This is a genomic window from Pseudomonas sp. JL23, assembly GCF_056933585.1.
This window is the reverse complement of the sequence record NZ_CM167795.1, coordinates 1,650,846-1,881,531: the sequence shown is the minus strand read 5'-3', so window position 1 is coordinate 1,881,531 and position 230,686 is coordinate 1,650,846. Positions and strand designations below refer to the sequence as shown.

General features: G+C 60.6%; 204 protein-coding genes, 10 tRNA genes, 3 pseudogenes and 1 riboswitch (1 of these 218 running past the window's edge). Of the genes and pseudogenes, 69 read left to right on the top strand and 148 right to left on the bottom strand.

Annotation, left to right across the window (positions count from 1 at the left end; genetic code table 11):
- From AC1Z24_RS08805 to ltaE, 7 genes are all read right to left on the bottom strand, one after another.
- Positions 1-77 (bottom strand) — tRNA-Arg (locus AC1Z24_RS08805).
- A gap of 73 nt (positions 78-150) precedes the next feature.
- Positions 151-227: transfer RNA gene (locus tag AC1Z24_RS08800), tRNA-Arg, on the bottom strand.
- Positions 228-334: 107 nt separating this feature from the next.
- A tRNA-Ser gene (locus AC1Z24_RS08795) sits at positions 335-425 on the bottom strand.
- Between the two features lie 62 nt (positions 426-487).
- Positions 488-676, bottom strand: a complete 189-nt coding sequence (gene csrA, locus AC1Z24_RS08790) for a carbon storage regulator CsrA (protein WP_002554426.1) — start codon at positions 674-676, stop codon at positions 488-490.
- Positions 677-870: 194 nt separating this feature from the next.
- Positions 871-2,103 carry an aspartate kinase gene (locus AC1Z24_RS08785; protein ID WP_259105652.1) on the bottom strand — a complete coding sequence of 411 codons (1,233 nt, stop codon included), beginning with the start codon at positions 2,101-2,103 and terminating at the stop codon, positions 871-873.
- Positions 2,104-2,195: 92 nt separating this feature from the next.
- Positions 2,196-4,820 (bottom strand): alanine--tRNA ligase, encoded by a 2,625-nt coding sequence (gene alaS / locus AC1Z24_RS08780; protein ID WP_483745313.1) that lies wholly within the window; start codon positions 4,818-4,820, stop codon positions 2,196-2,198.
- Positions 4,821-4,946: 126 nt separating this feature from the next.
- Entirely contained in the window at positions 4,947-5,951 is a 1,005-nt protein-coding gene (gene ltaE / locus AC1Z24_RS08775; protein ID WP_483745312.1) for a low-specificity L-threonine aldolase, read from the bottom strand.
- Between the two features lie 216 nt (positions 5,952-6,167).
- A riboswitch (FMN riboswitch) is annotated at positions 6,168-6,329 on the top strand.
- A 117-nt stretch (positions 6,330-6,446) separates the two neighbouring features.
- Here ltaE and AC1Z24_RS08770 point away from each other — a divergent pair.
- Entirely contained in the window at positions 6,447-6,956 is a 510-nt protein-coding gene (locus tag AC1Z24_RS08770; RefSeq protein ID WP_483745311.1) for a 6,7-dimethyl-8-ribityllumazine synthase, read from the top strand.
- Between the two features lie 75 nt (positions 6,957-7,031).
- Here the strand turns inward: AC1Z24_RS08770 and astE are convergent, their stop codons facing one another.
- The 14 genes from astE to acs all read right to left on the bottom strand — a co-directional run bounded on the left by astE (position 7,032) and on the right by acs (position 23,883).
- On the bottom strand, positions 7,032-8,039 hold the full coding sequence (gene astE, locus AC1Z24_RS08765; RefSeq protein ID WP_483745310.1) for a succinylglutamate desuccinylase: 1,008 nt from the start codon (positions 8,037-8,039) through the stop codon (positions 7,032-7,034).
- 13 nt (positions 8,040-8,052) lie between these two features.
- Positions 8,053-8,343: a topoisomerase II gene (locus AC1Z24_RS08760; RefSeq protein ID WP_413309982.1), complete on the bottom strand. Its 291-nt coding sequence runs from the start codon at positions 8,341-8,343 to the stop codon at positions 8,053-8,055.
- 32 nt (positions 8,344-8,375) lie between these two features.
- On the bottom strand, positions 8,376-9,722 hold the full coding sequence (gene astB, locus AC1Z24_RS08755) for an N-succinylarginine dihydrolase (RefSeq protein ID WP_483745309.1): 1,347 nt from the start codon (positions 9,720-9,722) through the stop codon (positions 8,376-8,378).
- Positions 9,723-9,782: 60 nt separating this feature from the next.
- The gene (gene astD / locus AC1Z24_RS08750; protein WP_483746575.1) at positions 9,783-11,252 is read right to left on the bottom strand and encodes a succinylglutamate-semialdehyde dehydrogenase; all 1,470 of its coding nucleotides are present in this window, start codon (positions 11,250-11,252) and stop codon (positions 9,783-9,785) included.
- Positions 11,249-12,274 (bottom strand): arginine N-succinyltransferase, encoded by a 1,026-nt coding sequence (astA, locus tag AC1Z24_RS08745; RefSeq protein ID WP_483745308.1) that lies wholly within the window; start codon positions 12,272-12,274, stop codon positions 11,249-11,251. Before astA ends, astD begins: the two co-directional genes overlap by 4 nt.
- 199 nt (positions 12,275-12,473) lie before the next feature.
- Positions 12,474-13,490 (bottom strand): arginine/ornithine succinyltransferase subunit alpha, encoded by a 1,017-nt coding sequence (gene aruF, locus AC1Z24_RS08740; protein ID WP_483745307.1) that lies wholly within the window; start codon positions 13,488-13,490, stop codon positions 12,474-12,476.
- A 139-nt stretch (positions 13,491-13,629) separates the two neighbouring features.
- Entirely contained in the window at positions 13,630-14,850 is a 1,221-nt protein-coding gene (locus AC1Z24_RS08735; protein ID WP_483745306.1) for an aspartate aminotransferase family protein, read from the bottom strand.
- Positions 14,851-15,940: 1,090 nt separating this feature from the next.
- Positions 15,941-16,924 carry a transcriptional regulator ArgR gene (argR, locus tag AC1Z24_RS08730; RefSeq protein ID WP_483745305.1) on the bottom strand — a complete coding sequence of 328 codons (984 nt, stop codon included), beginning with the start codon at positions 16,922-16,924 and terminating at the stop codon, positions 15,941-15,943.
- Positions 16,925-17,057: 133 nt separating this feature from the next.
- Positions 17,058-17,822: an ABC transporter ATP-binding protein gene (locus AC1Z24_RS08725; RefSeq protein ID WP_483745304.1), complete on the bottom strand. Its 765-nt coding sequence runs from the start codon at positions 17,820-17,822 to the stop codon at positions 17,058-17,060.
- Positions 17,823-17,838: 16 nt separating this feature from the next.
- Positions 17,839-18,951 carry a succinylglutamate desuccinylase/aspartoacylase family protein gene (locus AC1Z24_RS08720; protein WP_483745303.1) on the bottom strand — a complete coding sequence of 371 codons (1,113 nt, stop codon included), beginning with the start codon at positions 18,949-18,951 and terminating at the stop codon, positions 17,839-17,841.
- A gap of 3 nt (positions 18,952-18,954) precedes the next feature.
- Positions 18,955-19,653, bottom strand: coding sequence for an ABC transporter permease (locus AC1Z24_RS08715; RefSeq protein WP_483745302.1), 699 nt, complete (start codon positions 19,651-19,653; stop codon positions 18,955-18,957).
- Positions 19,650-20,339: an ABC transporter permease gene (locus AC1Z24_RS08710; protein ID WP_259105682.1), complete on the bottom strand. Its 690-nt coding sequence runs from the start codon at positions 20,337-20,339 to the stop codon at positions 19,650-19,652. The genes AC1Z24_RS08715 and AC1Z24_RS08710 overlap by 4 nt, the downstream gene beginning before the upstream one ends.
- A gap of 92 nt (positions 20,340-20,431) precedes the next feature.
- Positions 20,432-21,208 (bottom strand): ABC transporter substrate-binding protein, encoded by a 777-nt coding sequence (locus AC1Z24_RS08705; RefSeq protein ID WP_259105684.1) that lies wholly within the window; start codon positions 21,206-21,208, stop codon positions 20,432-20,434.
- Between the two features lie 719 nt (positions 21,209-21,927).
- Positions 21,928-23,883, bottom strand: coding sequence for an acetate--CoA ligase (gene acs, locus AC1Z24_RS08700; RefSeq protein ID WP_259105687.1), 1,956 nt, complete (start codon positions 23,881-23,883; stop codon positions 21,928-21,930).
- A 530-nt stretch (positions 23,884-24,413) separates the two neighbouring features.
- On the opposite strand from acs, the gene AC1Z24_RS08695 reads away from it, so the two are divergent.
- Entirely contained in the window at positions 24,414-24,680 is a 267-nt protein-coding gene (locus tag AC1Z24_RS08695) for a DUF2790 domain-containing protein (protein WP_259105689.1), read from the top strand.
- Between the two features lie 84 nt (positions 24,681-24,764).
- Here the strand turns inward: AC1Z24_RS08695 and AC1Z24_RS08690 are convergent, their stop codons facing one another.
- A complete protein-coding gene (locus tag AC1Z24_RS08690) occupies positions 24,765-26,348 on the bottom strand; it encodes a sigma-54-dependent transcriptional regulator (RefSeq protein ID WP_483745301.1) in 1,584 nt (527 codons plus the stop codon).
- 245 nt (positions 26,349-26,593) lie between these two features.
- Here AC1Z24_RS08690 and phhA point away from each other — a divergent pair, with 245 nt between their 5' ends.
- The 6 genes from phhA to AC1Z24_RS08660 all read left to right on the top strand — a co-directional run bounded on the left by phhA (position 26,594) and on the right by AC1Z24_RS08660 (position 30,978).
- Complete coding sequence (gene phhA / locus AC1Z24_RS08685) at positions 26,594-27,394, top strand: phenylalanine 4-monooxygenase (protein ID WP_483745300.1); 801 nt, start codon at positions 26,594-26,596, stop codon at positions 27,392-27,394.
- Between the two features lie 13 nt (positions 27,395-27,407).
- Entirely contained in the window at positions 27,408-27,764 is a 357-nt protein-coding gene (locus AC1Z24_RS08680; protein ID WP_483745299.1) for a 4a-hydroxytetrahydrobiopterin dehydratase, read from the top strand.
- Complete coding sequence (locus AC1Z24_RS08675; RefSeq protein ID WP_483745298.1) at positions 27,765-28,955, top strand: amino acid aminotransferase; 1,191 nt, start codon at positions 27,765-27,767, stop codon at positions 28,953-28,955.
- Positions 28,956-29,146: 191 nt separating this feature from the next.
- Complete coding sequence (locus AC1Z24_RS08670) at positions 29,147-29,290, top strand: hypothetical protein (protein WP_259105697.1); 144 nt, start codon at positions 29,147-29,149, stop codon at positions 29,288-29,290.
- A 71-nt stretch (positions 29,291-29,361) separates the two neighbouring features.
- The gene (locus tag AC1Z24_RS08665; RefSeq protein ID WP_483745297.1) at positions 29,362-29,544 is read left to right on the top strand and encodes a hypothetical protein; all 183 of its coding nucleotides are present in this window, start codon (positions 29,362-29,364) and stop codon (positions 29,542-29,544) included.
- 222 nt (positions 29,545-29,766) lie between these two features.
- Positions 29,767-30,978, top strand: coding sequence for an MFS transporter (locus AC1Z24_RS08660; RefSeq protein WP_483745296.1), 1,212 nt, complete (start codon positions 29,767-29,769; stop codon positions 30,976-30,978).
- On the opposite strand, the gene arfB is transcribed toward AC1Z24_RS08660, so the two are convergent.
- From arfB to AC1Z24_RS08620, 8 genes are all read right to left on the bottom strand, one after another.
- Entirely contained in the window at positions 30,975-31,388 is a 414-nt protein-coding gene (arfB, locus tag AC1Z24_RS08655; RefSeq protein WP_483745295.1) for an alternative ribosome rescue aminoacyl-tRNA hydrolase ArfB, read from the bottom strand. The two genes, AC1Z24_RS08660 and arfB, sit on opposite strands and share 4 nt — an antisense overlap.
- A 10-nt stretch (positions 31,389-31,398) precedes the next feature.
- On the bottom strand, positions 31,399-32,802 hold the full coding sequence (locus tag AC1Z24_RS08650) for an amino acid permease (protein WP_483745294.1): 1,404 nt from the start codon (positions 32,800-32,802) through the stop codon (positions 31,399-31,401).
- A 374-nt stretch (positions 32,803-33,176) separates the two neighbouring features.
- Positions 33,177-34,382, bottom strand: a complete 1,206-nt coding sequence (gene rluB / locus AC1Z24_RS08645) for a 23S rRNA pseudouridine(2605) synthase RluB (RefSeq protein WP_483745293.1) — start codon at positions 34,380-34,382, stop codon at positions 33,177-33,179.
- Between the two features lie 185 nt (positions 34,383-34,567).
- Entirely contained in the window at positions 34,568-34,759 is a 192-nt protein-coding gene (locus AC1Z24_RS08640; protein WP_483745292.1) for a DUF1289 domain-containing protein, read from the bottom strand.
- Between the two features lie 97 nt (positions 34,760-34,856).
- Positions 34,857-35,624, bottom strand: coding sequence for an SMC-Scp complex subunit ScpB (gene scpB / locus AC1Z24_RS08635; protein WP_413308512.1), 768 nt, complete (start codon positions 35,622-35,624; stop codon positions 34,857-34,859).
- 93 nt (positions 35,625-35,717) lie between these two features.
- Positions 35,718-36,416, bottom strand: a complete 699-nt coding sequence (locus tag AC1Z24_RS08630; protein WP_483746574.1) for a segregation and condensation protein A — start codon at positions 36,414-36,416, stop codon at positions 35,718-35,720.
- A gap of 119 nt (positions 36,417-36,535) precedes the next feature.
- Entirely contained in the window at positions 36,536-37,165 is a 630-nt protein-coding gene (locus AC1Z24_RS08625; protein ID WP_483745291.1) for an L-threonylcarbamoyladenylate synthase, read from the bottom strand.
- Positions 37,166-37,178: 13 nt separating this feature from the next.
- A complete protein-coding gene (locus AC1Z24_RS08620; protein ID WP_483745290.1) occupies positions 37,179-38,042 on the bottom strand; it encodes a PHP domain-containing protein in 864 nt (287 codons plus the stop codon).
- Positions 38,043-38,107: 65 nt separating this feature from the next.
- On the opposite strand from AC1Z24_RS08620, the gene AC1Z24_RS08615 reads away from it, so the two are divergent.
- The 6 genes from AC1Z24_RS08615 (at position 38,108) to AC1Z24_RS08590 (ending at position 42,235) form a co-directional block, all read left to right on the top strand.
- Positions 38,108-38,716, top strand: a complete 609-nt coding sequence (locus tag AC1Z24_RS08615; protein WP_483745289.1) for a septation protein A — start codon at positions 38,108-38,110, stop codon at positions 38,714-38,716.
- A gap of 1 nt (position 38,717) precedes the next feature.
- Entirely contained in the window at positions 38,718-39,017 is a 300-nt protein-coding gene (locus AC1Z24_RS08610) for a YciI family protein (protein ID WP_483745288.1), read from the top strand.
- A gap of 132 nt (positions 39,018-39,149) precedes the next feature.
- Positions 39,150-39,557, top strand: a complete 408-nt coding sequence (locus AC1Z24_RS08605; protein ID WP_483745287.1) for an SH3 domain-containing protein — start codon at positions 39,150-39,152, stop codon at positions 39,555-39,557.
- A 7-nt stretch (positions 39,558-39,564) separates the two neighbouring features.
- Positions 39,565-40,242: a response regulator transcription factor gene (locus AC1Z24_RS08600; RefSeq protein WP_259105714.1), complete on the top strand. Its 678-nt coding sequence runs from the start codon at positions 39,565-39,567 to the stop codon at positions 40,240-40,242.
- Between the two features lie 140 nt (positions 40,243-40,382).
- Positions 40,383-40,826, top strand: a complete 444-nt coding sequence (locus AC1Z24_RS08595) for a Spy/CpxP family protein refolding chaperone (RefSeq protein WP_483746573.1) — start codon at positions 40,383-40,385, stop codon at positions 40,824-40,826.
- A gap of 68 nt (positions 40,827-40,894) precedes the next feature.
- Positions 40,895-42,235 (top strand): sensor histidine kinase, encoded by a 1,341-nt coding sequence (locus tag AC1Z24_RS08590; protein WP_483745286.1) that lies wholly within the window; start codon positions 40,895-40,897, stop codon positions 42,233-42,235.
- 2 nt (positions 42,236-42,237) lie between these two features.
- Here the strand turns inward: AC1Z24_RS08590 and AC1Z24_RS08585 are convergent, their stop codons facing one another.
- Positions 42,238-42,798 carry a nitroreductase family protein gene (locus AC1Z24_RS08585; protein ID WP_483745285.1) on the bottom strand — a complete coding sequence of 187 codons (561 nt, stop codon included), beginning with the start codon at positions 42,796-42,798 and terminating at the stop codon, positions 42,238-42,240.
- Between the two features lie 369 nt (positions 42,799-43,167).
- Here AC1Z24_RS08585 and AC1Z24_RS08580 point away from each other — a divergent pair, with 369 nt between their 5' ends.
- Positions 43,168-44,622: a TrkH family potassium uptake protein gene (locus AC1Z24_RS08580; RefSeq protein WP_259105770.1), complete on the top strand. Its 1,455-nt coding sequence runs from the start codon at positions 43,168-43,170 to the stop codon at positions 44,620-44,622.
- Positions 44,623-44,708: 86 nt separating this feature from the next.
- Entirely contained in the window at positions 44,709-45,020 is a 312-nt protein-coding gene (locus tag AC1Z24_RS08575) for an Mpo1-like protein (protein ID WP_483745284.1), read from the top strand.
- Positions 45,021-45,026: 6 nt separating this feature from the next.
- Here the strand turns inward: AC1Z24_RS08575 and AC1Z24_RS08570 are convergent, their stop codons facing one another.
- From AC1Z24_RS08570 to recQ, 5 genes are all read right to left on the bottom strand, one after another.
- Complete coding sequence (locus AC1Z24_RS08570; RefSeq protein ID WP_483745283.1) at positions 45,027-45,854, bottom strand: UDP-2,3-diacylglucosamine diphosphatase; 828 nt, start codon at positions 45,852-45,854, stop codon at positions 45,027-45,029.
- A gap of 232 nt (positions 45,855-46,086) precedes the next feature.
- Positions 46,087-46,377: an Rdx family protein gene (locus AC1Z24_RS08565; protein ID WP_483745282.1), complete on the bottom strand. Its 291-nt coding sequence runs from the start codon at positions 46,375-46,377 to the stop codon at positions 46,087-46,089.
- Position 46,378: 1 nt separating this feature from the next.
- Positions 46,379-48,577, bottom strand: a complete 2,199-nt coding sequence (locus tag AC1Z24_RS08560; protein WP_483745281.1) for a motility hub landmark protein FimV — start codon at positions 48,575-48,577, stop codon at positions 46,379-46,381.
- Between the two features lie 162 nt (positions 48,578-48,739).
- Complete coding sequence (locus tag AC1Z24_RS08555; RefSeq protein WP_483745280.1) at positions 48,740-49,174, bottom strand: MarR family transcriptional regulator; 435 nt, start codon at positions 49,172-49,174, stop codon at positions 48,740-48,742.
- Between the two features lie 68 nt (positions 49,175-49,242).
- Positions 49,243-51,372: a DNA helicase RecQ gene (recQ, locus tag AC1Z24_RS08550; RefSeq protein ID WP_259105729.1), complete on the bottom strand. Its 2,130-nt coding sequence runs from the start codon at positions 51,370-51,372 to the stop codon at positions 49,243-49,245.
- Between the two features lie 188 nt (positions 51,373-51,560).
- Here recQ and AC1Z24_RS08545 point away from each other — a divergent pair, with 188 nt between their 5' ends.
- Complete coding sequence (locus AC1Z24_RS08545) at positions 51,561-52,148, top strand: YecA family protein (RefSeq protein WP_259105731.1); 588 nt, start codon at positions 51,561-51,563, stop codon at positions 52,146-52,148.
- Positions 52,149-52,169: 21 nt separating this feature from the next.
- The gene (locus AC1Z24_RS08540) at positions 52,170-52,532 is read left to right on the top strand and encodes a YbaN family protein (protein ID WP_483745279.1); all 363 of its coding nucleotides are present in this window, start codon (positions 52,170-52,172) and stop codon (positions 52,530-52,532) included.
- A gap of 72 nt (positions 52,533-52,604) precedes the next feature.
- Here the strand turns inward: AC1Z24_RS08540 and AC1Z24_RS08535 are convergent, their stop codons facing one another.
- From AC1Z24_RS08535 to AC1Z24_RS08495, 9 genes are all read right to left on the bottom strand, one after another.
- Positions 52,605-54,998 (bottom strand): efflux RND transporter permease subunit, encoded by a 2,394-nt coding sequence (locus AC1Z24_RS08535; protein ID WP_483745278.1) that lies wholly within the window; start codon positions 54,996-54,998, stop codon positions 52,605-52,607.
- A 28-nt stretch (positions 54,999-55,026) separates the two neighbouring features.
- On the bottom strand, positions 55,027-56,097 hold the full coding sequence (locus AC1Z24_RS08530; RefSeq protein ID WP_483745277.1) for a WD40/YVTN/BNR-like repeat-containing protein: 1,071 nt from the start codon (positions 56,095-56,097) through the stop codon (positions 55,027-55,029).
- A 418-nt stretch (positions 56,098-56,515) separates the two neighbouring features.
- Complete coding sequence (locus tag AC1Z24_RS08525; RefSeq protein WP_483745276.1) at positions 56,516-57,475, bottom strand: omptin family outer membrane protease; 960 nt, start codon at positions 57,473-57,475, stop codon at positions 56,516-56,518.
- 225 nt (positions 57,476-57,700) lie between these two features.
- Positions 57,701-60,364, bottom strand: coding sequence for an aminopeptidase N (gene pepN / locus AC1Z24_RS08520; RefSeq protein WP_483745275.1), 2,664 nt, complete (start codon positions 60,362-60,364; stop codon positions 57,701-57,703).
- Between the two features lie 12 nt (positions 60,365-60,376).
- Positions 60,377-61,207: a DUF2797 domain-containing protein gene (locus AC1Z24_RS08515; protein WP_483745274.1), complete on the bottom strand. Its 831-nt coding sequence runs from the start codon at positions 61,205-61,207 to the stop codon at positions 60,377-60,379.
- Positions 61,204-61,464 carry a YeaC family protein gene (locus AC1Z24_RS08510; RefSeq protein ID WP_259105742.1) on the bottom strand — a complete coding sequence of 87 codons (261 nt, stop codon included), beginning with the start codon at positions 61,462-61,464 and terminating at the stop codon, positions 61,204-61,206. The genes AC1Z24_RS08515 and AC1Z24_RS08510 overlap by 4 nt, the downstream gene beginning before the upstream one ends.
- Positions 61,465-61,493: 29 nt before the next feature.
- The gene (locus AC1Z24_RS08505) at positions 61,494-62,369 is read right to left on the bottom strand and encodes a rhomboid family intramembrane serine protease (RefSeq protein WP_483745273.1); all 876 of its coding nucleotides are present in this window, start codon (positions 62,367-62,369) and stop codon (positions 61,494-61,496) included.
- Positions 62,369-63,337 carry a metallophosphoesterase gene (locus AC1Z24_RS08500; RefSeq protein ID WP_483745272.1) on the bottom strand — a complete coding sequence of 323 codons (969 nt, stop codon included), beginning with the start codon at positions 63,335-63,337 and terminating at the stop codon, positions 62,369-62,371. The genes AC1Z24_RS08505 and AC1Z24_RS08500 overlap by 1 nt, the downstream gene beginning before the upstream one ends.
- Positions 63,337-64,227, bottom strand: coding sequence for an NAD(+) kinase (locus tag AC1Z24_RS08495; protein WP_259105746.1), 891 nt, complete (start codon positions 64,225-64,227; stop codon positions 63,337-63,339). Before AC1Z24_RS08495 ends, AC1Z24_RS08500 begins: the two co-directional genes overlap by 1 nt.
- Positions 64,228-64,738: 511 nt before the next feature.
- Here AC1Z24_RS08495 and AC1Z24_RS08490 point away from each other — a divergent pair.
- The 6 genes and pseudogenes from AC1Z24_RS08490 to AC1Z24_RS08465 all read left to right on the top strand — a co-directional run.
- Positions 64,739-67,080: pseudogene (locus AC1Z24_RS08490) on the top strand (type VI secretion system Vgr family protein); the annotation flags it as partial.
- A 536-nt stretch (positions 67,081-67,616) separates the two neighbouring features.
- Positions 67,617-68,063, top strand: a complete 447-nt coding sequence (locus AC1Z24_RS08485) for a hypothetical protein (RefSeq protein WP_483745271.1) — start codon at positions 67,617-67,619, stop codon at positions 68,061-68,063.
- A 30-nt stretch (positions 68,064-68,093) separates the two neighbouring features.
- Positions 68,094-70,142 (top strand): lipase family protein, encoded by a 2,049-nt coding sequence (locus AC1Z24_RS08480; RefSeq protein WP_483745270.1) that lies wholly within the window; start codon positions 68,094-68,096, stop codon positions 70,140-70,142.
- Positions 70,143-70,169: 27 nt separating this feature from the next.
- A complete protein-coding gene (locus AC1Z24_RS08475; protein ID WP_483745269.1) occupies positions 70,170-70,946 on the top strand; it encodes a hypothetical protein in 777 nt (258 codons plus the stop codon).
- Positions 70,947-70,986: 40 nt separating this feature from the next.
- Positions 70,987-73,063 (top strand): annotated as a pseudogene (locus AC1Z24_RS08470) (ImcF-related family protein); the annotation flags it as partial.
- 77 nt (positions 73,064-73,140) lie between these two features.
- Positions 73,141-74,124 (top strand): DUF1853 family protein, encoded by a 984-nt coding sequence (locus tag AC1Z24_RS08465; protein ID WP_483746572.1) that lies wholly within the window; start codon positions 73,141-73,143, stop codon positions 74,122-74,124.
- Here the strand turns inward: AC1Z24_RS08465 and AC1Z24_RS08460 are convergent.
- From AC1Z24_RS08460 to AC1Z24_RS08435, 6 genes and pseudogenes are all read right to left on the bottom strand, one after another.
- Complete coding sequence (locus tag AC1Z24_RS08460) at positions 74,087-75,370, bottom strand: arsenic transporter (RefSeq protein ID WP_483746571.1); 1,284 nt, start codon at positions 75,368-75,370, stop codon at positions 74,087-74,089. The two genes, AC1Z24_RS08465 and AC1Z24_RS08460, sit on opposite strands and share 38 nt — an antisense overlap.
- Positions 75,370-76,584 (bottom strand): MFS transporter, encoded by a 1,215-nt coding sequence (locus AC1Z24_RS08455; RefSeq protein WP_483745268.1) that lies wholly within the window; start codon positions 76,582-76,584, stop codon positions 75,370-75,372. Before AC1Z24_RS08455 ends, AC1Z24_RS08460 begins: the two co-directional genes overlap by 1 nt.
- A gap of 260 nt (positions 76,585-76,844) precedes the next feature.
- Complete coding sequence (locus AC1Z24_RS08450) at positions 76,845-78,182, bottom strand: MFS transporter (RefSeq protein ID WP_483745267.1); 1,338 nt, start codon at positions 78,180-78,182, stop codon at positions 76,845-76,847.
- A gap of 141 nt (positions 78,183-78,323) precedes the next feature.
- Positions 78,324-79,229, bottom strand: a complete 906-nt coding sequence (locus AC1Z24_RS08445) for a 1-aminocyclopropane-1-carboxylate deaminase/D-cysteine desulfhydrase (protein WP_483745266.1) — start codon at positions 79,227-79,229, stop codon at positions 78,324-78,326.
- A 165-nt stretch (positions 79,230-79,394) separates the two neighbouring features.
- Positions 79,395-81,434: an oxidoreductase gene (locus AC1Z24_RS08440; protein ID WP_483745265.1), complete on the bottom strand. Its 2,040-nt coding sequence runs from the start codon at positions 81,432-81,434 to the stop codon at positions 79,395-79,397.
- A 437-nt stretch (positions 81,435-81,871) separates the two neighbouring features.
- Positions 81,872-81,955 (bottom strand): annotated as a pseudogene (locus AC1Z24_RS08435) (superoxide dismutase [Cu-Zn] SodC2); the annotation flags it as partial.
- 572 nt (positions 81,956-82,527) lie between these two features.
- Here AC1Z24_RS08435 and AC1Z24_RS08430 point away from each other — a divergent pair.
- A complete protein-coding gene (locus AC1Z24_RS08430; protein WP_483745264.1) occupies positions 82,528-85,527 on the top strand; it encodes a type III effector HrpK domain-containing protein in 3,000 nt (999 codons plus the stop codon).
- 53 nt (positions 85,528-85,580) lie between these two features.
- On the opposite strand, the gene AC1Z24_RS08425 is transcribed toward AC1Z24_RS08430, so the two are convergent.
- Positions 85,581-86,282 carry a TerC family protein gene (locus AC1Z24_RS08425; RefSeq protein ID WP_483745263.1) on the bottom strand — a complete coding sequence of 234 codons (702 nt, stop codon included), beginning with the start codon at positions 86,280-86,282 and terminating at the stop codon, positions 85,581-85,583.
- A gap of 293 nt (positions 86,283-86,575) precedes the next feature.
- Between AC1Z24_RS08425 and AC1Z24_RS08420 the strand changes: the two genes are divergently transcribed.
- The 3 genes from AC1Z24_RS08420 (at position 86,576) to ilvA (ending at position 91,098) form a co-directional block, all read left to right on the top strand.
- A complete protein-coding gene (locus tag AC1Z24_RS08420; RefSeq protein WP_483745262.1) occupies positions 86,576-87,721 on the top strand; it encodes a carbon-nitrogen hydrolase family protein in 1,146 nt (381 codons plus the stop codon).
- 124 nt (positions 87,722-87,845) lie between these two features.
- Complete coding sequence (locus AC1Z24_RS08415) at positions 87,846-88,886, top strand: AraC family transcriptional regulator (protein WP_483745261.1); 1,041 nt, start codon at positions 87,846-87,848, stop codon at positions 88,884-88,886.
- A 697-nt stretch (positions 88,887-89,583) separates the two neighbouring features.
- On the top strand, positions 89,584-91,098 hold the full coding sequence (gene ilvA, locus AC1Z24_RS08410; RefSeq protein WP_483746570.1) for a threonine ammonia-lyase, biosynthetic: 1,515 nt from the start codon (positions 89,584-89,586) through the stop codon (positions 91,096-91,098).
- 131 nt (positions 91,099-91,229) lie between these two features.
- Here ilvA and AC1Z24_RS08405 read toward each other — a convergent pair whose 3' ends face one another.
- The 33 genes from AC1Z24_RS08405 to AC1Z24_RS08245 all read right to left on the bottom strand — a co-directional run bounded on the left by AC1Z24_RS08405 (position 91,230) and on the right by AC1Z24_RS08245 (position 119,774).
- A complete protein-coding gene (locus AC1Z24_RS08405) occupies positions 91,230-92,066 on the bottom strand; it encodes a DUF2242 domain-containing protein (RefSeq protein ID WP_483745260.1) in 837 nt (278 codons plus the stop codon).
- A 338-nt stretch (positions 92,067-92,404) separates the two neighbouring features.
- Positions 92,405-92,481, bottom strand: a tRNA-Asp gene (locus AC1Z24_RS08400).
- A gap of 130 nt (positions 92,482-92,611) precedes the next feature.
- A tRNA-Asp gene (locus AC1Z24_RS08395) sits at positions 92,612-92,688 on the bottom strand.
- Between the two features lie 45 nt (positions 92,689-92,733).
- Positions 92,734-92,809, bottom strand: a tRNA-Val gene (locus AC1Z24_RS08390).
- 181 nt (positions 92,810-92,990) lie between these two features.
- Positions 92,991-93,755: an SDR family oxidoreductase gene (locus AC1Z24_RS08385; RefSeq protein WP_483746569.1), complete on the bottom strand. Its 765-nt coding sequence runs from the start codon at positions 93,753-93,755 to the stop codon at positions 92,991-92,993.
- Positions 93,756-93,766: 11 nt separating this feature from the next.
- Positions 93,767-94,978, bottom strand: coding sequence for an O-succinylhomoserine sulfhydrylase (locus AC1Z24_RS08380; protein ID WP_259099765.1), 1,212 nt, complete (start codon positions 94,976-94,978; stop codon positions 93,767-93,769).
- 19 nt (positions 94,979-94,997) lie between these two features.
- Positions 94,998-96,506 carry an amidophosphoribosyltransferase gene (purF, locus tag AC1Z24_RS08375; protein WP_483745259.1) on the bottom strand — a complete coding sequence of 503 codons (1,509 nt, stop codon included), beginning with the start codon at positions 96,504-96,506 and terminating at the stop codon, positions 94,998-95,000.
- A gap of 12 nt (positions 96,507-96,518) precedes the next feature.
- Positions 96,519-97,112 carry a CvpA family protein gene (locus tag AC1Z24_RS08370; protein ID WP_483745258.1) on the bottom strand — a complete coding sequence of 198 codons (594 nt, stop codon included), beginning with the start codon at positions 97,110-97,112 and terminating at the stop codon, positions 96,519-96,521.
- A gap of 100 nt (positions 97,113-97,212) precedes the next feature.
- Complete coding sequence (locus tag AC1Z24_RS08365; protein ID WP_483745257.1) at positions 97,213-97,869, bottom strand: SPOR domain-containing protein; 657 nt, start codon at positions 97,867-97,869, stop codon at positions 97,213-97,215.
- Positions 97,853-99,160: a bifunctional tetrahydrofolate synthase/dihydrofolate synthase gene (gene folC / locus AC1Z24_RS08360; protein WP_483745256.1), complete on the bottom strand. Its 1,308-nt coding sequence runs from the start codon at positions 99,158-99,160 to the stop codon at positions 97,853-97,855. The genes AC1Z24_RS08365 and folC overlap by 17 nt, the downstream gene beginning before the upstream one ends.
- On the bottom strand, positions 99,157-100,077 hold the full coding sequence (gene accD, locus AC1Z24_RS08355) for an acetyl-CoA carboxylase, carboxyltransferase subunit beta (RefSeq protein WP_259099752.1): 921 nt from the start codon (positions 100,075-100,077) through the stop codon (positions 99,157-99,159). The genes folC and accD overlap by 4 nt, the downstream gene beginning before the upstream one ends.
- 176 nt (positions 100,078-100,253) lie before the next feature.
- Positions 100,254-100,874, bottom strand: coding sequence for a phosphoribosylanthranilate isomerase (locus AC1Z24_RS08350; protein ID WP_483745255.1), 621 nt, complete (start codon positions 100,872-100,874; stop codon positions 100,254-100,256).
- Positions 100,875-100,932: 58 nt separating this feature from the next.
- Entirely contained in the window at positions 100,933-101,757 is an 825-nt protein-coding gene (gene truA / locus AC1Z24_RS08345) for a tRNA pseudouridine(38-40) synthase TruA (protein ID WP_483746568.1), read from the bottom strand.
- 34 nt (positions 101,758-101,791) lie between these two features.
- Positions 101,792-101,995, bottom strand: coding sequence for a hypothetical protein (locus AC1Z24_RS08340; protein WP_483745254.1), 204 nt, complete (start codon positions 101,993-101,995; stop codon positions 101,792-101,794).
- Positions 101,996-102,054: 59 nt separating this feature from the next.
- Entirely contained in the window at positions 102,055-104,787 is a 2,733-nt protein-coding gene (locus AC1Z24_RS08335; protein WP_483745253.1) for a motility hub landmark protein FimV, read from the bottom strand.
- Positions 104,788-104,887: 100 nt separating this feature from the next.
- Positions 104,888-105,898: an aspartate-semialdehyde dehydrogenase gene (locus tag AC1Z24_RS08330; protein WP_483745252.1), complete on the bottom strand. Its 1,011-nt coding sequence runs from the start codon at positions 105,896-105,898 to the stop codon at positions 104,888-104,890.
- 94 nt (positions 105,899-105,992) lie between these two features.
- A complete protein-coding gene (locus AC1Z24_RS08325) occupies positions 105,993-106,553 on the bottom strand; it encodes a DUF1285 domain-containing protein (protein ID WP_483745251.1) in 561 nt (186 codons plus the stop codon).
- A gap of 113 nt (positions 106,554-106,666) precedes the next feature.
- Positions 106,667-107,269, bottom strand: coding sequence for a DUF4823 domain-containing protein (locus AC1Z24_RS08320; RefSeq protein ID WP_259099743.1), 603 nt, complete (start codon positions 107,267-107,269; stop codon positions 106,667-106,669).
- 106 nt (positions 107,270-107,375) lie between these two features.
- Complete coding sequence (locus AC1Z24_RS08315; protein ID WP_483745250.1) at positions 107,376-108,344, bottom strand: GTP 3',8-cyclase MoaA; 969 nt, start codon at positions 108,342-108,344, stop codon at positions 107,376-107,378.
- A gap of 89 nt (positions 108,345-108,433) precedes the next feature.
- Entirely contained in the window at positions 108,434-109,096 is a 663-nt protein-coding gene (locus AC1Z24_RS08310) for a TetR/AcrR family transcriptional regulator (protein WP_483745249.1), read from the bottom strand.
- A gap of 513 nt (positions 109,097-109,609) precedes the next feature.
- Positions 109,610-110,401, bottom strand: coding sequence for a TatD family hydrolase (locus tag AC1Z24_RS08305; RefSeq protein ID WP_483745248.1), 792 nt, complete (start codon positions 110,399-110,401; stop codon positions 109,610-109,612).
- 14 nt (positions 110,402-110,415) lie between these two features.
- Positions 110,416-110,772: a PilZ domain-containing protein gene (locus tag AC1Z24_RS08300; RefSeq protein WP_259099735.1), complete on the bottom strand. Its 357-nt coding sequence runs from the start codon at positions 110,770-110,772 to the stop codon at positions 110,416-110,418.
- Between the two features lie 35 nt (positions 110,773-110,807).
- Complete coding sequence (locus AC1Z24_RS08295) at positions 110,808-111,797, bottom strand: DNA polymerase III subunit delta' (protein ID WP_483745247.1); 990 nt, start codon at positions 111,795-111,797, stop codon at positions 110,808-110,810.
- Positions 111,790-112,422: a dTMP kinase gene (gene tmk / locus AC1Z24_RS08290; RefSeq protein ID WP_483745246.1), complete on the bottom strand. Its 633-nt coding sequence runs from the start codon at positions 112,420-112,422 to the stop codon at positions 111,790-111,792. Before tmk ends, AC1Z24_RS08295 begins: the two co-directional genes overlap by 8 nt.
- A 19-nt stretch (positions 112,423-112,441) precedes the next feature.
- On the bottom strand, positions 112,442-113,593 hold the full coding sequence (mltG, locus tag AC1Z24_RS08285; RefSeq protein WP_483745245.1) for an endolytic transglycosylase MltG: 1,152 nt from the start codon (positions 113,591-113,593) through the stop codon (positions 112,442-112,444).
- 3 nt (positions 113,594-113,596) lie between these two features.
- Positions 113,597-114,412 (bottom strand): aminodeoxychorismate lyase, encoded by an 816-nt coding sequence (gene pabC / locus AC1Z24_RS08280; protein ID WP_483745244.1) that lies wholly within the window; start codon positions 114,410-114,412, stop codon positions 113,597-113,599.
- Positions 114,412-115,656: a beta-ketoacyl-ACP synthase II gene (fabF, locus tag AC1Z24_RS08275; RefSeq protein WP_483745243.1), complete on the bottom strand. Its 1,245-nt coding sequence runs from the start codon at positions 115,654-115,656 to the stop codon at positions 114,412-114,414. The genes pabC and fabF (AC1Z24_RS08275) overlap by 1 nt, the downstream gene beginning before the upstream one ends.
- Positions 115,657-115,769: 113 nt before the next feature.
- Positions 115,770-116,006 (bottom strand): acyl carrier protein, encoded by a 237-nt coding sequence (gene acpP / locus AC1Z24_RS08270; protein WP_081567453.1) that lies wholly within the window; start codon positions 116,004-116,006, stop codon positions 115,770-115,772.
- Between the two features lie 193 nt (positions 116,007-116,199).
- Entirely contained in the window at positions 116,200-116,943 is a 744-nt protein-coding gene (gene fabG / locus AC1Z24_RS08265; protein WP_259099721.1) for a 3-oxoacyl-ACP reductase FabG, read from the bottom strand.
- A gap of 15 nt (positions 116,944-116,958) precedes the next feature.
- Positions 116,959-117,897: an ACP S-malonyltransferase gene (fabD, locus tag AC1Z24_RS08260; protein ID WP_483745242.1), complete on the bottom strand. Its 939-nt coding sequence runs from the start codon at positions 117,895-117,897 to the stop codon at positions 116,959-116,961.
- A 141-nt stretch (positions 117,898-118,038) separates the two neighbouring features.
- Positions 118,039-119,046 carry a phosphate acyltransferase PlsX gene (gene plsX / locus AC1Z24_RS08255; protein ID WP_483745241.1) on the bottom strand — a complete coding sequence of 336 codons (1,008 nt, stop codon included), beginning with the start codon at positions 119,044-119,046 and terminating at the stop codon, positions 118,039-118,041.
- Between the two features lie 4 nt (positions 119,047-119,050).
- On the bottom strand, positions 119,051-119,233 hold the full coding sequence (gene rpmF, locus AC1Z24_RS08250; protein WP_003179396.1) for a 50S ribosomal protein L32: 183 nt from the start codon (positions 119,231-119,233) through the stop codon (positions 119,051-119,053).
- Between the two features lie 13 nt (positions 119,234-119,246).
- A complete protein-coding gene (locus AC1Z24_RS08245) occupies positions 119,247-119,774 on the bottom strand; it encodes a YceD family protein (RefSeq protein WP_259099592.1) in 528 nt (175 codons plus the stop codon).
- A gap of 106 nt (positions 119,775-119,880) precedes the next feature.
- On the opposite strand from AC1Z24_RS08245, the gene AC1Z24_RS08240 reads away from it, so the two are divergent.
- Positions 119,881-120,459 (top strand): Maf family protein, encoded by a 579-nt coding sequence (locus AC1Z24_RS08240; protein ID WP_483745240.1) that lies wholly within the window; start codon positions 119,881-119,883, stop codon positions 120,457-120,459.
- A gap of 177 nt (positions 120,460-120,636) precedes the next feature.
- Here AC1Z24_RS08240 and AC1Z24_RS08235 read toward each other — a convergent pair whose 3' ends face one another.
- From AC1Z24_RS08235 to rluC, 3 genes are read right to left on the bottom strand one after another with little or no spacing between them, the layout of a single operon-like run.
- Positions 120,637-121,635: a S49 family peptidase gene (locus AC1Z24_RS08235; RefSeq protein WP_483745239.1), complete on the bottom strand. Its 999-nt coding sequence runs from the start codon at positions 121,633-121,635 to the stop codon at positions 120,637-120,639.
- A 23-nt stretch (positions 121,636-121,658) separates the two neighbouring features.
- Positions 121,659-122,321, bottom strand: a complete 663-nt coding sequence (locus tag AC1Z24_RS08230; RefSeq protein WP_483745238.1) for an HAD-IA family hydrolase — start codon at positions 122,319-122,321, stop codon at positions 121,659-121,661.
- Complete coding sequence (gene rluC / locus AC1Z24_RS08225; protein ID WP_259099582.1) at positions 122,311-123,270, bottom strand: 23S rRNA pseudouridine(955/2504/2580) synthase RluC; 960 nt, start codon at positions 123,268-123,270, stop codon at positions 122,311-122,313. Before rluC ends, AC1Z24_RS08230 begins: the two co-directional genes overlap by 11 nt.
- A gap of 719 nt (positions 123,271-123,989) precedes the next feature.
- Here rluC and rne point away from each other — a divergent pair.
- Positions 123,990-127,262, top strand: a complete 3,273-nt coding sequence (gene rne / locus AC1Z24_RS08220) for a ribonuclease E (protein WP_483745237.1) — start codon at positions 123,990-123,992, stop codon at positions 127,260-127,262.
- Positions 127,263-127,435: 173 nt separating this feature from the next.
- Here rne and AC1Z24_RS08215 read toward each other — a convergent pair whose 3' ends face one another.
- The 11 genes from AC1Z24_RS08215 to AC1Z24_RS08165 form a co-directional block, all read right to left on the bottom strand.
- On the bottom strand, positions 127,436-128,029 hold the full coding sequence (locus AC1Z24_RS08215; protein WP_483745236.1) for a nucleotidyltransferase family protein: 594 nt from the start codon (positions 128,027-128,029) through the stop codon (positions 127,436-127,438).
- A gap of 22 nt (positions 128,030-128,051) precedes the next feature.
- Positions 128,052-129,071, bottom strand: a complete 1,020-nt coding sequence (gene murB, locus AC1Z24_RS08210; protein WP_483745235.1) for a UDP-N-acetylmuramate dehydrogenase — start codon at positions 129,069-129,071, stop codon at positions 128,052-128,054.
- Complete coding sequence (gene kdsB / locus AC1Z24_RS08205; RefSeq protein WP_483745234.1) at positions 129,068-129,832, bottom strand: 3-deoxy-manno-octulosonate cytidylyltransferase; 765 nt, start codon at positions 129,830-129,832, stop codon at positions 129,068-129,070. The genes murB and kdsB overlap by 4 nt, the downstream gene beginning before the upstream one ends.
- Complete coding sequence (locus AC1Z24_RS08200; protein WP_017736029.1) at positions 129,829-130,014, bottom strand: Trm112 family protein; 186 nt, start codon at positions 130,012-130,014, stop codon at positions 129,829-129,831. The genes kdsB and AC1Z24_RS08200 overlap by 4 nt, the downstream gene beginning before the upstream one ends.
- 17 nt (positions 130,015-130,031) lie before the next feature.
- Positions 130,032-131,027: a tetraacyldisaccharide 4'-kinase gene (gene lpxK / locus AC1Z24_RS08195; RefSeq protein WP_483745233.1), complete on the bottom strand. Its 996-nt coding sequence runs from the start codon at positions 131,025-131,027 to the stop codon at positions 130,032-130,034.
- Positions 131,027-131,458: an ExbD/TolR family protein gene (locus AC1Z24_RS08190; RefSeq protein WP_483745232.1), complete on the bottom strand. Its 432-nt coding sequence runs from the start codon at positions 131,456-131,458 to the stop codon at positions 131,027-131,029. The genes lpxK and AC1Z24_RS08190 overlap by 1 nt, the downstream gene beginning before the upstream one ends.
- The gene (locus AC1Z24_RS08185; protein ID WP_483746567.1) at positions 131,455-132,093 is read right to left on the bottom strand and encodes a MotA/TolQ/ExbB proton channel family protein; all 639 of its coding nucleotides are present in this window, start codon (positions 132,091-132,093) and stop codon (positions 131,455-131,457) included. Before AC1Z24_RS08185 ends, AC1Z24_RS08190 begins: the two co-directional genes overlap by 4 nt.
- An 82-nt stretch (positions 132,094-132,175) precedes the next feature.
- Entirely contained in the window at positions 132,176-134,398 is a 2,223-nt protein-coding gene (locus tag AC1Z24_RS08180) for a DNA internalization-related competence protein ComEC/Rec2 (RefSeq protein ID WP_483745231.1), read from the bottom strand.
- Positions 134,399-134,648: 250 nt separating this feature from the next.
- Positions 134,649-135,428, bottom strand: coding sequence for an ABC transporter permease (locus AC1Z24_RS08175; RefSeq protein ID WP_483745230.1), 780 nt, complete (start codon positions 135,426-135,428; stop codon positions 134,649-134,651).
- The gene (locus tag AC1Z24_RS08170) at positions 135,425-136,357 is read right to left on the bottom strand and encodes an ABC transporter ATP-binding protein (protein ID WP_483745229.1); all 933 of its coding nucleotides are present in this window, start codon (positions 136,355-136,357) and stop codon (positions 135,425-135,427) included. The genes AC1Z24_RS08175 and AC1Z24_RS08170 overlap by 4 nt, the downstream gene beginning before the upstream one ends.
- A 144-nt stretch (positions 136,358-136,501) precedes the next feature.
- On the bottom strand, positions 136,502-137,125 hold the full coding sequence (locus AC1Z24_RS08165; protein ID WP_483745228.1) for a glutathione S-transferase: 624 nt from the start codon (positions 137,123-137,125) through the stop codon (positions 136,502-136,504).
- A gap of 273 nt (positions 137,126-137,398) precedes the next feature.
- On the opposite strand from AC1Z24_RS08165, the gene AC1Z24_RS08160 reads away from it, so the two are divergent.
- From AC1Z24_RS08160 to AC1Z24_RS08140, 5 genes are all read left to right on the top strand, one after another.
- Positions 137,399-139,846, top strand: coding sequence for an acyl-CoA dehydrogenase (locus AC1Z24_RS08160; RefSeq protein WP_483746566.1), 2,448 nt, complete (start codon positions 137,399-137,401; stop codon positions 139,844-139,846).
- A gap of 209 nt (positions 139,847-140,055) precedes the next feature.
- A complete protein-coding gene (locus tag AC1Z24_RS08155) occupies positions 140,056-140,469 on the top strand; it encodes a PA2817 family protein (protein WP_259099556.1) in 414 nt (137 codons plus the stop codon).
- A gap of 776 nt (positions 140,470-141,245) precedes the next feature.
- Entirely contained in the window at positions 141,246-144,074 is a 2,829-nt protein-coding gene (locus tag AC1Z24_RS08150; RefSeq protein WP_483745227.1) for an ATP-binding protein, read from the top strand.
- Between the two features lie 476 nt (positions 144,075-144,550).
- Positions 144,551-144,769, top strand: a complete 219-nt coding sequence (locus AC1Z24_RS08145; RefSeq protein WP_483745226.1) for a DUF6124 family protein — start codon at positions 144,551-144,553, stop codon at positions 144,767-144,769.
- A gap of 245 nt (positions 144,770-145,014) precedes the next feature.
- Positions 145,015-148,569, top strand: a complete 3,555-nt coding sequence (locus tag AC1Z24_RS08140; protein WP_483745225.1) for a hypothetical protein — start codon at positions 145,015-145,017, stop codon at positions 148,567-148,569.
- A 341-nt stretch (positions 148,570-148,910) separates the two neighbouring features.
- Here the strand turns inward: AC1Z24_RS08140 and AC1Z24_RS08135 are convergent, their stop codons facing one another.
- From AC1Z24_RS08135 to AC1Z24_RS08075, 13 genes are read right to left on the bottom strand one after another with little or no spacing between them, the layout of a single operon-like run.
- The gene (locus AC1Z24_RS08135; RefSeq protein ID WP_483745224.1) at positions 148,911-149,957 is read right to left on the bottom strand and encodes an EscU/YscU/HrcU family type III secretion system export apparatus switch protein; all 1,047 of its coding nucleotides are present in this window, start codon (positions 149,955-149,957) and stop codon (positions 148,911-148,913) included.
- Positions 149,950-150,768: a type III secretion system export apparatus subunit SctT gene (gene sctT, locus AC1Z24_RS08130; protein WP_259099543.1), complete on the bottom strand. Its 819-nt coding sequence runs from the start codon at positions 150,766-150,768 to the stop codon at positions 149,950-149,952. The genes AC1Z24_RS08135 and sctT overlap by 8 nt, the downstream gene beginning before the upstream one ends.
- Before the next feature lie 6 nt (positions 150,769-150,774).
- Entirely contained in the window at positions 150,775-151,044 is a 270-nt protein-coding gene (locus tag AC1Z24_RS08125) for an EscS/YscS/HrcS family type III secretion system export apparatus protein (RefSeq protein WP_259099540.1), read from the bottom strand.
- Between the two features lie 4 nt (positions 151,045-151,048).
- On the bottom strand, positions 151,049-151,702 hold the full coding sequence (gene sctR / locus AC1Z24_RS08120) for a type III secretion system export apparatus subunit SctR (RefSeq protein WP_483745223.1): 654 nt from the start codon (positions 151,700-151,702) through the stop codon (positions 151,049-151,051).
- Positions 151,699-152,712: a type III secretion system cytoplasmic ring protein SctQ gene (sctQ, locus tag AC1Z24_RS08115; RefSeq protein ID WP_483745222.1), complete on the bottom strand. Its 1,014-nt coding sequence runs from the start codon at positions 152,710-152,712 to the stop codon at positions 151,699-151,701. The genes sctR and sctQ overlap by 4 nt, the downstream gene beginning before the upstream one ends.
- Positions 152,709-153,194 (bottom strand): hypothetical protein, encoded by a 486-nt coding sequence (locus AC1Z24_RS08110; RefSeq protein WP_483745221.1) that lies wholly within the window; start codon positions 153,192-153,194, stop codon positions 152,709-152,711. The genes sctQ and AC1Z24_RS08110 overlap by 4 nt, the downstream gene beginning before the upstream one ends.
- A gap of 16 nt (positions 153,195-153,210) precedes the next feature.
- Positions 153,211-154,470, bottom strand: coding sequence for a FliI/YscN family ATPase (locus AC1Z24_RS08105; RefSeq protein WP_483746565.1), 1,260 nt, complete (start codon positions 154,468-154,470; stop codon positions 153,211-153,213).
- Positions 154,471-154,529: 59 nt separating this feature from the next.
- Positions 154,530-155,120 carry a FliH/SctL family protein gene (locus AC1Z24_RS08100; protein ID WP_483745220.1) on the bottom strand — a complete coding sequence of 197 codons (591 nt, stop codon included), beginning with the start codon at positions 155,118-155,120 and terminating at the stop codon, positions 154,530-154,532.
- Entirely contained in the window at positions 155,113-155,751 is a 639-nt protein-coding gene (locus AC1Z24_RS08095) for a type III secretion protein (RefSeq protein ID WP_483745219.1), read from the bottom strand. Before AC1Z24_RS08095 ends, AC1Z24_RS08100 begins: the two co-directional genes overlap by 8 nt.
- Entirely contained in the window at positions 155,748-156,521 is a 774-nt protein-coding gene (gene sctJ, locus AC1Z24_RS08090; protein WP_259099524.1) for a type III secretion system inner membrane ring lipoprotein SctJ, read from the bottom strand. Before sctJ ends, AC1Z24_RS08095 begins: the two co-directional genes overlap by 4 nt.
- Before the next feature lie 3 nt (positions 156,522-156,524).
- The gene (locus AC1Z24_RS08085; protein ID WP_483745218.1) at positions 156,525-156,968 is read right to left on the bottom strand and encodes a hypothetical protein; all 444 of its coding nucleotides are present in this window, start codon (positions 156,966-156,968) and stop codon (positions 156,525-156,527) included.
- Positions 156,969-156,978: 10 nt separating this feature from the next.
- Entirely contained in the window at positions 156,979-157,200 is a 222-nt protein-coding gene (locus AC1Z24_RS08080; RefSeq protein WP_259099520.1) for a hypothetical protein, read from the bottom strand.
- Positions 157,201-157,228: 28 nt separating this feature from the next.
- Positions 157,229-157,792: a type III secretion protein gene (locus AC1Z24_RS08075; protein WP_483746564.1), complete on the bottom strand. Its 564-nt coding sequence runs from the start codon at positions 157,790-157,792 to the stop codon at positions 157,229-157,231.
- Between the two features lie 192 nt (positions 157,793-157,984).
- On the opposite strand from AC1Z24_RS08075, the gene AC1Z24_RS08070 reads away from it, so the two are divergent.
- The gene (locus AC1Z24_RS08070; RefSeq protein ID WP_483745217.1) at positions 157,985-158,758 is read left to right on the top strand and encodes a tetratricopeptide repeat protein; all 774 of its coding nucleotides are present in this window, start codon (positions 157,985-157,987) and stop codon (positions 158,756-158,758) included.
- A gap of 5 nt (positions 158,759-158,763) precedes the next feature.
- On the opposite strand, the gene AC1Z24_RS08065 is transcribed toward AC1Z24_RS08070, so the two are convergent.
- The 7 genes from AC1Z24_RS08065 to AC1Z24_RS08035 all read right to left on the bottom strand — a co-directional run bounded on the left by AC1Z24_RS08065 (position 158,764) and on the right by AC1Z24_RS08035 (position 164,803).
- A complete protein-coding gene (locus AC1Z24_RS08065; RefSeq protein ID WP_483745216.1) occupies positions 158,764-159,162 on the bottom strand; it encodes a hypothetical protein in 399 nt (132 codons plus the stop codon).
- Positions 159,163-159,175: 13 nt separating this feature from the next.
- A complete protein-coding gene (locus AC1Z24_RS08060; protein WP_483745215.1) occupies positions 159,176-160,498 on the bottom strand; it encodes a type II and III secretion system protein family protein in 1,323 nt (440 codons plus the stop codon).
- Positions 160,495-162,630 (bottom strand): type III secretion system export apparatus subunit SctV, encoded by a 2,136-nt coding sequence (gene sctV, locus AC1Z24_RS08055; protein WP_483745214.1) that lies wholly within the window; start codon positions 162,628-162,630, stop codon positions 160,495-160,497. Before sctV ends, AC1Z24_RS08060 begins: the two co-directional genes overlap by 4 nt.
- A complete protein-coding gene (gene sctY, locus AC1Z24_RS08050) occupies positions 162,627-162,965 on the bottom strand; it encodes a type III secretion apparatus assembly chaperone SctY (RefSeq protein ID WP_483745213.1) in 339 nt (112 codons plus the stop codon). The genes sctV and sctY overlap by 4 nt, the downstream gene beginning before the upstream one ends.
- Positions 162,966-163,151: 186 nt before the next feature.
- Complete coding sequence (locus tag AC1Z24_RS08045; protein WP_483745212.1) at positions 163,152-163,511, bottom strand: hypothetical protein; 360 nt, start codon at positions 163,509-163,511, stop codon at positions 163,152-163,154.
- Between the two features lie 110 nt (positions 163,512-163,621).
- The gene (locus AC1Z24_RS08040; protein ID WP_483745211.1) at positions 163,622-164,491 is read right to left on the bottom strand and encodes a SctD/MshK family protein; all 870 of its coding nucleotides are present in this window, start codon (positions 164,489-164,491) and stop codon (positions 163,622-163,624) included.
- A gap of 150 nt (positions 164,492-164,641) precedes the next feature.
- Entirely contained in the window at positions 164,642-164,803 is a 162-nt protein-coding gene (locus AC1Z24_RS08035; protein WP_259099503.1) for a hypothetical protein, read from the bottom strand.
- Positions 164,804-165,398: 595 nt separating this feature from the next.
- Here AC1Z24_RS08035 and AC1Z24_RS08030 point away from each other — a divergent pair.
- Positions 165,399-168,836 carry a hypothetical protein gene (locus AC1Z24_RS08030; RefSeq protein WP_483745210.1) on the top strand — a complete coding sequence of 1,146 codons (3,438 nt, stop codon included), beginning with the start codon at positions 165,399-165,401 and terminating at the stop codon, positions 168,834-168,836.
- A gap of 1,056 nt (positions 168,837-169,892) precedes the next feature.
- Here the strand turns inward: AC1Z24_RS08030 and AC1Z24_RS08025 are convergent.
- Genes AC1Z24_RS08025 through AC1Z24_RS08015 form a run of 3 tightly spaced genes read right to left on the bottom strand, consistent with a single transcriptional unit; the run spans position 169,893 to position 172,587 of the window.
- Positions 169,893-170,873 (bottom strand): ABC transporter substrate-binding protein, encoded by a 981-nt coding sequence (locus tag AC1Z24_RS08025; protein ID WP_483745209.1) that lies wholly within the window; start codon positions 170,871-170,873, stop codon positions 169,893-169,895.
- 26 nt (positions 170,874-170,899) lie between these two features.
- Positions 170,900-171,724, bottom strand: a complete 825-nt coding sequence (locus AC1Z24_RS08020) for an ABC transporter ATP-binding protein (protein WP_483745208.1) — start codon at positions 171,722-171,724, stop codon at positions 170,900-170,902.
- 2 nt (positions 171,725-171,726) lie between these two features.
- Entirely contained in the window at positions 171,727-172,587 is an 861-nt protein-coding gene (locus tag AC1Z24_RS08015) for an ABC transporter permease (protein WP_483745207.1), read from the bottom strand.
- Positions 172,588-172,833: 246 nt separating this feature from the next.
- Between AC1Z24_RS08015 and AC1Z24_RS08010 the strand changes: the two genes are divergently transcribed.
- Positions 172,834-173,916, top strand: coding sequence for an LLM class flavin-dependent oxidoreductase (locus tag AC1Z24_RS08010; protein ID WP_483745206.1), 1,083 nt, complete (start codon positions 172,834-172,836; stop codon positions 173,914-173,916).
- A gap of 138 nt (positions 173,917-174,054) precedes the next feature.
- Here the strand turns inward: AC1Z24_RS08010 and AC1Z24_RS08005 are convergent, their stop codons facing one another.
- On the bottom strand, positions 174,055-174,960 hold the full coding sequence (locus AC1Z24_RS08005; protein ID WP_259099484.1) for a LysR family transcriptional regulator: 906 nt from the start codon (positions 174,958-174,960) through the stop codon (positions 174,055-174,057).
- Positions 174,961-175,193: 233 nt separating this feature from the next.
- On the opposite strand from AC1Z24_RS08005, the gene AC1Z24_RS08000 reads away from it, so the two are divergent.
- The 10 genes from AC1Z24_RS08000 to AC1Z24_RS07955 all read left to right on the top strand — a co-directional run bounded on the left by AC1Z24_RS08000 (position 175,194) and on the right by AC1Z24_RS07955 (position 187,611).
- Positions 175,194-175,802 carry a cysteine dioxygenase family protein gene (locus tag AC1Z24_RS08000; RefSeq protein ID WP_259099482.1) on the top strand — a complete coding sequence of 203 codons (609 nt, stop codon included), beginning with the start codon at positions 175,194-175,196 and terminating at the stop codon, positions 175,800-175,802.
- Positions 175,799-177,382 (top strand): rhodanese-related sulfurtransferase, encoded by a 1,584-nt coding sequence (locus AC1Z24_RS07995; protein WP_483745205.1) that lies wholly within the window; start codon positions 175,799-175,801, stop codon positions 177,380-177,382. The genes AC1Z24_RS08000 and AC1Z24_RS07995 overlap by 4 nt, the downstream gene beginning before the upstream one ends.
- 111 nt (positions 177,383-177,493) lie before the next feature.
- Positions 177,494-178,375: a TauD/TfdA dioxygenase family protein gene (locus AC1Z24_RS07990; protein ID WP_483745204.1), complete on the top strand. Its 882-nt coding sequence runs from the start codon at positions 177,494-177,496 to the stop codon at positions 178,373-178,375.
- A 141-nt stretch (positions 178,376-178,516) separates the two neighbouring features.
- On the top strand, positions 178,517-180,988 hold the full coding sequence (locus tag AC1Z24_RS07985; protein WP_483745203.1) for a TonB-dependent receptor plug domain-containing protein: 2,472 nt from the start codon (positions 178,517-178,519) through the stop codon (positions 180,986-180,988).
- A gap of 302 nt (positions 180,989-181,290) precedes the next feature.
- Complete coding sequence (locus AC1Z24_RS07980; RefSeq protein ID WP_483745202.1) at positions 181,291-182,268, top strand: ABC transporter substrate-binding protein; 978 nt, start codon at positions 181,291-181,293, stop codon at positions 182,266-182,268.
- A 43-nt stretch (positions 182,269-182,311) separates the two neighbouring features.
- Positions 182,312-183,664 carry an LLM class flavin-dependent oxidoreductase gene (locus AC1Z24_RS07975; RefSeq protein WP_483745201.1) on the top strand — a complete coding sequence of 451 codons (1,353 nt, stop codon included), beginning with the start codon at positions 182,312-182,314 and terminating at the stop codon, positions 183,662-183,664.
- Positions 183,661-184,347 carry a peroxiredoxin-like family protein gene (locus AC1Z24_RS07970; RefSeq protein WP_483745200.1) on the top strand — a complete coding sequence of 229 codons (687 nt, stop codon included), beginning with the start codon at positions 183,661-183,663 and terminating at the stop codon, positions 184,345-184,347. The genes AC1Z24_RS07975 and AC1Z24_RS07970 overlap by 4 nt, the downstream gene beginning before the upstream one ends.
- A gap of 139 nt (positions 184,348-184,486) precedes the next feature.
- Entirely contained in the window at positions 184,487-185,653 is a 1,167-nt protein-coding gene (locus AC1Z24_RS07965) for an acyl-CoA dehydrogenase family protein (RefSeq protein ID WP_483745199.1), read from the top strand.
- Between the two features lie 294 nt (positions 185,654-185,947).
- Positions 185,948-186,763 carry a CheR family methyltransferase gene (locus tag AC1Z24_RS07960; protein WP_483745198.1) on the top strand — a complete coding sequence of 272 codons (816 nt, stop codon included), beginning with the start codon at positions 185,948-185,950 and terminating at the stop codon, positions 186,761-186,763.
- A 185-nt stretch (positions 186,764-186,948) separates the two neighbouring features.
- Positions 186,949-187,611, top strand: coding sequence for a response regulator (locus AC1Z24_RS07955; protein WP_483745197.1), 663 nt, complete (start codon positions 186,949-186,951; stop codon positions 187,609-187,611).
- A 33-nt stretch (positions 187,612-187,644) separates the two neighbouring features.
- Here AC1Z24_RS07955 and AC1Z24_RS07950 read toward each other — a convergent pair whose 3' ends face one another.
- The 6 genes from AC1Z24_RS07950 to AC1Z24_RS07925 form a co-directional block, all read right to left on the bottom strand.
- Positions 187,645-189,921: a molybdopterin guanine dinucleotide-containing S/N-oxide reductase gene (locus AC1Z24_RS07950; protein ID WP_483745196.1), complete on the bottom strand. Its 2,277-nt coding sequence runs from the start codon at positions 189,919-189,921 to the stop codon at positions 187,645-187,647.
- A gap of 25 nt (positions 189,922-189,946) precedes the next feature.
- Positions 189,947-190,918 carry an ABC transporter substrate-binding protein gene (locus AC1Z24_RS07945; protein ID WP_483745195.1) on the bottom strand — a complete coding sequence of 324 codons (972 nt, stop codon included), beginning with the start codon at positions 190,916-190,918 and terminating at the stop codon, positions 189,947-189,949.
- Between the two features lie 258 nt (positions 190,919-191,176).
- Positions 191,177-191,252: transfer RNA gene (locus AC1Z24_RS07940), tRNA-Gly, on the bottom strand.
- A gap of 3 nt (positions 191,253-191,255) precedes the next feature.
- Positions 191,256-191,331, bottom strand: a tRNA-Glu gene (locus AC1Z24_RS07935).
- Positions 191,332-191,431: 100 nt separating this feature from the next.
- Positions 191,432-191,507 (bottom strand) — tRNA-Gly (locus AC1Z24_RS07930).
- 4 nt (positions 191,508-191,511) lie between these two features.
- Positions 191,512-191,587 (bottom strand) — tRNA-Glu (locus AC1Z24_RS07925).
- Positions 191,588-191,885: 298 nt separating this feature from the next.
- Between AC1Z24_RS07925 and AC1Z24_RS07920 the strand changes: the two genes are divergently transcribed.
- Positions 191,886-192,644 carry a hypothetical protein gene (locus AC1Z24_RS07920; protein ID WP_483745194.1) on the top strand — a complete coding sequence of 253 codons (759 nt, stop codon included), beginning with the start codon at positions 191,886-191,888 and terminating at the stop codon, positions 192,642-192,644.
- Between the two features lie 52 nt (positions 192,645-192,696).
- Here AC1Z24_RS07920 and AC1Z24_RS07915 read toward each other — a convergent pair whose 3' ends face one another.
- Positions 192,697-193,179 (bottom strand): GAF domain-containing protein, encoded by a 483-nt coding sequence (locus tag AC1Z24_RS07915; RefSeq protein WP_483745193.1) that lies wholly within the window; start codon positions 193,177-193,179, stop codon positions 192,697-192,699.
- Positions 193,176-194,066 (bottom strand): ATP-binding protein, encoded by an 891-nt coding sequence (locus AC1Z24_RS07910; RefSeq protein ID WP_483745192.1) that lies wholly within the window; start codon positions 194,064-194,066, stop codon positions 193,176-193,178. The genes AC1Z24_RS07915 and AC1Z24_RS07910 overlap by 4 nt, the downstream gene beginning before the upstream one ends.
- An 84-nt stretch (positions 194,067-194,150) precedes the next feature.
- On the opposite strand from AC1Z24_RS07910, the gene AC1Z24_RS07905 reads away from it, so the two are divergent.
- Positions 194,151-196,487, top strand: coding sequence for an ATP-binding protein (locus AC1Z24_RS07905; protein ID WP_483745191.1), 2,337 nt, complete (start codon positions 194,151-194,153; stop codon positions 196,485-196,487).
- 102 nt (positions 196,488-196,589) lie between these two features.
- Here the strand turns inward: AC1Z24_RS07905 and AC1Z24_RS07900 are convergent, their stop codons facing one another.
- Positions 196,590-197,072, bottom strand: coding sequence for a glutathione peroxidase (locus AC1Z24_RS07900; protein WP_483745190.1), 483 nt, complete (start codon positions 197,070-197,072; stop codon positions 196,590-196,592).
- 114 nt (positions 197,073-197,186) lie between these two features.
- Positions 197,187-197,582, bottom strand: coding sequence for a peptide-methionine (R)-S-oxide reductase MsrB (gene msrB / locus AC1Z24_RS07895; protein ID WP_483745189.1), 396 nt, complete (start codon positions 197,580-197,582; stop codon positions 197,187-197,189).
- Between the two features lie 192 nt (positions 197,583-197,774).
- Here msrB and AC1Z24_RS07890 point away from each other — a divergent pair, with 192 nt between their 5' ends.
- Both AC1Z24_RS07890 and htpX read left to right on the top strand, forming a co-directional pair.
- Positions 197,775-198,986, top strand: coding sequence for a pyridoxal phosphate-dependent aminotransferase (locus AC1Z24_RS07890; RefSeq protein WP_259099449.1), 1,212 nt, complete (start codon positions 197,775-197,777; stop codon positions 198,984-198,986).
- Positions 198,987-199,223: 237 nt separating this feature from the next.
- Complete coding sequence (gene htpX / locus AC1Z24_RS07885; RefSeq protein ID WP_413303459.1) at positions 199,224-200,111, top strand: protease HtpX; 888 nt, start codon at positions 199,224-199,226, stop codon at positions 200,109-200,111.
- A 101-nt stretch (positions 200,112-200,212) separates the two neighbouring features.
- Here the strand turns inward: htpX and AC1Z24_RS07880 are convergent, their stop codons facing one another.
- A complete protein-coding gene (locus AC1Z24_RS07880) occupies positions 200,213-200,878 on the bottom strand; it encodes a thiopurine S-methyltransferase (protein ID WP_483745188.1) in 666 nt (221 codons plus the stop codon).
- Positions 200,879-200,981: 103 nt separating this feature from the next.
- Between AC1Z24_RS07880 and AC1Z24_RS07875 the strand changes: the two genes are divergently transcribed.
- Positions 200,982-201,749 carry a DODA-type extradiol aromatic ring-opening family dioxygenase gene (locus AC1Z24_RS07875; protein WP_483745187.1) on the top strand — a complete coding sequence of 256 codons (768 nt, stop codon included), beginning with the start codon at positions 200,982-200,984 and terminating at the stop codon, positions 201,747-201,749.
- A gap of 89 nt (positions 201,750-201,838) precedes the next feature.
- On the opposite strand, the gene AC1Z24_RS07870 is transcribed toward AC1Z24_RS07875, so the two are convergent.
- Positions 201,839-203,518, bottom strand: coding sequence for a DEAD/DEAH box helicase (locus tag AC1Z24_RS07870; protein WP_483745186.1), 1,680 nt, complete (start codon positions 203,516-203,518; stop codon positions 201,839-201,841).
- A gap of 414 nt (positions 203,519-203,932) precedes the next feature.
- Between AC1Z24_RS07870 and AC1Z24_RS07865 the strand changes: the two genes are divergently transcribed.
- Positions 203,933-204,724 (top strand): crotonase/enoyl-CoA hydratase family protein, encoded by a 792-nt coding sequence (locus AC1Z24_RS07865; RefSeq protein WP_483745185.1) that lies wholly within the window; start codon positions 203,933-203,935, stop codon positions 204,722-204,724.
- Here the strand turns inward: AC1Z24_RS07865 and AC1Z24_RS07860 are convergent.
- The gene (locus AC1Z24_RS07860) at positions 204,721-205,476 is read right to left on the bottom strand and encodes a spermidine synthase (protein WP_483745184.1); all 756 of its coding nucleotides are present in this window, start codon (positions 205,474-205,476) and stop codon (positions 204,721-204,723) included. The genes AC1Z24_RS07865 and AC1Z24_RS07860 overlap by 4 nt on opposite strands.
- 236 nt (positions 205,477-205,712) lie before the next feature.
- On the opposite strand from AC1Z24_RS07860, the gene AC1Z24_RS07855 reads away from it, so the two are divergent.
- Positions 205,713-207,059 (top strand): class II 3-deoxy-7-phosphoheptulonate synthase, encoded by a 1,347-nt coding sequence (locus AC1Z24_RS07855; RefSeq protein ID WP_483745183.1) that lies wholly within the window; start codon positions 205,713-205,715, stop codon positions 207,057-207,059.
- 71 nt (positions 207,060-207,130) lie between these two features.
- Here AC1Z24_RS07855 and AC1Z24_RS07850 read toward each other — a convergent pair whose 3' ends face one another.
- Positions 207,131-208,336 carry a winged helix-turn-helix domain-containing protein gene (locus AC1Z24_RS07850; protein ID WP_483745182.1) on the bottom strand — a complete coding sequence of 402 codons (1,206 nt, stop codon included), beginning with the start codon at positions 208,334-208,336 and terminating at the stop codon, positions 207,131-207,133.
- Positions 208,337-208,384: 48 nt separating this feature from the next.
- Positions 208,385-208,618: a DUF1127 domain-containing protein gene (locus AC1Z24_RS07845; protein ID WP_483746563.1), complete on the bottom strand. Its 234-nt coding sequence runs from the start codon at positions 208,616-208,618 to the stop codon at positions 208,385-208,387.
- 97 nt (positions 208,619-208,715) lie between these two features.
- On the opposite strand from AC1Z24_RS07845, the gene AC1Z24_RS07840 reads away from it, so the two are divergent.
- Positions 208,716-209,570 carry a LysR substrate-binding domain-containing protein gene (locus AC1Z24_RS07840; RefSeq protein ID WP_259099433.1) on the top strand — a complete coding sequence of 285 codons (855 nt, stop codon included), beginning with the start codon at positions 208,716-208,718 and terminating at the stop codon, positions 209,568-209,570.
- Between the two features lie 4 nt (positions 209,571-209,574).
- On the opposite strand, the gene AC1Z24_RS07835 is transcribed toward AC1Z24_RS07840, so the two are convergent.
- Positions 209,575-210,321, bottom strand: coding sequence for a sulfite exporter TauE/SafE family protein (locus AC1Z24_RS07835; RefSeq protein ID WP_483745181.1), 747 nt, complete (start codon positions 210,319-210,321; stop codon positions 209,575-209,577).
- A gap of 213 nt (positions 210,322-210,534) precedes the next feature.
- Between AC1Z24_RS07835 and AC1Z24_RS07830 the strand changes: the two genes are divergently transcribed.
- From AC1Z24_RS07830 to AC1Z24_RS07820, 3 genes are all read left to right on the top strand, one after another.
- Positions 210,535-211,008, top strand: coding sequence for a MarR family winged helix-turn-helix transcriptional regulator (locus AC1Z24_RS07830; RefSeq protein ID WP_483745180.1), 474 nt, complete (start codon positions 210,535-210,537; stop codon positions 211,006-211,008).
- Positions 211,009-211,381: 373 nt separating this feature from the next.
- Positions 211,382-211,801 (top strand): organic hydroperoxide resistance protein, encoded by a 420-nt coding sequence (locus AC1Z24_RS07825; protein WP_259099428.1) that lies wholly within the window; start codon positions 211,382-211,384, stop codon positions 211,799-211,801.
- Positions 211,802-211,825: 24 nt separating this feature from the next.
- Positions 211,826-212,845: an alpha/beta hydrolase gene (locus tag AC1Z24_RS07820; protein ID WP_483745179.1), complete on the top strand. Its 1,020-nt coding sequence runs from the start codon at positions 211,826-211,828 to the stop codon at positions 212,843-212,845.
- A 263-nt stretch (positions 212,846-213,108) separates the two neighbouring features.
- Here AC1Z24_RS07820 and efp read toward each other — a convergent pair whose 3' ends face one another.
- Positions 213,109-213,678 carry an elongation factor P gene (efp, locus tag AC1Z24_RS07815; RefSeq protein ID WP_413303498.1) on the bottom strand — a complete coding sequence of 190 codons (570 nt, stop codon included), beginning with the start codon at positions 213,676-213,678 and terminating at the stop codon, positions 213,109-213,111.
- Between the two features lie 88 nt (positions 213,679-213,766).
- Positions 213,767-214,900, bottom strand: coding sequence for an elongation factor P maturation arginine rhamnosyltransferase EarP (gene earP / locus AC1Z24_RS07810; RefSeq protein ID WP_483745178.1), 1,134 nt, complete (start codon positions 214,898-214,900; stop codon positions 213,767-213,769).
- Positions 214,901-215,008: 108 nt separating this feature from the next.
- On the opposite strand from earP, the gene AC1Z24_RS07805 reads away from it, so the two are divergent.
- The 6 genes from AC1Z24_RS07805 (at position 215,009) to AC1Z24_RS07780 (ending at position 218,901) form a co-directional block, all read left to right on the top strand.
- Positions 215,009-215,401 (top strand): hypothetical protein, encoded by a 393-nt coding sequence (locus tag AC1Z24_RS07805; RefSeq protein WP_483745177.1) that lies wholly within the window; start codon positions 215,009-215,011, stop codon positions 215,399-215,401.
- 3 nt (positions 215,402-215,404) lie between these two features.
- Positions 215,405-215,887: a GreA/GreB family elongation factor gene (locus tag AC1Z24_RS07800; RefSeq protein WP_483745176.1), complete on the top strand. Its 483-nt coding sequence runs from the start codon at positions 215,405-215,407 to the stop codon at positions 215,885-215,887.
- Between the two features lie 125 nt (positions 215,888-216,012).
- The gene (locus AC1Z24_RS07795) at positions 216,013-216,216 is read left to right on the top strand and encodes a hypothetical protein (RefSeq protein ID WP_259099418.1); all 204 of its coding nucleotides are present in this window, start codon (positions 216,013-216,015) and stop codon (positions 216,214-216,216) included.
- Positions 216,217-216,376: 160 nt separating this feature from the next.
- Entirely contained in the window at positions 216,377-216,928 is a 552-nt protein-coding gene (locus AC1Z24_RS07790; protein ID WP_483745175.1) for a DUF1003 domain-containing protein, read from the top strand.
- Between the two features lie 275 nt (positions 216,929-217,203).
- Positions 217,204-217,743, top strand: coding sequence for a PaaI family thioesterase (locus tag AC1Z24_RS07785; protein WP_483745174.1), 540 nt, complete (start codon positions 217,204-217,206; stop codon positions 217,741-217,743).
- Positions 217,744-217,770: 27 nt separating this feature from the next.
- The gene (locus tag AC1Z24_RS07780) at positions 217,771-218,901 is read left to right on the top strand and encodes a thiolase family protein (RefSeq protein WP_483745173.1); all 1,131 of its coding nucleotides are present in this window, start codon (positions 217,771-217,773) and stop codon (positions 218,899-218,901) included.
- A gap of 109 nt (positions 218,902-219,010) precedes the next feature.
- On the opposite strand, the gene AC1Z24_RS07775 is transcribed toward AC1Z24_RS07780, so the two are convergent.
- The gene (locus tag AC1Z24_RS07775) at positions 219,011-220,333 is read right to left on the bottom strand and encodes an ATP-binding protein (RefSeq protein WP_483745172.1); all 1,323 of its coding nucleotides are present in this window, start codon (positions 220,331-220,333) and stop codon (positions 219,011-219,013) included.
- Positions 220,330-221,028, bottom strand: a complete 699-nt coding sequence (locus AC1Z24_RS07770) for a response regulator (RefSeq protein ID WP_259099410.1) — start codon at positions 221,026-221,028, stop codon at positions 220,330-220,332. Before AC1Z24_RS07770 ends, AC1Z24_RS07775 begins: the two co-directional genes overlap by 4 nt.
- Positions 221,029-221,188: 160 nt before the next feature.
- Here AC1Z24_RS07770 and dsbD point away from each other — a divergent pair, with 160 nt between their 5' ends.
- The 4 genes from dsbD to AC1Z24_RS07750 all read left to right on the top strand — a co-directional run bounded on the left by dsbD (position 221,189) and on the right by AC1Z24_RS07750 (position 225,259).
- Positions 221,189-222,943 (top strand): protein-disulfide reductase DsbD, encoded by a 1,755-nt coding sequence (gene dsbD, locus AC1Z24_RS07765; protein WP_483745171.1) that lies wholly within the window; start codon positions 221,189-221,191, stop codon positions 222,941-222,943.
- Entirely contained in the window at positions 222,943-223,785 is an 843-nt protein-coding gene (locus AC1Z24_RS07760) for a TlpA family protein disulfide reductase (protein ID WP_483745170.1), read from the top strand. Before dsbD ends, AC1Z24_RS07760 begins: the two co-directional genes overlap by 1 nt.
- Positions 223,782-224,555 carry a thiol:disulfide interchange protein DsbG gene (gene dsbG, locus AC1Z24_RS07755; RefSeq protein ID WP_483745169.1) on the top strand — a complete coding sequence of 258 codons (774 nt, stop codon included), beginning with the start codon at positions 223,782-223,784 and terminating at the stop codon, positions 224,553-224,555. The genes AC1Z24_RS07760 and dsbG overlap by 4 nt, the downstream gene beginning before the upstream one ends.
- A gap of 137 nt (positions 224,556-224,692) precedes the next feature.
- Positions 224,693-225,259 (top strand): TetR/AcrR family transcriptional regulator, encoded by a 567-nt coding sequence (locus AC1Z24_RS07750; RefSeq protein WP_483745168.1) that lies wholly within the window; start codon positions 224,693-224,695, stop codon positions 225,257-225,259.
- A 24-nt stretch (positions 225,260-225,283) separates the two neighbouring features.
- Here AC1Z24_RS07750 and fabF (AC1Z24_RS07745) read toward each other — a convergent pair whose 3' ends face one another.
- The 5 genes from fabF (AC1Z24_RS07745) to AC1Z24_RS07725 form a co-directional block, all read right to left on the bottom strand.
- The gene (fabF, locus tag AC1Z24_RS07745; RefSeq protein ID WP_483746562.1) at positions 225,284-226,528 is read right to left on the bottom strand and encodes a beta-ketoacyl-ACP synthase II; all 1,245 of its coding nucleotides are present in this window, start codon (positions 226,526-226,528) and stop codon (positions 225,284-225,286) included.
- 243 nt (positions 226,529-226,771) lie between these two features.
- A complete protein-coding gene (locus AC1Z24_RS07740; protein ID WP_483745167.1) occupies positions 226,772-227,104 on the bottom strand; it encodes a ComEA family DNA-binding protein in 333 nt (110 codons plus the stop codon).
- Between the two features lie 158 nt (positions 227,105-227,262).
- On the bottom strand, positions 227,263-229,257 hold the full coding sequence (locus AC1Z24_RS07735) for a polysaccharide biosynthesis protein (RefSeq protein ID WP_483745166.1): 1,995 nt from the start codon (positions 229,255-229,257) through the stop codon (positions 227,263-227,265).
- Positions 229,258-229,378: 121 nt separating this feature from the next.
- Positions 229,379-230,395 carry an MraY family glycosyltransferase gene (locus AC1Z24_RS07730; RefSeq protein WP_483745165.1) on the bottom strand — a complete coding sequence of 339 codons (1,017 nt, stop codon included), beginning with the start codon at positions 230,393-230,395 and terminating at the stop codon, positions 229,379-229,381.
- Positions 230,388-230,686 carry the final stretch of a UDP-glucose 4-epimerase family protein gene (locus AC1Z24_RS07725; protein ID WP_483746561.1) on the bottom strand. 682 nt of this gene lie beyond the right edge of the window, so only the last 299 of its 981 coding nucleotides appear in the window; its start codon lies off the right edge, out of view — the gene reads right to left on this strand; it ends in the stop codon at positions 230,388-230,390. The genes AC1Z24_RS07730 and AC1Z24_RS07725 overlap by 8 nt, the downstream gene beginning before the upstream one ends.

Genomic DNA, 230,686 nt, shown 5'->3' with positions numbered 1-230,686 from the left:
TGGTGCACTCGACAGGATTCGAACCTGTGACCGCTCGGTTCGTAGCCGAGTACTCTATCCAGCTGAGCTACGAGTGCATGTGGTACTTGATAAACCAGATTACCCCTGGTTGAAGCCAGTTATCTACATTACTGTAAACAACCTTGTAAATGGTGCACTCGACAGGATTCGAACCTGTGACCGCTCGGTTCGTAGCCGAGTACTCTATCCAGCTGAGCTACGAGTGCATTTGTTGCCGCGCATTATAGGTCGTTAAATCTCTTTGTAAAGCGCTTTTTGCTAGTAAATTCAATCACTTACAGCTCAAGCCAGATTCAACGCACTAAGTAAATAATGGCGGAGAACGGGGGATTCGAACCCCCGACACCCTTTTGAGGTGTACTCCCTTAGCAGGGGAGCGCCTTCGGCCACTCGGCCAGCTCTCCGCAACACGGGGCGTATAATAACCACCCTTTTCCCCGTTTGCAAACCAAAAATTCAATAAAAATTAATGGCTTGGTTCCTCGTCCTTCTCTTTCTTGATTCGCAGGTAAATCTCTTCGCGGTGAACAGCCACTTCCTTGGGCGCATTGACACCAATACGCACCTGATTGCCCTTGACGCCAAGCACTGTAACCGTGATTTCACCGTCACCGATGATCAGGCTTTCCGCGCACCGACGAGTCAGAATCAGCATACCTTTCTCCTCACTCAATACATTCAGGGACTACTGTCTGCACAACCCCCAGGCACAGCCCCACGCGCAAACATATGGTGTGCCAAGCCTGAGTATTGACCAGTGCGGGCAAAACAGCAGACTTTATGTGCAGAACCGGTAAAAGCGCAAAGGCGCGGCCTGCCTGACGGAAGACCGCGCCTCTGGATCCAGCCTTACTCGCCCTGGCGGGGAGCGTCGAGCTCGAAAGCGGTGTGCAGTGCACGCACAGCCAGCTCCAGGTACTTCTCTTCGATGACCACGGAAACCTTGATTTCCGACGTAGAGATCATCTGGATATTGATGCTCTCCTTGGCCAGGGCTTCGAACATGCGGCTGGCAACACCTGCGTGGGAACGCATGCCGACACCGACGATGGAAACCTTGGCGATCTTGGTATCACCCTTGACTTCACGGGCCCCGATTTCGCGAGCGGTGTTTTCCAGCACCTGCAGCGCCGCGAGGTAGTCGTTGCGGTGCACGGTGAAGGTGAAGTCGGTGGTGTTATCGTGCGCTACGTTCTGCACGATCATGTCGACTTCGATATTGGCGGCGCTGATCGGGCCGAGGATCTTGAAGGCCACGCCCGGGGTGTCTGGCACGCCACGGATGGTCAGCTTGGCTTCATCGCGGTTGAAGGCGATGCCGGAAATGATCGGCTGTTCCATGGATTCCTCTTCATCAATAGTAATGAGGGTGCCCGGCCCCTCCTTGAAGCTGTGCAGGACGCGCAGCGGGACGTTGTACTTGCCGGCGAATTCCACCGCACGGATTTGCAGGACCTTGGAACCGAGGCTGGCCATTTCCAGCATCTCTTCGAAGGTGATCTTGTCCAGGCGCTGGGCCTGGGACACCACACGTGGATCCGTGGTGTAGACACCATCGACGTCGGTGTAGATCTGGCACTCATCAGCCTTCAGGGCGGCAGCCAGTGCCACACCCGTGGTATCCGAACCGCCACGACCCAGGGTGGTGATATTGCCGTTCTCGTCGACACCCTGGAAACCGGCTACCACTACCACGCGACCGGCCTTGAGGTCGGAGCGGATTTTCTGGTCGTCGATCTGCAGGATACGCGCCTTGTTGTGCGCGCTGTCGGTAAGAATGCGCACCTGATTACCGGTGTACGACACCGCTGGCACGCCGCGTTTGATCAGCGCCATGGCCAGCAGGGCAATCGTCACCTGCTCGCCGGTGGACACAATCACATCCAGCTCGCGCGGAACCGGCTGATCGCTGATCTGTTTGGCCAGATCGATCAGACGGTTGGTTTCACCGCTCATGGCGGACAGCACGACCACCAGGTCGTCGCCCGACTCACGGAATTTTTTGACTTTGTCGGCTACCTGCTCGATGCGCTCGACAGAGCCCACGGAGGTGCCTCCAAATTTCTGTACGATCAAAGCCATCTCAAAGCCGCCTCAGAGCCCACGAAGGGCGCCATTAAAACGTTCGAACCCAACAACACGGCCCGCCGCGAACAGCGGGCCGGGAGGTCGACTTAAATACCCTGCTCGACGAAAGGAACCGTCAGTGCCAGCGCTGCGTCCAGAGCCGCTGCATCGACACCGCCACCTTGCGCCATGTCAGGACGACCGCCACCTTTACCACCCACGGCAGCCGCCGCTTGCTTCATCAAATCACCGGCTTTGAGTTGGCCAGTCAGGTCCTTGGTCACACCGGCGACCAAGACAACCTTGTCCTCATGGACCCCGCCGAGCAGGATCACTGCGCGGCCGAGCTTGTTCTTCAACTGGTCGACCAGCGCCAGCAGCGCCTTGCCATCCTGACCATCCAGGCGTGCAGCGAGCACCTTGGCGCCCTTGACGTCCACGGCCGAGGACGACAGGTCGTCGCCCGCAGCGCTGGCGGCCTTGGCTTGCAGTTGTTCCAGTTGTTTTTCCAGCTGGCGGTTGCGTTCGAGCACCGCGCTCAGCTTGTCCAACAGGTTGTCGCGATTGCCCTTGACCAGGGTCGCGGCTTCCTTGAGTTGTTCTTCGGCACCGTTGAGGTAGGCCAGGGCTGCTGCGCCGGTCACCGCTTCGATACGCCGCACGCCTGCCGCCACACCGCCTTCGCTGGTGATCTTGAACAGGGCGATGTCGCCGGTACGGTTGGCGTGGATACCGCCGCACAGCTCGACGGAGAAATCACCACCCATGCTCAGTACGCGCACGCTGTCGCCGTACTTCTCGCCGAACAGCGCCATGGCGCCCTTCTTCTTGGCGGTCTCGATATCGGTTTCTTCGGTCTCGACCGGGGTGTTCTTGCGCACTTCGGCGTTGACGATTTCTTCCAGGGCCTTGATCTGCTCCGGCTTGATCGCTTCGAAGTGGCTGAAGTCGAAACGCAGGCGTTGGCTGTCGACCAACGAACCTTTCTGCTGAACGTGATCACCCAGCACCTGGCGCAGGGCTGCGTGCAGCAAGTGAGTGGCCGAGTGGTTCAGGGACGTGGCCTGACGGACGTCAGCCTCGGCCTCTGCTTCTACCTGGGCGCCAACCTTGAGGCTGCCGCTCGCGACCACACCGTGGTGCAGGAAAGCGCCGCCGGTTTTGGTGGTATCGCGCACGTCGAAACGTACGGCACCGGCTTGAAGGAAGCCGCAATCACCGATCTGACCGCCGGATTCAGCGTAGAACGGCGTGGTATCGAGGATCACAACGCCCTCGTCACCTTCGTTCAACTGCTCGACCGACTGGCCTTCTTTATAGAGGGCAACGATTTTGGCGCTGCCACGAGTGGCCTTGTAGCCGGTGAACTCGGTGGCCACGTCAACCTTGACCAGGCTGTTGTAGTCCATGCCGAACGAGCTGGCCGAACGGGCACGCACGCGCTGGGCTTCCATCTCGCGCTCGAAACCTTCCTCGTCGAGGGTCAGGTTGCGCTCACGGGCGATGTCGCCGGTCAGGTCCATCGGGAAACCGTAGGTGTCATACAGCTTGAACACCACGTCGCCCGGAATCACTGTGCCCTTGAGGTCGGACAGATCCTGCTCGAGGATCTTCAGGCCCTGCTCCAGGGTCTTGGCGAACTGCTCTTCTTCGGCTTTCAGGACGCGCTCGATGTGCGCCTGCTGGGATTTCAGTTCCGGGAAGGCATTGCCCATCTCGGTGACCAGCGCAGCGACGATCTGATAGAAGAAGCTGCCCTTGGCGCCCAGCTTGTTGCCGTGACGGCAGGCGCGACGAATGATGCGGCGCAATACATAACCGCGACCTTCGTTGGACGGCAGCACGCCGTCGGCAATCAGGAAACCGCAGGAACGGATGTGGTCGGCCACGACTTTCAACGACGGCTGGTTGTCATTGCTGCAACCGATGGCGACAGCCGAAGCGCTCAGCAGGCTCTGGAACAGGTCGATCTCGTAGTTCGAGTGCACGTGCTGCAGTACGGCGCTGACCCGCTCCAGGCCCATGCCGGTATCCACCGACGGCGCAGGCAGCGGGTGCAGCACGCCATCGGCGGTGCGGTTGAACTGCATGAAGACGTTGTTCCAGATCTCGATGTAGCGGTCGCCGTCCTCTTCCGGCGAGCCCGGTGGGCCGCCCCAGATGTCGGCGCCGTGGTCGTAGAAGATCTCGGTGCAAGGACCGCAAGGGCCGGTATCGCCCATGGTCCAGAAGTTATCGGAAGCGTACGGCGCGCCCTTGTTGTCACCAATGCGCACCATGCGCTCGGCCGGCACACCGATTTCCTTGGTCCAGATGTCGTAGGCTTCGTCATCGCTGGCGTAGACCGTGACCCAGAGCTTTTCCTTGGGCAGGTTCAGCCATTTGTCCGAGGTCAGGAAGGTCCAGGCGTAGGTGATCGCATCGCGCTTGAAGTAATCACCGAAGCTGAAGTTGCCGAGCATTTCGAAGAAAGTGTGGTGACGTGCGGTGTAACCGACGTTTTCCAGGTCATTGTGCTTGCCGCCTGCGCGCACGCACTTCTGGCTGCTGACCGCACGGGTGTAGGCGCGCTTTTCCTGGCCCAGGAAGCAATCCTTGAACTGGTTCATGCCCGCGTTGGTGAACAGCAGGGTGGGGTCGTTGCCCGGGATCAGGGAGCTGGAGGCGACACGGGTGTGGCCTTGCTCTTCGAAGAAGCTCAGGAAGGCTTCACGGATTTCTGCGCTTTTCATTAGGTTCTTCCACGGCGATTGCGGGCAAAGGCAAGTACGACTTGCAAAGGGCCGCATTATATAGGCGTTGCGCTGTCGGTACAGTCTGTTTGTACGATAGAAACAAGCAACTGGATTATCGGTCGATTATTGCGCTCTAAATCGGGCGAATGCGGCGACCACCTGCTCAATCCCGGCAGGGGACACATCCAGGTGGGTGACCATACGCAAGCGCGGCGCGGCACTGAGCACGATGCCCTGTTCGGCACAGAAGTTTTTCAGCGCCTGGGCCTGATCGCCAATCTGCACATAGACCATATTGGTCTGCACCGGCTCAACCTCATAGCCCAGCTCGCTCAACCCTTTGGCCAGGAGAGCGGCGTTGGCGTGGTCATCGGCCAGGCGTTCGACCTGATGTTCCAGGGCATACAGGCCCGCGGCCGCCAGCAGACCAGCCTGGCGCATCCCGCCGCCGACCATTTTGCGCAGGCGCCGGGCTTTGCCGATCAGCGCTTCAGAGCCACACAGGACCGAGCCGACCGGCGCGCCGAGGCCCTTGGACAGACACACCGAGACCGAATCGAAATGCCGGGTAATCTCCCGGGCATCGACGCCCAGCTTGACCGCTGCGTTATACAGGCGCGCGCCATCCAGATGCAGGGCCAGGCCTTGCTCGATAGTGACTTTGCGCGCCGCAGCGAGATACTCCAGCGGCAGGACCTTGCCCTGCATGGTGTTCTCCAGCGCCAGCAGGCGGGTACGGGCAAAGTGGAAATCATCCGCCTTGATCGCGCCGACCACCTGTTCAAGATCAAGCGAACCGTCAGCCTGCACTTCCAGCGGCTGCGGCTGGATCGAACCCAGCACTGCCGCGCCACCGCCTTCGTATTTGTAGGTGTGAGCCTGCTGACCGACGATGTACTCGTCGCCGCGCTCGCAATGGGCCATCAGCCCCAACAGGTTGCTCATGGTGCCCGTGGGCACGAACAGCGCCGCAGCAAAACCCAGGCGTTCGGCCAGGAATGCCTCGAGACGGTTGACCGTCGGGTCCTCACCATAGACATCATCACCCAGTGGCGCCTGGGCCATGGCTTCGCGCATGCCGGCGGTGGGCTGGGTCACGGTGTCACTGCGCAAATCGATAACGGTCACGGTCAAAGCTCCCTGAAAAAAATCGAACCTCAATACTGAACGTATTCATGAGGCGTAAACAAGGCATTACTGAGGCTCAAAGGCCGGATAATCAAGGCCTGCAATCGCTAATAAAGAGCCTTTATATAAGAAAAGCGCAGGTCTACTGCACGAAAGTGTCGATGCACTTCTCGAAAATCTATGTTAAAAACTGCGCGCCGACACCGATTGTGTCAGCAACGTTCTCAGGGCGGGGCGTAATTCCCCACCGGCGGTAATGACGTGCAAAGCGTCTAGCCCGCGAGCGCTTGTCCACTTGCTTCGGCAACGGCCAAGGTCTAGCAGACCCGGTGTGATTCCGGGGCCGACGGTCATAGTCCGGATGAAGAGAGAACGGGATTGGCAACAGGGCTGCTACTTTCTGCGCACGACGACGTGCGCGCAAGGCTGGCGGCTGCCGGAAATCCCATTCGATCCAAAATGCCCTGTTTTTTTCATAAACAGGAGTCAGAACAGATGCAACCCACCGCAATCGACAGCAAAAGCAAAAACCATTCGAACGAACGTATCGCGTTCATTCAGGCTTGCTGGCACAAAGATATCGTCGATCAGAGCCGTAAAGGCTTCGTCACCGAAATGGCTGCCCACGGCTATACCGAACAGGACATCGACCTCTTCGAAGTCGGCGGCGCCTTTGAAATTCCGCTGCACGCCAAACTGCTGGCCAACTCCGGCCGTTATGCCGGCATCGTGGCTGCGGGTCTGGTCGTGGACGGCGGCATTTATCGCCACGAATTCGTTGCCCAATCGGTGATCAGCGGGCTGATGCAGGTCCAGCTGGAAACTGAAGTGCCAGTGTTCTCCGTGGTCCTGACCCCGCACCACTTCCATGGCGGCGAAGAGCACCACAACTATTTCTTCCAGCACTTCGTGCACAAGGGCCAGGAAGCCGCAAAAACCTGCGCCGACACCCTGAGCAAGCTGCGCGCGATTCGTAACCATGAGTTGCACAAGCGCGCAGTTTGATTGAAACACAATCCGTAGGAGCGGCTTCAGCCGCGAGGCCGCCCTCCCGGCTAAAGCCGCTCCTACAGGACTGCTTCAGATCAGGACGTCTTCACCCGCCGGCACAATCAGAATCCCTGCCCGCAGGCCATTCTTGACCTTGGGGTTGGGAAAGATGATGCGAGCGCCCTCTTCCTCGATCACCCACGATGGGTGGCCAGGGTCCTGAGCCAGCAGGTAGCCTTTTTCCAACAACGAAAAATTCTCCACATCCGCCGCCAGGTTGAGGGTGAAGGCATCGCTGCGCTTGATGATTTCCCGGGCAACGCTGAACAGCTGCAAACCGTCCAGGGACTCCTCGGCTTCGGGCTCGTTGCCCTCGATCATCAATTGCAGGCGCTGGCGCAGCAAGGTCAGGTTGACGTCCTGGTTCTGCCCGAATGGCCGCGCCTTGCCCAGTTCCAGAGTGAAAGCTTCGGCGCCCAACTGGTCATAGGTGTAGGCACTGAAGACAATCGACGCCTTGTTCTGCAGCAGCGCCGCCGTCATGCCCGCAGCGCGCAGGCGAGCCAGCTCACGGCGCGAATGCCTGCGCCCGTCCTTCCAGGGGTAGAGGGCGAACTGTTCGATCTTAGAGCCACGAATCGCCGTATGCAGGTCGTAATGCACACGCTGGCGGCCTTCGAGACTGAAGAAGCTGGCAGCCAGGCGTTCCAGTTCCGCAGCGCGCATGGCCTCACTGCCGATAGCGAATTCATGGCGGCCGTTGAACAATCGATTGACGTCCTGCTCGATGTAACGCTCGCCGCGGCGCATGGCCTCGGGGTTACCGAACAGGAACAGAATGCGTGCCCGCGGCTTCAACCGGCCACGGGCGATGCCTTGGATCAGCTCATCCAACAGCTCGATCGGGGCGGTTTCATTGCCGTGGATGCCGGCGGACAGCAACAGGTCCGTGGCGTTATCCCGATCCTGTGGCGGGCGCACTTCCAGCGCGCCCTCACCGAGCCAGCGCAGACGCGTGCCGTCGGCAGTCAGTTGAGTCTTTTCCGCAGGCTCGCGCCCGGCCAGGGTCAGTTCAAGCAGTTTGCCGAGGGCGAGCATCCGCTACTCCTTATCAGTGATCGTGATTGCAGTCAGGGCCGTGAACGTGGTCTTCGTCGTCGCCCATGTCCGCCGGTTCCATTTCCAGTTGCAGGCTGACCAGGTTGGTGGCCAGCGGACGCAGCAGCAGGTTGGCGTATTCGGCATCACCTTCCTCGACATCGACGCCGATCAGCAGCTGGCCACGGCCGTCCTGCTGAATCCACAGCTCTTTGCCCTGCCAGATAACGGCAACGCGGGTGCAGGAAGTTTCCAGCTGGGTGCCATCGGTGTCTTCAAGGATCAACTGCAGGGAATCGCTCATGGTCTGGCTTCTCGTAAAGATGAAAAAAGGTTTCAGCCCAGCTGAAACGGATAAACGGCGCCCAGTTTAAGGATTTGCGTCAGTTCATCCAGTGCCGTACGGCATTCAAGGAGCAATTGTGGATCAGCCAGGTCGTTTTCGCCCATGCGGTCGCGGTAATGACGATCGACCCACTGGGTCAGGCTGTCGTACAGCGGCGCGGTCATGATCACGCCGGGGTTGACCGCCGCCAGCTCAGTCTCCTTGAGCGCCACGCGCAGGCGTAGACACGCCGGGCCGCCGCCGTTCTGCATGCTTTGCTTGAGATCGAAGACCTTGACCTCGGCGATCGGGCTCTCGTCGGCGATCAAGCGTTGCAGGTAGTTCCAGACCCGCTCGTTGGCCCGGCATTCTTCCGGCACGATCAGCAGCATCGAGCCATCGCCACGGGCCAGCAACTGGCTGTTGAACAGGTAGGAACGCACCGCGTCCTCCACCGCTACTTCAGCGCGGGGTACACAAATGGCTTGCAAACGCCCGCCGCGACGGCTGAGCTTGTCGTGCAATTCGGCCACCAGAGCCTCGGTATTGAGGAAGGCGTCCTCGTGATAGAACAGCACTTCGCCATTGCCGACCGCGATTACGTCGTTATGGAACACGCCCTGATCGATCACCGCCGGGTTCTGTTGGCCATAGACCACGCCCTCGGCACTCAGGCCATGCAGCCGGGCCACCGCCTGGGAAGCTTCCAGAGTCTGGCGCGCAGGGTATTTCTGCGGCACCGGGTAACGGGTGTCGAAGGCACTGCGACCGAACACAAAGAACTCGACCCCGGCATCGCCATAGTCACGGCAGAAACGCGTGTGGTTGGCCGCGCCCTCGTCGCCGAACTGGGCAACGGCAGGCAAGGCGGCGTGATGGGCAAAATGCTGCTGATCGGCAAACATCGCCTGCAACACGCGGCTGGTGGTCGGGTGCTCGATGCTGCGGTGGTATTTGCAGTTGAGGTTGGCGGCGGTGAAATGCACGCGGCCGTCAGCCGTATCGGCGCTCGGGCTGACGGTGGCGGCGTTGGCCACCCACATGCTCGACGCCGAGCAACTGGCCACCAGCAGCGGCATATCCTGTTTCGCCACCTTGGCGATCACTTCGGCGTCAGTGCCGCTGAAGCCCAGCTTGCGCAGGCCGGCGACATCGGGGCGTTCCTGGGGTGCCAGCACGCCCTGGGTGAAGCCCATGTCCATCAACGCTTTCATCTTGGCCAGGCCCTGCAACGCCGCCTCACGCGGGTTGGACGTCTGCTGACTGTTGCTCTGGGACGCGACGTTGCCGTAGGACAGCCCGCCGTAGTTGTGGGTGGGCCCCACTAAACCGTCAAAGTTGACTTCACAGGATTTCATCGGCTTGGCTCCATGGATCTATTTTTATACAACTACGGCACATCACAAGGCGGTCGCGAATCAGGACAAGCTGATGCCCGGCGTCAGGGTGGCAGGCAAGGTCAGGGTCGCAGCCTCAAGCGACGCCACCGGGTACGCGCAGTAGTCCGCCGCGTAGTAGGCGCTGGCGCGGTGATTGCCCGAAGCGCCGACGCCACCGAAAGGCGCCGTACTGGCGGCACCGGTCAGCTGCTTGTTCCAGTTGACGATACCGGCCCGGCTTTGCAGCCAGAACTGCTGGTAGCGCGCCTCGGAATCGGACAGCAGACCGGCTGCCAGGCCGTATTGGGTGTCGTTGGCTTCGGCCATCGCCTCGTCGAAATCGCTATAGCGCACCACTTGCAGCAAGGGCCCAAACAGTTCCTCGTCGAGACGATCGCTGACCTCGCTGACATCCACAATCCCCGGCGTCAGCAGAGCGGCAGTGGCCAGCGGCTGGGTCATCGGCAGCAGACTGACGGCACCATTGGCCAGCAGTTGCTCTTGGGCGGCGAGCAAGGCTTGCGCCGCATGCAGGGAAATCACCGCGCCCATGAACGGCGCAGGCTGTTGGTCGAAAGCACCCACCTGGATGGTTTCTGTCACTGCTACCAATCGCTCGAGGAAGGCATCGCCCCACACCCCTCGCGGTACCAGCAGGCGGCGCGCACAGGTGCAGCGCTGCCCGGCGGAAATGAACGCCGACTGAATCACCGTGTACACCGCCGCATCGACGTCTTGCACCTGATCCACTACCAGCGGGTTATTACCGCCCATTTCCAGGGCCAGGATCTTGTCCGGGCGCCCGGCGAACTGTTGGTGCAGGGCGTTGCCGGTACGACTGGAACCGGTGAAGAACAGGCCGTCGATGCCGTTGTTGGCGGCCAGGGCGATGCCGGTTTCCCGGGCGCCCTGCAACAGGTTCAGGACACCGGCAGGCAAGCCGGCTTCGATCCAGCACTTGACCGTCAGCTCGGCGACTTTCGGCGTCAGCTCGCTCGGCTTGAACAGCACCGCGTTACCGGCCAGCAACGCCGGGACGATATGGCCGTTGGGCAGGTGGCCGGGGAAATTGTAAGGGCCAAATACCGCGACCACGCCGTGGGGCTTGTGCCGCAGCACCGCCGAAGCATCGCCCAGCGGGCCGCTTTTCTCGCCGGTACGCTCACGGTAGCTCTGCACCGAGATCGCCACCTTGTTGATCATGCTGGTGACTTCCGTCGCCGATTCCCACAGCGGCTTGCCGGTTTCCTCACCGATGCAGTGGGCCAGTTCATCAGCATGGCTTTTCAGGCTGGCAGCAAAGGCTTCCAGCACGGCAATGCGCTCATCAAGAGAACGCGTCGCCCAGGCCGGAAAAGCCTGGCGCGCTGCTTTCACTGCGGCATCGACCTGAGCCTGGGAAGCACCCTGCCCAGCCCAGACCACTTGCTGAGTCACAGGATTCAAGGATTCAAACGCATCACCCTGCCCGGCCTGCCAGGCCCCGGCGATATACAAGGTGCTCATCAGACCGACTCCTTGTTCGCCGACAGAGGCACGGCACGCACCTGATCACCGGCACTCAGGCGCAGGCGGCGCGCAGTCAGCGGGTCTACAACCAAAGTGCCAGCGGCGAAACGGCCAGGGCCGACGGTAATGCGGCACTCTTCGCGCTTGCGGTTATGAATCAGGAACGGCGTAGCGTCGTCGCCCGGGGTGCCGATGGCCAGGACCAGTGCCTGACTGTCGTGGACCGCGCGGATCTTGCGGGTCTCGCATTCCACTGCCGGACCGGCGTCGAAGATATCGACATAGCCCTGATAGCTGAAACCTTCGCTCTTGAGCATCGTCAAGGCAGGCTCGGTATCGGCATGAACTCGGCCGATGACCGCACGGGCAGACTCCGATAGAAAGCAGCTGTACAGCGGGAACTTGGGCATCAGTTCAGCAATGAACGCCTTGTTGCCGACACCGGTCAGGTAGTCGGCCTGGCTGAATTCCATCTTGAAGAAGTGCCGGCCCAGGCTTTCCCAGAACGGCGAACGGCCGTTCTCGTCGGACATGCCACGCATCTCGGCGATGATCTTGGGGCCGAATAATTGCGGGAACTCGGCGATGAACAGCATCCGCGACTTGGCCAGCAGGCGGCCATTAAGGCCGTTGCGGAAGTCACTGTGCAGGAACAGCGAGCACAGCTCGGAGTTGCCGGTCAGGTCGTTGGCCAGGAACAGTGTAGGGATCTCCCGGTAGATGTTCAGCTCCTGGGAGGCGCTGACCGTCAGGCCGACCCGGTAGTTGTACCAGGGCTCACGCAGGCCGACCGCACCGGCAATGGCGGAAATGCCGACGACCCGTTCCTGATCGTCCTCAAGTACGAACAGATAGTCCGCGTCGCCACGCTCGGCTTCGCCCCCAAAGGTTTTCTCGGCCCAGCCGACCCGGTGCGCCAGGCGCTTTTCATTGGCAGGCAAGGTGGTCAAACCGGCGCCGGTGTTGCGCGCCAGCTCGATCAGCGCCGGCAGGTCACTGTTGCGTACGGGACGAACGATCATGCTATCTCCTCGACACGGGTGCCTTCGGGGCGACCCGCGAAACTCGCAAACTCAATATTCAGCGGCCAAAACAAACCTTTTGAAAACGTCACGAGCGAAGACAAGACAAGGCAAAAACAGGCGAGGAAGCGGAGTTTAGGGAACCTAAATGAGCATTCCGAGCCTGTTTTTAACGCAGTATTGTCGAGCGCAGTAGTTTTCAAACCGCAACAATCCGCACGCTGGCAGCCTCGCCCACTCCTAACGCCTCGGCCGCTTCCGCAGGCAGCAACACCGGTTTACCCGGTGCCCAGTCCAGCTCCAGCAGCACGGCGCGGTAGTCCTGCAGTTGGCCGTTGGCCACCAGATAAAGGCGCCCGCCTTTGCCCGGCTCGCCGACCTTGACCGGTACGACGCGGCTCTGGGCAATCGAACGAATCCCCGAGACCCGCGCATGCAGGGTCGGCCCGCCGTCGAAGATGTCGATGTAGTGATCGGTCTCGAAGCCTTCGCGCATCAGGATGTCGAAGGTGATCTGCGCCCGTGGATGCACCTGGCCCATGGATTCCTGGGCGGCGTCCGGCAGCAGCGGCACATAGATCGGATAATGCGGCATCAGCTCAGCGAGGAAGGTCCGGCTTTTCAGGCCGCACAGGCGCTCGGCTTCCGCGTAATTGAGGTCGAAGAAGTTGCGGCCAATGGCGTCCCAAAATGGCGAATCGCCATTTTCATCGCTGTAGCCGACAATCTCGGTCACCACCGAATCAGCGAAACGCTCAGGGTGGGACGCGACGAACATCAGGCGACCACGGGAGTTGAGTTCCGCCCAGGGCGTACCGACCAGCTCCGGGACCACATAGAAACTGGTGAGCAGGCTGTTGCCGGTCAGGTCATGGCACTGGGAAAGCACATGAATCTTGTTATGAATCTTCAGCTCGCGCGAAGCGTGGACAAAGGTTTCGTTGCGAAAGCTGTAGAACGGCTCGGAATAACCCGCCGAAGCGACAATCCCGGAACAGCCCACCAGTCGCCCACTGTCACTGTCTTCGAGGACGAAGAAATAGCTTTCCTCGCCATTGAAACTGACTTCGGCGGCAAACGAGGCTTCCGAGGCAGAAATCTTGTCGCCCAAACGGCCAGCATCATCCGGCAGGGATGTGACACCAATCGGGCTGTCGGCAGCGAGGCGTTGAACCTCGGCCAGATCAGCCATTTGCGCGGGGCGCATCACCAGCATGGTGTCACTCCTTAACCTTGCGGAAAAACAGACCGATAACGACCGGCCGGACAAAAAAGCGCCATGCGGCAATGGCCGCCTGGCACGAGGGAAAAAGGCCGACACCCGTCGCTGGACGTCGGCGGGTACAACGGGTGTATCAGGCCTGGGTCAGCTTGACGATGGCGCGTTCGAAGCGGTTCAAACCTTCTTCGATATCCGCGTTTTCGATGACCAGGCTTGGTGCGAAGCGAACTACGTCAGGACCGGCTTGCAGAATCATCAGGTCCTGCTGCTCGGCCGCATTGAAAATGTCCTTGGCCTTGCCTTTCCAGGCATCGGTCAGCACGCAGCCGATCAACAGACCCATGCCGCGCACTTCGCTGAACACGCCGTACTGCTCGCCGATTTTCTCAAGGCGCGTACGGAACAGCTGATGCTTGGCTCTCACGCCGGCCAATACTTCAGGGGTGTTGACCACGTCCATGACCGCATTGCCTACGGCGCAAGCCAGGGGGTTGCCGCCATAGGTGGTGCCGTGGACGCCGACGCCCAGGTGCTTGGCCAGCTTCTCGGTGGTCATCATGGCCGCCATCGGGAAACCGCCGCCGATGCTCTTGGCACTGGAGAGAATGTCCGGGGTCACGCCGTAGTGCATGTAGGCAAACAGCTCGCCACTGCGGCCCATGCCGCTCTGCACCTCGTCGAACACCAGCAGCGCGTTGAACTGGTCGCACAGAGCACGGGCGCCTTGCAGGTAAGCGAGGTCAGCCGGCAGCACGCCACCTTCACCCTGGATCGGCTCCAGCACCACGGCGCAGGTCTTGTCGGAAACTGCGGCTTTCAGGGCGTCCAGATCGTTGAACGGCACATGCTTGATGCCGGTGATCTTCGGCCCGAAACCGTCGGAATACTTGGACTGACCGCCGACGGTCACGGTGAACAGGGTGCGACCGTGGAAGCTGTTGAGGGCAGCAACGATTTCGTACTTCTCTTCGCCGTACAGCTCAAACGCCACGCGACGGGCCAGCTTGAAAGCGGCCTCGTTGGCTTCGGCGCCGGAGTTACAGAAGAACACGCGCTCGGCGAAGGTTGCGTCCACCAGTTTCTTGGCCAGGCGCAGGGCCGGCTCGTTGGTGAAGACGTTGGAGACATGCCACAGCTGATTGCCCTGCACGGTCAATGCCCCGACCAGTGCCGGATGGCAATGGCCCAGCACGTTCACGGCAATACCGCCGGAGAAGTCCACCAGCTCACGACCCGCCTGGTCCCACACACGGGAACCGAGACCACGCACGGGGATAAAAGCGGCCGGTGCATAGTTAGGGACCATTACCTGGTCGAAATCGGCGCGGTGCACCGGTGCTTGCTCAACGGACATCGGAGTCTCCTGAAGAGGAACGCCCACCTGGAACTGGCGAGCGATGGAAGGATTGTAAGGACAGATTCATGTTCGGCCTTGCCGCCAAGCGACAACTTGTTACAGCGCAAAACCGGTATTTTTCAAGGCTTTCGGCAATGCGACATATACCGTCACAAAGGCGCAGTTTAAACGTTGGGGGCGGGTTGTAGCAGATACAGATGATTTGATTTGGCGCGATACATCAATAAGGCGAGACCGCATGCAGCCATAGGAGCGAGGTTTGCCCGCGAAGGAGGTGTTTCAGACTCAATAAATGTATCGACAGGGCCGGCCTCTCCGCGGGCAAGCCTCGCTCCTACAGATTCGTGTTTCAACTGCGGGACCAGCTTTAGCCGGGAAGGCGTATTCCCGGCTAAAGCCGGTCCCACATTAGATAGGTCAGGTCGCGCGCTGCTCGTGGAGCTGGCTGAGAATTTCATTGGACAGGGCCTTGGCCATGTCGATCAGGTACATCGCGGCAAAGGGCAGATCGCGCTTTGAACCCTCCATCTGGTCGCCGGATTCATACATGACTGCCGAAGGTATGGGGTGGATCGGGGATTAACTTCTTGATCATCGTATTCTCGCTAAATGGTGCCTCCAATCTGTCGGTCTCACTCGACAAAGGGGTGGCGGCTGTTAGCGGGGTGAGACCCGGGAAGAATACGTAAAACCCGGTCAGACCGAAGTCTGCCCGCCACAGCCGCCATAAAGCACTTAACGAAAAACACTCGATAAAGACGCCTGGTGACTTGCTTTACATATTCTGTGAATCCGGGGTCTCACACCCGACCACCGATTTTTCAGTGGCGGGGCGCAGACTAGTCCCGGAAATTCGCAGAAACAAGCAGCCGGAATTGTTTCGGAAATTTCACTCAAGAGATAGAGAGGCGTCCTGCGCATTCGTCACATTTCATGTGGCAAAAACGCCATCAAAACACCGATTTGTAGGAGCTGGCTTGCTGGCGACGGCATCGTATCAGTCGATGAAGATGTCGCTTGTCACACCGCTATCGCCAGCAAGCTGGCTCCTACGGGACCGTACTCCAAGTCATGTGCGGTATCGGAATCAGCCGCGCTCGGCGGGCACCGACGACAGTTCAAACGGGCTGCTGCTGCGGCGTTGATTGCGGTCTTCGCGGGGGGTGGCGCCGAAGAAATTGCGGTAGGCGCTGGAGAAGTGCGGGCCGGAGGAGAAGCCGCAGGACAGGCCGATCTGGATTATCGATTTGCTGGTCTGCATCAGCATCTGTCGGGCCTTGTTCAGGCGCAGTTCCAGGTAGTACTGGCTTGGCACGCGATTGAGGTATTGCTTGAAGATCCGCTCCAGTTGACGGCGCGACACGCAGACATGCTGGGCGATTTCGTCGGTGGTCAGGGGCTCTTCGATATTGGCTTCCATCAACAGCACGGCCTGAGTCAGCTTCGGATGGCTGGAGCCCAGGCGATTCTGCAACGGAATGCGCTGACGCTCGCCACCTTCGCGAATGCGCTCGACCACCAGTTCTTCCGACACCGCACCGGCCAGTTCGGCGCCGTGGTCACGGGCCAATACCGCCAGCAGCAGGTCAAGCACCGCCATGCCGCCGCAAGCGGTGAGGCGATCACGGTCCCAGTCGAACAGATGGCTGGTAGCGATGACCTTGGGGAAACGCTCGCTGAAATCATCCTGCCAGCGCCAGTGCACGGCCGCACGATAACCGTCGAGCAAACCCAACTGCGCCAACGGATAGATCCCCGCCGACAAGCCGCCGATCTGGCAACCACTGCGCACCAGCTGCTTGAGGGCGCTGCTGAGCAGCGAACTCATGGGCGCGGGCGGCTCATCAGCCAACAGAAACAATTTCTGACAACCTTCCAGGCGCCCCGTCCACGGCTCGCCCGGCAATTGCCACGCACCGCCTTCAATCGGCGCTTCGGCCTGCAGGAATGACAACTCGTAGGTCACGTCCGGATGCACCCGCTGGGCCACGCGCAGGGCTTCTTCAGCCAGCGCCAGGGTCAGGGCTTTGGTGCTGGGCCAGATAAGAAAACCTATTCGATGAGCAGTCATTGAGTGAAGTCCGAAACGTGTTGCACAAATGGGTCGGGCGACGCGGCGCCCGATCAGGGGTAACCCGGTTCTTCAAATGAAGCGCAGCATGACCGGTTCTTTAACAAAAGGCATCGTCAAGCGATGCCGGGTATCACTTTAGGCTGCCGGAGAGAAACTGCTGCAAACGTTCCGACTGCGGATTGACCAGCACTTCCCGCGGGTTGCCGCGCTCTTCGACCAGACCTTTATGCAGGAACACCAACTGGTTGGAGACCTCACGGGCAAAGCCCATTTCGTGGGTCACCACCACCATGGTCCGGCCTTCCTGAGCCAGGGCCTGCATGACTTTGAGCACATCGCCCACCAGTTCCGGGTCCAGCGCCGAGGTCGGTTCATCGAACAGCATGACTTCCGGCTCCATCGCCAAAGCCCGGGCAATCGCCACGCGCTGCTGCTCACCACCGGACATATGCCCAGGGTAGGCATCCTTGCGATGAGCCACGCCGACCTTGGCCAGGTAATGCTCGGCCTTTTCCAGGGCTTCCTTTTTCGGCACGCCGAGTACATGGATCGGCGCTTCGATAATGTTTTCCAGGGCCGTCATGTGCGACCACAGGTTGAAGTGCTGGAACACCATGGACAGGCGCGAGCGCATGCGCTGCAACTGTTTAGGATCCGCCGCCCGCAGGCCGCCGTCCTTGTTGGGCACCAGTTTCAGCTCTTCATTGTTGAGCAGGATCTTGCCCGCATGGGGCTGCTCCAGCAGGTTGATGCAGCGCAAAAACGTGCTTTTGCCCGAACCGCTGGAGCCGATGATGCTGATCACATCGCCGGCCTTGGCGGTCATGGAAATACCCTTGAGCACTTCGTGACTGCCGTAGCGCTTGTGCAGGTCCTGGACTTCGAGTTTGTACATGCTTGGCTCTCGCAAATCAGTCGCTGAGCAGACGGCCATGACGCAGCGCCGTGCGCCCCGCCACTTTCGCCAGCCAGAAACCCGGTTGGGCATAACGAAGCCGCTCGATGGCATAGACCACCCCGGCAGTTTGAGTGCAGACGATGCTGACCTGATCGGACAGCGGGTCGATGACTTCGAACAACGGCTCGCCGACCTCGACCCAGGCACCGGCCGGGCGCAGGAAGGTGACGACGCCCGGATGTGGCGCATACAGCAGTTCGGTGCCTTCGAACGGCATGCCTTCGCACGCTTCGCGCTCAGGCTGCGGCCAGTCACCGGCGATCAGCCCCTGTTCGGCGAGGAAGGCGAGGATGCCTGCGGCATGGGCCTCGGCGTCGTCCTTGCCGGTATCGGCCTGGCCACCCAGTTCCAGGGTCGTGGCCAGGCAGGCCAGGGGAATCGCCGCCTCGGGAAAGCTGCGCGACAGGCGCAGCCACGGCAACGAACAGGCTTCGTCGAAGGAACTGCCGCCGGAATCTTCCGCCAGCAGGCCGACGCTCATGCCCAGGTGGGCGGCCAGGGAGCGCCACTGCGGCCAGTGCTGTGGCAACGCATACATATGCAGCGCGGCCTCGGCATCACAATGCAGATCCAGTACCACATCAGCGGTACAGGCATGACTGAGCAGAACCCGCTGCATGCCCTGCAACTGGCTCTGAGCAGGCGGCAGATCAGCCAGTACATCGGCCATGGCCTGACGAATCAGCTGAATATTGGCGTGGGGATCATCGCCCAGTTGACCGTTCAGACGCTCGGCCACCGGCCCGCTCAACTCGCAGAAATCACGGTTGAAATTGCGCCCGCTGCCAAACTCGAAACGCCCCTGATGAGAGCCTTGCAGCAACTGGCCCAGGCCCATGGGATTGGCCACCGGAACCAGCTCGACCACGCCCTTGAGCAGGCCTTGAGCTTCAAGCTCGGTCAGGCGTTTCTTCAATTCCCAGGCGGTGCGCATGCCAGGCAGTTCGTCGGCGTGCAGGCTGGCCTGGATATAGGCCTTGCGCTCGCCGTGACCGAAGCGGAACACACTCAGGCGACGTTCGCTGCCCAGGGTGCTCCAGGGCAATAGATGATCGATTCTTTGCATGGGTCAGCCCTTTCGCGGAGCGAGGTAGCCCAGCCAGCGACGTTCCGCCCGCTTGAACAACCGCACCAGGATGAATGTCAGGCACAGATAGAACACGCCTGCCGTGATATAGGCCTCGAACGGCAGGTAATACTTGGCGTTGACCTCACGGGCCGCGCCGGTGATGTCCATCAACGTGACGATGGAAGCCAGACTGGTGGTCTGCAGCATCATGATCACTTCGTTGCTGTACTGCGGCAACGCCCGGCGCAGGGCCGAAGGCAGCAGGATGCGGCGGTACATCTTGGCCTTGGACATGCCCATCGCCCGGGCCGCTTCGATCTCACCGGCGGGCGTGGCCTTGAGGCTGCCAGCGATGATTTCGGCGGTATAGGCGCTGGTGTTGATGGCGAAGGCCAGGCAGGCGCAGAAGGTCGCGCTGGACAGCCACGGCCAGAAGATACTGTCGCGCACTGCCTGGAACTGGGCCAGGCCGTAATAGATCAGGAACAGTTGCACCAGCATCGGCGTGCCGCGAATCACATAGGTGTAGAGCCAGGCGCTCATGTTCACCAGTGGCTTTTTGGAGACGCGCATCAGGCCCAGGGGTAGGGCGGCGAGCAGGCCGAACAGCAGGGAAATCGCCAGCAGCTTGAGGGTGATGAGCAAGCCGCCGAAGTACAGCGGCAGGCTGTTCCAGACCACGTTGTAGTCGAACATCATAGGTCAGCCGCCCTTACGCCTACCGAGTAGCGTCGTTCCAATTGACGCAGGACCAACAGCGAAACACTGGTGATGACCAAGTACATCGCGGCCACTGCGAGGAAAAAGGTAAAGGGTTCGCGGGTGGCGTCGGCCGCCTGCTTGGCCTTGAACATCATGTCTTGCAGACCGACCACGGAAATCAACGCGGTGGCCTTGGTCAGTACCAGCCAGTTATTGGTGAAGCCGGGGATCGCCAGGCGGACCATCTGCGGTACGAGAATGCGGAAAAACACGTTGAACGGGCTCATGCCATAGGCCATGCCCGCTTCGGCCTGCCCCTTGGGAATGGCCATGAATGCGCCGCGGAAGGTCTCGGACAGATAAGCACCAAAGATAAAGCCCAGGGTGCCGATGCCGGCCAGCAGCGGATTCAAATCGATGTAGTCGTCATAACCGAGCAGCGGCGCGACGCGATTGAGCAGGTCCTGGCCGCCGTAGAAGATCAGCAGGATCAGCACCAGATCAGGAATGCCGCGAATCACCGTCGAATACAGATCGCCCAGCCAGGCCAGCCAGCGCACCGGCGACAGGCGCAGGGCCACACCGATCAAGCCGAGGACAATGGCCAGTGCCATGGAAGACAGGGCCAGCTGCAACGTCAGCCATGCGCCGTCGAGGATGACGGCCCCGTAGCCTTTCAACATGATGTGCAGTCCTCAAGCGAGGGAAAAGAAAATGGCGCAAGCCCAACCAGCGTGCGGCTTGCGCCATTGCGGACAATCAATGACGACGGGATTTACTTGCCGTAGATATCGAAGTCGAAGTACTTGTCCTGGATCGCCTTGTACTTGCCATTGGCACGGATCGCGGCGATCGCGTCGTTAATGCGCTTGAGGTTGGCGCTGTCGCCCTTGCGTACCGCAATACCGATACCGTCGCCGAAGTACTTGGCGTCGGTGAAGGCCGGGCCTACGAAGGCATAACCCTTGCCCGAATCAGTCTTGAGGAAGCCGTCCTGCAGCAGGGTGGCGTCGGCCAGAGTGCCATCAAGGCGACCGGCGCCGATGTCCAGGTAGATTTCATTCTGCGAGCCGTACGGCTTGATCTCGGCACCCAGTGGCGCGAGGACTTCCTTGGCGAAGCGCTCGTGGATCGAGCCGCGCTGCACGCCGATATTCTTGCCCTTGAGTTCGGTCAGGCCGTCGCTGACAGCGGTGCCTTCCTTCATGACCAGACGGGCCGGGCTGTTGTAGTACTTGTTGGTGAAATCAACCGACTGCTTGCGCTCTTCGGTAATCGACATCGACGACAGGATGGCGTCGATCTTGCGCACTTTGAGGGCCGGGATCAGGCCATCGAACTCCTGCTCGACCCAAGTGCACTTGACCTTCATCTCTTCGCACAGGGCGTTGCCGATGTCGTAGTCGAAACCGACGATGCTGCCGTCCGGCGCCTTGGATGCGAATGGAGGGTAAGCGGCTTCGATACCGATCTTCAGCGGCTTTTCATCGGCGAATACCGGCTGCGCCAGCACGGACAGCGCCAATGCGCCAAGAAGCATGAGCTTTTTCATTTGCAGAACTCCATCGGTACAGCGAAACAAATGGCAGTACAGGCAAAAGGCCTGCGATGCGAAGGAATGACTTTTGTTGGCGACGCCTGAGAACCGCAACCGGAGTCCGGCACAGCTCGGCGAGTGATCGGCATTTTAGCGATAGCGTCGAAGTCGATATTTCTTCAATGCGACAACTAGTTACAGAAGCACCGGAATCGGGCACCTGCATGATTGACAGCGTGCATAATTTTATGCAAAGCGAAAGAAAGGCAACCAATCATAACAGCAAAAATCGCGCCCATTATTGGCAACACCTTGAAATACGGCAAGTGCAGCGTATCGCCATGTTTAAACGCAGACCAAAAACAGGGACCAATCCGACAAAACTGGGAGGCTTTGCCTCACATCAGTGCAGGTGGTTACACACAATGTTACAGCAGTAACAGTTCGGTAATTATCGGGATAGGCACACGGCCAACCTTGTATCTTCGCGGGCAAGCCCGGCTCCAACGGAATCGCGGTTATCCGCAAACGACTCGGAACCCCGTGGGAGCGAGGCTTGCCCGCGAAGGCGGTGGGGCAGGCACAGGAGATGTGTTGAATGTACCGGCCTCTTCGCGGCGGTGCGGCGGTCCGACAAGCCTCGCTCCCACAAGATTTGTGTGTGTCCAAGATGCGCTGCAAATAAAAACGCCCCGCCAGGCTCACACCGGGCGGGGCGTTTTCAAAGCTGAACGTCAGGCGACTTTCATGCTCTTGTGGGTATCGATCAGGTGCTGCACGACGCCTGGATCGGCCAGGGTCGAGATATCGCCCAGGGAATCGTACTCGCCGGTGGCAATCTTGCGCAGGATGCGGCGCATGATCTTGCCCGAACGGGTTTTCGGCAGGCCTGGCGCCCACTGGATGACGTCAGGCGAGGCAATCGGACCGATTTCCTTGCGCACCCAGTTACGCAGCTCTACACGCAGGGCTTCGTCCGGCACTTCGCCACCGTTGAGGGTGACGTAGACATAGATGCCCTGCCCTTTCAGGTCGTGAGGCACGCCAACCACCGCCGCTTCGGCGACTTTCGGATGGGCGACCATGGCGCTTTCGATTTCCGCCGTACCCATGCGGTGCCCGGAGACGTTAAGCACGTCGTCCACACGACCGGTGATCCAGTAGTAACCGTCTTCATCGCGACGGGCGCCGTCACCGGTGAAGTACATGCCACGGAAGGTCTTGAAGTAGGTGTCGACGAAACGGTCGTGGTCGCCAAACAGCGAACGCGCCTGACCCGGCCACGAGTCGAGGATCACCAGGTTGCCTTCGGCCGCACCTTCGATCAGGTTGCCCAGGTTGTCCACCAGCGCCGGAATCACGCCGAAGAACGGACGAGTCGCCGAACCTGGCTTGAGGGCCGTGGCGCCTGGCAGCGGGCTGATCAGCACGCCACCGGTTTCGGTCTGCCACCAGGTATCGACGATCGGGCAGCGTTGCTTGCCGACGGTGTTGTAGTACCAGTTCCAGGCTTCCGGGTTGATCGGCTCGCCGACCGAACCCAGCAGGCGCAGGCTCGAACCGTCAGCGCCTTCAACGGCCTTGGTGCCTTCGGCCATCATCGCGCGGATGGCGGTCGGTGCGGTATAGAGGATATTGACCTTGTGCTTGTCGATGACCTTCGACACACGGGTGATATCCGGATAGTTCGGAATGCCTTCGAACAGCAGCGTGGTCGCGCCATTGGCCAGCGGGCCGTAGACGATATAGCTGTGGCCGGTGACCCAGCCGACGTCGGCGGTGCACCAGTAAACTTCGCCCGGACGGTAGTCGAATACGCGTTCGTGGGTCAGGGCTGCGTACAACAGGTAACCGGCGGTGGTGTGCAGCACGCCCTTGGGCTTGCCGGTGGAACCGGAGGTGTAAAGGATGAACAGCGACTCTTCAGCGCCCATTTCTTTCGGTGCGCAGGTGCTCGACGCCACTTCCAGCAACGAGTGATACCAGATGTCGCGATGGCGGTTCCATTCGATATCGCCACCGGTGCGCTTGCACACGATGACTTTCTGCACGCTGCTGGTTTCCGGGTTGGTCAGGGCTCGGTCGACGTTACCCTTGAGCGGAGTCTTCTTGCCGCCACGCAGGCCTTCGTCAGCGGTGATGACCACTTTCGATTTGCAGTCGATGATGCGACCGGCCAGGGCTTCAGGAGAGAAGCCACCGAACACTACCGAGTGAATCGCGCCGATACGGGCACAGGCCAGCATGGCGACTACGGCCTCGGGAATCATCGGCATGTAGAGGGTTACCACGTCACCGCGATGCACGTCCTGACCACGCAGGGCGTTGGCGAACTTGCAGACTTCTTCATGCAGTTCGCGATAGGTGATGTTGCGGTGCTCGGAAGGATCGTCGCCTTCCCAGATAATGGCGATCTGGTCGCCACGCTCGGCCAGATGGCGGTCAAGGCAGTTGTATGCGACGTTCAGGGTGCCGTCGGCGAACCATTTGATATCGACGCGGTGGTCGTCGAAGGAGGTCTGCTTCACGGTGGTGAAGGGCTTGATCCAGTCCAGGCGCTTGGCCTGCTCGCGCCAGAAACCATCGGGGTTGACCACCGACTGCTGGTACATGGCCTTGTAGGTCGCCTCGTCGGTCAGCGTGTTGGCTGCAACCTCAGGGCGGACGGGGTACAGGGAAGCCGCACTCATCTTTCTTACCTCGGTGGGTAGTTGTTGTTTTATGACACCTTTTTATCGAGATGGCTCCCTTAGGGCCATTCGACGATGGTCTTACCAATCCAGAAAGCTACTACCATACTCGTCCTCCGGGCGGGGTGGAACCGGCTGTACGGGTTGTTGGCCCGGAACGACTTGTGGAAGCAGGCTTGCCTGCGAAAGGGCCGGTACAGCCTGCCCACTCTTCAGAGCCTGGCATATCGCTTTCGCAAGCAAACTTGCTCCCACGAGGCCCGTATCAGCCTGACGACATTGCCCTCCTCCCAACGACCCAAGACCAAAGCACCACAACGGATTGTTGCTGGAATGCTCAATAGTCTTTATCAAAACTGTTTCTATATGTCTGTTCGTCACAGGCATAGAATCAATCTCGCCAAATCGGCAAATGATTGACAACTTACAGCCCCCACAATGGCTTGTTGATCCAGTAACAAACAAAGCGCATCACACATAACCCCACAAGGGTTATGTGCCCCCTTTCGAACCAAAGAAGGTTATTTAAAATGAAAGTTTCAATGTTGGTATTGGCTCTGTGTGGCTTCAGCACTTTTGCAATGGCGGAAGAATCCGGCGCCAAGGTTAATCAACAGCAAGCCCGTGTCGAGCAATATACTTACTCCAGCCACCCGGATATTGCCAAGGTTGTTTCCGTCAGCGAAGTTCCAAATGTCTGCTCGGTCGTACCGGCGCGCATGACCTACCTGGATTCCCAGGGTCAGCAGCACATCATGGCCTACCAGGTCATGGGTAGCGGTTGCAACAACGGCTGATCCACCGTCTGGATGTGCAAACGCCTCGCGGAGTGATCCGACGGGGCGTGCTTCTTTTTGCGTCATCAACTTTAAACTGATCGCTTAACTATCTGCCGAGTCTTCCTTTGCCGAAGTGACTCGACCAATATCATAATCGCGCAACTTGTTGGCAATGGTTGTATGGGAAACACCCAGGCGTTTGCCCAACTGGCGACTGCTCGGATGCAGAAGATAAAGTTGCTCCAGCACTGAACGCTCGAAGCGCCCGACAACTTCCTCCAACGTTCCCTCAAGGGAAAAATTACCCAAGGGTTGTGCCACGCCATAATCCGGCAAACGAATGTGCTCGGCCTTGACCGTCCCGCCCTCACACAGCGAGACCGCCTGAAACAACACGTTCTCCAGTTGCCGCACATTCCCCGGCCAATGGTATTGATGCAGCCGCGCCAACGCCTGATCAGCGATTTTCGGCAGCGGGCAGCCGATCTGGCGACTGGCTTGATCGAGAAAGTGCTGAACCAGCGGCTCCAGGCCGTCGAGGCATTCGCGCAGCGGTGGAATATGCAAAGACAGCACGTTGAGCCGGTGATACAGATCCTGACGAAATTCGCCGCGAGCGCACAGTTCGGACAGATCGACCTGAGTGGCGCAGATCACCCGCACATCCAGATACACCTCTTCATCACTGCCGACCCGGCGAAAGCAGCCTTCTTGCAGAAAGCGCAACAGTTTGGCCTGCAAGCGCGGGCTCATTTCCGTCACACCGTCGAGGAACAGGGTGCCGCCTGCGGTGAGTTCCAGCAGGCCGAGACGGCCTTCCGCACGGGCGCCATCAAAGGCTCCGGGGCCGTAGCCGAACAACTCGGTCTCGGCCATGGATTCCGACAACCCGGCGCAGTTGAGCGACATCATCGGTGCCTGACCGCGCGGGCTGGCGAGGTGACAGGCACGGGCCAGCAGCTCCTTGCCGGTGCCGGTCTCTCCTTCAATCAATAAAGGTGCGTCCAATGGCGCCATGCGCCGGGCTTCACGGACTACTGCGGCCATGACTTTCGAACTCTGGAAGATGCTGTCGAAGCCACGCAGTTCTTGCTTGCGCACATGGTAGATACGCTCACCGACACGGTCGGCGCGGTGCAGGGTCAGCACTGCCCCGGCGAGAGCTTCGCTGTCGTCGTGCTCGGACTGCAAAGGCGCGATATCCGCGAGAAATACATCACCACGCACCTTGACCCGCAAACCGTTGATCCGCGATTTACTGGCGCGAATCAGCTCGGGCAGGTCAAAGTCCTCGGCATATTTAGACAGAGCAATCCCCGGCACCTCATCGACCCGCACCCCCAGCAACTGCGCGGCCGCGCGGTTGGCGGCGACTATGGCCCCGGCCATATCAATGGACAGCACCGGAAACTCCAGAGCACCGAGCAAGGCGTTGAGTTCCATATGCCGCCGCTCGCTGGGCATCAAACCCACGCGCTTGACACCAAACACTCCGGCAATGGCCTCGAAGCGCGGGCGCAGGGCCTGGAATTGCAGGTTGATCAGGTTCGGACAGTGCAGATAGATGGCGTCGCCATGCTCACCGCCGACCTCGCCACGAGCGACGTTGACGCCGTAGTCCACCAGCAGATCGAGAATGTCACGCAGAATCCCGATGCGGTTTTGACAATGAACTTTGATACGCATGATCCGCCCCTGTGACGGCAACTTTTTGTAATGAGCTCATATTAACCGTCAAGAATTCGTGACACATACAGTTAAAAATCCTCGCGACAAACGGGTATGAGCAACGCACGTAAACTTTTCGTTACGAAAAACACCACTTCGGACTCTCGACCTGACGCTATCAGGGCTGAAACCTACGCGTCATTGCGCTATCTCTTGCTGCATCAGAACAACAAATCCTTCGCGCATTGCAGCAGGAGAACAGCATGACCCACTACGTCGCTCGCGAGCCTGACGCCCAGGGTTTCATCCACTACAGCCCGGCCGAACACTGGGTGTGGAACATCCTGATCACGCGCCAGATGGACATCATCAAGGATCGCGCCTGCCAGGAGTACCTGGACGGTATCGAGCTGTTGGGCCTGCCCCACGAGCGCATCCCGCAGCTGGACGAGATCAACCGCGTGCTGGCGGCAACCACCGGCTGGCAGGTAGAGCGGGTCCCGGCGCTGATTCCCTTCCAGACCTTCTTTGAACTGCTGGCGAGCAAGCGCTTTCCGGTGGCGACCTTTATTCGCACCGAGGAAGAACTGGATTACCTGCAGGAACCCGACATCTTTCACGAGATATTCGGCCACTGCCCGCTGCTGACCAACCCCTGGTTCGCCGAATTCACCCACATGTACGGCAAGCTCGGCCTGAGTGCGAGCAAGGAACAGCGGGTCTACCTGGCGCGGCTGTATTGGATGACCATCGAATTCGGCCTGGTGGACACCCCCAAAGGCAGGCGCATCTACGGCGGCGGCATCCTGTCCTCGCCGAAAGAGGCGGTCTACAGCCTGTCCGCGGAGCCCGCGCATCATCGGTTCGACCCGCTGGAAGCCATGCGCACGCCCTACCGCATCGACATCCTGCAACCGCTGTACTTTGTCCTGCCCGATCTCAAGCGTCTGTTCGAACTGGCCCATGAGGACATCATGGCCATGGTCCAGACCGGTATGCAGTTGGGCCTGCACGCGCCAACCTTTCCCCCTAAAATTCAACCCTCCAAAACTCACGCCGCCTGACAGGACCCGACCCATGACGACCCTCAACCAAGCCCATTGCGAAGCCTGCCGCGCCGATGCTCCACAAGTCAGCGAGGCGGAACTGCCCGAGCTGATCAAGCAGATTCCGGACTGGAATATCGAAGTACGCGACGGCGTGATGCAGTTGGAGAAAATCTTTCTGTTCAAGAATTTCAAATTTGCGCTGGCGTTTACCAACGCGGTCGGCGAAATTGCCGAAGCCGAAGGTCACCACCCGGGTCTGTTGACTGAATGGGGCAAGGTGACCGTGACCTGGTGGAGCCACTCGATCAAGGGGCTGCACCGCAACGACTTCATCATGGCCGCCCGCACTGACGAGGTGGCCAAAGATGCCGAGGGCCGCAAGTAAATGCATTTCTCCGATATCCAGCGAGTGCCGGGTGATCCGATTCTGGGATTGATCGAGGCCTACGCCAACGATACCAACCCGAACAAATTCGACCTGGGCGTGGGTGTCTATAAAGACGCCCAGGGCCTGACCACCATTCCCCGCGCGGTGAAACTGGCCGAACAGCGCCTGGTCGACAAGCAACTGACCAAGACCTATATCGGCGGCCATGGCGAGCCGCGTTTCGGCACCCTGATCAGCCAGTTGGTACTGGGCGACAATTCGCCATTGCTCGCCGCCAGGCGCGTCAGCGCCACGCAGACGCCCGGTGGCACCGGCGCTCTGCGCCTGAGCGGCGACTTCATCGCCGAGTGCCTGCCGGGCCGTGGCATCTGGCTCAGCGACCCGACCTGGCCGATTCACGAGACCATCTTCGCCAAGGCTGGCCTCAAGGTCAGCCACTACCCCTACGTCGACCGGGAAAACCGTCTGACCGTCGATGCCATGCTCGCCGCCTTCGAGACTATTCCCAGCGGTGACGTGGTGCTGCTGCATGCCTGCTGCCACAACCCTACCGGCTTCGACCTGGGGCATGAGGACTGGAAGCGTGTTCTCGAAGTGGTCCGTCGACGCAACCTGCTGCCGCTGATCGACTTCGCCTACCAAGGCTTCGGTGACGGCCTGGAAGAAGATGCCTGGGCAGTGCGCCTGTTTGCCGCCGAGCTGCCGGAATTGCTCATCACCAGTTCCTGCTCGAAGAATTTCGGCCTGTATCGCGAACGCACCGGCGCGCTGATCGTCTGCTGCGCCGATGCCGAGAAGTCCCTCGACGTGCGCAGCCAACTGTCGTCGATCGCCCGCAACCTGTGGTCCAACCCCCCGGACCATGGCGCCGCCGTGGTCGCCGAGATTCTCGGGGACGCCGAGCTGAAACAGCTGTGGGCCGACGAAGTGGAAGAGATGCGCCAGCGTATCGCACAACTGCGCAGCGGCCTGGTGGAAGCCCTGACGCCGTTGGGCCTGGGTCAGCGCTTTGCCCATATCGCGCAGCAACGCGGGATGTTTTCCTACACCGGTCTCAACGACGATCAAGTCGCACGCCTGCGCCATGAACACAGCGTGTACATGGTCAACGCCGGTCGCGCCAACGTCGCCGGGATCGACGCAACACGTCTGCACGCATTGGCAGCGGCCATCGCCGCCGTTTGCTGATCGCAACGAGTTGTGAATCTCAGGGCGCCACAATGGCGCCTTGAGATTAAAGAAGACCAGCGGCTGAAATTAAACATCTGATTGTCATTTCCAGTGCGCTATTCTCCCTGAGCTTTCTGAACACAGTGTCTAACCAAGTCGGCTTAACCGACGTGATCCTGCAATTTCAGATCTTGTGAGGAGCGATGACAATGCATGAAATCCCGAACTTCCCCTTCCCAAGCCTGCATGAACAGCAGCAAACTGCCCTGGCCCGACGCGAATCCGGCCAACTCAATGCAATGAAAGCAGCACCAAAGGCTCAAGAGAGCCAAAAAGCTTCCAGTAAGAACTGAAAGCTGATGGTTCAGGCGTATTGAAGCTGGATTCGTTTTGCTTCCATACGCCTGAAATGCCAAAGAACGCCATGACCGAATTCGACGAAAAACAAGCCAGCGCCCTGATCCACGCCGCCGAAAAAATGATCAATATCTGGAGCCGCCTGAGCCCGGAAAAACAGAGCGCCCTGCTCGCCCGTTTCGGCACCCAGGAAAATGCCCTTGCGGCATTGGTGACCACCCAGTTGGTTGCACCTGTCAGCGAAGACTGACTCTGCCGCCCCACACATTCGGTGGGAGCGGATTTATCCGCGAAGGCGTCGGCACATTCACCATTTTTCCTCACAGACATACTGCTTTCGCGGATAAATCCGCTTCCACCAGACGGGCGTTCGACCTTTTTTTCCAATTCAAACCCAGCGATGTCCAAAGCGCCGCTATCATAGCCACTTAGCAAGCTTGCTAATGATCGGCTTACCTTCCTGGATTTACCCATGTCTGAACCGCAGTCCGCCGCCACGCAACGTCCTCTCGACGTGACGTTGCAGGTCGTTTCCATTGTTCTGTTCACCTTTATCGGCTACCTGAATATCGGCATTCCCCTGGCGGTGCTGCCCGGCTATGTGCACACCGACCTGGGTTTCGGTGCCGTCACCGCCGGGCTGGTGATCAGTGTGCAGTACCTGGCGACCCTGCTCAGCCGCCCCTATGCCGGGCGCATCATCGATAACCTGGGCAGCAAGAAGGCCGTGCAATACGGGCTCGCCGGTTGCGGCTTGAGCGGTGTATTGATGTTGCTGGCGGCACTGACTCAGAGCTGGCCGATGCTCAGCCTGGTGGCGATTTTCCTCGGCCGACTGGTATTGGGCAGCGCGGAAAGCCTGGTCGGCTCCGGCTCGATTGGCTGGGGCATCGGCCGGGTCGGCGCGGCCAATACTGCCAAAGTGATTTCCTGGAACGGTATTGCCAGCTACGGCGCATTGGCCATCGGCGCGCCGCTGGGGGTGTTGCTGGTCGACGCCCTTGGGCTGTGGAGCATGGGTGCCAGTATCATCCTGCTGGCCGCTCTGGGCATGTTCCTGACCCTGAAGAAGCAGGCCGCGCCCATCGTCCATGGCGAGCGCCTGCCGTTCCTCCATGTGCTGGGACGGGTGCTGCCCCACGGCATGGGCCTGGCCTTGGGCTCCATCGGTTTCGGCACCATCGCCACCTTTATTACCCTGTATTACGCCAGTCACAGCTGGCCCAATGCGGTCCTGTGCCTGAGCCTGTTCGGTGCCAGTTTTATCGGTGCGCGGCTGCTGTTCGGCAACTTCATCAACCGGCTGGGCGGGTTTCGCGTGGCGATTGCCTGCCTGTCCGTGGAAAGTCTGGGCCTGCTATTACTCTGGCTGGCACCAACACCGGGACTGGCCCTGGCGGGCGCGGCATTGACCGGCTTTGGCTTCTCCCTGGTCTTCCCGGCCTTGGGCGTGGAGGCGGTGAATCTGGTGCCAGCGGCCAGTCGTGGTGCGGCAGTGGGGGCTTATTCGCTGTTTATCGACCTGTCCCTGGGCATCACCGGGCCAGTGGCCGGGGCCGTTGCGGCGGGCTTTGGCTTTGCTTCGATCTTCCTGTTCGCGGCCCTGGCGGCCCTGAGCGGGCTGGGCTTGAGCCTCTATCTGTACAAACAGGCGCAGGTGATGCGCGAAAACAAAGAAGTCTAAAAGTCGATCTTGCCGCGCCCGGCTTTGATATTGCCGCGCTTGGTCTTGGATTCCAGGCGCCGGGTCTTGGAACCCAGGGTCGGCTTGGTCGGACGACGTTTCTTTTCCACCTTGGCGGCATTGACGATCAGCTCGCTCAACCGCTCCAGGGCATCGGCGCGATTCTGTTCCTGAGTCCGGTACTGCTGGGCCTTGAGCACGATCACGCCGTCGCTGGTGATCCGACTGTCACGCAACGCCAGCAGCCGTTCCTTGTAGAACGTCGGCAAGGACGAGGCGTTGATATCGAAACGCAGGTGCACCGCACTCGAGACCTTGTTGACGTTCTGCCCACCCGCGCCCTGGGCACGGATGGCGGTCAACTCGATCTCGGCATCGGGCAGCTGCACATTGTTGGAAATCACCAGCATGGGTGGTTCTCTAAAGCTGCATCAGGGCGGATGCGCTGCGCTTGTTCTTGATCCCGTAGCAGGCCCACATAACCAGCAGCCAGACCGGAATCGCATACACCGACACCTGAATGCCGGGGATCATCAGCATGATCCCGAGGATCAGCACCACGAACGCAAGGCACAGGTAGTTGCCATAGGGATACCACAGCGCCTTGAACAATGGCACTTGACCGATGCGCAGCATGTGCTGGCGGAATTTCAGGTGCGAGTAGCTGATCATCGCCCAGTTGATCACCAGGGTGGCCACCACCAGAGACATCAGCAGCTCAAGGGCATGCTGCGGGATCAGGTAGTTGAGCACCACGGCAATCAGGGTCACCAGTGCCGAGACCAGAATCGCCCGCACCGGCACTCCGCGCTTGTCGACCTTGGCCAGGGCCTGGGGCGCATCACCCTGCTCGGCCATGCCGAACAGCATGCGCGCATTGCAATAGGTGCCGCTGTTATACACAGACAGCGCGGCAGTCAGCACCACGAAGTTGAGGATATGCGCCGCCGTGTTGCTGCCCAGCATGGAGAACACCTGCACGAACGGGCTGCTGCTATAAGCATCGCCGGAGGCATTGAGGCTGGCCAGCAGCGAATCCCACGGGGTCAGCGACAGCAGCACCACCAGAGCGCCGATATAGAAAATCAGGATGCGGTAGATCACCTGATTGATCGCCTTGGGGATCACCGTCTTTGGCTGATCAGCTTCGGCAGCGGTAAAGCCGAGCATTTCCAGGCCGCCGAAGGAGAACATGATAAACGCCAGGGCCATGACCAGGCCGGACACGCCGTTGGGGAAGAAACCGCCGTGTTCCCACAGGTTGCTCACCGCCGCCTGGGGGCCGCCATGGCCGCTGACCAGCAGGTAACTGCCCAAGGCGATCATGCCGACGATGGCCACCACCTTGATAATGGCAAACCAGAACTCGGCTTCACCGAAGACTTTGACGTTGGCCAGATTGATGGCGTTGATCATCACGAAGAACACCGCCGCCGAGACCCAGGTCGGAATCTCCGGCCACCAGTAGTGCACGTATTTACCCACGGCAGTCAGCTCGGACATGCCCACCAGAATGTACAACACCCAGCAGTTCCAGCCTGACAGGAAGCCGGCAAATCCCCCCCAGTACTGATGAGCGAAGTGGCTGAAGGAGCCGGCCACAGGTTCTTCGACAATCATCTCGCCCAACTGGCGCATGATCATGAAGGCAATGAAGCCGCAAATGGCGTAACCCAGAATCATCGACGGGCCGGCCGACTTGAGCACCCCGGCCGAGCCCAGAAACAGGCCGGTGCCGATGGCGCCGCCGAGGGCGATCAGCTGGATATGGCGGTTTTTCAGGCCCCGCTTCAGCTCACCGGAAGAGGAAATGTGTTCACTCATGGATAGTCACCTGATTGTTCTTCTCTGTGACGGAATCGAACCCGTTGCGCTCGTGACGCAACGGAGTGCCGCAAGGCCGGGTAGGCCCTGGTTGTTGGAGGTGCGCTTGCGCGTTTAAATCCCAGAGAAAAGGCGGCGCATTGTACACGCCAGGGATGTAGGAAAAACCATACAGATGGTCAGGATTTTGAGATAAATGTGGGACCGGCTTTAGCCGGGAAGGCATCGGCAGGATCGATACATATCTACTGACCGCCATATTGTCTTCCCGGCTAAAGCCGGTCCCACAGATATCGTTTCAATTCAGATGATATTTATTGCAGACAAAAAAACGCCGGTGTTTTACACCGGCGTTTATTTTTCAGCCTGCAGCCTTATTGCGGCTTGCGGCGACCGAAGCCCGGGCGTTGGCCCGATGCGGCTGGCGGGCCGCGGCGTTTGCCCGACGGCGCGTCGTCGACCAGGGAGATGCCCGGGCGCTTCGGTGCCGGCTTGGCCGGACGCTTGGTTTCGTTCGGACGCTCGGCAACCGGCGTACCGCGACCTTTCACCGGACGCGAGGCAGAATCCTCACGCGGCTTGCGGGCCGGGCGCTCGCCCTTGACGGCGGACGGACGCGAACGCTCGGTGTCGGTCACCCGTGGCTCGCGAGCCGGACGTGGGCCGGCCGGGGCAGCGCCGTCCTTGGCCGGACGCAGGGTGCGTACGCGCTCGCCCTTGCCCAGTGGACGCGACGACTGGCGTTGCAGACGCTCGAGCTTGTCCTTGGTCTTGGCGTTCATCTGCGGCTGGGCCACAGGGGTGAGGCCGACTTCGATACTGAGAATGTCGACTTCCTGCTGGCTCATTTCGCGCCAGCGGCCCATGGGCAGGTCGGAGTTGAGGAACACCGGCCCGTAACGCACGCGCTTCAGGCGGCTGACCACCAGACCCTGGGATTCCCATAGGCGACGGACTTCGCGGTTGCGACCTTCCATCACCACGCAGTGATACCAACGGTTGAAGCCTTCACCGCCCGGCGCCTGCTGGATATCGGTGAAACGCGCAGGACCGTCTTCGAGGATCACGCCGTTCTTCAGACGCAGGAGCATGTCGTCATCGACTTCGCCACGTACGCGCACGGCGTATTCGCGGTCCATCTCGAACGAGGGGTGCATCAGGCGGTTGGCCAGCTCACCGTCGGTGGTGAACATCAGCAAACCGGTGGTGTTGATGTCCAGACGGCCAATATTGATCCAGCGGCCTTCTTTCGGACGCGGCAGGCGATCGAACACGGTCGGACGACCTTCCGGGTCGTCACGGGTGCAGATTTCGCCGTCCGGCTTGTTGTACATGATCACGCGACGGACCGTCTCGGCCGCTTCTTCGCGCTTGATGACACGCCCGTCAACGGTGATGGCATCGTGCAGATCGACGCGCTGACCGAGGGTCGCATCCTTGCCATTGACCTTGATCCGGCCCTGGCTGATCCAGGTTTCCACGTCCCGGCGCGAACCCACGCCGATACGGGCCAGAACCTTTTGCAGTTTTTCGCCTGCTGGTCCGATTTCCTGGCTGTCTTGCTTGTCTTTTTCGCTCATCTGGACACCTCCCGGTGTGTCGATTCATGGCCCGTCGAGGACCGACGTGACCGTAGCCTGGCGCCGCGCATGGAGCGGCGAGGCAAAATTCTGAAAGCCTGTGGCGCGTATGAAACGCCAAAAGGTCGCGAATCATACGCTCATGGCGCCGGTTGCGCATCACAGGCTAGTTGAAAATTTCGCGGCTACTTCTTTTTCCGCCGACCGGTGGCCTTGAGCTGGATCAGGCGCCTGGCCGATTCGACCAGCACGGCGCGCTTCTCGTCCTTATCCATCTTCTTCCAGCCCTTGACCTCACGCTTGCTGCGCCCGCAGCCGCGGCAGATAGCGTCGTCGAATTTACAGACGCTGATGCAGGGGTCTTTGGGGGTGCTCATTGATAGCGGATCCCGTGGTCATACGTTCTTTGTAGGAGCTTGCGAAGGCTGCGAAAACGGTATATCAGACGCCCTCGTTCGCAGCCTTCGGCAGCTCCTACAGGGAATCAGGTTCGTCTTCCGGCTTCTCTTCAACCAATAAATCATCGAAGTCGGTCTTGAGACCCTGTTCCATGGTGTCCAGTTCTGCCAGCAGGCTGCGGAAGCTGGTTTCGTCACGAGGCGGTTCGGGTTCTTCGGCTTCGGCGTCCGGATCAAGGCTGGCGTCGGCCAGGGCTTGCAAATGGGCGGGCACCGGGGCGTCATCGAAATCGAGGATCGGGTCCGGCTCCATTTCCCGCAGGTCGGCCAGGGGCGGCAGGTCGTCGAGATTTTTCAGGTTGAAGTGATCGAGAAAGCCCTTGGTGGTGGCGAACATCGCCGGTTTGCCCGGCACATCGCGGTAGCCCACCACGCGAATCCACTCGCGCTCCAGCAGGGTCTTGACGATATTGCTGTTGACCGCCACACCGCGCACGTCTTCGATCTCGCCGCGGGTGATCGGCTGGCGATAGGCGACCAGCGCCAGGGTTTCCAGCATCGCCCGGGAATAACGCTGCGGCCGTTCCTCCCAGAGACGCCCGACCCAGGGCGAGAAGCGCTCACGAATCTGCAGGCGATACCCCGACGCCACTTCCTTGAGTTCGAACGCCCGCCCTTCGCAGGATTTGCGCAGCACCTCCAGGGCTTTCTTGAAGACTGCAGGCTCCGGCCGTTCACCTTCCTCAAAAAGCTCGAACAGGCGCTCCAGCGATTGCGGTTTGCCGGAGGCCAGCAGGAAAGCTTCGAGCAATTGCGCCAGCTCGCGGGGTTCGTTGAGGTTCATCGATCAGCTCTTAATGACAGGCAATACAACTGGCAAATTGAAATGAGGTCCTGTGGGAGCCGGCTCCCACAGGTAGTATGTTTACCGACAGGTTTACTCCGCCCGCGCCCGCACATGAATCACTGCAAACGGCTCGTTCTGCACCAGCTCGACCAGGGACTCCTTGACCAGTTCGAGGATCGCCATAAAGGTCACGACCACCCCCAGACGCCCCTCCTCGGCGGTAAACAGCTCGGCAAAGGGCACAAAGCCGCCGCCCTTGAGCCGTTCCAGCACATCGCTCATGCGCTCGCGGGTTGACAGGGCTTCGCGGCTGACCTGGTGGCTTTCGAACATATCGCCCCGGCGCAGCACCTCGGCCATGGACATCAGCAGCTCTTCGAGGCTGACATCCGGCAACAACTTGCGCGCCCGGGCCTCGGGCGCATCGAGCTTGGGCACGCTGACATCGCGGCCGACCCGGGTCAGGCCATCGATACCCTCGGCGGCGGCCTTGAAGCGTTCGTACTCCTGCAGACGGCGAATCAGTTCGGCGCGAGGGTCGTCTTCCTCTTCCTCGATCTCGGCAGAGCGCGGCAGCAGCATGCGCGATTTGATCTCGGCCAGCATCGCCGCCATTACCAGGTATTCCGCCGCCAGCTCCAGGCGCACGTTCTTCATCAACTCGACGTAACCCATGTACTGCCGGGTGATTTCCGCCACCGGGATGTCGAGGATATCGATGTTCTGTTTGCGGATCAGGTACAGCAACAAGTCCAGCGGCCCTTCGAAAGCCTCGAGGAAAACCTCCAGGGCATCCGGCGGGATATACAGGTCCAGCGGCATCTGGGTGACGGCCTGGCCATAGACCAGGGCGAACGGCAGCTCCTGCTGGGCGTCAGCCTGGGGGTCCACGGTTTCCACGGCGGTCATCAGGCCTCGCCACCGAAGGGCGTCGGGTCGCCGCAGCCGACACGGATGATCTGCGGCTCGCCATCGGCCAGGTTGATCACGGTGGACGCCGAAACACCGCCGATGCCGCCGTCGATGATCAGGTCGACCTGATGCTCAAGGACCTCGCGCATCTCATAGGGGTCGCTCATGGGCAGGCTCTCGCCGGGCATGATCAGGCTGACGCTCATCAGCGGCTCGCCCAATTGTTCAAGCAGCGCTTGGGCAATCGGATGCTGCGGCACACGCAGGCCGATGGTGCGGCGCTTGGGATGCAGGATCAGCCGTGGCACTTCACGGGTCGCATTGAGAATGAAGGTATACGGCCCCGGCGTGTGGGTCTTGAGGGCGCGAAAGGCGCCAGTATCGACCTTGGCGAACAGGCCCAGTTGCGACAGGTCGCAGCACATCAGGGTGAAATTGTGCTTGTCGTCCAGCTGGCGCAGACGGCGAATGCGCTCGATGGCGCTCTTGTCACCGATCTGACAACCCAGGGCGTAGGACGAATCTGTGGGATAGACCACCAAACCGCCCGCCTTGATGATTTCCACGGCCTGTTTGATCAGGCGCGGTTGCGGGTTCTCCGGGTGGACCTGGAAAAATTGACTCACGGTAACTCCCTGTTCAGACGACGGCAGTAGGCTGGTCATTTTTGAATCGGCACCAAAGTGGCGGCAAGTCCTCCGGTAACGGGCGGTAAACCCCGATCTCGGACCATGCGCCAGGAGCATGAAAGTCACTGCCGGCAGACACCAGCAGACCGAACTCACGAGCCAGAATGGCCAGCGACCCGACCTGATCGGCAGGTTGCAGGCCATTGACGACTTCGATGGCATGGCCGCCGGCCTGGATAAAGTCGGCGACCAGCTTGCGACGTTTACTACGGGTGAAATCGTAATGCGAGGGGTGGGCCAGGCTGACCCAGGCCTTGGCGTCGCGCAGGGTGGCGACGGTATCTTCCAGAGTCGGCCAGTGCTGCTTGACGTCACCCAGCTTGCCGGCACCCAGCCATTTGCGGAATGCCTCGGCGCGATCCTTGACGAAACCGCCGCGCACCAGGAACTCGGCGAAGTGCGGCCGGGCCGGGGCATTGCCACTGTCGCCCAGCTCCATCTGGACCGCCCGGGCGCCTTCCAGCGCTCCCGGCATACCTTTCATCGCCAATTTACGACTTATTTCTTCAGCGCGCAGCCAGCGCCCCTCATGCAAACGGCCGATGGCTTCGACCAGCGCCGGGGCGTCAACCTCAAAACCGTAGCCCAGAATATGGATGGTTGCACCGCCCCAAGTGCAGGACAACTCGACCCCGTTGACCAGTTGCATACCCAGCGCAAGCGCCGCCGCGCGGGCCTCTGCGAGGCCTTCGGTGGTGTCGTGGTCGGTCAGGGAAAGGACGCGCACACCATTCTCGAAGGCACGGGCAACCAGTACGGCAGGCGCGAGCGAGCCATCGGAAGCGGTGCTGTGGCAGTGCAGATCAACATTCATAGGGGCGCTTTCGCTGTCATTGATGTTTGTTATTATGCCGCTACATCCTGCTTCTGGCTGCCATTGTGAAACAATTCATCGACTTCATCCCGCTGCTGCTGTTTTTCGTCGTCTACAAAATCGAACCGCAAACCCATGAACTGCTGGGTCACAGCGTCGTCATCGGTGGTATTTTCAGTGCGACCGCCATGCTGATCATCAGTTCGCTGGTGGTCTACGGCTTCCTCTATTTCAAGCAGGGCAAACTGGAGAAAAGCCAGTGGCTGACCCTCCTCGCCTGCCTGGTCTTCGGCAGCCTGACCCTGGCTTTCCACAGCGAGACCTTCCTGAAATGGAAGGCTCCGGTGGTCAACTGGCTGTTCGCCCTGGCCTTCCTCGGCAGCCAGTTCATCGGTGAGCGCCCGCTGATCCAGCGCATCATGGGCCATGCCCTGAGCCTGCCGCAGCCGATCTGGCGCAAGCTGAACGTGGCCTGGATCATCTTTTTCATCTTCTGCGGCGCGGCCAACCTGTATGTGGCCTTCACCTATCAGGACTTCTGGGTCGACTTCAAAGTCTTCGGCAGCCTGGGCATGACCGTGCTGTTCCTGATCGGCCAGGGCCTGTTCCTCGCCAAGCATATGCACGACCCGGATCCTGCCGCGTCGAATCCCACCTCCAAGACCGAGGACTGACATGCTCTTTGCAATTATCGCCACCGATGTCGCCGATTCCCTGGAAAAACGCCTGAGCGTGCGCCCTGCCCACGTCGAGCGCCTGACCGTTCTCAAAGATGCAGGTCGCCTGGTTCTGGCCGGCCCGCATCCGGCGGTTGAAAGCAACGACCCGGGCGCTGCGGGTTTCACTGGCAGCCTGATCGTCGCCGAGTTCGAATCCCTCGCTGCCGCCAAAACCTGGGCCGATGCCGATCCGTATATCGCTGCGGGCGTCTACGACGGTGTCGTGGTCAAGCCGTTCAAGCAAGTACTGCCCTGAATCCAGGTAAATCGTGGCATCCGTGTAAGCAACAGCGCGCAGATGCCACACTGCACAGACGACCGCTCATCATTCCATTCTTCCTGCCGACAAACTGAAAATCGATTCTGCCGGCAATAGAAGGGAGTTCAGATGCGTCCAGGTCCGTTATGTGTGTTGTTGGCTGTGCTGGCGGTGGGCACCGATGCCCAGGCCGAAGAAACAAATGGCTCGGGCATCACCTTGCCGTTGCCTACTGCGGCCGCTCAGGTCATTGACCTGCAACAGCGTCTCAAAGACAGCGAGCGCCAGCGCGAAGAACTGCAAAAGCAGTTGCAGAATGCAGACGCCAGCCGTGAAAGCGCTCCGCTCAAAGAGCTGCGCCAGGAGAACCAAAAACTCCGGACACAACTCAAAGAAGCACAAACCAGCCTGCCCCTGCGTTTTCTCACCGAACAGCAACAATGGTTCGTCACCGGAGGCGGCGTTGCACTGATCGCCCTACTGTGCGGTATCTTTGCCACTGGCGGACGTAGAGAGCGTCGGCAGTGGCTGAATTGAGTGAGTCATGAGCGAGCTGTTATTAATTGATGATGATCAGGAACTCTGCGAACTGCTGAGCAGTTGGCTGAGTCAGGAAGGTTTTCAGGTACAGGCCTGCCACGATGGCGTCAGCGCCCGTCGCGCCCTGGCCCAATCGGTGCCGGCCGCCGTGGTTCTGGATGTCATGCTGCCCGACGGCAGTGGTCTTGAGCTGCTCAAACAACTGCGCAGTGATCACCCCGAGATGCCCGTGGTCATGCTGTCGGCCCGTGGCGAACCGCTGGACCGTATCCTGGGCCTGGAACTGGGCGCCGACGACTACCTGGCCAAGCCCTGCGACCCTCGGGAACTCACCGCACGCCTGAAGGCCGTGCTGCGCCGCAGTCACCCGACCGCAGTGGCCAGCCAGCTGGAACTGGGCGACCTGAGCTTCAGCCCGATGCGTGGCGTCGTCACCATCGGCGAGCAGGAACTGACCCTGACCGTTTCCGAGAGCCGTCTGCTCGAAGCCCTGCTACGCCAGCCCGGCGAGCCCCTGGACAAGCAGGAACTGGCGCAACTGGCCCTGGGCCGCAAGCTGACGCTGTACGACCGCAGCCTGGACATGCACGTCAGCAACCTGCGCAAGAAGATCGGCCCCCATGCCGATGGCCGCCCACGCATCGTCGCCCTGCGCAGCCGCGGCTACTACTACAGCGCCTGATCGGGCTGGCCTTGTGTCAGCTCGCTCGACGCGGCTCTTTACGCAAGCTTTACCGTCGCCTGACTGCCCTTGACCTTCATCTCCTTAAACTGAGCTCAACCGGACAAGAACCGGATTCGAGACAAAGGAGAGACACCATGATGCGCAAGACCCTGATCGCTTTGATGTTCGCCACTGCCCTGCCAACCCTCGCCATGGCCATGCCGCCACAAGAGGGTCCGGACAACGGCTGGCAGGGTGGTGGCATGCACGGCCAGCACGGTCCACGTGACGGCGGCCCGTTCCGCGAGTTGAACCTGACGCCGGAACAGCATCAGCAGATCGCCAAACTGATGGGCGACCAAATGCGCGGCCGTCACGAACTCACCGAGCGCTACCTGAAAAAGCTGCCAGCCGCCGATCAGAAAGCCATGCAGGATGAGATCAAGGCCAAGCATGACAAGACTCAGGCTGACATCCGCTCCGTACTCAAGCCGGACCAGCAGAAACAGTTCGACGAGATCCTGAAGAAACAGGAACAACGCCGCGCCGATCGTGCTGAATTCGAAGCCTGGAAAGCGCAAAAGGCCCAGAAAGCCCAGTAATATCCGCTTACCCACACCCGACCTGCCCCAAGCTGGTCGGGTGTCTCTATTTCAGCTGAGGTCAAACCGTGCGTTCATTGTTCTGGCGAATCCTGGCCAGTTTCTGGCTGGCCATTGCCCTGGTGGCAGGTTTATCCATTCTGCTGGGGCATATGCTCAATCAGGACGCCTGGATTCTCAGCCGCCACCCGGGCCTCAACAATCTGCCGCAAACCTGGTCCGAGCTTTACGAAAACCAGGGCGAAGCGGCATCCCAGGATTACCTGCAAGGCCTCAAGCGGCGTTATCACATTGATGTGCAGGTGCTTAACGACGCCGGTGAAGCGGTGGTCAGTGGCACCTTCCCGGCCCGCGCGGCCGCCTTCGAAGCCCGCCAGCACGATGATCCACGCCAGTTGCCCTGGCGGCGCCTGACCACTGAGTACACCAGCCCGAAAACCGGCGAAACCTATCTGCTGATCTATCGAATCCCTCACCCCGAACTCGACGCCTGGCACCGGCAAAGCCTGCTCTGGCCATTCAGCGCCCTAGGCATCGCCCTGGTGGTACTGACCCTGTTCAGCCTGTTGGTGACCCTGTCCATTACCCGCCCCCTCAATCGCTTGCGGGGCGCGGTACATGATCTCGGGCTGACGGTTTATCAACAGAACAGCCTGGCGCAACTGGCCAACCGCCGCGACGAATTCGGCGTACTGGCCACCGATTTCAACCGTATGGGCGCACGCCTGCAAAGCCTGATCGGCAGCCAGCGCCAGCTATTACGTGATGTGTCCCATGAACTGCGCTCGCCGCTGGCGCGGCTGCGGATCGCCCTGGCCCTGGCCGAGCGGGCGGAACCGGCAGAACGCGAGAAGCTGTGGCCACGCCTGGCCCGGGAATGTGATCGCCTGGAAGCACTGATCAGCGAGATCCTCGCCCTGGCCCGTCTCGATGCCACGGTGGGTAATCCCGAGCCGGTGGATGTGCGCGGCATGCTTGAGCACTTGCAGGGCGAAGCGCAGTTCAACGATGAGGGGCAGGATATCCACGTCTATATCGAGGACAACCTGGCATTGCACGGCTGGCCGGACATGCTCGAACGCGCCATGGACAATCTGCTGCGCAACGCCCTGCGCTTCAACCCGCCGGGTGCGCGTATAGAAATGCAGGCCTGCCGTGTCGGCGACCGGGCGCAACTCAGCGTGCGCGACCATGGCACCGGTGTGGCGCCGGAACATCTAGCGCAACTGGGTGAGCCGTTCTATCGCGCCCCGGACCAGACCGCGCCGGGCCATGGCCTCGGCCTGGCCATCGCCAAACGCGCGGCGGAACGCCATGGCGGTCATCTGACGCTGCAAAACCATCCCGAAGGTGGTTTCCTCGCCTGCCTGGATCTGCCGTTGGAACCAGTGATGCCAACGATGAATTGATATCAGCCCTGCCAGGCGCTGACAACGGTCGCCACATCCACCTTGGGCGCTTCCCGAGGTGGATTCTGCGGCGTCCCCAGATAAAGAAACGCCACCACTTCTTCATCCGCCTTCAGCCCCAGACCCTTGGCCACATGGCCTGCGTAGGCCAGCTCCCCAGTCCGCCAGACCGCACCGACACCCATGGCATAAGCCGCCAGCAGCACGCCGTGGGCGGCACAGGCGGCCGTCAGCAACTGCTCCTTCTTCGGCACTTTGAAGTGCTCCTGCAAGGACGCGATCACCACTACAACCAACGGTGCCCGCAGCGGACCCAGGCGCGCCTTGTCGAGCATCTGCTCGGTGACCTCACCACCACTCTGCTGCAAGGCTTCGGCAAGCAAGTCACCCATGCGCTCACGGGCCGGACCTTCCACCGTCAGAAAACGATACGGACGCAACATGCCATGATCCGGCGCGCGCAATGCCGCACCAAACAACACTTCGCGCTGCGCAGCATCCGGGGCCGGCTCGACCAGACGGGGCACCGAAACACGATTGAGCAAAACGTCGACAGCCTGCATCGGCTTTCTCCTTGGAAAAATGATTCAACATTCTAAAAGCAATAACATCTCGGCAAGGGAATTACTTATCTCGGGGTCTGGGCGAAAAGTCGGGAGCGATGGTCAGGCAAGGCAAAAACAGGCGAGGAAGCGGAGTTTAGGCCCCTAAATCAGCATTATCCGCTACGCGCCCCCTTCGGGCCGTCCTTCGGACGTTCTCCTTTCAGTCGTCCGAGCCTGTTTTTAACGCAGCATGGTGCGCGTAGCGCCGAAGGCGCCCAGCCTGCAGCCACTTTTCGTCCGAGCCCGGCTGGCTAATCGCCGTCGGTTTACACTCTAATAGGCACAGGTAGAATGGCGCCCTTTCTTCATTCCAGTCAGAGCGACTTCATGGCGTTGCCGACCCTTCGAATCATCGGTTTCATCATCGGCATCTTCCTGATCACCCTGGCCATCGCCATGGTCGTGCCGATCGCCACCCTGGTGATCTTCGATCATCTGGACGACCTGCGCTCGTTTCTCTGGTCCAGCGTGCTGACCTTCCTCGCCGGTATGGCGCTGATCATCCCTGGCCGCCCGGAGCACGTGCATCTGCGCCCGCGGGACATGTACATGCTGACGGTGTCCAGCTGGATCGTGGTCTGCGTGTTCGCCGCCCTGCCGTTCCTGCTGACCCAGCACATGAGCTTCACCGACTCGTTTTTCGAAAGCATGTCGGGCATCACGGCCACCGGTTCTACGGTGATCAGCGGCCTGGACAGCATCTCGCCGGGCATCCTGATCTGGCGCTCGCTGTTGCACTGGCTGGGCGGCATCGGCTTTATCGGCATGGCGGTGGCGATTCTGCCACTGCTGCGTATCGGTGGCATGCGCCTGTTCCAGACTGAATCTTCCGACCGCTCGGAGAAGGTCATGCCGCGCTCGCACATGGTCGCCAAGTTCATTGTGTTGACTTATGTCGGTCTCACGGCACTGGGCAGCCTGGCGTTCTGGGCGGCGGGTATGAGCCTGTTCGACGCGATCAACCACGCCATGTCGGCCATTGCCACTGGCGGTTTCTCCACATCGGATCAGTCCCTGGCCAAATGGCCGCAACCGGCGGTGCATTGGGTGGCGATCGTGGTGATGATCCTCGGCAGCCTGCCGTTCACCCTGTACGTCGCCACGTTGCGTGGCAATCGCAAGGCATTGATTCGCGATGAACAGGTGCGCGGCCTGATCGGCCTGCTGCTGGCAACCTGGCTGGTAATGACCCTGTGGTACTGGAGCACCACCGATCTGCCCTGGTACGACGCCTTGCGCCACGTCGCGCTGAACGTTACCTCGGTTGTGACCACCACCGGCTTCGCTCTGGGCGACTACAGCCTGTGGGGCAATTTCGCCCTGATGTTCTTCTTCTATCTGGGCTTTATCGGCGGCTGCTCCGGCTCGACGGCTGGCGGAGTGAAGGTGTTTCGCTTCCAGGTGGCCTATATCCTGCTCAAGGCCAACCTCAATCAGCTGATTCACCCCCGCGCGGTGATCCGCCAGAACTACAACGGCCACCGTCTGGATGATGAAATCGTCCGTTCGATCCTGACCTTTTCGTTCTTCTTCACCATCACCATCTGCGGTATCGCCCTGGCTTTGGCGTTGCTGGGCCTGGACTGGATGACCGCCCTGACCGGCGCGGCCAGCACCGTGTCCGGCGTCGGCCCCGGCCTGGGCGAGACCATCGGCCCGGCGGGTAACTTCTCGACGCTGCCGGACGCGGCCAAATGGATACTGTCCGGCGGCATGCTGCTGGGACGCCTGGAGATCATTACGGTGCTGGTGCTATGCGTACCGGCATTCTGGCGTCATTGACAGCATGAATGGCCGATAAAACCCATGGCGGCAGAGGGCCCGACGGCAATAGACTGAAAGCCTCGTCACCCTTTGCGGGAGTCATCATGGACAACGTCAGACAGTTCAGCCGTTTTGCCGACTTCTACCCGTATTACCTGGCCGAACACAACAACAGCACCTGTAGGCGCCTGCACTTTGTCGGCACCAGCCTGGTGATTTTCCTGCTGGCGTTCGGTATCGGCAGCGGCCGCTGGAGCCTGCTGTGGCTGGTGCCCCTGGCAGGCTACGGTTTTGCCTGGGCTGGCCATTTCTTCTTCGAGAAGAATCGCCCGGCAACCTTTCAGCATCCGTTCTACAGCCTGCTGGGCGATTTCGTGATGTATCGCGATATTTTGCTGGGCAAAGTCAGTCTCTGATCCGGATCAGTTGACCGGCTCAGCCACTTCGGCCTGCTCTTCCTGCAAGCGGGCCTTTTCGCGCTGATGGGCATCGGCCAGACGGAACAGCTCGATGCTGCCGTCCAGATGCTCGATCAGCGCGGTACAGGACTCGACCCAGTCGCCGCAGTTAAGGTATTCCACCCCGCCCACCTGACGAATCTCGGCATGGTGGATATGCCCACAGACCACGCCATCCAGACCGCGCTTCACGCACTCGTGGGCGATGGCTTCTTCGAAGTCGCTGATGAAACTGACCGCTGTCTTGACCTTATGCTTGAGGTACGCCGACAGCGACCAGTAGCCATAACCGTACTTGGCACGCCAGTGGTTGAGCCAACGATTCAGGGTCAGGGTGAACTCGTAGGCCGAATCGCCGAGGAAGGCCAGCCAGCGGTGATAGCGGGTGATCACATCGAACTGGTCGCCGTGGATGACCAGCAACTTGCGGCCATCGGCAGTCTGGTGAATGGCTTCGTCCACCAGCTGGATATTGCCCAGGATCAGCTTGGAGTAGCGGCGCAGGAATTCATCGTGGTTGCCGGTAACGTAGATCACCTCGGTGCCGCGCTTGCTCATGGTCAGCAGGCGGCGAATCACGTTGGTATGGGCCTGGGGCCAGTACATGCCGCTGCGCAGTTTCCAGCCGTCGATAATGTCACCGACCAGATAGACCTTGTCTGCCTGATAGCCCTTGAGAAAGGTCGAAAGATGCTCGGCCTGGCAATCGCGAGTGCCCAGGTGAACATCGGAAATCCATAAGGTCCGCACATGTTGCTTGCGGCTGGGTTTGGCGAGTTGGGCACTGGTCATGGTCGTCAACCTCCGACTGGGTTTTGACGATAGTGCGTGCTGCCGGTTAATTGAAAATGACGATGGCGTGGCAATGTTGTGACAAGCATTGCGCAACGCCACCTGTGGGACCGGCTTTAGCCGGGAAGGCGTACGAGGGGATCAAAAAGATGCTGCGGATGTGTCGGCCCTTTCCCGGCTAAAGCCAGTCCCACCAGAATGAATTCCAATTCAGGTAAGGGCGCGTATGGATTCACGCAGGCTTTGCTTCGTTATGCCCCAGGTCCCGCTCCGGGTCGATCACGTCGCGTACCCGTTGCTTGAGTACCTTGGCCTCAGGGAAACCGCCATCGGCCTTGCGCTCCCAGATCTGGGTGCCGTCGCAGGTGATGCGGAAGATTCCGCCGGTGCCCGGCTCCAGGGACACCTTGCCGAGGTCATCGGCAAAGGTGCTCAGCAGTTCCTGGGCCAGCCAGGCTGCCCGCAGCAGCCACTGGCACTGGGTGCAGTAGGTAATGACGACTTCGGGGCGCGCAGCGGACATATCAATCAAGCCCCTTGAGCATCTCGAAGGCGGCCTGCTGATGGGCATCGTCGCCGTTCTCGATCAGCTCCTGAAGAATCAGCCGGGCGCTTTCGATATCGCCGTCATCGATCAGCACCTGAGCTTCATTGAGCTTGCTCAGCGGAGCCTCATCGAGATCCAACAGATCAAAATCAGTCGTGTCATCCATAAAGCCGTCGAGGAAATCATCGTCCAGAGGATCGCTATCGGCCTGGACGATCGGCTCAGGTATCACTTCAGGCTCGGAAAAATCGTCCTCAGGTTCAGAGAAATCGCTGAGGAACTGCTCTTCCTGCATCTCGAACACTTCCGGCAGCTGTGTCAGGTTCGAGGCGAAGCCTGGATCCTCCTCCTCTGGCTGAGCCGTCTCCTGCTTGCGCGAACGCGGGGTATCAAATGGATCGACCAGATCCCAGTCGGCATCCATGGACAGGTCGTCCAGATTCAACTGGAACTCATCCTCGGCAGGCGCCGCAGGTGCCTTGACCAGGGTTGGCTTGACCACCGCCGCCGTTACCGCAGCCGCTGCGACTGCCGCGACAACCGGCGCCACAGGAGCGGCAGGAGCCGGGGGCTCGGCTTTTTTCAGCTGTGGATAACGCCCGCGAATCTCCGCGACCTTCTCAGGATCCAGGCCCTGCTCGATGAAATTCTGCTCTTGGGCCGTAAAACCGCTGGCATCACCCTGCTCGGCGAGCAGTTCAAGAATCTTGGCGCGAATATCCATGCGCTCCGGCTGCTTATCCAGAGCATCGCGCAGAATGCCCAAGGCCTCGGTAAAGCGGCCGTAAGCGATATAGATATTGACCCCGTCAAGGGCATCCGGCGGCGCACTGGCCGGGCGTGGCGCAGGGGGTGCCTGCGGCCGGATCGGGGCAACAACCGGCGCGACGGTACGTGGGGCGGATACACCTGGCACGTCGAGAATAACCGGGGTCGGACCGATATCGTCCGGCATTGGCTCGTCGTAATCGTCATCGTCCAGCTCCTTCTGCCGCTTACGGCGCATGGAGTAGACCAGGCCCAACAGCAACAGCAGGATCAGCAAGGCGCCCAGCAAGATCGGCTGGCTGATAAAGGAATCATCGGCAACAGGTGTTGGTGCAGAGGTTGCCACTGGCGCGGGAGCAGGCGCTGCAACCGGAGTCGGCGCGACAGGTGTCACCGGTGCTACTGCCACCGGCTGAGCAGGTGCACTTTTGAGCTCGGCCAGCTGGGTTTCCAGGGTGACGATTTCCTTGTCCTTGCCGCTCAATTGCCCCTTGAGATCATCGACCTCATGGTTCAGTTGTTGATTTTCCACCGTCGCACCGGCCAACTGTTGTGCGCTGGTCGGCGCTGCGGCAGCAGTCGTTGGCGAAGCAGCGTTGGCGGGCGCAGTCGCGCCGGTCGCTACAGAAGCCGCAGCGGTTGGAGTAACCGGGGCAACGCTCGGCAGGACAGCCGCATCAGGCAGCAACAGGTTTTGACCGACTTTCAGATCCTTGGTATTGCCAGCGGGGAACGCCTGGGGGTTGAGGGCCTTGATGCCCGTGGCCAGCTCATCAGCGGACATCTTCGAATCCGTGCCATGCAAGCGCCGGGCAATCGAACCCAGGTTGTCGCCTGCCACCACGACGTAATGCTTGCTCTGTACCGCTGGTGGTGGCGCTACTGGCATGCGCGAACCGCCGGTCTGGGCGATCGACTCGCGGTTACGCCCCTGAAGCGCCGCACGGCCTGCCGGGGTAGTCGCCGGATCGAGCAGCAAGGTGTACTCATGCAGCAAGTCGCCATTAGGGCGTGACAACTGCACAAGGAAATTCAGGAAAGGTTCGGTAACCGGCTTGCTCGACACCACATGAATGACGCCGTGGTTGCCATGAATGATCGGCGTGAAGCGCAAGTCATTGAGGAAGAACACTCGCTCGACACCCGCGCGGGTGAAGGCTTCCGGCGTTGCCAGCTTGGCGATGACATCTTCTTCGTTCAGGCCACCGGTCTCGACCAGATCGATATCTGCATCCAGCGGCTGGTTCAGCGCGGAATGCAGGGTGATATCACCCAGTCCCAAGGCAGACGCCATCGCCGGATACAACATGGAAGCCGAAGCGATGAGCAATGCCATCAACCCGCCACGTACACCGGGCATCGTGCGCCGCAGCGCAGCCGGCACGACGGCCTCAGAACTCTTCAGCATACGAACCCTTATGGAAACCAAAGCAGACTTCTCGGCATATTCAATTTTTCGGACCGCCTCTGACGATCCCGGACCAGAGCCTGTACAAAAAGTTGGCGAGCGGCGGCCACTTTCCGTACAGGGCCTGACAAGTATGATGGCAGATCCGGCAATATGCTCGCGCTATGATTTTTCCAGATTGGCCAGGATACGGGTGTGCACGCTCATGCACAGCCGCAGATCCTCTTCGCTGATGCCTTCGAACAATTCCACACGCAGGGCTGTGGCAATGGCCTCGATCTTTTGGATCAAGGGGCGAGCGGTATCGCAAAGGACAATCTTCTTCGCCCGACGGTCCTCGAGCACCGCCTGACGCAAGACCAGGCCCTGCGCTTCAAGGCTGTCAAGCAAGCGTGCCAAGGTAGGTCCTTCGACACCGACGCTTTGCGCCAGCTCGCGCTGGGTCGGCGGCGAGGTGAACCGGGCCAGATGCAGCAGCACCAGCCAGCGGGCCTGGGACAGCCCCAGGTCAGCCAGACGGCGATCCAGCTCGGCGCGCCAGCCACGGGACATATGGGCCAGCTGCATTCCGAAGCGGTGTTCATTGTTCAAGGGCATAACCAACTCATGATCGAAACTAATTATTAGTCAGCTAATCATGGAGCCTGAGGCGAGGCAAGCTCTATTCAGACCTCGAATTCGGACTGCAAAGCGGCGCGCACACAATAGAGAACGCCTTCGGGCACTCGGCCGGTGAATTGCTCGGCAATAGCGGCGACCGGAGGCAACTCGCCCTCGCCGTCCAGGAAGGCGTCCTGAATCTCGCCGAGCAGGTCTTCGGGCAGATCCAGGGCCTGCTCCACCGACAATTGCTGCTTGCCAATCGCCTCGGCCAGCAGGGTATAGACGTTCTTTTCAGTGCACTGCAACTGACCCGCAATCTGCGCCGGGGTCATGCCTGCACGGGCCAGACTGATCAGCTCATGGCGGATATCGGCCACGACTTTCGGCGCCGGGGCCGTGCCGCCGAGCACTTCCAGGAAGGCTTCGCCATAGCGTTCCAGCTTGCGTGCACCAACACCGCTGACACGGCCCATTTCGGCCATGTTGCCGGGCTTGCTGCGCAACATTTCCAGCAGGGTTGAGTCGGGGAAGATGACGTAAGGCGGCACGCCGTGCTCTTCGGCCAGCTTGCGCCGCAGGGCACGCAGGGCTTCCCACTCTTCGCGCTCGTCGCCGCGCACCAGTTGGCTGGCCGGGCTGCCGGAGCTGCTCTTGGCCACGGTCTGCGGCTTAAGGTCGCGGCGCAACTCCAGCGTGACTTCGCCGCGCAGCAGCGGCCGACATGTATCGCTCAGACGCAGGCCGCCGTAGCCTTCCAGATCGATATCGGCCAGGCCCCGCGCGACCAGTTGGCGGAACAGCGAGCGCCATTCGCTCTCTGCACGGGCCTTGCCGACGCCGAACACCGACAGATGCTGATGGCCGAAACTGCGCACTTTGTCGTTTTCCTTGCCCAACAGCACGTCCACCAGATGGCCGACGCCGTAGCGCTGGCCAGTGCGGTAAATAGCCGAAAGCGCCTGACGCGCAGGTTCGGTGGCGTCCCAGGTCTGCACGCCGTCGACACAGTTGTCGCAGTGGCCGCACGGCTCGGGCATATCTTCGTCGAAATAAGCCAGCAGGGTCTGGCGACGGCAGCGGGTTTCTTCGCACAGGGCGAGCATCGCGTCGAGCTTGTGTTGCTCCAGACGCTTGTGACGCTCGTCGCCTTCAGAGTTCTGCAGCATCTGCTTGAGCATGACCACATCTTGAAGGCCGTAAGCCATCCAGGCATCGGCGGGCAGGCCGTCACGACCGGCGCGACCGGTTTCCTGATAGTAGGCTTCCAGGGACTTGGGCAGGTCCAGGTGCGCGACAAAACGCACGTTGGGCTTGTCGATGCCCATGCCGAAGGCGATGGTGGCGACCATGATCAAGCCTTCCTCATTAAGGAAGCGCCTCTGATTGTGGGCACGGGTTTCGGCAGGCAGGCCAGCATGATAAGGCAGCGCCGGGTAGCCGTTTTCACTGAGAAACACGGCGACTTCGTCGACTTTCTTGCGCGACAGGCAGTAGACGATCCCGGCATCGCTGCGCCGCTCGGAGAGGAACGCCAGCAGCTGTTTGCGTGGCTGCTCCTTGGGCACGATGCGGTAAAAAATGTTCGGCCGGTCAAAGCTGGACAGAAAGCGCTCGGCGTTCTGCAGATGCAGGCGCGTAACGATTTCTTCCCGGGTACGCTTGTCGGCGGTGGCGGTCAGGGCAATGCGCGGAACGTTGGGGAATAGCTCGGCCAACTGGCCCAGTTGCAGATATTCCGGGCGGAAATCATGGCCCCACTGAGAAACGCAGTGGGCTTCGTCGATGGCGAACAGGGCGATTTGCAGGTTCTGCAGGAAGGCCAGCATGCGCGGCTGGACCAGGCGCTCGGGGGCCAGGTAGAGCATCTTGACCTCGCCGAGACGAATCCGGTTGGCCAGGTCGCGCTGTTGCTCGGCGCTGAGGGTGGAATTCAGCGCTGCCGCTGCCACACCCAGTTCATCAAGGGTCGCGACCTGATCGTCCATCAGCGCGATCAGCGGCGAGACCACTACGCACAAGCCTTCACGCAACAGGCCTGGCACCTGGAAGCACAGCGACTTGCCGCCGCCTGTAGGCATCAGTACCAACGCATCACCACCGCTGGCTACGCGCTCGATGATCGCACCCTGGCGACCCCGGAAGCTGTCGTAACCAAAGATGTCCTTGAGGACGCGTTGAGCCTGTTCGAGCATAAAAACCCCAGATTGTCCTGCCAACCGCATACCGCGACTTGAAGCGCGGCAGTATACCCGACCACCTGCGGCCATTGGGCGGTGCGGACATGAGCGGTCGAAATTAACTGCCACAGGCCTTGGCGCTGGCATCTGTGGCGCTCAGGGCCTAGAATTCAGCATCGTTTATTACCTCAGGTAACCCCTCAATGTCCTTTGCTGAGCAACTCACCCGCCTGCAAGTCTTCCTCGATGCCGATGAGCTGCACGATGAAGCGCTGGACTACGTGGCCGCTCATGGCTACCTGACCGCGTTGTCGATCTGCTCCGAATCGGTCCCTGAACGTGAATGGATCGACGCCCTGTTCGCCGAGCCGCCGCACTACAGCAGTGATGCTCAGCGCGAAGAGATCGAAGCCACCCTGATCCAGTTGCAGGCCCATATCGCCCGCCAGTTGGCCTCGGACGATGAATTCGAACTGCCGTGCGACCTGGATCTGGGCGATGACCCGGATGATTCCGAGCTGCGTGGCTGGTGCATCGGCTTCATGGAAGGCGTGTTCCTGCGTGAGTCGGTCTGGTTCGAGAACGACGAAGAAGAAGTCAGCGAAATGCTCCTGCCGATCATGGTCGGTTCCGGCCTGTTCGACGAGCAACCCGAGTTCGCCGACATCGCCGCCGATGCCAATCTGATGGATGACATGATTGTGCAGATCCCGGAAGCCCTGACCGCGCTGTATCTGCTGCTGCACGCGCCGGACGAAAAACCGGCGATCCTCAAGCCACGTCACCACTGATCGGGCGCCTGCGCTGATCAGATGCTACGCCTCATCCTCGCCGGCATTGGCTGGCTGAGCGTCGCACTGGGTGTCATCGGGATATTTCTCCCGGTGCTGCCCACGACGCCCTTTCTCCTCCTCGCCGCCGCCTGCTTCGCCCGCAGCTCTCCGCGCTTCTACGCCTGGCTGGTCAATCACCGGTATCTCGGGCCATGGATTCGTGACTATCTGGAAGGCAACGGTATCCCGCTCAAGGGCAAGGTCTACGCCATTGGCCTGATGTGGCTGAGTATCGGGTTTTCCTGCTACCTGGTGCGCCGTCCGTGGGCCCAGGGGTTCATGCTGACCAGCGCGGTGCTGGTGAGCATTTATATTTTGCGGCAGAAGACCCGCAAGGTCTGAGACGTCCCTGTGGGAGCAGGCTTGCCGCGAAGGGCCACACCCTGCTCCCACAAATAAAGCGGCGCCTTTGTATCAATGGGAAAACAACGAGTTCCCCACTTTGCCCGCCATCTTCTCCGGCTTGATCAGGAAACGCGCCAACGCTGGCAGCAGCCACAAGGCGCCGAACATGTTCCACAGCAGCATGAAGGTCAGCATCAGGCCCATGTCGGCCTGGAACTTGATAGCCGAGAAGATCCAGGTGCAGACACCGATGGCCAGGCACAGCCCGGTGAACAGCACGGCCTTGCCGGTGGACTTGAGGGTTTCGTAGTAAGCCTCTTGCAACGGCAGACCGGCACGCAGGAAGGTTTCCAGGCGGCTGTAGATATAGATGCCGTAGTCCACGCCAATACCCACGCCCAGCGCCACTACCGGCAGGGTCGCCACCTTGACGCCGATGCCCATGAACGCCATCAGCGCGTTACCCAGCACCGAAGTCAGCACCAGCGGCAGAACAATGCACAAGGTTGCAGCCCAGGAGCGGAACGTGATCATGCACATGCCCGCCACGCAGAGGTAGACCAGGATCAGGATAGTCAGCTCGGCCTGTTTGATCACTTCGTTGGTCGCCGCTTCGATCCCCGCATTACCCGCCGCCAGGAGGAATTGCAGGCCGTCGCGGTTGTTGTCCTTGGCGAAGTCCTGCACCGCATGCACCGCACGATCCAGAGTCTCGGCCTTGTGATCGTTGAGGAACACCAGCAGTGGCGCCAGCGAGCAATCGTTGTTGTACAGGCCATCGGCGCGGGAAATGGAGCTGTTGAGCACGTCTTTGTTGCGCGACAGCGACTCCCATTTCAGGTTGCCTTCGTTCATGCCCTTGATCATCTGCTTGGACACAGTGACCAGGGAAATCGCCGATTGCACCCCCGGCGTGTTTTCCATTTTCCAGGCCAGCTCGTTGATCGCCGACATGGTCGGATAGGCTGAGCAGCCCTCGCGAGGCGTCTTGACCATGACCACCAGTACATCGGAACTGGTCGAGTAGTTATTGATGATGAAACTGTTGTCCTTGTTGTAGCGCGAATCGGGTCGCAGTTCCGGCGCGCCCTGATCGAGGTCGCCGATTTTCAGGTTATGTCCGTACCAGAGGCCACCACCCAGGGCGATCAAAGACAGGATCACCGAGACACGGGCGACCTTCGGGTTGGCAAAGTTCGACAGCAGACGCCAGAACGGATGCTCGCTGACCGAATCTTTCTTGCTGCGGCGAATGGCCCGACCGCTGATACCGGCGTAGGAAATCGCTACAGGCAGGAGGATCAAGTTGGTGAACACAATGACGGCAACACCGATGGACGCGCCAATCGCCAGCTCGCGAATTACCCCGATATCAATGATAAGCAGGGTAATGAAGCCCACCGCATCGGCCAGAATGGCGATCATGCCGGGCAGGAACAGCTGGCGGAAGGTACGACGGGCCGCCATCAGGGCGTTGTCGGCATCGCTGGATTGCAGGGCGATACCGTTGATCTTCTGCACGCCATGGGAAATGCCGATGGCGAAAATCAGGAACGGGACCAGCATCGAGTACGGGTCCAGGCCGAACCCCACCACATGCATCAGGCCCAGTTGCCAGATCACCGCAATCAGGGTGGTACTGAGCACCGCAATGGTGCTGCGCATGCAGCGGGTGAACCAGACCAGCAGCACCAGGGTGATGACAAAGGCCACCCCGAAGAACATCACCACCATCACCAGACCATCGATCAGGTCACCTACCTTCTTGGCGAAACCGACGATATGCACCTTGATATTGGGGTTCTGCGCTTCGAACTTATCGCGAATCTTTTCTTCCAGTTGATGGGAGAATTTCTGGTAGTCCAGGGCCATCAACTTGCCCTGGTCTTCCGGATCCGGATAGGACTCCAGCAACGGGATATCGACGATGCTGGATTTGAAATCGTTGGCTACCAAACGACCGATCTGGCCTGACTTGAGGACGTTGTTGCGCAATTTGTCGAGACTGGCATCGGAGCCGTCATAGCTCTGGGGAATCACCTCGCCACCGGCAAAGCCCTCCTCCGTCACCTCGGTCCAGCGCACACTCGGGCTCCACAAGGACTTGAGCCCGGAGCGGTCGACCCCGGCGATGTAGAACACTTCGTCGTTGATCTGCCGCAGGGTCTCCATGTACGACTTGGAAAAAATATCGCCGTCGGTGGCCTCCACCGAGATACGCACCGTATTACCCAGGTTCGCCAGATCGTTGCGGTGCTCCATCATGTTCTGGATGAACGGATGAGCGAGGGGGATCATTTTCTCGAAGCTGGTCGATGGCCGTACCAGAGTGGCCTGCCAGAACAGAAAAATACTGACGACCAGACAGATCAGGATCACCGCCGGGCGATTGTTGAAGATCAACCGCTCAAGGAAGGTGGCCTTCTCATCGTGCTGGTGCTGGGTGTGTTGAAGATTGCTCATGCCTGTATTGCCCCGCCTTTGTTCGGTCTTATTGTTGGGTCGTCTCGGCGCCCGTTGGCGAGGTGACGCGAACGCCGCCCTGCCCTACCAGAACCAGGTTGCCCGAAGCGGCCGCCGTGACACCGGACAGGGAGATCCGGTCCGGGCGGTTGAACACCTGGAACGTCAGGCCGTCGTCAGTGCTGCGCAATACCGTGCCGCCATTGCCCACCACCACCAGCGAGCCGTCGGCCAGCAGCGCAGCATTGGACAGGCCGAATTCCAGCGAGCCGCGTTCGCCCTGCAATGGCACAGGCTCCCAGGTGCTGCCGAAATCAGTGGAGCGGAACAGGTTGCCGCGCAAGCCGTAGACCAGCAGCGTGTCGGCCTGGGCGGTGCCGATCGCACCGAACAGCGAGCCCTGATAAGGCCCTTCGAGTTTTTCCCAGGTCTGGCCGTCGTCGGCGGAACGGAACATGGCGCCCGCCTCGCCGACGATGAACAACCCGGCATCCTTGACCTGGGCAATGCCGTTGAGATGGTACTGATCCTCGTTATCGAGGCGGTCGCTGACATCTTGCCAATGCTGGCCACCGTCAGTCGTCGTCATCAGGCTGCCATAGGCGCCGACGGCAAAACCGGTCTGGGCGTCCTTGAACCAGACATCCAGCAGCGGCGCTTCACGCTTGATATCTTCGAACTGCTTGGCCCAGGTCGCGCCACCATCGGTACTGGCAAGAATCTGCGCGTCATGACCGACCGCCCAGCCCTGCTTGTCGTTGACGAAATACACCGAGGTCAGCAACTGCCGGGTCGGCACCTTGGCCTGGACCCAGGTCTTGCCCTGATCGTCGGAGTAGAGGATGTGGCCACGATTGCCGACCACCACCAGGCGCGCGCCAGCATGGACGACATCCAGCAGCAGGTCGCGGGAAGACTTGGTCGACTCGATGGAATAGAGCGCAGCCGCATCGGTAACCGGTGCATCAGCCGCCTGAACCGCATCGGTCAGGGTCAGAGCGAGCAACAGCGTCAGGGCTGTCTTGATCTGGAATGCCAATGGATAACGATTGATCGCAATAACACTGGTACGGGTGTGCCAATTGACAGGCTCACTCATGAAGGTCCCCTTTGTTTATTTTTATCAGGGTGCCGCGAAGCGTCAGAAGCAGTGCAAACGCTCTAGAACAGCTTTCGGAGCGGCTCCATCCTATCCAGCTTTGGAAAGCCATGACAATCGACATGACGTTATCTTTTGTTAAGCGCGAGGCGATGATTGAAGCGTTATCACTGAGATTGATTGAGAACTGTAGCTGGCGGGATGGGATGCCGAATCACATATAAACCACAAACACGGCTAGCAAGAAATTCCGGCAGGCCCTGACACAACAGGATCTGCAGAAGCTGCCGAAGGCTGCGAAGGGGTCTGCCTGATACATCACTTTCGCAGCCTTCGGCGGCTCCTACAAAATCGCATTTCAGTTCAAATGATTTAGGTGCGGGAGCCAGCAAGTTGGCTCCCACGTGCTTCTCTCAGGTTAGAACTGATAGGTCATTGCCACACTGGACAACAACGTACGGCTGGCCTGGGAACCGGCCTTGCCGTCGTACAGATGAGTTTCACCGCTCGGTACATGTCGGGCAAGGACGCTGCCCTTGGCTTCGGCATATACCTGATAGTCAACGCCAGCCCTTAGCGACATCTGTGGGTCGACGCGCCAGGTAAGGCCCAAGGCGAGGCTTTGCATGCGACCCGAGTTGCCGTAGTCGCCGCTGTAGGTCAGGTCGCGCAGGTAGTGGTTATCGAAGGACTTGCCCTTGACCCACTGGCTGTACTTGAAGCGGCTGTCCAGGGTCCAATTCTGCCAGGTGTACACGCCGACCAGGCCAACGTACGGAGTATCGTAGGTTTGCTGATAGCTGATGACTTTGACGTCATCCAGAAACCTTCCTTGCCGGTCGCGATAATCCCCTTTTGAGGAGTACGTGTAACGGCCACCGTTGCTTTCCCAGCCCAGCTGATTGCGTTGATAGCCTGCCATGACACCAAGGGCAAGATTGTCACGCTTGATAGCCCAGGCAGTGGCGGAGACTTCAGCCTGCCAAGCCTTGGTGAGACGAGTATCGGGGTGGGTCGAGTAATGACTCCAGTCATCCTGCTCGTCGTCGAGCCAGTCATAGTCCTTCATATGACTGCTGCCCCCCGCCACACGGGTCCAGCCACCTAAATTCAGGGACAGCCAATTCAGTGGGTGATAGGCCAGGCCAAAATGCAGTGTAGTGGCCTGCTTGATATCCCAATCCAACTGGCTGATTTTCTTGCCATCGTCAGTGTCATAGGCCTTCTCCTCAGCCTTGCCACTCAACAGCCCCATGCCCACGCTCAGCTCAAGATCGCCCACTTGAAACAGCTGCTCACGACTCACCTGTGCATCCGCCAAAATCTGTGGCGCGACTGCGACCAGCCCCAGTAATACCAGTGTTTTCGGTCCGTTCATCAATACGTCCATACCGTTTATTGGATGACGCGCAGAACGGCAAACAGGCCATTCCAACGCGTCAGGACAGGATGAACGGGGTTACGAAATGTCTCTGCGGGGCGTATCTAATCGTTGTGTATGACGGATCTGGAGAATCCTCGGAAACTTCTGATGCGTTAGTAGGACGCATAAAAAGGGCCGCCCATTTGCATGGGCAGCCCTGTTTTCAGGCACAGACGAGCATCACGCCAGGCTTTTGCTCACCACTTCGAACACGTCGCTGGAGAGGTTGCCGGAGTTGCGGATGCGCTCCAGTTCGGCCTTCATCAACGCCTGACGGGCGCTGTCGTATTTGCGCCAGCGAGTCAGCGGCGCCAGTTGCCGCGAAGCGATCTGCGGGTTGAACCCATTCAGTTCGATGACCAGATCGGCCAGGAAGCGGTAGCCGGAGCCGTCCGCTGCATGGAAGTTGATCAGGTTCTGCCCGGCGAAGGCGCCGATCAGGGCACGGACCTTGTTCGGGTTCTTCAAGGTGAAGGCCGGGTGCTGCATCAGCGCCTTGACCCGCTCCAGGCCACCCGGCAACGGGCTGCCGGCCTGGACGCTGAACCACTGGTCCATGACCAGGGCGTTGGTCTTGAAGTTCTCGGCAAACACCGCCAGAGCCTTGGCCTTTTCTTCGGCAAACGGCGAGTTGACCAATACCGCCAGAGCGGTCAGGCGCTCGGTCATGTTGTCCGCAGTGTCGAACTGGTCGATACAGGCCGTCAGCACTTCCTGCTTCTCGGTAAGCATCAGGTACGACAGGGCGATGTTCTGCAGGGCGCGACGGGCGAAGTGCTCGGCCTCAGCGACATACGCGGTGCTGCGCGACAGCCCGCGGTTGGCCTGGTAGCGGGCCCACAGCGTGTCGAACAGAGTGTCGGCCAGTTGCTTGCGGGCAAACTCGCGAGCGGCGTGGATAGCATCGACGTCGGCCACTTCGCTGATTTCGGTCAGATAAGCCTCGCCCGGCAGGGAAAGCATCTCCGCGACCATGGCCTGATCCAGGGAATGATCGCCCAGCACTGTGGCCAGGGCCGTGACCAGGCGTTGATCCATTTGCAGGGGCTGGCCTTGCTGGTACTGGCCGATCAGTTCCTGAAGGACCTGCACCGACAGTTGCTGGCCGGCATCCCAACGGTTGAAGCCGTCGCTGTCGTGCTGCATGAGGAACATCAACTGGTCGCGATCGTAGGGGAAGCTCAGCTTCACCGGTGCCGAGAAACCGCGCAGCAGCGATGGCAGCGGCCTGGCCGGGATATCGACGAAGGTGAAGGTCTGCTCGCCCTCGGTCACAGACAGTACACGGCTGGTGCCGGACGCTGCGGCTTCACCTTGCAGGCGCAGAGGTATTTCCTGGCCTTGCGGGTCGAGCAGGCCCAGCTCGACCGGCACGACAAAGGGCTTCTTGCTTTCGGCAGGCTGGCCCGGCGTGGTCGGGTAGCCCTGGCGGAAGGTCAGGCTGTAGGTTTTGGCTGCAGCGTCGTAGGACTCGCTCACCGCCAGACGTGGCGTGCCGGCCTGGCTGTACCAGCGCTTGAACTGGGTCAGGTCGACGCCGTTGGCGTCTTCCATGGCCTTGATGAAATCGTCACAGGTCACGGCCTGGCCGTCGTGACGCTGGAAATACAGGTCGCTGCCCTTGCGGAAGCCTTCGCCGCCCAACAGGGTACGGATCATGCCGACGACTTCCGAGCCCTTTTCGTACACGGTCAGGGTGTAGAAGTTGGAGATCTCGATAAAGCTGTCCGGGCGCACGGCGTGGGCCATGGGGCCCGCGTCTTCGGCGAACTGATGGGTGCGCAGGTAGGCGACGTCCTGGATGCGCTTGACCGTAGCCGAGTTCATGTCCGCCGAGAAACCGGCATCGCGGTACACGGTGAAGCCTTCCTTGAGCGAAAGCTGGAACCAGTCGCGGCAGGTCACGCGGTTGCCCGACCAGTTGTGGAAGTATTCGTGGGCGACGATGGCCTCAACCCGCTGGTGCGCGGCGTCGGTGGCGGTTTCGGCCCGGGCCAGTACGGCGCTGGAGTTGAAGATATTGAGGCCCTTGTTCTCCATGGCGCCCATGTTGAAGTCGTTGACGGCCACGATCATGAAAATATCCAGGTCGTATTCACGGCCATAGGTTTCTTCGTCCCAGCGCATGGACTTCTTTAGGCTGTCCATCGCGTGCTGGCACTTGTCGATATTTTCCGGCTCGACGTAGATACGCAGGGTGACGTTGCGCTGGCTCATGGTGGTGAAGGTGTCCTCCACACACCACAGGTCACCAGCCACCAGGGCGAACAGGTAGGCCGGCTTCATGAATGGGTCCTGCCAGGTTGCCCAGTGCCGGCCTTCGTCGCCGGGGCCGCTGGCAATCGGGTTGCCGTTGGACAGCAGCACCGGGAAGTTGTGCTTGTCGGCACTGACCGTGGTGGTGAACTTGCTCATCACGTCCGGGCGGTCGAGGTAATAGGTGATCTTGCGGAAACCCTCGGCCTCACACTGGGTGCAGAACATGCCGCTGGACTTGTACAAGCCTTCCAGAGCGGTGTTGGTTTCCGGGTGGATGCGCACCGTGCTGTCGATGACGAAACGCACGGTCTTGGGCTGAATGGTCAGGTGATCCGGGGTCAACTGGTAGTCAGCCGACGTCAGCTCGACATCGTCCAGGCGCACGCACAGCAGCTCCAGTTGCTGGCCGTCCAGCACCAGCGGCGGCAGGCCACCACCACGGGCCGGGTTGCGGCGCATGATCAGTTGCGTGTGCACCAGCGAGTGGTCGTCGAACAACTCGAAAGTCAGGTGCGTCTCATCGATGAGGTACTCGGGCGCCTGATAATCCTTCAGGTAGATCATTTTCGGCTGTTCGGTGCGCATGAGGCGTTCCTTCTACTGATGCACGGCCAGTTGATAGGCCGTGTACTTACGAATATTGATGACCCCGGTATCGAAGATCAGGTACTGGCCCTTGATGCCCAGCAGCGTGCCTTCGGCGATTGGGTTCTTGTCCAGGTTGAAGCTGACGATCTTGGTCGGATAGGCCTCGACCGGGTAACGAATCTCCACCGGCTCGGCGTCATGCAGCAATTGGATGGCTTGCAGACCGAATCGTTCTTGCAGACCGGCCAGACCTTCGGCGCAGCTGTCGAACAGTTGCTCACGGATGGCGACCAGGTCCACCGGCTCGGCGTCGCCCTTGAGCAGCGCGCGCCAGTTGGTGCGATCGGCCACCTGGGTGCGCAGCAGGTCTTCGACGAAGCCGGACTGCTGGCGGGTAGCCACGCGCAGGATCGGCAACGCCTGGCTGGCGCCCTGGTCGAGCCAGCGGGTCGGCAACTGGGTCGAACGGGTGATACCGACTTTGACGCCTGACGAATTGGCCAGATAGACGATGTGATCGGTCATGCAGAACTGCTCGCCCCACGCCGGGTCGCGGCAGGTGCCCGCAGCGTGATGGCACTTTTCCGGGCTCATGATGCAGATGTCGCACTGCGCCAGTTTCTGCATGCACGGGAAGCAATAGCCCTGGCTATAGCTGGATTTGGTCTTGCGCCCGCAATGGCTGCAATGGATGGCGCCGAGGTATTCCAGGCGGACCTGCTGGCCGATCAACGGGTTGACCGCAAACTCGCTGTCACCCAGGCGAAAACCGTACTGCACCAGCGGCGTCTCAAGACGCGCTGACATTTTGTTGACTGCACCGCGGCCAATCTCGATCAATGGATGGCATCCGACTTGAACAGGATATTCGGCACGGTAATGGACTTCGATGCACACTCCTGGGCGCCCATGTAGCCGGTACGCTGGTCTTCCGGCAGGTTGTGCATTTCCCAGGCGATCATGGCCTGCATGGACAGCTCGCGCTGTTCCTGGCTCAGCTTGCGGCCATCGGACCATTTACCGATCTCGATCGCCAGCTTGAGGCTCTCGTAGATGTCCGGGGTGATGTTTTCAATCATTTCGATAAAAGAGGACATAAGGCTCTCCAAAAAATATGGGCGGCAGTTTAGCGCTTAAAGCGGGCAATTACCCCGCCGAGCAGACCCGTAACACAACCGATGATCAGGCCGCCGACATGGGCGCCGTTGGCGATCTCGCCGAACCCTATGGCACTGACCAGCCCCGACATGCACAGGCCCAGCCACACCAGCATCATCACCAACACGCCACGGGGCATGCGATAGACCGGATTGGGCGCTAGCATCTGGTAGATCCAGCAATGTCCGAGCAACGCGTAAAGCACGCCGGACAGGCCACCAAACAGGTTGGGACCGCTCCAGGCGTATTGCACATAGTTGGACACAGCACTGAATACCAGGGTCAGGCCCAACAGATGCCAGGCGCCCTGGCGCAGCTCGATGCGCCGCCCCAGCTCCCAGAACCACAGGGCATTCATCGCCAGATGGAGGATGCCGAAATGGATCAGCATCGGCGTGACGATACGCCACCACTGCCCTGCCGCCAGGCTGTCGGCCAGAGGCACAAAATAGGCCTGGTCGCCCATGACGTGGAAGTCCATGAAGGTCAGCCAGCGTATCGCCTGCAGATTGTCACCGAGCAGGGTCACGCCGCCGACGATCAGGCACAGCAGCAACACGAAGGAGGTCATCGGGCTATTGCGTATCTGCTGAATGAAACTTGCGTGCCGGGTCAACAGCGGGGCCTTGCTGCCCTGAGGCAGTTCGGCCTGGGGATCGCCCTGGGGATAACGTTCATACAGGGTACGTACGTCGTCTACCAGCGAAGGCGCGTCGGGCACCCAGAGCACTTGCTCGCCGCCCTCTTCGCTGACGCGATGGGGCACATTCAAACGGTGCAACAGACTGACGAAGCCACTCAGATCAGTGGTCAATGGCAGGCGAAAGACAGCAACAGGGTTCATCAAACCGCCTCGGGACGTTGCACATCGACCCAGACAAACTTGCCCGGGTCGATAGAGGTTTCCTGATCCAGCCGGTAGGCGACCAGTTTGCCGTAGAGCACGGCGCTGTAATCCAGGCAGGCCAGGTTGGGCCGGATCGGCGCGGGAATTCCACTGCGCCAATAATGGCCGACGAACAACAGCGGTTCGTCCATGCCATAGCGCAGCAAGGCGTTTTTCTCGGTGCTGGAAAGCGGCGTCTTGGCCACGCCTTCGGGCAAAGCGTCCGGTTGGAACACCACGTCGCCGTAGGTCTGCGGGTCGTCTTCCCAGAATTTGGTACGGAAAAAGGCGCGGGTCAGGCCGTCGCCACCGGTCAGGGTCATACCGTGGGGCAGGCGCATGTCGGTGCCGCGCAGCAGGCGGTCGAACACCGCACTGGCAAAACTGCCCGCCTCGGCCGAGGCCTGGACGAAATGCTTGTCGATGCAGCCGTTGCCATGCAACCCGCGCAACGGTTCGATCAGGTTGGCGTCCCAGCAGGCGTGGACCACGCGGAAGCGCTCGGCGTCGATATACAACGGCAGCTCGTAGAACCAGTTGATGAAGTCCAGCCACTCGTCAGGGTAAGGCTCGAACTGCGCCAGGGTCTCGCCCAACAGGCGGGCGTGACGCGGCGTATGCTCACGCACGAACTGTTTGCCGGTCTCGGGGAGCGCCGGGGTCATCCAGCCCAGGGCGTTGAATTCATGGTTGCCCATGATGCAATACGCCTGGCCGGCCTCGACCATATTGCGAACGATATGCAGCGCTTCACGGATGCGCGGGCCGCGGTCGATGATGTCACCGACGAACACCGCCATGCGCGAAGCATGCCGCCAGACTCCGTTCTGGAGCCGATAGCCCATGTCCGCGAGCAATTGCTCAAGGGTATGGGCACAACCATGCACGTCACCAATCAAGTCGTAGCTTCGCGCCGGATCAAGCATCAGTCGCCTCCACCACCAAGTCGGCTGCCCCAGCCAAGCTTGGTGCGACAGACTTCGTAATAGTTGTGATCGAGAGGATGGATCAACCGCAGTTTCTGCGGCTTCTTGCTCACCGTGACCGTATCGCCCGGTGCGCAGGTAAAGTGGTTCTGGCCGTCACAGGACACCTGTGGATAAATCGTCATGTCCTTGGACACCACAATCTTCAGCTCACTGTTGCCGTCGACCACAATCGGCCGCCCGGACAGGGTATGGGGGTACATCGGCACAATCACAATGGCATCGAGCTTGGGATGCATGATCGGCCCGCCCGCCGACAGCGCGTAGGCGGTGGAACCGGTAGGGGTCGCGACGATCAGGCCGTCGGCCTTCTGGCTGCAGACGAACTGGCCGTCGATATAGATCTCGAACTCGATCATCCGCGTCGACTTGCCGGGGTGCAGCACCACGTCATTGAGGGCGTCGCCCTGACCAATGGCCTCGCCGTGACGGCGTACTTCGGCCTGGAGCAGGAAGCGGTTCTCCACCAGATAGTGGCCGTCCAGCACCTCGCCGCACTTGAGCTCGAGCTCATCGGGGCGAATGTCGGTGAGGAAACCCAGGCTGCCACGGTTGATCCCCAGCACCGGCACATTGTGCTTGGCCAGGGCCCGCGCCGCGCCCAGCAGGCTGCCATCGCCGCCGACGACGATGACCAGGTCGCAGACTTCACCGAGCATCTTGCGCGAAGAGACCTGCAGGCCGTGGCCGGGCAGCACTTCGGCGATGGTCTCTTCAAGGATCACATGCAGGTGCCGTTCGAGCAGGAACCTCTTGAGTCGGCGAACCGTATCGAGCACCTGGACACTGCCCAGGCGGCCGATAATGCCGATATTGCGAAATTGCTCCATGGGGCTCCTGCGGATATTCGATGAGGCTAAAGAAATCGATTATGGGCGAAAGCCCGACCCAGCGGCAAACCGGGAATGAGGGAACGCCAGCACGCAGTTACGATTGAGACGCATAACCATCTGAACTCTTGAGTACCTCGGCTTATTCGACTTGAGTAACAAAACATTAGAATGAAGTAACAGTTTATTTAATTACATTATAAAGCCATATATGTAGGAGTTTTCCGAAATCAATGTAAGGCTGATCTTTAATTCAGCAGCACCTATAGATTTCCACTCAGCAATAAATCAATGTCGCCCTCGCAACGCGCAGTTAATTACCACACTCGAACTATTTCAATAATCGTTAAAGCCTTCGCGATAGGCCGTCTATTGAGCGCGTCGAACAAGGGGCTGGCTCTCACTAACTACTAATAATTTGAGTTGGGCCACCTGTGAAAAAACACTGTTAGCCGTTTGATAAAAGCCTTACTTGCCTTAATCAGCATGCTCTTGCACCTGGATGACTGCCATGTCCACGCCTTCACGCATCTTCTTCGACCACACCCGCCACACACTCCGCGTCAAAGGCCTCGACGCCACCCTCGACGTCCTCGCCTTCTCAGGCACGGAGCAACTGAGCGAACCCTACAAATATGTAGTGGAATTTACCTGCCCCGAGCAGGACATCGCCGTGGACCGCATCCTCGGCAAACGCGCCGATTTCACTCTGCACCGGATGCCTGCCACGTTTACGAAAAAACGGCTTAGCTCGTCCGACATCGTTCCCGAAGGGCCCCTGCGCACCCTGCACGGCATGATCACGGACTTCAAACGCCTGTCCAGTTCCCGCGACGAAGCCCGCTATGAAGTCACCGTGCAGCCACGCCTGGCCCTGCTCGGCAAGGGCAAACAGTTTCGCATCTACCAACAGCAGTCCGTGCCGCAGATCGTTGAAAGTGTCCTGCGCAGCCGCCACGACTTCGAGGGCCAGGACTTTCTCTTCAGTCTGGTGCGCGACTACCCCCAGCGTGAACAGGTCATGCAATACAACGAAAGCGACCTGGCGTTCATTTCGCGCCTGCTGGCCGAGGTCGGCATCTGGTATCGCCTCACCCGTGACGCGCGCCTGAAGATCGACGTGGTGGAGTTCCACGACGACCAGCGTCACTACATCAGGCCGCGTATCGATTGCCCAACCTGCCGCCTTCGGGCCTCAGCGACAGCGATCAGGACAGCGTCTGGGCCCTGCAGACCCAGCATCAGGTCGTCGAAAAAGCCATCAACTTTCGCGCCTACCATCACCGCGATGCCCGTGCCTGGCTTGATGGCGAAGTGGACCAGACCCGTGGCGATCCCACCACCTACGGTGAGGCCTACCAATACGGCGAACCCTACAGCGTACTCGGCGACAAACTGGCCAAGGACGAAGACCTGCAAAGTGAAAGCGGCTTCTTCTACGCGCGCCTGCGTCACGAACGCTACCTCAACGACCAGACCCGCCTCAGCGGTATCAGCAGCCTGGCGACCCTGGCCCCGGCGCAGATCCTCAAGATCACCGACAACGCCCTCGACGCCTTCAAGCCCGGCGCAGTGATTACCCAGGTAACACTCACCGCCGCCCGCGACCGCAGCCTGGAAGTGACCTTCCAGGCCATGCCCTATGCGGAAGACATCTGCTTTCGCCCACCGCTGCTGCCCAAACCCCAAATCGCCGGCACTGTCCCTGCGCGAGTCGCCAGCACCCGCGCCAACGACCCCTACGGCCATATCGACATGGAAGGCCGCTACAAGGTCAACTTCCTGTTCGACCGCGACACCTGGAAACCCGGCTGGGAAAGTATGTGGCTGCGCCTGGCCCGGCCCTACGCCGGTGACACCCACGGCCTGCACCTGCCGCTGATCTGCGGCACCGAAGTGGCGGTGGCCTTCGAACAAGGCGATATCGACCGCCCCTACATCGCCCACGCCCTGCATGACAACAAACACCCCGACCACGTCACCCTGGGCAAACGCGACTACACCCGCAACGTCCTGCGCACGCCGGCCAACAACAAACTGCGCATGGAAGATCGGCGCGGTGAAGAGCACGTCAAGCTCAGCACCGAGTACAGCGGCAAGAGCCAGCTCAATCTCGGGCATCTGGTCGATGCCGAGAAGAAAAAGCGCGGCGAAGGGTTTGAGCTGCGCAGCGATGGCTGGGGCGCGATTCGTGGTGGCAAGGGTGTGTTTATCAGTGCGGATAAGCAGGCCAAGGCCCAGGGGCGGCAACTCGATATGGCCGCCGCTATCGTGCAACTGGAAAGCGCTCTATCCCTGGCTCGCTCGCTGGCCACTGCCGCCAACAAGGTTCAGGCCACGGCTAGCGACACCGCCAGTCAGGAGCAGTTGGTTGAAGCTTTGAGTGACTTGGCCAAATCGGGCGTGCTGGTGCATGCCCCGGCCGGAATCGGGCTGCTCAGCCCTGAAACTGTCTGCATCGCCTCTGGCGGCGAAAGTGTCGGCGTCATGGCCGCGCATAACACCGATATCAGCGCCGGGCGCGATATCACCGCAACCGCAGACGGTGCTGTCAGCGTGGTCGCTGACAAGGGAGATATGCAACTCAAGGCTGCCCAAGGCAAGGTCGAATTACACGCTCTGGGTAACAGCCTGCACGCGCTGGCGAAAACCGATATCAAGATTGAAAGCGTGGCAGGGCGCGTTGAAATCAGCGCGCCTGAGGAGTTGGTGCTCAATTGCGGCGGCGCTTATATCCGCTTGAAGGGCGGCGAGATCGAGATAGGCGCGCCGGGCAATGTTTATCTCAAGGGCGCCAATGTACAAAAACTGGATGGGGCGAGTCTTGATACGCCGGTTACGCCGATACCGGGAGGGTATTCCGCTGGATACACATTGAGCGATGACACTCGCGCAGCGATGCCATTCACCCGTTATCGGGCCACGACCCAACAAGGGGAGGTATTCAAGGGCGTGACTGACAAGAATGGTCAGACGATGAATATTCATACCTTGTTACCAGGGGGCTTGAAGGTCGAATTTCCGGATAAAACACTCGAATCCGGTCCGGGATGCTGGGTGACTATTGAGCACGATTATCACGGTCTGAAAAACACAGCCATCATGGCCCTTAATCGTCTGACATCCATGGCTGACGAGGGACGGCTTTTTGGTTCGGAAGGCAAGGATTACCAGAACACTAAACGTGACAAGGTCCAGCAATGGAAGCCCTTGCCGGAGGATGCGGAAGAGGCTGTAAAAGCTCAATCGGTTATTCATAAGTACGGTGTAATCAGACGGTTAACTCAAACCTATCTTGAAGGTAGTGATGCTTGGGCTATTAAAGGTAGCGCTTGGTATTGGCAGCCTGTTACCACCGATATCGTCTATGAGAAAAAGGATGATGATAAATGAAAATAAGATCGATTTTTTGGTTTTGGGGGATGATGGACTTTATATATGTCGTTCATTTTTTCTATGTCAATATTTCCCAAGGCAGAATTCCTTTGTATGACGATATGCAGTCCTTCATGTTGTTATCACTAGAGCAAGGGGTTGCCCCGGCGATGCTGTTCGCGCTCTCGTTTGCTTTGAACGTATCGATTGTCGTTTCGATGATCCTGTTTTTCCGGGGTTCTCATTTCTCGCCCGGCCTCGTCTATATTCAGACGCCACTTCGGCTGTTACTTTCCGTGCCTTCTTTGGTATTTATCCCATGGCTGGCCGAAGCGTGTGCTTTGAGTTCGATTGGATATTTGCTCGGTCTGTTGTTGCTTTCTGAAACGATCAAGTTTTTCTCGATTTTATTTAGAAATAAAATTCCGGGCTGGCTGAATAAACATTCGCCGAATTTTTAAACACTACGCATGCCGTTATTAAGGATCGATATGGACGATACACTTCATCGTACGGATACTCTCGGTACAACCAAGGACGTCATTTGTGACGTTGCGCCGATCAAACACTGGATTGAATTTCAGTTATTGGATGAGCGGGGCGAGCCGTTGGCAAACATCCCCTACCGGGCAACCAATGAAGCCACTTGTGCCAACTACGTGCCGGAATACAAAGGGCAGAGCGATGCCCAAGGTGTGATCCGCATCGAAAATTTGCACCCGCTGGCTATCACCTTATTGCTGGCAGCCGATCCCCTCGCAGAGATACTGCAAACTCGCCGTCTACGTGCCATACGACCAGAGCCACCCCGGCCCGGGGTGGGGGAGCGCACGCCGCTGTATGGCCCGCAACCTAAACGTTTCTCTCCCATCGAAGAGCAGGCCAATGCAAAGGCTTATCTTTACCACTACCTGCGTATCGGCCAGCTCTGCGACAAATTGCCGGACTTCGACCCGCCATCGCCGGACCCGAAACAGCCCCCGGCGTTTCACTTCCCGGACCCGGACTTTAAAGGCTTCACCTTCAGTGGCGACGACCTGGATCGCCGTCACGTGCTGGAAATCTGCCCGCTTCGTGCTTGGTCGCTGGTCTTGCATCACCAGCAGGAATACAGCCTGGCCAATGCTTACAACCTGGGGTTAATGAGCATTCTGGCGTACAGCAAAGAGTCCGAGAGAGAACGTGGCTCGGCCGAAGAGTTTTTTCTCCAGCAGTGCATGGACCTGTCTCGCACGCCACGGGTATGGGACAACGGCCAAGACTGGCCATGCGTAGTCACCGATGTGCCTTTCAGTCAGCGTTATACCGAGGCGCTTATGCTGGATACGCAAAAGGCCGATCCGCCGGAAGGAGATACGCAACTATTCTATGCCATCAGTGCCGCTCAGGTGCTAGTGGGGTGGCGGGGAACCGAGATGGGCTTGCCCTTCGCTGATTTGGCGACGGACCTTACTTTCCGCCCTGTAAAACCGCAAGTACCAGCCAATTGTGAACCCAAGGTACCGTGCCCCGACCTGACCCCGCAGGGCCTTGTCCACCTGGGCTTCCGGGATGCGTATGAAGTGGCACGACGGATCTATGCCAAAGATTTGGGTGACACCATTCCTGAAGCGGTTCGGGAAAAGGAGTTGTTCATCTGTGGCCACAGTCTTGGCGGTGCCCTCGGCCTGATTCACGCGGCAGCCCTGAAAGACAAGGACCCCTTGTTATATACCTATGGCATGCCACGCACCTTTACCCTCAAGGCCATGCAGTCCCTGAGCGAGCTGTGGCATTACCGCCATGTCAATGACACCGACACCATCCCCAGCGTGCCGCCTGAGGCTGAGCTGGATAATTACCTGTACGACCTCTATGGCCCGGTGGACACGACCTTGGGTTTTACCTGGTCGCTGCTTCAACTGATCACCAGCCCGCTATTCAAGTACAACGATCCCTTCTGCCATCACGGCGAAATCGCCGCGCTCTACCGGACTGTGCAACATATGGCGGATCGAGGATCGTCCTACGCGGCGTATCAGAACAAGGACGGGCTCGGTGCGCCCTATCACAACACCATTGCCTATCGTTTGCCGAAACAGGCCAAGCTCTTTCTGGTCCCCAGCTTGAGCGAGGAAGCCAGCCAACAGGCCAAGGAAGAGCAGCAGCGTTTCCATAAGTCGTTGCGCGCGGAAAGCCGGACGCGCTTCTTCCCACCCCATACCAATGCCAAACCGGGCCGGGTGGCGGGTATCGGCAATCACTTTATGTCGGAGTACCAGCCCTATCTCCATAACCAGCTGCTGGAATCGATCCGCCCTGAGCGCGAGCCGATACTGGAGCGGCAGAAGATACGGCAAATATTCGAACAACAAATGAAGGAGTACTACGGGCGTATTCCCGAGGACGAATACGCTATTACTCGCCAGTTTCTCGACTTGCACAACCAGTTGGGCCAGGCCTTGCGCATTACCTCGCAGGCCGAGGGCGGCACCGAGGCGTTACAGCGTTTTGATGCCGTGGGCGACCCCAAGGCTTATTTCGAGAAAACCTACGGTTAAGCCGGTAAGTGCATAAAGGACAAAATCATGACCCATAGAATGCCCGTTGTTTTATTCGCCCTGTTCGCCAGTCTGAGCGGATGCGCCAAGGACCGCAGCCTCTCACCGCCGGCAGACAGCGAGCAGATGACGGTGACCGTGAAAGTCCCCAAGGAACTTGAACCGGAAACAGTGGAGGCAATGTATCGCTCGCCGATTTGCAAATACATCGCGCACGGCGCCAGCGGTCAACGTATCGAACTGGAGGGCTACCATCCCGTTAATGTACAACTACAACGTGAAGGGCACAGCGATCTCTACTCGGCTAAGTTGCCGATGGAAGGCGGCGGCGCCTGCCAGTGGCATCTGAGCAATATCATGTTTGGTGTCGCTTACGCGAATCCCGAACGCTTTGGCGAGAACGTCACCTATGGTGCGGGGGGCGGTGTGGTAGTCAAGTTTGATCAAAATCGGGCATCGAGGAGCTCAGGCTTTCCGATAGAAGTTGATGGAGATTTGACTATAAAGAAAGATTATTATCCTTGGGTTGATGAAGAGTTTTTGGGGGTATACAAAAAAACTGTAAGCTTAGCGGGCGAGGGCAATATTTACCTGTTCTATGAGGCATTGCAAGCACGGAAAATTTATTTCGAGCCTATACTTCACTCCGACTTCGTTCTTTATTCCGCAGGGCCTAAAGTCAAGAAAAAAGGCAACTATACCCGTTTCACTTACCCGGATGGCAGCATCTTCGCAGATGGCCGCTGGCACCCGAACTTTCGAAAGTTACAAGCCATCCGCCTGAGCGTCGAAGGTAAACAATGAAACTGGTTTTTTTCGTGGCATTGGCCCTGTTCGCCAGGAGGGTGTGCTGGCTGACAAGCGCGCCCGTATTCGCTGGCTGGGCGCCCATCCGCTACGGATTGCCTACGTGCTGTTTCTTGTTCTTGCTCTGGTCTCGTCCATCGGCCTGCTGCTGTCCTTCAACGGCAACCGTGCGCTTATCCTCCAAGAGCAAAACACCCTGACCGCCCTGCAACAGGCACAAACCCCACACGAGCAAATCCTGGCCCTCCATAACCTGGCCCACGAAGTCGCCCGCCTGGACTACCGCGCGCAAAACGGCACGCCGTGGCACCTGCGTTTCGGCCTGAGTAAAAACGATATCCTCCTCGACGCCCTGTGGCCGCGTTATGTCGAGGCTAATTCCCGGCTGATTCGCGACCCCATGGTCGCCCATCTGCAAGGCCAGCTGCGTGAGTTGGTCGCGCTTAAACCCGGCAGTCCGGAGCGGGCCGAGGCGGCGCGGCATGCCTATGAGCCGTTGAAGGCCTATCTGATGATGGCGCAGCCGCACAAGGCCGACAGCGCCTTTCTGGTAAAAGCCATGAGCAACAGCGCCCCCGTACGGGATGGACTAAAACCCAACCTCTGGCAGTTCTACGTCGAACAATTACCTGCCCATCCGGACTGGCGCATCGACGCCGATCCCGTGCTGATCGCCAAGGTCCGGCAGATCCTTCTCGGCCAGTTGGGTCAGCGCAATGCCGAGGCTACCTTGTACCAGCAGGTGCTCGACCGCAGCGCCAATCAATTCCCTGACCTGAACCTGCGGCAGATGGTTGGCGACACCGAGGCCTGGACGCTGTTTTCCACCACGGCCAGTGTGCCGGGCGTATTTACCCGTCAGGCCTGGGAAGGCCAGGTGCGTCGATCCATCGATGAGATTGCCGAAGCGCGGCGTGAGGAAATCGACTGGGTGCTCAGCGATACGCCCGGCGAGTTGGCGGTGGAGTTGACCCCGGCGATGCTCAAGCAGCGTCTGACTGAGCGCTATTTTCAGGACTACAGCGGCGTCTGGCTGGATTTTCTCAATAGCCTGCGTTGGCACCGGACCGATAGCCTCGGTGAAGTCATCGACCAACTGACGATGATGAGCGATGTGCGTCAGTCGCCGTTGATTGCCTTGGTCAATGCCCTGGCGTATCAGGGCCGCGCCGGGGCTCGCAGCCAGGCCTTGACCGACTCCCTGATGCAGTCGGCGCAACAACTCATCGCCAAGAACAAGCTTCCGGCCATCGATCAACTGGCCCAGAGCCCGAGCGGCCCGCTGGACGCCACCTTCGGCCCCTTGCTGGCCCTGCTGGGCACCGATCCGGACAGCAAAGGCAACGACAGCCTGAGCCTGCAAGCCTTCCTCACCCAAGTGACACGGGTCCGCCTGAAGCTGCAACAGATCAGCCAGGCAACCGATCCCCAGGCCGTCAGCCAGGCCCTGGCGCAGAACGTGTTTCAGGGCAATAGCGTCGAGCTGACCGACACCCAGGCCTACGCCAACCTGATCGCCGCCAGCCTCGGCGCCGAGTGGGGCAGCATCGGCCAGACCCTGTTCGTGCAGCCCCTGGACCAGGCCTGGCAGCACGTGCTGCAACCTTCGGCCCGGGCGCTGAATCAGCAATGGCAGCGGGCAATTGTCGATCACTGGAACAACGCTTTCGCCAGTCGCTATCCCTTCGCCGCGACCAATAGCGATGCCTCGCTGCCCATGCTCGGGCAACTGATCCGCGCCGACTCCGGGCGTATCGAGCAGTTTCTGCAACAGCAGTTGAGCGGCGTGGTGCGCAAGGAGGGCAATCGCTGGGTCGCCGATCCGCGCCACAGTCAGGGCCTGCGAGCGCCTGTACGGCGACTTCGCCGGCACCTGGGGCCTGATCCGTCTGCTGGAAAAAGCTCAGGTGACCACACTGGACGACGGCGACAGCCGCTACCGCGTGGAAATCACCGCCCCCGACGGCCTCAACCTGACCTGGCATCTGCGCACTGAGCTGGGTGCGGGGCCGTTGGCGTTGCTCAAGCTGCGTGGGTTCAAGTTGCCCAGGCAGATTTTTCTTGCGCAAGAAGCCAAGGCACAGCCCTATGCGAAGAATGGGGATTACCCATGAGCCATCGCATTGAACCTGACAGCCGCAGTCCGAAGGCTTTCCACACCCCGCCTCCCGATACCCGCTATTCTCGACCCATGACTCTATTTCCGAACCTGATCGATCTGCCCCGTCAGTTGCGCCTGCCCGAGGTTCGCGACCTGGCTTGGGTCATCCTTGCGCCGCCGATGCTGGCGCAGACGCCGTGGCCGCAGCGCCACCCCTTGAGCGGCAGTGACTGGGTGCAGGCGCCGGAGCGGCTGGCGGACTTCCTGCGGGCTCTGGACCGCGACGCCAGCGCCCTGCTCGACTGGCTGGCCCTGGGCGCGACGCGGCGCCTGGGGGTGTATTACGAGCGGTTGTGGCAGTTTGCCGTGCAGCACGCTCCCGGTGTGGAGATGATCGCCGCCAACCTGCCGATTCGTCTGGACGGTCATACCTTGGGCGAACTGGACATGCTGCTGCGCGATGGCGAGGGCGTGCATCACGTCGAACTGGCAATCAAGCTCTATCTCGGCCCGCAGCAGGGTGACGGCCAGGACCCGGCGCAATGGCTGGGCCCCGGCTGCAATGATCGTCTGGATCGCAAGCTGGATCATCTGAGCCAGCACCAATTGCCGATTTCCGCTCGCCCGGAAAGCCGCGCCGTGCTGGCCGGGCTGGGCGTGGACACCTTCAGCGCCGAGCTGTGGCTGGGCGGCTATTTGCTGTATCCGTGGCCGAACTGTGCGCAGTCGCCAGCCGGGGTGCATGGCCAACACCTCAAGGGCCGTTGGCTGCATCAGCGCGACTGGTCGGCATTTAGCGCGCAAAGCCCCGCCGGGCGCTGGCAGCCCCTGCCCCGGCATGCCTGGCTGGCGCCCGCGCATTACCCTGAGGCCTGGAGCGATCAGCAGTTGCAGCATTGGCTGGAGCAGCTCGACCCGCTGGCCCCGGCGCAATTGCTGGTGCGCCTGGTGCCTAATGCCGACGGCAGCTGGGACGAGGCCGAGCGTCTGTTTCTGGTTGCCGATATCTGGCCCAACCTCGGCGACACCAGCACCGCTACCAGCTCAGTCGCAATGCCAGCGCCGCCAGTGTGAGCAACAGCACCGGCACGGTCAGAACGATGCCGACCCGGAAGTAATAACCCCAGCCGATATGAATGCCCTTGCGCTCCAGCACATGCAGCCACAGCAACGTCGCGAGGCTGCCGATGGGGGTAATTTTCGGCCCCAGGTCGCTGCCGATGACGTTGGCGTAGATCATCGCTTCCTGCACCGGGCCGACCGCATGGCTGGCGTCGATGGACAGCAGGCCGATCAGCACCGTGGGCAGATTGTTCATCACCGACGCCAACAACGCCGTCAGCACCCCGGTGCCCATGGCCGCGCCCCATACGCCGTGCTCGGCAAAGCGGTCGAGCAGTGTCGCCAGATAATCGGTCAGCCCGGCATTGCGCAGGCCGTAGACCACCAGGTACATGCCCAGGGAGAAAATCACAATCTGCCATGGCGCCTCGCGCAGGACCTTGCGTGTGGCAATCTTGTGACCCTTGGCCGCGATGCCCAGCAGCAACGCCGCACACACCGCCGAAATGGCGCTGATGGGAATTCCCAGGGGCTCCAGGGCAAAGCAACCAGCCAGCAGGATCACCAGCACCCACCAACCGGCGATGAAGGTCGGTCGATCCTTGATTGCCGATGAGGGCTCATCCAACTGCTGCGGATCGTAGCTGGCCGGAATATCCCGGCGATAAAACCACATCAGGATGCCCAGGCTCGCCGCCACGCTGACCAGGTTCACCGGCACCATCACGGCGGCATAGCGATTGAAGCCGATCTTGAAGTAGTCGGCGCTGACGATATTGACCAGGTTCGACACCACCAGTGGCAGGCTCGCCGTATCGACAATAAACCCGGCGGCCATGACGAACGCCAGGGTCGTCGCCTTGGAAAAGCGCAGGGCCAGCAGCATGGCGATGACGATAGGCGTGAGGATCAGCACCGCGCCGTCATTGGCGAACAGTGCCGCCACCAGCGCGCCGAGCAGGACGATAAAGGCAAACAACCGCCGCCCACCGCCTTTCCCCCAGCGCGCCACATGCAGGGCGGCCCAGGCGAAAAACCCGGCCTCGTCCAGCAGCAGGCTGATGATGATCAGGGCGATAAAGGTGCCCGTGGCGTTCCAAATGATATGCCACACCAGCGGGATATCACTGAGGTGCACAACGCCACTGAGCAATGCCAGTACCGCGCCGAACACCGCGCTCCAGCCCACGCCCAGCCCCTTGGGCTGCCAGATCACCAGGATGATGGTCAGCAGGAAAATCAGCGTCGCGGTAATGATCATTTATGGGTTCTCGGAAGGAAGATCGCCAGAATCCCGAGCAACGGCAGGAACGAGCAGAGTGTGTAGACGAAGTTGATGCCATGGCTGTCGGCCAGATAACCCAGCAGCGCCGCGCCGATGCCGCCGAAGCCGAACATCAGACCGAAGAAAATCCCGGCGATCATGCCGACATTCCCCGGCATCAGTTCCTGAGCGAAGACCACGATGGCGGAAAACGCCGAAGCCAGGATAAAGCCGATGATCACACTGAGGACGCTGGTCCAGAACAGATCGGCGTAGGGCATGGCCAGAGTGAAAGGCGCCGCGCCGAGAATCGAGAACCAGATCACTGCTTTGCGCCCGATCTTGTCGCCAATCGGCCCGCCAAAGAAGGTGCCGGCGGCCACGGCGCCGAGGAACAGGAACAGATGCAGCTGCGAAGACGCCACCGACAGATCGAACTTTTCGATCAGGTAAAAGGTGAAATAACTGGTGATGCTGGTCATGTAGAAGAACTTGGAGAACACCAGGAACGCCAGGATGCCCAGGGAAGCCCAAACCCGCGTCTTCGACAGCCCGTGGGTAGCCGCTTGCCCGGCCTTGAGCTTGAACAGCGCAAGATGGCTGCGATACCAGCGGCTGATGACATACAGCAGGCCCAGGGAGAACAGCGCAATGAGGCCAAACCAGGCCACATGATCCTGACCGAACGGAATGATGATCGCCGCCGCCAACAAGGGCCCGAGGGCCGAGCCGCTGTTACCGCCAACCTGGAAGGTCGATTGCGCCAGACCAAAACGTCCGCCCGAGGCCAGCCGGGCGATACGCGATGCTTCCGGGTGGAAAGTCGAGGAACCGATACCGATCAGCGCCGCCGCCAGCAGGATCATCGGGAAGCTGCCGACCATGGACATCATCATGATGCCGATCAGGGTGCAGATCGAACCCACCGGCAGCACCAGCGGATTGGGATGGCGGTCGGTGTAGTAACCGACCCAGGGTTGCAGCACCGAGGCGGTGATCTGAAAGGTCAGGGTAATCAGGCCGATCTGGGTGAAACTCAGGTCGTAATTGGCCTTGAGCATCGGGTAGATAGACGGCAATACCGACTGGATAAGGTCATTGACCAGGTGTGCCAGGGCAACGGCACCAATGATGCGCAGCACTAACGGGCTGCTTTGCGGAGTCGTCGCGGCCGGGCTCGCCCCGGCTGTTGTACTGCTGAGCGCCATGGAAATTCATCCGTCGAGCAAGGGTAGGACCTTGGCGGATGACTCAGGCAGTAGCATCGGCACAAGGCCCGCCAATGTGCCATTTTTTGGGGTGCTTATGTCTTTTTTTGTTGCAAGACATGACAAGTGCCACACGAGCGAAGCCTTTGGTGGGACCGGCTTTAGCCGGGAAAGCGGTAGTAAAGATCAAAGATCTTCGCCGAACGCACTGACCCTTTCCCGGCTAAAGCCGGTCCCACAGAATTCCTTGCAACCTCTGGTCAGGCCGCAGAACCGACCGCGGCCCCCTTCTCCCCAGAAGGAATGTCATGCAGGGAAATCTTCGAGGTCTCCGGCAGTGCCATGCCGCCAGCCAGGGCCAGCAGGGCAATGACGATCAGGTAGAACGCCGGCGAAAGATTGCTGCCCGTGGTGCTGATCAGCCAGGTGGCCATCAGCGGCGCAGTGCCGCCAAAGATGGTGTAGGCCATGTTGTAGGTGATGGCCGACGCGGTGTAGCGGGTGCGGGTCGGGAAGGTTTCCGAGAGCAGCGCCGCCGTGACCACGCCGCACAACACTGCGCCAATGGCCAGCAGCATTACGCCGATGATCGAAGCCACGAACGAGCCGGAGCTGGCCATGAGGAAGGACGGATAGACCACCACAATCAACAGCACGCAGGTACTCAGCACCGTCATGCGCCGCCCGACCCGGTCCGAGTAGGCCCCGGCCAGCGGGCAGATCGCGGCGGCAAACACCAGGGCGATCAACGATACCAGCAAGGCCGTGGCGCGACTCAGGCCCCCGGCAACTTGCAGGTAAGTGGCGAAGTAAGTGGTGAACATATAGAAGGACAGCGCCGTCAGGGACACGAAAGCACCGAGGCAGCAGATCGCGGCGCCGTGGTTGCGCAAGGTGTCCTTGAGTGGCGAGTGGGCCACGGCGTCTTCCTCGGCCACCGCCTGGAACGCCGGGGTCTCACCCAGACGCCAGCGCAAGTACAACCCGACCAGACCCAAGGGCGCGGCGATCAGGAACGGCAGACGCCAGCCCCAGCTGCTCATGGCTTCAGGCGACAGCGATGCGTCGAGGGCGTAGGCCATGATGGCCGCCGCAGCGAACGCAGAGAAGGTCGAGACCGGCACGAAACTGCCATACCAGGCGCGCTTGTGCTGCGGCGCGTGCTCCATCAGATAGGCGCAGGCCCCAGCATATTCGCCACCGGCTGAGAAGCCTTGAGCACAGCGAATCAACGTCAGCAGGATCGGCGCCATGACGCCAATGGCCGCGTAAGTGGGCAACAGACCGATCAGGGTCGTGGCCCCAGCCATCAGCAAAATGGTGAAAGCCAGGGTTTTCTTGCGCCCGACCTTGTCGCCGAGCATGCCGAAAAACACCCCGCCCAGCGGCCGGAAAGCAAAGGCCACGGCAAACACCGCAAAGGTCTTCAACAGACCGGCGCTGGCATCGGTACTGGGGAAGAATTGTTGGGCGATGGCGGTGGCCAAAAATCCGTAGACCGCGAAGTCGAACCATTCGACAAAGTTACCGATAGCGGCAGCAACTATGACTTTTCTCAGAGTGGCAGGATCGACCTGCTCGATTGCCGGGTGGGTCATGGGCACCTCGCCTTGATTGAATCGCAATTCTTTTCGATTATCGAGACAGTGCATGAAACGCTTCAGTCCAGAAGTGTCATCCGCATAGTCAGGACCGACCGATATCGAGGGAAATGCGCAGGATTCGTGCCAGTGCCGCCGTTACAGGCGCAAACCACGCCGCCCCTGCAGGCCGCCGGTATGCACGAAGATCAAACGGGTGCCGTGGCTGAATTGCCCGGCGTTAATCTGTTCGCGCAGTGCGAGCAGGGCCTTGCCGGTATACAGCGGCTCCAGCGGGATGCCGCCTTGCGCTTCGCTGTCGGCGATAAAACCCAGCAACTCGGCATCGACTTTGGCGAAGCCGCCTCGGCTGGCATCGATCAATTGGAACTCACCGTCCCCCACAATCGCCGCCACATTCTGCGCCACACCGTGATCATCCGGCACCGCCATGGCGCCATACACAGGGCGCGCACCGGCCTCGGCCAATAGCAGCCCGGCCAGAGTGGTGCCGGTCCCGGCGGCCAGCCACCAGCCGTCATAGTCGCGCCAGCCCAGCGCGGGCAATTGTTCACGGACCATGGTCAGCAAGTCAGCGCAGCCCAATGCTCCCGGCAAACCTCCACCGCCTTCGGGGATGGGATAGAAGCCTGGATATGCCTGCTGCCAGGGCTGCCAGAAACCGGGTTGATGACGCTCGCGATAACCACCATAACCCAGCCAGTGCAGGTGCATACCGAAACGTTGCAGGTCGAGCACCGTGGGAGTGATTTGCTCATGGCCACGCAACAGCCCCACCGTGACAAAGCCAAAACGCTTGCCCGCCGCCGCAAGGGCATGCAAATGATTGGAATGAGCACCGCCCAGGCTGATCACCCCTTCCGCTCCCGCCTGCATGGCAGCGTGCAAGTGATGCTTGAGCTTGAACCATTTGTTGCCGCTGATCAGCGGATCGATCAGGTCCAGGCGCAAGACCGCTACCTCGACGCCTGCGTGTTGCAGCCAGGGCAAAGTGAGAGGTTGCAGAGGGGCATGGGGTTGCCAGTAAGGGAGAGTCAGGGGCATGAGCGGTATTCTAACAGCCGCGATCCCTGTGAATTGCAATGCGATCTTGTTGTGGGACCGGCTTTAGCCGGGAAGGGGCCGGGACATCCGCAGCATTCACTTGCTCAGCAATGACGCCTTCCCGGCTAAAGCCAGTCCCACAAAAGCAGCGATTTTGAGGCTCTTTTAGAGCTCAGCCGCCAATCGCGACCCCTGATTGATCGCGCGCTTGGCATCCAGCTCCGCCGCGACATCAGCGCCGCCGATCAGATGCACACTCTGCCCGCCCGCGACCAGGCCGTCATACAGTTCGCGCAGCGGGTCCTGGCCGGCGCAGATGACGATGTTATCCACCGGCAGCAGCTTCTCTTCGCCCTCGCCGATGCGGATATGCAGCCCTGCGTCGTCGATCTTCAGGTATTCGACGCTGTTGAGCATCTGTACCTGTTTGTTCTTCAGGCCAGTGCGATGGATCCAGCCGGTGGTTTTGCCCAGGCCGTCACCGACCTTGGAAGCCTTGCGCTGCAGCAGGAATACCTGACGTGCTGGCGCATGGGGGTGGGCCTTGATTCCGGCCACGCCACCGCGCGCCTGCAAGGCACCGTCGATGCCCCACTCTTTCCAGAACTCGGCGCGATTGAGGCTGGTGGAGACCTGCCCCTGATCGACGAGGAATTCCGAAACGTCGAAGCCGATGCCGCCCGCGCCGATCACAGCAACGGTTTTGCCCACGGGCTTGCGCTCAAGGATCACATCCAGGTAGCTCAGCACCTTGGCGTTATCGATGCCGGGAATCGCCGGGGTACGCGGAGCGATACCGGTGGCAAGGATGACTTCGTCATAACCGCCGGCCAGCAGGTCCTGCACGGCAACACGGGTGTTCAGACGCAGCTCGACGCCAGTGGTTTGCAGCTTGCGACCGAAGTAGCGCAGGGTCTCGAAGAACTCTTCCTTGCCCGGTACGCGCTTGGCGACGTTGAACTGCCCGCCGATTTCGCTGGCGGAATCGAACAGCGTGACCTTATGCCCGCGTTCTGCCGCCACAGTGGCAGCCGCCAGACCGGCAGGCCCGGCGCCGACCACGGCGATTTCCTTGATCTGCCGCGTGGCGATGTAGTTGAGCTCGGTCTCGTGGCAGGCACGGGGGTTGACCAGGCAACTGGTCAGCTTGCCGCCGAAGGTGTGGTCCAGGCAGGCCTGGTTGCAGCCGATGCAGGTATTGATTTCATCGCTACGCCCGGCGGCGGCCTTGTTGACGAAATCGGCGTCGGCGAGGAATGGCCGGGCCATGGACACCATGTCGGCGTCGCCTTCGCTGAGCACCTGCTCGGCGATTTCCGGGGTATTGATACGGTTGGTGGTGATCAGCGGAATGCCCACCGAGCCGCGCAGCTTGGCCGTGACCTTGGTGAAAGCCGCACGCGGCACCTTGGTGGCGATAGTTGGAATCCGCGCTTCGTGCCAGCCGATACCGGTATTGATCAGGGTCGCGCCAGCCTTCTCGATGGCCTGGGCCAGCTCCACGATTTCTTCCCAGACGCTGCCGCCCTCGACCAGATCGAGCATCGACAGACGGAAGATAATGATGAAATTCGGGCCAACGGCTTCGCGCACCCGGCGAACAATTTCCAGAGGCAGGCGCATGCGGTTTTCGTAGCTGCCACCCCAGCGATCGGTGCGGTGGTTGGTGTGGGCGGCGAGGAACTGGTTAATGAAATAACCTTCCGAGCCCATGATCTCGACGCCATCGTAGCCCGCGCTCTGGGCCAGGCTGGAACAGGTGACGAAGTCGGCGATCTGCTTCTCGATGCCCTCTTCGTCCAGCTCCCGGGGCTTGAACGGGTTGATCGGCGCCTGAATCGCACTCGGCGCGACCTGCTTGGGGCTGTAGGCATAACGTCCGGCGTGAAGAATCTGCATGCAGATCTTGCCACCGGCCTCGTGTACGGCCTGGGTGACGATACGGTGCTTGTCCGCCTCTTCACTGTTGGTCAGCTTGGCCGCACCGGCATACACCCCGCCCTCGTCGTTGGGCGCAATACCGCCAGTCACCATCAGGCCGACACCGCCACGGGCACGCTCGGCAAAATACGCCGCCATGCGCTCGAAACCACCGGGTTTCTCTTCCAGGCCGGTGTGCATCGAGCCCATCAGGGTACGGTTGCGCAGCGTGGTGAAACCCAGGTCCAGCGGGGCCAGCAGATGCGGATAGTGAGCAGCAGCCATTACAGAGTCCCTCATGCATCATCACGGAAATGCGGACGCCTCAATGGGGGTCCGTCGATTATTCGGGTACAGCACCTGTATCCCGTTCATGTCGCCAACAGTAAAGAGCCTGCGGGTCGCGCTCAATGACTGAAAGTGACAAGTTATTGATTATAGTGTGCAGTGCAGATTATAGAGGCAGCGCGTTATCGTTCTTCGCGGGCAAGCCACGCTCCCACAGGATCATGCAGCCCATTGGAGCCAGGCTTACCCGCGAATCAGGCGCCGCAGTGTTTCTGGCACAACACCTCGCCTGCATTAAAGCTGAGAGTAAAATCCCTGCTTTCCCTCAGCCATAGCCGCAAAGAGAAATTGTAAACACGGTCCTGCAGGAGCTGCCGAAGGCTGCGAATGGATTCACCAGATACCGCTTTCGCAGCCTTCGGCAGCTCCTACACGTAATCGGCGGCACCGCTGGCACTTACCGGCAGGGCTGGCAGGTCACCCAAGTGGCCTTCGCCATAAGGACCGAGGTGTTTGATTATTAATACCGTGTGAAGATGGCCTATCTTCAATCACAAGAAACAACATTGAAATTGATTTTATTAATCAATAAAACGGTTTATTACTATCAAGCACTTATACCTCCATACAATTTACAACACTGCAAGAAAAATATATTTTTCAATCGACCGAATATTTTCAACAGCCACTTTATTTTGTTAAGCACCGACTAAAATCGACAACAGATTCAACACTGCTTCAGCCCGTACAGACCATGGGTATGGAGCAGCCACGGCGCGCCAGCGATATCGCTTTGCCTTTATCCACATACATACAGTAAACAACCGTTATTGAAACCTGCTGGAAATCTTTCTGTCGTTTTACCTCCCTCTTCGCCATACCCATTAATTTGGCCAGTTGTGAAACGTTGTGAAAATAACCTGGCGCAACATTAACCGTCATAGAGCGGCTGATAGGGTCATTCCTTCACTACTCGTTCATATAGCTTATTGCAACTGCCCGGCTTGAATAGACAGGCGCGCGGGCAAGTATTTTGCGCAAATGCTATCTGGGACTGATGTATTTACACAATTGTTACAGGAGCAAGGATATGTCCCTCGCAATCATCGATCTGCCCAAACTCATCACGGATGTCATCAGCAAATCCAAGGAGCAATGGGGCGACTCGGTCGAACGTGCCAAGGCCAAGGATGCCGGTATCGAATGGCAATTGCCCGAAGGCGACAAGCGCTCGGCACAAGACATCATCGACGACACGCCGCTGTTGAAGAACCTGGGTAATCAGAGCGGTGTGAAAGACAAACTCAAGGAACGTGTCGGGGATTACGAAACGGACCCCAATGCGGCTTACCGCGCGAAACAAGTGCTGGAACATATCGAGCAATTGGACGAAAGCGGTAACCGCGTAGCCGGTAATGAAGTCGGCAACGGTAAGGTCGATGGTTTCACCAGTCATCACGAAGCCCGGCACGGAACCGAGGCCGGTCGCCTGCAGGACTTCGGCAAATACGGTTTCGACAATCTCAAGGGCGAGTTGAAAAGCCCCGCCAATGTCGGCAGCGACGCTCAAGCGCGCAAGGCCGGCGAGAACGCAGGGATCGTCTGGGAACTGCCAGAGGACGACAAGCGCTCGGCCAAGTACGTCATTGATGCAAATCCGCTGCTGAAAAATCTCGGCAACCAGAGCGGCGTGAAAGATGCGCTCAAGGCGCAGGTGGGTGATTTCGAGAACGATCCTGATGCTGCCTTCCGCGCCAGCCAGGTACTTGATCGGGTCGTCGGCTACGACGAAAACGGCAAAGTGCTCAGCGGCGATGAAGTGTCCAACAGCAGCGTCGATGGCTTTACCAAAAGCGGTGAAGCACGGCATGGCACCGAGGCAGGCCGCCTGCAGGATTTCGGCAAGTACGGCTTCGAGTCGCTACCCAAGGCCCAGGCCAGCGAGGATATCACCAGTTACAAAGACTTCCTCAAGGCCAAACCCGATGCCGACGACGGCTCGAAACAGATTGCCCGCTATGCCGCCATCCTTGAACAGAACTACGACTCGATCCGTGGCAAGACCGGGGCAGACGGCGCGCTGACCGAGCAGAACATCAAGGACTACAAGGACGCCAACCCACAACTTAGCGGCGAAGAGAAAGAAGCCCTGGACTTCTGGTCGCAGCCGGGCGCCTTCAAGATGCTCGACACCGCAGGCAGCCCGTTGGCCGACCACCCCGATGGCCAGGCCAGTAAAGCCGATATCCAGAATTGGTTGAAGAACACTGCCCCGGCCGATGCCACCGGTCTGACCAGCCTTCTGTCGAGCGTGGTCTCGGGCAACCTCACTAGCAAAGTCGACACCAGCAAGCTGGGCAAGGACGTGTTCGAACACCCCGAGAACTACACGGCCGAGGAAAAGGCCGCCGTGTTGCTTGATCTGCAAAACGCACAAAAACTGGTGGTCGATGGCGCCAACGCCGGGATGTGGGGCGACGACTACGGCAAGGTGGCGATTGCCAACGGCTCCGGCGCGTTCTGGGAGCCGGACAAGGTGTTACAGGATATAAACGACCACATCAGCCTCCTGCAAAACGACGAGGCCACGGCCAACTACCTCAAGGACAACGGCGACAAGGCCATGCAGGCGCTGTTCGAATCCAGCCCCGGTCTCAAGGATGCGGTAACCAAGACCTACGAAGAGCAGATCAAGTCCGGCAAGGCCCTGGACCAGGCCTGGGACGCTGCCACCAAGGACGGCAAGACCAATCAGACCGAGGCGCTGACCCACTTCTACGCCACCGCCCAGAGCATGCAGTCGATGCTGGGTATCGACAATGCCGCCGAGATCCAGGCGGCAGTGGGCAAGTCGTCCCACAGCGAGGAATTCAAGGCCCACTACAAGGACTCGCTGGCCTCCGGCGAGCGTCTGCGCGAACTGCTCAAGACCGAGACCCCGGAAGCCGCCGCCAGCGCCTTCAGCATGGAAGTGGCGTTGTACAACGCGACCCTGGACCCGGCGTTCACCGGCCAGTTTGATAAACAGCTTAACGACAACTTCTCCAGCATCGTCCAGGAACACGCGTTCGATGGCGCGACCTTCGACGATATGAAAACCGCGTTCGGCAAGGACGGCGGCGCGGACCTCGACGAAGACAAAGTGCGCAAGCTGATCGAGCAGGTGCGCCAGGAGTCTCCGGAACTGCTGATGAACCAGGACGGTAGCGTGGCCACCACCGATCAGGTATTGGCCGGTTTCCGTGGCAATTGGGACATGTTCCGCCAGGGCACCAAGGCCCTGGACAAGATGAACAAGCTCGACATGTTCGACCTCAGCGGCGACGCCAAGGGCGCCTACGCCAGCGGCACCCTGCACGGCGTCAGCGGTCTGTTCCTGGCGGGCATGACCATCGCCCGTGGCGCCCAGAGCGCGGGCAAGCTGACCCCGCGCAATATCGTCGATATCACCACCGGCTCGATTCAGACCGCCACCGTTCTCACCGAAGGCGGCACCAAGGCCTACCAGCAGTACCTGGACAAAGCGATCAAGAACGGCGAGCAATCACTGGACGATATGAAGACCGGCAAACTGCCCAGCGATTTGCTCGACCAGATCAAGGGCAACGTCAAGGACGACAAGAATGCCAAGATCATCTCGAAGAACTTTGAGGAAGGCGCCAAGGGCCTGGGCGGCCTGGCCGGTATCGCTGCCGGGGCCTACGGGATTTTCGACGGCGTGCAGGCGATTCGTCGCGGCGACAAACTGACCGGCGGCTTCGGTATTACTGCCGGTTCTCTGGGGGTGATGGCGGGTGCCGCTTCGACGGTCGAAGGTGGCCTGGGGTTGTTAGGCGCCAACCTGCCGAGATTTCTCCCGGCCCTGGCCAGCGCGGCGGGCGTGCTGGGCTTTCTCGGTGCGGGGGTGGCCGTGCTCGGCGCGATCATTCCGGGGCTGGTCAAGGAAGGTCAGCAGCAGGCCAAGGCCGATGACTTCGCCCAGGTACTCGGTGGCTCCATCGAGCGCTACGGCATCGATGGCGTCAAGGACGGCACCATCAGCGACATCCCGACCAAGGACTGGCCGGGCGGCGAGCAATGGACCTCCTGAATTAAAACCAGTGCTTGAACGAAACAGCGCGACGCTCGTTGCGCTGTTTGGTTTTATTCGTTTTGCGCTGAAGCTTCGTGCGCCGCTTCCCTGCGCCGCCCCAGCCAAAGCCCCGCCAGCACCACGATAACCGCCGCCGCGCCACTGGCCGCCCAGTGCAGCCAGGCGACCGCTGGCAGATACGGCACAATGGTAGGGTCACTGGCGGCCATGCCCCCGGCAATCCAGCCGATCAACCCGCCGCCCACCAGCACCAGCCAACTGGCACGCTCCATGGCTGCCAACACCAGTCGGCTCCCCATGACGATGATCGGAATGCTGATCAGCACCCCGGCGGCAACCAGATAAAGGTTGCCGTCACCGGCCGCAGCCACCGCCAAAACGTTATCCAGAGACATGACCACATCGGCGATGATCACCGTCTTGATCGCTGTCCACAGGCGGGTGCCGCCGTCCAGTTCGTCATCGCCTTCTTCCTGATTGGCCACCAGTTTGATGCCGATCCACAGCAAGGCAATCGCGCCGACTACCTTGAGGAACGGCAGGGCCAGCAGATGCAGGGCGAAGAACAGCATGATGATGCGCAAGACAATGGCGCCCAGCATCCCGCCATAAATCGCCTTGGTCTGTAGCTCCTTGGGCAGGCGCTGGCAGGCCATGGCAATGACTACGGCGTTATCACCGCCCAACAGCAGGTCAATGACAATGATCTGGGCCAGCGAGGCCCAGATGAGGGGATCGGAAAGCCAAGTCATAAGCAGATCCTGTTTAACGAAAGAGTGGAAAGATGCCTGTCAGCAGCGCACCCGGCAGCAGGATAAAGCAGTTGATTGCCGCCCGTTTCATGCGCAGCTTCTTTGCAAGTTGATGCACGTAGACTCGTCGGTGGCGGCAAAATTCAGCACTTAATAGCAAATGCGCGGACTTTTCAGCTGCCTGTGCGCAAAAAATCCGCCTGCCTCTGCAAAATCGTTGGATAAGCCCTTGTTTTGCCGTAGCCTTTGAGCCAAACCCTCAACGCAAAGTCATGCTTTGTAGCGATCAGCCCATGCGCAAACTTCTGGGTCTATTCATCGCCCTGGCGCTGGTAGCCCTCCTCGTCGGCTATGCCATCTGGATCGGCGACCGCCCGGTCGGCCACTATCTGTCGGATCTGCGCATCCATCTGGTGGTCAATGAAGGCCAGCCCGGCGACCGCGGCAATCTGCTCGGCATCCAGCCGGAGCTCTTCCCTGCCGATTACCAGAGTACCGAGCGCCTGCATCGCAAGCTCTCGGCCTACCTGCAACAGGCGCGGGATCAGGGGCTGATCAACTCAAAAACCATCGTCGTGCTGCCGGAGCATATCGGCACCTGGCTGCTGGCCAGCGGCGAAAGGAATCAGTTGTATCAGGCACAAACTATCCAGGAAGCCATGACCTGGCTGGCTCTGAGCCACCCCTGGCGCTTCATCAACGCCGTGTTCAAGGCCAAAGGCGGCAACCGCCTGGACGATGCCCATATGCGCATGAAGGCCGAAACCATGGCCCGGGATTATCAGAGTCTGTTCGGTGGACTGGCCAGGGAATTCGGCGTCACCCTGGTCGCCGGCTCCATCGTCCTGCCGGAACCGTCGGTGGAAAATGGTCAGTTGCAAATCGGCAATGGTCCACTGTTCAACAGCAGCGTCACCTTCGGCAGCGACGGCCTGCCCATTGGTCAGCCGCAACGGCAGTTGTCACCGGCCAACCATCAGCGCGGCTACATCCGTCCCGCCGACGGCGCGCCGCTGCATGTGATCGACACCCCGGCCGGGCGCCTGGGCGTGCTGATCGGCAGTGACAGCTGGTATCCGCGCAACTACAAGGTACTCAATCAGCAAGGCGTGGAGCTCATCGCCATACCGGCACTGGTGATCGGTAATGATCGCTGGAACAAACCCTGGGGAGGCTCGCACCACCCAATGACCGTCAGCAGCATCGGGCTCAACCCCCTGCAAGTCAGCGAGGGCCAGGCCTGGCAGCGCCTGACCCTGAGCGGCCGGGAATACCAGAGCAACGCCAGGGCCAGCATCAGCGTGTTCATGCGCGGACAATTCTGGGATCAGGGCAGTTCCGGCTACAGCTTTGCCAGCCATGCCGGGCAGAACGTCAGTGAACCCTTGCCGGACAGCCCGACGGCTCATGGTGCTCGTTTGATCAATATCTGGTTATGAATGCCCTGCGCAAGTCTGTGGGAGCGTGGCTTGCCCGCGAAGGGGTTCTGTCAGGCGCAAAAAATGCGCTGAATGTACCGGCCTCTTCGCGGGCAAGCCTCGCTCCCACGGGATGGAGGTGCAGATGAAAGCCCCCTCCATTCGTCTCGGGGATCTATCGGTCGGCTTTATCGACGGCCTGGCCGCTGCCGTGCGCAGTCATGGCCAGGACCCGCTGCCCCTGCTCGAACAATATGGCCTGGACCCCGCCCGCCTGGCCGAGGCCGGGGCGCGGCTGTCGATTCCGCGCTACATGCGTCTGGGCCATGCCGCCATACAGCTGACCGGCGACCCGGCTCTGGGCCTGCGCATGGGTCAGTTCGGTCGTCTGGGCCAGGCCGGGCTGGCGGGGGTGACAGCCGCCCAGGCGCCAAACGTGCGCGAGGCGGCGCGCACCCTGATTCGATTCGAACCGCTGTATGGCTCCAACTACCGCGGACAGTCGCGTTTCGATGAAGATGCCGACGGCGCCTGGCTGCGTTTCTATTCCATCAGCCCGTATAACGCCTACAACCGCTTCGTGGTGGATTCGATCCTCGCCGGCTGGCTGACCCAGCTCTCGATACTGGCGGGCTGCACCGTGCTGGCCAGGCGCCTGGAAATCGAATTCGAAGCCCCGGACTATGCCGCCGACTACAGCCACTTGAGCGACACGCCAGTGATCTTCGGCGCTGCGGGCAATCAGTTGCGCCTGGATCAACACAGCCTCGCCCTGCGCAACCCGGACCACTGCCCCAGCACTTGGCGGCATCTGTTGCAGCTATGCGAGAAAGAACTTGAACAACGCACTCGCACCCGCAGCCTGCGCGAACGCATCACCCAGTTGTTGGGGCCTTTGTTGAACGGGGGACGGGAACCTGATCTGGAAGAAGTCGCAGCGCGGCTGAAACTGCCGACCTGGACCTTGCGCCGCAAACTGGCGGATGAAGGCACCGGTTTTCGCGACCTGCTCAATGACACGCGCCGCGACCTGGCCATGACCTACATTCGCGACACGGAACTGGCGTTCGGAGAAATTGCTTATCTGTTGGGGTTTGCCTCGGCCGAGGCCTTTCAACGTGCGTTCAAACGCTGGAGCGGCCAGACGCCGGGGGAGTTTCGGCGTGGTCAGCGACAGATGGGGTGAGTCATTGACCAGATACCCATGTCCTGATTTGGAATGGGATCTTGCAGGAGCTGCCGCAGGCCGCGAGTTGGGCCATCCGAGACACCGCTTTCGCAGCCTTCGGCAGCTCCTACAGGGGCCCTGCGCAGCGTCAGGGCAAATCCTGCTACCGATTACAACTCGGTAGCGTCGTCAGCCGGTTCCGGCAGATCGAGTTCAAAGGCTTGGAATTCAAGCAGTTCTTCCTGGTATTCGTCCATTCTCATGCCCTCCGGCGGTTTTCCATTATTGGGTCCCATTCACTGACCACGCCTTTCACCCTAAAGTGCCTTGGTGAAATAAAAATGACGGCAGTTATCAGAAAACGAATAAACCGGTGGATATTTACCGGCGCACGACAGAAGGCGCAGGACGGGAACTCGATGGCCGTTGGAAATCAATGTGCTTGACGTTCAGGTCACCGCCGCAATAGTCTTCTTGTCATGAACGTAACCAAGCATTTCTTCGGCCAGATTATTATTACCGCCATTCCAGTCATGGCGGGTTAGCCGACGCGTGCACCCAACCCGCCCTAGAGGCGGGTTTTTTCTTCTGTCTCCTGGGCCAAACCGCTGAACCAGGAGTCAGACATGATCATTCTCTCTTCCCATATCGCCCCGCTCGCGTCGTCACTGTCGTGCTCTGTTGTTTTGCAGCAAGGAACGACACGATGACCGACCTGCTCAATCACTACGTCCGCAAAATCCTCACCTCCCGCGTCTACGACGTCGCCGTGGAAACCCCATTGCAAGGTGCCCGCCAGTTATCCGAACGTTTGGGCAACCAGGTGCTGCTCAAGCGCGAAGACCTGCAACCGGTGTTCTCCTTCAAGATTCGCGGCGCCTATAACAAACTGGCGCAGTTGAGCCCTGAGGAACTGGCCCGAGGCGTAGTTACCGCGTCGGCCGGCAACCATGCGCAAGGCCTGGCATTGGCCGCCAAGACGTTGGGCGTAAAAGCCACCATCGTGATGCCCAAGACCACCCCCGAGATCAAGGTCGAAGGCGTGCGCTCGCGCGGCGGCATCGCGGTCCTGCACGGTGACTCCTTCCCGGAGGCGCTGGCCTACTCGCTGAAACTGGTCGAGGAGCAGGGCTACGTCTACGTTCACCCCTATGACGACCCCGACACCATCGCCGGGCAAGGCACGGTGGCCATGGAGATCCTGCGTCAGCAACCCGGCCGTCTTGACGCGATCTTCGTGCCGGTCGGTGGCGGCGGTCTCATCGCCGGTATTGCGGCATACGTGAAGTACCTGCGCCCGGAGATCAAGGTGATCGGCGTCGAACCGGACGACTCCAACTGCCTGCAACAAGCCATGGCCTGTGGCGAGCGTGTGGTGTTGCCGCAGGTCGGGCTGTTCGCTGATGGCGTGGCGGTGGCTCAGATCGGCCAGCACACTTTTGATATCTGCAAACACTATGTCGACGAAGTGATCACCGTCAGCACCGACGAGATCTGCGCAGCGATCAAGGACATCTACGACGACACCCGCTCGATCACCGAACCTGCCGGCGCATTGGGCGTTGCCGGAATCAAGAAATACACCGAGCATTACGGCATCAGCGGCCAGACTCTGGTGGCCATCGACTCCGGTGCCAACGTCAACTTCGACCGCCTGCGTCACGTCGCCGAACGCGCCGAGCTGGGCGAAGGTCGCGAGGCAATCATCGCCGTGACCATCCCCGAACGGCCGGGCAGCTTCAAGGCGTTCTGCGAAGCCATGGGCAAACGCCAGATCACGGAGTTCAACTACCGCTATCACACCATCCGCGAGGCCCATATCTTCGTCGGCGTGCAGACCCATCCCGACACCGACCCGCGCAGCGCGCTGATCTCGAGCCTGACCGAGCAAGGCTTCCCGGTGGTGGACCTGACCGATAACGAACTGGCCAAGCTGCATATCCGCCATATGGTCGGCGGCCATGCCGAGCGGGTCAGTGATGAGATGGTGCTGCGCTTCGAATTCCCCGAGCGGCCGGGCGCCTTGTTCAACTTCCTGAATAAACTGGGCGGGCGCTGGACCATCTCGATGTTCCACTACCGCAACCACGGCGCGGCGGATGGCCGGGTGGTTGCGGGGTTGGTGGTGCCGGAGGACGAGCGCGACCTGATCGCGGCGGCACTCGACGAGATTGGTTATCCGTATTGGGATGAGAGCGAGAATCCGGCGTACCGGTTGTTTCTGGGCTGAGCGGAGTAGCGATACCCATGTGGGACCGGCTTCAGCCGGGAAGAGGCCGGTACATCCGATACATCTTCATGCTCCAGGATACGCCTTCCCGGCTGAAGCCGGTCCCACATAACGCCAGCCCTACACAGGGATTATGGCGCCGGGTTTACTGGCTCAACCGGCGCGGTCTCTGGCATCGTGGTCTCGGCTTTCACCGGCTCGTGATCCACAGGCGCCGGCATCGGCTCGCTGACGGTCGGCTCAGGATTGGCCACTGGCTCGGAGACTTTCTGCTCAGCCTGCTTGGGTTCGGCAACCTTGGGTTCAGCCTGTTTGACTTCGACAGTCTTGGGCTCGACGGTCTTGGCTTCCGGCGCTGCAGCGGCGGCAACCGGCTCAGGCATGCCCAGATCGCCAGCATCGGACTTGGGTTTTTCCGGAATGTGTGCAGCTTTCTTCGCTTCCGGCGGCAGGAAGTTTTCCACCAGGACAAAAAAGCGGTCGTAAAACTTCTGCGAGGCCACGGTCTCGCTGGCAACCTTGACCATGGAGTCGTCAGTCGAACCGATCGGCATCGACACCGAACCCAGCACACCCACACCCAGACTGGCCGAGCTATTGGTCTTCTTCAGCGCATAGCGATCCTGCAAGGCGTTGGCGAACATGCTCGAACGCTGATCCGCGCTGCCATCAGAGGCACAGACCACGTTGAAGCTGATTTCCATGTGGGTGTCGCCGGTCTGCTGGAAGCTCTTGTGACCGCTGATCATCTTCGGGTCACTACTGGTGATAATGTAGCCCTGGCTGAGCAAGGCGCGACGGGCGGCTTCGCAAGAAGCGTTGTCGCTCACCGGATAAGTGCGCGAAAAGGTCCCGGCATCATCAAAGTTTTCATGATCGTAGACGCCTTGCTTCTGCGACGAACAGCCAGCGGCAGCCAGGAAAATGGAAGCCCAGCAGGCAGTACGCACGCACATTAATTTAGACATCGACGATCCTGAGAGAAAAACTGTCGGCAAAGCAGCCGACATGAAAACGGGGGTAAGTCTGCAACAACACAGGCTGAGGATCAACGCAGAGTTTGCAAGGATGTCGATACATTCATGAAAGGAGCGCCGCGCTGCACCCTGCAAATACGGATTTGCAGGAGCTGCCGAAGGCTGCGAATGGTGCCACCTGTCACACCGTTTTCGCAGCGTTCGGCAGCTCCTACAGGTGGCGTTCCAATCCAACGAACGTCTATTCATTAAATCGCAGACAACAAAAAAGCGACCATAAGGTCGCTTCTTTGTTGCTTCAAGGAGTTCAAGGGCCTCGAAGCTTTGTATGGCGCAGCGGACGGGACTCGAACCCGCGACCCCCGGCGTGACAGGCCGGTATTCTAACCGACTGAACTACCGCTGCGTATCGCTCGAACTTGCGTTCGTTTGAAACTCTTTAAAGCAAACCGTTAAGCTGCTTTCTTTAAAACCCGTGATCGAATCGCCTTCAGGCTTTTCAATCGCAGACCCGGCGAACCGAATCTGTACAAATATGGCGCAGCGGACGGGACTCGAACCCGCGACCCCCGGCGTGACAGGCCGGTATTCTAACCGACTGAACTACCGCTGCGCGTCGGTGGACTTTCGTCCGGTGTAGCAAACAACTTTCAACGAATGGTGGGTGATGACGGGATCGAACCGCCGACCCGCTGCTTGTAAGGCAGCTGCTCTCCCGGCTGAGCTAATCACCCTTTGCTTCGCTGAGGCCGCGAAATTTACGCAGGTAGAGAACCTAAGTCAATAGCCTGCTTGAAGTTTTTTTCAGAAAGCCAGTTTTTAGCTTTCAGCGATAAGCTTCACGCCAGAAGCAAAAAAGGCGAACTACCGGTTCGCCTTTGCTTTCTCTTGCCGCTTGAAGCTTGAAGCTTGCGACTACTCGCCATAGATCATCTTCTTGCTCATCCCGCCATCAACAACAAACTCCTGCCCGGTGACAAACCCGGCATTTCTCGACAGCAGCCAGGCCACCATCGCAGCAACGTCTTCGGCCGTCCCTACTCTTCCGGCTGGATGTTGGGCGTGGTCGCTGTCAGACAGCGGCTCGGTGCGACGCTGGGCGGTATCCCGGGCGTCGATCCAGCCGGGGCTGACCGCGTTGACACGAACCTGCGGGCCAAGGCTGATGGCCAGCGCGTGAGTCAGGGCTACGAGACCGCCCTTGCTCGCCGCATAAGCCTCGGTATCGGCTTCTGACTGGCTCGCTCGGGTCGATGCCAGATTGACGATGCTGCCGCCATGGGCACGCAAATAGGGCGCGCAATGCTTGGCCAGGAGCATGGGACCGGTCAGGTTGATTGCCAGAACACGATTCCAGTAGGCCAGATCGAGGCTTTCCAGCGTGATGTTGTGGGGATCGGCGACCGCCGCGTTGCAGACCAGGGCATCCAGCCGACCGAACTGGCCGAGCACGTCGGCCACACCGGCAGCGACCTGCTCTTCATTGGCGACGTCCATGTAGACGAACATCGCGTTGTCACCGAGCACCTCGGCCACCGTCGCACCGCGCTGGCGATCGATGTCGGCCAGCACCACGCGCCAGCCTTCGGCAATCAGCCAGGCGGCAATGCCCTGGCCGATGCCTCGGGCCGCGCCGGTTACTAGCGCAACCCGACCGTTGCTGGTACTGGCGACCTGCATCGCCCAGTCACTCACAGCGCAGCCAGGCCACGCGCCAGGTCCGCCTGCAGATCGGCCACATCTTCCAGACCGACCGCAACGCGGATCAGGCTGTCGCGAATGCCCGCCGCCTCACGTTCCTGTGGCGACAGACGACCATGGGAGGTGGTGCTCGGATGGGTGATGGTGGTCTTGCTGTCACCCAGGTTGGCGGTGATGGAAATCAGTCGGGTCGCATCGATAAAGCGCCAGGCGCCGTCTTTGCCGCCCTTGACCTCAAAACTAAGCACCCCGCCGAAGCCCTTCTGCTGACGCTGGGCCAGGGCATGCTGCGGATGGCTCTTGAGGCCGGCGTAATGCACCTTCTCGATGCCGTCCTGCTGCTCCAGCCATTCGGCCAGGGCCAGGGCGCTGGCACAGTGGGCGCGCATGCGCAGGTTGAGCGTTTCCAGGCCTTTGAGGAAGATCCAGGCGTTGAACGGGCTGAGGGTCGGCCCGGCAGTGCGCAGGAAACCCACCACTTCCTTCATCTGCTCGCTGCGACCGGCGACGACGCCACCCATGCAACGGCCCTGGCCGTCGATGAACTTGGTTGCCGAGTGCACGACAATATCGGCACCCAGTTTCAGCGGTTGCTGCAAGGCCGGGGTGCAGAAACAGTTGTCCACGACCAGCATCGCGCCCTTGGCATGGGCAATCTCGGCCAGCGCGGCGATATCCACCAGCTCGGCCAGGGGGTTGGACGGCGATTCGGCGAACAACAGCTTGGTATTGGGCTTGATCGCTGCGTCCCAGCCAGCCAGTTCGGCCAACGGCACGTAGTCGACCTGCACGCCAAAGCGCTTGAAGTACTTTTCGAACAGGCTGATGGTCGAACCGAACACACTCTGGGACACCAGAACATGATCGCCCGCACTGCAAAAGCTCATGACCGTGGCCATGATGGCCGCCATACCGGTGGCAGTCGCCACGGCTTGCTCGGCACCTTCGAGGGCGGCGATGCGCTCCTCGAAGGAACGCACGGTAGGGTTGGTATAGCGCGAATAGACGTTGCCCGGTACTTCACCCGCAAAACGTGCGGCCGCGTCGGCGGCCGTACGGAAAACGTAGCTGGAGGTGAAGAACATCGGATCGCTGTGTTCGCCTTCCGGCGTGCGGTGTTGGCCCGCACGCACGGCGAGGGTGTCGAAACCCACGCCTTCAAGGTCGCTGTCCAGCCGACCGGCATCCCATTCCTGAGTCATGCCGTCTCCTCCTTGCTAATCAGTTGTTGTACAGATCGATGATCGCGCTCACGGCCTGGGTCTTGACCTTGGAGGCATCGTTGCGCGCCTGTTCGATCTTGTGCAGGTAATGCTCGTCGATGTCGCCGGTCACATACTTGCCGTCGAACACGGAGCAATCGAAGTTATCGATCTTGATCTTCTTACTGCCGCTGACGGCTTCGATCAGGTCAGGAAGGTCCTGATAGATAAGCCAGTCAGCACCGATCAGATCCGCCACTTCCTGGGTCGTGCGGTTATGCGCGATCAGTTCGTGGGCACTCGGCATATCGATGCCGTAGACGTTCGGGTAGCGCACGGCAGGAGCTGCCGAGCAGAAATAGACATTCTTGGCGCCAGCTTCGCGGGCCATCTGGATGATCTGCTTGCAGGTGGTGCCGCGCACGATGGAGTCATCCACCAGCATCACGTTCTTGCCGCGGAATTCCAGCTCGATGGCGTTGAGCTTCTGGCGAACGGATTTTTTCCGCGCAGCCTGGCCGGGCATGATGAAGGTGCGGCCGATGTAGCGGTTCTTGACGAAACCTTCGCGGAACTTGACGCCCAGGTGGTTGGCCAGTTCCAGCGCCGCAGTACGGCTGGTGTCAGGAATCGGGATCACCACGTCAATATCATGGTCCGGACGCTCGCGCAGGATCTTGTCCGCCAGCTTCTCGCCCATGCGCAGACGCGCCTTGTACACCGAGATGCCGTCGATGATCGAGTCCGGACGCGCCAGGTAGACGTGTTCGAAGATGCACGGGGCGTATTTCGGGTTCGGTGCGCACTGACGGGTGTGCAGCTTGCCATCCTCAGTGATGTACACCGCTTCGCCCGGCGCCAGGTCGCGGATCAGGGTGAAGCCAAGCACGTCCAGGGACACGCTTTCCGAGGCGATCATGTACTCGACGCCTTCGTCGGTGTGACGCTGGCCGAACACGATCGGACGGATGGCATCCGGGTCACGGAAGCCGACGATACCGTAGCCGGTAATCATCGCCACGACCGCGTAACCGCCACGGCAACGCTTATGCACGTCAGTCACGGCGGCGAAGATGTCTTCTTCGGTCGGCTGCAACTTGCCGCGCACGGCCAGTTCATGGGCGAAGACGTTGAGCAACACTTCCGAGTCGGAGTTGGTGTTGACGTGGCGCAGGTCAGATTCGTAAATCTCCTTGGCCAGTTGCTCGACGTTGGTCAGGTTACCGTTGTGCGCCAATGTGATGCCGTAAGGCGAGTTGACGTAGAACGGCTGGGCTTCGGCCGAAGTCGAGCTGCCCGCAGTTGGATAGCGTACATGGCCGATGCCCATGTGGCCGATCAGGCGCTGCATATGGCGCTGATGGAACACATCACGGACCAGGCCATTGTCCTTGCGCAGGAATAACCGGCCGTCGTGGCTGGTTACGATACCGGCAGCGTCCTGGCCGCGGTGCTGGAGGACGGTGAGCGCGTCATACAGCGCCTGATTGACGTTCGACTTACCGACGATACCGACGATGCCACACATGCGACACAACCCCTACTTAGTGGAACTGGATTTACCGAGCACTTCCTGCGGTACGGTGGTAGCCGCTGGCAGGAGGTGATCCTTGAACGGCAGATCAGCGGGTACGCTGATGCCGCTGGCGAGCCACTTGCTGGACATCCCGAGAATCAGGTTTTTCGACCAGTCAGCGACCATCAGAAACTGTGGCACCAGCCGAGACTGTTGCCACCATTGATCCTGTTGTACCGGCCCCAGGCTCAACAGCCCGATGGCCACCACGACCAGCAGGCCTCCGCGCGCCGCGCCGAAAGCCATGCCGAGAAAACGGTCAGTCCCGGAAAGCCCGGTGACAAGAATAAGTTCGCCGATCAGATAATTGACCATGGCGCCGACCAGCAAGGTGGCGACGAACAGAATAGAGCAACCCGCCATCACTCGCAGTGATGGCGTTTCGATGTAATTGACCAGGTATTGCGACAGGCTTGCACCGAACATCCAGGCAACAGCACCTGCGGCGATCCAGATCACGAGCGAAAGAGCTTCTTTGACGAAGCCGCGCTTGAGACTGATCAGAGCCGAGATGATGACTACCCCGAGAATCGCCCAGTCAACCGGAGAAAATGGCACGTTGGAATCTGCTAACCCATGAGGCGGCGCATTTTAGCAGAGCGCCAGCCTGCCGGTAAGCAGGGATTTACCGGCAGGCAGCATTTAGAGCCTTTTCGTCTCAGTTATGCTCAGGCTGGAAGCGTACGACGATGCCCTTGAGCTTCTGCTGTTTATCCAGCTGATCACGCAGGCGATCGGCTTCGGCGCGCTCGATCAGCGGTCCGACGAATACCCGGTTGACCCCGTCCGACGTGCGGATGTAGGCGTTATAGCCCTGGGTGCGCAGGGTTTTCTGCAGGTTGTCGGCATTGGCCCGGTTGGACAGGCTGGCCAATTGCACCGACCAACTGACCGACAAGCCATTGGCATCGACCCGGCTTGGCTCAGCGGCCGGCGCTGCGGGTGCTGCCGGCTTGGCAGGTGCTGGCGTCGCTGCAGGTGTCGGCTTGGCAGGCGCGCTGGCCACCGCTGTCGGCTTGGCCGCCGGGACGGTTACAACCGGCTTGGCTGGCGTCGGCGAAGGCACCGGCACAGGCGTCGCAGCGTCTTCTTCCGGAACAGGCTCTTGAGGCAAAGCCTGCTGCTCGGGAACCGGCACTGATTCGACCTTTACCTGAGGCAGCGTTGGCGCCTGCGGTGCGGCCGGCGCATCGACCTGAACCCGCCGGGCTTCATCCTGGCGCGAGAACAGCATGGGTAGAAAGATCACCGCGATAGCGATCAGGACCAGCGCGCCGACCATGCGCTGTTTGTAGGCTTTATCCAGCAAGGCCATTTGCAGATTCCTCCGTGGCGTGCCGAGTCAACCATTCCAGGGCCTCGGAAACGCAGTAAAAAGACCCGAACAGCAAAATCTCGTCATCGGCCGTCGCGTGCGCGCACTGGGCTTGCAGTGCCTGCGCAACACTGGGGTATGACGTCACGTTTGCGCCAAGGTTCTGCAAGGCCGCCTGAAGTTCGTCGGGCTGGCGACTGCGCGATGTGGGTAACGGGGCGACTGCCCAGTCCTGAATACTGTTGTGCAACTCGGCAACCACGCCGTCCAGATCCTTGTCGGCGAGCAGGCCGAACACCGCCAGACGCTTGCCCGGTACGGGGCGCTGGGCCAGGCGTCGAGCCAGAAACTGCGCGGCATGACCGTTATGGCCCACGTCCAGCAGCAAATTCAGGGTCTTGCCGTGCCAGTGCACCACGCGACGTTCCAGACGACCGGTCACCCGGGTGGCCTGCAACGCGGTACGAATCACGTCCGCTTGCCACGGCAGGTCGAGCAGCAGATAAGCCTGCAAGGCCAGTGCGGCGTTTTCCATGGGCAGGTCGAGCAACGGCAGGTCATGCAGCTCGACCAGTTGCCCCGCTGCATCACGCCCCGCCCAGTGCCAACTGTTGGCGCTGATGGACAGGTCGAACTCATTGCCGCGCAGCGACAGCGGACAATGCAGCTCGGCCGCCCGGGCCAGCAGCGGTTGCGGTGGATCGAGATCGCCACAGACCACCGGACGCCCTTCGCGGAAGATTCCGGCCTTTTCGAAAGCCACGGACTCGCGGGTATCGCCCAGCCAATCGGCGTGATCCAGGCCGATACTGGTGACCAGCGCCAGATCGGCATCGATCAGGTTCACGGCATCCAGACGACCGCCCAGGCCCACTTCCAGCACCACGGCATCCAGTGCCGCCTGCTCGAACAGCCAGAAAGCCGCCAGGGTGCCCATTTCGAAATAGGTCAGGGTGACATCGCCGCGGGCCGCTTCTACGGCCGAGAAGGCATCGCACAGCTCAAGATCGGTGGCTTCGACGCACTGCACCTGCACACGCTCGTTATAGCGCAACAGGTGGGGTGAGCTGTAGACGCCGACCCTGAGGCCTTGGGCGCGCAGCAACGCGGCAACGAAAGCACAGGTCGAGCCCTTGCCGTTGGTGCCGGTGACCGTGATCACCCGTGGTGCCGGGCGAGTCAGGCCAAGCTGAGTCGCCACCTGCCGTGAGCGATCAAGGCCCATGTCGATGGCCGAAGGATGCAATTGCTCCAGATAGGCCAGCCAGTCCCCCAGGGATCCTGGCGTCATACGTTGGCCGGGGCCGGTGGAACGACGATCGGTTCCAGTACAGGCGCAACGAACTTCGGCGTCGGCAGGTCCATCAGCTGCGCCAGCAGGTTGCCCAGGCGTGGGCGCAGCTCGGCACGGTGGATAATCATGTCGATAGCGCCGTGCTCCAGCAGGAACTCACTGCGCTGGAAGCCTTCCGGAAGTTTTTCCCGAACGGTCTGCTCGATCACGCGAGGGCCGGCGAAACCGATCAGTGCCTTGGGCTCGGCGACAATCACGTCACCAAGCATGGCCAGACTGGCGGAAACACCACCGTAGACCGGGTCGGTCAGCACGGAAATGAACGGCAGGCCTTCTTCACGAAGACGCGCCAGCACGGCGGAAGTCTTGGCCATCTGCATCAGGGAGATCAGCGCTTCCTGCATGCGTGCGCCACCGGAGGCTGCGAAGCAGATCATCGGGCAGCGCTTTTCCAGTGCGTAGTTGGCGGCCTGAACAAAGCGCTCACCGACGATGGCACCCATGGAACCGCCCATGAACGAGAATTCGAAGGCGCTGGCCACGACCGGCATGCCCAACAGGGTGCCACTCATGGAGATCAAGGCATCTTTTTCACCGGTCTGCTTCTGTGCAGCGGTGAGGCGGTCCTTGTACTTCTTGCTGTCGCGGAATTTCAGGCGATCCACCGGCTCCAGATCGGCGCCCAGCTCGTTACGACCTTCGGCATCAAGGAAGATGTCCAGGCGTGCACGTGCGTCGATACGCATGTGGTGGTTGCACTTGGGGCAGACGTCCAGGGTCTTTTCCAGTTCCGGACGATAGAGCACCGCCTCGCAGGACGGGCATTTGTGCCAGAGGCCTTCGGGGACGGAGCTTTTCTTGACCTCGGAACGCATGATCGAAGGGATCAGTTTGTCTACCAACCAGTTGCTCATGCTTTCTTTCTCCAGTTCCGGTGGCTAGAACGTCAGGCGACTCGGCGCCTGCGTATGCCCTTGAGCTAAATTCATAACAAATGTGTGGCCGCTCAAGCCGGGAAGGCGCCCTTCCCGGCCAAAGCAGGTCCAATAACTGTGAGGCTATGGACGGCGGCAGTACCGCTGCCGTCACATCAAGCCCCGTGTACCGCACTCATGAATGCACGAATCTTGTCGTGATCCTTGATGCCTCTGGATTTTTCCACGCCGCCACTGACATCCACGGCATAAGGGCGAACCTGGGCGATGGCCTGGGCTACATTAGCCGAAGTCAGGCCACCGGCCAGGATAATCGGCTTTTCCAGACCTTGAGGAATCAGCGCCCAGTCAAAAGACTCTCCGGTGCCGCCCGGCACGCCGGGCACATAGGCATCAAGTAGAATGCCACTGGCCTGGCGATAAGCCCGGCAAGCCGCTGCAATATCGTCACCGGCCTGCACCCGCAGGGCTTTGATGAACGGGCGGTGATAGCCGACGCATTGTTCGGGCGTTTCATCACCGTGGAACTGCAACAGATCCAGCGGAACGGCATCCAGGGTCTCGTTCAACTCACAGGCACTGGCGTTGACGAACAACCCGACCGTACTGATAAACGGTGGCAACGCGGCGATGATTGCCCGCGCCTGCTGCACAGTGACAGCCCGCGGACTTGGCGGATAGAAGACAAAACCGATGGCATCGGCACCTGCCTCGACGGCGGCCAATGCATCTTCTATGCGGGTAATCCCGCAGATTTTGCTGCGAACGGCTGACATGTCACAGATTCCTGCCTTTCAGCGAAGTCCGGGATGGTAGCAAATGCTCGTGCGGGCGTCAGCCGTCAAGTTCGGCGAAACCTGTAAGGAAATGCGGCCCGATATAGCGCTCCGGCAGGGGAAACTCGTCACGATATTCAACCTGGACCAGATAGAGGCCGAAGGGATGCGCCGTGACCCCGCCGGTGCGGCGTATCTTGCTTTCCAATACTTCCCTGGCCCACTCGATGGGGCGCTCACCGGCACCGATGGTCATCAGCACCCCGGCGATATTGCGCACCATGTGGTGCAGGAAGGCATTGGCGCGAATGTCGAGGACGATCATCTTGCCGTGGCGCGTTACCCGCAGGTGATGCAACTGCTTGATCGGCGACTTGGCCTGGCACTGTCCGGCACGGAAAGCGCTGAAGTCATGGGTACCGACCAGGTACTCTGCGGCCAGAGCCATGCGCTCCACATCCAGCGGCCGGTGATTCCAGGTGATTTCCTGATTCAGGTGCGCCGGACGGATCTGGTCGTTGTAGATCACATAGCGATACCGCCGGGCAATCGCCTTGAAACGGGCGTGGAAATGCGCAGGCATGACCTTGGCCCAGCTCACGCTGATGTCATGGGGCAGATTGATATTGGCGCCCATGGTCCAGGCTTTCATCGAGCGCTCAGCCTGGGTATCGAAGTGCACCACCTGACCGCAGGCGTGAACCCCGGCGTCGGTGCGGCCGGCGCACATCAGCGAGACCGGCGAATCGGCGACTTTGGACAGGGCGTCTTCCAGGGTTTCCTGCACCGTCAGCACGCCTGAAGCCTGACGCTGCCAGCCGCAGTAGCGCGAGCCTTTGTATTCAACGCCCAGCGCAATACGGAAAAAGCCCTCGGCAGCCATTTCAGCTACCGGGTTATCTATGTTCGCCAAGAAATCACAGCCTGTTGAAGATCGAAAAGTCGGCCATTATAAGGCCGCCGAGAAAAGACGCCATGCGCAGGCCGATCAGGACATAAACAGAAACGGCCGCATCGGCGGCCGTTTTTGTCAAATACCTACAAGGTGCGTTCAGGTTGCTCTGTGGGACCGGCTTTAGCCGGGAAGACAATATGACAGACGATAGAAAAGTATCGGTCATTACTGAGTCTTCCCGGCTAAAGCCGGTCCCACATGATTCGTGCGCGCGGCAGGGTTCTGTCAGGCCAACCGCGCCAGCATTTCCTGGGCTTCGGCCTTTTGAGTGGCGTTACCCTCGGCAACCACCTCATCAAGGATATCCCGGGCGCCGTCGCTGTCTTCCATCTCGATGTAGGCACGGGCCAGGTCGAGTTTGGTCGCCGCTTCATCAGTGCCCGACAGGAAGTCGAAGTCTGGCTCATCATCCATCGACATTGCGTCATCGGCGGTGAAGCTTGGCGCCTCAAACGGTTTGGCGATCGGCGGATGTTCCAGGTTCGCCGAAAGACGATCCAGTTCGGCGTTGACATCGTCGATCTCGGAGGCAAAAGCCTCGGTAGCCTGGGCGGTTTCAAGATCGTCCGATAGCGACAGGTCGAAGTCATCAGGCAGTTGCAGATCGTGAATTTCCGGCTCTTCGGCGTCGACGACGCCCAGATCCAGCGCGTCGTCATCCAGCACGAAATCATCTTCGGCTTTCAGCTCAGGCGCGTCTTCGCCAAGATCCAGATCGAAATCGGACAGATCATCCATGGCGTCCGCTTCGGCCTTGGCTTCGGTCTGCTGTTGCAACAGCGATTCGAAGCTTGGCTCGGCAGCAGCAGGCGCCGACGGTTCGTCCGCCAACAGATCATCAAGGCTGAGATCGACCGGTGTCTGGGTTGGCTCGTCATCGAGTCCGTCCAGGCTCAGGTCAAATTCATTATCATCCAGGGCGTCAAATGCGTCGTCTGCCACCGGCTCGGGTTCCGGCTCAGGCGCAGCGACCACTGGTGGCTCGGGCTCGGGATCGTCCTGCAACAGTTCTTCGACGTATTTGGCATCCAGTTCTGCGGCAATGGCCGCAGCAGTCACGCTGGCAGCCGCTACGGCGGCTGTTGCTGCAACTGTGTTCATGGTCGGGTAACGACTCTTTAGCTGCTCGACCTCAGCGTGATTCTTTCCCGCAGCCACCATTTTCCGTTCGTGGACCGCGAACGCCTTGGTGTTGCCTTGCTCGGCGTAGATTTCCATCAGCTTCATACGAACATCGGTGCGATCCGGATCCTCCTTGATCGCTTCCTCAAGCAACTCGACTGCCTGGTTCATGCGGCCGTAGGCGATATGAATCTCGGCCTGAACCAGTGCATCAGCCGGAACTTCACGGGCTGGCGCAGCGGCGGCGGATGGCGCCATTTTGACGCTTGGCGGCGGCACATCGAGGCCGTCAAAGCTGGCCTGAGGCAGCTCCATGTCCATATCGGAAACGAAATCCGACTCCTCAGCCAAGGCACGGGCCATGCGTTTGTGTTTGTCCGCTTCTTCCCTGGCCTTGCGGCGACGGATCAGGAACAACGCCAGCAGCAGCAACAACAGAACCGCGCCGCCACCGATCAGACCCATCATCACCGGATTGGCCAGCAGCTTGTTCAGCGAGCTTTCCATGGTTTCCGGTGGCGGCGCGACCGGCTCTACCAGCAGCGACTTGTCGGGTTCCGGTGCGCTGACCTGGGCAGCATCACCAGCCGCAGCCGCTGGCTGCGCCGGGGTTTCAGCAGGCTTGGCGGCGTTGGCCGGAACGATAGTGGCTGGAACCGCAGGTGTTGCTGCCGGAGTCGCCGGGGCAGCTTCCGGAGCCTGCATCTTGGCCAATTGATCGTTTTTCAGCTGAATCAGGCGTTGCAGCTTGTCGACCTGGCTTTGCAGGTCGGTCATGCGGCTTTTCAATTCGGCGTTGTCGCGACGGGCGGTATCCAGACTTTCCTGGGCCACTGCCAGTTTGTTGCCAATGTCCTTGTCGCCGACAACGCCTTTACCGCCCTTGGCAGGCTTGGCGTTGGCTGATACCAGGCTCAGGTTGTCCTTGGGCTCGACCTTGGATGGCGCGGCACCGGCCTTCTCGCGACGGGTCGCATCGACCTGACGGGCGCCGGCAGCTGGCGCACGGCGGCCTTCACGCCAGGCGCGATTCTGTTGCGCAACTTCGGTGACCGCCTTGGGCTGCGGCATGGCTGCGGCCTGTTCCGGCGTTGGCAGGCGTAGGACCTGGCCTTTTTTCAGGCGGTTGATGTTGCCCGCAATGAAGGCATCCGGGTTCAGCGCCTGGATGGCCAGCATGGTCTGTTGGACCGAACCGCCGTTACGCACTTTCTCGGCAATCTGCCAGAGGGTGTCGTTATTGCCGGTGGTGTATTGAGTGGTGCCCTTGGCATCAGCCGCAGGTTTTGCAGCCGGTGCAGGCGGATTAGTGCCGGCGGCTGGCGCTACAGGTTCTGCAGGCGGCAGTGCAACCGGGGCCGGAGCAGGCGCCGGAGTCGGCGCGGTCGCAGGCAATTGTGCCGTGGCTGCAGCAGCGGCGGCAGCCTCAGGCGAGAATTTTGGTGGATCGAGCAGCAAGCTGTATTCGCGCAGCAAGCGGCCGTTGGGCCACAGCACCTGCACGAGGAATTTCACATAGGGCTCACGCACCGCACGGGAAGAGGTAATGCGCAGCACACTCTTGCCATTGGCGTTGATCACCGGAGTGAACGTCAGGTCATTGAGAAATGCCTGCCGGGCAATGCCCGCCTGAGCGAAATCGGCCGTGGTCGCCAGGCTCGGCACCACCTGTCCGGCACTGAGGCCACCGGCATCTTTAAGCTCGATTTCAGCTACCAACGGCTGGTTCAGGGTCGACTTGACCGACAATTCCCCGAGCCCCAGCGCGTGCGCCATACCTGATGACAGCGCTGAAGCCGCAGCGATTGCTAATACCAGTTTACGAACCTGAACCATAGCCCATCCCTTGTTCAAAAATTCCCCGGCAGCCGAGGAGGTAAATCCTGCCAGTGGGTGTCAAGCTAGAATGATTCTACAAATTGTTGCCAAGTATCTTTTACACATAGCCTTTTATCAACAATTCGGCGAGCTGCACAGCGTTTAGAGCGGCACCTTTGCGAACATTATCAGACGCAAGCCACAAATTAAGTTGCGCAGCGTCATCAATACCCGCCCGAACGCGCCCCACATAGACCACGTCCTGACCCACTGCGTCACCCACTGCCGTCGGATAATCCCCAGCATCGACCAGCTCGATCCCCGGTGCGGCCTCAAGCGCGGCGCTCACTGCAGGCAGGTCAACGGCGATCGCCGACTGCACCGCGACAGTAAAGCTGTCGCCAAAAAATACCGGGGCCTGAATGCAGGACACAGAAACCTTCAGTAAAGGCAGTGCGAGCAACTCGCGCAACTCCGCAACCAGACGTTTTTCCAGCGGCACATGGCCCTGCTCGTCCGGCGCGCCCACTTGAGCCAGCAGGTTAAAGGCCATTTGCCGATCAAAGAAACGCGGTTCAAGAGGACGGACATTCAACAATTCGGTAGTTTGCCGGGCCAGTTCCGACACCCCTTCGCGTCCCTGGCTCGATACCGCCAGACACGCCGTAACGCTGATGTGCTGGATATCCAGCAGGCCACGCAGCGGAGCCAACGCCATGGCCACCGCAATCGCCGACGCGCTGGGGCTGGCAACCTGCGCGGGTTTGCTTATGGCCGACAGGCGTTCGGCATTGACTTCCGGCACCAGATTCGGCGCCTGAGACACTGGTAACGCGCCCGACAAGTCGATGACTGCACACCCCGCCGCCATCGCACGCTCAACGTAGCTGAGGCTGATCGCCGGGCCTGCTGCGAAGAACGCCAGGGCGACCTTACTGAAATCGAACTCGTTGACCTCACGCACCCGCACATTCTTGCCGCGATACGGCACGGATTGGCCGGCGGACTCGATACTGGCCAGTAAATGCAACTGGCCAACCGGGAAGTCACGCTCTTCAAGAATCTGGACGATGTTTTCGCCGACAGTACCGGTGGCGCCGATCACGGCGATATCAAAGGACTGGCTCATGCAAAAACCTCAGGAAAAACAGGGAGCGGCACTTTACTCGCCACATCACAGGCAGGCAATCGAGGCTTGGCTTTGCTGGCCTGCCGCGGACTCATCAGGGCTCAAGCCCGATGGGGAAAAAATCGCCATGACTCCAGACACCCAGCCAGCGCTGCCCGTCGATTTTCCGGGAGACCGCCAGCTCGACCAACTGATAGAACACGTTGCGATGAATCAGCGCCTCAAGATTGGCGCGCACATGAATATAGGGCGCCGGTTCCTGGGTCTGGGGGTCAGTGACGACGCGCAGGCGGTGCTCAGCGCCCGCTTCGGTCAGGTCCTCGACATTGGTGGTAAAGCGCAATATTTGCTGCTCGCCCTGCCCTTGCACCTCGAGGCTGACTGCCACGAAAGGCGCATCGTCGACCCGAATACGGACTTTTTCTACGGGAGTAATAAGGAAATAGTCATCGTCATCGCGACGCATGATGGTGGAGAACAGCCGCACCATGGGTTTGCGGCCGATCGGCGTACCCAGGTAGTACCAGGTGCCGTCGCGGGCGATACGCATGTCGATATCGCCGCAGAAATCCGGGTTCCACAAATGCACGGGCGGCAGCCCTTTGGACTTGGGAATTTGTGCGAACAGATCGTTGGCCTTGCCCGGACCAGTCATGCCTGACTCCTATCAGATTGAATAGCACAACGCCTTTCTGTGGGACCGGCTTTAGCCGGGAAGACGTATTCCCGGCTAAAGCCGGTCCCACATTTTATGAGATCCTTCTGGGATTATTTACTCATACCCAGCAACATTCGAGCGTAATCCTCCAATGGCGGAATAAGCAAATCCTCGGGCGCAGTGTTGTGCAACGTCAGCAATCCGCCACGGGCATGGATGCGGGCGCTGTCGATCAGGTAGCGGGTGCCGGTCTCGATCACCATCAACTGGATCACGCCACTGTCGATACCCAGACGATCCAGGGCTTCCTGGTCAGACCATTCGTCAAAATTACCGATGCGGTCGTCGGATTTGGCGAAGCGCGTGTACAACAGATAATGTGCGCCGGCCGCCCGCGCCTGGGTCATCGCTTCTTCCAGACCCATGGGCCCAGGAGCGCGGCGAACCATCGGAAAATACTCGACGAAGCCGTCGAAGGCCTCTTCGGCAATCACGTTGGGGCGTGGATAGTTGACGCCTTTGGGCACGAAATTGCCCTGGGCGATATAAATAAAGGAGTCCGGCTGCAGGCGCAGGTTATTGATGCGATGGGTATCGCTGTGATCGAGCAACCCTGCATCACTGAACTGATCGCGGGTGCCTTCGGCCATGTCGCTGACACTCATGCAACCACTCAACGCCAAAAGCGCCAGCACTAAAACCAGGCTACGCATTATCCCCTCCAAGTACCGGTGACGGAAAACCGGCGAATAGCCTGCTAATGCAGCTTCCGCGCCATCTCTGCGCAGAATGCTGTATCACGCTTGTAACAGCAGATGATCAGCCGCCGATGATCTTCATTACCGTCGCCCCGCCAGAGAACGCCACATCCTGCTTGTCCCCCAGGGCCTTGACCAATAGCCGCTGCAAGGTAGGCAAGGCCTGATGCCGAGGCTTGTCGAGCAAATCGCCGACATAGTGTCTATTGCTGGAGGACAGGCAACCGTGCAGCCAGCCTGTGGAAGACAGGCGCAGGCGTGAGCAGGTCCGGCAAAACGGCACGCTTTCGTTGGCGATCACGCCGAAAAAGCCCTGGCCCGGAATGTGATAACGCACCGCAGTAGCATCAATGGGCGCCTGGGCCTGCAGGTATTCATAGCGCTCGCCGATCAGCGCCAGCAGTTGTTGCAGGCTGACGAACTGCTGCAGGAAGGCATTGGAATCGCTGGCCAGGTGGCCCATGCGCATCAGCTCTATAAAGCGCAGCTCGTAACCGCGCTCCAGGCAGTAATCAAGCAACGGCATGACCTGATCCAGGTTCTGCCCGCGCAACGGCACCATGTTGACCTTGATCTTCAGGCCAGCGGCCTGCGCCTGCTCCATGCCGTCAAGGACAGTGGCCAGGTCGCCGCCCCGGGCGATACGCCGGAACGCATCGGGATCAAGAGTATCGAGGGAAACATTCAACCGGCGGATACCGGCTGCCAGCAGGATAGGCAGCTTGCGCGCCAGTAACTGGCCATTGGTGGTCAGGCTGATATCCGCCAGTCCAAGACCGCCGACCTGGGTCATGAAGGACTCCAGGCGTGGACTGACCAAGGGCTCGCCGCCGGTAATGCGCAACCGCTCAATCCCGGCCGCTTCGATCAGGTACGCCACACCACGGGCCAACGCATCTGCCGAGAGTTCATCCTGGGCAGCAACCAACCGCTTGCCGTCGGGCACGCAGTAGGTACAGGCGTAGTTACAGGCTGACGTCAGGCTGACTCGCAGATTGCGAAAGCGTCGGCCCTGGCGATCGACGATCATGGTCGACTCCGAAGGGAGGAAAGCCCGAGTATATTCCTCGCAGATGGCGCCCCGCATCGTTTGCGAGCGCCATCACGCCGGCGAATGCGTCAACCGTCGCTGGCAGTTGGGCCCGCGTCGGTAATCGCCTCAGGGTCACGCTTGCGCTTGTTGCCCATGCGCACACCAATATCCATGAGGAACTGGAAGAAACCCTCCTGATCTTCCAGCACATTGCTCCAGAACGGCGAGTGATACAGCGCCACCGCACCATGGACCAGAGCCCAGGCCGCGCAATAGTGGAAATAGGGCGGAACGTCTTCGAGCTTGCCTTCGGTGATGCGGCCCTTGATCAGCAGGGTCAGGTGTTCGAAGTTCGAGGCGCGGATCTTGTGCAGCTCGCCGACCATCTCCGGCACCTGATTGCCCTTAACCACCTTTTCTTCCAGACGGTCGAACAGGCGATAACGCTGCGGATCGCGCATGCGGAACTCAAAGTAGGCCCGCGACAGCGATTCCCTGTCCTTATCCACATCAGCAGACAGCAGCAGCTCGTTCAAATCGCGCTCGTAGTCGAGCATCAGGCGCAGATAGATCTCCGCCTTGGACTTGAAGTGCTTGTAGATGGTGCCTTTGCCGATACCCACGGCATCCGCAATCATCTCGACGGTGACACTGTCTTCACCCTGGTCGAGAAACAGCTTGAGTGCGGTGTCGAGAATTTCCTGCTCGCGGCGACGAAACTCACGGACCTTGCGAGGTTCTTTCTGCATAAGGAGGTCTGTCGGGGTCAAAATCGAAGCCGGGTATTATGCCTAACTTGCAACAAATTGCACGGATCATCCGACCATATCCCGCCATTCTGCGGATTTATGCGGGATGTTGGCAGGAATCGCGGCAGCCTTCCTGAAATGGTGTTTGACCTTGGGTATGCGTGACCCTGTGAGACCGGCTTTAGCCGGGAAGGCGCTTTCCCGGCTAAAGCCGGTCCCATAGCAGAATCTCATTTCAATTCAGGCAGGTGCATCGGGTTTGCGATGTGCCGAGTCAACTCAACCGCAGCAACCGGCACACAATTGCCGTCCGGCTATTCCAAATCTGTTTAAAAAACGTACAAACCGGCACTGGACGCCCGCCAATACTGACCAATACTTACAGCGTTGGCGCGGCATATCCCCCAAATGACGTGCCAGTAAAGGTGCCAATGGATAGCGTACCTTTGTTTTACTCCTAATGGTCTTAACCCGGATTCACCCCCCAGAACCCGGGTTTTTTTTGCCTGCGATTTAACGCGAGGCTGCGACCCTGGCCAGAGGGAACAGACGACGGAAGTTTTCCGTGGTCTGCTCGGCAAAGGCTTCGTAACTTTCGCCGCGCAACATCGCCAGGAACTCGGCCACTTCGCGCACGTACTGCGGCAGGTTCGGCTTGCCGCGATAGGGAATCGGCGCCAGATAGGGGGAATCGGTTTCCACCAGCAGACGATCGGCAGGCACCTGCCGCGCAACATCGCGCAGCGCATCAGCATTGCGGAAGGTGACGATGCCCGACAGGGAAATATAAAAGCCCAGGTCCAGTGCCGCCTTGGCCATGTCCCAATCTTCGGTGAAACAGTGCAGTACGCCGCCCTGAGGCAAGGCCGCTTCGCGCAACAGCTCCAGAGTGTCGGCACGGGCGCCACGGGTATGCACGATGACCGGTTTGCCGGTGATATTCGCCGCTTGCAGATGCAGACGGAAAGATTGCTGCTGGACTTCGGCCGCTTCCGGCTCGTAGTGATAATCCAGACCGGTCTCACCGATGGCCACTACCCGCGGGTGATCCAGTTCACGCAACAGCCAGTCCAGGGCCGGAGCGCCCTGGGGCTGCACGTCCAGCGGATGAATCCCTACCGAACAGTCCACATCGTCATAGCGATCGGCCAATGCGCGAACCGCAGCAGCATTGTCGGTACTGACACCGATGCACAGGAAATGTCCGACACCCCTGGCCCGGGCGGCCTCCAGGGCAGTGTCGAGAGAACCTGCGTGCTGGGCGAGGTCAAGGCGGTCGAGGTGACAATGGGAATCTACAAGCATGGGAGCAATGGCAACTACATCGTATGGGTGGGACGGTCGGACTTGAGGGCGCCGGCCAGGTAGGTTTCGATCATGGTCCGGGCGGTATTGTCGCCGTCGTTGAATTGCACACCGACACCGGCGGCGCGGTTACCCTGGGCTCCGCGCGGCGTAATCCAGGTGACCTTGCCGGCGACCGGAATCTTTTCCGGCTCGTCCATCAGGTTGAGCAGCATGAAGACTTCGTCGCCGAGCTTGTAGCTCTTGCTGGTGGGGATAAACAGCCCGCCGTTCTTGATAAAGGGCATATACGCCGCGTAGAGCACGGACTTGTCCTTGATGGTCAGGGACAAAATACCGTTACGTGGACCGGAATTCAGCGGCAGGCTCATTAAATCTCCTTTAGGTGTTCCGAATGACGGTGAGTCTACCCTTGTCCGGGCAGCCCTGCCCACTGCACCAGCAATGCCTCGAGCAACAGGACGCGATTAAGGTTGGCCTTGGACATGACTTTCTGGCGCTGAGCCAGCACCCAATCCTGCATTGCCAGCACCTTGTCCTGCGACGATTTCTGCGCCAGGTATTGCACCACCTTGCGCATGTCCGACAAACCAAGCCCATCTTCATCCCGAGTCAATTGGTAGCGCAGGATCAGGTGTGACCAGTCGCAGAACCAGTCGAACAGCAGCAACAGCGGAATATCCTTCCAGGCACTTTCGGCCAGTTGCGTGGGCGATTGCTGCTGCTTGATCAGCTTCTTCACCCCCTCCACCACCAAAGCACGCTGCTCACGAACACCCTGAGCATGCAGGCTGACCGCCATTAATGGCGAACCGGCAGCCAGCGCCAGCAGTTCGAGACGCTCCTCCAGCGCACATTCCGGCAGCGCCTGCTCCAACCAACGCAGGCTCATCTCTTCGCTGGGCAGCGGGCAGGCCTGTTGCACGCAACGGCTCTTCACCGTCGGCAACAAACGGCTGGGCTGATGGCTGACCAATAGCAGAACAGTATTACCGGATGGCTCTTCCAGGCTTTTAAGCAAAGCGTTGGCGGCGTTGATATTCATCGCCTCCACCGGTTCGACCAGTACCACCTTGCGCCCGCCCATCTGCGCGGTCTGCACGATGAAGCTGACCAGATCACGAACCTGATCGACCTTGATGCCCTTGTCCGCTTCTTCCGGCTCCAGCACATAGTTGTCCGGGTGACTGCCCGCTGCCAACAACATGCAAGACTTGCACTGGCCACAGGCATCCAGGCCGACCGGCCTCTGGCACAGCAGTCGGGCCATCAGGCGCTCAGCCAGTGCCCGCTTGCCGATCCCGGCAGGCCCGTGCAGCAGGTAGGCGTGGGCATGCTGGGCACGACCGGCCATCTGCTGCCACAGCGAATCCTGCCAGGGGTAGGCTTCAGCCACGGTAAAGCTCCAGCAGGTCGGGCAGCAGGCTGTCGAGAGATTGCTGTACTTCAGGCAACGACAACGCCGCGTCTACCAGACGGTAGCGCCCAGGCTCGGCGGCGGCGCGCTGCAGATAAGTGCTGCGCACGGCATCGAAGAACGCCCGGCCTTCCTGCTCGAAACGGTCCAGGCGACCACGGGCACTGGCCCGGGCCAGGCCGACTTCCACCGGCAGATCGAAAACCAGCGTCAGGTGCGGACGCAGATCGCCCTGTACGAAGTTCTCCAACACAGCAATGCGCTCAAAAGACAAACCACGACCACCGCCCTGATAGGCGTAGGTAGCGTCGGTAAAACGATCACACAGCACCACGGCGCCACGGGCCAGGGCCGGCTTGATCACTTCGGCCAGATGCTGGGCACGGGCGGCGAATACCAGCAGCAGCTCGGTATCAGCGCTCATGGCTTCTTCGCTGGGCGCCAGCAGCAGTTCGCGAATGCGCTCGGCCAGGGGCGTGCCGCCGGGCTCGCGGGTCAAGACCACGTCGATGCCCTGGGCACGCAGTTGCGCCGCAAGGTACTCACGATTGGTGCTTTTACCGGCCCCTTCCGGGCCTTCGAGGGTGATGAACAGGCCGGTCACAGGCAATCCTTGGTCAAATTCATTGCGGGCTGGCCTCGCTCGGTTGTACCGGCGTGACAGGATTAACAGGCGGTACAGGCGCGCTGGCGGGTGCTGGGTCGGCGACCGGTGCAGGCGCATCGGGGGCCGGCGCGGAAATCGGTGCCGGGCTGGAACGATAATCGGCGCGGCGCTTGAGCTGGAACTCGCGAACCGCCGCGTTGTGAGCATCCAGATCAGCGGAGAACACATGACTGCCATCGCCACGGGCGACAAAATACAGGCTATTGCCCGGCGCCGGGTTCAGCGCAGCATGAATCGCCTCGCGCCCGACCATGGCAATCGGCGTCGGCGGCAGGCCGGCATTCATATAGGTGTTGTAGGGCGTGGCTTCCTTGAGCATGGCTTTGGTCAGCTTGCCGTTATAGCGCTCGCCCAGACCGTAGATCACCGTCGGGTCGGTCTGCAGCAGCATGTTCAGTTGCAGACGGCGCACGAAGACCCCGGCAATCTTGCCGCGCTCCTGGGGCACGCCGGTTTCCTTCTCGATCAGCGAGGCCATGGTCAGGGCCTGATACGGATCGACATAAGGCACATCAGCGGCGCGCTTGTTCCATTCCTCATCCAACACATCGTCGAGGCGAGTGAAGGCGCGCTTGAGCAGCTCTGCATCACTGACGCCACGCACGTAACGGTAGGTATCGGGGAAGAATCGCCCTTCAGGGAACACGCCCGGATGACCCAGTTTGGTCATCAATTCGCTGTCACTCAAACCGACCAGGGTCTGACCGAGCTTGGGCTGTTTGGCCAACGCCGCACGCACCTGGCGGAAATTCCAGCCTTCAACCAGGGTCAGGCTGTACTGCACCACTTCGCCGCGCTTCCACAAGCCAAGCAGGGCATCGATATCCATGCCCGGCGTCATGCGATATTCACCGGTATGGAACGACTGCCCGGCCAGGTTGAAGCGCCAGTACAGGCGCAGCCAGAAGGCATCCTTGATGACGCCATCGGTTTCCATGCGATTGAGCACACCGCTCGGGGTCGAACCGGCGGGCACGTCGAGCAATTGCTCTTCAGTCACTTTCAAGGGTTGATGCAGTGCCTGATTGACCTGCCACACAGACAGGCCCACGCCCAGGCCGAAGACGACCAAGGCAATTTCCAGCAACACCAAGAGTTTTCGGATCACAAATCAGATATCCAGAAGTGCACGAGCAATGCCCTGTAGTTTACGAGTGAGCGGACCGACCGGCCAGCTCAACTGCTCATAGCCAATGACCGGCCAGATGCCATAGACGCTGTTGCACAGAAACACTTCGTCGGCCGATGCCAGCTCAGACAACGGCAGATCGCGGATGTCCGTAACGACCCCGAGTTTGTCGGCCTGATCAAGCAGTTCGGCGCGCATCACCCCGGCAACGCCACAGCGGCTCAGATCGGCGGTGAGCAGGCGACCTTCACGCACCAGGAACAGGTTGCTGTAGACCGCTTCGATCACGCGGTCGTCGGTGTCGCACATCAGGCCTTCGGCATGCTCACTGTCCTGCCATTCGCCACGGGCCAGCACCTGTTCCAGGCGATTCAGGTGTTTGAGGCCGGCCAGCAGCGGCTGCTGGGCCAGACGGGTGCGACAGGCAAACAGGCGGACGCCATCGTCAGCGTGAGCAGGCGGGTAGGCTGGCGTCGGGCCGCCCTGAAGGATTCGGCGCGGCTGTGCGTCGGCTGGCGGCGCATAACCGCGCAGGCCGTCGCCACGGGTGAGGATCAGCTTCATCACGCCCTCGCCCAGTTGCCCGGCGAAGCGCAGTGACTCTTCAATGATCCGCTCGCGATCGAAGGCCATACCCAGACGCTGGCAACCCAGCTCGAGACGCCGCAGATGGCGCTCGAACAACGATGGCCGCCCCGACCTGACGGCGATGGTCTCGAACAGACCATCGCCATAGGCCAGGCCGCGATCCTTGACCGACAAGGCGTCGGCAGGACGACCGTCGATCCAGCTCGACATCACTCGGCGAACCGGCGGAACACCAGAGAACCGTTGGTCCCGCCAAAACCGAAGGAGTTGGAGATGACCACATCGATCGGCATCCTGCGCGCTTCGTGGGGCACGAAGTCCAGGTCGCAGCCTTCATCCGGCTCATCCAGGTTGATGGTCGGCGGCGCCACCTGATCGTTGATCGCCAGGATGCTGATGATGGCTTCTACCGCACCGGCAGCGCCGAGCAGGTGACCGGTCATGGACTTGGTCGAACTCACCGCCAGCTTGTAGGCGTGATCGCCGAACACCGACTTGATCGCCGACGCTTCAGCCAAGTCACCGGCCGGCGTCGAGGTGCCGTGGGCGTTGATGTACTGGACCTGATCGAGATTGAGCCTGGCATCGCGCATGGCGTTGGTGATACAGCGCGCAGCACCGGCGCCATCTTCCGGCGGCGAGGTCATGTGGTACGCGTCGCCGCTCATACCGAAACCGATCAACTCGGCATAGATGGTCGCGCCGCGGGCCTTGGCGTGCTCCAGCTCTTCGAGAACCAGGGCACCGGCACCGTCGGACAGGACGAAGCCATCACGGCCCTTGTCCCACGGACGGCTGGCGCGGGCCGGATCGTCGTTGCGGGTCGACAGCGCACGGGAAGCCCCGAAACCGCCCATGCCCAGACCACAGGCAGCCATTTCGGCACCACCGGCAATCATCACGTCGGCTTCACCGTAGGCGATATTGCGTGCAGCCATGCCAATGCAATGCGTACCTGTCGTGCAGGCCGTTGCGATGGCGTAGTTAGGCCCCTGTACACCCAGATGGATCGACAGGAAACCGGAAATCATGTTGATGATCGAGCCCGGTACGAAGAACGGCGAAATGCGCCCCGGACCTTGCTCGTGCAGCGTACGGCTGCTGTTTTCGATGTTGGTCAGGCCACCGATCCCCGAACCCATGGCAACGCCAATGCGGTCACGGTTCTCATCGGTGACTTCCAGACCGGCGTTGCGCACCGCCTGAAAGCTTGCGGCCAGGCCGTACTGGATGAAGAGGTCGAGCCGACGGGCCTCTTTGGGCGCCAGGTACTCTTCAACGTTGAAACCTTTGATCGAACCGCCAAAACGGGTGCTGTAAGCCGAAAGGTCTGTGTGCTCGATCAGGCCAATGCCACTGCGGCCAGCCAGAATGCCTTGCCATGTGCTTGGCACATCCGTACCCAACGGCGTCAGCATACCCATACCGGTGACCACGACACGTCTACGCGACACAGGACTCTCCTTTTCTCTTATTGACGACACGAAGCATCGTTTTTAAAGAAAAAACCGCACGCCGGTGAAGGCAGTGCGGTTTTTCCACGACAGCAAGCAACGATTACAAACTATTACGCCTGGTGGGCAGTAACGTAATCGATAGCTGCTTGAACGGTGGTGATCTTCTCGGCTTCCTCGTCAGGGATTTCAGTCTCGAATTCCTCTTCCAGAGCCATTACCAGCTCAACGGTATCGAGGGAGTCAGCACCCAGGTCTTCAACGAAAGAAGCAGTGTTGGTGACTTCTTCAGCCTTGACGCCAAGTTGCTCGGCAACGATTTTCTTGACGCGCTCTTCGATGGTGCTCATACCGTATTTTAACTCCTAGTGGACAAATTCAGGCGGCTGGCCGGTGGGTAAGTGTATAGAAGACGTTTTACGCTTTTCAAGCAAAACGCTTCGGACTTCGACTCCAACGGCCTGCCGCCTATTAAAAGATTGCAGCTTTATAACGGATTTTCCGACAGCTCGTATGACATTTTTTTGCCCCGAGCAGTCACATTCAGCTCATGTACATCCCGCCATTGACTGGGATTGTAGCCCCGGTCACGTAGCCTGCACCCTCGGATGCGAGAAAAGCGACGACGTTGGCGATCTCCTGCGCCTGACCCAGACGACCCAGTGGAATCTGGGTCAACAGGGCTTCGCGCTGGGCTTCTGGCAGCTCACGAGTCATGTCGGTATCGATGAAACCTGGTGTTACAGAGTTCACGGTAACGGCACGCGAACCCACTTCACGAGCCAGTGCACGGCTGAAACCTTCCAGACCGGCCTTGGCGGCTGCGTAGTTTACTTGGCCTGCGTTGCCCATGGCACCTACCACGGAGCCGATACTGATGATCCGCCCCCAGCGCGCCTTGGTCATGCCACGCAAAACGCCCTTGGAAAGGCGGAACAGACTGTTCAGGTTGGTGTTGACGACGTCATGCCATTCGTCGTCCTTCATGCGCATCATCAGGTTATCGCGGGTGATACCGGCATTATTGACCAGAATCAGCGGTACGCCGACGCGCTCCTGAATAGTCGACAGAGTGGCGTCCACAGAGGCCGCGTCACACACGTCCAGCATCAGGCCGAAGCCTTCGATGCCGTTTTCCTTGAAGGTGGCGCTGATACGCTCGGCACCGGCTTCAGAGGTGGCTGTACCAACGACCACGGCACCATTGCGACCCAGTTCCAGGGCGATGGCTTGACCGATACCACGGCTGGCGCCGGTAACCAGTGCAACTTTACCTTGCAGGCTCATGCAGGCTTCTCCTAATCAGGCCAGTGCCGCGCGGGTGGCGGCAAAGGCGTCTGGGGTATTGAGATTGAAAGTCGCCACGCCATCGGCGCAACGCTTGTTGAGACCGGCCAGCACTTTGCCGGGACCGCATTCGACCAGTTGGGTCGCGCCATTGGCCGCCAGGCACTGCACGGACTCGACCCAACGCACGGGTTTGTACAGCTGTTGCAGCAGATCACTCTTGAGGGTGTCCAGATCGCCAGCAATCGCGGCGCTGACGTTCTGCACCAGAGGAATCTGCGGCGCCTGCCAGTCAATCGCGTTGACGGCTTCGGCGAAACGCTCGGCGGCCGGACGCATCAACTCGCAATGGGACGGCACGCTGACCGGCAGCGGCAGAGCACGCTTGGCGCCCTTGGCCTTGCACAGCTCTATGGCGCGCTCGACAGCGGCGGCTTGCCCGGCGATCACCACCTGGCCAGGGGAGTTGAAGTTGACCGCGCTGACCACATCGCCCTGGGCCGCTTCGGCGCAGGCTGCAATGACCACAGCGTCGTCCAGACCGAGAATCGCGGCCATGCCGCCCTGCCCGGCCGGAACGGCTTCCTGCATCAACTGGCCACGGCGTTCGACCAGTTTGACCGCGTCAGCCAGTGTCAGGCTGCCCGCCGCGACCAAGGCACTGTATTCGCCCAGGCTGTGCCCGGCAACGTAGGCCGGACGCGCGCCGCCCTCGGCCAGCCAAAGACGCCACAGCGCGATGGACGCGGTGAGAATGGCCGGCTGAGTCTTGTCGGTCTGGTTGAGATGCTCTTCCGGACCTTGCTGGGTCAGCGCCCAGAGGTCGTAGCCGAGGGCGTCGGACGCCTCTTTGAAGGTGTCGATGATCAACGGGTATTGGGCGCCCAGCTCGGCAAGCATGCCGAGGGACTGCGATCCTTGACCCGGAAAGACGAATGCGAGGGATGCAGACATGTAACAAGCCCCTGAATGATTGGTCGTCGAAATGAACGCCCGGCACGGCCGAACGCAAGAATTCTAAGTTGCGTGACTGCCCTGTTGGATGACTGGCCGGTCAGCAGCGTCACATTTTAGCCCCACGCCCGTAAATACGGGCTACAACACCCCATCAAGACGCCCATTCAGGCGTCGCGGCAGATCTTCCTGGATTTCGATCAACGCACGCTGGATCGCACTCTGGAAGCCCTGCACGCCCGCCGAGCCATGACTCTTGACCACGATACCCTGCAAACCCAGCAGACTCGCGCCGTTATGCCGGGCCGGGGCCAGGTCGGCACGCAGGCGGCGCAACAACGGAAGCGCAAGCACGCCAACGGCGCGAGACAACAGATGCTGCCGGAACATGGCGTCAATTCGACCGGCAATCATGGTCGCCAAACCTTCGCTGGACTTGAGCAGGATATTGCCGACAAAGCCATCGCACACCACCACATCCGCCTCACCCCGGTACAAGCCGTCGCCTTCGATGAAGCCGGTGTAGTTCAGCCCGGCAGCGGCCTGAAGCAGACCGGCGGCCTGCTTGACCTGCTGATTGCCCTTGATGTCCTCGGTGCCGATATTGAGCAGCGCCACCCGCGGCCGGGGCACGCCCAGCGCTTCGGCGGCAACCGAGCCCATGACCGCGAACTGATAGAGGTTTTCCGCGCTGCAATCGACATTCGCCCCCAGATCCAGCAACTGACAATAGCCGCGCTGGGTGGGAATGGCCGCAACCATCGCCGGGCGGTCGATGCCCGGCAGGGTCTTGAGCAGAAAACGCGAGAGCACCATCAGCGCACCGGTATTGCCGGCACTGACACAGGCCTGGGCCTGGCCATCAGCGACCAATCCCAGGGCAACCCGCATCGACGAGTCTGGCTTGCCGCGCAGAACCTGGGCCGGGCGATCGTCCATGGTCACGACTTCGCTGGCATTGACAACACGCAGGCGCGAGCGATCCACACCAGGATGGCGGGCAATAAGGTCTTCAAGGATGGGGGATTGACCGACGAGGGTCAGGTGAAGCGAGGGGCTTGCAGACAGGCACGCAATAGAGGCCTGAACAATGTTGCGGGGACCGAAGTCCCCGCCCATTGCGTCGATCGCGATGATCGGAGCGGACAAGAAATTACTCGTCAGCGCCCTTGTCGATCACTTTACGACCACGGTATACGCCTTCTGGCGATACGTGGTGACGCAGGTGAACTTCACCAGTGGTCTTTTCTACCGACAGAGTGCTTGCCTCGAGAGCGTCGTGCGAACGACGCATGTCACGGGCAGAGCGGGATTTTTTGTTCTGCTGAACAGCCATAATTGATTAACTCCTAAACGTTTGGGTCACGCTTTAACTGCGCCAATACACTGAACGGGTTGGACCGCGTTACCTCGTCCACGCTCGGTTCGGGCTCATCGAGACCCGCCGGCTGCTGGCATTCTTCCGGATGATGAGCAGGCACAATGGGCAAGGCGAGCAAAAGCTCCTCCTCGATCAATGCCAGCAGATCCAAAGGATCTTCGCCCAGTTCCAGCACGTCATAACCTTTCGGTAACGACTGGGTATTCGCACCCTCCTTCACCACGGCGTAACTGCACTCGCTGTGGATCGGCAGGGTGACCAGCTCAAGACAACGCTGGCAAACCATCTTGACCGAGGCGTCGATTTCACTGTGGATAACCACAGCGCGTCGTTCGTCACGCTCAAAAACGAATTTAGCCTGCACCGTACCGAGGTTATCGGAAAGCGGATCGCAGAGTCTCTCCAAATCAGCCAGTAACACTTCGCCTTGAAGGCTGGTGCCACGGTCAGCTAATTTGCGCGGGTCAACGTGAGGTGGAATCGGGTCATTCAACATAGGCGCAGCATTCTAGGGATGCCCCCCTGCTCTGTCAAAGGAAATTCAGGCCAGCAACGTGATGCATCTGATATTAGAATCGTGAGTCAAATGAATGGAGATCCGCATGCTGCCTCTGCTCCTCGCTTCCAGCTCGCCCTACCGCCGTGAATTGCTCGAACGCCTGGGCCTGCCATTCGTCTGCCAGTCGCCTGATATAGATGAAAGCAGACGCCCCGGCGAGAGCGCACTCGAACTGGTCCAGCGCCTGTCCCGGGAGAAAGCCCAGGCTCTGGCCGCAGCGTTCCCCGACCACCTGATCATCGGCTCCGACCAGGTCGCCGTGCTCGGCGAGCAGATCCTCGGCAAGCCCCACACCTTCGAACGCGCCCGCGAACAACTGACGGCGGCCAGCGGCGCCAGCGTGTCCTTCCTGACCGGCCTGACCCTGCTCAACAGCAGCACCGGCCAGAGCCAGACCGATTGCGTGCCCTTTACCGTGCACATGCGCGAGCTGAGCACAGCCGGTATCGAGCGCTACCTGTATGCAGAGCAACCCTACGACTGCGCAGGCAGCTTCAAGGCCGAAGGTCTGGGTGTAAGCCTGTTCCGCAGCACCGAGGGCAGCGACGCCACCAGTCTGATCGGCCTGCCGCTGATCCGCCTGATCGATATGCTAATAGATGAAGGCTACGCCATTCCCTGAAATGGGCATGACCTGTAGGAGTTGCCGAAGGCTGCGAAAGCGATGCATCAGACAAATCCATTCGCAGCCTTCGGCAGCTCCTACATAGGAACCGCATTCCAAATCACAGCCTGAACTCTATCTACCCAAAACAAAAACCCGACCAATGGTCGGGTTTTCATTCAGCCATAACCTTGATCAGCGCAAGGTCGGCCCATTGAAGCCTGCCCACATGGCAATCTGCTCAGCCACGCTGGCGCCCAGCTTTTTCGAGAAGCGATCAAATGGCGATTCCTGCACGGTGTAGTCGACGATCTTTTTCTCGCCGATCACATCACGCGCCACCGAACTGGTGTTGCCCAGGCCATCGATCAGACCCAGAGGCAACGCCTGCTCGCCGGTCCAGACCAGCCCGGAGAACAGCTCGGGGTGATCCTTGTCCTTGAGGCGGTCGCCACGGCCCTGCTTGACGCTGGCAATGAACTGCTTGTGGGTGGTGTCCAGCACGCTCTGCCAGAACTGGGTTTCCTCGGCCTTGGGCGGCTGGAACGGATCAAGGAAGGCCTTGTGCTCACCCGAGGTGTAGACCCGGCGATCGACGCCCAACTTCTCCATGGTGCCGACAAAGCCGAAGGTCGCCGCCGTCACACCGATGGAACCGACCAGGCTGGCCTTGTCGGCATAGATCTGGTCAGCGGCACTGGCGATGTAATAAGCCCCGGAAGCGCCGAGATCGGCGATCACCGCATAAACCTTGATATTCGGCTTCTCGACACGCAGGCGACGAATTTCGTCATAGACGTAACCCGATTGCACCGGGCTGCCGCCACCGCTGTTGATGCGCAGGATGATGCCCTTGGTCTTCTCGTCCCTGAAGGCCTCGCGCAGGCTGCCGACGATATTGTCGGCACTGGCCATTTCGTTGTCGGCGATCATGCCCTTGATCTCGATCAGCGCGGTATGACTGTCCTTGCGCGAGGCGCCCTTTTCGACATCCATCAGCGGCGAGAACATGAACAGCGCGCCAACCAGGTAGAGAAAGGTCAGGCTCTTGAAGAAGATCCCCCAGCGCCGCGAGCGCCGCTGCTCCTGAATACCGGCCAGCAGGGTCTTTTCCAGCAGCTTCCAGCTCTTGGCGTCGGCCTTGCTGTCCGCGCGCTCATCGACACCTTGCGGTGCTTTCCACTCATCAGACATTTAATCACCCCAACAACAAAGACTCAGGCGCTGCGCGCCGACAGCCAGGTGCGCAACTCGTTAAAATGATCGATGGCCAGTCGCGGGCCGAATTCGCGCAGCGAGTCCAGGGATTGCGCCCCGTACCCCACGGCCACGGAGTCCATGCCGGCATTGCGCGCCATCTGCAGATCGAAGGACGAATCACCCACCATCAACGCCCGCTCAGGCGCCACGCGGCAATGCGCAAGAATTTCATGCAGCATCAACGGGTGCGGCTTGCTGGCGGTCTCGTCAGCGGCACGGGTGGCATCGAAATAATCCAGCCAGCCGTTGGACTTGAGCACCCGGTCCAGGCCGCGACGCGCCTTGCCCGTGGCCACGGCCAGGTGATAACCCTCGGCACGAAACGCCTCGATGGATTCGGCAACCCCGTCGAACAACGGCGAAGGCACCTCGTCCATGGTCATGTAGCTATTGGCATACCGCTCGCGAAACGCCACCAGGTCACGCTGGGTGATACCCGGATACAGGGTTTCAATCGCCTCGGGCAGACCCAGGCCGATGATGCCTTTGATCGAGGCATCATCTCGAACCGGCATATCCCCGGTTTGGGCCGCGCTGCGCATGGCCAGAACGATACGACCGATGGAGTCGGCCAAGGTGCCGTCCCAATCAAAAATTAGCAAATCATAGTCACGGCGCACTCAGCAGTCGCTCCACAGTCTTGGCCCACATCTCATCGACCGGTGCCTCCAGCTTCAGCTCGCCGCCATCGGGCAGCGGCACGGTCAGCATGTAGGCGTGCAGGAACAGGCGTTTACCGCCCAGGTCACGAATTTCCTTGGAGAAGCCTTCTTCGCCGTACTTGGTGTCACCGGCGATACAGTGCCCGGCATGCAGGGTATGCACGCGAATCTGGTGGGTACGCCCGGTAACCGGCTTGGCCTCGACCATGGTGGCGAAGTCGCCGAAGCGGCGCAGGACCTTGAACAGGGTCAAGGCTTCCTTGCCCTCCTCGTTGACCTCGACCATCCGCTCGCCGGAACGCAGATTGCTCTTGAGCAGCGGCGCGCGTACCTGTTTCTGGGCGGTTGGCCAGTTGCCACGGACCAGGGCCATGTAGCGCTTGTCGACGCCATCGCCGCGCAGAGCGGCGTGCAGGTGGCGCAACATGCTGCGCTTCTTGGCGATCATCAGCAGGCCCGAGGTGTCCCGGTCCAGGCGATGCACCAGCTCCAGCTCCTTGGCATCGGGGCGCAACTGACGGAAGGCTTCGATAACCCCGAAACTCAGGCCGCTGCCGCCGTGCACGGCGATGCCGGCCGGCTTGTTGAGCACGATCAGGGCCTTATCCTCGTAGACAATCGCCGCTTCCAGGCGCTGCAACAACCCCTGGGCGACCGGCACCGGCTCGTCGCGCTCAGGCACACGTACCGGCGGGACACGGATGATGTCGCCCGCCTGCAACTTGTACTCGGGCTTGATCCGGCCCTTGTTCACTCGCACTTCGCCTTTGCGCAAAATGCGGTAAATCAAGGTCTTGGGCACGCCTTTGAGAAAAGTGACAAGAAAGTTGTCGATTCGTTGACCGGCATATTCCGGCGCAACCTCTACCAGCTGGACGCCGGGGGTTGGAGGGGTGATATTCGTCATGGCGCAAATCATAACAATTTTTTATGGATTTGAAGCACTTAATGATTGCTGCTATAGTCGCGAACGCCGCCAAAAGCGGCCTGGACAGCGGACAAGCGGTGTGACACCGGCCCTGACCACGCAATTCACAAGGACGCGAGGCCGTCCTACGTGGCTTTCGCTGCACACTGGAAGGTCTGGAAACGTAACAAGCGCAGGTGACATGAGGCCTGAAACAGGCCCGAACGCAGAGTAGCTACTCGCCTTCGGAGCTCAATATTCAAGGCCAGTTCACAAAGTGCAGTCGCTTTCAGACGCTCCGAGCGAATGTTTCGGAAACAACGCCTTAAGCCATAGATGCGCGACCTTCCAGTGGAAGGTTGCGGTAAATGCCAACCCGCTGCGGATTCTGCGCGCGGCAGCACCCGAATTATCAGGGATACGTGTAGGGTAGAGACGCACAACCATCGGACTGTGTATAGCACCAGGCTTGTTATAGACGCCTCATCTCGTCCGCTACCGATGGTTGATTCCTCCTCCTGACAAAGCTTTTGCTGACAGGGTGTCCTAATCGTCACCACAGCAAGCAGGAAACGTCGTCGCGACCCCCAGGCCCCGTTGGCCGGGATCATCGCTAGACACTTGAGTGTCCAACCACTCTTGACGTGCCCTGACACCGACCGTGAGAAGTCGTGTGTGCCGAACGCCGTTTCCGGTAGCCCGGAAACCGACGGTACTACATGAAAAGAATGCTGATTAACGCAACTCAACCCGAAGAGTTGCGTGTTGCACTGGTAGACGGCCAGCGCCTCTACGACCTGGACATCGAGTCCGGTGCACGCGAGCAGAAGAAGGCCAACATCTACAAAGGCCGGATTACTCGCATCGAACCCAGTCTTGAGGCTGCCTTTGTCGATTTCGGCTCTGAGCGCCACGGCTTTCTGCCCCTCAAGGAAATCTCCCGCGAGTACTTCAAGAAAGCCCCTGAAGGCCGCGTCAACATCAAGGACGTCCTGAGCGAAGGCCAGGAAGTCATCGTCCAGGTCGAAAAAGAAGAACGTGGCAACAAGGGCGCAGCCCTGACCACCTTCATCAGCCTGGCCGGTCGTTACCTGGTCCTGATGCCGAACAACCCGCGTGCCGGTGGCATCTCGCGCCGTATCGAAGGCGAAGAGCGCAACGAACTGCGTGAAGCGCTCAACGGCCTGATCGCTCCGGCCGACATGGGCCTGATCGTGCGCACTGCCGGCCTGGGCCGCAGCAGTGAAGAAATGCAGTGGGACCTCGACTACCTGCTGCAACTCTGGACCGCCATCAAGGAAGCGTCCCTGGATCGTTCGGCGCCTTTCCTGATCTACCAGGAAAGCAACGTCATCATCCGCGCCATCCGCGACTACCTGCGCCAGGACATCGGCGAAGTGCTGATCGACAGCGTTGAAGCCCAGGAAGAAGCCCTGACCTTCATCCGCCAGGTGATGCCGCAGTACGCCAGCAAGATCAAGCTGTACGAAGACAGCGTTCCGCTGTTCAACCGTTTCCAGATCGAAAGCCAGATCGAGACCGCCTTCCAGCGCGTCGTCGAACTGCCTTCCGGCGGCTCCATTGTCATCGATCCGACCGAAGCCCTGGTGTCCATCGACATCAACTCGGCCCGCGCCACCAAAGGCAGCGACATCGAAGAAACCGCCCTGCAGACCAACCTTGAAGCCGCTGAAGAAATCGCCCGTCAGTTGCGCCTGCGCGACATCGGCGGTCTGATCGTCATCGACTTCATCGACATGACCCCGGCCAAGAACCAGCGCGCCGTGGAAGAAAAAGTCCGCGAAAGCCTGGAAGCCGACCGTGCCCGCGTTCAGGTCGGCCGCATCTCGCGCTTCGGCCTGCTGGAAATGTCCCGTCAGCGCCTGCGTCCATCCCTGGGCGAAAGCAGCGGCATCGTCTGCCCGCGTTGCAACGGCACCGGCATCATCCGTGACGTTGAATCGCTGTCCCTGGCGATCCTGCGCCTGATCGAAGAAGAAGCCCTGAAAGACCGCACTGCCGAAGTCCGCGCCCAGGTGCCGATCCCGGTTGCAGCTTTCCTGCTCAACGAAAAACGCAACTCGATCACCAAAATCGAACTGCGCACCCGCGCGCGCATCATCATCCTGCCGAACGATCACCTCGAAACGCCGCACTTCGAAGTTCAGCGTCTGCGTGATGACAGCCCGGAAGCCCACAACAACCAGTCCAGCTACGAAATCGCTGCTGCCGCTGCCGAAGTGGAAGAAGTCCAGCCAGCCGCCGCGACCCGTACCCTGGTTCGCCAGGAAGCTGCGGTCAAGACCGCTCCGGCCCGCGCCAACGCACCCGTTCCGGTGGAAGCCCCGACACCGGTCGCACCGGCACCTGTTGTCCACGAGCCAAGCCTGTTCAAGGGCCTGGTGAAATCCCTGGTCAGCCTGTTCGCGACCAAGGAAGAGCCAGCGGCTGCACCGGTTGTTGTCGAGAAGCCGGCTGCCGAGCGTCCTGCGCGCAACGAAGAGCGCCGCAACGGTCGTCAACAGAGCCGTGGCCGCACCAACCGTCGTGACGAAGAGCGCAAGCCGCGTGAAGAACGTGCTCCACGTGAAGAGCGTGCCGAGCGCGCCCCTCGCGAAGAGCGTGCTCCTCGTGAAGAACGCGCGCCACGTGAAGAACGTGCACCGCGTGAAGTGCGTGACGATGCAGCCCCGCGTGAAGAACGTCCGGCCCGTGCTCCACGGGAAGAGCGTGCACCGCGCGAGCGCAAGCCACGTGAAGGTCGCGAAGGTCGTGAAGAGCGTCCGGTTCGCGAACTGCGCGAGCCGCTGGATGCCGCCCCGGCGGTCAACCTGCAACGTGAAGAGCGTCCTGAGCGTGCACCTCGTGAAGAGCGTCAGCCGCGTCCACCGCGTGAAGAGCGTCAACCACGCGCAGAACAGCCGGTAGCGGCGGTCAGCGAAGAAGAACTGCTGCCGAACGAAGAAGCCCTGCAGGACGACCAGCAGGAAGGCGCCGAAGGCGACCGTCCACGCCGCCGCTCCCGTGGCCAGCGTCGTCGCAGCAACCGTCGTGAGCGTCAACGCGATGCCAACGGCAACGTGATCGAAGGCTCCGAAGAAGGTGAAGGTGAAAACGAAGGCATTGCTGCTGTAGCTGCCGTTGTTGCAACCGGCGCCATCGCTGCTGCGACCGAAAGCGTGATCAGCGCCCAGGCCGAAGCCGAAGCTCATCGCCAGGCCGAACGCGCTACCGCCGCCGTGCCTACCTCGGCCCCGGCTGCTGTAGAAGCCGTCGCTGCTGAAGCTGCTGAAACGCCAGTCGTCGAAGCGCCTGCCGAATCGACACCTGTCGCTGAAGCCGTCGTCGAAGCACCGGCATATGAAGCAGCAACTGTCGAAGTGCCAGCTGTTGAAGCACCGGCCGCCGATGACAGCTTCAAGCTGGAAAGCGCCCCGGACGTAGAAGTCCCGGCGTTCGTCGAAGCGGCACCGGCACCGGTTGAAGTACCGGCCGCCCAGACCGAACTGTTCAGCGCCCCTGAGCCGTTCACGCCGACGCCTGCGCCCGTTGCAGAAGTAGCGGTCGAAGCACCGGTTGCCGACACTGTGGTCGTTACCGAATCGGCCGAACTGCCTATCCATGAGCCTGTGGCTGAGCCGGTAGTCGCTGCCGAACCAGCTCCTGCGCCAGTCGTGGAAGCGGTTGCCGAGCCGGTTGCTGTTGAAGCGCCTGCCCTGCCGGTCAGCAGCAACGGCCGTGCACCGAACGATCCTCGTGAAGTGCGTCGTCGCAAGCGTGAAGCCGAGCGTATGCAGAAGGAAGCCGAAGAGGCCGCCGCTGCCGCCGCCAGCGCACCGGTTGCCGAAGAACCGGCTCCGGCTGTCGAGGCTGCACCGGTCATCGAAGCGGTAGAAGCTACACCGACCGTTGAAGAGACCGTGCAACCGGCTGAAGAAGTCGTTCAGCAACCAGCCCATGAAGAGCACCACGAGCACAAGCCACTGGTGTGATTCATTAGCTGAATAAAAAGCCCCGCCTGTGCAGACAGGCGGGGCTTTTTTATATCTGCGGACTTATGAAATGTGGGACCGGCTTTAGCCGGGAAGGCGATATGGCAGGCGACATAAATGTACCAGTCATGCCGACCCATTCCCGGCTAAAGCCGGTCCCACCGTTTTGGATTTTACTTGGAAAATACCAACGCCTGCGGCACATCCACATCCCACACCACACCGGAATCGGTCACTTGGATGCACTGCACCGGCGCCGTATCAAACAACCGCCGCGCCCCGCGATCTCCGCTCAAGCCCATCAACCCCGCCGCCAACTCCCGGCCGAAGCCCACCGGATGCCCGCGCTCGCCCTGATACACCGGTACGCTGATAGCATCAGCCCGCACGCTGGTGGCAATGGCTTGCAAGGTTTCAGGCAGGATAAACGGCATATCCCCCAACACCACCAGCCACCCGGCACTGCCTGGCGTGGCAGCCACGGCAGCGGCGATGCTGTCGCCCATGCCGGGGGAATCCAGTTGCAGCAGGGTGCAGTGATAGAGATGGGCGAGTCGGGCGATATCGGGTTGATTCGGGCGTGTGACCAGCAGGCACTTATCCACAACCCCTTGCAGGTTGTGCAGGACCTGTTCGAGCACAGGTCGCTCAATACCATCACGGCCCACGCAGGGCGCCAGCAGTTTACTGACGCCCTCCCCGGCCACGGCCTGATAGCGGCTGCCTGATCCGGCAGCCAGGACAACGGCGCAAAGCGATGTGGTCATCGGAACCTCAACAGAAGGGACCTCAGTAGAGATTGGGCTCCATCTCAAGCGTGACGCCGAACCGCTCGGCAATGTCGGCCTGAATGCGCCGTGCCAGGGACAACAACTGTGTGCCCGTGGCCTGACCGTGATTGACCAACACCAGGGCCTGCAACACATGCACCCCGGCATCGCCGTCGCGGAAGCCTTTCCAACCGGCCTGTTCGATCAGCCAGCCCGCCGCCAGCTTCACCTGACCATCGGCCTGTGGATAAGCCACCAGCCCCGGATAACGTTTTTTCAGCTCGGCAGCCTGGGCCTGCGCAATCACCGGGTTCTTGAAGAAGCTACCGGCGTTGCCCAGCACTGCCGGGTCGGGCAGTTTCTCGCTGCGGATCGCGCAGATCGCCCGGCTGACATGCATGGGCGTCGCTCTCTCGATACCCATCTGCTGCAAGCGCTCGCGCACCGGACCGTATTCCAGGCGCAGTTCAGCCACCCGAGGCAGCAGAAAACGCACACGCAGGATCAACCAGCGTCCGGTTTCGCGCTTGAACAGGCTGTCGCGGTAGGCAAACTCGCACTCGTCGCGCACAAACTCGCGCAGTTCGCCGGTCTGTCGGTCGATGGCAGTCAGGCTGTGGAACACATCCTTGATCTCGACGCCATAGGCGCCGACGTTCTGAATCGGCGCCGCACCCACTGTACCGGGGATCAGACTGAGGTTTTCCAGGCCGGCCAGGCCCATTTCCAGGCACCAGAGCACGAACGGGTGCCACGGCTCGCCGGCTTCGGCCTCAACCAGGCCGTGGGAGCAATCCTCGCGCAAGATGCGAATACCACGGCTGGCCATGCGCAGCACCAAAGCCTGCACGTCAGCGGTCAACAGCAGGTTGCTGCCACCGCCGATCACCAGCAGCGGCAAATCCTGCGCCGCCGCATAGGCCAGGGCTTCACGTACTTCGTCGTCATTACGCGCTTCGGCGTATTGCTGCGCACGCACATCGACACCAAAGGTGTTGAATGGCTTGAGCGAGACATTGTTCTGGATCTGCAACGTCAAGCCTCCAGCAAGCGCCTTACGCGCTCCAGGTCTTCGGCGGTATCGACGCCGGCCGGTGGCGCTTCCAGGGCATCGGCCACATGGATACGCACGCCGTGCCAAAGGGCACGCAGTTGCTCGAGGCTTTCCGTGTCTTCGAGCCAGCACGGCCCCCAACTGACGAAGTCAGCGAGGAAACCGGCGCGATAGGCGTAGATCCCGATATGCCGACGATAGGGCACACCGGCTGGCAACTGCTCACGATCACGGGCCAGAGCGTCGCGGGCCCAAGGCAGTGGCGCGCGACTGAAGGTCAGGGCCAGGCCATTGATATCACTGGTGACCTTGACCACATTCGGGTTGAACAGCGCCACCAAGTCGTCGATAGGCTCGGCCAGGGTCGACATGCGCGCTTCGGGGTGCGCCGCCAGGTTATCGGCGACCTGATCGATCACTGCCGGAGGAATCATCGGCTCGTCGCCCTGCACATTGACCACGATGGCATCAGGCGCCAAACCCAGTTGCGCAGCGACTTCAGCCAGGCGGTCAGTGCCGGAATTGTGATCATCGCGGGTCATCAGCACTTCGGCGCCAAACAGCTGGCAGGCGTCGAAAATCCGCTGATCGTCCGTCGCAACGACAACGCGCTCGGCACTGCTTTTGCGCGCCTGCTCCCAAACCAACTGGACCATGGGCTTACCGGCAATGACCTTCAGCGGCTTGCCGGGAAACCGGCTGGAGCCGTAACGCGCCGGAATGACAACCGTGAACGCCGCCGTCATTTATCCAGGCGCTCGTCGGAGGTCAGGGTACGGGCTTCGCTTTCCAGCATCACCGGGATGCCGTCGCGGATCGGGTAGGCCAGGCCGGCGCCCTTGCTGATCAGCTCGGTTTTATCGGCGCTGAGCTTGAGCGGCCCCTTGCAGATCGGGCAGGCGAGGATGTCGAGCAACTTGGTATCCATAGGAGTTCCTGGGCAATTCATGGCAAAAGACGTAATAACTGCTGGTCGAACCAGGCGATAAAGGTCGCTGAAGGCACCGCGTCCACCGCCAGATAGAACCAGTCATCGGCGGCGAAGGCGCGGCATTTCACGGCGTCCTTCTCGGTCATGACCACGGGCAGCGACGGGCTGAACGCAAGAGCCTGGGCGCTGAACTCGGCGTGGTCGGCAAAGGCATGGGCGACAGGCCGCCAGTGTAGACCTTCGAGGGTCTTGAAGAAACGCTGCGGATTGCCGATCCCGGCCACGGCATGGACCGCCTGACCGGCGGGAAAATGTTCCAGCGCCAAGCGCTCGCCACTGCGCAGATGCACCAGCGCCGAGGGCTTGAGAGTGAAGGCGAAACCGTCTGCGCGATCGGCCGTGGCGCCGTTGTACAGCAGGGCATCGACGCTGTTCAGGCGCTCCACCGGCTCGCGCAGGGGGCCGGCAGGCAGGCAGCGGCGATTGCCCAGGCCGCGGGCGGCGTCGATCAGCACCAGTTCGAGGTCGCGAGCGAGGCGATAGTGTTGCAGGCCATCGTCACAAAGAATCAGGTCCAGGGACTCGGCAGCAAGCAAGGCGCGTACGGCGCTGCTGCGATCGGGATCGATCATCAGCGGCACGCCACTGCGCTGCACGATCAAAAGAGGCTCATCACCGGCTTCGGCGGCGCTCTGCTCGGGCAGCACTCGCCACGGCAGACTCGACGGTTTGGCGCCATAACCGCGGCTGACCACACCGACACGCAAGCCGCGCTGGCGGCAGTGTTCGATCATCCACAGGATCAGCGGCGTCTTGCCAGTGCCACCGATGGTGATATTGCCCACCACCAATACCGGCACCGGGGCGCGATAGATATCGCCCTCCCCGGCCAGAAAACGCGCACGCTTGCCCTGCACCACTCGCCGGTACAGAGCCTCCAGCGGACGTAGCAGCGTCAGGGCCGGATGGCCGTTGTACCAGGCGTCGAGCAGGCGGTCGGTAAAGGCCATCAGTTGGTCGATGCGGCTTCGATGGTGGTCATGCGCAGGTGGCTGAAACCCAGCTTGCCTGCCGCGTCCATGGCCGTGATCACCGCTTGATGAGGGGTCTTGCCGTCGGCACTGATGGACAGAGGCAGGCTGGTATCGCCACCGGATTCCCGTTGCAGCGCATCGATCAGGGTGGTCAGGTCGTTCTTCGGCAGCAACTGGTTATTCAGCGCATAGATGCCGTCGGCATTGATGGTGATGTCCAGGTGCTTGAGGGCGGCGTCGGTTTCCGGGCTGCCGGTCACTGCCTGAGGCAAGTCAACGCGCAGCTGGGTTTCCCGGGTGAAGGTGGTGGTCACCACGAAGAACAGCAGCAGGATAAAGACCACGTCGATCAGCGACACCAGGTTGATGTCGATGTTTTCCCGGGGCTTGCGGCGGCGGAACTTCACTTCTTCTTGCCCTCGGCCAGATCGACATCACGGTCGCCCTGCACCACTTCCACCAGTTTGATCGCCTCCTGTTCCATGCCCACGACCAGCTCATCGACCCGGCTTTGCAGGAAACGATGGAAGAAGATCGCCGGGATACCGACCATCAGGCCGGACGCGGTACAGATCAGCGCCTTGGAAATACCGCCAGCCAGTACGCCCGCGTTGGCGGTCATCCCGGAATTGGTGAACGAGCCGAAGATATCGATCATGCCCAGTACGGTGCCGAGCAGGCCCAGCAACGGCGCCATGGCGGCAATGGAGCCGAGGGTGCTGAGGTAGCGCTCAAGGTCATGGATGACCCGTGCGGCGGCCTCTTCGATGCACTCTTTCATGATCTCGCGACCATGCTTGGAATTGGCCAGGCCCGCAGCCAGGATCTCGCCCAGGGGCGAGTCGGCACGCAGCTCCTTGAGTTTTTCCTTGTCCAGTTTCTTGTCTTTGATCCAGCGCCAGACCTGGCCCAGCAAGTGCGGCGGGGTGATGCGGACAGCGCGCAGGGTCCACAGGCGTTCGATAATGATACCGACCGCGACAATGGAACTCAGAATGATCGGCAGCATCATCCAGCCGCCAGATTTGACCAGTTCCCACACAGTGACCACCCCCAGAAAAAAGTGGCGCCACTCTATCATAGGGTCGTTGGCTGGCCGTAGTGCGGGATCAATATCCGTGCTTTCAGTCACGCCAGAAACGCCGCTGCGCCCGCTCTGCCACAGGCGTGTCGAAGCTGCCCAGACGCAGACTGAGCGCCCCGCTTTCGGCGCTGTCATAGGTATCGATGCCCAGGTAGCGGTAGCGCGACATCACCAAAGGATGAGGGTGGCCGAAGCTGTTATTGCGGCCCCGGGAAATCAGCACCCCCTTGGGCTCCACACCATTGAGCAAGGGCCGTGAAGATGAGGTGCGACTGCCGTGATGAGGCGCCTGCAGCCAGTCGGCACGCACATCGAAACCGCTACCGAGCAGGACTCGCTCAGCCTCGGCGTCGATATCCCCGGTCAACAGCAGGCGCTCGCCGTTGGCTTCGACCTTCAAGACACAGGACGCCGGATTGCTTTCCCGGGCCTGCTCCCAGCGCCAGGTACTGAAGGTCACGCCGTCCCACTCCCAGCTTTCATCGTTGCGGCACAGTTCAACAGGCAAGGATTCGGCTATGCCGATCTGTTGGCCGCCCAATACCCGCTTGATCGGTAACGCCCGCTGCACCGCCAGAGCGCCACCGGTATGGTCCAGGTGAGCGTGACTGAGCAGCAGCACATCCAGCCCGCGCACCCCGCTCTTGCGCAGGACCGGGACCACCACGCGTTCGCCGATATCGAACTCACCGAAGCGCGGCCCGGCGTCGTACAGCAACGTGTGCTGGCGGGTTCGCAGCAGAATGGCCAGGCCCTGACCAACATCCAGTTGCAGCACCTCGACCTGGCCATGGGGAATGCTTTTCAGCGGGGGAAATACGCAGAGCAACAACAACGGCCAACCCAGTGGGCGCAACGGTACACCGGCGGGCAGCAGCAAGAGCAATGCGCCCAGCAGACTGAGCAACAGCGACCACGTCGGTATGGCAGAGGGAATCCAGGCGGGTAGCCAGTCGGCGACCAGTGTCAAGGCGCGAAACAGCCAGTCCAGCGCACCTCCGGCCAGCCACAGCAAAGCCTCGCCAACCAGCGGCACCGGCAATAACAGCGTGCCCAACAGCGCAGGCGGCAGCACGACGAAACTCACCCAAGGCACTGCCAGCAGATTGACCAATGGCCCGCTGAGGCTGACAGGCAAGTTCAAGGCCAACAGAATCGGCAGCAGACCCAACGCAATCAGCCATTGCGCGCGGTTCCAGCTATGCAGCCAGCTCCAGGCACCAAGGCGGCCACTGAAAATCAGGATCAGCACCGCCACGGCGGCAAATGAGAGCCAGAATCCCGCCTGCAGGCTGACCAGCGGCTCGCTGATCAGCACCAGATTCAGCGATATCAGCAACGGCCAGACCACGCCCAGATGACGAAAGCGCCAACGCCACAACAACACCATGCCGACCATCACACAGGCGCGCCGCACCGGCACGTCGAAACCGGCCAACAGCCCGTAACCCAAGGCAGCAGCAAAGGCCAGAGCGCAGGCCCAGGGCAGCCACGGCAAGCGCTGCGGCCATAGTCCGTAACGCGCAAGCCCGGCAATCAGGCCATAGACCACCCCCGCCAACAGGCCGATATGCTGCCCGGAGATGACCAATAGATGCACGGTGCCGGTGTCCTGCAACACCTGCCAGTCCGCCGTCGACAGGCCGGAGCCGTCGCCAATGACCAAGGCCGCCAATCCGCCTTCCCGGCCCTGGGCGTCCACCGCCAGCAAACGCTGACGAACAGCGTCGCGCCAGGCCCCTCTGGCCTCACCCAGGCGCTCACCGTCGACCACCGTCCCCGTGGCGCCAATGCGTTGGGCCAGCAGCCAGGCGGTGTAATCGAAAACATGGGGATTGATCAGCCCGGACGGGCGCTTGAGCTTGACCGCCAGGCGCCAGTGCTCGCCGCTGCGCACCTCGGGGCCGCCATACCAGGACAGCCGAATACGCTCGGGCAGTTCAGCACGGCGGGACTGCGCACCCTGCACCTCGAAACGCACTACGCCTTCGCTGGCATTGGGCAGGCCGATCACCTTGCCTTGCAGCCACAGGGTCTGGCCGTCGAGACGGTGCAGCAGTCGGTCATTCAGAGCGGATTGGGCAGATACACAGGCCCAGGACAGGCCCAGCAGAAACAAGGCCGCAGGATAGGTGCGAAATGGCAGCAACATCAGCGCCACCGCCACCGCCACCATCAATAACAGCCAGCCGCCTGAAGGCAAGGCCGGCAGGAAACGCAGGGCCAACAGGCCCAATGCCAGCGCGATCATCCCTGTGCGCATGAAGTCCCTCGATCGCCGTAAAAGGTATCGAAAGGGCTTAGACCATGGGCTCAGGGAGAGGCGGGGTTAAGTGTCACAAGGTCTGTAGCGGCGTCGCTGACACCGCGCTGTCGCACAACAAACACCGATGGGAGCAGGCTTGCCTGCGAATGGGCCAGTACCGTCGAGATACTTTCCCCGGCTGAGCCTTCGCAAGCAAGCTTGCTCCCACAATTCATTCCAATTAAGGAAGTCGCTTTGTGCTTGATTATTACTGGCGCATCCCTCGCCCACTCACCAGCAACCGCGCACAGCCGATGTACAACACGATGGTCGCCACGACCATAAAGGTCATCGCCACATCAATCTTGATATCAGACACGCCCAGGATGCCGAAGCGGAAGGCGTTGACCATGTGCAGCACCGGGTTGGCCAGGGACACGGTCTGCCAGAACGGCGGCAGCAGGGTGATGGAGTAGAACACCCCGCCCAGGTAGGTCAGCGGCGTCAGGACGAAAGTCGGGATGATCGAGATATCGTCGAAGTTGCGCGCATAAACGGCGTTAATAAACCCCAGCAGCGAGAAGATCGTCGCCGTCAGCAGTACCACCGCCAGGGTCACGCCCAGGTGATGCACCTGCAAATGGGTGAAGAACAACGACAGCAGGGTCACGATCACACCGACGATCAGGCCGCGCAGCACACCGCCGAACACGTAGCCGACCAGAATGGTGTGGGGCGAGACCGGCGAGACCATCAGTTCTTCCACCGAGCGCTGGAACTTGGCGCCGAAGAAGCTGGAGACCACGTTGCCGTAGGAGTTGGTGATCACCGACATCATGATCAGGCCCGGCACGATGTACTCCATGTAGCTGAAGCCGTTCATGCCACCGATCTGCTTGCCGATCAGGTTGCCGAAGATCACGAAGTACAGAACCATGGTGATGGCCGGCGGCAGCAGGGTCTGCGGCCAGATGCGCATGAAACGCCGCACTTCACGGTAAATGATGGTGTTGAGGGCAATCAGGTTGGGACGCAGTTCGCTGCTCATTGCGCCACCTTCGCCAGGTTTTTTTCCACCAGTGACACGAACAACTCCTCGAGACGATTGGTTTTGTTGCGCAGGCTCAGCACTTCAACGTTTTGTGTCGCCAGCTGGCTGAACAGCGCGGTAATGCCGATGGTTTTGTCCACCTGCACTTCCAGGGTGTGGCTGTCGACCAGGCGCGATGGGTAGCCGACCAGCGACGGTGCCGTCTGGTAGGCGTCCTTCAGGTCAAGCAGGAAGGTCTCGACATGCAACGTATTGAGCAGGCTCTTCATGCTGGTGTTCTGCACGATCACGCCGTGGTCGATGATGCCAATATTGCGGCACAGTTGCTCGGCCTCTTCCAGGTAATGCGTCGTCAGGATGATGGTGATGCCTTTCTCGTTCAGCTCGGTGAGGAAGGTCCACATCGACCGGCGCAGCTCGATATCCACGCCCGCAGTCGGTTCGTCGAGGATCAGCAGGCGCGGCTCGTGAACCAGGGCCCGGGCGATCATCAAACGGCGCTTCATGCCGCCGGACAGCGAACGCGACGGCACATCGCGCTTGTCCCACAGGCCCAGCTGGGTCAGGTACTGTTCGGCGCGTTCCTTGGCGATCTTCGGCGGGATGCCGTAGTAACCGGCCTGGGTCACGACGATGTCGAAGGTCTTTTCAAACTGGTTGAAGTTGAATTCCTGGGGTACCACGCCAATGGAGCGCTTCAGTGCTGCCGGGTCGCGGTCCAGGTCATGGCCAAAGATATTCACCGTGCCGCCGGTCTTGTTGACCAGGGTCGAGATGATGCCGATGGTGGTGGATTTACCGGCGCCGTTAGGGCCGAGCAAGGCGAAGAAGTCACCTTCGGCCACGTCCAGATCGATACCACTCAGGGCCTGGAAACCGTTGCCGTAGGTTTTGGTTAGCTGCCGGATGGACAGAGCGGAACTCATATCGGAAAAAACACCAATAAAGGAAGAATAGGGAAATAGATGAGGCCGTACGCTTTCGTTCAACGTTCTTGTCAGAGCGACGACAGGCTGCAATGTTGCTTGCCTGCGCCGCTCAAGTACAGCGACATATATTGATAGTAGGTATTAACTCAACGCGGTCATAACTGCCCGTTGATAGGCTGGGCGCGCTTTCAGGCGTTCGTACCAGGCTTCGAGGTTAGGCAGCGGCGGGCGTTCAATCGGCATTTCAAACCAGGCGTAAATAAAGCAGCCCAAGGGGATATCACCCATGCCCAGTTCCGCGCCGGACAGGTACGGCTGTTTGGCCAGAACCTTGTCCGCCACCAGCAGCAGGCCATGCACAACCTTGATGCCGTCGTTGATCTGCGCCCAGTCCTGCTGTTCGGGCGGAGTTCGCAGCACGCCCCAGAACACCGGCTTGAACGGATCGGCCAGGGTCGAGGTCGTCCAGTCCATCCACTTGTCTGCGGCGGCACGTTCTTGAATATCGGCCGGGTAGAACGGCGAGTCCGCAGCGTAACGGGCGGCCAGGTAGCGCACGATGACATTGGATTCCCACAACACGAACTCGCCATCCTCAATCATCGGGATGCGGCCATTGGGATTCTTCGCCCGGTATTCCGCCCCTTCCACCAGGCCAAACGCGCCACCGGCCTCCAGGCTCTGGTAAGGGATACCGAGTTCTTCGGCGATCCACAGCGCCTTGCGCACGTTGGACGAGTTCTTGCGGCCCCAGATTTTCAGCATGTCGTGCCTCTGCATACGCTCCAAAGATGGGCCACAGTCTACTCTGCAGAGGCCGCGTTCAGGCCAGAGGTTCTTGCGCATCGGCCATCTGCCGAACTAGAGCGCTGGCAGAGGGTCACTATCCACACACCCAATTAAGTAGAAGCTGCCGCAGGCTGCGTTAGCGGTGGGTCAGGCAAAACCTATCGCAGCCTGCGGCAGCTCCTACAGAAAGCTCACTCGACTCAGGTGCTCAGGAGTTGGCTGGCTGCTCATCACGGAGGAATTTCTATGCTGTTGTTGCTGTGGATTGTGCTGCTGCTCGTCGGGATCGCCTGGCTGGCCCATCGACGTACCGCGCCCATGGCTGCCCTGGGCGCCGTGGCGGTCTACCTGCTGGCCATGGGCATTTTCAGCCGGGCGCCGGGTGGCCTGTTGCTGGTGTTCTGGGTGCTGTGGGCCGCCGTTGCCCTGCCCCTGGCCCTGCCGGACCTGCGCCGCCAGTACTTCACCGCGCCGATGTTCCGTTGGTTCAAGAAGGTCCTGCCGCCGATGTCGGCCACCGAACGCGACGCCATCGACGCCGGCACGGTGTGGTGGGACGGCGAGCTGTTCAGCGGCCGCCCGGACTGGGACACCCTGCTGGCCTACCCCAAGGTGCAACTCACCGAAGAAGAGCAGGCTTTTATCGACGGCCCCACGGACGAGCTCTGCGCCATGGTCAGCGACTGGCAGATCGGCCAGGACATGGACCTGCCGCCTGAGGCCTGGGCACATATCAAGCAACACGGTTTCTTCGCCCTGATCATCCCCAAGGAGTACGGCGGCAAGGGCTTCTCGGCCTATGCCCACTCGCAAGTGGCGATGAAACTGGCAACCCGCAGCGGCGACCTCGCCTCCACCGTGATGGTGCCCAACTCCCTCGGCCCGGCTGAACTGCTGTTGCACTACGGCACCGACGAACAGCGTAATCACTACCTGCCGCGCCTTGCCCGTGGCGACGATATCCCCTGCTTCGCCCTCACCGGTCCTTTGGCCGGCTCCGACGCTGGCGCCATGCCCGACACCGGCATCATCTGCAAAGGCCAGTGGCAAGGCGAGGAAGTCATCGGCCTGCGCCTGAACTGGGAAAAGCGCTACATCACCCTCGGCCCCGTCGCTACCCTGCTCGGCCTGGCCTTCAAGGCCTATGACCCCGAGCACCTGTTGGGTGAAGAAGAGGATCTGGGCATCAGCCTGGCACTGATCCCTACCGAAACAGAAGGCGTCGATATCGGCCGTCGTCACCTGCCACTGGGCGCCGCGTTCATGAACGGCCCCAACTCCGGCAAGGACGTGTTCATTCCCCTGGACTTCCTCATCGGCGGCCAGGCCATGCTCGGCAAGGGCTGGATGATGTTAATGAACTGCCTGTCCGTAGGCCGTTCCATCTCCCTGCCTGCGGTCGGCACCGGTGCCGCCAAATACACCAGCCTGGTCACCGGCCAGTACGCCAATGTGCGTGAACAATTCAACGTGCCCCTGGCAGCTTTCGAAGGCATTCAGGAAGCCCTGGCCCGCATCGGCGGCAATGCCTGGCTGATGGACAGCGCGCGGATGCTCACCGCCAATGCCGTCGATCTGGGGGAGAAACCCTCGGTCTTGTCGGCAATCCTCAAGTACCACCTCACCGAACGCGGCCGTGAATGCATCGGCCACGCCATGGACGTGCATGGCGGCAAGGGCATCATCATGGGCCCGAACAACTACCTGGGCCGCAACTGGCAGGGTGCGCCAATCTTCATCACCGTCGAAGGCGCGAACATTCTCTCGCGCAACCTGATGATCTTCGGCCAGGGCGCGATTCGCTGCCATCCGTTCGTACTCAAGGAAATGGCCCTGGCCGGTCGCGCCGACCATGACCAGGCCCTGCTCGAATTCGACCAGTTGCTGCTGCAACACATCGGTTTTGCCGTCAGCAACGCCGCCAGCACCTTTATCCTCAACCTCGGCCTCGGCCGTTTCGAGGCAGCGCCCGGCGATGCTCTGAGCCAGAGTTATTTCCGCGCCCTGAACCGCCAGAGTGCAGCGTTTGCCCTGCTGGCAGACCTGAGCATGATGTTGCTGGGCGGTGAACTGAAGCGTCGCGAGCGCCTTTCCGCCCGCCTCGGTGATGTGCTCAGCCATCTGTACCTGGCCTCGGCGGCACTCAAGCGCTACCACGACCTCGACTCACCGGACTACCTGCACCCGCTGTTCCACTGGGCCATGGCCGAGGCCCTGGGCGAATCGGAACGCGCCCTGGACGAATTGCTGAGCAACTTCCCCAACCGTTTCCTCGGCGGCTTGCTGCGCGTCGTGGTGTTCCCGTTTGGCCGCCGTCACAAAGGCCCAAGCGACGCCCAGGATGCCGCCGTCGCCCAGGTACTGGGCCGCAGCAAAGGCGATCCGACCCTGGAAGCGGTGCTCGCCGGTTGCTATCGCCCGCAGTCGCCACAAGACCCGGTCGGCGCCCTGCAACACGCCAGCGACCTGCTCGCCGCCGCCCAGCCGTTGCACAAGAAACTGCATGTCGGCCTTAAAAACGGCCAGGTGCAACCCGCGCCCGGCCAGGCACTGATCGATGCCGCCGTTGAAGCAGGCGTGCTGCAAACCGGGGAAGCCATCACCCTGCACGAGGCCGAAGCGGCACGCCGCCGGGTCATTGATGTGGATGACTTCGATAAGGATGAGCTGACGCTGGCTGAAGGGAAGGTGCGCTGAGCGAGCCACTGGTTTAAACCTGTGGGACCGGCTTTAGCCGGGAAGGCGTCCGATCCGACCCTGCAAATGCGGCGGATCTATCGGCCCCTTCCCGGCTAAAGCCGGTCCCACCTGTCCTGTGTCTACTGCGCGACGGCAGCTCAATTACACAGCTTGCAGATTGGGCCTTATACTTCCCCGCCTGTTTTTTGCCCTTTTGAGGATTCCCCATGGCCGATGCCACTCTCGACCACCATCTCACTCTGCTCACGCACCTGCGTGGCATTCTGGTCGCGCTGGGCGAAGCCGAGCAGGTGCCGGAAGAAAGCCATGAGTTGTTCATGGAGCGCTACGACGAGCTGATCACCCTGTTGCCGCAAGACCCGATCGAAAGCCAGTACCTGGGCCAGGACCTGCTGTGCCAGGTGATCCAGCGTTATCCGCAGATCGCCCATCTGGTGCCCCGCGACCTGCTGTGGTTCTTTGCCGGTGACTGCCTGCACTTTATGCCCGATGAAGAAATCGAGTTGTACCAGGCTCTGGACGAGCGCCGTTACGAAGCCGAAGCCAATGACGAACCCTTTGATTGGGGTCGGGAGAAACAACTTCTGGCGTTATCGGCGCAAGGTAACAGCAAGCACTGAGTGGACTGACGCTGTTGGCCGGGCAGATACTTGTCGCAAATGAATGAAATATGTCGTTTTTACTTCAGCTGCAGCCAGCATCTTCCTGACAAGCCCACAAACAGCAGAGTGGCGGATTACCGCCACTACAAAAAACCTTCATTGAATTAACTATTTATAACATTCTGCAGCGTTTAAAGAAGTCCAACGTCAACACGGGGTTGAAGCACCGTCCTTCCACAAGTGCCTCCGTGAGAACTTCTGATTCTCGCCAAAGCCTTTAAAATTAAGTCTGCCAAGACATGACCAACCATTAGTCAGTCTTTTCCCATCTTGATGCTGCCCCGCAAACATTGGCCGAATCGCGCTGTAAAAATTCGGCATTCCGAACAAAATACTCGGTGAAATTCGGCTTTCCGAACAATGTGCTGGAGTAATCAAACTTCATATTTACTTTCCAATAGAATTCAGTCAGTTACCCTCTGAAATAAACTGCAATATTTGGCACAGTATCTGCTTAATCAATGTATCCACTGCGCCGTGCAGGTCTATAACCTTGATCGTTTCTTGCAAGTTGCCCATCTATGGTGCACTGAGAAGTGTTGTGGGGGGCGGCCTCAGGCAAAACATTAGTGATTGATCACGGTCGAAGTCTGGCACTTAGCCATACAGCAAGTAATTAACCGAACCCAAAACAGTAACTATCGCTGTGGATAATGCCGTTTGTCTGAACATGGAAACCAAAAAGGCGCGTTCCCCTGATCGCCGATAAGAACCTCATTCATAAAGGTTTAATCATGACCCTCAACAGAAGCAGTCTCGCAAAGATGGCCCCTCTCAGCGCGCTGGATACGCCTGACCCGGAAAACGCCATCTGCTTCGGCCCCTTCGCGCTCTATGTCCAGCAGCACTTGCTGTTCAAGCATGGCGAACCGGTGCAACTGGGCAGCCGGGCCCTGTTGCTACTCATCGCTCTGGCCACTCGCGCCGGCGAGCTGCTGGAAAAGAACGAACTGCTTGCACTGGTCTGGCCCAAGGTCATTGTCGAAGAATGCAACCTGCGCGCCCAGGTCGTCACCCTGCGCCGGGCATTGGGTGATGATGGCGACTTTGCCTATATCGTCACCGTGCCGGGCCGCGGCTACCGCTTTGTCGCGCCGGTCACCCTTCAGGAAATACCCCAGCAAGTCATCGCGCCACCCGCAGTGCAGGCCTGCGCTGAGCTACCGCCCCTCAACAGCCAGGTTATCGGCCGCAATGCGTTACTGCAGAGTCTGGGCGAACAGCTGCAACAACGCCGCTTTGTCACCATTACCGGCCCCGGCGGCATGGGCAAGACTACCGTCGCCCTGGCTTTGGCCAACAGCCTCACTGAGCACTTTCCCCAAGGCATGGCCTTTCTCGATCTGGCACCGGTCAGCGGCGCGTTGTTGGTCAATGGCATGCTGGCTTCTGCCCTGGGTATCAACTCGGCGAGCACTGACCCCTTGCAGGACATCGGCAGCAGCTTTGAACAGCACCGCCAGCTGTTGATCCTGGACAACTGCGAACACGTCCTCGAAGAAACTGCCAATGCCGTGGAAACCCTGTTGCGCCTGGCGCCGCAGTGCTGTGTGCTGATCACCAGTCGCGAGCCGCTGCACGCCGACGGTGAATTCGTCCACGACCTGGCCCCGCTGCAAGTCCCCCCGGAGGATGCCGGGCTCACCGCGTATGAAGCCCTGGCCTATTCCGGCATCCAGTTGTTCGTCGAACGGGTCGCCGCCCATGATCCGGACTTTGTTTTCAACGACGCCTATGTCGCCGCCACTGCCGCCATCTGCCGCAAGCTCGACGGCAATGCCCTGGCCATCGAGATCGCCGCCGCTCGGGTGCGTACGTTCGGTATCGCCTACCTGGTGGAACTGCTCGACGGCAGCTTCCGCCTGCAAATGACCGGTCGGCGCACCGCCCAGCCACGTCATCGCACCCTCAGCGCGGCGCTGGACTGGACCTACGCCATGCTCTCGGCCGACGAACAGGCCATGCTGCGCCAGCTCTCAGTGTTTACCGGCGCCTTTACCCTCGGCGCGGTGATGGCGGTGATCGATCTCAGTCACGGCGAGGCCCATGACCCGGCCGCGTTGTTGGAAAGCCTGATGGACAAGTCTCTGCTGATCGCCGGTTCCGCCATCCCGGTCAAACGTTATCGCCTGCTGGAAACCACGCGCCTGTACGCCGCAGAAAAACTCGCTCAGCACCTTGAAGCGCCAGACACCGCGCGCCGCCACGCAACCTACACCCTGAGTGAACAACGCCGCGCCGTGCAAAGCCTCGACAGCATGGGCAACGATGCCTGGCTGGCGCTGTATGCCGCAGAAATCGATTGCGTGCGTTCGGCCTTGAACTGGGCGTACTCCCTGGACGGCGATCAGGCGCTGGGCGTCGAACTGACGCTGATGAGCGTGCCACTCTGGCTGCGCTTGTCGCGGGTCGGCGAGTGCCATGACTGGGTCAATCGCGGCCTGCAGATCGCCGCGCATTTTGCCTCGGTGATGCCGCGCCAGCGCATGTTGCTGCTGACCGTCTCGGCCAGTGTCATGGTGCTGACCTACGGCGCCGGGCAGAAGATTCGCGACGCCTGGAAGCTGGTGATCGAAGACGCCCGCACCCTCGGCGATGCCGAACACGAACTGCGTGGCCTGTGGGGCCTGTGGAACGACCGCTGCTGCAGCAATCAGCATCAGGAAGCGCTTGAGCTGGCCAATCGTTATGTCCAGCTCAGCGAAAGCAGCGGCAGTGCCGACCGCCTGTTGCTGGGCCGACGCATGCGTGCCGCGCCGCTGTTTCACATGGCCGATCTGGACGGCGCACGTCAGGCCATCAGTGAAGCCCTGAGTTCACCGTTGTCGCCACGCAGCCATATCATCGACACCCATTTCGACCAACGCATCGGCGCGCGCTCGCTCAAGGCGCAGATCCAGTTATTGCAAGGCCATGTCGGCCAAGCCCTGCTGACCATCGACGGTAACGTCGAAGAAGCCATGCGCGCCCTGCACCCGGCGAGCCTTTGGTACACCCTGAGCCTGAGCGCCATTCCCGCTACGCTGTTGGTCGGCCATATGCAAAAAACCCGGCACTTTCTCAAGCTGTTGCAAGACAGCGTGGCCCGCAACGACCTGCATATCTGGCGCCTGTTTACCCGCTGTTTCGAACACATCCTGTTGATCCGCGACGGCGCTCCCGAAGAAGGCGTGCCGCGCCTGGGTGAAGTGCTCAATCAGTTGCATGAGCTGGGCGACAGCCCGATATACAGCCTGGTGCGCAGCGAATACGCCCAGGGCCTGGCCATGCTTGGCCTGAGCCAGCTGGGCGTAGAGGTGCTGGACGAAACCCTGCTCATCACCGCCGCCCGCCATGAGCACTGGTTTCGCCCCGAGCTGCTGCGGGTCAAGGCCCAACTGCTGCTCGGTCAGGGCAATCCGCAGTTGCTGCCCCAGGTGCAGAAGATCCTCAACGAAGCCATGCACGAAGCGGATACCCAGGGCGCGAGTTTCTGGACGGCGCGGATTTCGGCGGATATGGCGCGGCTGGCCGGGCCTGCAGCCCATGAGGTGACGTTTATGGCATCGTCAGCGCGGACATAAGAGTCTCCTTATGCTCCCCTGTGGGACCGGCTTTAGCCGGGAAGAGGCCAGCAGAATCAATACCTATGTATTACCTGTGAGTCTGCCTTCCCAGCTAAAGCCGGTCCCACAAAAAAAGCGAAAACCCACACCCGCTGTGACGAATTTGCAGGACCGCTCTCTTTCTTTTGAGGGAAATTTCCTTAACAATCCCGGCCGCTTGTTTCTGCGAATTTCCCGAACTAGTCTGCGCCCCGCCACTGGAAAACTTCGGTGGTCGGGTGTGAGAACCTGTGGTTTTGGATTGTAGTTACAAGTCCGTCAGATTCTTTACCGAGCAGTTTTCGGTAAATGCTTTATGGCGGCTGTGGCGGGCAGACTTCGGTCTGACCGGGTTTTGCTACGATCCTCCCGGCTTCTCACCCCGTTTCACAGCTGCCACCTCTTCGTCGTTTGAGAAGCGACGGGCTGTGGCTTCCGTCTAAGGATCGTTAGCAATGATTAGTAAGTTAATCCCCGACCCACCCCACACCTTCGAAGAAACCCTCCTGCGCCTGTTCGACCTGCTGCGTAGCGCCGCAGCGGTAATCTATGAGTCCGGCGATCAGTTGGAAGGCTCCCGACGCGACCTGCCCTTTGCCGCGATGTACCTGGTCGATATGGCCAAGGCGCTGGTCAATGAGCTGTTGAGCCGGATACAGCCTGACGCGATTTAAAAGGTGGGACCGGCTTCAGCCGGGAAGAGGCCGGAACAGCCAATGCATATGTATCGCCTGTCACTGCGCTTTCCCGGCTAAAGCCGGTCCCACATTGGTCCTGCTCTTTCGATGATCTCGCGGTGAATATGACAACCCCAATTTCACACCCGTGAAAGCTTGTGCAACCTTGTCAAGGTTGTCCGTTGTCTGAGGTGTATTGACCTAGTATCCGACCGTTATGAATCCCAGCGGACGGACCTTGCATGATCACCAGACCCGAACCCACCTCCTCGAATACCCCGGCACCGGCCAAAGCCGTCGACAAGGCGTTTGAAAGCCTGCTCGACAAAGCCCGCCTGCTGGCCGCCACGCCCGAGGAGCCGTCGTCCGACAAAACCTTCAAGCCCAAAATACTGACCAAGAGCAATCAGCCCGAGGTCAGCGCCAGCAAACCCGCCGATGCCGACAGTTACAAGGCCATCACCGCCCTGCCGGAAAAACTCGATATCGACACACTCAAGGTCATCGCCGAAGACAAGGACGGTGGGGTGATCTACTTCGAGCATGCAGGAAACAAATACCAGATCAGCAAAAGCGCCGCCGAAGAGGTTCAGCCCGGTTACGAGACCATCGAGAACCTGCGCTTCGGCCACGCCGTGCCGACCCGCGAAGACTCGGGCCCGGACCACGGCACGCAACTGTTCGACCTGCTGCACACCCTGGCCGAAACCCAGGGCACACCGGCGGGCAAGATCATTCGCGACAGCCTGTCGAATCCGGACAAGGAACTGCTGCGCAAGGATGATGGCCAGTTTCTGCTGGACAACATCGACAAGGTCGAGAAGCCCGCCGACGGCGTGCTCAAGGTGACGTTTAAGAGCGGCAAGGAGCTGACCATCGCCGAAGGCGTGACGCCCGAAGCGTTCAAAGCCTACTCGGGCGCCGGGCAGACCCTTGAAAAGCTCGGCGAAGGCGAGGCCAAGGGCTTCGAGAAAGTCACTGCCCTGCCCGCTGGCTTCAAGCCTGACGGGCTGAAGATCGTCTCCGAGGACAGCGACAGCGGCGTGATCCTGTTCGAGCACGACGGCCACAAGTACATGATCAGCCAGGACGACGCCGCCGCCCACGACCGCAGCTATGACGCCCTCGATAGCAACGTCGGCGGTCAGCCGGCCCCGGCGGATCGCGGCAGCCAGTTGTACGATTTCCTCCATGCCCTGAGTGCAACCCAGGGCACCCCGGCCTTCGATTACATCAAGAAGGCCCGCACCCTGCCCGATCAGCATCTGGTCAGCAATGGCGAAACTGCGCTGCCCTTGAGCGGCATCAGCAAGGTCGATGCGCCCACCGACGGCATCCTCGTCGTCACCCAAAGCGACGGCAAATTGCTGGTGGTCTCGCGCAACCTCAGCCCCCAGGCGTTCCTCGATTATTCCAACAAAGGCCAGACCATTACCGGCCTGGAAAAAGCCAAGGCCGACGGCTACGTCAAGGCCGAACCGGGGGACTACCTGCCGTCCACCGAGGACATCATGAGTGTCGGCGGCGTCGGCGAATACGGCCCCGGCCTGATCGCCTTCACCTACCACAAGCCCGGTGGCGCCGAGGAGAAAATCATCGTCTCCCAGGACGACAATCCACAGATGTTCGACCAGATTTCCGCGTACCGCACCGACATTGCCGAGCAGACCACCGACATCGACAAGCTGCGTGCCGACAGCGGTTTGCCGCCACGCAAAGACGTATCGGTGGATGATCTGGCGACCACCGAGAAAGACGATAACGGCCAACCGCTGTCGGTGCGCGACCTGGCGATCAAGACCCTGATCGACGAGTACCGCGCCGGGGTCAAGGACGGCAGCATCGGCCAGGACGATCCACGGGCCAAGTTCGTCCGTGCACTGGAAGCCAAGAGCATGTCGGAAAACGGCATGTCGATCATCCCAGAGCACGGTTTTACCAATCAGGGCAGCGCCACCGATCCGGAGAACGTCACCTCACGGGACGTGCGCGAACATATCTTCGACAGCAAGGCCATCGATGCGCAGATCGGCACCCTGATGGGTGACGAAACCATCATGAAAGACCTCAAGACCCACCACGACAACGCCGTGGGCAAGGTCGAAGGCGGCTCGGCCAAGGTCGATGAAACCCGGCAGAAGCTGATCGACAGCACCTCTTCGGAAAACTTCGTCAAATACATCGACGCACTGCAGGCCGATGGCAAGACCGAACTGGCCACCCAGGAAATCCAGACCGCCTACGCCGGGCTTGCCGACATCGATCCGGCCAAGGCCGACGAATTCCTGCAGAACGTGCAGATCGACGGCTACACCATGGAGCTGGACAAGCTGGTCGCCGACCCGAGCAAGATCTCCGACGAGAACACCGCGCTGGCTGGCACCGACAACGCCCTGCTGATCCTGCAGGCGCTCAAGGCCAGCGGCGACGGCATCCCGCGACGCTCCCTGGCAACCTACGAGAAGTTCGTCGAGCTGTTGATGAACGACAAGAACGCCGCGACCGACTTCGGCAAGGTCATGTCCAACCTGGGCGACACCTGGCAGGCCAACGGCAAGATCACTCTGGACGACATCAACAAGGCAGTCAGCGCCGATCTGATGCCCGGCATGAGCGCTGAGAACCGTGGCGCCTTCACCAAGAACCTGGCCTTTCTCAGCGACAACGGCGTGCTCGGTTCCATGGGCGGCGCGATCTCCATGGGTCGGGCGATTTACCAACTGGTCGGCAAGGGCGGCAGCCTGGCCGATACGCCACGCGAGCGGGTCGGCATCGCCAACGACTTTATCGGCTTCCTCAGCACCGGCTCGCACTTCGCGACCCTGGGCACCAAGACTTTCGACAAGATCATGGGCACCAACGCCTACAAGATGATGGGCCTGGACCGTTCGGTGCCCGCCATCTGGAGCAAGCCGGGCGGCGTTACCGGCCCGGATGTGCCGCGCTCGGTCGAAGAGATCCAGAACAAGTACTACAACATCATCGACGACGCCATGGCCGATGGCAAAGACGTCGCCAAGGCCCTCAACGGCCAGCCGTTCGACGAAGCCTCAATGACCAAGCTGCACGAAGGCATCGAAAAAGGCATCGAGAAACGCGGCGGCGTATCGGGCGCGGGCAAGGTGGCGCGCATTGCCGGCAGCGCGATCAAGGTCATTGGCGCCGCTGCCGACGTAGTGGGCGGGGTCATCGGCGTCGTCACCGGCGGCCTGACCATCCGTGACGGCGTACGGGAAAAGGACCCGATCAAGATTGCCTCCGGTTCACTGTCCGTGGCCGGTGGGGTCAGCAGCCTGGTCGGCGCAGCGGGCAGCGTGGCCGGGGCCCTGGGCGTGACCGGGCGCCTGATTCCGCTGCTCGGCCCGGTGGGCTTCCTGTTTTCCGGGGTGTTCTCCTTTGTCGGTGCGATCCTCGGCGATATCAAGTCGGCCAAGCTGCACAAGGTTTCGCTGCAGAACTGGGACCAGATCAAGGACTTCAAGGCCGACGGCCTGCTGCAACCCAACGGCGACGAAGCCTATGTGTGGCTACAGACCTACCTCTCCGACTGGGGCCAGCGTGACGCACCGGGGGACCAAAGCATCTTCGACTTCCGCAAGGAAGAGTGGGATGCCCGCTCCAGCGTCAAAGGCAAAAACCTCGACCACCCCGACTACATCGGCGACGGCAACAACCGGCGCTCCGAAGACTACAAATTCTCCACCCGGCCTTCGGAATGGACCAACGATAACCACGACATCATCTGGCGGAGCACCGACGGCTATGGCGGTGAGTACCATGATGTGGATAACAGCTGACGCAGCCTGAATGCACGCAACCTGTAGGCGCTGCCGCAGGTTTACGCAGTGCGTTGGAGCCGGGCTTGCCCGCGAAGGCGATGGGTCGGGCTGCAGATATGTATCGAATGTACCGGCCTCTTCGCGGGCAAGCCTCGCTCCAACGGATCACTGCTAAATCGGTGGAAGCAAGCTTGCCTGAGAAGGCCTAGGTTCTGGCGCACCTGTGGGACCGGCTTTAGCCGGGAAAGCGTCGGGACAAACGATATAAATGCATCGTTCACACCAACGTCTTCCCGGCTAAAGCCGGTCCCACAATTTTGTGTTCCTTCTTGTTCGCGCGGTGACAGAAACATTGATCTTCAGATCAACCGCGCCGCCACCAGCAGATCCGCCACCGCCTGGAAGGTCTGGTCCGGCACCGGATCACCCGGCACCGCGCGGCGGGCAATCTCGCCTGCCAGGTTCGGGTCCATGGCATGGGCGATGCCCAGGCGGGTGGCTTCGGCGAGGATAGCCGGGGAGTCAGCAGGTTCCGTGCGGCTGACCACGATGGGCACCGGCGTTTCCCCACGCACATAGCGCAGCCCCACCACCCAGCCACCGGACACACCGATCACCAGAGAGGCCCGGGCCAGGCCCAGCTTGGTCGCCAGGGCCTGCATTTCCCGGCGCTGGCGCTGGCGTTCGCTCTTGATCAGCGGGTCGCCGTCGATGTCCTTGCGTTCACGCTTCTGCTCGCTGCGGGTCATTTTCATGTCCCGGCCAAACAGCCAGCGCTGCATCATCACATCAGCCCCGCCGACCAGTAAAAACGCCGCCAGCACGGTAAACACCAACGGCTTGAGCACCAGAAAAAACGTCGACTCAATGCATCCCGCGCCACAGCGCGACGATTCCATCAGCGCCTGCAAGGCATGCCGTCCAACCACGTAGAACGCCAGCCCGAGCAGATGTACCTTGACCAGGCCCTTGAGAAATTCGACCACATTGCGCAAGGCAAAGATGCGCTTGAAGCCCTCTGCCGGGTTGATCCGCTTGAAGTCCGGCTTGATCGGCTCCACCGAGAACACCACGCCGCGCATGGTGATCAGGTTGGTCAGGATCACCACGCCCATGGTCACCGCCATCACTGGCAAGGTGATGCTGATCAGCAGGCGCTCGGCAGTATCCAGCACTCGCGGCCACACCGTGGCGAAGGGTTCGATATAGATCTGTGCAGTCAGGTCGATCAACTTGCGCACTTGGGCCTCGGCACGTGGCGCCATGATCGAGATGCACAGGGTACAGAACAGAATGACCATGCCCGAGACCAGATCCTGGCTCTTGGCGACCTGGCCTTTCTTGCGCGCGTCCTTGAGTTTCTTGTCCGTGGCGGGCTGGGATTTCTCTTCGCTGGTATCAGCCATGGCTGTCTCCTACCAGGCTCTTGAGCAGCTCCACGGTGCCACGGAATTCCGCCAGTTGATCGAGCATCAAGGGGATCAGGAAGCCGATATAAATCACCATCAGAATGGTGAAAAACAGGTTCTTCACCGGCAGCGACAAGTCGAAGATATGCAGGCTCGGCGCCATGCGCGACAGGTAGGCCAGCATCAGGTCGGTGACCAGCAGGGAGATGATCAAGGGCGAAACCATCAGTACGCCGATGCGCATCACCTGATCGAGAATCGACAGCACCGCCAGCAACGCCGACGAGGCAAACAGCGGGGTAAAGGCCGTGACCGGCCATAACTGGTAGCTATGGAAATAGCCGTCGACCATCAGGATAAAACCGCCGGACATAAAGAACAGGGTGATCAGCATCACCGTCAGCAGCGTCGCCATGACACTGGACTCCCCGGACGACAGCGGGTCCACCAGTTGCGCCATGGTCGAGCCGCGTTGCAGGTCGATCAGCTCCCCCGCCACTTCCGCCGCCCAGAAGGGGATGCCGAACAACAGCCCGACCAGCAGGCCAATCAGAAACTCCTTGATCAGCAACCCGGCGAGCCAGAAGCTGCCGTGCTCGGGCATGGAGGTAAACGCGGTAAAGGTCGGCAGGAACATCGGTACCGAAATTGCCACCGCCACACAGCCACGGATCATCCCGGTGAGGCCCAGGCGGTTGAACGCAGGCGTTATCACCACCAGGCCCATGGCTCGCGAAGCCGAGAGCGCCGCCGAGCTGATCACCGGGTAAGCGACCTCGAGAAACGTATTGACCAGAGCCGCATCCATGCCCGGTCAGCGCGTCCACAGCGGGAAGTTGTCCAGCACCGTGCTGCCCAGTTCCGCCACTTGCCCGGCCAATAACGGCCCGACAAAGACGATCACCAGCAGCACCGCCACCAGTTTGACCACCTGCGGCAACGTCTGGTCCTGAATCTGGGTCAGGGCCTGCAACAGACCAACGCTGAGGCCGACGATGATCGCCACGCCCAAGGCCGGTGCGGACAACAGCAGCACCGTCATCAGCGCCTGTTTCATCAACGAAAGAAAAACGTCCTGCCCCATGGGTTCACCCGTAGCTAAGAATCAGACCGTGCATCAAGCGCGACCAGCCGCTCAACGAGACAAAAAGGAACAGCTTCAGCGGTATTGATATCAACGTCGGCGAGACCATAGACATGCCCATCGCCATGAGCACGTTGGACACCAACAGATCCACCACCAGAAACGGGATGTACAACAGGAAACCGATCTCGAAGGCCCGGGTCAGCTCCGAACTGACAAAGGCCGGGACCAGCACCACCATGTCGTCATCACGCAGGTCGGCCCGGGCTTCCGGCGACCAGATGGTCTCCGTGGCCTGGACGAAAAAGCCGCGCTCGCTCTGATTGGCAAAACGCGACAGATGCGCCTGCAAGGGTGGGCGCAAGGCCTCGCCGAACTCCTTGACCTGCTCGACGTTCTCCATGTTCAGGTCGCGCCCCTGCACCTGGCGGTACATGTCGCCAATCAGCGGCGTGGTCACATACACCGAGAGGATCAGGGCGATGCCGTACAACACCAGGTTCGGCGGCGTCTGCTGCACGCCCAGGGCGTTGCGGATCAGGAACAGCACCACGGAAATCTTCATGAAGCCGGTCAGGGTCACCACCGCCAGCGGGATCAGACCGATGGTGGCGACGACCAGAATGATCTCGATCAGGTTCGGCTGATAGCCGCTCATGGCGTGGCGAAGCTCAGCAGGCGCACGCCCAGGCCTTCACCGATCTGCACCAGTTGGCCCTGACCGACACGGCGGCCGTTGATCATCAGATCGACGCCTTCGTGCATGCTCGGCGTCAGTTGCAGCAGGCTGCCCGTGCCCAGTTCGCGCAGTTGCGCGAGGGTCATCTCGACACTGCCGACCTGACACACCAGCTTGAGTTGCAGTTCGTTCAGACTCGCGTCCAGACTCGCTTCCAGGCCGCGCGCAGCCCCCACTTCAGTCATGTGATGCTCCTTCATAGAATTCACGGCAAAAGGTTGCTCAAGCAGTTGCAGGCGCTGCCCGTCCAGTTGCGCCCGGGCCTGCAGCCCCGTCACAGCGCACAGACGCACCAGGCCGGCGGGCCACGGGTCGAGCATCACCACGTCCCCCGGCAGCAGGCTGCGCAGCTCGGCCAGGGTCAGCCAGGCTTCGCCGCTGTCCACGGTCATGGGCAGCGGCAGATGGCCCAGATCGTGGGGCACGGCCGGCGCATAAAGATCGAGAGCGGCGGCCAGCAAATCGGCGCCGTCTTCGTCCATATGCAGTTGCAGCGGCCACTCGGCGGCCTCGCCCAGTTGCACGCTCAGGTGCATGCCCAGAGGGCCGCGCACGCGCGGTGTCGGATTGCCCAAGACCCGCAGCGGCAGGCCGAACAGTTGCTCAATGGGCAGGATCAGCGGCAGCAGTGCCTGCTCCAGCAGCAGGCTGCCGGCCAGGCTGTGGGGCGTTACGCTGGCAGGCAGACCAAGCACTCGTAGTGCTTCGTCAGGCAGTCTCAAGGCAAACAGCGCTTGCCCAAGGCTCAGCCACAGCTCAACAGCGGCATCGGCCTCCACACCATTCCAACGCACCACAAGCGGCTGCCCGGCAAACTGCCCGTGCCAGTCACGGCGCGGCTGATGCAGGCGGTTGTGCAGCGCCGTCCACTGCCGGTCATGCCGGGGCAGGCTGATCTGCGGCCAGACGATGGCCTCATGGGAGGTCAAGGCGCGCTCCCGGACAGCAGCGCCGACAGGGGCGCAAACAGGTCATCGGCTTCTTCGCGCTGTTCGTTTTGCCGACGCTCGCCCTGCTCCCGGCCATCGACCAACACCTGCCAGGCATCAGCCTGACGCTGGCGCGCCGCGCGGGCAATGCGGAACACCTCGCGCTCCTGCTCCTGCCCATCAAGCAACTGGCTGACTTCTGCCACGCCGCTTTGCAGTTGCTGGTTATCGTCTTCCAGCTCGGCCAGGCGCTCCTGGGCCTCGTGCCAGGCATTGATCGACAGGCCTTCGCTGAAACGGCCATAGAGTTTCTCGGCTTCCCGGGCGATGGACTCGCGATGCAGGCGCAGTTTTTCCTTGGCATCATCCAAGGCGACGTTGGTCTCGCGGCAACGCTGTTGCTGCGCAGCCAATTGGCTTGAGGCGCGCTGTTCGCGCAATTGCCGCAGTGCGTGCAGGTTGCGCAGATCGTGGCTGTTCATAAGGTCTCCATGGTGTTCATGCCAACACCTTGCGCATATGTCTGAGGGTTTCGTCCGGGCTGCTCGGCTCGCCGGCGGCCTGGCGTAAAAAAGCTTCGATGGCGTCGTGGCGGGCGATGGCTTCGTCGGCCAGAGCGTCGCTGCCGGGCGCGTACTCACCGATGCGGATGAGCATTTCGATTTCGGTGCGCCGCGCCATCAACTCGCGGATTCGCCGGGCCAGGCGGCGCTGTTCGTCGCTGCTGACCTGATCCATCAGACGGCTACGGCTGCGCAGCACATCGATGGCCGGGAAGTAGTTGCGCTGGGCCAGTTCGGCGCTCAGCACGATATGGCCGTCGAGGATCGAGCGGGCTTCTTCGGCCACCGGATCGGTCGCGGCATCGCCTTCGGTGAGCACGGTGTACAACGCCGTGATGCTGCCTGTGGCGCCGGGGCCGGCACGCTCCAACAAACGCGGCAGGGCGGAAAAGAATGACGGCGGATAACCGCGTCGGGTCGGTGGTTCGCCCACCGCCAGGCCGATCTCGCGCTGGGCCCGGGCGAAGCGGGTCAGGCTGTCCATCAACAACAGCACATTTCGGCCCTGATCCCGGTGATATTCAGCCAGAGCGGTGGCGACATATGCGGCCCGCACCCGTTCGGCAGCAGGCCGGTCCGAGGTGGCGACCACGGCGACCGTGCGCTCCCGGGCCTGGGCATCGAGCTGCACGTCCAGCAGCTCGCGCACTTCACGGCCGCGCTCACCGATCAGGCCGATGACGATCACATCGGCATTGGTATTACGCACGATGCTCGCCAGCAGCGACGACTTGCCTACACCCGGCTCGCCGAATACGCCCATGCGTTGGCCCTGGGCCAGGGTCAGCAGGCCGTCGATGGAACGCACGCCAAGGGACATGGGATTGACGATCAACTGCCGGGCAAAGGGCGCCGGCGGTTCAGCATGCAGCGGGTAACGTTGCAGATTGCCCAGAGGCAGTACGCCGTCACCGTCCAGGTAGTCGCCCATGGGGCTGATCACTCGCCCCAGTTGGCCATCGCCGACGCTGACCCCAAGGGTCTCGCCGGTGGCGGTGATTTCGGTGCGGGTAGACAGCCCCTCCATGGAGCCAATGGGCGACAGGATCGCTTCGTCTTCATCAAAGCCAATCACTTCGGCGGCGAGGCTGCGACCGGTACTGGGGTCGCGCAGCTGACACAGTTCGCCGATACGTACACCGGCGACACTGGCCCGCAGCAGCACCCCGCGAATACTGCGGATGGTGCCTTTCATGGGGCGCGGCCGGGCATCGGCCAGACGTTCGTGCAGGCGAGGGATCAGCAGTTCCAGGCTCACGACGCGACCTCGGCGAAGGGCAGCAGGCTGCGGCGCAGGGCTTGCAATTGCGCATCCAGGCCCAGTTCCACCGAGCCGACCGGGCTGCTCAGGCGCGCCTGGCCGAAGGTCAACTGATCGTCGGATTCGACAGTGATCGCGGGCAGGCTGTCGAGTTCGCTTTTCAGCCGGCGACGCACCGCTTCCACCTGCAGGCGCGGCACAAACAGAGTCAGCGCCTGATCCTGGCGAAAGGCGGCCAAGGCCTTGCGCGTACAACTCACTACGCGCTCGGCATCGTCCATGCCTTCAAGCACCTCGCGGGCAATGCCCAGGGCCAGCTCGGCAAGAGCACTTTCCAGCCCGGCCAGATAGGCCTCAACCTTGGCCGAGGTGTGCGCCAGCAGCGCGCTGACCTGCTCGGCGCCTTCCAGACGGGCACTTTCGAAGCCTTCGGCGCGGGCCTGTTCCAGCCAGTGGCCGCTGTCCTGGCGGATCAGTTCGGCTTCGTCGCGAGCGGCCTGCAAGAAGGCGTAACCATCGGTCCACAGCTGTGCCTCAGCGGCACGGAGGATGCGCGCGGCCGGGCGGCTCGGCAGATTATTCATGCGTCACCTCGACAGGGTTCAGCTCGGTTTCACCACGGGCGAAGGTCGCCGCAATACTGCGCACAATGCGGATATCCACCGGGGTGCGCGGGTCGTGCACGCCCGGATCGACCAGACGCAAACGCAGCCAGTCGCTCAATAACGGCGGCTGTGCCTGCAACCAGGCCGAGACACACAAAGCACCGTCATGATCGATGGCTGCCAGCAGTTCGTCGGGCTGGCGCAGCAGGTCCGCCGCCCCGGCCAACGAGCGATGGGTCAGGGCCAGAGCGAAGACTTCGTTGCCCAGGGCCGCGCGCAACTGGTTGACCACTTCGCTACGAATCTCCCGGCTCAGGGTCGCCGCATGCCAGATGGCGCCACACAAGCGCGGCAGGCGGCGGAAAGCTTCAGGCGTCATCAGCAGCACCGGCAAATCTTCGTCCGCCGGCATGGGTGCCTCGGCCAAGGGTTGCAGCTGAAAATGCGCCTGCAGCAGCTCCAGCAAGCGCGGCTGAAAGCGCGGCTCCTTGCGCAAAGCGTGGATGCGCTCGGCGGCCACCTCAGCGGGAAAACACGCGGCCAGGCGCTGGCGATCAACGAAAGCCAGGGGTTGCTCAAGCAGTTCCTGCCATTGTTGCACCTGACTCATGAGGCCTCCGGCAAGGCATACAGGCTCTGGCCGCGACGGCGGTGCCACGACTGCCAAGCCAGCACCCCAGCGAGAACCAGTACCAGCAACAGGCTGCCGCCGAACAACAGGCGGGCCTGGGGCAGATTGTCTTCGAGCATCCAGATGCCCATGAAACTGCTCATGCGCGGCTGTCCGCTGGCGTTATGGGTCGGGATGGCGGCCTTGATTGCCGTCACCGAGACGCCGTCGTAACTGAGGCCGGAGATGCCGTTGGCGACCAGCGTCTTGATCTGCGGAATCAGCGGGTTGATATCGGTATTGGCGTCGTAGCGCACCAGCACCGAGGCCGATGATGGCGAGATCACCCGCTTGAGCAGGTCGTTGTCGGGCAGCACCACATGCACCCGCGCCGAGACGATGCCGTCGATCTGCGACACACTGTGGGACAGCTCTTCGCTCAGGGCATAGACCATCTGCGCCCGCTCCTGCACCGGCGACGACACCAGGCCGTTGCCCTTGAACACTTCGCCCATATTGGCGAAATTCTGCCCCGGCAAGCCGGCTTCATCGAGCAGGGCCATGGCCTCGGCAAAGCGCCGCTCGTCCACCACCAGCTTGAGCTGGCCGTTGTCCTGGACCTTGCGCGAAGCCGGGATGCCGTCGCGCAGCAACACCGCAAGCATGGCATTGGCCTCGCGCTCGCTGAGGTTGCTGTACAGGTCCATGTCGCAGGCCTGCAACAGCCCGGCAAGGGCGACGATGATCATCAAACGCGCGGCACGGAGCATGGGTTATTGACCTTTGAGCAGGGTGTTGGCGGAGCCGGAAATCTGCGTCGCGCCCCGCACCACCATCTGCGTTTCAATGGAGTAATCGAACATCTTGCCCAGGGAATGGACGATCTGATCGACCTGTTTATCGCCGACCTTCTTCGCCCCTTCGCCATTGGCGGTGGCCGGGGTGGCGGCGGTTTTTTCCGCAGCCGACGTTGGCTGCGAGGCACCTGAAGGCGCGCCGTTGCCGAGCACTTCGGCGCGCTCGGAGAAACTGCGGGAACGGTCGATGAAACCATTGAGTCGTTCCATCAGGCCTTCGCCGAGCTGATGCGGGCTGGCCCCCTCGGGCATGCCCTTGGAGGTGGTTGCCATATGTTCAAAGAGGTTCTGGGAAGCCTGAAGCCCTCCCTGCCCTCCTGACGGCGGCAATGCCGCCGTGGCTGCGAGACTTGCGGTCATGGTCTGGCCTCTATTCTTCGTCGTCTTCCGACGACTGGGCTTCGTTCAGCATTTCCTGGGCCTTGGGCATGATGATGAACTGGCCGCCGATGGTGACGGCCTGGGTGATCAGGGCCTCGGTGAAATCCTCATCGCTCATCTCATCCTTGGACTTGTCCACCGCGGCGTTGAACTTGGCTTCGGCGCTGGCCGGCGGGGTGCTGATGCTGCTGTCGATCGGTGCTACGGACATGGGGCTTCTCCTGGTCTGGCGTTAGGGATCAGTTGTCGCTCACGACGCTGCCACGAAACACCCGCATGCCGCGCTCGCGGGCCACGGGCGCGACGACAGGGCGCGGTTGCTGGTCAATATGCTGCTGGATCATGTTCAGGTAAGGCGGCGGCCCGGAGACGAACAGTTCGTCGCCGTCGGGGCTGGGGCGCATGGACAATTGCTTGCCGTACACATCCAGGCCCGCGAGGTAACCGCGCAGTTGATCAAGGTTCAAATGGCCCTGGCCCTTGAACAGGCGCGTGGCGATTTCATCGTCGGCATTGAGGTACAGCACGTTGCCGTCGAAGTACCAGCCCAGGCCGTTGGTGTCGCATAGTTGAGTGAGGAAATCCCCGGCAGTGGCGCCGCGCACGACACTGCGCGACTTGCCCCAGACCTTGTCCGAGAGCACCACGATCAGGCCCAGGTTATGGCCGAACTCGGTAAGGGCGGCGCGCACGTCCTGCTCGACCAGGACATAGGCGTAGGGCTCGCTGAACCAGGTGGGGTCGTCAGTCGATTGCGCAAAAACAGGCAGCGGCGCCAGAAGCAGCAGGCACAACACGATCAATGCAGGGGCGAGGCTTGCCCGCGAAGGCAATCTTTCATCCTCAAAAAATGTATGGGCTGTACCGGCCTCTTCGCGGGCAAGCCTCGCTCCCACAGGTAGGGGGGTTGCCGCGAAATCCTGGTGTACATAACGGTCGCTATTGCCGACTAAATCGCTAAGATGACCATCCCGTTGTCCGGCCGAGACCTGTTTATGTTCAACCGCTTGCCGTTGCTGATCGCCACCGCCCTGCTCGCTTCCTGCGCCAGCCAGCCACCGACCGATGACAGCTATGCACGCTTCATGAGCCTGGCCGGTGATCTGCAGAAACGCGGCGATGCAACCACGGCCGCGTCGCTGTACGAGAAGGCCACGCAGCAGCCGGGCAGCCATGTCGAGGCCTGGCTGAAACTGGGTGAGACGCGTCTGGCCAGCGGCGATGCCCGGGGTGCCGAGCGGGCTTACCAGCAGGCCTTGGAACTCAAGCCCGGTGACGTCGATGCCCTGCTCGGTCTGGGTACCACTCAAGTGCGCCTGGGCAAACTGGACCGCGCCGTCACCGCCCTGACCCAGGCTGCCAATACGGGCAATCGCGCCGATGCCTGGAACCGCCTGGGCATCGCCGAGATCCTGCGTGGCCAGGCCCCGGCCGCGCAAAGTGCCTTCAGCAAGAGCGTCGCCCTTGCCCCCAACGACCTCGACAGCCGCTGCAACCTGGCCCTGGCCTACGCCCTCGGCGGGCAGGCGCAGCAGGCTCTGGACACCATTCACAGCGTCGCCCAGTCGCCCCGTGCGCAACCCCGGCATCAGCGCAACGAGCTGCTGATCACCGTGCTGGCCGGACGCGAGCAGGACGTCGCCGGCATGACCCTGGAAGACATCCCCGCCACCGAGCGTCAGACCCTGCTGATCGAAGCAAGGCGCATCAAGGCCATCGCCGACCCGGCCGTGCAGGCCCGGGAACTGGGTCTGGTGGACGCTCACTAAGGCCTTCATTGCTTTTCCTGCTTGTCGGCGCGGGACTCTTGTTCGTCCTTGCGCCGACGCAATTCTTCACGGTCATAGCCGTCGATATACACCTGGGCCGCCCGGCCCACTGGCGCGGCCATGGTCGGCCCGGTGGCACGGCCCTGGAACAGATCGCCGCGCTGCTCGACCATCTGCAGCAGCGTGAGATTGTTGGCGCAACCCGGTGCCAGCAGCGGCACGTAGTCCTCATCGGTATCAAAGACATCTTCGGCAGGCGGCTTCAGGCATTCCACCGGCAGCAGTTCGACCCGGCCATCAGCACCAACCAGGCGTTGGTAGTCCGGCGAGTAGGACGCAGGCTCCAGATGGTTCTTGCAACCAGCCAGCAGCAGGATCAGGAGTGGCAGGACTAAGGGCTTCATGGTCGCTCCGTGATCAATTCATATAGAAGCCGAACCGGCCGCCCTGGCGCGGTCCGGCCGAGGCCGTGGTGGTCGCGGCGCCGGGCAGCGGATCCAGCGGCGTGGCCAGGGTGCGGCCACGTACCGGCTGCACCAAGTACGGCGTGATCAGGATCACCAGTTCGGTTTCGTTGCGCTGGAAGCGCTTGGAGCGGAACAGGTTGCCGAGGATCGGCATGTCACCGAGCATCGGCACCTTTTCCACGTCCTGACTGCTTTCGCGCTGGAATAGCCCGGCAATGGCGAAGGTCTGGCCGCTGCCCACTTCCACCCGGGTATCGGCGCGGCGCACGCGGAACGACGGCACCAGGTAGCCATTGACGTTGACCGTATTGCTGCCCATCAGGCTGCTGACTTCCGGACGCACTTGCAGGGCGATGCGACCGTTGGGCAACAGGGTCGGGCTGAACAGCAGCGAAACCCCGTAGGACTTGTATTCGATGCCCACCAGGTCGCGATTGACCGGCACCGGCACGGCGACTTCGCCACCGGCGAGGAAGCTGGCGGTCTGGCCGGTCATGGCGGTGATATTGGGTTCGGCGAGGATTTCCAGGATGCCGTTGCTTTGCAGGGCTTCGAGCATCGCATCGATATTCAGGTTGCCCGAGGCCAGCCCGGCGCTCACCACGTTGGACGCACCGCTGGCGGCATCGGCCGCCAGGGCACCACCGGTCAGCAGGCCGAACGAGAAGGTGCCGTTATTGAACAGGGCATTCCAGTTCACCCCGTAGCGCAGCAGCTCCGAGCGCGAGACTTCGGCAAAGCGCACGCGGATGTTGACCTGGGCCGAGCCGCTGTATTCGGTGCTGTTCAGGGCCGGTTGCATGCCCTGCCCCTGCACGCTGAGCAAGGCATTGAGATCGGTGGCTTCGCCGACATCCTGCACCGTGCCCTTGGCCACCAGACGATTCCCGGCGGCGCTGATATGGGCGCTGCTGTCCGGGTGCAGATCCTTGAGTGGGCGGCTGACGCCCTGACTGCTGCTGTTTACCGCCAGATTCAGCGAGGCGACCTGCTGGCCGTCACTGCCCAGGGCGATCAGGCTGGTCTGGCCCGGCGCCTTGCCGAAGATATAAATCACGCCGGGGGACACCACTTGCAGGTCGGCGACCCCAGGCTCGGCCACCAGTACTGACTCTACCGGCGCCTTGAAATGCAGAATGCGTCCCTCGCCGGAGGCCAGATCCAGCGTGGCATTACTGCCTTTGGCGATGTCCTGGGCAACGGCCAGCAACGGCAAAAAAGTCGCCAGCAGACCCAGATAACGGATGACGCGCGCGGGGGAAAAACAGGTCATGAAGCATTCGCCAGAGAAGAAGGAGTCGGAGTAGCGGAACGCTGCGGTGCATCACTGAGGCTGACGGTGCCAACGGCCTGCAGGTTGTATTCCCCCGCCAGCTCGCGGAACGACAGCACCGCCAGCTCGATCTCGCCGCGCACGATCAGGCGACGCAGGGCGCGGCGCAGTTCCGGGTGAGCCAGCAGTACGGTGCGGCGGTCATCGGGCAAGCGCTCGCAGATATGCCGCAGCTGCACGAGCACGGCGCGGCTGGTCTGTTCCGGGATTGAGTCGCGGCTGCCGTCCTGACGGCGCAGGCTGGAGCGCAGTTGTTCTTCCAGAGCGGGCGCCAGGACGAAGGCGCTGATCACCCGATTGCGATCGGCATACTGATGACTGATCTGCCGTGCCAGAGCTGCGCGCAAGTGTTCGGCCAGGCGTGCGGCATCCGCTTCGCGGCCGCCCCACTCAACCATGGCTTCGAGCAACGCACGCTGATTGCGGATCGACACACCTTCAGCGACCAGGCAACGCAAGGCTTCGGCCACCCGTTGCAAAGGCACGCTGCGCAACACTTCCTTGACCAGTTCGCCGTAGCTGCCCTCCATGCGCTCGAGCAGCGCACGGGTCTCCTGAATACCAAGGAAATCGGCGGCATAGCGGCGCAAGGTACGTTCGAGCACGGCACGCAGGATTTCGTCGGGGAACAGAAAGCCGACCCCGGCCTCTTCCAGGCGCGCTTGATGATGCCTTTCGATCCACTGCCCCGGCCGCTGGCTCAGGGGTGAGTCGGCTTCCAGCGCCGGGATATCCAGCAACTGCGCGTGCACCGGGTCGTCCTTGAGCAACAGGCAATCCACCGGTAGCTCGCCTTCGCAGACTGGCACGCCTTCCAACTCGATAACAAAACGCTGGGCTGCGGCCTTGCGCTCGGTATAGATCTCGGCCTCGGGCACCTCGATACCCAGGTCGCCGCGAATCTCGTGGCACAGGGCTTCGATGCGTTGGCGCAGAGGCTGCTCCGGTGCCGATGCGGCCAGGCCCGGCCCGAGAATCAGCAGCAGGCGGCAGTCCAGAGGCTTGATCAGCAGCGGTGCCGATTCGACCGTTTCGTATTCGTGCACCTCGCCCGGCGCCTCTTCCACCACGGCTTGCAGCGGTTGCACCCTCTGCCGCCGCCACATGAAAAACGCCGAGGCACCGAGGATCGCCGCCAGGCCGATAAACACCAGCGCCGGGAAGCCCGGCAGCAGGGCGACACCCAGCAGGATCAGCGCAGTCAGGCTCAGAGCGCGGTGGCTGGCGCCCAGTTGGGCCAGGATCTCGGTGCCGAGGTTGCCTTCGGTGTTATCGCTGTTGACCCGGGTCACCACGGTGCCCGCCGCCACGGAAATCAGCAGCGCCGGAATCTGTGCGATCAGGCCGTCGCCGACCGTCAACAGCGAGTAGGTGTGCACCGCCACACCGAAGGGCATGTCCCGCTCGATCATGCCGATCAGCATGCCGCCGAGCAGGTTGACCGCGAGGATCACCAGACCGGCGATGGCATCGCCCTTGACGAATTTCATGGCGCCGTCCATCGCGCCGAACATCTGGCTTTCCCGCTCCAGCCGCGAACGCCGACGCCGCGCTTCCGGCTGATCGATATCGCCGTTGCGCAGGTCGTTGTCGATGCTCATCTGCTTGCCGGGCATGGCGTCCAGAGTGAAACGTGCCGCCACTTCCGCGACCCGCTCGGCGCCCTTGGTGATCACCACGAACTGCGCCACGGTGATGATCAGGAACACCACCAGGCCGACGACTACCTGCCCGGCGATCACGAAGTCACCGAAGGCCTTGACGATATGCCCGGCATTGCCGTCGAGCAGGATCAGGCGCGTGGTGGTGATGGACAGGGACAGGCGAAACAGCGTGCTGAGCAGAATCAGCGGCGGCAGCGCCGAGAACTCCACCGAGTGGGAGATATAGAAGGCGACGATAAGGATCAGGATGCTCAGCGCGATATTCAGGCCGATGAGCATGTCGACCAGATAAGTCGGCAAAGGGATGATCATCATGACGATGGCCATCAGCATAAAGGCGACGATAATCACGTCGGTGCGCTGTGCGGCGATGCGAGCCAGGCCGTTGAGCCGGTTCATCAGGTTCATGCCGCCACCCTGCGCGCCGCCAGATAGCGCTTGAAGCACTGCCGCGCCTCTTCCATGCGTGCGCCGCGCCACAGGGCCCGACTGCGCAGCAATAACAGGCCGCTGGATTCGCCCTCCTGCTCGGCCAGACGGTCCAGCGCATTAAGGGCGCGTTCGGCATCGCCGCTGTCGGTAAAGGTCATGGCCAGGGTGCGCAGCAGTGTGTTGTCCTCGGGGGCCATTTGCACGGCGATCAACAGCATCACCAGGGCACGCTGGGCCTGACCGCTGCGGCGATAGAGATCGCCCATGCCCTTGAGCAGCTCGATGCAGTCCTGATCGTCACGCGCGGTCATTGCAGAGCCCCTTGTGGCAGCAAAAAATAGATAACCCTATGAAATAAATGATTTTTTGTGGGAGTGAATTCATTCGCGAATGGGGTAGTACAGTCGATAAATCGCTGTCGCCTGAAATACCGCTTTGGCGAATGAAGTCACTCCCACCCTGCCAGGTGTTCGCGGCTCCTGTGCCGAAGAAGATGCTCATACCTGCACCTCTGCACGCTGCTGTTCCAGGCTCTGGCGCATATGGATTTCCTCGCGGATCAGGTCTTCGGCCAGGGTCTTGATCTCGGGCTCGGCATCCAGCCCGGGCAGGACTTCGTCCAGCAAATAGTTGAGAATTTCCAGTGAACGCGTGCTGCCGAACAGCTCCGGGCTGATGCCTTCGCTGCTGCCAGCCTGCTCGACATCGCCGCGCAACGAGCGCCGCGCCACGCCCTCGCGCTTGCTCAGCACCGCCTCGAAGCGCGCACTCTGGCGCGCAACCACCGGACGAATGCTCTCGACCGCAGCCGTCTTGTCGGTAGGTGTGGGCAGTAAGGGGCGCGGATCGACTCTCATCAGGCAACCTTCAATTATTCGAGTTGATCATGCGTTCCGTAGGAGCTGCCGAAGGCTGCGAAGGGATGTGAGGGCCATTCGCAGCCTTCGGCAGCTCCTGCCAAAAGGGGCTACAGAGTCAACGTAAACCGCTCTTCACCCCTGGCCAGAATCACCTGGTTATTTTCGATCCTCTCCAGCATCCAGCCGTCGGCCAGGGCTGCGCCGGGGTAGAGACGGCGGCCGCTGTCGTTGATCACGTATGGATTGGTGCCGAACCACACTGCCTGGAACCGCACCCGCGGCTTGGCGATTTCGCTGTGCTGGGTGACGTTGGCCTGGAGCAGCACCTGCTGGCCGAACTGTTGGTCATAGGCCTGTTGCAGGGCGATCCAGCGTGGTTTTTGTGTCGGGTCGTAGGCGCCTTCGGCGATCAACTGGCTGCCCGCCTCACTGACCCGGATACCCTTGAGGTCGGCGGCAGAGAGTTGCTGATCGAGCCAGATATGCGCCTGGGCTGGCGTATTCACCGGCACCTGAGGCACACGGGGCGGGGCGCTGACAGCCAGTGCCGTCGGGGCGCTCGGTTCGCTGCGAAAGGCAAAGGCGCCGACGCACAAAACCATCAGCACCACGGCCAACAGCCAGTGCAATTTGCTGCGCCAGATCGAGGCCTGTGCCGCAGCGGGCGCGCGCTCGGGCGAGCTGCTGTCCAGGCGCAGGTGCGCATCGCCCAGGCCGATTTGCAGCGGCAGCTGGGCACGATGGCCATTACCTTTGGGAATGCGGATTTGCTGCCCGTGCAGGTCGACGACAATCAGGTCGCCACCCAAGGCTTCGACGGCCACGCGGCCATCGACGAAGCGCAGCACCATATGCCGTTCGGCGATACCGGCGTCGCTGAGAATGAGATCGGCGCTGGAGGCGCTGCCGATAATATAGACGGCACTGTCCAGGGTCAGATTGACGCCCTGGTGCAGGCCATGAGTGATGCTGAGCACGGGTGCGCTCTTGCCTGATGCCGAGGAACGGGGCACCGAGGTCAAAGAAATAAGGGCTGTCATGGGCGGATTACCATCAAGGGGTCCACAGGCATCGCCAACTCAGCGGCAGGATATGCGGGCCGCAATGGCGCAGCCCGCATGACAACATCAGTTCTGCGGACGTTGTTTGGTTGCATCGAGCTCAGCTTTCTTGGCTGTGGTCAGCTCGGTGATCTTTGCCGACTTCTCGATTGCCATGTTGAAAGTGGCTTCCATTTTGGCGATGGCTGCATCGGCGCCGCCGGAGCTTACTGGAGGAACATCACTCATTTTGGAACTCCTTGATGGGGATGGGGTGGAGGTATGCAACGTTCAAACGCCACAGCGCAGCGCATTGAAACATTGTGCGAGCAACGAATATCGATGAATAACCTGGCATGGCTGACATCGCTGTTTTGCACGGATCAATAGTAGGCAGGGGTAATTGCTTGATGCTGTGAAAACTTGTGAAACCTTATGCGCAGGCTGCTAACAGTGGATTAACAAGTTTTTCAACACAGACAAGAACACTTCGCACCCCAGTTTTTTTATCCTGCGCCATTGAACTTTTAGTCTATTTCTTAAACCACACATGCCACCTGACCTTCACACCACCCATTAACGCTACAACCCTTCTAAATCATGGATCGCATGGTAGGCACAAGGTCTGTTTCGCCGTTGTGAAATGTTGCGAAAACTCGGCTGCCGCATGTGTTTTTTCCCTGTCGGACTGATAGTGTCCGACAAGTTGCGGCACTTTCGTGAAAAACCGAATCAATAAAACGCGCAGCGCATCACACTATTAAATAAAGACGCCGACAGCAATAACGGCGCCATAAAACAAACTAAGCCCCTGCCCCAATGGTTACATCAGGAGTCCAATCGCATGTCGACCCGCCCCTTGACCAACACGCCCGACACCCAACCGTTGACCCGGGCGGCGGTGATACCGAAAACCCTGTTCACCACCTTGCTCAAGAGCAGCGTAGAGAAAGCCGATCAGTACCGACCGGCTACGGCCGATGAGAAATCCCCAGCCTTGAAGGATCTCAAGTCCATCGAAAAACCGGGCACCGTGGCCGCCGATACCGTGCGCTATGTCACCGAGGACGGCGACCATGTGATGGTCAGCAAATCCACCAATCCCAAGCTGTATCAGCAGATCGTCGACGCCCAGCCGGCCCTGCAAGGCATCAAGGACAGCGTCGGCGAAGGCTATGAATTGACCGCCCCGGATGCCACGGCGCCAGAGACACTGGGGGCTTACAAGTTTATCGGCCCGCCGGACGAGAAAGGTCCAGGGCTGATCCGTTACGTGACCGAGGACGGCAAGTCGTTCATCGTTTCCGAGCAGGAAAACCCCGAGCTGTTCAAGCAGGTGTCGGCGGACTTCAAAGCCCTGTCCGGGATCAACGCCAGCGAAGCCGACGGCTACGTGCGGGTCGGTGCCGATCAGCAGGCGCCGGAAAAACTCGGCGATTACCAGGCGGTTGGCCCGGCCGAAGAAATGGGGCCGGGGGTGGTCCGTTATGTCACCCAGGACGGGCAGAAATACGTGGTCTCCGAGCGCGACAACCCCGAGCTGTATCAGCAGGTGACCGGCGCTTACGACAGCCTTTCCGGCCTGACCAGCAGCGAAGCCGATGGCTATCGCCGTGCCGGTGACAACGAAGTCTGGCCGCCCTACAGCGGCATCACCGTCGGCCCGGTGGACGAAGTCGGCCCTGGCCTGATCCGCTATGAGACCGGCGACGGCGAAAAAGTCGTGGTGGCCAAGGACGACAATCCAAAACTGTTCGAATACCTCGCTGGCCTGCATGAGATCATCACCGACCCGGCCAAGTCCGGCGATATCAATACCGCCCTGAATAATGGCGCGACCCTGGCCGACGCCAACACGCCGATCCCGACCCTCAACGACTTCAAGAACTTCAACTGGACCATCGGCCAGGAAGGCAACACCCTGACCTATGAAACCCACGACGGGCAGAAAGTGGTGGTGTCCAAGGACCTGGCGCCAGAGCTGTTCAAGGCCGCCACCACCGCCAACGACACCTGGTCGAAGATCCACAGCAGCGAGGCCGAAGGCTACAAGCTGGCCGGGCCGGATGATTTCCTGAAGAACAAGGACATGACCTTCGGCTCACCGGACGAGCTGGGCGACGGCCTGATTCGCTATGAAACCGACGAAGGCAAGGTGATCGTCTCCAAGGAACTCAGCCCGCAACTCTATGACGATGTCGTGGCCAAGTGGGAAGCCTCCACCGAAGGCGCCGTCGACGACACCCGCAGCAAACACGATCTGCCGCCTGCGGACGAACTGGACGTGCTTAACCTCAAGACCGGAGTCAAGGCCGACGACAAAGACGACTCGTCACCGGAATTGACCGTCAGCGAATTGGCCACTAAGGAGCTGCTGGACACTTACCGTGAAGGCGTCAAGGACGGTTCCATCGCCAAGGACGATCCGCGGGCCAAGCTGGTCCGCGCCCTGGAAGCCCAGGCGGCCTACCAGAACGGTCGCGGCCTGACCGGCTACGAAGAAGAGCCCGGCGCATTCGGCGGCACCTGGCGGGTGTTCGATGACAAGCAGACCGAGCTGTCTTCGGCCGACATGCACGACATCATCGACGGCGGCAAACTCCAGGAGCAGATCACCACGCTGTTCTCCGATCCCACGGTGCAGGCCGATTACAAGGGCAAGATGGACGATGCGATCAACCGTATCCCCAATAAAGACGAGGTCAAGCAGAAGCTCCTCGACCTGACCAACAACCCTGAATACGTGGCTTACCTCAAGGACCTGCAAAACCAGGGCAAGGCCCACGAAGCCCAGGAAGACCTGAGCAATACCCTGACGTCGCTGTCGATGTTTGACCAGGACGCCGCGACCAAGGCCGCCCAGTCGATCCAGGCCGACGGCCTGACCAGCGACCTCAACGACCTGATCGGCGACCCGAGCAAGATCAGCGACGAGAATAAGGAACTGGCGACCAAAGACCTCTTCGGCCTGCTCAAGGGCGTGCTCAAGGGCGAGCTGCTAGACATGCCGCGGCGCACCCAGGAAGTCATCGAGAAATTCCTCGAAGAAGGCATGCAGGGCAAGGAGAAATCCTCGGCCGTGACCAAGGCTCTGGAAGAACTGGGCGAGGTCTACAAGACCAATGGCAGCATCAGCGAGGCCGACCTCAAGACTGCCCTGTCCAAGCCCTATATCCCGATTGCCGATCGCGGGGCCCTGGGCGAAGTGTTCAGTGCGCTCAATACCAAGGGCATCCTCGGCTCGCTGGGCGCGGGCGTCACCCTGTTCTCGGGGATTTACCAACTGGTCGGCGACGGCGGCAAACTCGGTGAAACACCGCTGCAACGCCTGTCCATCGCCAAGGACTTCCTCAGCTTTGCCGGTTCAGGCAGCCACTTCGTCCGCCTCGGCGACAAGATCGGCGAGCTGATGGGCAAAGGCGGCATGGTCGACTTCCTCGGCCTGGACAAGACCCTGCCAGAAATCTGGGGCAAAAACGGCGTGCAGGGCGACAAGTTCGAATTCAAGGTCAGCGAGCTGCCGGAAGCGACCAAGGCCAAGATCAGCACGGCCCTGGACTCGGTACCCGGCGCCAAGCTCGGCGACCTCTCGGATATTCTTGGCGATGGTGCCGGTAACGCCGACGCAGCCAACAAGGTCTACGGCGGCATCACCCAGCGCCTGGATGACGCGGTATCCAGCGCCAGTGGCGCCAAGCTGGCAGCGGGCAAGGCCGGCAAGATTGCCGGTTCAGTGATCAAGGTTCTCGGCCCGGCCACGGATATCGTCGGCGGCTTTGCCGATATCGTCCTCGGCGCCTTCACCATCAAGAGCGGCATCGAGTCCGGCGACCCCCTGGCCAAGGCCGCAGGCGGCCTGCAGATTGCCGGTGGCGCCTTCGGTGCCTCGGCGGGCGTACTCGGCGCCGCAGCACTGGTCGGCGCCGGTTCCGCTGCCGCCCTCACCGGGCCGTTCTTCCTGGTCGGCGTGGTGCTGGCGGTGGTGGGCGGGATCATCGGCTACTTCGTCGATCACAACAAAAAACAAAAGGCCAGCGAGAAGGAAAACGACTGGTACCGCGACCTCGCCGCCGACGGCCTGCTGCAATCGGACTGGGCCGACAAGGTCGAATACGCCCACTACTCGATCCACAGCTACGGCGACCGCGAAGCCCCGGACGACGACAGCCTGTTCCGCTTCCAGAGCGCCGAATGGCAACACTTCGACGAGACGCCACAGAAAGGCGGCTCATCGAGTAATCGCCTGGATGAGGACCTGCATGTGGATTACGACAAGAAATAGCGGGTGACCAAGACAGCCCTGCGGGAGCGAACGCGGTGTATAAGATGCACTGCGTCGCGGCCTTCGCGGGCAAGCCCGGCTCCAACGAAACCACCCAAATCTGTGTGAGCGAAGCTTGCCCGCGAAGAATATGACGCGGTGTGTCAGATGCACCGCGTCGAGACCTTCGCGGGCAAGCCCGGCTCCAACCAAACCACCCAAACCTGTGGGAGCGAGGCTTGCCCGCGAAGAGCATGACGCGGTGTGTCAGATGCACCGCGTCGAGGCCTTCGCGGGCAAGCCCGGCTCCAACCAAACCACCCAAACCTGTGGGAGCGAGGCTTGCCCGCGAAGAGCATGACGCGGTGTGTCAGATGCACCGCGTCGAGGCCTTCGCGGGCAAGCCCGGCTCCAACGAAACCACCCAAACCTGTGGGAGCGAGGCTTGCCCGCGAAGAATATGACGCGGTGTGTCAGATGCACCGCGTAGAGGTCTTCGCGGGCAAGCCCGGCTCCAACGAAACCACCCAAACCTGTGGGAGCGAGGCTTGCCCGCGAAGAATATGACGCGGTGTGTCAGATACCCCGCGTCGAGGTCTTCGCGGGCAAGCCCGGCTCCAACCAAACCACCCAAACCTGTGGGAGCGAGGCTTGCCCGCGAAGAATATGACGCGGTGTGTCAGATACCCCGCGTCGAGGTCTTCGCGGGCAAGCCCGGCTCCAACCAAACCACGCAAACCTGTGGGAGCGAGGCTTGCCCGCGAAGAATATGACGCGGTGTGTCAGATGCACCGCGTCGAGGCCTTCGCGGGCAAGCCCGGCTCCAACGAAACCACCCAAACCTGTGGGAGCGAGGCTTGCCCGCGAAGAATATGACGCGGTGTGTCAGATGCACCGCGAAGAATATGACGCGGTGTATCAGATGCACCGCGTAGAGGTCTTCGCGGGCAAGCCCGGCTCCAACCAAACCACGCAAACCTGTGGGAGCGAGGCTTGCCCGCGAAGAATATGACGCGGTGTGTCAGATGCACCGCGTCGAGGCCTTCGCGGACAAGCCCTCGCTCCCACAGGTCGCGCTTATTTCGCAAACGCCTCCCTGTCCACCAACTTCGCCACATCAACCGCCTGGGGGAAGATCTTTTTCTCGACGAACAGGTCATCCACGCCTTGCAGTGCCTTGATATCCCGCTCTTCAACCGGCAGCAGCGCTTCCAGCCCCCAGCTATGCAGGCGTTGTGAAACCGGCAGGGGGATATCGTTGGTTTTGGCGAAGATCCTGGCGTATTCATCAGGATTGTTGCGGGCCCAGTCGAAGGCCTTGGCCATGCGCTGCAGGACGTCGTTGAGGGCCTGGCGGCGCAGGGCGTCGCTGAGGACGGCGTCGGAGGCGGTGATAAAGGTCAGGCCGGTGTTGATGCCTTCGCCGCTGATCAGGACCCGCGCACCGGCTTCTTCGGCGAAGGCCTGATAGATGCCGAAGGTCGCCCAGGCTTCGATCTTGCCCGCGTTGAATGCCGACAGGGCGTCGGTAGGCAGAACAAAGCCGATCTTCACGTCATTCTCGTTGACCCCGGCATTGGCCAGGGCGCGGATGAGCAGGTATTGGGAAATGCTGCCCCGGGCCGAGGACACCACCACGTTGCGGCCCTTGAGGTCGGCGACGCTGTGGATCGGCGAATCCTTGGGTACCAGAATGGCGATGCTGCGCGACTGGCTGCGCCGTACCGCGACGATCCGCAGCGGCGCGCCGCCCGTGGCGGCGGCCAATACCGGGGTATCCCCTGCCGGCGCCAGGTCCACCGCGCCGGCGCGCAGAGCTTCGAACAGCGGCGCGGCACCCTGGAAGTTGGCCCATTCCACCTGATAAGGCAGGCCATCAAAGGCATGGGAGGCCTCGACTATGGTGCGCAGGCCCTTGGCCTGATCGCCGAGGATCAGCTTGACCCCGGACAGATTGGCGCTGGCGGCCGGTTTATCGCCTCCACCTCCACAGCCAGTCAGGGAAAACAACACGGCAGACAGTAGAACGATGGAGCGAAAAACCGGGCGAAGCAGCATCAGGGCACATCCTTGGCAGAGAGTAGTCAGCGAGCGTTGGCAATCCGTCGCAGCTGTTGTGGGGCAGGTTCTGTCTGTACTTCAGGCGTGATCGGTTCAACGCCATGGGCGGCGGCAGTCTGTACGCCGAGCAGGCCCAACAGGCGCGAGCGAATGGCCTGGAACCCGGCCTGGCCGCTGTCACGCTGGCGCGGCAGATCGATATGCACTTGATCGGCAATCCGGCCCTGGTCGAGAACGATGACCCGGTCAGCCAGCAGAATGGCTTCGTCGACATCGTGGGTCACCAGCAACACCGCCGGGGTGTGCTTGCGCCACAGGTCGATGATCAGTTGATGCATGCGGATGCGGGTCAGGGCGTCGAGGGCGGCGAAGGGTTCGTCGAGCAACAGCAGTTTCGGTTCACGCACCAGGCCACGGGCCAGTGCCACGCGCTGGGCCTCGCCACCGGACAGGGTGGCCGGGAAAGCGTTGAGGCGATGGGCCAGGCCCACTTCGGTCAGCGCTTCCAGGGCACGAGCCTTGGCATTACCGATGCGCAGGCCCAGCACCACGTTGCGCCAGGCACTTTTCCAAGGCATCAGGCGCGGCTCCTGAAATACCGCCGCCCGAGCCAGGGGCACGCGCAATTGGCCGCTGTCGATGCTGTCCAGCCCGGCCAGCGCTCGCAGCAAGGTGGTCTTGCCGGAACCGCTGGCGCCCAGCAGGGCGACGAATTCACCGGGTGCGATATCCAGATCGAGACCATCGATCACCCGTTGTGTGCCGAACTGGCGCACCACGTTGCGCAGTTGGACCGGCGCAGGCGTTGCAGGCAGTGATTCAGTGTGCAGAAGGTCAAGAGCAGCCATGTTCAATTCCTCACGAATGTCGGGCGCCAGGCCAGGGCGAAACGCTCCAGCGTGCGGATGATGCCGTCGATCACCAGGCCCAGGACGCTGTAGATCAGCAGGCAGATGACAATGACGTCGGTGCGCATGAAGTCGCGGGCGTCACTGGCCAGGTAGCCGATGCCCGCAGTGGTATTGATCTGTTCGACGAAGACCAGGGCCAGCCAGGAAATCCCCAGGGAGTAGCGCAGGCCGACGAAAAAAGAAGGCAGCGAGCCCGGCAGGATGACGTGCCAGATCAGTTCGCGACGGCCAAGCCCCAGGGTGTTGGCGGCCTCGATCAGCTTGGGGTCGATATTGCGGATACCGGCGAACAGATTGAGGTACACCGGGAAGGTGGTACCGATGACGATGAGCGCCACCTTGGTGAACTCGCCGATGCCAAACCAGAGAATGAACAACGGCACCAACGCAAGGGAGGGAATGGTGCGCAGCATCTGCAGCGGCGAATCCAGAATCACCTCGCCCTTCTTCGACAGACCGCTGATCAGCGCCGCGACCACACCGATACTGACACCGATGCTCAACCCCAGCAGCGCCCGTTGCAGGGACACCCACAGGTGTTTACCCAGTTCGCCGGAAATGATCATCGACCAAAGCGTGCCGCCAATCTGCGACGGGGCGGCGATCACGCGACTCGGCAGCAGACCGGTCTGGGAGGCCAGCTCCCAAAGCAGGAGCAGCACGAGGGGGCTGATCAACCGCACGATGAAATCCGGCGCGCGCCAGCTGCGTTGCCGGGCCGCGCGGGAGGCGGCGGCCTGCTCGGTCTTGTTGACGGTGAGGAACGCCGACGAATCGGCAGCGAGGGTGGTTTCAGACATGGAGACATCCTTTCTAGGCGGGCCGGGCTGCCCATGAATCCATCCTATTCATATAAAAAACCTTCGTGAAATTCTATTTAGGAATAACCTAATAGTTAATTTTGTTGATCATGCGCAATACATAAAATGCATATTTTTTATAATTAACTTAGACCTAAATAGAATTTCACAGCTTCGCGCGCAGGTCCTATGGTGCTGCCATACCGCGATGACGTACTGCATCGCAGCCATGCAAGGAGCCTTCTTATGAGCGTCGAATTCATCGGTTACATCGCCACCCAGCACAGCTCGGAAATTCACCCGCGCAGTGGCCCGACCGTGCAACCGGAGTATGTCGAGAAAGTCGCCCGGGCCCATGAAGAAGCCGGTTTCGACCGTGCGCTGGTGGCCTATCACTCCAACAGCCCGGACAGCGCGTTCATTGCCGCCCATGCCGCCAGCGTCACCACGCGCCTGAAATTCCTCATCGCCCACCGCCCCGGTTTCATCTCACCGACGGTTGCCGCGCGACAATTCGCGACCCTGGATGTGTTCAATGGCGGGCGCACGGCGGTGCATATCATTACCGGTGGCGACGATCAGGAACTGAAGGCCGATGGCAGCTACATCGGCAAGGACGAGCGTTATGCCCGCAGCGATGAATACCTGAGCGTGCTGCGCCAGGAGTGGACCAGCGACAAGCCCTTTGATCATCAGGGCACCTACTACCAGTTCGAGGGTGCGCATTCGGCGGTGAAGTCGCCGCAGTTGCCGCATATCCCGCTGTATTTCGGCGGTTCGTCGGCTGCGGCGATTGCCGTCGCGGGCAAGCACGCCGATGTCTATGCGCTGTGGGGCGAGACCTACGAGCAGGTGCGCGATATCGTCAAGCAAGTACGCGCTGAAGCCGCCAAGCACGGCCGCACTGTACGCTTCAGCCTGTCATTGCGGCCGATCCTCGCTGATACCGAAGAAGCCGCATGGGCCCGCGCGCAAAGCATTCTGGAGCGAGCCAAGGCTCTGGCAGAAAGCAACGGATTCGTGCGTCGTGAGCCGCCGAACGAAGGTTCGCGCCGCCTGCTGGCCGCTGCCGCCCAGGGCTCGCGCCTGGACAAGCGTTTGTGGACCGCAATCGCCGGGCTGCTGGGCGCCCAAGGCAACTCCACCTCACTGGTCGGCACCCCGGAACAGGTCGCCGAAGCGCTGCTGGACTACTACGACCTGGGCATCACCACCTTCCTGATTCGCGGTTTCGACCCGCTGGAAGATGCCATCGACTATGGCCGCAAACTGATTCCGCTGACCCGGGAACTGGTGGCGCAGCGTGAGCGTGCGGCCAAAGTCGCCTGACCGATTGATCCACGCAAAACCCTGTGGGACCGGCTTTAGCCGGGAAGGCGTAGGCCATAACGATATGTTTCGTTCGCCAGCGATATCCTCTTCCCGGCTAAAGCCGGTCCCACATTGGTCTTGCCTGTGTTGATACTCCTATGCCGCATCCCGCTCCTGCTTCAACGACTGCGCCACCAAACTGCCGAACGATGACACCGGCCCTTGCAGGTTGCCGAGAAAGCGTGGGTAGATCAGCCACAGGTCCATCACTGGCTTGAAATCCTTGACCGGCATCGCCGCCAGCAGATGGCGGTGGGCGCTGCGTTCCAGCAGTGGCCGAGGCACCAGGCCCAGGCCCATGCCGTCGGCCACCAGACCCAGTTGCAGCTCCGTGCCGAAGGTCTCCAGATTGACCTTCAAGGTCAGGCCCTGGTCGGACAGGGTCCGCTGCAACCCCGCGCGAAAGCCGCAGCCATCGGGGTTAAGCACCCAACCCTGGCTGTAGCAGTCGGCCAGTTTGACCGGTTTTTTCGGCAGCGCATCCTTGGCGCAGACCACCACCAATTCCATCTTGCCGATGGATTCACCGATGATGTTTTCCGGAAAGATCTTGCCCGCAGGAAATAGCGCCGCCGCCGCATCCAGCTCGCCATTTTCGATCTTGCCGATCAGATGACTGCCCCAGCCGGTGACCACCTGGGCGCGCAGGTCGGGGAACTGGCCGCGCAGGTATTTCAGGGCATCGAGCAGCACCACATCACCGATGGTCTGAGGCACACCGAGGCGCAGCAGGCCGCTGGGCGGGGTGTCGCTGGCGACCAGTTCACGCAGGGAATCCATCTCGCGCAGGATCGCCAGGCACTTCTGATACACCTGATGACCCATGGGTGTTGGCTTGAGCGGCTTGGTATTGCGATCAAACAACTCGACCCCCAGGGCCTGCTCGAAATTCTGTACGCGACGGGTAATGGCTGGCTGCGTCAGGTCCAGGGACTCTGCAGCATGACTGATGGACTGGCAGCGAATCACCGCCACAAAGGCGTCGATATCATCGATTTTCATTCGGACCGCACATAAAAATATAAGGAAGACATAGGCAAAAAGCATAGTGAGATTTGCGTGATCTGAACAGCAGGATGCTGCAATTCAGTGCATCTTCCAGGCGGTCCTGCATTGAAACAGCGATAAAAGCGTTTTTCGTTATAACCTAATCATTAAAAAATAGCATATTAACGACGCAGATTATGTTTAGATCAGTCCATGCACTATCAGCACATGGACTCGTAGGACTCGACATGACCCAAGCCCGACACCCGGAACGCCTGCGGGCCTTTATTGGCGCCCTGGCTGAATTGATCGACAGCAACCCTCGCGAAGGCGACCTGCTGCATCGCGGCGGCAAGCTGCTGGGGCAACTGGTCAGCTTTGACGACTGGCTGCCCGAGGAATTCGCCATTGCTGACCCGACCCGTTATCAACAATTTCTGCTCCACGCCGACTCGCGCCAGCGTTTCTCGGTGGTGAGTTTCGTCTGGGGGCCGGGGCAGTCGACACCCATTCATGACCACCGGGTCTGGGGCCTGATCGGCATGTTGCGCGGCGCCGAATATTCCCAGGGCTTTGCCCGCCACGAGAATGGCCGCCTGGAGAAAGAAGGCCCGGCCATTCATCTACTGCCTGGCCAGGTTGAAGCACTGTCACCGCGCAGCAACGATGTACATCAGGTCAGCAACGCCTTCGATGATCAGGTATCGATCAGCATCCACGTCTACGGCGCCAACATCGGTGCGGTACGCCGCGCGGTATACCAGCCCGACGGCAGCGAGAAACTGTTTATTTCCGGCTATTCCAACGCCTTTCTCCCGAACATCTGGGACTTGTCCAAAGAGAGCCAAGCACAATGACGACACACGCAACCCGATCCTTCGCAGACATTCGCGCAGCCCTCTTGGCCAAGACAGAAGTGGCTCTGGTCGATGTCCGCGAAGAAGCGCCTTTCGCCGAAGCCCACCCGTTGTTCGCGGCCAATATCCCGCTGTCGAAACTGGAGCTGGAAGTGTTCTCGCGCATTCCGCGCAAGGACACCGCCATCACTGTCTATGACAATGGCGAAGGCCTCGCTCCCCTGGCCGTGCAACGCCTGCACGGGCTGGGCTACAGCGATGTAAAACTGCTCGAAGGCGGCCTGCAGGGCTGGCGCGAGGCCGGTGGCGAGCTGTTTATCGACGTCAACGTCCCAAGCAAGGCCTTTGGCGAACTGGTCGAGCATCATCGTCATACGCCGTCCCTGGCCGCCGAGGAAGTGCTGGCCCTGATCGAATCCAAGGCCGATGTGGTGGTGCTCGATGCCCGCCGCTTCGACGAATACCAGACCATGAGCATTCCCACCGGGGTCAGCGTGCCCGGTGCCGAGCTGGTGCTGCGCGCCCGTGAACTAGCGCCGGATCCCAAGACCCGGATCATCGTCAACTGTGCCGGGCGTACCCGCAGCATTATCGGCACTCAGTCCCTGGTTAACGCCGGGCTGCCCAACCCGATCAACGCCCTGCGCAACGGCACCATCGGCTGGCTGCTGGCCGGTCAGACCCTGGATCACGGCCAGGCACGGCGTTTTGGCGAAGTCAGCGAAGACACCCGTCAGCGTGCCAGTGCCGATTCACGCCTGGTCGCCAACAAGGCCGGTGTGCAGCGCGCCAGCCATGCCGATCTGCAACGCTGGCAGGGTGAGGCCGCACGCACGACCTATCTGTTCGATGTGCGTACCCCGGAAGAATTCGCCAAGGGCCACCTGCCCTTCGCCCGTTCCACCCCCGGCGGGCAACTGGTTCAGGAAACCGATCACTACGCCAGCGTGCGTGGTGCGCGCATCGTGCTGGTGGATGACGACGGCGTACGGGCCAATATGTCGGCCTCGTGGCTGGCGCAACTGGGCTGGGAGGTGTTCGTGGTCGATGGCCTGCAAGCCCCCGACTTCAGCGAAACCGGCGACTGGAACGCACCGATTCCGACGCCGCCCCAGGTCGAGGAAATCAGCGCCCAGACCCTGGCCGACTGGCGCAACCATGGCGGCGTCGCAGTACTGGATTTCACTACCAGCGCCAACTACGTCAAGCAACATATCCCCGGTGCCTGGTGGACCCTGCGTGCCCAGCTCAAGGATGCGCTGAACACCATCCCCAAGGCCGAGCGCTATGTACTGACCTGCGGCAGCAGCCGTCTGGCCCGCCTGGCCGTGGCCGAAGTGGAATCCTTGACCGGCAAGCCGGTGTTCCTGCTCAAGGACGGCACACCGAGCTGGATCAAGGCCGGCTTCGAAGTGGAAAGCGGCGAAAGCCATCTGGCCTCGCCACGCATCGACCGCTATCGCCGCCCGTATGAAGGCACCGACGCGCCACGGGAAGCCATGCAGGCCTACCTGGACTGGGAGTTCGGCCTGGTCGAACAACTGGGCCGCGACGGCACTCATGGTTTTAACGTGATCTGATCCTGGCGTCACCGGACGCGGACCCCAGGGTTCGCGTCCAACAAACTTCCCTACCCGACCCCTCTCAAGGCGGAGGTTATTGATTAACAAAAACGAGAGGTTTCACCCACCATGTCCAACGTTCTCAATCTGCAATCCCCTGTTCAGGATGTCGCGTCACTTCGAGTCACCCGCCTGGAACCCACCATAGGCGCCGAAATTGACGGTATCGACCTCAGCCAGCCCCTGACCTCCGCCCTGCGTGATGAACTGCGCGCCCTGCTACTCAAGCACAAGGTGCTGTTCTTCCGCGACCAGGACATCGACACCGAACAGCAGATCGCCTTTGCCAAACAATTCGGCGAGCTGTACGTGCACCCCACCACACAACAGAACGACACCAGCAAGCCCCAGGCGCATCTGATCCAGGCCGAAGACGCACGCAAGCTCTACGGCCCGCGCACCAGTGGTCGCTGGCACACCGACACCAGTTGGCTGCTGCGGCCGACTCTGGGCGCAGTCCTGCGCGCGGTGGACCTGCCGGAAGTCGGTGGTGACACCCTGTGGGCCGATGCCGGTGCCGTGTATCGCGATCTGCCGGAGGACCTGCGCGCGGAAATCGACGAGTTGTATGTGGTGCATGACTTCAAGAAGTCCCTGGACCAGGTCGGCTACGACTACCCGATTCTCGCCCATCCATTGGTGCGCACCCATCCGGAAACCGGCGAAGACACCCTCTTCATCAACTTTTCCCAGAACCCCTCGGTGATCGGCTGGGAGCCGGAACGCAGCAAGGCCCTGGTCGACCGTCTGTTGAAGGCGTTCAGCAAACCGGAGCATCAGGTGCGCTTCAAGTGGCGCAAGAACTCCATCGCCTTCTGGGACAACCGCTCGACTCTGCACTACCCGGTCTACAACTACGGCGACTACCCCCGCGTCATGGAACGGGTGTTGATCGCCTATGACGATATTCCGCATCGGGTGAAAAAGCCGATCTCGTCCAGCAACGCCTGACAGGGGACCCATGTGGGACCGGCTTTAGCCGGGAAGACGTATTCCCGGCTAAAGCCGGTCCCACATTGATCACCCCACACCCCCGCATTCAAAAAATCAGAACCCATCGTTATCAACCTCCTTGAACAAGGACGTTACCCCATGCGTGCAAGAAAACTCCGCTACACCCCGGATTACATGGCGTGGGCGGCCGTCGGCCTGTTGGCGGGCAGCATTACCGTCCATGCCGCCGACAAGGACGAGCAGACCCTCAATACCGTAGTCGTGACCGGCAATCGCGGCGGTGCGCCGCGTACCGTGGCCGACAGCCCGTCGCCGATAGACGTGATCAGCGGCGAGCAATTGCAGGCCACCGGCAAGGTCGGCCTGAAGGAAGTGCTGTCACGCCTGCTGCCCTCGTTCAACCTGCCGGCCATCAACGGCGGTGGCACTTCATGGTCGGTGCGCGGCGTGACCATGCGCGGGCTGTCGGGGGATCAGGTACTGGTACTGGTCAACGGCAAGCGCCGCCACAATACCGCGCTGATCAACAACCTGGCGCGGGTCGGCACCGCTGCCGTGCCGGTCAACCTGGACCTGATCCCGGTGTCGGCCATCGACCATATCGAAGTGCTGCGCGATGGCGCCTCGGCGCAATATGGCTCGGATGCGATTGCCGGGGTGATCAATATCATCCTCAAGGAAAACGACAGCGGCGGCAGCGCCGAAACCAGTTTCGGCCGCTATGGCAGCGGCGACGGCGATACCGTCCACCAGACCTTCAACTACGGCCTGCCCCTGGTCAACGACGGCTTCCTCAACCTGTCCCTGGACAGCAAGGAACAGGAGCCTTTCGACCGTACCGGCAGCGCCACCGGCTCGCTGTACTCCTCCGCCGGGCGCCCGGACAGCCGCGACCAGACCACCGACCGTCATGGCTGGAACCCCAGCTACGGCCTGGGCCGGGAGAAGGTCACCAACGGCAGTTACAACCTGGAAATCCCCCTGCAGGATGACCTCAAGCTCTACTCCTTCTCGACCTTCAGCTACATGGAAACCACCAAGGTCACGGGCAATTATCGACCCAACGAAATCACTTCCCTGGCCGGTGACCCGAACACGCCCTACCCCGACGGTATCCACGCGCAGCGACGCAACCGCACCCTCGATTTTCAGGTGGCAGGCGGCGTGAAGGGCGAGGTCGGCGGCTGGAACTACGATGCCAGTTCGACCTGGGGCGAAGACAATTCGACCCTTAACGCCAATAACACCCTCAACCCGTCCCTGGGCCCGACCAGCCCGACTTCGTTCAACCTGGCCACGCAGATCTTCGATCAGGTGACCAATAATCTGGACTTCAACCGCAGCTTCGATATCGGCCTCAAGCATGCCCTGCAAACCTCTTTCGGCTTCGAACACCGCTTCGAGCGCTATGAAATCGAGGCCGGGGATTACGCCAGCTACACACCCGGCAGCTATGTGTTGCCCAGCGGGCCGTTTGCCGGGACCACGCCGCTGCCGGGGCTGGCCTCCTATAACGGCACCAGCAAGGCCGACGCGGGCAGCATGAGCCGCAATAACGTCGCCAGTTACTTCGATCTGGGCCTGGACCTCACCGACAAGTGGTACGTGGGCGTCGCCGGCCGTTATGAGCACTACACCCAGGACATCGGCAGCACCTGGAGCGGCAAGTTCTCGACCCGCTACGAAATCCTGCCGGGCCTGGCCCTGCGCGGCACCATCAACAATGGCTTCCGCGCGCCCTCTCTGGCCCAGACCATTTACGCGTCATCGACCTTTACCTCGGCGGGGGTGGTCAACGGTCAGCAGCTGTCGGTGCCGGTCAAGGTGCTGCCGGTGGACAGCGCCGAAGCCAAGGCGCTGGGTGCGGAAAAACTCAAGCCGGAGAAATCGCTGAACTACAGCTTCGGCCTGACCTTCGAACCCTTGGATAACTATCGCCTGACCACCGACTTCTATCAGATCGGCATTCGCGATCGCATCGTCTCCACCAGCCTGCTGGGCGGCCCGGCGATCTCCCAGGTACTGGCCGCCAACGGCCTGCCACCGTCGCTCTACGCCCAGTACTACACCAATGCCGTGGACACCCGCACCCGCGGTCTCGATGTGGTCAACGAGTATCGCCAGCAGCTCGGTGAATGGGGCCAGGTGCGCTGGAGCGCCGCCTATAACTGGAACCAGACCAAGATCGAGAAGTTGCAGGACAACCCATCGGCCCTGGCCGGACTCGGGTCGCAATACCAGCTGTTCGACCGCCGCCTGCAAAAAGACCTGACCGTGGCCACGCCGCAGTCAAAATTGATCCTGGCCTCGAACTGGAAGCTCGGCGACTTCGATACCAACCTGGCCGTGACCCGTTTCGGCAGCTATATCGAAGGCGATAACAACCCGGTCAACGACCGCAAATACTCGGCCAAATGGATCACTGACCTGGATGTGGCCTACAAGCTCAGCAAGCAACTGACCATAGCCCTGGGCGGCAATAACCTGTTCAACGTCTACCCGGACAAGAAGGGTATCCAGGACTGGAGTGGTGCCTATAAATACGGACAGTTCTCGCCGTTCGGGCTGGGCGGGTCGTATTACTACACGCGGTTGGCGTATGCGTTCTAACCCATCAGGCGGGAACCTGATGTGGGACCGGCTTTAGCCGGGAAGAAGTCGGTGAATTCAATAAAGATCGTGTGTCTGGAGCATCGTCTTCCCGGCTGAAGCCGGTCCCACATTCATTAACGCGCCCATATAAATACATAATATTCATATTAAAAATCTGCAAAATTACAAAAACACATCATTAGCTTATAACCAAAAGGTACTTCACAAGCCTTTCTTATAGGAATACTTTCAAACCCAGACCGACCCCTTTCCAGGCGGAGGCTGCCAGCACCCCTCTTATCGCCTGGAGATACGCCCTTATGTCGCGCCTTTTTTCTCTCAAACACCTGCTGCTGGGCAGCCTGCTCGGCCTGAGCCTCAGCCAGGCGGTCCAGGCGGCCGATTTGCAACCGCTGCTGGTGGCCAACCAGAAACAGAGCATCAAGGTGCTGCTGCAAGTCTCCGGCGAGCTGAAGAACGTTCCGTACGAGATTCAATTTTCCGAATTCCCCGCTGCCGCGCCTCTGGGCGAAGCCTTGAATGCCGGGGCCGTGGATGTCGGTGGCCTGGGTGATGCGCCTTATGTGTTTGCCTACGGTGCCGGAGCGCCATTGAAAGTCGTCAGCATCGTACACATGGAAGGCCGCTTTACCACGGCAGTGCTGGTGCCCAAGGACTCGCCGGTCAAGACCCTGGCCGACCTCAAGGGCAAACGCATCGTCACCGGTCGTGGCTCTATCGGTCACTTCCTGGCGATCAAGGCCTTGCGCAGCGCCGGCCTGCAGACCAGCGACGTCAAGTTCGTCTACCTGCTGCCGAGTGAATCGCGCCTGTTGCTGGACAACGGCGATGCCGACGCCTGGGCGACCTGGGACCCTTACACCACCATCGCCATTACCCAGAGCCAGGCTCGGGTCATAGCCAGCGGCAACGAGCTGCTGACCAACAACTTGTACTTCGCCGCCACCAGCAAAGCCATCGAAACCAAGCGTGTGCAACTCGATGACTTCGTCGCCCGAGTCGAGCGCGCCTATAACTGGGCCAATACCCACCCCGAGCAATACGCCGCCGCCCAAGCCCAGGTCACCGGCCTGCCAGTGGAGGTGCACGTCGCCATCGACAAAGCCACGCACATGCAGCGCGTGGATATCGACGACACGATCATCAAGGGTCTGCAAGAGACTGCGGACATCTACCAGCAGGAAGGCATCGTCACGAAAAAGATCGACGTCTCTCAAGGCTTCGACAAGAGCTTCAACGCCTCGCGTGCCCGGGTTGCTCAGGCAACCGCTCAATAAACCCACCGTCAGTGAATGACCTACAAGATTCAGGAGCACGATCATGAGTAAGCAACGTCAATTGAAACTGGGCGCCATGGTTCATGGTGTCGGGCACGGTTGGGGCGAATGGCGTCACCCTGATGCCCTGGCCGATGCCAGCGTCAATTTCAACTTCTACAAGCAGCAGGCACGCCTTGCCGAAGCGGCCAAGTTCGACTTCGTGTTCATCGCCGACAGCCTGCATATCCATGAAAAATCCAGCCCGCACTACCTCAATCGCTTCGAACCGCTGACCATTCTCTCGGCCCTGGCCGCGACCACCGACAAGATCGGCCTGGTGGCCACCGTGACCGTCAGCTATACCGAGCCGTTCCAGGTCGCCCGCCAGTTTGCCTCCCTGGACCATATCAGCGGCGGTCGCGCCGGCTGGAATGTGGTGACGTCCTGGCTCAGCGGCACCGCCGACAATTTCGGCAAGGCCGAGCATCCGCCCCACCCCGTGCGCTACCGTATCGCCAAGGAGCACGTCAGTGTGGTCAAGGGCCTGTGGGATTCCTGGGAAGACGACGCCTTCGCCCGCAACAAAGAGACCGGCGAATTCTTCACCCCCGGCAAGCTGCATGCACTGAACCACAAGGGTGAGTTCTTCTCGGTCAAGGGGCCACTGAATATCTCCCGCTCCAGGCAAGGCCAGCCGCTGATATTCCAGGCTGGCACCTCCGAGGACGGACGCAACTTCGCCGCTGAATATTCGGACGCCATCTTTGTCCACGCCGAATCCCTGGAAGAGGCACAGGCCTATTACGCCGACCTGAAAAAACGTGCCAAGGGTTTTGCCCGGGACCCGCAGGACCTGTCGATCCTGCCGGGCATCCGCCCGATCGTCGGGCGTGACGAGGCGGAAGTGGAAAGCCGCTATCAGCAGGCCGTAGAACTGGTCAGCATCGAAGACGCTATCGTCGCCCTGGGTCGCCCGTTCAATGATCATGACTTCAGCAAATATCCACTGGATGAGCCCTTCCCGGACCTCGGCGATCTGGGCTCCAACAGCCAGCGCGGCGGTTCCGACCGCATCAAGCAACTGGCGAAAGAGAACAGTCTGAGCCTGCGCGAAGTGGCCCTGCATTTCTCCCGACCCAAGCGCGATTTCGTCGGCACCCCGGAACAGGTCGCCGATGCCATCCAGACCTGGTTCGAACAGGGTGCGGCGGATGGTTTCATCATCAACTCGCTGCTGCCGGACGGCTTGCAATCCTTCACTGAACAAGTGGTCCCGGTACTGCAGAAGCGCGGCCTGTTCCGCAGCGAATACGCAGGTGCAACCCTGCGCGAACATTTCGGCCTCGAAGTGCCGGTCAACCGCTACGCCCAACAGCATGAGGCTGTCGAGCAGCATGAGGAGGCACTGGCATGAGTGAGTCGCTCAATAAACTGCTGGCTGATCTGCACGCCGACCGGGTCGCCAACTGGGCGCCGCAGGCGCTCAAGGTCAATATCGATCAGCGCCAGCATCTGGTGGACAGCGCCGACCCCGAGCAGTGGATCAAGACCGGCGATGTTATGGATACCTTCGAATTGCTCAAGGTCGAGGGCGGCAGCCTGACGCGCGAACAGCTCACGGCCAATGGCCCGGCGGTGCTGGTGTTCTTCAGGTTTGCCGGCTGCCCGGCGTGCAATATCGCCCTGCCGTATTACCAGCGTCGCCTGTTCCCAACCCTCAAGGCCTGGGGCGTGCCGCTGGTAGCGATCAGCCCGCAGGTGCCTGAGAAGCTGATCGAGATCAAGCTGCGCCACTCTCTGGAATTGCAGGTCGCCAGCGACCGCGACAACCAACTGGGACGGCGCCTGGGAATTCTCTACAGCTTCGACGAAGCCTCGCGCCAGGCGGCCCTGAGCCGTGGTGGCGGCGGCATCGGCGAAGTAACCGGCACCGGCACCTGGGAACTGCCGCAACCGACGCTGCTGGTACTGGATCGCGATGGCCGCGTGGCCTTTGTCGAAGTCAGCCCGGACTGGCTGGTACGGACCGAGGCGGATGGTGTGTTGCGGGTGGTTGAGCAGCTGCTGGCCGAGTCAGCGCCTGCCGTGGCGGTCTGACTTTCATCAACAACACCCTCCCTGTAAGAGCTGCCGAAGGCTGCGAAATTGGCCGCCCTGACACACCGCCATCGCAGCCTTCGGCAGCTCCTACAGATCCTCTGTCTACAGAGGATTTTTGCGCAAGGATCCCATCTCCATGAGCCTTTCCACCCTACGCCACATCGACACCGAGCCTGAGTCCGCCGAAGCCTTCAGCGCCCGCCTGGCCACTCTCAGCGAGACCCTGGCCGAAAGCGCCGAACGCTATGACGTCAGCGGCGAATTCCCCTACGACAATTTCCGCCTGCTGCATGAACACGGCCTGCTCGGCCTGACCGTCCCGCAGAGCCTGGGCGGTGGCGCTGCGGATCTCGGCCGGGCGCAGCAGGTGATCCGCGCGGTCGCCCGGGGCGAGCCGTCCACGGCGCTGATTCTGGTCATGCAATACATCCATCACGTGCGCCTGCAGGACAGCAAGAGCTGGCCCCAGGACCTGCGCCTGCAAGTCGCCCGTGAGGCCGTACGCGATGGTGCCCTGATCAATTCCCTGCGGGTCGAACCAGACCTGGGCACCCCTGCCCGCGGCGGCCTGCCCGGCACCATCGCCCGGCGCACGCCTGAAGGCTGGCGCATCAGCGGCAGCAAGATCTACTCCACCGGCAGCCATGGTCTGACCTGGTTCGCCGTATGGGCGCGCAGCGACGATGCCGACCCGCTGGTCGGTGCCTGGCTGGTGCACAAGGACAGCCCCGGCGTAAGCATCGTCGAAGACTGGGACCACCTGGGCATGCGCGCCACTTGCAGCCATGAAGTGGTGTTCGACGACGTGTTGGTGCCCCTCGAACACGCGGTCAGCGTCAGCCCGTGGAGTGCGCCACAGGCCGAGCTGGACCCGGCGGGCATGCTGTGGATGTCGGTGCTGCTGTCGTCGGTCTATGACGGCGTCGCCCGCTCGGCACGGGACTGGCTGGTGCAGTTCCTGCAAAACCGCAAGCCTTCCAACCTCGGCGCGGCGCTCTCGACTCTGCCGCGCTTCCAGGAGGTGGTCGGCGAGATCGATACCCTGCTGTTTGCCAACGACACCTTGCTGCAATCGGCGGTTCAGGGCCTGACCCCACCGGCCCACGCCGCACAGGTCAAATACCTGGTGACCCTCAACGCGATCCGCGCCGTGGAACTGGCCGTCGAAGCCGCTGGCAACCCCGGCCTGTCACGCAGCAACCCGCTGCAACGGCATTACCGCAACGTGCTGTGTGCACGCATTCACACGCCGCAGAATGATGTAGTGCTGTTGTCCGTGGGCAAGGCAGCGCTTTCTATCTGAATTGGAAAGATCTGTGTGGGACCGGCTTTAGCCGGGAAAGGGCCGGCTAATCTGTCGCATGCCCGTGGTCAATCAAAATGCCTTCCCGGCTGAAGCCGGTCCCACACCCAATCTGCGCTCCCGGAAATCCCCAAACTGTTCTCCCCAGGCGATAACCTCCGTGGCTTAGGGGTTATCCCGATATTGATATCAAAAAGCTATCGCTATCATCCGGCGATCTTGGACAACGGATCGATGCGGGATGCAGAGTTATCGTGTAATCAGCGTTGGCATCATTGCAGCCGGGAGGCGCTGATGCCCGATGCCCTGAAGATGATGCCGATACTGGATGACCACGCCTTCCAGCGCTTGCAGGCATTGCTGATCAGCATCAGCGGGATCCTCCTGACCGCCAACAAACGCAAGCTGGCAGCCAGCCGTCTGGGCAAGCGTGTGCGGCATTTTCGCTGCGCCAGCTTCAGCCAGTACCTGGACCTGCTCGAAGACCCGGCGCATTTCGACGAGCAGCGTCTGGTGCTGGATCTGCTGACTACCCACGAAACCTATTTCTTGCGCGAGCACACCCATTTCGATTTCCTCGGTTGCTGGCTGCAACATCAGCAGCGGCCCTTAAGGGTCTGGAGTGGGGCCTGTTCATCCGGCGAAGAAGCCTACAGCCTGGCCATGGTGCTCGGCAGCCACGCGCGCCATCACGACTGGTCGGTCCTGGCCAGCGACCTCAGCTACACCCTGCTGGCAAAAGCGCGCGCGGGCATCTACGACATGACCCAGGCCAAATACCTGCCCGAAGACTGGCTGCAGCGCTACTGCCAGAGCGTTTTGGTGGACGGCAACCTGTGCCTGCGCATTTGCGATGAGCTGCGGGCACGGGTGCAGTTTCGCCAATTGAATCTGAGCCAGCCGCTGGATATCGACTTCGAGCAATTCGACGTGGTGTTCCTGCGCAATGTCCTGACCTATTTCAGCCAGGAAGAAAAGCCGCGCATTGCCCGGCAAATCGTCGACCAGATGCATCCGGGCGCGCTGTTGTTCATTGGCCACGCAGAAAACATTTATGACCTGAATCTGCCCGTACGTCTGACCCACCCGTCAGTGTACGAACGCCTGTGATCAGCGCCACCCGAGCCCGGTCACTCAAGGTCTTCTAATCCCACCAGGCGCGATTTCGCTGCCGGCCCGGGACAGCCACTCAGGCGCCCCCCGCATCACCGGGACAGCTCGCCTCCAGGGAAAACAAAAAAACTGGCTGCCCTTAACGGCGGCTACTCCCTCCCCTGCGATACGGATCTGTACTTATGCTTTGCCGAATATTGCTCGCCGATGACTACCCCTTGTTTCGGGCCGGGCTGCGAGCGCTTCTGGAAAACCGCAATGGCTACGAGATTGTCGGAGAGGCGGACGATGGCCATAGCGCCATCGAACTGGCTTCACGCCTGCTGCCGGATATTGTCCTGCTGGATATGTCTCTGGAGCGTAGTTCAAGCGTGACCGCCCTCAAGGAACTGTCGATCCATGCGCCGGACAGCAAGGTACTGATGCTGTCGACCCACACCGACGCGGGCTTCGTCATGAAATGCCTGAAGCTGGGCGCCCACGGCTACCTGCTCAAGAACGCCACGGTGCCGGAACTGGACATGGCCCTGCAGGCGCTGCGCGGCGGCGGGCAATACCTGTCACCGGCAGTGATCCCACTGGTGGTCAGCCAGGCCGTGCGCAAAAGCGCGCCGCTGCCCGCCAGCACCGACGGCAGCCCCGGCACCCTCACCGAGCGCCAGATAGAAATCCTGCGCCTGATCGCCAGGGGCGAATCGACCCGCTCCATTGCCACCGGCCTGGGGCTGAGCGTCAAGACTGTGGAAGCCCATCGCTCCCAGGTCATGCATCGCCTGCGCATCTACGACATAGCCGGGCTGGTGCTATTTGCCGTACGCGAGGGCATCATCCAGGTCAATGACTGACCCGGATGATGCCCTGGGCCAGGGATGGCCGACTTACCGCTGCTGCAATACCGGCGGTTCAAAAGCACTGATCGGCGGCAGTGCCTCATGCCATTTGACGATCTCCACCGTCGCGGTCTGGGCGCTGCATCCCTGGGAGAGCAATGACGCGCCAATATCCGCCGTGACCATATTGGGATTGCCGTGCTTGTCCAGGCTGCCGCTTTGCCCTGCCACCAACGGGTCGAACCAGGCGCCAGTAGCGATCTGCACGACGCCAGGACGAATGTTCTCCGAGACAATGACGCCGGCGAGAAAGGCGCCACGAGCATTGAAGACCTTGACCACATCGCCATCAACGATCCCTCGTGCCTGGGCATCGAGGGGATTAAGGGTCAGGGGCTCACGCTGCCGGATTTTCGACGCGCGACTATACGAGCCGTGATCGTATTGACTGTGCAGGCGGGTTTTCGGCTGATTCGACAGCAAGTGCAGTGGCGCTTCAGGCGCAGGCTTGTCGAGCCATACCGGATGGCCAGGGCAATCGGCATAGCCAAAACCGGCGATGCGTTCGGAAAATATCTCGATGCGCCCCGATGGGGTCGGTAGCGGATGGGCGTGCGGGTCATCGCGAAAAGCCTTGAGCAGGATGGTATCGGTCTGCGGATAGGCGACCTCGAACAAGCCATCGCGCCAGAACTGATCGTAGTCCGGCAGCTCGACGCCGAAATCTTCGGCACGGCCTCGGGACTCTTCATAGATGGCTCGCAGCCAGGCCTCGGCATCGCGGCCCTCGGTGAAGCCTTCGGCAAAATCCAGACGTGTCGCGAGATCGGCAAAAATCGAATAATCGTCACGGGATTCGCCCACGGGCGCGATGGCCTGCTGCATGGCGATCATGAAGCGGTCCGAGGCAGAACTGCCGATATCGTTGCGTTCCAGGGCCGTGGTCGCGGGCAGGACGATATCGGCGTGTTTGGCCTGGGCGGTCCAGTATTGCTCGTGGACGATGATGGTTTGCGGACGTTGCCAGGCGCTCAATAGACGATTGAGGTCCTGATGATGGTGAAAGATATTGCCGCCCGCCCAGTACACCAGGCGGATGTCCGGATAGTGACGGCGCTGACCGTTGTAATCGAAAGGCGCGCCGGGGTTGAGCAACATGTCGGTGACCCGCGCCACCGGGATGAAATCCTTGACCGGGTTGCTGCCCTGGGAAAAACGCGGCCCGGAAAACGCCTTGCGCCCACTGCCAGTATTGTTCATGCAGCCATAGCCCAGACCGAAACCGCCGCCGGGCAAGCCGATCTGGCCCAATAGCGCGGCCAGGGTCACGGTCATCCAGAACGGCTGTTCGCCATGTATCGAGCGTTGCAATGAATAGGCGATATTGATCATGGTGCGTTTGCTGGCCATACGACGGGCCAGTTCGATGATCTGTGCGGCGGGGATATCGGTCAGAGCCTCGGCCCATTGCGGGGTCTTGGCCTGACCATCGCTCTGCCCGAGCAGGTAATCGCGAAAGCGTTCATAGCCGACGGTGTAGCGCTGAACGAACGCCTCATTGTGCAGGCCCTCGCTGATGAGCACGTAGGACAGCGCCATCATCAGGGCCGTGTCACTGCCCGGCCGTACCGGCAGCCATTGGTTCTGCTTTGGTCCGACCAAGTCATCGCGCAACGGGCTGATATTGACGAACTGCACCCCGGCCTCGGACATGCTGTCCAGGGCGTTGCTCAGCAGGTGGTCACTGGCGCCGCCGGGGCTGGTCTGGGCGTTCTTGGCCGGCAGGCCGCCGAAGGCAACGAACAGCTCGCAGTGTTCGGCCAGGTTTTTCCAGGAGGTGTGGGCGGCCAGCAGCCAGTCCATATTGCCGACGATATGCGGCATCAGCACGCGCCCGGCGCCAAGGCTATAGCTGTCGGTGCTGTAGACATAGCCGCCGAAACCGTTGAGAAAACGATGCAGCTGGCTCTGGGCATGATGAAAGCGCCCGGCGCTGCCCCAGCCATAGCTGCCGCCGAAAATCGCCTGGTTGCCATGTTGCGCCTTGACCCGCCGCAGCTCGCTGGCGACCAGCTCCAGGGCGACGTCCCAGGACACTTCGACAAACGGCTCCTGACCGCGTAGCTGCGGGCTACCGCCCTGCTGTTCGAGGAAACTGCGGCGCACCGCCGGGCGCATGACCCGGGTCAGCGAGGTGATCGCCTCGGCGACCGAATCACCAATGGGCGAAGGGTCCGAATCCCACTCGACCGGCTTGAGGGCCTGCAACTTGCCATCGACCACCTGCGGGCGATAAGCGCCCCAGTGCAATGAAGTGAACGTCATGGGAACAGCTCCGACGGGGCGATGATCAGCGTGACACCTGAGCGCCAGCCTGCCCCTGGGCCTCAAGCGACTGGCTGAAAGACTGATCGAAGACTTTATCTGCCGGGTAAGACTTCGTCAGTCCGGTGCCGCTGAAAAAGTCGATGGTCTGCTGCGCACCAGCAATGACCTGGGCCGTTACCGGCACGATAACAATCTGCGAGCGGGCAAACCACAGGCGCGCCACTTCAGCGTCAGCCTTGGTCAAAGCCGCCCAGGCGGTCGCGTAGGTGTCGGTGTTTTGCGCGCTGCTCACCGACCAGGCGCGTGCAGCCTGCAGGCGTTGCAGGAAATCACTGATCTGCGCGTGTTTGTCCTTGATCGACTTGTCGTTGGCGACAATGAAACTCTGCGCCGGAATCAGCCCCTTGGCGGTGGTAAGAATGCGCGAGCCCTGGCGCTCCTGTTGGGTAACATAGGGGTCCCAGGTGGCGATGGCGTCCACCGAACCGCCATCCAGGGCGTGAGACGCATCCAGTGCGCTGAGGTAGCGGTAGTCCACGGCATCACGGGCGACACCGGCCTTGTCCAGTGCGGTCAACATCAATTGCTGGCTCCACGAGCCTTTCCAGATCGCGACCTTCTTGCCCTTGAGGTCGGCCAGGGTCTTGATCGGCGAATCCCTGGGCACGACGATGGCCACACCGTCCAGGTTCTGCCGGGTCACGCCAACCACCTTGATCGGCGCACCCAGGGCACCGAGAAACAGCACCGGCGCATCGCCCAGCAGACCCACATCCAGGCTGCCGGCATTGAGGGCTTCGGCAACCGGGGAGCCCGCAGTGAATTGCTTCCACTCGAGGGTGTAAGGCAGGTCCTTGAGCACACCCGATGCTTCCATGACGGTGCGGGCACTGTAACTCTGGTCGCCGACGACCAACTCGGCAGCGTTGGCAGACAGGTGCGTGCCGAGAGCCAGAATCAGGCTGAGCAGAAGGGTTTTGCGGGGGATCAACATATATAGATAGCCTGCGCGAGCTCACAGGGAGCCGGATCACTTGAAGATTCCGGGTCCGCTCGTGCGGTGGCCGACTGTGCGCCAGCCTTGCGACAACAGTCGTTCAGCGGCGGTCGTTAACCGTAGCATTTTGCTGATTATAAAAATAATGCATTTTTGTTCTATGCAAATATCGAAGACTCATCGGTGGCTGATTTGATTTCGATAAAACGCGGACAAATAAAAACGCCGCTCTATTGAGCGGCGTTTTTATATAAATGGAGCGGGAAACGAGACTCGAACTCGCGACCCCGACCTTGGCAAGGTCGTGCTCTACCAACTGAGCTATTCCCGCAAATGGCGTCCCCTAGGGGACTCGAACCCCTGTTACCGCCGTGAAAGGGCGGTGTCCTAGGCCACTAGACGAAGGGGACGCTGCCCGGAACATATGGTGATGTTCCAGAGTTCAAAACCCGATCAATGATCGTGTTCTGATTTCACTACAATACTGCCCGAAGACAACATTGCTAAATTTGGAGCGGGAAACGAGACTCGAACTCGCGACCCCGACCTTGGCAAGGTCGTGCTCTACCAACTGAGCTATTCCCGCAATGTGGCGTCCCCTAGGGGACTCGAACCCCTGTTACCGCCGTGAAAGGGCGGTGTCCTAGGCCACTAGACGAAGGGGACACACGTACAACATTCACTACTGACTGCGCTACGCTGTATGCTTTACGCTGTAAGTGGCGCGCATTCTATGGATGGATTGGGGGGTCGTCAACCCCCATCTGAAAATTTATTTAAATCAATGACTTCACCGGCTTCTGGCATTTTCAGGCATATAGATGAAGGATTCTGTTAACCGTCACCTCCATGACGTCAATTAGTTGCGAACTCCGACAGGTACATCTATGCGCAATAGTGCTTAGCCACTACACTCGCGCAATACACTTGAATTAAAGAAGAGGTTAGCGCGGTGACACCACTCATGATCACACTGATGGTAGTAGCTGGCATCGCACTCCTGATCGCGATCGGCTACTTGAACCACGTCGCTGAAAACAACAAGGTCGAGAAGGCACGTACCAAACTGGAACTCACCGACCGCCTGCGTCGTTGCGGCGAGATTTCGGAGACGTTCCCCGGGCAATTGGTGACACCAGCACTCAAGCTGCTGATGACGCGCCTGGAACTCAACGTCATACAGCGCATGCAGAACCTGGACAAACACAACGACCAGCTCAAGTCACGCGCTGCCGAGTTGTCCGAGCTGGTGGCCAAGGGCGAAGGCATTCCGGTCAATAACCCGCCGAGCCCGATTCTCACTGAAGCCAAAGCCAAGGACGTGCGTTTCCTGCTCGAGGCCCTGCATGGCCAGGTTACCCGCGCGGCCCACGACGGCTTTCTGATGACCAACGAAGCCAAGCACTGGATTCGCGAAATCCGCAATATCCTGGTCATGCTGCACATCGAGTTTTTCAATAACCTGGGCCAGGCGGCACTGAACAACGATCAGCCTGGCCAGGCGCGTCTGGCCTTCGAGCGTGGTGTGCAGTACCTGCGCAACCAACCGGACCCGGTCACTTATCAGCAGGCACTGATCAGCATGGAAAAACAATTGGCCCGTGCCAATTCCATGGTTCTGACCAATATCGCGCCGACCGAAGACGACGAAAACGCCCTGACCGAAGGCCTGAAGGCGGACGAAGTCGAATCGGAATGGAAGAAAAAGGTCATCTACGACTGATAAGCCACGCGGCGCACGACCATCCGGTCCTGCGCCGCGGTCAATGACCGACTCAGCAGTCGGTCAGCCGCAGAAAGATTTCTACCAGCTTCTCCACTCCCGCCTGATCCTCCTCGCTGAAACGCCCTACGCTCGGGCTGTCCAGATCCAGCACACCCAGCAGTCGCCCATCCTTGATCAACGGCACCACCAGCTCGCTGTTCGACGCGCTGTCGCAGGCAATGTGCCCGGCAAAGGCGTGAACATCTTCAACGCGCTGAGTCTGCCGGGTTGCAGCGGCCGTGCCGCAGACACCGCGACCGATAGCAATGCGTACGCAGGCGATCTGCCCCTGGAACGGTCCCAACACCAGCTCTTCATCGCGATTGAAATAGAAACCGGCCCAGTTAAGATCATCCATCTGGGTATAAAGGAAAGCCGAGAACTGCGCGGCGTTGGCGATCAGATCGCGCTCGTCGGCCAGCAACGACTCCAATTGCGCCGTCAACAGGCCATAGCCGTCCAGGCCCTTGCCACTGGCTTGCAGATCAATCATTGCGGTTGCTCCAGCAGTTTCAAACCAACCCAATAGCGGGCGAACTGGTAGGCACAGCGGCCGTTGCGATTGCCGCGCCCGGTGGCCCAGCGCACGGCCAGGATGTCCAGTTCTTCGTCGCGCTGCCAGCTCAAGCCGGCCTTGGCGGCCAACTGGCCGATCCAGTGTTCGACCACATTGAGGAAATGTTCCTGGGTGAAGGGGTAGAACGACAGCCACAGGCCGAACCGGTCGGACAGGGCGATCTTGTCCTCGACCGCCTCGCTCGGATGCAGCTCGCCGTCGACGTGTTTCCAGTTCTCGTTGTCGCTTTCCTTTTCCGGCACCAGATGGCGACGGTTGGACGTGGCGTACAGCAAGACGTTGTCCGGCGCCTGTTCAAGGGAGCCATCGAGCACGCTCTTGAGCACGCGATAGTCACCTTCACCGGACTCGAAGGACAGGTCGTCGCAGAACAACACGAAGCGCTGTGGCAGCTTCTGCAAGGCCTCGACCACCCGCGGCAGGTCGCCCAGGTGGTCGCGCTCGATTTCGATCAGGCGCAGACCGTCGGCGGCGTGTTCGGCCAGCAGCGCGCGAATCAGCGAGGATTTGCCGGTGCCGCGCGAACCCCACAGCAGCGCGTGGTTGGCGGGCATGCCATCGAGAAACTGGCGGGTGTTGCGGCCCAGTTGCTCGCACTGGCGGTCAACGCCGATCAGGTCCGACAGGCGCATGTCCAGGCTGACTTCCAGCGGCATCAAGTAGCCTGTACGACCCTCGCGAACCCAGCGCGCGGCCAGGCTCTCGTTCCAGTCGATGGCTTCACGCTGCGCGGGCAGCAACGGCTCCAGGCGCGCCAGAACGGATTCGGCACGCTCCAGAAAAGCATTCAATCGAGAGTCCACTATGTCTCCTTGGATTTAACTTATTAAAGGCTGGGCCCATCAGCTATGCTTGCCCCGCAATGGACCCGCAAGTGGCAGTGCATCATGGATATCGCATTCACCAACCGACTGTCGTACAAGCAGGCCCGCACCACGGTGCTGGTCGGCTTCGTTCTCGGGACATTACTCAGCCTGGTGCAGATTGCCCTCGATTATGCCAGCGAAGACGCCTCCATCGATCGTGAAATTCGCGCGCTGCTGCAAATCAGTCACAACACCGCCTCACGTATCGCCTACAACATCGACGCCGAGCTGGCTCAGGAACTGACCCTGGGACTGCTGCAATCCCCGGCCGTGGTCGGTGCGCGCCTGAGCGACAACAATAATGTGGTGTTATCCAGTGTCGAGCGGCCTTTCGCCCAGAGCCGCTACCGCATGGTCAGCGACTTCCTGTTCGGTGAAAGCCGCCAGTTCGAAGACATCCTGCACCTGGACCACATGCCCACCGAATTCATCGGCAGCCTGCGCCTGAACGTCGACACCTACACCTTCGGCAGCCGCTTCCTCAAGCGCGCCCAGATCACGCTGATCAACGGTTTTGTGCGCAGCCTGGCCCTGGCCGGCATTCTGCTGATCATTTTCTACGTCAACCTGACCCGGCCGCTGGTGGAAGTGATCCGCTCCCTGAGCACGCGCGATCCGCGCGACTCCAGCCAGGCGCCCCTGCCCTGCCCGCCCAGCCACGAAAACGACGAGATCGGCGTCCTGGTGCGGGTGGCCAATCAACAGTTCGAGAACGTCACCACCGAGTTCATTCGCCGTCGCGAAGCCGAAGACCGCCTGACCGATCACCTCAACGAGCTGGAAGACATCGTTTCAGCCCGTACCACCGAGCTCAAGGCCAGTAACCTGCGCCTGAGCCAGTCCAACGAAGAACTGCAGATCGCACGCAGCACCGCCCTGGACATGGCCCATGCGCGCTCGGCGTTCCTGGCCAACATGAGCCATGAGATTCGCACGCCGCTCAATGGCCTGCTGGGCATGCTCGCACTGTCCATGGACGGGCCGTTAAACGCCGAACAGCGCCAGCAACTGTCGATCGCCCACGACTCGGGCAAGGTCCTGGTGGAACTGCTCAACGATATTCTCGACCTGTCCAAATTCAATGCCGGGCAACTGGAAATGGAGCGTATCCCTTTCGACCTCGGCAGCCTGATCGAAGACACCGCCAACCTGCTGTCGCAGAACGCCGCCCCCAGCGTCGAACTGACCTGCCTGATTGCTCCGGACTTTCCGGCTATGGTGCTGGGCGACCCGACGCGGGTCCGGCAGATTGTCAGCAACCTGCTGTCCAATGCCCTTAAATTCACCCGCAGCGGGCGTGTCGATGTACGCCTTGAACATGACACCCAGGCTGATCGGATACGTATCGAAGTCTGCGACACCGGCATCGGTATCGCCCAGGATGCCCAGGCACGGATTTTCCAGCCCTTCACCCAGGCTGAAGCTGCGATTACCCGCCAGTTCGGCGGCACCGGCCTGGGCCTGGCGCTGACCCACAACCTGTGCGAGGCGATGAATGGCTACCTGAGCATTCAATCCCAGACCGGTCTGGGCAGCCGCTTCTGTGCCGAACTGCCGCTCCCCGTACACCAGCCAGCCTGCGCGACACCCTTGCTGCGCGGCCGGGTGGTGGTGGTCAGCGCCGCAAACAGCGGTCTGTCGGAGCTACTGGGCAGCCTGCTGCCCGCCTGGGGTATCGATTACAAGCGCTGGGGCCGCGATGAGCACTCCCCCGGCCTGCAAATGGATGGCCTGCCCGATCTGTTGATCACCGACTGCCCCGAATGCCTGCTCGGCATGCGCCCAGGCACCAACGTGCCGATCCTGTTGGTCACCGCTTATGGCAACTTCATGCCCGGCGACCAACTCAGTGCCTTGGCCCCGCTCCAGCAGCAGGCTCGCCCACTGGCGCGCAATACCCTGTACCAAACCCTGAGCCGGGTCCTGCATGAGGTAGAGCCCACGGCCATCGAGGTACCGCCGGAGGCCTTCACCCCGCTGCGCCGCTCGAACATCCTGCTGGTGGAGGACAACCCGGTCAACCAACTGGTAGCCAAGGGCATGCTGAGCAAGCTGGGCTGCGATGTGACGGTGGCCAGTCATGGTGTCGAAGCCCTGGACTGCCTGGAAAGCAGCGCATTCGATCTGGTGCTGATGGACTGCAACATGCCGGTGATGGATGGCTATGAAGCCACCCGACAGATTCGCCGTAGCGGCCGCTGGCCCGATCTGCCGATCATCGCCCTGACCGCCAACGCCATGCCCGAGGAACGGGAACGCTGCCGTGCATCGGGCATGAGCGATTACCTGGCCAAGCCATTCAGAAAGGGGGAATTGATCAATTTGCTGGATCAGTGGATACCTGTGACACAGACATAGATCCCCTTGTGGGACCGGCTTTAGCCGGGAAGGCATCAGTACAGCCCATACCTATCAGGCGTCCGAAATATCGCTTTCCCGGCTAAAGCCGGTCCCACCCAATCAGAGCAACGCCTCAATCTCTTTGCTCAGATCTTCCGGCTTGGTCAGCGGCGCAAAACGCTTGACCAGCTTGCCATCCTTGCCGATGAGGAACTTGGTGAAGTTCCACTTGATGCGTTCAGAGCCCAGCACGCCGGGTGCGCGCTTTTTCAGCTGGACGAACAGTGGGTGGGCGTCACTGCCATTGACGTCGATCTTCTTGAACAGCGGAAAGCTGACACCGAAATTCAGTTCGCAGAACTCGGAAATCGCCCCTTCGTTGCCCGGTTCCTGCTTGCCGAACTGATTGCAGGGGAAGCCCAGCACCACCAGGCCCTTGTCCTTGTAGTCCTGCCACAGTTGCTCCAGACCCTTGTATTGCGGGGTGAAGCCGCACTTGCTGGCGGTATTGACCACCAACACGGCCTTGCCAGCGTAATCCGCCAGGGTCTTTTGCTCACCCTTGATGGTGGTGCAGGGAATGCTCAGCAGGTTGTCAGTCATGGCGGCGCCTCGCGCATACAGAGATATAGCGGGTGAAGTTAGCGCGCAATTTAATCGCGCGCACTCCAATTCTTGAAACTGATGCAGGCCGATAAGCGCCGACGCAGGCATGACTCAGGCTCGCGGCACCAGATCCAGACACACCGAGTTGATGCAGTAACGCAGGCCGGTCGGCGGCGGGCCATCAGGGAATACGTGACCCAGGTGGGCGTCGCATTTGGCGCAGACCACTTCGGTGCGGATCATACCGTGGCTGATATCGCGCACCTCAACCACCGCGCTGCCTTCCAGCGGCGCATAGAAACTCGGCCAGCCGCAGCCGGAATCGAACTTGGTGGAGGAATCGAACAGCGCCTCATTGCAGCACACACAATGATAGACGCCGTCGGTCTTGGTGCTGTTGTACTTGCCGGAGAACGGGCGTTCGGTGGCTTTGAGGCGACAGACGTTGTACTGCTCGGGATCGAGCATGGCGCGCCATTCTTCCAGGGTCTTGTCCAGCTTTTCCACAGGTACACCTCCGAATCCGAAAAAGCCCGATCTGTATCTTCTCCACAGATCAGGTGGCACGTATGATTGCGCCTCGTTCGACGCCAGTCTGTCACCCACATTTGCGGTACACAAACCCATTTTCAAGGCGTCAAGTTCGACGAGCTGCATTTTGTGTCAAGCGCGGCCCGTCCATTTTCAGGATCAATCACCATGCAGGTCAGCAAATCGAACAAGCTCGCCAACGTCTGCTATGACATTCGCGGGCCAGTGCTCAAGCACGCCAAACGCCTGGAAGAGGAAGGCCATCGCATCCTCAAGCTGAATATCGGCAACCCGGCGCCCTTTGGTTTCGAAGCGCCGGAAGAAATCCTGCAGGACGTGATCCGCAACCTGCCGACCGCCCAGGGCTACAGCGACTCCAAGGGTCTGTTCAGCGCGCGCAAGGCAGTGATGCAGTACTACCAGCAGAAGCAGGTCGAAGGCGTCGGCGTTGAAGACATCTACCTGGGCAACGGCGTTTCCGAACTGATCGTGATGTCCATGCAGGCCCTGCTCAACAACGGTGACGAAGTCCTGATCCCGGCCCCCGACTACCCATTGTGGACCGCTGCGGTCGCGCTGGCCGGCGGTAATCCGGTGCACTACCTGTGCGACGAACAGGCCAACTGGTGGCCGGATCTGGCCGATATCAAGGCCAAGATCACGCCGAACACCAAGGCCATGGTCATCATCAACCCGAACAACCCGACCGGCGCCGTCTACTCCAAAGAAGTGCTGCTGGGCATGCTCGAACTGGCTCGCCAGCACAATCTGGTGGTGTTCTCTGACGAGATCTACGACAAGATCCTCTATGACGAAGCCATCCACATCAGCACTGCGTCCCTGGCGCCGGACCTGCTCTGTCTGACCTTCAATGGCCTGTCCAAGTCCTATCGGGTCGCCGGTTTCCGCTCCGGCTGGCTGGCGATTTCCGGGCCCAAGCACAACGCCCAGAGCTATATCGAAGGCCTGGATATCCTGGCCAACATGCGTTTGTGCGCCAACGTACCGAGCCAGCATGCCATCCAGACCGCCCTGGGCGGCTACCAGAGCATCAATGACCTTGTCCTGCCACCTGGGCGCCTGCTGGAACAGCGCAATCGCACCTGGGAGCTGCTCAACGACATCCCTGGTGTCAGTTGCGTCAAGCCCATGGGCGCGCTGTATGCCTTCCCGAAAATCGATCCGAAGGTCTGTCCGATCTTCAACGATGAGAAATTCGCCCTCGACCTGCTGCTCTCGGAAAAGCTGCTGATCGTGCAAGGCACGGCGTTCAACTGGCCATGGCCGGATCACTTCCGCGTGGTGACCCTGCCGCGAGTGGATGATCTGGAACAGGCCATCGGTCGTATCGGCAACTTCCTCAAGTCGTACCGCCAGTAAAATCGCGACCTCCCCTGCCGCTTCCTGCGGCAGGGGACAGCCCGACACCGAATGAAAAACCTTTCATGTTCCGGTGCCCGACGGCTTCAGGCCTGGACACGTTGATGCATAACGACTTCTGAAGAATCCTGCGCATACGACACAGTTTGAAATAGTCCCTCTATTGAATAGCCGGGGGCATCACCTTATATACCCCCCATCGCGTTACATATCCGTCACCAGGAGAATTTCCCAACCATGATGCGCATCTTGCTGTTTTTGGCCACTAACCTGGCGGTCGTGCTGATTGCCAGCATCACCTTGAGCCTGTTCGGCTTCAACGGGTTCATGGCAAAAAACGGGGTCGATCTGAACCTCAATCAGCTGCTGGTTTTCTGCGCCGTCTTTGGTTTCGCAGGCTCGCTGTTCTCGCTGTTCATCTCCAAGTGGATGGCGAAGATGAGCACCGGCACCCAGATCATCACCCAACCGCGCACCCGCCACGAACAATGGCTGTTGCAGACCGTTGAACAACTGTCCCGTGAAGCCGGGATCAAGATGCCTGAAGTCGGTATCTTCCCGGCCTACGAGGCCAATGCCTTCGCCACCGGCTGGAACAAGAACGACGCACTGGTCGCAGTCAGCCAGGGTCTGCTGGAGCGTTTCTCACCCGATGAAGTGAAAGCGGTGCTGGCCCACGAGATCGGCCACGTCGCCAACGGCGACATGGTGACCCTGGCGCTGGTACAGGGCGTGGTCAACACCTTCGTGATGTTCTTTGCCCGCATCATCGGCAACTTCGTCGACAAGGTGATCTTCAAGAACGAAAACGGCCAGGGCATGGCGTACTACATCGCGACCATCTTCGCCGAACTGGTTCTGGGTGTGCTGGCCAGCACCATCGTCATGTGGTTCTCGCGCAAACGCGAATACCGCGCCGACGAAGCCGGTGCCCGCCTGGCCGGCACCAACGCCATGATCGGCGCCCTGCAACGCCTGCGTTCGGAACAGGGCGTGCCGGTACAGATGCCCGACAGCCTGACCGCCTTCGGCATCAATGGCGGCCTCAAGCACGGTCTGGCCGGCCTGTTCATGAGCCATCCGCCGCTGGAAGAGCGAATCGAGGCGCTGCGTCGTCGCGGTTGAGGCTTCAGCCAAAAGAAAGGGCGACTACGGTCGCCCTTTTTTGTCGGTCAGATCTTATGGCCTGGAATGATAGGTGGGAGCCGGCTTGCTGGTTCCTACAATTACACGCGACCAGCTCGAATAACTCGATAAACCTGCTCGTCCAGCCGACTCGCCCCACGCTGCACGAACTTAGCGTTTTCCTGCAATACATCCCGGGAATCGACCAACTCGACCTGCCAGTCCTCGTCCAACAACCGCATTACCTCGGCGTGATCAACGGCAAATGGCGGGCCGTCGATTTCTTCCTGCACATAATCCAGGGTCACCAATAGCCCACGGCAATCGGCCCCCAGCAACCGGGCAAGCTGCCGGGCATAACGCCTGCGCATCTCCTCAGGCAGGGCAATCAGCGCCGCCCGATCATACAGCCCCGTGCAGACGCCGATATCTGCCACCGTCAGACCGAAGAAGTCGCCACACCAGATTTCGCAACGGTCATCACGGTAGATCTTGAACTCGCCACGCGTGTCGATCACAGGCGGTACACCGCGCTCGATGAAATAGGCTTCAGCCGCCGCCTCGGCCAGTTCGACACCGACCACATACAGCCCCTGCTCGCTGAGCCAGGTCATATCGACGCTTTTGCCACAGAGTGGCACCAACACCCGAGCGCCAGGTGCCATTTCCAGAATCGGCCAGAACTGTTGCAGATAAGGATTGACCTCGGCCTGATGAAAGCCGATCTGACCCGTCGCCCAGCGTGAATGCCAAAACTCCGGCTGCATGAAACCTCCCGATAATTCGATAAATAGGCACTAAAACTTATATTAGATTTAGATCAATGATCTGCCTGAAGATGGGCCCATGTTATCTCTCAGGATACCCCTCATGTTTCCCAGCCTGTTTATTTCCCATGGTTCACCCATGCTTGCCCTGGAACCTGGCGCAAGCGGCCCGGCCTTGGCACGTATTGCTGCCGAAATGCCGCGTCCACGGGCTATTGTGATTGTCTCGGCACACTGGGAAAGCCAGGAGCTGCTGGTCAATTCCAACCCGCGCCCCGAAACCTGGCATGACTTCGGCGGCTTCCCACCGGAACTCTTTGCCGTGCAATACCCGGCTCCCGGCCTGCCGGAGCTGTCCAGCGAAGTCGTCGAGCTGCTGACCAAGGCAGGCCTGCCCGCACGCCTGACCAGCCAACGACCTTTTGATCATGGCGTCTGGGTGCCGTTGTCGCTGATGTATCCACAGGCCGACATTCCGGTCGTTCAGGTATCTCTGCCGAGCCGTCAGGGCCCGGCCCTGCAAAGCCTGGTCGGCAAGGCCCTGGCCAGCCTGCGCGAGGAAGGTGTACTGCTGATCGGTTCCGGCAGCATCACCCACAACCTGCGCGAGCTGGACTGGCAGGCTGGCCCGGAAAGCATTGAGCCCTGGGCAGGAGAGTTTCGTGACTGGTTCGTCGAGAAGCTCGGCGCCGACGACGAAACCAGCCTGCACGACTACCGCCGCCGCGCGCCCAATGCCGTGCGCAACCACCCGAGCGACGAGCATTTGCTGCCGCTGTACTTTGCCCGCGGTGCCGGGGGCGAGTTCAGCATTGCCCACCAGGGTTTCACCATGGGTGCGCTGGGGATGGATATCTATCGATTTGGTTGAAACAAACGATGATCCAACGTAAATCTGCAGGCAAAAAAATCCCCGAACCAGTCGGGGATTTTTTTTCAGACCATCAGCTCAAGCGCTGATCAGTCTTCGCGATAACGACGCAGTTTCAGCTGCTTACCGGCAACGCGGGTGTCCTTGAGCTTGGTCAGCAGACGCTCAAGGCCATCTTCCGGCAGCTCGACCAGGCTGAAGCTGTCACGGACCTGGATACGGCCGATTGCTTCGCGGGCCAGACCGCCTTCGTTGAGGATTGCACCCAGCAGGTTCTTGGCAGCGATACCGTCACGCGCGCCCAGCGCGGTACGGCAGCGAGCACGGCCTTCAGCCAGTGGCATCGGGGCGCGACGTTCGCGGTCAGCGCTGCTGCGCTCAGGACGATCACCGGAGCGCTCGCCAGTACGTTCACGCGGAGCGCTGTTCGGCACCAGTGGACGTTCTTTCTCGATGGCCGCCAGGGTCAGGGCCTGACCGTTGGTAGCCTTGCGCAGCAGGGCAGCGGCCAGGGCACGTGGGGTGCAGCCGATGTCAGCGGTCAGACGATCCAGCAGATCACCATGAGTGGCTTCAGCATCAGCAACCAGCGGCGCAAGGCTGTTGGTCAGTTTCTTGATGCGGGCATCGAGAACGGCCTGGGCATCGGGCAGACGTACTTCGGCAACTTTCTGGCCGGTTACGCGCTCGATCACTTGCAGCATGCGACGCTCACGCGGCGTTACCAGCAGCAGGGCGCGACCTTCGCGACCGGCACGACCGGTACGGCCGATACGGTGAACGTAGGACTCTGGATCGTAAGGCATGTCCACGTTGAATACGTGGGTGATACGCGGAACGTCGAGACCGCGAGCGGCAACGTCGGTAGCAACCACGATGTCCAGGCGACCGTCCTTGAGGGAGTCGATCACGCGCTCACGCTGGTTCTGGGCGATGTCGCCGTTCAGCGCAGCAGCTTTATAGCCACGGGCTTCCAGAGCGCTTGCCAGGTCCAGGGTCGCTTGCTTGGTGCGAACGAACATGATCAGGGCGTCGAAATCTTCGACTTCCAGCAGGCTCAGTACAGCCGAGGTCTTCTGGTCAGCGTGAACCAACAGGTGAGCCTGTTCGATCGCGGTTACGGTCTGAGTCTTGGTCTGGATCTTGACGTGCTTCGGGTCACGCAGGTGGCGTTCGGCGATGGCACGGATCGACTGCGGCAGAGTGGCCGAGAACAGAACGGTCTGGCGGGTTTCCGGCATGGCCTTGAAAATGACCTCCAGGTCGTCCATGAAGCCCAGCTTGAGCATTTCGTCGGCTTCGTCCAGAACCAGGTGGTTCACGGTGGCCAGGACTTTTTCGTCACGGCGCAGGTGATCGCACAGGCGGCCCGGGGTAGCGACGACGATTTGCGCGCCGTTGCGGATTGCTTTGAGTTGCGGGCCCATCGGCGCGCCGCCGTAGACAGCCACAACAGTAACGCCCGGCATTTGCTTGGCGTAAGTTTCGAAAGCGGTGGCCACTTGCAGGGCCAGCTCGCGGGTCGGCGCCAGGATCAGGGCCTGAGGCTCGCGCTTGCTCGGGTCGATACGATGCAGGATAGGCAGGGCGAAGGCGGCGGTTTTACCGGTACCTGTCTGCGCCTGGCCGATCATGTCGTGGCCGGCAAGAATAATAGGGATCGATTGCTGCTGAATCGCCGACGGCTCTTCATAGCCGGTCGCAACGACGGCGGCAACAATGTTCGGGTGAAGTTCGAGAGCGGCGAAGCCGCCGAGTTCCTGGGTCATGGGTCTGCCTCTAGTGCATCCGCAAAGACCCATGCTACAAAGCTGCGCGTGCCGTGTAAGACCCTTGGGTCACCCTGGCTGCTTTGTCGGCGGGGATTTGCGAAAACGTTTTGATGAATGGATCGCCAAGGATAGTTCGCGTAGCGAACGAGCAGCCGAAGATGGCTTCGGGAAATGCATACCTGGACGAGGGCCTGTTAAGACCGGCGCGCACTATACCGGAATTGCGCAGAAAAGTGAGCCTTTTTTTAAAGTTTCATGAATGGCAGCGGCAGGTGTAACAGGCTTTGCGCAAATCCATGTCAGTGTCTATTTTGCAAGAGGCCCGGTAGCACTGGTGATGCAGCTTAAACGTTTCATCTTTTCAGTCAGGCGTTGCACTCCCGTCCTACATCAGCGCACAGGGATTCCGACATGACCTCCTCCGTAAAAGGCCGCGTCAGCCGTGAACGGCATGATCACATCATGCTTATCGGGCTGGACCGCGTGGCCAAGCGCAATGCCTTCGATCTTGAGCTGTTGAACCAACTTAGCCTGGCCTATGGCGAGTACGAACGGGATGACCAGGCCCGGGTCGCGGTGATTTTCGCCCATGGCGAGCATTTCACCGCAGGCCTGGACCTGGGCGAAGCCGGACCGGCCCTGAGTCATGGCTGGAAAGTCCCCGAGGGCGGCTACGACCCCTGGGGCACCGGCGCCGGGCCCAGGGTGAGCAAACCGGTGATAGTCGCCGCTCAGGGTTATTGTCTGACTCTGGGTATCGAGCTGATGCTGGCCTCGGATATCAACCTGTGCAGCAGCAATAGCCGCTTTGCTCAGTTGGAAGTCCAGCGGGGGATCTTCGCCTTTGGCGGCGCGACGCTGCGCCTGCATCAGATCGCCGGCTGGGGCAATGCCATGCGCTGGCTGCTGACGGGGGATGAATTCGATGCCCACGAAGCCTGCCGCATGGGCCTGGTGCAGGAGGTCCTGGCCAGCGAGGACCTCCTGCCCTACGCCCTGCAACTGGCTGCACGCATCGCCGAACAGGCACCGCTGGCGATTCGCGCGACCATTGAGTCTTCGCGTCAGGCGGTGCTGGAAGGCGAAGCCAGTGCAGCGCAACAACTGCCGCGCCTGATCAATCAACTGATGAGCACAGAGGACGCCCGTGAAGGTTTACTGGCCATGCAGGAACGCAGGCCAGCGATCTTCAGCGGGCGTTAAGTAGCCGGGCGAATCTGCTTGATCAGCGGCAGCAGCGAATAGCCCAGGCGCGGGGCCAGGGTTTCGGCGCGTTCGGTCAGGGCGGCGAAGTCCAGATCCTGCTCCAGGTCGGCGGGCACGATCAGGATGACGTTACCCTCCTTCACCGGCAGTTCCCAGTAGTGGCGGTGATACAGACCGCGCAGAAGCGCCGCGCCCAGAGGCTTGCCATCGTCGGCGGCCCACTGGTTGATCACCAGCCAGCCGCCAGGGTTCAGGCGCTTCTGACAGCTTTCCAGGAAATTCCAGGCCAGGTGACCGACGCCAGGGCCGACATCGGTATAAAGGTCGACGAAGATCAGGTCGGCCGATTCCGCCGTCGGCAACAGCTCAAGGGCGTCGCCGATACGGATGTACAGGCGCGGATCGTCGTCCAGGCCCATGTATTCGATGGCCAGGCGCGGCACGTCGGGACGCAACTCGATGGCTTCGACGTCCTCCAGGGGCAGGAACTTGAGGCAGGCCTGGGTCAGGGTCCCGGCGCCGAGGCCAAGGAATAATGCGCTGTCCGGCAGCTCATGGCACAGCGCGCCGATCAGCATGGCCCGGGTGTAGTCGTACTCCAGCCAGCTGGGATCGGCGGTAAAAGTGCAGCTTTGCTCGATGGCATCGCCGAATTCGAGGAACCGGTAATCGTCCACTTCCAGTACGCGAATCATGCCGAAAGCGTCATGCACCTCGGCCAGGATCCGCTCTACACGTTCCTCGGTCATTGCCTGTTTATTCCCTTCACTGAATTGATTGTGTGGGACCGGCTTTAGCCGGGAAAAACGTTCAGTCGCCCGGCATGCAGCGGCTGTAACGGCCCTTTCCCGGCTAAAGCCGGTCCCACAGGCTTGCTCGCAAGCCAATAATCCGGCAAGCCTGCACTGTTCTGAGCGCCTGCGCCAGTCAGGCCGTGAACTGCTAACATGCCGGTCCGATTCCGCCGATCTTCGAGTTCAGCACAATGAGCCAACCCTGGAGCCCCGACAGCTGGCGGGCCCTGCCTATCCAGCAGCAGCCGCAATACCCCGACGCCGCCCATGTCCTGCAGGTCGAGCAGACCCTGGCCAGCTATCCGCCCCTGGTGTTCGCCGGTGAAGCCCGGGAGTTGCGTCGGCAGTTCGCCGAGGTCACCCAGGGCCGCGCCTTCCTGTTGCAGGGCGGCGACTGCGCCGAGAGTTCCGTCGAGTTTTCTGCGGCGAAGATTCGCGACACCTTCAAAGTGCTGCTGCAAATGGCCATTGTCATGACTTTTGCCGCCGGTTGCCCGGTGGTCAAGGTCGGGCGCATGGCGGGGCAGTTCGCCAAGCCGCGCTCGGCCAATGATGAAACCATCGAAGGCGTGACCCTGCCCGCCTACCGTGGCGATATCGTCAACGGCATCGGTTTCGACGCCAAGAGCCGCGTACCGGACCCGGATCGCCTGTTGCAGGCCTACCACCAGTCCACCGCGACCCTGAACCTGCTGCGCGCCTTCGCCCAGGGCGGTTTTGCCGACCTGCATCAGGTACACCAATGGAACCTGGACTTCATCGCCAACTCGGCCCTGGCTGACAAATACAGCCAGTTGGCCAATCGTATCGATGAAACCCTGGCCTTCATGCGCGCCTGCGGCCTGGACACCTCGCCGCAACTGCGCGAGACCAGCTTCTTCACCGCCCACGAAGCCTTGCTGCTGAACTACGAAGAAGCCTTCGTGCGCCGCGACAGCCTGACCAACGATTTCTACGATTGCTCGGCACACATGCTGTGGATCGGCGACCGCACTCGTCAACTGGACGGCGCCCATGTCGAGTTCCTGCGCGGGGTGAACAACCCGATCGGGGTCAAGGTCGGCCCGAGCATGAACACCGACGACCTGATCCGCCTGATCGATATCCTCAACCCTAGCAACGACCCCGGACGCCTCAACCTGATCGCGCGCATGGGTGCGAACAAGGTCGGCGACCACCTGCCGCAACTGATCCGCGCCGTCGAACGTGAAGGCCGCAAGGTGCTGTGGAGTTCCGACCCGATGCACGGCAATACGATCAAGGCCAGCAGCGGCTACAAGACCCGGGATTTCGCGCAGATCCTCGGTGAAGTGAAGCAGTTCTTCCAGGTACACCAGGCGGAAGGCACTTATGCCGGCGGTATCCATATCGAGATGACCGGGCAGAACGTCACCGAATGCATCGGCGGCGCCCGACCGATCACCGAAGATGGCCTTTCGGATCGTTATCACACCCACTGCGACCCTCGGATGAATGCTGATCAGTCGCTGGAACTGGCGTTCTTGATTGCAGAGACACTGAAACAAGTGAGGCGGTAGGGGCAGATGCGAGCTGCGAGCTGCGAGCTAAAGGGACCTTGGCTCGAGGCTCATAGATCGTAGCTCAAAACCTACAAATGCCCCAACAAGCGCACCCCGCTGGCGCGCATGCAATTGACCTGTACCTCGGCCAGCCCCAGCCAATTCGCCAGTTCTCGCAACTGGCTGGCCAGGGCCTGCATCCCCTCCTCGTCCAATCCGCTTTCTTCCTCATGCACCGCGTGCACGGCCAGGCGTCCGGCCGCCCGTTCGGCGCGCAGGTCGATCCTGGCGGCGATACGTTCGTTGTGCAGGAATGGCAGCACGTAATAGCCGTAAACCCGCTTGTGCTGGGGCGTGTAGATTTCCAGGCGATAGCGGAAATCAAACAGCCGCTCGGTACGCGTCCGTTCCCAGATCAGCGAGTCAAAAGGTGAAAGCAAGGCGCTGGCCGCCACTTTGCGCGGCACCGTGAATTGCGGCAGACAGAACGCCGGTTGCCGCCAGCCTTCGACGCTGACCACCTGCAGGGCGCCCATCTCTACCAGTTCGGCCAAGGCGATGCGGCTGGGCAGCGGGTCCTGGCGGAAGTAGTCGCGCAGGTCCTTTTCCGTGCCGACGCCCAAGGCCGTGGCGGCATGCAGCAGCAAGCCCCGTTGCGCTTCGGCTTCGGCCACCTCGGGAAGGTCCATGATCAAGGCAGGCAACACGCGTTCAGGCAAGTCGTACAGCCGTTCAAAGCCCCGGCGCCCGGCCACGGTGACTTCACCGGCGGCGAACAACCATTCCAGTGCGTGCTTTTCCGCGCTCCAGTCCCACCAGGGTCCGGCGCGTTCCTGTCGCGTGCTCAAGCTGCCCGCGCCCAAGGCGCCCTGCTCACGTACTGATTGCAGAACCCGGGCAATCACCGGCTGCTGCTCGCGACCGAACCGCGCCATCTGCTGATAGATGCCCTCGCCCTGAGCGGCCCGACGCATGCGCCAACGCAACAGTGGATAGAGCGCCATGGGCAGCAACGAAGCCTCGTGGCCCCAGTATTCGAACAGCGCACGCTGACGGCCCTGGCTCCAGGCGGCTTGGTCGAGCAGGTCCTGCGGATAATTACCCAGACGGGAAAACAGCGGCAGGTAATGGGAGCGGACCAGGGCATTGACCGAGTCGATCTGCACCACGCCCAGGCGTTCGATCAATTGCGTGACGTGGCGGGCCTTGATCGGCCCTGCTGCGGCCTTGCGATTGAAGCCCTGGGCAGCCAAAGCCAATCGTCGGGCCTGTTTAAGGGAGATGGATTCAGGCATCGGGTACTCCTGTTCAGTCCTTCAAACTACCCGATGCCTGCCACGCTGTCAGCGCTTCATGGGGTCATCCCAGAACGGCCGCTCGCTCTCGCTCTGAATATCGGCCCGGCTCAAACCGAGGTCTTTCAGCGCGCAATCATCCAGGCCCGCCAGTAGCTGGCGCTGGCGATGCAACTCGTACCAGCGCCGCGCATGGCCTGCTATCGACTTTATGAGTCGTTCAACCGAAAACTCCCGAGGGAGCGTTTTGACCACCAATACGTAACCTTTTTGACCTTTCATCATCTTGCCCTCCAAGTGGGGATGACTAAAGTCTCGTCCTCGGCGTAGGATTCATCCAACGAATGTTTCTTATGCAACCCATTTGAGGGATTGATGAGTGGCGCTTTATCCAAGTATCGACAGCGAACTGCTGCGCACTTTCGTCGCCATTGCCGAAAATGGCGGCTTCACCCGCGCAGGCGAAGTGGTCAACCGCACCCAGTCGGCGGTGAGCATGCAGATGAAGCGGCTCGAGGAAGACGTCCTGCAACGCCCGCTGTTCCAGCGTGACGGGCGCAACGTCAACCTCACGGCCGAAGGCCAGGTGCTGCTGGGTTATGCCCGGCGCATCCTTAAGCTGCACAGTGAGGTGTTCAACACCCTGCGCGACCCGCATATGGTGGGTTCGGTGAAGATCGGCTCGCCGGACGATTACGTGATGCGCTTTTTGCCCGGCATCCTTTCCCAGTTTGCCCGGGCCTACCCGTTGATCCAGGTGGAAGTGCATTGCGAGACGTCATCGCAACTGCTGCTGCGCAAGGACCTGGACCTGACCATTGTCACCCGCCGGCCCGGCACCGAGATCGGCCAGATCCTGCGTCAGGAACGTTTTGTCTGGGCCGAGGCCGCAGGCTTCTATCCCCACGAACAGACGCCCATGCCCCTGGCCATGTTCAATACCGATTGTTTCTGCCGGGAATGGGCGTGCAACGCACTGGATACGGTGCAACGCGAGTACCGCGTGGCCTACACCAGCGCCAGCCTGTCGGCGATCATGGCCGTGGTCAGCGCTGGCCTTGCGGTCACCGCACAACTGGAGAGCCTGATCACCCCGGACCTGCGCATCCTCGGCGAAGTCGAAAACCTGCCGCAGCTGCCCCAGGCCAGCATCGTGCTGCTGCGTAATCCACAGAATCCTTCGCCGATCACCGATTGCCTGGCGGATTACATCGCCGAGGGTTTCAAACTCTGAGCCTTTAAACCCTGAAGACCAGCATGATCGCGCAGACCACCAAAAACATACAGAACGACGCCCGAAGGGTACGTTCTGGCAGGGTATGAGCCAACTTGACGCCCCAGCTGATACTGGCCAGGCCACCCAATGCCAGGGGAATGCCCAAAGCCCAGTTGACGTGACCGTGCAGGGCGTAGGTGGTCAAGGTGATCGTCGTGCTGGGCGCCGCCAGGGCCAGGGCCAGCCCTTGGGCCGCCACTTGGGTTGAGCCGAAAATGCCGGTGAGGATAGGCGTGGCAATCACCCCGCCGCCGACACCGAACATCCCCGCCGTCACCCCGGAACCCACGCCCAGCAGCCACAGCCAGTTGCCATGGCGCAGTTGTGGTCCGGCATCGCCTTTGCGCCAGTACATCTGCACCAGATTGAACACTGTCAGCACCAGCAGGAAAGTAATAAAGCCGATGCGCATGCTCTGGGCATTCACACCCACCGCCCACAGTGAAGTCAGCCAGGACACGATAAAACTCGGCACGATCAGCATCATCGCGTTGCGCAGGGAGATGGGGTTGCGTTGGTGATAGCGCCACAGCGCCAGCAAGACATTGGGCAGCACCATCAACAGCGCGGTGCCTTGGGCCAGTTGCTGATCAAGGCCGAACAACACACCCAGCGCCGGAATCGCCACCAGCCCGCCGCCAATACCGAACAATCCACCCAAGGTGCCCATTGCAGCACCCAACAAAAAATCCAGAAAAATCTCGATCACGCCACATCCCCACTCCGACTGTGCAGCGCATGCTACGCAGTCTCGGCGAGCGAGCAAATGCGCAGCGCAACTCAATCGCTCAACGAATCGTGAAGGGGGGATTCATCAACCGTGAACGTTGCCATCTGCACCGCTCGTAGAATTTATCTGGCGCATTAAAGATAGCGGCACTAAATTAAGCCGTAATGAATGTTGACCAAGAGGTCCACTTAAATGAATACCGATGACGGCGGCCCCGCCGCCCCGCTGGAAAAATGTGATGCCCTGATGCTCGATAATCAGCTGTGCTTCGCCCTTTACTCCACTTCGCTGATGATGACCAAGGTCTACAAGCCGCTGCTCCAGGAGCTGAACCTGACCTACCCGCAATACCTGGCCATGCTGGTGTTGTGGGAAGAGCAGGGTCTGACTGTAGGCGATGTCAGCGCACGCCTGCTGACCGATCCGGGCTCCCTGACGCCCTTGCTCAAGCGCCTGGAAGCCGAAGGCCTGATCAGCCGCACCCGTAGCAAGGAAGACGAGCGCGTGGTGTTGCTCAATCTTACCGAGCAAGGCCGTGCCCTGCATGAAAAAGCCAAGCGCATCCCCCACTGCATCCTCGGTGCCAGCGGCCTGACCATCGAACGCCTGCAAGAGATCCAGGGCGAGCTGATTGGCTTGCGCAGCAATTTGCAGGAATCGCTCTGAGTCATCCCACCCTTTTCGGCTGGATGAGACCCTGTAGGAGCTGCCGAAGGCTGCGATAGCGATGTATCAGGTCGATCCATTCGCAGCCTTGGCAGCTCCTACAGAAATATCGTCTCAGTTCAGCTAGTTGATGTGGCATCTCACCTTCTTGACGCCACCTCGACGAACGGTCATACCCTCTCTGACGCCCTTGTAAACCAAGGCTTTCGCCCTCGCTGACACCACCTCCTTTCCCCCTTCAAAAGCGTCTGGCAAAACTTTTTTGAAAAACTATATTGCGCGCAAACTATTTGCGCGCTACATTTACTTCACACCAGTTAGCGCACAAACATTTAGCGCAACATACAAACCACACATACTGCGAGGTAACGCCATGAACACTCTCTATACCGCTGTTGCAACCGCTACCGGTGGCCGTGATGGCCGCGCTGTTTCCAGCGACAAGATCCTCGACGTCAAACTGGCTACCCCGAAAGAACTGGGCGGCGCCGGTGGCGAAGCAACCAACCCTGAACAACTGTTCGCCGCCGGCTACTCGGCCTGCTTCATCGGCGCACTGAAATTCGTTGCCGGTCAAAGCAAACGCAGCATCCCGGCTGATGCTTCGATCACTGCCCATGTCGGCATCGGCCAGATCCCTGGCGGTTTCGGTCTGGACATCGATCTGAATATCAACCTGCCAGGTCTGGATCAGGCTGACGCGCAGCAACTGGTCGACGCCGCTCACCAGGTCTGCCCGTACTCCAACGCCACTCGCGGCAACGTTGACGTCCGTCTGCACGTGACTGTCTAAGCTCATCGGCCCAAGGAAACGAACATGAAAACCCTCAGCAAAGTCTTGACCGGCACCCTGCTCGCCCTGTCCATCGGCAACGCTTTCGCCGCGGGCAACCCGGATGTCGAGCACAACACCCAGGCGTTCCTCGATGCTCTGAACTCGGGCACCGGCAAACCGCTTGAGCGGCTCTCGCCCAAGGATGCCCGTGCAGTCCTGACGGGCGCCCAGGCCGGGGTGAAACTGACCCTGCCCAAGGCGGATGTCAGCCAGAAGGTGATCAACGCCGACGGTCAGTCGATCAGCCTGACCATCGTGCGCCCAGCGGGTGTCAAAGGGACCTTGCCGGTTTTCATGTTCTTCCACGGTGGCGGCTGGGTCTTGGGCGACTTCCCGACCCACGAACGCTTGGTGCGTGACCTGGTAGCGGGTTCAGGGGCGGTGGCAGTCTTCGTCAACTACACGCCATCCCCTGAAGCGCACTACCCGACGGCGATCAACCAGGCCTATGCAGCGACCAAATGGGTGGCTGAGCACGGCAAGGAAATCAACGTCGATGGCAAGCGCCTGGCGGTTGCCGGTAACAGTGTCGGCGGCAACATGGCGGCGGTCGTCTCGTTAATGGCCAAAGACAAGGGCACTCCGGCCATCAAGTACCAAGTGCTGTTGTGGCCGGTAACGGATGCCAATTTCGATACCGGTTCGTATAACCAGTTCGCCGAAGGGCACTTCCTGACCCGCAACATGATGAAGTGGTTCTGGGACAACTACACAACGGACGCCAACCAGCGCAACGAGATCTACGCCTCGCCGCTGCGGGCAACCACCGAGCAACTCAAGGGCCTGCCCCCTGCCCTGGTGCAGACCGCTGGTGCCGATGTACTGCGCGACGAGGGTGAAGCCTATGCGCGCAAACTGGATCAGGCTGGCGTGGCGGTCACCGCCGTACGCTATAACGGCATGATCCACGACTATGGTCTGCTCAACGTGGTCAGCCAAGTGCCGGAAGTGCGCTCGGCGATGCTGCAGGCTTCGGAAGAATTGAAGGTACACCTCAAGTAAACCCGACGCCTGAAGCGGAGACGCCACCATGAACTGGTAAATACAGCCGAGTTGAGACTAAAAAGCCCCGCCTGAATCGCTCAGGTGGGGCTTTTTTTATTGCAAATAAATTGGTTGGGAATGAGATTTTGTAGGAGCTGCCGAAGGCTGCGATAGCGGTGTATCAGACAGCCCCATTCGCAGCCTTCGGCAGCTCCTACAGGCACAAAAAAACCCGCACTAATGCGGGTTTCTTGTGTTCCAGCGCTACGAAAAAGCTGTGCTTATTTAGCACGGCCTTTGTAGGAACCGCCTTCACGGGTATCGATCTCGATCATGTCGCCGATTTCGATGAAGTCAGCAACGCTCAGCTCGGTGCCGTTTTTCAGCTTGGCTGGCTTCATGACTTTACCGGAAGTGTCGCCACGAGCAGAACCTTCGGTGTAGTCGACCTGACGCACGATAGTGGTCGGCAGCTCTACGGAAACCAGACGGTCTTCGAAGAACACAGCTTCGCAGACGTCGGTCATGCCTTCTTCAACGAATGGCAGAACGGCTTCGATGTCTTCGGCGTTCAGCTCGTACATGGTGTAGTCGCTGGTGTCCATGAAGGTGTAGCTGTCGCCGCTGATGAACGACAGGGTCGCTTCTTTGCGGTCCAGGATCACGTCTTCCAGCTTGTCGTCGGCCGAGTAGACAGTTTCAGTTTTGTAGCCGGTCAACAGGTTCTTCAGCTTGGTCTTCATGATCGCGCTGTTACGACCGGACTTGGTGAATTCAGCTTTCTGAACCAGCCAAGGGTCGTTATCGATCTTGATCACGGTACCGGGTTTGAGTTCTTTACCAGTTTTCATTGCGAATATCCGAAATAGGATGGATTTACTAACAGGCTCTGTACGAAAAGCGGCTTTTCGTACAGAGCCTTGATAACAAGGCCGCGTATCATAGCGAATTTCGATAAAACTGTACCAGCGCCTCGACAAGATCCCGTTGAGAAGCCTGTTCCAGACACCAGTTTTCTGCGTGTTTGCGCAAGATTGCCTCGTATTCGCTGACGACCAGCCAGTGTTCGCGCAGATCCTTGCCGCCATTCCAGGCCCGCCAGAATCCACTGAGGGCCCTCGCCACCGCTTCGGGCAGGCCTTTGAGATAGAGCTCAAGGAAGGCGTCAAGCTTGGCCCAGTGGGCATCGTCGTCCTGTTCATAGATGTGCCAGAGCAATGGCCGAGCAGCCCATTGCGCGCGAACGAACGAGTCTTCGCCGCGCACCACATTGAAGTCGCAACTCCACAGCAGGCGATCGTAATCTTCCTGTCGGACGAACGGCATGACCTGCACGGTCAGGGCTCCGCGTTTTTCGATGGCGCCCGCTCGTAAGCCTTCGACACCCAGCCAGCGCTGCAGATCGCCGAGGATCCGCCCCTCGGGCACGATCAGATGGGTGGCGCGCGGATCTTTCACCAGTAAATCTAGCCAGGTACCCAGAGCAGGGTTTTCATAGGCGAACAGCGAAATTACCCGCGCTCCAGCGTCAGGCACAACACCCAGCCCCTGCAGGAAATTTCGCTGCATTGCCGCGTCCAGCTGAAATGCCTGACGCTTCTCGACCAATGTACGCTCACGCAGCAGGCCACCGGTCGTCGGAAGAAAACCGGGGAAGAAGAAGACCTTCTTCAACCCATTGGATTGCGGTGATGGCAGCCCATGGCAGCCGGAAACCCAGGCTTCGGCGCTGAGATATTCCAGATTCAGCCACAGCGGCCGCACAGTTCGTTGCAGCATGGCCTCCATATAGGCAGGTGGCAGGCGACAGGCAAAGGCCTCGATCACTACGTCGGCACAGTCCGTCGCGGTCCAGTCCGGCGACCAGCGGCAAACGCTGACACCGTCCTGCCATTGCTGCGCCGCCTCGGCATCAGCCCCCGGACACAAGCGGGCAAACGCCGTCAGGTCGTCGATCCACAGGCGCACGGCCAGATCGTGCTCGGCGACCAATTGCCGGGCCAGGCGCCAGGTCACGCCGACGTCACCGAAGTTGTCGACCACCGAACAAAACACATCCCAAGAAGCTTTCATCCAGGGCTCCTCGTGAAAAATGCCGATTGTCCGTCAGAACAACCCGCAGCCACCAGCCTTATGCTCGTGCGACAATCCGCTTCAACTGCCAACACCAGGAATGCCGCCATGCCGTCCACAAGCCGTCGCGAGCTGAATGTTGCCGTCCCGCCACTGAAACTGATCGGCTGCATCGCCGTCGGTATCTGGCTCGGATTCCTAGCCGTACTGCTGACCTGCGCCCTGCTGTACAAGGCCCTGCCCGCCGCGCAGACCCAAGTCGTGACGAACGCCGTCAGCCAGTTGAGCAAGCCACCGGCACCGCCGCCCGAGACCGCCAACAGCATGTTCGAGAAATACGAGCAGAACCTGCGTGAGAGCGAAGCCCGTCAGGCCCATGAGCAGGCCCAGGCCGAGCAGCAAAAAGGCTTCAACGGCCCCAAGTGCAACTTCTGGTTACAGCAGGATCGCACCGCGCCCAGTGAAAAAAGCCGGGCCAATGTCAGTCAGTTCTGCGGATAGACCATGAGCAAGCAAGCCGTTCATCAGTTGATTATCGAAAAACTCAAAGTCGATCTGGACGTCGCCCAGCGCGCCGCCCAGACCGCCTACGAGACTGCAACCCACGAAGAAAACATCGCCGAAAACAAGTACGACACCCTGGGCCTTGAGGCCTCGTATCTGGCGGCGGGCCAGGCACGACGGGTCGAGGAAATCCGCCAGGCCCTGCTGGCCTGGCAACAACTGGGCCTCAAGCCGTTCGATGAGCAGCGCGGCATCCAGAACGGCGACCTGATCACCCTCGAAGACGACGACGGCCAACCCCGCCGCCTGTTCCTCGGCCCCGACGGCGCCGGGCTGAAAGTCCATCTGAATGAGAGCCTGATCACCGTGATCACTGCCCGTGCGCCCTTGGGGCAAAACCTGCTGGGCAAGTTCGAAGGCGATGTCATCGATATCAACGTCAACGGCGGTCGACAATCCTATGAGGTGACACAGATAGTGTGACCGGCTCTTCATTTGCAGGGTTGCCCGGCTGAAGTTTTTGTGGGTAAGGTGCCGTTGTCGCACGATACAAGAGTGACAGGGACTACAGAGCCAGCATTAGGGACTCACAACCAAGGAGATTTTTCATGACAAACGTCATCACCTTTCCTGACGCTCATGAACGAGATCGCCTCAAGTCGAGTGAGCAAGGGTTGCGGTACCTGAACAAGAAAGAGCGGCAACTGATCGATCAGCTGCGTTTGACCAGCCATGCCGGGCGGCAGTACGTCTACGACTACGCCAGCATCATGCAGGTTTCCAGACCGTTGCACCCCGACCCCATCGATTGATGGCCTGACGGCCACTCTCGATACGCGGTTACATCATCTCTCCCCTGCCGAGCGGGGACACTTGACTGCGTCCTGTGCATGAAGCTTTTGTCAGCCGGTATCAAGGACGCTGCTGCGAGCCTTATAGTGGCCGCTTGTCCTTGAGCCTTTGGTAACCGTCATGAGCGCCGCAACGCCAAATCCCAGCCATTCACCTCGCTCGACCAAGACCGTCGTCGATCATTTGCGTTTCCATAAAGGCCATGCCCACCTGACGCCCACGTTCGGCAATGACGCCTTTGCCCTGAAAGCCGAAGCGTTCGCGCGCTTCTTCGGCACGCCAATGTTTCTAGGCGCGCAGACTTTACTGGTCATACTCTGGGTCGGCGCCAACATGAGCGGGCTGGTCAAGTTTGACCTCTACCCTTTCATCCTGCTGAACCTGGCTTTCAGCCTGCAATCGGCCTACGCCGCCCCGCTGATCCTCCTGGCCCAGACTCGCCAGGCCGCCCGGGACAAGGCCAATGCCGACGCCGATGCCCAGCACCGCGAGGCACTGGCCGTGGCCAACCAAGAGCGCCTGGCCATTGCCGAGCAGAACTCGGCACAGATGCTTCAGTTACTGGAGCAGAACACGCGCCTGACCGAGATGACCAAGTCCCTGACCGAGCGTATCGAGACGCTGACCCTGGATATGCACAAGCATTTCGTCAAAAGAGATGGTTCGTGCTGACGCCTTGCGACTGAAAAGGTATTGCAGAACCAGGTGGGACCGGCTTTAGCCGGGAAAGCGCAGGAGCGGTCAATACATCCCTGTCGGCCGTAATGCCGTCTTCCCGGCTGAAGCCGGTCCCACATTAGTATCCACCCCTCATCCCGCACTCTGGCAGATATGCCATGGGGCATTCATCACTTTTATATTGCGGTCATAATAAAAAAAGATAAATTATGCTCATAATCTGAACGGGCTCCAGCCCTTGCCCTGTAACCCGATAGGAAGACCTGTGCATGCAAACCCTCGACCGGGAAGAAAAGCTCGCCCTATGGCTTGAAGAAGAACGTCTGATGCGCACCCGCCTGGGCAAGCCGGGGACTATCACCCTGGCTGAAGTGGCTCGACTGGACCCCAAGGAATACCTCGACGGTATCGGTCGTGGCGAATACCCATCGCCACCAATCGGTGACTTGCTGGACTTTATTCCCCTGCACTGGACGCCCGGTCTATTCGTTTTCCAGGGCACCCCCGATGCGCGGCATTACAACCCTCTGGGCAGCGTCCATGGCGGCTACGCGGCAACGTTGCTGGATTCGTGCATGGGCTGCGCCATCCACACTCAACTCAAACAGGGCCAGGGCTACACCACTCTGGATCTGCGCATCAGCTATGTCCGCGCGATGGGCGAAAGCACCGGGCCCGTGCGGGCCGAGGGCAAGGTCGTGCACCTGGGCCGCTCCACCGCCCTGGCCGAAGGCCGGTTGTACGACGTCGATGGCCGGCTTTATGCCACCGGCACCACCACCTGCATGATTCTGGATATGAACAGATAACCCCAGACACCACCTTGGAGAACCGCCATGCAATCGATCGTTATCGCTGGTTTCGCCCGCTCACCTTTCCATTTCGCGAAAAAAGGCGGCCTGATCAATCTGCGCCCGGATGACCTGGCGGCCCAGGTGCTGCGCGGGCTGGTGGACAAGCTCGACCTCGACCCGGCCACCCTCGAAGACGTGATCATGGGCTGCGCCTATCCGGAAGCGGAACAGGGCATGAATATCGCCCGCATCGCCAGCTTGCGCGCCGGTTTTCCCAATACCTTGGGCGGCGCGACCATCAATCGCTTCTGCGGCTCGTCCATGAGCTCGGTGCATTACGCCGCCGGGCAGATCCTTCTCGGCGCAGGCGAGGCCTTTCTCTGTGCCGGGGTCGAATCCATGACCCGGGTACCCATGGGCGGATTCAATATCTCGCCCAACCCGACCCTGATGCAGGACATACCCGAGGCCTACATGCCCATGGGCTTTACTGCCGAAGAGGTCGCCAAGCGCTTCGATATCGGTCGCGTCGAGCAGCAAGCCATGGCCGTGCAGTCCCACGCCAAAGCCGCCAGCGCCCGTGACGCCGGACTGTTCGTCGAGGAAATCGTGCCGATCATCACCCCCGATGGCCTAGTCAGCGAAGACGGCTGCATCCGCCCCGGCACCAGCGCTGAAGGCCTCAGTGACTTGAAGCCAGCTTTTGGCGGCACCGTCACTGCGGGCACTGCCTCGCCCCTGACTGATGGCAGCGCAGCGGTACTGGTCTGCACCGAGGACTTTGCCCGCAATCATGGCCTGAATATCCTGGCACGGATCAAGGCCGTCGCCGTGGCCGATTGCCCGCCGGAAATCATGGGCATGGGCCCGGTCTACGCCACGCGCAAAGTCCTGCAACGCGCTGGCCTGAGCATCGACGATATCGACCTGGTGGAACTTAACGAAGCCTTCGCCAGCCAGTCCCTGGCCTGCGTTCAGGAGTTGCAACTGGATATGGCCAGGGTCAACCTCGACGGCGGCGCCATGGCCATGGGTCATCCACTGGGCGCGACGGGCGCACGCATTACCGGCAAGGCGGCATCACTGCTCAAGCGTACAGGCGGGCGTTATGCCATTGCGACCCAGTGCATTGCCGGGGGCCAAGGCATCGCGACCTTGCTTGAGGCCATTTGAACCACAACACACCGGGTAGGAGCCGCCTTGGTGGCGATCGAGTACGAAGCGCTCGCAGTAGCTGCAGAGATTGATCCACCGCTATCGCCAGCAAGCCGGCTCCCACAAATCAGGGCTGTTTGCGCAGCGGCAGGCACAGCGTCACACGCAGGCCGTCAGGCTGGCTGTCGAAGGTCAGCGAGCCATCGCAACGCTGGACAATCGCCTGCACGATCGCCAGGCCAAGGCCGGAGCCGACACCCTGGCCCTGACGCCAGAAACGCCGAGTCAGATGCTGCAAGTGCTGTTCTGGAATGCCGGGGCCATGGTCGCGCACGCAGAAGCAGGCCTGGCCGGAAGCAGTGCTCAAGCTCAGCTCGACAGCAGTCTGTGCCGGGGTGTGGCGCAGGGCGTTTTCCAACAGGTTACGCAGAGCGGCGATCGCCAGTACCGAAGGTATCTCCAGCATCTGCGTCGACAACGGCTGGGCAAGGTGCAGGGCGATGCCCGCTTCATCCTGGCAGGTATCGTGAATTGCCAGGCGCGCGGCGTCTTCAGCAGTGCATTGCACACCGTCGTCAAATGACAGGCTGCCTTCGACCCTGGCCAGCAACAGCAATTGTTCCAGGGTATGGTGCAGACGGTCGGCCCCCTCTTCGGCGTGGGCCAGGGAACGGTCCCGGGCTTCGCCTTCAGTCATGCGTGCCACTTGCAGATGGGTCTTGATCGCAGTCAACGGGCTGCGCAGCTCATGGGCGGCATCGCCGGTCAGCCGCCGCTCCCGCTCCAGGGTCTGGGCGATGCGCTGAAACAGTTGGTTCTGGGTATCCAGCAGCGGCTGCAACTCACTGGGCAGACCCGCGACGTGCAGCGGCTCCACCGAATCGGCACGCCGCCGCTTGAGAGCATCGCGCATGCGGTGCAGCGGCGCCAGCCCCTTGCCGATGCCCAGCCAGAGCAGACCCAGGCTGCCCAACAAGGCGGCTAGTACCGGCAAGGAAGCGGCCAGCAGCACCGAGTTACGCAGTTGATCGCGCTCGGCCTGACGGTCCGCCGTGGTAATGCGCAAGTCGCCAACAACCAGGGTGTAGCTGCGCCAGTGCTCACCGTCGATCAGCCGGTCGGAAAAACCGGCGTCTTCGCCACTGAGGCTCTGCTCGGGAGACGAGTGATTGCGCGCCAGCAACTCGCCACGCAACGAGTTGACCTGACACGCCATGCTGCTGACGATGCCGAGCTTTTCTGCGCTCAAGGGAGTGTCACCCGCCTGGCCGGGCATCGGCAGTTGCGCCAGCATGCCGCCGACCATTCGCGCCGAGGCGGTCAGGCGCTGGTCGAGGGACTCCATCATCTGATCGCGCAAATCGCAGAGCATCCAGATGCCCGCCGTCAGCCAGATAACCACAAACGCCGAACCGAGGGTCAGACTCAGGCGCACCCGCAGACTGGTCATCGCTGGCCCTCGCCGCTGGCGCCGTCATCGTCACCCTGGGCGGCCCCCAGACGATAGCCGAGGCCGCGCACGGTCTCGACAATGTTATTGCCCAACTTGCGCCGCAGATGGTGGATATGCACGTTCAAGGCGTTGCTTTCCACTTCGTCGCCAAAACCGTAGACGCTGTCCTTGAGTTGCTCGCCGGACAGTACCCGGCCGCGATTATGCAGTAAGGCATGCAGTAACGACTGCTCGCGCCGGGACAGGTCCACCACCTGTCCGGCAAGCAGGGTTTCGCGGCTGCTCGGGTCGTAACTGAGGGCGCCATGCTCGATCAGGTTGGTGCTGCGCCCGGCCATGCGCCGGATCAGCGTATGCAGGCGGGCGCTGAGCTCGCGCAGATCAAAGGGCTTGAGCAAATAATCGTCGGCACCAGCCTGCAGGCCGTCGACGCGGTCGGTCACGCTGTCCCGCGCGGTTAGGATCAGCACCGGCAACTCAACGCCCTGCTGACGCAACTGGCGCAGTAGCTTGAGGCCATCTTCGTCGGGCAGACCCAGGTCCAGAACCATCACATCGAAATGCGCCGCCTGCAGGATCGCCCGCGCCGCCGACGCCGTCGCCACGCGGTCGACGGTCAGGCCTTGGGCATTGAGCCCGGCGACAATACCGCTGGCAATCAAGTCATCGTCTTCACAGAGCAATACGTGCATGGCAGAACCCGGAACAAAGAGGCAGAGTGGAACGCAACTGGATTAAGGCGCGATTATGACTCATGGCCCACAGGCACGTGGGTCTGGGATACTGGATGTTAATAAACGGTTAATCCCCTTGTCTCACCCTCTTCGGGACTCTGCTCAATAAGGCTGCTCCATGCGTCGTCTGCTGCTGTTGCTGTTGTTTTTCCTGCCCCTGCTGGCCCAGGCGGCCCTGCCGGGCAACGATCCTTTCGCCAAGAAGCCCGACTTCCTCACGGTGGACCAGGCTTTTATCCTCACCACCGAGCGCGCGGACAACGGCGATATGGTGGTCAACTGGCGCATTGCCGACGGTTATTACCTGTATCAGCAACGTCTGAAATTCGATGGTCTCAGCCCGGCTGACAAACCGCCCCTGCCCCAGGGCGAGGACCATGAGGATGAGTTCTTCGGTAAACAGCAGGTCTACCGGGAAAGTGTCGAAGTGCGTATTCCCGCTGCCGTGACCGGCCAGGTCAAGCTGGGCTGGCAGGGTTGCGCCGATGCCGGCCTGTGCTATCCGCCGCAGAGCAAGGTGCTCGATCTGGGAGGCGGCAAGAACGCCGCCGCGACCGTCGAGCAAAGCGTCGGTCAGGCTCCGGATCAGGCCCTCGCCGGCACCCTGCAACAACGCTCCCTTGGCTTGAGCCTGCTGGCGTTCTTCGGCCTCGGCCTGTTGCTGGCGTTCACCCCGTGCTCGCTGCCGATGCTGCCGATTCTTGCAGGGGTAGTGGTGGGCAGCGGCGCTCGCCCTCGGCGCGGTTTCGCCCTGGCCAGCAGCTACGTGCTGAGCATGGCGCTGGTCTATGCCGGGTTGGGCGTGGTTGCGGCGCTGCTGGGCGGCAACTTGCAGGCAGTGCTGCAACAACCCTGGCTGCTGGGCAGTTTCGCGGCGTTGTTCGTGCTGCTGTCGTTACCCATGTTCGGCTTATTCGAACTGCAATTGCCGGGTTTCCTGCGTGATCGCCTGGAACAGGCTGGACGTCAGCGTCAGGGCGGCAGCCTGCTGGGTGCCGCTGTGCTCGGCGCGCTGTCAGGGTTGATGGTCGGCCCCTGCATGACCGCACCGCTGGCAGGCGCCCTGCTCTACATCGCCCAGAGCGGCAATGCTGTGCACGGTGGTCTGGTGCTGTTTGCCCTGGGCCTGGGAATTGGCTTGCCGCTGTTGCTAGTGGTCACTTTGGGCAACCGCTTCCTGCCCAAACCGGGTGCCTGGATGGACATCGTCAAAGGCGTGTTCGGCATGTTGCTGCTGGCCACGGCGCTGATCATCGCCAGGCCGCTGCTGACCGAAGCGCTGTGGGTCGGACTCTGGGGTGGATTACTGCTGATCGTCGCCTTCAGCGCCATTGTCCAGGCCCGTCAACTGCGCCACGGCGCCATGATCTTCGGCCCCGGCGGCCTGATCCTCGGCATCTGGGGCGTACTGATGCTGATCGGTGCCGCTGGCGGCGCCGATGATCCCTGGCAGCCGCTGAAGGTCTATCGCGCTGGCTCCGCAGTCAGCATTGAGAACCATCAAGATGCCTTTATCACCGTCAGCGATCCCCAGGCCCTGCAGCGTGAACTGGATACGGCGCAAAGCCAGGGTCAGTGGGTATTGATCGATTATTACGCGGACTGGTGCGTGTCCTGCAAAATCATGGAAAAACAGGTTTTCGCCAAACCTGAAGTGCTTGGCGCACTGAACGGCGTACGCTTGCTGCGCCTGGACGTCACTGCCGATAACGCCGCCAGCCGCGAACTGCTGGGGCGATACAAGGTGCCGGGGCCGCCAAGCCTGTTATGGATCGGCCCGGACGGCCAGGAGCGTCGCGACCGGCGGATTACCGGTGAAGTCGACGCAACAGCCTTCATGCAGCAATGGCAGGCGACCCGGGAGCGCGGCTGATGCTCAGCATTGCCATCGGCCCCTTTGCCCTGGCGGTCAACCATCTGCTGTTGCTGCTGGCTCTGGGCCTGGCCTCGGTCGTTGCCTGGTGGAGCGCTCGACGCAGTGGCGCGAACAATCCGGAATCGGTGCAGTTCAGCCTGTTTTTGCTCGGCCTGCTGGTCGCCCGTGTGGCCTTTGTAATCTCCTATTGGTCGCAGTATCGCGACAGCCCCTGGCAGGCCGTGGATATCCGCGATGGCGGCTTTCTCGCCTGGGTCGGCGTGCTGACCATCATCGTTGGCGGCGCTCTGTACGGCTGGCAGCGGGCGGGGTCAAGACGGCCACTGGCGCTGGGCCTGGGTAGCGGCCTGCTGTTCTGGCTGCTCAGCCAGTTGGCGCTGTCTTTCTATCAGCAGGGCGCGGCACTGCCGGACCTCACCTTGCGCAACGCGAATGGCGAGCCCGTGCGTCTGGCCGACTACAAGGGCCGCCCGCTGGTGATCAATCTCTGGGCCACCTGGTGCCCGCCCTGTCGCCGGGAAATGCCGGTTTTACACGCCGCGCAGCAGCAACGCGACGATGTGGTGTTCCTCTTCGTCAATCAGGCCGAGAGCCCCAAGACCGTCGCCGACTTTCTCGATACCCAAGGCCTGGCACTGGATCACGTCTTGTTCGACGACGGCGAACTGGCCCAGCAGGTCGGCGCCATGGCCCTGCCGAGCACACTTTTCTATACCGCCGAGGGGCGCCTGCAAGGCAGCCACCTGGGTGAACTGTCCAATGCCAGCCTGACCCGCGCGCTAGAAAGCGTGACGGGCTCGGCCGCCGCTGTTTCCGCCTCTCCAAGGACCACTCCATGACGCTGACCCGTATTCTGTCGACCCTGGCCCTGACCGCCATTACCCTGCAAAGCCCGTGGTTGCGCGCAGCAGAAGAATTACCGGCACCGATCAAGGCGCTGCAAGCCAAGGGCGCGCATATCGTCAGCAGCTTCGACGCACCCGGCGGCCTGCGCGGTTACGCCGCCGAGTACAACAAACAAGCGATCGCCCTGTACCTGACCGCCGATGGCGAGCATGTACTGGCGGGCAATCTATACGACGCCAAAGGCCAGGACTTGAGCCGCGCCCCCCTGGAGAAACTGGTCTACGAACCGATGTCCAAGGAGATCTGGGCAAAGCTTGAGAAAACCTCCTGGATCGCCGACGGCAGCCAGACCGCACCGAAGATCGTCTATCTTTTCAGCGACGCCAACTGCCCGTACTGCAATATGTTCTGGGAACAGGCGCGGCCCTGGGTCAAGGCTGGCAAAGTGCAACTGCGCCACATCATGGTCGGTATCATTCGCGAAGACAGCGCCGCCAAGGCCGCTGCCCTGCTTGCCGACAAGAACCCGGAAGTCGCCCTTACCAAACACGAAGCGGCAGGTCGCAGCAGCACACTGAAGCCCCTGGCCAAGATCCCGGCGGATATCCAGGCCAGGCTCGATGGCAACATGGAGTTGATGAACCAGATGGGCCTGTCCGCCACACCGTCGATCTTCTATCTCGACGACAAGGGCCAGATGCAGCAGATCCAGGGCGCGCCCCAGGGCAAGGCGCTGGAGGAAATGCTCGGGCCTAAGCCCTGAGTACAGCAAGGACCGAATTCGCACCGCACCAGCTGACCAATGGCAGGCAATGCAGAAAATGAATACTGCATTGCCCCTGTTTTCCGTGTGAGAATGTCGCTCAACATTTTACGAATTCTTGCAGGAAGGCTCATTGCATGCGTTACGCCGAAGATCATAAAGCCCAGACTCACCAACGTATTCTGCAGGAGGCTTCGGCACGTTTTCGCCGTGACGGCATTGGCGCGACCGGCCTGCAACCCTTGATGAAAGCCCTGGGCCTGACCCATGGCGGTTTTTATGCCCACTTCAAATCCAAGGACGAACTGGTCGAAAAAGCGCTGCGCTGCGCTGTCGATCAATCCAAGGAGCGCACCGCGCAGACTCTCGCCAAGGAAGACAGCCTCAGCGCCTTTCTCGATATGTACCTGTCCCCGACTCACCGCGACAGCCCGGAAAAAGGCTGCCCGCTGCCGACCATGTGCGCCGAACTCGGCCAGCGTGGCGAACCGAGTGCAATCACGGATGAAATGCTCAAGGTGCGTATCGCCGCACTGGAGAAGACCATGGCCAACAAGCCAGACGCCGATGCGCGCAGCCTGGTCATGATGTCGACCATGATTGGCGCCCTGACCATGGCCCGCAGTGTGCAGGACAAGGCGTTTTCCGAGCAGATCCTGCAAACCACCCGGGAATGGCTGAAGCAGAACTTCGACAAGTCCTGATCCAGTCACTCCCCGGTTATTGCTTCAAGGGTGCCAGCGGCGTAGCAGTACGCTGGCGTTGACCCCGCCAAAACCGAAGCCGTTGGACAGCGCATACTCGATGTCCATCGGACGTGCTGCGCCATGCACGATATCCACGCCCTTCGCCGCTTCATCCGGGTTTTCCAGATTCAGGGTGGCCGGAGCAATCTGGTCACGAATCGCCAGTGCGGTGAAAATCGCCTCGATCCCCCCTGCGGCGCCAAGCAAGTGACCGGTGGCCGATTTGGTCGACGTCACGGCAATCGCGTTCTGCTCGCCAAACACCGATTTGATCGCTGCCAGCTCGCCTTTGTCACCGACCGGCGTGGAGGTGGCGTGGGCATTGAGGTGCTGGATTTCCCCAGGCTCAATACCGGCCTGACGAATGGCCGTCTGCATCGCCCTTCGTGCGCCGCTGCCGTCTTCCGGCCCGGCGGTCAAGTGGTAGGCGTCGGCGCTGGTGCCGTAACCCACGAGTTCAACGATAGGTTGCGCGCCGCGGGCCAGAGCATGTTCAAGGGACTCGATGACCAGGATCCCCGCGCCCTCGCCCATGACGAAGCCGTCGCGATCACGATCAAACGGCCGCGAGGCCCGCGCCGGGGTTTCGTTGAAGTCGCTCGACAGCGCCCGGGCTGCAGCAAAACCACCGAGGCTGACGCGATCAATGGCCGCTTCTGCCCCGCCACAAATGGCGATGTCCGCCTCGCCGCACTGAATCAACCGCGCTGCGTCACCAATGGCTTGCACACCAGCGGCGCACGCCGTTACCGGCGCGCCCAGAGGCCCTTTGAAGCCGTGCTGGATCGAGACATGACCTGCGGCCAGATTGACCAGAAACGACGGGATAGTGAACGGCGACAGGCGCCGCGGCCCGCGGGTATCCACTGTGCGTACCGCGTCGGCAATGGCGCCGAAACCACCAATACCGGACGCAATGATCGTCGCCGTCCGCTCCTTGGCTTCGTCGCTTTCAGGGGCCCAGCCAGCCTGGGCAATGGCTTCTTTGGCCGCTGCCAGGGCGAACAGAATGAAGCGGTCCATCTTTTTCTGCTCTTTGGGCGCTACCGCCGCATCGGCATCGAAACCGGCTTCGGCATCATCCGCGAGCAAAGGCACCGGGCCGCCGACCTTGCCAGGCAGGTCAGCAACAGTTTCTTCCGGTAGTTGGACAATCCCTGATCGGCCTGCCAACAGGCGCTGCCAGACAGCTTCTACGCCACTGCCCAATGGCGTCACCAGACCCATTCCAGTGACTACGATTCGACGTCCACTCACTTGCAACTCTCCTGGGCCATAGCGGCCTACGGGTATAAACTCATAATATTATGATAATAATTTAATTGAATAATATGTCGACCAGCCCATCCTGTGTCAAGGCTGATGACATTTTGTCGATCAGGCCGGTGCTTGAACCATAGGCGAAAAAGCGCCCTGAATGAAAAAGGCCGATCAAAAGATCGGCCTCGCTCGGGAAGGGATGAAATGCTGTCAGTCGATAGATAGCTTGTCGCGATTCTTCTCCAGGATCGCCTTGCCGATGCCTTTGACTTCGAGCAACTCATCGACCGAAGTGAAAGCGCCGTTTTCCTCGCGGTAGGCAACGATGGCGGCTGCCTTGGCGGCACCAATCCCGGTAAGCCCTTTCTGTAGTGTTTCTGCGTCTGCCTTGTTGATACTGAGCTTATCGCTTGCCGGAACCAGGGCAGTTGCACTGACGGCGGAAGCGCTTGTCGGCGCCGGAGCCACCGGTGACGCATTCACCGCAACCGTGGCGCTACTGAGAAACGCAAACAAAAGGGAGGAAATAAAAGCCTTACGCATAAATGAAGCTCCATCTATCTAGTCAAGGTTTAAATACAACTTTCCAAAGCTGCCCCTGAAAACTAGACCAAGGTTAAACCCTGTCAATGAAGCTATGAGTTTCTGCTTGTTTCACTTAAATCCACTTACAACCAGGCATGTTAATTCACAATTAATATTCAGGACTCCTGACTGCGCTCCTGATATATCCAGTCAACAATCTCTCCATCCGGCGCATAACCATTAACGGTTTCTCGCAGCAACTGCCGAACCGTGGTGTAGTCGTCTTCCTCAACCGCCGCCAATAGGTGCGACAACTGGGTTTTCAACAGATCCCAGGACAGGAAATCTTCGTGGGCGCTCATGATCATCGGATGTTGCGTGGCGACAACATTGTCACCGATCAACAACTCCTCATAGAGTTTTTCACCCGGCCGCAAGCCACTGAACTCGATGGCGATATCACCTTGAGGATTCTTCTCAGAACGAATGCTCAAGCCGGAGAGATGCACCATTTTCTCCGCCAGTTCGACGATTTTCACCGGCTCGCCCATGTCCAGCACGAACACATCGCCACCCTGCCCCATGGAGCCCGCCTGGATCACCAGTTGCGCCGCCTCAGGGATAGTCATGAAGTAACGGGTAATGCGTGGGTGGGTCACCGTCAGCGGGCCACCGGACTTGATCTGCTTGTGGAACAACGGTATGACCGAGCCCGAAGAACCCAATACGTTGCCGAAACGGACCATGATGAAGCGGGTTTTGTTGACCTGATAAACCCTGCCCTTGTCACCAAACATGACCGGAGCTGTTTCCCGGCTCAGGGCTTGCAGGACGAGCTCGGCCAAACGCTTGGTGCTGCCCATGACATTGGTCGGACGCACAGCCTTATCAGTGGAAATCAGCACGAAGTTGGCAACACCGGCCTGCAACGCCGCCTGGGCAGTATTAAGTGTACCGACGACATTGTTGATAACGCCTTCGGCAATATTGTGCTCGACCATCGGCACATGTTTATAAGCGGCCGCGTGATAAACCGTATCAACGCTCCAGGTCTTCATCACATCGAGCATCTTCGAGTGATTGCGCACTGACCCCAGAATTGGCAACAACTTGACCGACAATGACTCACGGGCAATACGTTGTTCCAATTCCGAAAGAATGGTGTAAAGGTTGAACTCGCTGTGGTCGAACAGCAACAGCGTCGTCGGCTTGAGTATCAGAATCTGCCGACACAGCTCCGACCCAATTGAACCGCCGGCACCGGTCACCAATACCGTCTTGCCCTTGATGCAATGCTCGAGCAGGTCGTCCTGGGCAGGCACCGAGTCACGGCCCAGCAAGTCAGCAATATCCACTTCCTGAAGGTCATCGACCTTGACCCGGCCCGCAGCCAAGTCCATGAAACCCGGCACGCTTCGTACATGCAGCGGGAATCCCTCCAGATAACCAAGGACTTCGCGACGACGACCACGGGTCGAAGACGGGATGGCCAGGAGGATTTCCTGCGCGCCCGTGACATCGATCATGCGTTGAATATGCTTGGGCTTGTACACCTGCAGACCGGAAATAACCCGATTCGAAATCGATTCATCATCGTCGATGAACGCCACCGGGCGCATCAGACGCCCCATGCGCAACGCAGCAACCAATTGATTGCCTGCCGCACCGGCACCGTAGATCGCCACTTTGAGCAAGCCGTCGTCGCGGTTGGCAAACGGCATATGCTGGGCAGCCGAAAACCAGTCGCCGAGAAAATACTGGCGCATGGCCAAACGCAGGCCGCCGATCATGACCATGCTCAACCACCAGTAGTTGAACATGATGGAGCGTGGCACCACAGCCTGATGGTTGCTGTAGGAATAGACCACGATACCCAGTATCAAGGCTGAAAGACTGACGGCCTTGATGATGGCAATCAGTGCATCATTACCAAAATAACGCATGACCGCGCGGTACATGCCAAAACGAATGAACAGAGGAATGGCGACAATCGGTGCGCTGATGAACAACCAGGTGTGTTTGTCCAAAGGATTGATCAGATCATCAATCCCCAAGCGAACGACAAATGACATCCAAAGCGCGATCCAGACCAATACAACGTCAGCAGAAACCTGAATTATTCGCTTTTGTCGGCGCGGCAACGCCAATAAAAAAGCTCGTAATCTATTCATGACCCCTTCAAACACCTCTTGTCCTCTCTCTTGCCCCCCCCCTCGCCGGGAATACAGGACACCGGCAGCGGTTAAGCAGAATATTGTTGCAATTTATATCAAAAACGAAATGTCCGTACGCTCAAATGCGTTCCAGCTCACCCGCCCGGAATTTAAGGGCCAGCAGGACTAAAGGGAGGTAGGCAATACATACTCCCAAAAGGCCATCACCGCCCATGCAGGCTACCCATAGCGCGATGGGAAATAGCCACAGCACGTTAATCAGCCCGACACCCACAGTGACCGGCAAATGTTTGCCAAAATGGCGTGAAGCAAATTGATAAGCGTGACTGCGATGCGCCTCATAAACCTTGTCCCCGCGCAACAGACGGCGAATCAGGGTCAAGGTTGCATCAACGATGAAGACACCCAACAGAATCAACCAGGCCCAGAAAAAGCGGGGCTCGGCCCAGGCACCTTGCAGCGAAAGGACTCCCAGCGCGATACCAAGGAAACCACTGCCGGCATCACCCATGAAAATCCGCGCTGGCGGGAAATTCCAGAACAGGAAGCCGGCAACGGCGGCGGCCAGCAGCAGCGGCGCCCAGGCCAGATCATTGAAGCCTGTCAGCCCATAGATGACACCAACCGCACAACACGTAGTAACCGCCTCGATACTGGCAATCCCATCAATGCCATCCATGAAGTTGTAAAGATTAAGCATCCAGACCAAATAGAAGGCGGCCAATACATGGCCGATAACGCCCAGATCGATCGAGGCACCAAAAAGGTTCAGCGGTGCCAGCCCCCCCAACCAGAACAGGGCCCAGACCGCAGCCGCAAAATGACCGAGCAGGCGCCAACGGGCGGCGATATGTCCATGATCATCCATAAAGCCGATGACCGCCACCAAGCCACCGGCGCCAAGAATTGCAGCCACCGCCGACACCGGCACCACGTGCTGCCAGCCCAGGATCACAACAGCCAACAGGAAAGCGACAACGATGGAAACACCACCACCTCGCGGGGTCGGCACCGAGTGGGAACTACGCGCGTTGGGGATATCCATCAGGCTTTTTGACAACGCGTAACGACGAAGCCCGCCCGTCAGAATCAACGACAGAACACCTGCCGAAACAACCCACCACCACTCACTCATCGTTTTTATGTTCCAGAAAATAATGCGCCGTTGCTTTCATTGCGTCCTCCACCCTAACCGGTGGCGTCCAGCCGAGCATCGTACAGGTTTTGCCTATATCGACCTGCAAGGAACCGCACAGACGCTGGGAAAAAGAGACCTTTCCTACAGCTGCTGCAGCAACTTTTAACATCCACATCGGCACAGAGAGCAAACGTGCGGGCTTGTCCAGTGAGCGCGCCATATGTTGCAGAAGCTCGGTGGTAGACAGATCGTTGCCATCGCTGACCAGAAAGGTCTGGTTGGCCGCAG

What these genes read in the sequence shown, in the direction of transcription:
- csrA (WP_002554426.1), bottom strand. Translation starts at nt 676, where the DNA reads ATGCTGATTCTGACTCGTCGGTGCGCGGAAAGCCTGATCATCGGTGAC.
- AC1Z24_RS08785 (WP_259105652.1), bottom strand. Translation starts at nt 2,103, where the DNA reads ATGGCTTTGATCGTACAGAAATTTGGAGGCACCTCCGTGGGCTCTGTC.
- alaS (WP_483745313.1), bottom strand. Translation starts at nt 4,820, where the DNA reads ATGAAAAGCGCAGAAATCCGTGAAGCCTTCCTGAGCTTCTTCGAAGAG.
- AC1Z24_RS08770 (WP_483745311.1), top strand. Translation starts at nt 6,447, where the DNA reads ATGCAACCCACCGCAATCGACAGCAAAAGCAAAAACCATTCGAACGAA.
- astE (WP_483745310.1), bottom strand. Translation starts at nt 8,039, where the DNA reads ATGCTCGCCCTCGGCAAACTGCTTGAACTGACCCTGGCCGGGCGCGAG.
- AC1Z24_RS08760 (WP_413309982.1), bottom strand. Translation starts at nt 8,343, where the DNA reads ATGAGCGATTCCCTGCAGTTGATCCTTGAAGACACCGATGGCACCCAG.
- astB (WP_483745309.1), bottom strand. Translation starts at nt 9,722, where the DNA reads ATGAAATCCTGTGAAGTCAACTTTGACGGTTTAGTGGGGCCCACCCAC.
- astA (WP_483745308.1), bottom strand. Translation starts at nt 12,274, where the DNA reads ATGATCGTTCGTCCCGTACGCAACAGTGACCTGCCGGCGCTGATCGAG.
- aruF (WP_483745307.1), bottom strand. Translation starts at nt 13,490, where the DNA reads ATGCTGGTGATGCGCCCCGCGCAAATGGCTGATCTGGCCGAGGTTCAA.
- AC1Z24_RS08735 (WP_483745306.1), bottom strand. Translation starts at nt 14,850, where the DNA reads ATGTCCGTTGAGCAAGCACCGGTGCACCGCGCCGATTTCGACCAGGTA.
- argR (WP_483745305.1), bottom strand. Translation starts at nt 16,924, where the DNA reads ATGACTGCTCATCGAATAGGTTTTCTTATCTGGCCCAGCACCAAAGCC.
- AC1Z24_RS08725 (WP_483745304.1), bottom strand. Translation starts at nt 17,822, where the DNA reads ATGTACAAACTCGAAGTCCAGGACCTGCACAAGCGCTACGGCAGTCAC.
- AC1Z24_RS08720 (WP_483745303.1), bottom strand. Translation starts at nt 18,951, where the DNA reads ATGCAAAGAATCGATCATCTATTGCCCTGGAGCACCCTGGGCAGCGAA.
- AC1Z24_RS08715 (WP_483745302.1), bottom strand. Translation starts at nt 19,653, where the DNA reads ATGATGTTCGACTACAACGTGGTCTGGAACAGCCTGCCGCTGTACTTC.
- AC1Z24_RS08710 (WP_259105682.1), bottom strand. Translation starts at nt 20,339, where the DNA reads ATGTTGAAAGGCTACGGGGCCGTCATCCTCGACGGCGCATGGCTGACG.
- AC1Z24_RS08705 (WP_259105684.1), bottom strand. Translation starts at nt 21,208, where the DNA reads ATGAAAAAGCTCATGCTTCTTGGCGCATTGGCGCTGTCCGTGCTGGCG.
- acs (WP_259105687.1), bottom strand. Translation starts at nt 23,883, where the DNA reads ATGAGTGCGGCTTCCCTGTACCCCGTCCGCCCTGAGGTTGCAGCCAAC.
- AC1Z24_RS08695 (WP_259105689.1), top strand. Translation starts at nt 24,414, where the DNA reads ATGAAAGTTTCAATGTTGGTATTGGCTCTGTGTGGCTTCAGCACTTTT.
- AC1Z24_RS08690 (WP_483745301.1), bottom strand. Translation starts at nt 26,348, where the DNA reads ATGCGTATCAAAGTTCATTGTCAAAACCGCATCGGGATTCTGCGTGAC.
- phhA (WP_483745300.1), top strand. Translation starts at nt 26,594, where the DNA reads ATGACCCACTACGTCGCTCGCGAGCCTGACGCCCAGGGTTTCATCCAC.
- AC1Z24_RS08680 (WP_483745299.1), top strand. Translation starts at nt 27,408, where the DNA reads ATGACGACCCTCAACCAAGCCCATTGCGAAGCCTGCCGCGCCGATGCT.
- AC1Z24_RS08675 (WP_483745298.1), top strand. Translation starts at nt 27,765, where the DNA reads ATGCATTTCTCCGATATCCAGCGAGTGCCGGGTGATCCGATTCTGGGA.
- AC1Z24_RS08670 (WP_259105697.1), top strand. Translation starts at nt 29,147, where the DNA reads ATGCATGAAATCCCGAACTTCCCCTTCCCAAGCCTGCATGAACAGCAG.
- AC1Z24_RS08665 (WP_483745297.1), top strand. Translation starts at nt 29,362, where the DNA reads ATGACCGAATTCGACGAAAAACAAGCCAGCGCCCTGATCCACGCCGCC.
- AC1Z24_RS08660 (WP_483745296.1), top strand. Translation starts at nt 29,767, where the DNA reads ATGTCTGAACCGCAGTCCGCCGCCACGCAACGTCCTCTCGACGTGACG.
- arfB (WP_483745295.1), bottom strand. Translation starts at nt 31,388, where the DNA reads ATGCTGGTGATTTCCAACAATGTGCAGCTGCCCGATGCCGAGATCGAG.
- AC1Z24_RS08650 (WP_483745294.1), bottom strand. Translation starts at nt 32,802, where the DNA reads ATGAGTGAACACATTTCCTCTTCCGGTGAGCTGAAGCGGGGCCTGAAA.
- rluB (WP_483745293.1), bottom strand. Translation starts at nt 34,382, where the DNA reads ATGAGCGAAAAAGACAAGCAAGACAGCCAGGAAATCGGACCAGCAGGC.
- AC1Z24_RS08640 (WP_483745292.1), bottom strand. Translation starts at nt 34,759, where the DNA reads ATGAGCACCCCCAAAGACCCCTGCATCAGCGTCTGTAAATTCGACGAC.
- scpB (WP_413308512.1), bottom strand. Translation starts at nt 35,624, where the DNA reads ATGAACCTCAACGAACCCCGCGAGCTGGCGCAATTGCTCGAAGCTTTC.
- AC1Z24_RS08620 (WP_483745290.1), bottom strand. Translation starts at nt 38,042, where the DNA reads ATGAATGTTGATCTGCACTGCCACAGCACCGCTTCCGATGGCTCGCTC.
- AC1Z24_RS08610 (WP_483745288.1), top strand. Translation starts at nt 38,718, where the DNA reads ATGCTCTTTGCAATTATCGCCACCGATGTCGCCGATTCCCTGGAAAAA.
- AC1Z24_RS08605 (WP_483745287.1), top strand. Translation starts at nt 39,150, where the DNA reads ATGCGTCCAGGTCCGTTATGTGTGTTGTTGGCTGTGCTGGCGGTGGGC.
- AC1Z24_RS08600 (WP_259105714.1), top strand. Translation starts at nt 39,565, where the DNA reads ATGAGCGAGCTGTTATTAATTGATGATGATCAGGAACTCTGCGAACTG.
- AC1Z24_RS08595 (WP_483746573.1), top strand. Translation starts at nt 40,383, where the DNA reads ATGCGCAAGACCCTGATCGCTTTGATGTTCGCCACTGCCCTGCCAACC.
- AC1Z24_RS08585 (WP_483745285.1), bottom strand. Translation starts at nt 42,798, where the DNA reads ATGCAGGCTGTCGACGTTTTGCTCAATCGTGTTTCGGTGCCCCGTCTG.
- AC1Z24_RS08580 (WP_259105770.1), top strand. Translation starts at nt 43,168, where the DNA reads ATGGCGTTGCCGACCCTTCGAATCATCGGTTTCATCATCGGCATCTTC.
- AC1Z24_RS08575 (WP_483745284.1), top strand. Translation starts at nt 44,709, where the DNA reads ATGGACAACGTCAGACAGTTCAGCCGTTTTGCCGACTTCTACCCGTAT.
- AC1Z24_RS08570 (WP_483745283.1), bottom strand. Translation starts at nt 45,854, where the DNA reads ATGACCAGTGCCCAACTCGCCAAACCCAGCCGCAAGCAACATGTGCGG.
- AC1Z24_RS08565 (WP_483745282.1), bottom strand. Translation starts at nt 46,377, where the DNA reads ATGTCCGCTGCGCGCCCCGAAGTCGTCATTACCTACTGCACCCAGTGC.
- AC1Z24_RS08560 (WP_483745281.1), bottom strand. Translation starts at nt 48,577, where the DNA reads ATGCTGAAGAGTTCTGAGGCCGTCGTGCCGGCTGCGCTGCGGCGCACG.
- AC1Z24_RS08555 (WP_483745280.1), bottom strand. Translation starts at nt 49,174, where the DNA reads ATGCCCTTGAACAATGAACACCGCTTCGGAATGCAGCTGGCCCATATG.
- recQ (WP_259105729.1), bottom strand. Translation starts at nt 51,372, where the DNA reads ATGCTCGAACAGGCTCAACGCGTCCTCAAGGACATCTTTGGTTACGAC.
- AC1Z24_RS08545 (WP_259105731.1), top strand. Translation starts at nt 51,561, where the DNA reads ATGTCCTTTGCTGAGCAACTCACCCGCCTGCAAGTCTTCCTCGATGCC.
- AC1Z24_RS08540 (WP_483745279.1), top strand. Translation starts at nt 52,170, where the DNA reads ATGCTACGCCTCATCCTCGCCGGCATTGGCTGGCTGAGCGTCGCACTG.
- AC1Z24_RS08535 (WP_483745278.1), bottom strand. Translation starts at nt 54,998, where the DNA reads ATGAGCAATCTTCAACACACCCAGCACCAGCACGATGAGAAGGCCACC.
- AC1Z24_RS08530 (WP_483745277.1), bottom strand. Translation starts at nt 56,097, where the DNA reads ATGAGTGAGCCTGTCAATTGGCACACCCGTACCAGTGTTATTGCGATC.
- AC1Z24_RS08525 (WP_483745276.1), bottom strand. Translation starts at nt 57,475, where the DNA reads ATGAACGGACCGAAAACACTGGTATTACTGGGGCTGGTCGCAGTCGCG.
- pepN (WP_483745275.1), bottom strand. Translation starts at nt 60,364, where the DNA reads ATGCGCACCGAACAGCCGAAAATGATCTACCTGAAGGATTATCAGGCG.
- AC1Z24_RS08510 (WP_259105742.1), bottom strand. Translation starts at nt 61,464, where the DNA reads ATGTCCTCTTTTATCGAAATGATTGAAAACATCACCCCGGACATCTAC.
- AC1Z24_RS08505 (WP_483745273.1), bottom strand. Translation starts at nt 62,369, where the DNA reads ATGAACCCTGTTGCTGTCTTTCGCCTGCCATTGACCACTGATCTGAGT.
- AC1Z24_RS08500 (WP_483745272.1), bottom strand. Translation starts at nt 63,337, where the DNA reads ATGCTTGATCCGGCGCGAAGCTACGACTTGATTGGTGACGTGCATGGT.
- AC1Z24_RS08495 (WP_259105746.1), bottom strand. Translation starts at nt 64,227, where the DNA reads ATGGAGCAATTTCGCAATATCGGCATTATCGGCCGCCTGGGCAGTGTC.
- AC1Z24_RS08485 (WP_483745271.1), top strand. Translation starts at nt 67,617, where the DNA reads ATGAAAATAAGATCGATTTTTTGGTTTTGGGGGATGATGGACTTTATA.
- AC1Z24_RS08480 (WP_483745270.1), top strand. Translation starts at nt 68,094, where the DNA reads ATGGACGATACACTTCATCGTACGGATACTCTCGGTACAACCAAGGAC.
- AC1Z24_RS08475 (WP_483745269.1), top strand. Translation starts at nt 70,170, where the DNA reads ATGACCCATAGAATGCCCGTTGTTTTATTCGCCCTGTTCGCCAGTCTG.
- AC1Z24_RS08465 (WP_483746572.1), top strand. Translation starts at nt 73,141, where the DNA reads ATGACTCTATTTCCGAACCTGATCGATCTGCCCCGTCAGTTGCGCCTG.
- AC1Z24_RS08455 (WP_483745268.1), bottom strand. Translation starts at nt 76,584, where the DNA reads ATGGCGCTCAGCAGTACAACAGCCGGGGCGAGCCCGGCCGCGACGACT.
- AC1Z24_RS08450 (WP_483745267.1), bottom strand. Translation starts at nt 78,182, where the DNA reads ATGACCCACCCGGCAATCGAGCAGGTCGATCCTGCCACTCTGAGAAAA.
- AC1Z24_RS08445 (WP_483745266.1), bottom strand. Translation starts at nt 79,229, where the DNA reads ATGCCCCTGACTCTCCCTTACTGGCAACCCCATGCCCCTCTGCAACCT.
- AC1Z24_RS08440 (WP_483745265.1), bottom strand. Translation starts at nt 81,434, where the DNA reads ATGGCTGCTGCTCACTATCCGCATCTGCTGGCCCCGCTGGACCTGGGT.
- AC1Z24_RS08430 (WP_483745264.1), top strand. Translation starts at nt 82,528, where the DNA reads ATGTCCCTCGCAATCATCGATCTGCCCAAACTCATCACGGATGTCATC.
- AC1Z24_RS08425 (WP_483745263.1), bottom strand. Translation starts at nt 86,282, where the DNA reads ATGACTTGGCTTTCCGATCCCCTCATCTGGGCCTCGCTGGCCCAGATC.
- AC1Z24_RS08420 (WP_483745262.1), top strand. Translation starts at nt 86,576, where the DNA reads ATGCGCAAACTTCTGGGTCTATTCATCGCCCTGGCGCTGGTAGCCCTC.
- AC1Z24_RS08415 (WP_483745261.1), top strand. Translation starts at nt 87,846, where the DNA reads ATGAAAGCCCCCTCCATTCGTCTCGGGGATCTATCGGTCGGCTTTATC.
- AC1Z24_RS08405 (WP_483745260.1), bottom strand. Translation starts at nt 92,066, where the DNA reads ATGTCTAAATTAATGTGCGTGCGTACTGCCTGCTGGGCTTCCATTTTC.
- AC1Z24_RS08385 (WP_483746569.1), bottom strand. Translation starts at nt 93,755, where the DNA reads ATGCAGGTCGCCAGTACCAGCAACGGTCGGGTTGCGCTAGTAACCGGC.
- AC1Z24_RS08380 (WP_259099765.1), bottom strand. Translation starts at nt 94,978, where the DNA reads ATGACTCAGGAATGGGATGCCGGTCGGCTGGACAGCGACCTTGAAGGC.
- purF (WP_483745259.1), bottom strand. Translation starts at nt 96,506, where the DNA reads ATGTGTGGCATCGTCGGTATCGTCGGTAAGTCGAACGTCAATCAGGCG.
- AC1Z24_RS08365 (WP_483745257.1), bottom strand. Translation starts at nt 97,869, where the DNA reads ATGGCCTTGCTGGATAAAGCCTACAAACAGCGCATGGTCGGCGCGCTG.
- folC (WP_483745256.1), bottom strand. Translation starts at nt 99,160, where the DNA reads ATGACGCCAGGATCCCTGGGGGACTGGCTGGCCTATCTGGAGCAATTG.
- accD (WP_259099752.1), bottom strand. Translation starts at nt 100,077, where the DNA reads ATGAGCAACTGGTTGGTAGACAAACTGATCCCTTCGATCATGCGTTCC.
- AC1Z24_RS08350 (WP_483745255.1), bottom strand. Translation starts at nt 100,874, where the DNA reads ATGTCAGCCGTTCGCAGCAAAATCTGCGGGATTACCCGCATAGAAGAT.
- truA (WP_483746568.1), bottom strand. Translation starts at nt 101,757, where the DNA reads ATGGCTGCCGAGGGCTTTTTCCGTATTGCGCTGGGCGTTGAATACAAA.
- AC1Z24_RS08340 (WP_483745254.1), bottom strand. Translation starts at nt 101,995, where the DNA reads ATGACCGATACTTTTCTATCGTCTGTCATATTGTCTTCCCGGCTAAAG.
- AC1Z24_RS08335 (WP_483745253.1), bottom strand. Translation starts at nt 104,787, where the DNA reads ATGGTTCAGGTTCGTAAACTGGTATTAGCAATCGCTGCGGCTTCAGCG.
- AC1Z24_RS08330 (WP_483745252.1), bottom strand. Translation starts at nt 105,898, where the DNA reads ATGAGCCAGTCCTTTGATATCGCCGTGATCGGCGCCACCGGTACTGTC.
- AC1Z24_RS08325 (WP_483745251.1), bottom strand. Translation starts at nt 106,553, where the DNA reads ATGACTGGTCCGGGCAAGGCCAACGATCTGTTCGCACAAATTCCCAAG.
- AC1Z24_RS08320 (WP_259099743.1), bottom strand. Translation starts at nt 107,269, where the DNA reads ATGCGTAGCCTGGTTTTAGTGCTGGCGCTTTTGGCGTTGAGTGGTTGC.
- AC1Z24_RS08315 (WP_483745250.1), bottom strand. Translation starts at nt 108,344, where the DNA reads ATGATCGTCGATCGCCAGGGCCGACGCTTTCGCAATCTGCGAGTCAGC.
- AC1Z24_RS08310 (WP_483745249.1), bottom strand. Translation starts at nt 109,096, where the DNA reads ATGCAGAAAGAACCTCGCAAGGTCCGTGAGTTTCGTCGCCGCGAGCAG.
- AC1Z24_RS08305 (WP_483745248.1), bottom strand. Translation starts at nt 110,401, where the DNA reads ATGCTTGTAGATTCCCATTGTCACCTCGACCGCCTTGACCTCGCCCAG.
- AC1Z24_RS08300 (WP_259099735.1), bottom strand. Translation starts at nt 110,772, where the DNA reads ATGAGCCTGCCGCTGAATTCCGGTCCACGTAACGGTATTTTGTCCCTG.
- pabC (WP_483745244.1), bottom strand. Translation starts at nt 114,412, where the DNA reads ATGTCGAGCTGGATCGACGGTCGTCCTGCCGACGCCTTGTCGGTCAAG.
- acpP (WP_081567453.1), bottom strand. Translation starts at nt 116,006, where the DNA reads ATGAGCACCATCGAAGAGCGCGTCAAGAAAATCGTTGCCGAGCAACTT.
- fabG (WP_259099721.1), bottom strand. Translation starts at nt 116,943, where the DNA reads ATGAGCCTGCAAGGTAAAGTTGCACTGGTTACCGGCGCCAGCCGTGGT.
- fabD (WP_483745242.1), bottom strand. Translation starts at nt 117,897, where the DNA reads ATGTCTGCATCCCTCGCATTCGTCTTTCCGGGTCAAGGATCGCAGTCC.
- rpmF (WP_003179396.1), bottom strand. Translation starts at nt 119,233, where the DNA reads ATGGCTGTTCAGCAGAACAAAAAATCCCGCTCTGCCCGTGACATGCGT.
- AC1Z24_RS08245 (WP_259099592.1), bottom strand. Translation starts at nt 119,774, where the DNA reads ATGTTGAATGACCCGATTCCACCTCACGTTGACCCGCGCAAATTAGCT.
- AC1Z24_RS08240 (WP_483745240.1), top strand. Translation starts at nt 119,881, where the DNA reads ATGCTGCCTCTGCTCCTCGCTTCCAGCTCGCCCTACCGCCGTGAATTG.
- AC1Z24_RS08235 (WP_483745239.1), bottom strand. Translation starts at nt 121,635, where the DNA reads ATGTCTGATGAGTGGAAAGCACCGCAAGGTGTCGATGAGCGCGCGGAC.
- rluC (WP_259099582.1), bottom strand. Translation starts at nt 123,270, where the DNA reads ATGACGAATATCACCCCTCCAACCCCCGGCGTCCAGCTGGTAGAGGTT.
- rne (WP_483745237.1), top strand. Translation starts at nt 123,990, where the DNA reads ATGAAAAGAATGCTGATTAACGCAACTCAACCCGAAGAGTTGCGTGTT.
- AC1Z24_RS08215 (WP_483745236.1), bottom strand. Translation starts at nt 128,029, where the DNA reads ATGACCACATCGCTTTGCGCCGTTGTCCTGGCTGCCGGATCAGGCAGC.
- kdsB (WP_483745234.1), bottom strand. Translation starts at nt 129,832, where the DNA reads ATGACGGCGGCGTTCACGGTTGTCATTCCGGCGCGTTACGGCTCCAGC.
- AC1Z24_RS08200 (WP_017736029.1), bottom strand. Translation starts at nt 130,014, where the DNA reads ATGGATACCAAGTTGCTCGACATCCTCGCCTGCCCGATCTGCAAGGGG.
- lpxK (WP_483745233.1), bottom strand. Translation starts at nt 131,027, where the DNA reads ATGGCCTTTACCGACCGCCTGCTCGACGCCTGGTACAACGGCCATCCG.
- AC1Z24_RS08180 (WP_483745231.1), bottom strand. Translation starts at nt 134,398, where the DNA reads ATGCGCACAGGGATGATCGCGCTGGCATTGGGCCTGTTGGCCCTGCGT.
- AC1Z24_RS08175 (WP_483745230.1), bottom strand. Translation starts at nt 135,428, where the DNA reads ATGAGCAGCGAACTGCGTCCCAACCTGATTGCCCTCAACACCATCATT.
- AC1Z24_RS08170 (WP_483745229.1), bottom strand. Translation starts at nt 136,357, where the DNA reads ATGAGTTCCGCTCTGTCCATCCGGCAGCTAACCAAAACCTACGGCAAC.
- AC1Z24_RS08165 (WP_483745228.1), bottom strand. Translation starts at nt 137,125, where the DNA reads ATGCTGAAAATCTGGGGCCGCAAGAACTCGTCCAACGTGCGCAAGGCG.
- AC1Z24_RS08155 (WP_259099556.1), top strand. Translation starts at nt 140,056, where the DNA reads ATGGCCGATGCCACTCTCGACCACCATCTCACTCTGCTCACGCACCTG.
- AC1Z24_RS08150 (WP_483745227.1), top strand. Translation starts at nt 141,246, where the DNA reads ATGACCCTCAACAGAAGCAGTCTCGCAAAGATGGCCCCTCTCAGCGCG.
- AC1Z24_RS08145 (WP_483745226.1), top strand. Translation starts at nt 144,551, where the DNA reads ATGATTAGTAAGTTAATCCCCGACCCACCCCACACCTTCGAAGAAACC.
- AC1Z24_RS08140 (WP_483745225.1), top strand. Translation starts at nt 145,015, where the DNA reads ATGATCACCAGACCCGAACCCACCTCCTCGAATACCCCGGCACCGGCC.
- AC1Z24_RS08135 (WP_483745224.1), bottom strand. Translation starts at nt 149,957, where the DNA reads ATGGCTGATACCAGCGAAGAGAAATCCCAGCCCGCCACGGACAAGAAA.
- sctT (WP_259099543.1), bottom strand. Translation starts at nt 150,768, where the DNA reads ATGGATGCGGCTCTGGTCAATACGTTTCTCGAGGTCGCTTACCCGGTG.
- AC1Z24_RS08125 (WP_259099540.1), bottom strand. Translation starts at nt 151,044, where the DNA reads ATGGGGCAGGACGTTTTTCTTTCGTTGATGAAACAGGCGCTGATGACG.
- sctR (WP_483745223.1), bottom strand. Translation starts at nt 151,702, where the DNA reads ATGAGCGGCTATCAGCCGAACCTGATCGAGATCATTCTGGTCGTCGCC.
- AC1Z24_RS08110 (WP_483745221.1), bottom strand. Translation starts at nt 153,194, where the DNA reads ATGAACAGCCACGATCTGCGCAACCTGCACGCACTGCGGCAATTGCGC.
- AC1Z24_RS08105 (WP_483746565.1), bottom strand. Translation starts at nt 154,470, where the DNA reads ATGAAAGGCACCATCCGCAGTATTCGCGGGGTGCTGCTGCGGGCCAGT.
- AC1Z24_RS08100 (WP_483745220.1), bottom strand. Translation starts at nt 155,120, where the DNA reads ATGAATAATCTGCCGAGCCGCCCGGCCGCGCGCATCCTCCGTGCCGCT.
- AC1Z24_RS08095 (WP_483745219.1), bottom strand. Translation starts at nt 155,751, where the DNA reads ATGAGTCAGGTGCAACAATGGCAGGAACTGCTTGAGCAACCCCTGGCT.
- sctJ (WP_259099524.1), bottom strand. Translation starts at nt 156,521, where the DNA reads ATGCTCCGTGCCGCGCGTTTGATGATCATCGTCGCCCTTGCCGGGCTG.
- AC1Z24_RS08085 (WP_483745218.1), bottom strand. Translation starts at nt 156,968, where the DNA reads ATGACCGCAAGTCTCGCAGCCACGGCGGCATTGCCGCCGTCAGGAGGG.
- AC1Z24_RS08080 (WP_259099520.1), bottom strand. Translation starts at nt 157,200, where the DNA reads ATGTCCGTAGCACCGATCGACAGCAGCATCAGCACCCCGCCGGCCAGC.
- AC1Z24_RS08070 (WP_483745217.1), top strand. Translation starts at nt 157,985, where the DNA reads ATGTTCAACCGCTTGCCGTTGCTGATCGCCACCGCCCTGCTCGCTTCC.
- AC1Z24_RS08065 (WP_483745216.1), bottom strand. Translation starts at nt 159,162, where the DNA reads ATGAAGCCCTTAGTCCTGCCACTCCTGATCCTGCTGCTGGCTGGTTGC.
- AC1Z24_RS08060 (WP_483745215.1), bottom strand. Translation starts at nt 160,498, where the DNA reads ATGACCTGTTTTTCCCCCGCGCGCGTCATCCGTTATCTGGGTCTGCTG.
- sctV (WP_483745214.1), bottom strand. Translation starts at nt 162,630, where the DNA reads ATGAACCTGATGAACCGGCTCAACGGCCTGGCTCGCATCGCCGCACAG.
- sctY (WP_483745213.1), bottom strand. Translation starts at nt 162,965, where the DNA reads ATGACCGCGCGTGACGATCAGGACTGCATCGAGCTGCTCAAGGGCATG.
- AC1Z24_RS08045 (WP_483745212.1), bottom strand. Translation starts at nt 163,511, where the DNA reads ATGAGAGTCGATCCGCGCCCCTTACTGCCCACACCTACCGACAAGACG.
- AC1Z24_RS08035 (WP_259099503.1), bottom strand. Translation starts at nt 164,803, where the DNA reads ATGAGTGATGTTCCTCCAGTAAGCTCCGGCGGCGCCGATGCAGCCATC.
- AC1Z24_RS08030 (WP_483745210.1), top strand. Translation starts at nt 165,399, where the DNA reads ATGTCGACCCGCCCCTTGACCAACACGCCCGACACCCAACCGTTGACC.
- AC1Z24_RS08025 (WP_483745209.1), bottom strand. Translation starts at nt 170,873, where the DNA reads ATGCTGCTTCGCCCGGTTTTTCGCTCCATCGTTCTACTGTCTGCCGTG.
- AC1Z24_RS08020 (WP_483745208.1), bottom strand. Translation starts at nt 171,724, where the DNA reads ATGGCTGCTCTTGACCTTCTGCACACTGAATCACTGCCTGCAACGCCT.
- AC1Z24_RS08015 (WP_483745207.1), bottom strand. Translation starts at nt 172,587, where the DNA reads ATGTCTGAAACCACCCTCGCTGCCGATTCGTCGGCGTTCCTCACCGTC.
- AC1Z24_RS08010 (WP_483745206.1), top strand. Translation starts at nt 172,834, where the DNA reads ATGAGCGTCGAATTCATCGGTTACATCGCCACCCAGCACAGCTCGGAA.
- AC1Z24_RS08005 (WP_259099484.1), bottom strand. Translation starts at nt 174,960, where the DNA reads ATGAAAATCGATGATATCGACGCCTTTGTGGCGGTGATTCGCTGCCAG.
- AC1Z24_RS08000 (WP_259099482.1), top strand. Translation starts at nt 175,194, where the DNA reads ATGACCCAAGCCCGACACCCGGAACGCCTGCGGGCCTTTATTGGCGCC.
- AC1Z24_RS07995 (WP_483745205.1), top strand. Translation starts at nt 175,799, where the DNA reads ATGACGACACACGCAACCCGATCCTTCGCAGACATTCGCGCAGCCCTC.
- AC1Z24_RS07990 (WP_483745204.1), top strand. Translation starts at nt 177,494, where the DNA reads ATGTCCAACGTTCTCAATCTGCAATCCCCTGTTCAGGATGTCGCGTCA.
- AC1Z24_RS07985 (WP_483745203.1), top strand. Translation starts at nt 178,517, where the DNA reads ATGCGTGCAAGAAAACTCCGCTACACCCCGGATTACATGGCGTGGGCG.
- AC1Z24_RS07980 (WP_483745202.1), top strand. Translation starts at nt 181,291, where the DNA reads ATGTCGCGCCTTTTTTCTCTCAAACACCTGCTGCTGGGCAGCCTGCTC.
- AC1Z24_RS07975 (WP_483745201.1), top strand. Translation starts at nt 182,312, where the DNA reads ATGAGTAAGCAACGTCAATTGAAACTGGGCGCCATGGTTCATGGTGTC.
- AC1Z24_RS07970 (WP_483745200.1), top strand. Translation starts at nt 183,661, where the DNA reads ATGAGTGAGTCGCTCAATAAACTGCTGGCTGATCTGCACGCCGACCGG.
- AC1Z24_RS07965 (WP_483745199.1), top strand. Translation starts at nt 184,487, where the DNA reads ATGAGCCTTTCCACCCTACGCCACATCGACACCGAGCCTGAGTCCGCC.
- AC1Z24_RS07960 (WP_483745198.1), top strand. Translation starts at nt 185,948, where the DNA reads ATGCCCGATGCCCTGAAGATGATGCCGATACTGGATGACCACGCCTTC.
- AC1Z24_RS07955 (WP_483745197.1), top strand. Translation starts at nt 186,949, where the DNA reads ATGCTTTGCCGAATATTGCTCGCCGATGACTACCCCTTGTTTCGGGCC.
- AC1Z24_RS07950 (WP_483745196.1), bottom strand. Translation starts at nt 189,921, where the DNA reads ATGACGTTCACTTCATTGCACTGGGGCGCTTATCGCCCGCAGGTGGTC.
- AC1Z24_RS07945 (WP_483745195.1), bottom strand. Translation starts at nt 190,918, where the DNA reads ATGTTGATCCCCCGCAAAACCCTTCTGCTCAGCCTGATTCTGGCTCTC.
- AC1Z24_RS07920 (WP_483745194.1), top strand. Translation starts at nt 191,886, where the DNA reads ATGATCACACTGATGGTAGTAGCTGGCATCGCACTCCTGATCGCGATC.
- AC1Z24_RS07915 (WP_483745193.1), bottom strand. Translation starts at nt 193,179, where the DNA reads ATGATTGATCTGCAAGCCAGTGGCAAGGGCCTGGACGGCTATGGCCTG.
- AC1Z24_RS07905 (WP_483745191.1), top strand. Translation starts at nt 194,151, where the DNA reads ATGGATATCGCATTCACCAACCGACTGTCGTACAAGCAGGCCCGCACC.
- AC1Z24_RS07900 (WP_483745190.1), bottom strand. Translation starts at nt 197,072, where the DNA reads ATGACTGACAACCTGCTGAGCATTCCCTGCACCACCATCAAGGGTGAG.
- AC1Z24_RS07890 (WP_259099449.1), top strand. Translation starts at nt 197,775, where the DNA reads ATGCAGGTCAGCAAATCGAACAAGCTCGCCAACGTCTGCTATGACATT.
- htpX (WP_413303459.1), top strand. Translation starts at nt 199,224, where the DNA reads ATGATGCGCATCTTGCTGTTTTTGGCCACTAACCTGGCGGTCGTGCTG.
- AC1Z24_RS07880 (WP_483745188.1), bottom strand. Translation starts at nt 200,878, where the DNA reads ATGCAGCCGGAGTTTTGGCATTCACGCTGGGCGACGGGTCAGATCGGC.
- AC1Z24_RS07875 (WP_483745187.1), top strand. Translation starts at nt 200,982, where the DNA reads ATGTTTCCCAGCCTGTTTATTTCCCATGGTTCACCCATGCTTGCCCTG.
- AC1Z24_RS07870 (WP_483745186.1), bottom strand. Translation starts at nt 203,518, where the DNA reads ATGACCCAGGAACTCGGCGGCTTCGCCGCTCTCGAACTTCACCCGAAC.
- AC1Z24_RS07865 (WP_483745185.1), top strand. Translation starts at nt 203,933, where the DNA reads ATGACCTCCTCCGTAAAAGGCCGCGTCAGCCGTGAACGGCATGATCAC.
- AC1Z24_RS07860 (WP_483745184.1), bottom strand. Translation starts at nt 205,476, where the DNA reads ATGACCGAGGAACGTGTAGAGCGGATCCTGGCCGAGGTGCATGACGCT.
- AC1Z24_RS07855 (WP_483745183.1), top strand. Translation starts at nt 205,713, where the DNA reads ATGAGCCAACCCTGGAGCCCCGACAGCTGGCGGGCCCTGCCTATCCAG.
- AC1Z24_RS07850 (WP_483745182.1), bottom strand. Translation starts at nt 208,336, where the DNA reads ATGCCTGAATCCATCTCCCTTAAACAGGCCCGACGATTGGCTTTGGCT.
- AC1Z24_RS07845 (WP_483746563.1), bottom strand. Translation starts at nt 208,618, where the DNA reads ATGAAAGGTCAAAAAGGTTACGTATTGGTGGTCAAAACGCTCCCTCGG.
- AC1Z24_RS07830 (WP_483745180.1), top strand. Translation starts at nt 210,535, where the DNA reads ATGAATACCGATGACGGCGGCCCCGCCGCCCCGCTGGAAAAATGTGAT.
- AC1Z24_RS07825 (WP_259099428.1), top strand. Translation starts at nt 211,382, where the DNA reads ATGAACACTCTCTATACCGCTGTTGCAACCGCTACCGGTGGCCGTGAT.
- AC1Z24_RS07820 (WP_483745179.1), top strand. Translation starts at nt 211,826, where the DNA reads ATGAAAACCCTCAGCAAAGTCTTGACCGGCACCCTGCTCGCCCTGTCC.
- efp (WP_413303498.1), bottom strand. Translation starts at nt 213,678, where the DNA reads ATGAAAACTGGTAAAGAACTCAAACCCGGTACCGTGATCAAGATCGAT.
- earP (WP_483745178.1), bottom strand. Translation starts at nt 214,900, where the DNA reads ATGAAAGCTTCTTGGGATGTGTTTTGTTCGGTGGTCGACAACTTCGGT.
- AC1Z24_RS07805 (WP_483745177.1), top strand. Translation starts at nt 215,009, where the DNA reads ATGCCGTCCACAAGCCGTCGCGAGCTGAATGTTGCCGTCCCGCCACTG.
- AC1Z24_RS07800 (WP_483745176.1), top strand. Translation starts at nt 215,405, where the DNA reads ATGAGCAAGCAAGCCGTTCATCAGTTGATTATCGAAAAACTCAAAGTC.
- AC1Z24_RS07795 (WP_259099418.1), top strand. Translation starts at nt 216,013, where the DNA reads ATGACAAACGTCATCACCTTTCCTGACGCTCATGAACGAGATCGCCTC.
- AC1Z24_RS07790 (WP_483745175.1), top strand. Translation starts at nt 216,377, where the DNA reads ATGAGCGCCGCAACGCCAAATCCCAGCCATTCACCTCGCTCGACCAAG.
- AC1Z24_RS07785 (WP_483745174.1), top strand. Translation starts at nt 217,204, where the DNA reads ATGCAAACCCTCGACCGGGAAGAAAAGCTCGCCCTATGGCTTGAAGAA.
- AC1Z24_RS07780 (WP_483745173.1), top strand. Translation starts at nt 217,771, where the DNA reads ATGCAATCGATCGTTATCGCTGGTTTCGCCCGCTCACCTTTCCATTTC.
- AC1Z24_RS07775 (WP_483745172.1), bottom strand. Translation starts at nt 220,333, where the DNA reads ATGACCAGTCTGCGGGTGCGCCTGAGTCTGACCCTCGGTTCGGCGTTT.
- AC1Z24_RS07770 (WP_259099410.1), bottom strand. Translation starts at nt 221,028, where the DNA reads ATGCACGTATTGCTCTGTGAAGACGATGACTTGATTGCCAGCGGTATT.
- dsbD (WP_483745171.1), top strand. Translation starts at nt 221,189, where the DNA reads ATGCGTCGTCTGCTGCTGTTGCTGTTGTTTTTCCTGCCCCTGCTGGCC.
- AC1Z24_RS07760 (WP_483745170.1), top strand. Translation starts at nt 222,943, where the DNA reads ATGCTCAGCATTGCCATCGGCCCCTTTGCCCTGGCGGTCAACCATCTG.
- dsbG (WP_483745169.1), top strand. Translation starts at nt 223,782, where the DNA reads ATGACGCTGACCCGTATTCTGTCGACCCTGGCCCTGACCGCCATTACC.
- AC1Z24_RS07750 (WP_483745168.1), top strand. Translation starts at nt 224,693, where the DNA reads ATGCGTTACGCCGAAGATCATAAAGCCCAGACTCACCAACGTATTCTG.
- fabF (WP_483746562.1), bottom strand. Translation starts at nt 226,528, where the DNA reads ATGGGTCTGGTGACGCCATTGGGCAGTGGCGTAGAAGCTGTCTGGCAG.
- AC1Z24_RS07740 (WP_483745167.1), bottom strand. Translation starts at nt 227,104, where the DNA reads ATGCGTAAGGCTTTTATTTCCTCCCTTTTGTTTGCGTTTCTCAGTAGC.
- AC1Z24_RS07735 (WP_483745166.1), bottom strand. Translation starts at nt 229,257, where the DNA reads ATGAATAGATTACGAGCTTTTTTATTGGCGTTGCCGCGCCGACAAAAG.
- AC1Z24_RS07730 (WP_483745165.1), bottom strand. Translation starts at nt 230,395, where the DNA reads ATGAGTGAGTGGTGGTGGGTTGTTTCGGCAGGTGTTCTGTCGTTGATT.